Raw genomic sequence first — 175,154 nt, forward strand, 5'->3', positions numbered from 1 at the left:
CGGGCACGCGTGGGCGCCTCGCCTGCACGCCGGGTCGGCTTGGCGGCTGACGGCCGGTGGGTGGTGCGGGGGGCGCGGCGCCTCGCATGCACGCCCTGCCGTCTCGGCGGCTTTTAGCCGGAGGGTGGAGAAGCGGAGGAGTGGAGGAGTGGAGGACCACCGGCGGGACGGCGGGACCGGCCGGATGGGCGGTGCGGGCCGCATGGGCGGGACCGGCTGGATGGCGGTGTCGGCCGTTTGGAGGGGCCCGACGACGCGATCGGACACTCTGTCCCACCCTTCATCGCACCCCACCTGCGCATTCACCCCACGCACCCGGGACACACTGTCCAATCACCGCCTCCACCCTCCCCACCTACCTCCCACCCCAGACCACCCTCCGAAAGCCGCGAACAAATCCGCTGATTTGTTCGCGGCTTTCGGCATGGGCCCCACTGATCGCCGCTAAGCGGAGCGTTGCCTACGCGGTTGTGGCGATGCCGCCGTCGACGGGGATCACGGTGCCCGTGAGGTATGCGCCCGCCCGGCTGGCGAGGAACACGGCGACACCCGCCATGTCGTCGTCGCGGCCGATCCGGCGCAGTGGGGCCGACGCCGCGATCGCCTCGCCCAACTCATCGAGGGTTGCGGCCATCATCGCCGACGGGAACGGTCCCGGCGCCACGGCGTTCACGGTGACGTGCTGCGGTCCTAGTTCCTTGGCGAGCACTCTGGTGAGTTGATGCAGTGCGGCCTTGCTGCTGGAGTACGAGTAGTTGGGCCGCTGGGGGATGTGGATGGCGGCGATGCTGCCGATGTTGATGATCCGCGCGGGATCGTCGGTGCTGCCCGCCCTGCGAAGTGCGGGTAGCAGCGCCTGGACCAGCCAGAACGGCGACTTCAGGTTGAGGTCGACGACCGTGTCCCAGGCCGCGTCGGGGAACGTCGCCAACGGCTCGTCCCACATGGCGCCCGCGTTGTTGACGAGGATGTCGAGATGCTCCGAGTCGGCGGTGACGAGGTCGGACAGTCGCTGACACTCGTCGTGGCGGGACAGGTCGGCGGGGATGGCCCGCACCTCACCGAATTTGGATAGCTGTTCCTGCGCCTGAGCACACGCTTCTGCGTTGCGTGAGCTGATGACCACGCGGACGCCCGCCTGGAGAAGGCCACGCGCGATCATCATCCCGATGCCTCTGGTGCCACCGGTGACGAGCGCGCGCTTTCCACCCAGATCGAAAAGTTCTGCATGCGTTGTCAATTGGTTCTCTACCACTTGCCGCATTTCTCGTTGCATTAGAGATGCTCCTGGCGTATCGATCGTTCGTCCGGCTCTCGCTAATTTCGTGTTTAGCCGGGAGTCGGTACAGAGATTAGGCAGCCTTCCGGGATGCCGGCGAGGCCCTAGTGATACAGGTACTGCGAGAGCCTCCCTCAGGACCTGTCCGGGCGATCACGGGTTCCATTACGGCGGCTGTGGCGGAAGGGCCTGGTGAGTGGAGTGGAGATGAGCCGTGCGGAGGCGGCCACGCTCGTGCAACGCGTCATGGATGCGGGCTGCGCCTCCGACGGCGAAGTGGCCAGTCGGCTGGGCAGGGTGAGAGGGATTGGGCTGTCCGCCAGGTGCTAGAAGCTCGGTCGCCGAGGGTTCTCGCTAGCCGCCCACGACGCCAACAGGGCCAGACTGTCAGCGGCCGGCCCTTCCGCGGGTGCGGAGTAGACATTCAAATGCAGGCCAGGGTCGGTGGGCAGATCCATGGACTCGAAGTCCAAGTCGAGCCGGCCCACTACCGGATGGTTTACGCGCTTGCTCCCGTACCCGTGCAGCCGCACGTCCTGAGATGCCCACTGCTGCCGGAATAGTTCACTGCACGTTGACAATTCGCCAACCAGGGCGACGAGCTCCTCGTCGTGCGGGTCGCGGCCGACTTCCATGCGCAGTATCGCGGCCGCATTCCGTGTGACCTGGTCGTAGTCGACGAAGAACGTCTTGGCTGCGTCGGGATTCAGGTACACGAACCGCGCGGTGTTGGCGGGGCGTCGCGGGTCTTCCAGCACCGGTGAATACAGGGCTCGGCCAAGTTGGTTCATGGCGAGCACGTCGTGGCGGCCGTTGCGGATCCACGCCGGTGCATCGGTAATGGCGTCGAGGACTTGTTGCAGCGCCGGGCGCACCGTCGCCGCGGGCTTGCGGCGGCGTCGACTGCTGGGTGCCCCGGACTGGCGCGCGAGGTGAAACAGGTGATCGCGCTCTGCGTCGTCGAGTTGCAAGACCGAGGCCAACGCGTTGAGTACGCCTTCGGAGGTACCGGCCAGGTCGCCGCGCTCGATACGCACGTAGTAATCAACCGACACTCCTGCGAGTAGCGCTACTTCCTCGCGACGCAGACCCTTGACCCGGCGGTTGCCACCGTAGGTGGGCAGGCCTGCCTTGTCGGGCGTGATGCGGGAGCGACGTGACCTCAAAAACTCCCGGATCTCGGTGCGCAAATTGATCGTGCCGGCCATCATCTCATCGTAGCTGGCCCGCAGGCGAAGGGACTGGGTCCCGGAAAGTCGCATTTCGGCAGGTCAGCAGCAGTTGGACGGGGCGGTGCGGGGTCCGGGTGTGATGTCGCAGGACCGGCCGCTTGGAGGGGCCCGACGACGCGATCGGACACTCTGTCCCACCCTTCATCGCACCCCACCTGCCCTTTCTTCCCACACACCCGGGACAGAATGTCCAATCACCGCCCACTCGCCGTTCGCCGCTGAGCCGGCCCGGCGTGCTGGCGAGGCGCCGACGCGCCCCTCACGCCGGGCGACGAGGCAACGTGCCCAAGGGACCGGCGTACCCGGGACACCCACCCTCCCCGGCCGCCCGCACGCTTCTCACCCGTGCTGGAGCGAGCCGGGTCAAGGGTGACCCGAAGGGGCATCGCCGAAGGCGACGCGCAGCGACAGCGGAGCGCCCTTGACGCGGGTCGTGGAAGCACGACACTGGCCAAGAAGCGGGCGGCCCCACGGCCACACACCGGACCCGGCCCACACCAACGCCCCGGCGTCAGTCCATCGCCGCCGCGAACATCCCCGCCTCGTAGGAGCCGCCAGGCTGGTGCGTGATCACGGCGAGCCGGTTGGCCGCGTTGATCAGGGCGACCAGGCAGACCAGCGCCGCGATCTGGTCGTCGTCGTAGTGCTTGCGGACCTGGGCCCAGGTCTCGTCGGACACGCCCTGGTGGGCGTCGGCGAGCCGGGTGCCCTCCTCGGCGAGTGCCAGCGCGGCCTGCTCGGCCTCGGTGAAGACGCTGGACTCGCGCCAGGCGGCGACCAGGTGGAGCCGGACCGCGCTCTCCCCGGCTGCCGCGGCCTCCTTGGTGTGCATGTCGATGCAGTGTCCGCAGCCGTTGATCTGGCTGGCCCGCAGTGACACCAGCTCTTGCGTGGCGCTCGGCAGTGCCGACTGGTGGACCAGCATCCCGGCGCCCGCGAACCTCTTGGCGAACCGGCCGCCGAACTCGTTCTCGAACAGGTTGAATCGGGTGTCCATGACCTCGTCCTCGCTCTCGGTGCCTCACTGACGAACACAAGATGCCGACGGGCCGGTCCCTGTGACAGGGCACTGTTGTGACCTGGGTCACCATCGGCGGGTGTCACAAAGAGGCGGTGGCCGGCGTCCTGTGCGCATGACACCGTTGGAGGAGAACGAGCGGGAGCGGGCGGCGATGAGGGAGCACGGCGAGCGCGAACAGGACGGCGAGCGTGAACGGGACGGCGGGCGCACCGACCCCGCCACCGAGGCCTTCGTCACTCACCGCAACCTCCTCTTCACCGTCGCCTACGAGATGCTCGGCTCGGCCGCCGACGCGGAGGACGTCCTCCAGGAGACCTGGCTGAAGTGGGCGGGCGTCGACCTCGACACGGTGCGCGACCGGCGCGCCTACCTGGTCCGCATCACCACCCGCCAGGCGCTGACCCGGCTGCGTACGCTCGGCCGCCGCAAGGAGTCCTACGTCGGCTCCTGGCTGCCCGAACCGCTGCTCACCTCGCCCGACGTGGCCGAGGACGTCGAGCTGGCGGACAGCGTGTCGATGGCGATGATGCTGGTCATGGAGACGCTCTCGCCGACGGAGCGGGCGGTGTTCGTGCTGCGCGAGGTGTTCGACCTCGGGTACGACGAGATCGCCGAGGCCGTCGACAAGAGCCCGGCCGCCGTGCGCCAGACCGCGCACCGGGCCCGTGCCCACGTCGCCGCCCGCCGGCCGCGCGGAGCCGTATCCCGTACCGAGACGCGGGACGCGCTCGCCGCGTTCCAACGGGCCGTCGAGACGGGTGACCTCCAGGGCCTGCTCGACGTCCTGTCCCCGGACGTCGTCCTGCTGGGCGACGGCGGCGGCATCAAGCAGGCCGTCCTGCGGCCCATCATGGGGGCCGACAAGGTGGCCCGCCTCATGCTGGGCGGTCTGGCCAAGGTGCCCGTCGAGATGACGATGGACCCGGCCCAGGTGAACGGCCATCCGGCGCTGGTCATCCGACTCGACGGCGAACTCGACACCGTGGTGGCGGTCCGCTTCGACGACGGCCGCATCACCGGCCTCTACGCCGTGCGCAACCCCGAGAAGCTGTCGCACATGCGCGGGGAGACCACGTTGCGCCGCTGAGTCACTCGCGAACCCGAACGTTCGCCGCGGGATGCGCGGCGCCGCTGTCCGCGCTCAGACCCGCGAGCAGGCGCAGCCCGTCCTCGGCGGGGCTGCCGGGAGCCGCGGACAGCACCAGCAGCTCCATGCCCGACGTATCCGGCAGTGTGAAGTTCTCCTGGTGCAGTTCCAGCAGTCCGACCAGCGGGTGCCGGTACGCCTTGCGTCCATGGGTGCGGGCGCGCACGTCCGCGCGTGCCCAGAGGCGGCGGAAGCGCTCGCTGCCCATGGCCAGCTCGCCGATGAGCGAGGCCAGGCGGGGGTCGTCGGGGTATTTGCCGGCGGCCAGGCGCAGGTGCCCGACTGCGTCGAGGGTGCATGTCTCCCAGTCCGCGTAAAGGCCGCGCTCGGCCTCCTCGAGGAAGATGTGCCGGGCGGTGTTCAGGCCCGGCAACGGCCGCCCGTAGAGGTGCCTGGCGAGGCGGTTCCCGGCGAGCACGTCCAGGCGGTGGTCCATGATCACCGCGGGCGCGTCGGCGACCAGGTCGAGGACGCGCAGCAGCTCCGGCCGGACCCGCCCGCCCGGCGCCTTCGCGCGTCGGCGGCGCTGGCGTGCGAGGCGGTAGAGGTGCTCGCGTTCGGTCTCGTCGAGGCCGAGGACGCCGGCGAGCGCGTCGAGGACCTGCTCGGAGGGCTGGGTCGCGCGCCCCTGCTCCAGGCGTACGTAGTAGTCGACGCTGACCCCGGACAGGTGCGCGACCTCTTCGCGGCGCAGCCCTTCGACCCGGCGGCGGCTGTCGGTGGAGATGCCGACGGCGGCCGGGTCGACCCGGGAACGCCGGGTCCGCAGGAAGCCCGCGAGATCGTTCATGTCCTCAGTATGGGCTCGGGTCGTGCCCGTGATGGTGGTCCTGCCGATACCAGGAAGTCCCGTCCGACGGAAGCTGCGCCCCTGAAAGCCGGGCGCCGCGACGCCCAGAATGCGAAGGCGCCCGATCCGAAGGCACCCGCTGATCCGAGGGAGTTCCCATGAAGACGCTGATCGTCTACGCCCACCCCGAGCCGAAGTCGCTCAACGGCTCGCTGAAGGACCTCGCCGTTTCCACTTTGGAAGCCGCCGGTCACGAGGTACGGGTGAGCGACCTGTACGCGATGAACTGGAAGGCGGTGGCGGACGCCGCGGACTACGGCCCCCACGCCTCAAGTCCGCTCAGGGTCGTCCGGGACTCGGGCCGGGCCTTCGACGCCGGGACGCTCACCCCGGACGTCCGCGCCGAGCAGGAGAAGCTGTTGTGGGCCGACACGATCATCTTCCAGTTCCCGCTGTGGTGGTACACGATGCCCGCGATCCTCAAGGGCTGGGTGGACCGGGTGTTCACCTACCGGTTCGCGTACGGCGTCGGCGAGCACAGCGACACCAAGTACGGAGAGCGCTTCGGCGAAGGCACGCTGGCGGGCAGGAAGGCTCTGCTGTCGGTGACCGTCGGCGGCCCGGAGGCGCACTACGCCGCTCGCGGGATCAACGGCCCCATCGACGACCTGCTGTTCCCGATCCACCACGGCATCCTCTATTACCCGGGCATCGAGATACTGCCGCCCTTCGTGCTGCACGGCACCGACCGGTTGACCGACGAGGAGTACCCGGACGTCGCCAAGGCCTGGGAGCAGCGCCTGCTCACCCTTGAGTCGACCGAGCCGATCGCGTTCCGGCCGCAGAACTTCGGCGACTACGAGATCCCCTCGCTGCACCTGAAGGAGGGGCTGGAGCCTACGGGCCGCACGGGTTTCGGGCTGCACGTGCGCGACTGACCGGAACGTTCCTCAAGCCCCGGGTAGTCCCTGGATCCTGGGCGGGGTCCGGGAGCGTGTCGCCGGTCTCCAGCGGCGTCTCTACCAAGTCGGGTCGCAAGACCCACTACGGTCGCGTCCGGCGTCGAAGCCCTGAAGCCGGCCCGGTCGGCTCCCTTCGTCCAGCCAGTCCCACAGTGCTCTGGCCCGGTGGTCGTACTCGAACCCGCTGTCGAGCGTCCCGACCCGCTCGATCGCCTCACCGGTGCGCGGATCGTCGCGCAGGGCGAGGCCGTAGGCCGCCTCCAGGCGTACGAGCTGTGCACTCTCGTCGAGCAGCGTGGCCAGGGCGTCGGCGACGGCGGGCGTACGGTCCCGGGAGGAGGCCAGCGCCCCTGCCGCCGTGTACCGCAGATCGTCGTACGGCCCCGCGACCAGGTGGATCAACTCCACGGCGGCCGGGGCGAGGAGCGTGTCGTCCTCCAAGCCCGCCCGGCAGGCCTCCAGTCGAACGGCGGCGTGCGGGTCACCGAGGAGAGCGAGCAGAGCCGCGCCGGTCTCGGGCGACCGGGCGCCCGAAGAGGCGAGGACGGCGGCCGACCGGCGGCGTACGTGGGGATCCCGGTGTCCGGCATGGCGCAGCCCTGTCGCCTCCAGGCATGGATGCCGGTACTCGACGAGGGCTTCGAGCACCTCCGCGAGTACCGCACTGTCCGGCTCCTCGGCCGCCCAGCAGATCAGGAACTCACGCTCCCGCTCCACGAACGGTGAGTCGTTTTCGATGATCCCGCGCGTACGCAGGTAGTCCGCGACGAAGTGGCGGTGTGCCGGTTCGGGGTGGTCGCGGTGGGTCAGCGTGGCCGACCAGGTTTCCTGGCAATGACGCTCCAGGAGGATGAAGCACGCCCCGGACCAGTCCACGTGGGCCTCGTCCGGTACGACGACGGCGCGGCCGATCAGTTCATCGACCGGAGTCAGGATGCGGAACGACCACTCCAGACAGGTCAGGATGGCGCCGTGACCGGCCCGCACAACGAGGCCGCCGAGCGCATACCGGTCGACCCAGTCGTACTCGCCATCCGTCACCCGAACCGGCACGGCGGGACCTCGTGCCCCCGTCCTGCGGCGCAGTTCTTCGACGGCGCCGGTCTCGTACCAGCTCCGGGCCCGGGTGAGCAGCCGTTCACGCTCCTGCTCCGGCAGCCGCAACAGGGGCTCCTTGCCGAGCACCGTCGTGAAGACGGCCGGAGATCCGCTCTCGAGGGCCCGCCACAAGGGCGTGCTCCCGTCCGGGAGCTCCCGGTCCGGATCGGCGCCGCCGTCCATCAGGGCTTCGGCGACCGGATCGTCGTAGGTCGCCACGGCCGCGCACAGCACCGGCAGCCCGCCGTCGGCGTCCACGGCGTTCGGATCTGCGCCCTCGTCCAACAGGGCCCGTACTGCATCGGCGTCACCGGTTCGGACCGCCGAGACCAACCGTTGATCGAGTTCTCTTCCACTCACGCGTCGAGCGTCCGGACGTTTTCCGGGCAGGGCAAGTCAATTACCTGACCGGGACTTTCAGGCCGCCGCCAGCTCGCACCATACGTATTTTCCCCTGTTGCCATGTCTGGCCAGGGGGTGCCATCCCCACACGTCCGCGCAGGCCCGCACCAGCGCCAGCCCTCGCCCTTCCTCCAGCTCCTCCACCTTCCCGAACGCGGCCGGGGGTTCCGGCGGTTCGGGGTCCGCGTCCCACGCCCCGACCCGCAGCGTGCCCGGCGGCGACCAGCGGATACGGAGGGCGGCAGGGCCCTTCGTGTGCCGCACGGCATTCGAGACCAACTCGGTGGCGAGGAGTTCGGCGACGTCGACGAGGCGGATCAGGCCGTGCATGGTGAGGACCAGACGGAGGGTGCGGCGGCTGACGGTCACCGCGCGTAGGTCGTTGGGGATGTAGAGGGAGTACTCCCACGGATCGTTTTCGGGCATGCGTGTCTCCTTTATCGGGCGGGTGGGTTGATGGCGGGCCAGGTGGCAATGCCGCAGCCGTCATGGCAGGACGGGGCGGTGCGCTTCCGGAGCCCGGTGTCGCACTGTGTACGTCGCGTCACCGACGGTAGATCTAAATTTAGGGACGCGGCAAGTCGATCGCGTAATCTGACGCCGAACGAGTTGCACCAACAGATGTGTGAAGAGGGCCAGTCGATGGTGAAGAGGCGCGAACCAACGGCACGCCAGATGCGACTGGCAACCGAACTGCGCAGACTGCGTGAGGCTGCAGGGCTCAACTCCCGAGAGGCAGCCGAGCTGCTCGGCGTGGCCCCCGCCCAGATCACCCATATCGAGTCTGGGCTTGCGGGTGTGAGTGAGCAGCGGGTCCGGCGCCTCGCTTCCCACTACGCCTGTACGGACGAGCGGTTCATCGAGGCCTTGATCGCCATGGCCACCGATCGGACGCGCGGCTGGTGGGAGGAGTACCGGGGGCAACTGCCCACATCGTTTCTGGACCTCGCAGAGCTGGATCACCATGCCACGTTCCTGCGTGAGGTGGCGGTCCTGTATGTGCCGGGCCTGTTGCAGACGCAGGACTATGCTCGTGCGGTCTTTTCCGCCAGGGTCCCCGAACTGGCGCAAGAGGAACTCAACTTGCGTGTATACCATCGAATGAGGCGTCAGCAGATCGCCCTTCCGTACCGGTTGGTGATTCATGAGGCGGCCCTGCGTATCAGAGTCAGCGACCGAGCCGCCTCCCGGGCCCAGCTCGCCAGGCTTCTCGAACGCTCCGAAGCTGACAACGTCACTGTTCGCGTTGTCCCCTTCGACCTGGACGGATTCGGCAGAGCCGCAAGCACCATGACCTACGCGGGCGGTGCTGTTCCCAAGCTGGACACCGTGGTGCGGGACGTGCCCCATGGGTCGGCCTTCATCGACTCTGAAGCCCAGCTTGGCGCTTTTCGAACGCGCTTCCGTAAAGTGGAAGCTGTATCGCTTGGCCCCGAACGCTCGCGGGACCTCATCAACCGGCTGACGAAGGAGCTGTGACACCGCATGGACAACTGGCGCAAGTCGTCCTACTCCGGCGAGGGTGACGGCAACAGCTGTGTGGAAATCGCAACCCGCTCAGGCCGCATAGCCGTCCGCGACTCCAAGGCCCCCGCGTACGGAACACTCACTCTTCCGACCGAGGCGTTCAGGGTCTTCGTCGGCGCGGTCAAGGGGGCGGAGAAGGAGCTGTGAGGCGTGCGGACAACTGGCGGAAGTCGTCCTACTCGGGCCCCGACGACGGCAACAACTGCGTGGAGATCGCCAATGCGCCCACCCACGTAGCCGTCCGCGACACCAAGGCCCCCGCCCGAGCCACCCTCACCTTCCCGCCGGAGGCCTTCGCCCCCTTCCTCGAAGCACTCAAGCCGGACGCGCACCGCTAACCGCCCTGCCGTACCTGCGGAACTCCGACGTCTCCACCGTCCACGGCCCGAACTGCACCGAGTCGCCGAAGATGTACGGTTCCTTGCTGCTGTAGCGGCCCTTGAACGGGTCGGAGTGCACCTGGATCGTGCCGGTCCGCGGGTCGACGATCATGTAGTACGGGATGTCCATGGCCGGGTAGTCGGCCAACTTCTCGTCGTAGTCGTTGCTCGGGCCGGACGGCGAGACGATCTCGACGGCAGCCAGCACCTGCGTCGCGTCGACGGCAAGGCCCTCCTCGTCGAGGGTGGCCTCGGGGATCACGACGGCATCGGGATGGCGCATGCGTCCGATGGCCGGGTGCTCGATCTCGGGGCCGTTCGCGCAGATGTGGCCGGGGAGAGTGCTGAGAAGTTGCGCGTCCAATTGCTCGCGGACGCGTCGGACGATGCCCGCACGGCGTTTGGACGGACAGCGCATGGCCAGCACCGGACCCGACGGCCCGATCTCGACGCGCCAGGCTCCTTCGAGCCGTTCCGCGTATGCCCCGAGGTCTTCGGCGATGGCGCGCATCCTGGCGTAGTCCACGCTCCGAGCGTACTGAGAAGCCGGTCCCGGCCGTCCCTGTCAGTCCCCACCGGTACCGTCGGATCATGTCCAACCAGTCCGCGGCTGCCGCCCCCGGCGAGCGGCGGCTCGCCACCCTCGAAGGCGTCCTGGAGCGCATCACGTACGCCAATGAGGAGAACGGCTACACGGTCGCCCGTGTCGACACCGGCAGAGGCGCCGGCGATCTGCTGACCGTCGTCGGCGCGCTGCTCGGCGCACAGGCGGGGGAGTCCCTGCGGATGGAGGGCCGCTGGGGGTCGCACCCGCAGTACGGCAAGCAGTTCCACGTGGAGAACTACACGACCCTCCTGCCCGCCACCGTGCAGGGCATCCGGCGATACCTCGGCTCCGGGCTGGTCAAGGGCATCGGGCCGATCTTCGCCGACCGGATCACGCAGCACTTCGGTCTGGAGACCCTGACCATCATCGAGGAGGAGCCCAAGCGGCTCATCGAGGTGCCCGGTCTGGGGCCCAAGCGGACCAAGAAGATCGCCGATGCCTGGGAGGAGCAGAAGGCGATCAAGGAGGTCATGCTCTTCCTCCAGACCGTCGAGGTGTCCACCTCCATCGCCGTGCGGATTTACAAGAAGTACGGGGACGCCTCGATCTCCGTCGTGAAGAACCAGCCCTACCGACTCGCCTCCGACGTCTGGGGCATCGGCTTCCTCACCGCCGACAAGATCGCCCAGTCCGTCGGGATCCCGCACGACAGCCCCGAACGGGTGAAGGCGGGACTGCAGTACGCGCTGTCGCAGGCCACCGACCAGGGGCACTGCTACCTCCCCGAGGAGAAGCTGATCGCCGACGCGGTGAAGCTGCTCCAGGTGGACACCGGGCTGGTCATCGAGTGCCTCGCCGAGCTGGCCGCCGAGCCGGAGAATCCGGAGGACGACCCCGGCGTCGTACGGGAGAAGGTCCCGCATCCGGAGGGCGGCGAGCCCGTCACCGCCGTCTACCTCGTCCCCTTCCACCGCGCCGAACTGGCCCTGGCCGGACAGCTTCGCCGTCTCCTCGGCACGGACGAGGACCGGATGCCCGGCTTCCAGGACGTGGACTGGGACAAGGCGCTCGGGTGGCTCAAGCAGCGGACGAAGGCCGAACTCGCGCCGGAGCAGGAGGCGGCCGTCCGGCTCGCGCTCTCCGAGAAGGTCGCCGTCCTCACCGGCGGGCCGGGATGCGGCAAGTCCTTCACCGTACGGTCGATCGTGGAGCTGGCGCGGGCCAAGAAGGCGAAGGTGGTGCTCGCCGCGCCCACCGGCCGGGCCGCCAAGCGGCTCGCCGAGCTGACCGGCGCCGAGGCGTCCACCGTGCACCGGCTGCTGGAGCTGAAGCCCGGCGGGGACGCGGCCTACGACCGGGAGCGGCCGCTCGACGCCGACCTGGTCGTGGTGGACGAGGCCTCCATGCTCGATCTGCTCCTCGCCAACAAGCTGGTCAAGGCCGTGCCGCCGGGCGCCCACCTGCTGCTCGTCGGGGACGTCGACCAGTTGCCCAGTGTGGGGGCGGGGGAGGTGCTGAGGGACCTGCTCGCGCCCGGCAGTCCGGTGCCCGCCGTCCGGCTCACCCGCGTCTTCCGCCAGGCCCAGCAGTCGGGGGTCGTGACGAACGCGCACCGGATCAACGCCGGGCAGCACCCGCTCACCGAGGGCATGAAGGACTTCTTCCTCTTTGTCGAGGACGACACCGAGGAGGCGGGACGGCTCACGGTGGATGTCGCCGCGCGGCGCATCCCCGCGAAGTTCGGGCTCGATCCGCGCCGCGACGTGCAGGTACTCGCCCCCATGCACCGCGGTCCCGCCGGCGCGGGCACGCTGAACGGGCTGCTCCAGCAGGCCGTCACCCCGGGGCGCCCGGACGTGCCCGAGAGGCGGTTCGGCGGCCGGGTCTTCCGGGTCGGCGACAAGGTCACCCAGATTCGCAACAATTACGAGAAGGGCGAGAACGGCGTCTTCAACGGCACCGTGGGCGTCGTCACCTCGCTCGACCCGGTGGAGCAGCGGCTCACCGTGCTGACGGACGAGGACGAGGAGGTGCCGTACGACTTCGATGAACTGGACGAACTGGCCCACGCCTACGCGGTGACCATCCACCGCTCGCAGGGGAGTGAGTACCCGGCGGTGGTGATCCCCGTGACGACCGGCGCCTGGATGATGCTCCAGCGGAACCTGCTGTACACGGCGGTCACCCGGGCCAAGCGACTGGTCGTCCTCGTCGGTTCGCGCAAGGCGATCGGACAGGCGGTGCGTACGGTGTCGGCCGGGCGGCGCTGCACGGCGCTCGACTTCCGGCTCGTGGGGCCCCGGGCCTGAAGCCTTCCGGTAAACCTCTGGGCCCGTGTGAAATAAATGATCGATCAAACGAGTCGGAAAGGTCACACAGCACTTCCGGAAGGGGGACCGAGGGGGCACGATGGGCAAGTTGGCGGCACTGAGTGCCGCCAATAGGCCCGATGGTCGACCCCGAGTGCACTCTCCTGAGCCAAGTGGGGGATGGTAGAGACAGTCAGGGCACCTCGAAGATGAGGCACTACGTCGGTGGTGAGGGAAGACGTGAGCGACAACTCTGTAGTACTGCGGTTCGGCGACGGTGAGTACACCTACCCGGTGATCGACAGCACCGTCGGTGACAAGGGCTTCGACATCGGGAAGCTCCGCGCCCAGACCGGTCTGGTGACGCTGGACAGCGGTTATGGCAACACCGCCGCCTACAAATCCGCCATTACGTATCTGGACGGCGAGGCGGGCATCCTCCGCTACCGCGGCTACCCGATCGAGCAGCTCGCGGAGCGCTCCTCCTTCGTGGAGGTCGCCTACCTGCTGATCAACGGCGAGCTGCCGACGGTCGACGAGCTGTCCGCGTTCAAGGGCGAGATCACGCAGCACACCCTGCTGCACGAGGACGTCAAGAACTTCTACAAGGGCTTCCCGCGCGACGCCCACCCGATGGCCATGCTGTCCTCGGTGGTCTCGGCGCTGTCGACGTTCTACCAGGACAGCCACAACCCGTTCGACGAGCGTCAGCGCAACCTCTCCACGATCCGGCTGCTCGCGAAGCTTCCGACGATCGCGGCGTACGCGTACAAGAAGTCGATCGGTCACCCGTTCGTCTACCCGGCCAACAACCTCGGCTACGTCGAGAACTTCCTGCGCATGACCTTCTCGGTCCCGGCGCAGGAGTACGACCTGGACCCGACGGTCGTCGCCGCGCTCGACAAGCTGCTGATCCTGCACGCGGACCACGAGCAGAACTGTTCGACCTCCACGGTCCGCCTGGTCGGCTCCTCGCAGGCGAACATGTTCGCCTCGATCTCCGCCGGTATCAACGCCCTCTGGGGCCCGCTGCACGGCGGCGCCAACCAGTCGGTGCTGGAGATGCTGGAAGGCATCCGCGACGCGGGCGGCGACGTCGACTCCTTCATCCGCAAGGTGAAGAACAAGGAGGACGGCGTCCGCCTGATGGGCTTCGGCCACCGGGTCTACAAGAACTTCGACCCGCGCGCCCAGATCATCAAGGCCGCCGCGCACGACGTGCTCTCCGCCCTCGGCAAGTCCGACGAGCTGCTGGACATCGCCCTGAAGCTGGAGGAGCACGCGCTCTCCGACGACTACTTCGTCTCGCGCAGCCTCTACCCGAACGTCGACTTCTACACCGGCCTGATCTACCGGGCCATGGGCTTCCCGACCGAGATGTTCACGGTCCTGTTCGCCCTGGGCCGGCTGCCGGGCTGGATCGCCCAGTGGCACGAGATGATCAAGGAGCCGGGTTCGCGCATCGGCCGCCCGCGCCAGATCTACACGGGCGTCGTCGAGCGCGACTTCGTGCCGGTCGAGGAGCGCTGAGCCGACAGGCACCCCCGCAGCGCGCAAGAAGAGTCCCGTGCCGATCGGTGGTACGGGACTTTTCCGTGCCCCGTACCTCACACCCCGTACCCCTGAGTGGGTGCGAACAGCAGAAGGCGCCCTGGCGCCGGTCCCCCCACGGGCCGACGATCCAGGGCGCCTTCCCATGCCCCGGTGCGGATTCCCCCCACGGGATCCGGCCGGGCGTCTGTGAGGCCAGCGCCTGAATTCGCTGTGTCGAGCACAACGAGCGGAACTCGTCGTACCTGTCGTGCCTGTCGTGCGGTCTGCCGGGACAGCGCACGCCCGGGAGGGCCGCTCAAAGCTTCCCGGCGTACGTGTCCCGGCAACGCAGCTCTGGGAAAGTCCCCCAAGACATCCCCAGATGCCAGGTGGCGCCCCCCAAGACGCTGCCTGACATCGCCAACTTAGACCTTCGAACCCCTTCGATGGTTACGTTCATTGCACTGTGATCTGCGTCTCTTGCATTTGTCCTTTAGGTGCGCAAGAGCCCCGTACGTCGCACGGGACTCCAGCGTAAGGAAGATGCGCGAGCCTTGTGAAGAGCTTATGTGAGGCGCGTGCCGGACTCCAGAGGCGCAGCCCCTCGACCTGCGTGAAATGCGGACGAGTGAGTGGACGAGCGAGGGGAGCGGCGAAAGGCCCGCAGCCGGAGGCTGTTGGTGACCACGAAGACCGAGGAGAAGGCCATCGCCGCCCCCGCGATCATCGGGTTCAGCAGTCCCGCGGCGGCCAGTGGCAGCGCGGCCACGTTGTAGCCGAAGGCCCACACCAGGTTGCCCTTGATCGTGGACAGCGTGCGCCGGGACAGCCGGATCGCGTCCGCCGCCACCCGCAGGTCCCCGCGCACCAGCGTCAGGTCTCCCGCCTCGATGGCCGCGTCCGTCCCCGTACCCATCGCCAGGCCCAGATCGGCGGTGGCGAGCGCGGCGGCGTCGTTGACGCCGTCCCCGACCATGGCGACCGTACGGCCCTCGGCCCGCAGCCGCTCCACCACGGCGACCTTCTCCTCGGGCAGCACCTCGGCGATCACCTCGTCGATGCCGACGGCCGCCGCGACCGACTCGGCCACCCGCCGGTTGTCGCCGGTCAGCAGGATGGGGGTCAGGCCCAGCCGGCGCAGCTCGGCCACCGCCTCGGCGCTGGACTCCTTGACCGCGTCGGCCACGGCGACGACCCCGCGCGCCACACCGTCCCAGCCGACGACGACGGCCGTACGGCCGCTGCGCTCGGCCTCGTCCCCGGCGCGGGCGACCTCGGGCGGCAGGGCGTCGTAGAGGCGCCCCACGGCCACCTCGCGGCCCTCCACGCGCGCGCGTACGCCGCGCCCGGGGACGTTCTCGAAGTCCTCGACGCCCGGCAGCGTGCCGCCGAGCCGCTCCTCCGCGCCGGCCGCGACCGCGCGGGCCACGGGATGCTCGGAGGCGTGCTCGACGGCGCCCGCGAGCCGCAGCAGCTCCGTCTCGTCGGTGCCCTCGGCGGCGTACACCTCGTGCAGGGTCATGCGGCCGGTGGTCACGGTGCCGGTCTTGTCCAGGACGACCGTGTCGACGCGCCGCGTGGACTCCAGGACCTCCGGGCCCTTGATGAGGATGCCGAGCTGCGCGCCGCGCCCGGTGCCGACCAGCAGCGCGGTCGGCGTGGCCAGGCCCAGCGCGCACGGGCAGGCGATGATCAGGACGGCGACGGCCGCGGTGAACGCGGCGACCGTGTCACCGGTAACGCCCAGCCAGCCGCCGAAGGTGGCGACCGCGATCAGCAGCACGACGGGTACGAAGACCCCGGAGATCCGGTCGGCGAGCCGCTGCACCTCGGCCTTGCCGCTCTGCGCGTCCTCCACCAGCTTCGCCATCCGCGCCAGTTGCGTGTCCGCGCCGACCCGCGTCGCCTCGACCACCAGCCGGCCCCCGGCGTTGACCGTGGCGCCGGTGACGGCGTCGCCGACGGTCACGTCCACCGGCACGGACTCGCCGGTCAGCAGGGAGGCGTCCACGGCCGAGGTGCCCTCGGCCACCGTGCCGTCGGTGGCGATCTTCTCGCCGGGCCGGACCACGAACCGGTCGCCCACCGCCAGCCGGGCCACGGGTATCCGCACCTCGCGCCCGTCCCGCAGTACGGCGACGTCCTTGGCGCCCAGCTCCATCAACGCCCGCAGCGCGGCGCCGGCGCTGCGCTTGGAGCGGGCCTCGAGCCAGCGGCCGAGGAGCAGGAAGGCGGTGACCCCGGCGGCGGCCTCCAGGTAGATCGCGGAGGCGCCGTCCGTACGGGAGACGGTGAGGTCGAAGCCGTGCCGCATGCCCGGCATGCCCGCGTCCCCGAAGAACAGCGCCCACAGGGACCAGCCGAACGCCGCCAGCGTGCCGAGCGAGACCAGCGTGTCCATGGTGGCCGCGCCGTGCCGGAGGTTGGTCCAGGCGGCGCGGTGGAAGGGCAGCCCGCCCCAGACGACGACGGGCGCGGCCAGGGTGAGCGAGAGCCACTGCCAGTTGTCGAACTGGAGCGCCGGGACCATCGCGAGCAGCACGACCGGGGCGGCGAGGAGGACCGAGACGACCAGGCGGTGACGCAGGGCCGACAGCTCGGGGTCCTCGGCGCTCCCCGGGGGCTCGGCCTCGTCGGCGTCGGCTTCGGCGGGCTCCGGCGGCGGTGCCGGTTCCTCGGCGGAGTACCCGGTCTTCACGACGGTGGCGATCAGGTCGGCGACCGGGGTGGTCGCCGGGCGGGTGATCCGGGCCTTCTCCGTCGCGTAGTTCACCGTGGCGGTGACACCGTCCATGCGGTTGAGCTTCTTCTCGACGCGGGCCGCGCAGGAGGCGCAGGTCATCCCGCCGATGAGCAGCTCGACCTCGGCGGGGCCGGGGTGGTCGGCGTCGGGGTCGGCGGCCGTCGTGGCGGTGCGTGAATCCGCGGTGGTGCTGGTCATGGTCCGGACTCCAGAACGGTGCGTGCGCGGGGGCTCAGGCCCTGCCGACGAGCTCGAAGCCCGCCTCGTCCACGGCGGCGCGTACGGCCGCGTCGTCGAGGGGGGCCTCGGAGACGACGGTCACCTCGCCGGTGGAGGCGACGGCCTGCACCGAGCCGACGCCCGCGATCTCGGAGATCTCGCCGGAGACGGCGCCCTCGCAGTGGCCGCAGCTCATTCCGCTCACCTTGTAGACGGTGGTGACGGATCCCTGGGTGTCGGTCTGGGCGGTCATGTCGTTACTCCTCGTCTGTACGTTCGTCGGTGGTGCGTTCATGGGTGGGTACCCGTGGTCCGGTGTGGACCACTCGCCCTCCACTGTACCCCTAGGGGGTATTAAGTGGACCCCACCCGTCACTTGCGTCGCCTCCGTGCGAGCCCCACTCGTGGTCGAGGACCGCCATCAGTACGTCGTCCACCCACACGCCGCTCCGCAGGGCCGCCTCCCGCCGTACCCCCTCCACCACGAAGCCGGCCTTCTCGTACACCCGCCGGGCCCGTGGGTTGTCGGCGTAGACCTCCAACTGGACGCGGTGCAGGCCCACCTGCTCGAAGGCGTGCCCGACGACGAGCCGCGTCGCCTCGCTGCCCAGCCCACGGCCGCGGCCCCGGGGTCCCATGAGGGTGCGGAAGGTGCAGCCGCGGGCCGACGGGTCCCAGTCGTACAGGACGACCTCGCCGACGAGTTCGCCGGTGGCGCGGTCGGTGACGGCGAGGTCGAGCCGGTCGGGGTCGGCGGTGCGCACGCCGTACCAGGAGCGCAGGCCTTCCAGGGTGAGTTCGGTGGTGGGCTCGAAGGTGAAGCGGACGACCTCGGGGTCGTTGATGATCTCCCACATCACGTCGGCGTCCTCGACGGTGAACGGCCGCAGGACGGTCTTCTCGCCGGTCAGGACGGGTTTCACGGAGAAGTCGGGGAAGTCGGGGAAGTTCATGCACGGCACTGTGCCCCACGTGTCCGTGGGGCACAGAACGCTTTTCCGGTCTGCCGGTTCCGGCTCCGGTTTCGTCTACCGGTTCCGGTTCCGGTTGCGGGGGCGGGACGCCACCCAGGCACGGACCGTGTCCGCGTACCAGTAGGGCTTACCGCCCTCCACGTGGTCGGGCGGGGGCAGCAGCCCGTGCTTGCGGTACGACCGCACGGTGTCCGGCTGGACCCGGATGTGGGCCGCGATGTCCTTGTAGGACCAGAGCCTTCGGTCGGTCACTAGTTGCACCTCCCTGCGCATGCCGCGGCGGCGGCCGGGGACGGCCGCCGGGGGGAGCCGGGCGCTGCGCTGGCGATCACCAAGCCTGTCCCGGGTGAACGACGCGGAGTGAGGGGCGGTCAGGGGCCGTTCCCGGGTGTGACGGAAGACCCGCGTGCGCGTGACATGTGTGACCCGGGGAGCGCTTTTGTGACACGAGTGCCACAAAGGCGTACGCCGTCGTTCAGGCGCGGCGCGTTGACTGTGGCGGCGGGGGGTGCTCCGCCGTACGCCCGCGTCCCCGGCTCGCGAACGGCCACCCGGATCAAGTCGTCCGAATGTCCGGACAAAACATTGACAGGCCGCACGCGCGGGGCTAGAAACCGGGGAGACGCAAGGGCGGGCAAGAAGGGGAACGCGATGGCGCACGACCTGAGGGCACACCGCCCGGTCGCCGGTTCCCCCACCGAACGCCTCCGGCGCGGGAAGGCCGCCTCGCCCTGGCAGGAGCGAGGCACGAGCGCCTACTCCCCGCTCGCACCGGCTCCGCGCCGGAGGTTTCCCGCGTCGCTGTTCCCCGCGTCGCCGATTTCGGCCTCGTCGTTTCCCGCGTCGCTGTTTCCCGTGGGTTCCGTGTCCCGTCGCGGGGCGGGCCGCCCACACTGCCCCACGTGTCTACGCGGACACCCAAACCGCAGACACAGTGTCGGGCGCGCCCGGCGCGTCCGGCTGCTGGGATGGAGTCAGTACCCACGGCACGTCTCGACCCGTCGCCGCCATCTGTGAAGGAGTTCTCGGTCATGACGAACATCGTCAACCACTGGATCGGCGGCAAGACCGCCGAAGGCGCGTCGGGCACGTACGGGCCGGTGACGAACCCGGCGACCGGCGCGGTCACCACCAAGGTCGCCTTCGCCTCCGTCGACGAGGTGGACGCCGCGGTCGCCGCCGCCAAGGAGGCCTACCTGACCTGGGGTCAGTCGTCGCTGGCGCAGCGCACGTCCATCCTGTTCAGGTTCCGGGCGCTGCTGGACGCGCACCGCGACGAGATCGCCGAGCTGATCACCGCCGAGCACGGCAAGGTGCACTCCGACGCGCTCGGCGAGGTCGCGCGCGGCATGGAGATCGTCGACCTGGCCTGCGGCATCAACGTGCAGCTCAAGGGCGAGCTGTCGACGCAGGTCGCCACCCGCGTCGACGTGTCCTCGATCCGGCAGCCGCTCGGGGTGGTCGCGGGCATCACGCCGTTCAACTTCCCGGCGATGGTGCCGCTGTGGATGTTCCCGATCGCCATCGCCTGCGGCAACACCTTCGTGCTGAAGCCGAGCGAGAAGGACCCGTCGGCCGCCGTGAAGGTCGCCGAGCTGCTCTCCGAGGCCGGACTGCCGGACGGCGTCTTCAACGTCGTGCACGGCGACAAGGTGGCCGTGGACCGCCTCCTTGAGCACCCGGACGTCAAGGCGGTCTCCTTCGTCGGCTCGACCCCGATCGCCCGCTACATCCACACCACCGCCTCCGCCAACGGCAAGCGCGTGCAGGCGCTGGGCGGCGCCAAGAACCACATGCTGGTGCTGCCGGACGCCGACCTCGACGCGGCGGCCGACGCGGCGGTCAGCGCGGCCTACGGCTCGGCCGGCGAGCGCTGCATGGCGATCTCCGCGGTCGTGGCCGTCGGCGCCGTCGGCGACGAACTGGTCGAGAAGATCCGCGAGCGCGCCGAGAAGATCAAGATCGGCCCCGGCACCGACCCGTCCTCCGAGATGGGCCCGCTGATCACCAAGGCGCACCGTGACAAGGTCGTCTCCTACGTCGAGGGCGCGGCGGCCGAGGGCTGCGAGGTCGTCCTGGACGGCACCGGGCTCACGGTCGACGGCCACGAGGACGGCCACTGGATCGGCATCTCCCTCCTCGACCGGGTGCCGACCACCGCGAAGGCCTACCAGGACGAGATCTTCGGCCCGGTGCTGTGCGTGCTGCGCGCGGACACGTACGAGGAGGGCGTGGCGCTCATCAACGCCTCGCCCTACGGCAACGGCACCGCGATCTTCACCCGGGACGGCGGCGCGGCCCGCCGCTTCCAGTTGGAGATCGAGGCCGGCATGGTCGGCGTGAACGTCCCGATCCCCGTCCCCGTCGGCTACCACTCCTTTGGCGGCTGGAAGGACTCCCTCTTCGGCGACCACCACATCTACGGCAACGACGGCACGCACTTCTACACCCGCGGCAAGGTCGTCACCACCCGCTGGCCCGACCCGGCCGACGCCCCGGCGGGCGTGGACCTGGGCTTCCCGCGCAACCACTGAGGCTGCGCGGACGCCCCCGGCCCGCCGAGCGACACGGCGGACCGGGGGCGCCGGCGGGTCACTGACCTATCGCCGCGTCCCGCTGCTCCCTGACCTGCTCGGTGAGGTCACCGGTCTGGGCGGCGGGCGGAGCCGTGATCTCCTCGGTGGCCCCGAACTTCACGAAGTCCATGTTCACGGTCATTCCGGCGCCGGTCTGCGAGATCCGCACCGGCAGGTCCTTGCCGTCGACCCAGATGTCGCAGGTCAGCTTCCCGCCGTTCGCCTCCAGGGCGGCGATGGCGGCCTTCTTCTCGGCCTTGGTGAGCTTGGACTTCTCGATGTGCTCCGCGCCGACGCTGCCCCGGTAGTGGGTGGTCTCCTTGCCGAGGACGGTCTCCTCGCCGAGGTCCTCCACCTCCGTGGAGGCCGTCATGTAGCGCAGCGACGCCGTCGGGTCGGCGTTGGCCGCCATGTTGTCGGCGCCCGCCTCGCCCGTCACGGCGGCGACGTCGACGCGCATCCACTCCTTGCCCGCGATCGGGCCGCTCGGCTGGGGGTCGACGTCGTAGTAGTAGGCGCCCTCGACCATGATGACCCGCGTCGTCGGGTCGTCCTGGAGCGCGCCCATCTGCGCGGCGGCGGTGTCCATCTCGACGTCCATGGCCGCGCCGTCCCCCCAGGAGTACGTGCCGTCCATGGAGATCGGCTCGCCACCGGTCGCGGCCAGCTCCGTCGTCGTCCTGACCTCGGCGGAGCCCAGCTCCTCGGTCCGGTCGGTGGCCCGGGTGAGGGCCGCCGTGACCGTCTCCGACTTGTCGGCGGGCCTGTCGGCGGGCCGGTCGACGGTCTTGTCGGTCTTGTCGGCCTTCTCGGTCGCCGTCTTCGCGCCGCCGTCCGAGCCGCACGCGGTCGCCGCGACCATCGCCGCCGCCGTCAGCCCCACCCAGGCAGCGGTGTATGTCAGCTTCATGAGTCCCCACCCGTTGCTGTGATCCTGTGATTCACCTGTGCCCAGGACTCTACCGGGCGCCACCGACAGCGTCCGGGAGCCCGCCGGGCCGTGACCGGACTACCGCGCCCGTGGTACGCGGCACCGGCTCCGTACTTCCGTGGGAGGGCGGCCGGTTCAGCCCCGGGACTGCCCCCGTTGTCGGTGGCGGCCCGTACCGTTGACACATGGATCTTCGACTGCCCCGCGTGCGGGGGCTGCTACGGGGGCCGCGGCGGATGCTCTCCGCCGCGGCCGCCGTCGTCGTGCTCGCCGGCGCCGGGACATGGACGGCCGTCGCCGGGGACGACCCGGCCCCGGTGCGGCGCGCGGAGCGGGTGGTGGCCGTGGGCGACGGCGTGCGCCTGGACACCTCGTACTTCACGTCGGGTTCCGGCGGCCGGCGCCCCGCGGTCCTGCTCGCGCACGGCTTCGGCGGCAGCAAGGCCGACGTACGGGAGCAGGCCGAGGACCTCGCCCGGGACGGGTACGCGGTCCTCACCTGGTCCGCACGCGGCTTCGGGAAGTCCACGGGGAAGATCGGGCTGAACGCGCCGGACGGCGAGGTCGCCGACGTGTCCCGGCTGATCGACTGGCTCGCGGAGCAGCCCCAGGTCCAGCTCGACAAGGGGGGCGATCCCCGCCTCGGCATCGCGGGCGGCTCCTACGGCGGCGCCGTCGCGCTGCTCGCCGCCGGGCACGACACTCGGGTGGACGCCATCGCTCCCGCCATCACCTACTGGAACCTCGCGGACGCGCTGTTCCCGAACGGCGTCTTCAAGAAGCTGTGGGCCGGCATCTTCGTCAACTCCGGCGGCGGCTGTGACCGGTTCGAGGCGGACCTGTGCCGCATGTACCAGCGGGTCGCCGAGTCCGGCACGCCCGACGCCGAGGCGGTGAAGCTCCTCGAGGAACGCAGTCCGCAGGCCGTGGGTGACCGCATCAAGGTGCCCACGCTGCTGACGCAGGGCCAGACCGACTCCCTCTTCCCGCTCGGCCAGGCCGACGCCGCCGCGAAGGCGATCCGGGCTAACGGCGCGCCCGTGGACGTCGACTGGATCGCGGGCGGGCACGACGGCGGCAACCTGGAGAACGACCGTGTCGAGACGCGGGTGGACGACTGGTTCGACCGCTATCTCAAGGACGACAAGGGCGCCGACACCGGCCCCGCCTTCCGCGTCACCCGCACCGGAGGCGTCGACTCCACCGACGGACAGGCACAGTTGCGCGGCGCGAGCGCGGACCGCTACCCGGGTCTGGCGAACGGACAGCGGTCCGTGCCCCTGACCGGACGCGAGCAGAGCGTCGACAACCCGGCCGGGGCCAATCCGCCCGCCGTCTCCGCCCTCCCCGGCATCGGCGGGGCGGGCGGGCTCTCCCAGCTCTCCTCGCTCGGCGTCGGGGTGTCCCTGGACTTCCCCGGCCAGTACGCCGCGTTCGAGTCCGCCCCAGTCGGTGACGACCTGCGGATCACCGGCTCACCGACGGCCACCGTCCACGTCCGCTCCACCACCGACGACGCCGTCCTCTTCGCCAAGGTGTACGACGTCGGCCCCGGCGGCACCGCACCCGTACTGCCCTCCCAGTTGGTGACCCCCGTCCGCGTCGAGGACGCCAAGGCCGGCAAGGACGTGACGGTCACCCTCCCGGCGATCGACCACGAGGTGGAGAAGGGCCACCGCCTGCGCCTCGTCCTCGCCTCCACCGACCTCGGCTACGCCTCCCCGGCCGCCCCGGCGACGTACACCGTCTCCCTCAAGGGCGACCTGGAGGTGCCGACCGCCCCCGGCGTGACCACCGCCGCCGCCCCGCTGCCCGCGTGGGTGTGGTGGCTGCCCCTGGCCGGTCTCGCCGTCGCGCTGGCCCTGCTGTGGACGGGCCGCCGCCGTACCGTCGCACCGGCCCCGGACCCCGCCCTGGCCGACGTGCCCCTGCAGATCACCGGCCTGAGCAAGCGCTACGCCGGGTCCGCCGAGCGGTACGCGGTACGGGAGCTGTCGTTCCGGGTGGAGAAGGGCCAGGTGCTGGGCCTGCTCGGGCCCAACGGCGCCGGGAAGACGACCACCCTGCGGATGCTGATGGGCCTGATCAAGCCGGACGACGGCGAGGTCAGGGTCTTCGGCCACGCCATCCGGCCCGGCGCCCCGGTGCTCTCCCGGGTCGGCGCCTTCGTCGAGGGCGCGGGCTTCCTGCCGCACCTGTCCGGCCGGGAGAACCTGGAGCTGTACTGGCGGGCGACGGGCCGCCCGCCCGAGGACGCCCACCTGGACGAGGCCCTGGAGATCGCCGGCCTCGGCGACGCGCTCGCCCGCGCGGTGCGCACCTACTCCCAGGGCATGCGCCAACGGCTCGCCATCGCCCAGGCCATGCTCGGGCTGCCCGACCTCCTCATCCTCGACGAGCCGACCAACGGCCTGGACCCGCCGCAGATCCGCGAGATGCGCGGGGTGATGATCCGCTACGCGGAGGCCGGCCGCACCGTGATCGTCTCCAGCCACCTGCTGGCCGAGGTCGAGCAGTCCTGCACCCACCTCGTGGTCATGGACCGTGGCCGGCTGGTCCAGGCGGGCCCGGTCGCCGAGATCATCGGCTCCGGCGACACGCTCCTCGTCGGCACCGGTCTGCCCGTGGACGAACCGCTCGTGGACAAGGTCGCCGCGCTGCCGGGCGTGGCCTCCGTCGTGCACACCGACGACGGGCTCCTGGTCCGCCTCGACACCGGCGGCACCGCGCCCGGCCTGGTCGCCGAACTGGTCCGGCTCGAGGTGCCCGTGGCATCGGTCGGTCCGCACCGCCGCCTGGAGGACGCCTTCCTCACCCTGATCGGAGGTTCCGCATGAGCACGCCCAGCACGCCCACCAAGCCGGCCGCGACGGCGTCCACGACCGAGACCTCGTCCCAGTCCGCGTCGGTGTCCGGGTCCGGGGCCGGGTCGGCGTACGGATACCGGGCGGGCCGCACCCTGCCCCTGCGCGTGGAGATGGTGCGCCAGCTCAAGCGGCGCCGCACGCAGGTCATGGGCGCGATCCTCGCCGTCCTGCCGTTCGTCCTCGTCGTCGCCTTCGCGATCGGCGGCGAGCCGGACGGCACCGGCGACCGCATCACCCTGATGGACACCGCCACCGCCTCCGGCGCCAACTTCGCCGCGGTCAACCTCTTCGTCTCGGCGGGCTTCCTGCTGGTCGTCCCGGTCGCCCTGTTCTGCGGGGACACCGTCGCCTCCGAGGCGAGCTGGTCCTCCCTGCGCTATCTGCTCGCCGCGCCGGTGCCGCGGGCCCGGCTGCTCGCGTCCAAGCTGGCCGTCGGGCTCGGGCTGAGCCTGGCCGCGATGGTGCTGCTGCCCTTGGTGGCGCTGGCCGTGGGCTCGGTCGCCTACGGCTGGGGGCCGCTGGCCATCCCCACCGGCGGTTCGCTCGCCCCGGGTACGGCCGCGCAGCGCCTGGTGGTGGTCGTCGCGTACATCTTCGTGTCCCAACTGGTCACCGCGGGCCTCGCGTTCTGGCTCTCCACCAGGACCGACGCACCGCTCGGCGCGGTCGGCGGCGCGGTCGGCCTCACCATCGTCGGCAACGTCCTGGACGCCGTGACGGCCCTCGGCGACTGGCGCCACTTCCTGCCCGCGCACTGGCAGTTCGCCTGGGCGGACGCCGTACAGCCCAATCCGGAGTGGTCGGGCATGATCCAGGGCAGCGCGGTCTCGATAACGTACGCGCTGGTGCTGTTCGCCCTGGCCTTCAGGGGTTTCGCCCGCAAGGACATCGTCTCCTAGGTCACCGGAGGATCACCCACCGGTCCAGGGCCTGTCCGGCGGATCATGCCGCAGACGCGGGGTCTGGCACGCACTCCCCCACTGCCTTAAGGGCGTGGGAGGGGCCCCCAGGCGTTGTCGTCGGTTGCCGACTCCCCCACTCTCGGCTTCTCCCCCACTCTCGGCTTCGCTCGAGCGGGGGGACCCCGTGCGCGGGGGGACCCCCATCGCGTCGCCGCCCTCCTCCGCCTTGCATCTGCACGCACCAGACCCCGCTTACCGGCGCCGAATAGGTGACGCGTCTTTCCTGCGACCTGAGCCGCCGGGCAGACCCTCGCGGGCACGCCCCTGTGCCCGCTTCGAGACACAGCCGTAACGCCCCGTGCCGCACGTTTCACCCCGCCGCGCCGTCACAGTCACGTACACCGGCGCCAACGAAACGCAGGGGGACGGACGATGAACCGGTACGGGACGTGCGAAACGTACGGGATGCACGGGAAGCGAGGGCGGCGCGGCACGACCGCGCTGCTCGCGCTCACCCTGGCGGGCGGGCTGCTGCTCACCGGCTGCGGCGGGACGGACGACGCGTCGCACGGGGCGAAGGACACCGCGGCCGACTCCCGGGGCGGCTCGGCCCCGATGCCCGCGCCCGATCGCCCGCGCGGCGAGGGCGAACAGCGCCATGACGGCGGCACGAGCACCGGCGAAGGGGAGAAGAACGGCGACTCCCGCGAGATCGCCCCCGACCCCGACTACCTCTCCACCTTCGCCCTCGACGTCGACACCGCCTCCTACGGCTACGCCCGCCGCACCCTGGCCGAGGGCCGGCTGCCCGATCCGTCGACGGTCCGCCCCGAGGAGTTCGTCAACAGCTTCCGCCAGGACTACGACCGTCCCGACGGCGACGGTTTCTCGGTGACCGTGGACGGCGCCCGCACCGACGACGAGGACTGGTCGCTGGTCCGCGTCGGCCTGGCCACCCGCTCCGCCGAGCAGCAGGAGGAACGCCCGCCGGCCGCCCTGACGTTCGTCATCGACATCTCCGGCTCCATGGGCGAGCCCGGCCGCCTCGACCTCGCCCAGGAGGCCCTCGGCACCATGACCGACCGGCTCCGCGACGACGACTCCGTCGCGATCGTCACCTTCAGCGACGAGGCCGAGACCGTCCTGCCCATGACCCGGCTCGGCGACCACCGCGGCCGCGTCCACGACGCGATCGACAGCCTCGAGCCGACCGACTCCACCAACCTCGGCGCGGGCGTCGAGACCGGCTACGAAACCGCCGTCGAGGGCCGACGCGAGGGTGCTACCAACCGCGTCGTCCTCGTCTCCGACGCCCTCGCCAACACCGGCGACACCGACGCGGACACCATCCTCGAACGCGTCGCGGACGAGCGCCGCGAGCATGGCATCACCCTCTTCGGCGTCGGCGTCGGCAGTGACTACGGCGACGCCCTGATGGAACGCCTCGCCGACAGGGGCGACGGCCACACCACCTACGTCTCGGACACGGAGGACGCCCGCGAGGTCTTCTGCGAGCAGCTCCCGCGGCACATCGAGCTGACCGCGCGCGACGCCAAGGCCCAGGTCGCCTTCGACCCGGAGACCGTCGCCGAGTTCCGCCTCGTCGGCTACGACAACCGCCAGGTCGCCGACGACGACTTCCGCGACGACCGCGTCGATGGCGGCGAGGTCGGCCCCGGCCACACGGTCACCGCCCTGTACGCCGTCCGCACCCGGCCCGGCGCCGACGGCCACCTCGCCACGGCCACCGTCCGCTGGCTCGACCCCGACAGCCGGGCCCCGCACGAGGAGTCGGGCGACGTGGAGACCGAAGGCCTCGACGAGTCGGTGTGGGACGCCGGCCGCGGGCTGCGGGTCACGGCGACCGCCGCCTACTTCGCCGACGCGCTGCGTTCCCCGGGCGACGGCTACGGCGACAGCGACGGCGGCTCCCTGCCGGGCGCGCCGGGCCTCGGGGAACTGTCCGAGCGGGCGGACGTCCTGGCGGACCGCACGGAGGACGCCGACGTCCGCGAGCTGGCCGAGGCGATCGAGGAGGCGAACCGGCTGGTCTGATCGCCGGGGGCTGAGGGGCAGGGCGGGGCCTGCCCCTCAGCCCGCCCCGCCCATTGACGTTTCCTTACGCGTGAGTAAGTTTACTCCGGAGTAAGTTCGCAGTGAGTTCACGCGACAGCGCAGCAGTCCGATCCGCGACCGGGAGCCGTCATGGGCGTACGCAAGGACCTGAAACGGGCGAGAGACCGCGGTGATCTGGCGTCCCGCACGAGCACCGAGACCGTCAGGGACGCGCACGGCACCGTCCGCGAGGCCCGCACCGCACCGCTCGCGCCCCGCCCCACCACGGGCAGCACCGCCGACATCCCGTTCACCAACGCGGCCGAGGCCCCCGACGCGGTGGTCCTGCGCCGCGAGGTGAACGGCGTCTGGCGGCCCGTCACCGCCGCCGGGTTCGCCCGCGAGGTGACCGCCGTCGCCAAGGGCCTGATCGCCGCCGGCCTGGAACCCGGCGGCCGGGTCGCCGTCATGTCCCGCACCCGCTACGAGTGGACGGTCCTGGACTTCGCGATCTGGACGGCCGGCGGCCAGACCGTCCCCGTCTACGCCACCTCCTCGGCCGACCAGGTCGAGTGGATCGTCCGCGACTCCGGTGCCCGGCACATGGTCACGGAGACCGCCGCCAACACCGCCACCGTCCTGTCCGGCACGGACGCCCACCCCGAGCACCCGCTCACCTGGGAACTGGACGCCGGCGCGCTCGCCGACCTCACCGCCCTCGGCCTGGACGTGAGCGACGAGGAGGTCGCCAAGCGCCGCACCGCCCTGAGTCCGGACTCGGTCGCGACCGTCTGCTACACCTCCGGCACCACCGGCCGCCCCAAGGGCTGCGTCCTCACCCACGCCAACCTGCACGCCGAGGCCGCCAACACCGTCGAGCTGCTGCACCCGATCTTCAAGGAGGTCACCGGCCAGACCGCCTCGACCCTCCTCTTCCTCCCCCTCGCCCACATCCTGGGCCGTACCATCCAGATCGCCTGCCTGCTGGCCCGCATCGAGATCGGGCACTTCCCGAGCATCAAGCCCGACGAACTGCGCCCCGCGCTCAAGTCGTTCCGCCCGACCTTCCTGGTCGGCGTCCCGTACCTGTTCGAGAAGATCCACGACACGGGCCGCGCCACCGCCGAGAAGATCGGCCGCGGCGCCTCCTTCGAGCGCGCCCACCGCCTCGCCGTCCGCTTCGGCGCCGCGCACCTGGAGCGCTTCCTCGGCCGCGGCAGAGGGCCCACCCTCGGCCTGTGGGCCGGCTGGGCCCTGTACGACCTGCTGGTCTACCGCCGGGTCCGGGCGGAGCTGGGCGGCCGGATGCGCTACGCCATCAGCGGCGGCTCCCCGCTCGGGAGCGACCTCAACCTGTTCTTCTACGCCGCCGGAATCATGGTCTACGAGGGGTACGGCCTGACCGAGACCACCGCCGCCGCCACCCTCGTCCCGCCGCTCGGCCCCCGCCCCGGCACCGTCGGCCCGCCGGTCCCCGGCACCGCCGTGCGCATCGCGGACGACGGCGAGGTGCTCGTCGAGGGCGGCATCGTCTTCGGCGCCTACCGGGGCAACCCGGAGGCCACCGAGGCGGCCCTCACCGACGGCTGGTTCGCCACCGGAGACCTCGGCGCCCTCGACTCCGACGGCTATCTCACCATCACCGGACGCAAGAAGGACCTGCTGGTCACCTCCGGCGGCAAGAACGTCTCCCCGGCCGTCCTGGAGGACCGGCTGCGCAGCCGCCCGCCGGTCGCCCAGTGCCTCGTCGTCGGCGACAACCGGCCCTTCGTCGCCGCCCTGATCACCCTCGACCCGGACGCCGTCGCCCACTGGCTCTCGGTGCGCGGGCTGCCCGCCGGTACGCCGATGTCCGAGGTCGTGCGGGACGAGAGGATGCGCGCCGACGTCCAGCGGGCCGTGGACCACGCCAACGCGGCCGTCTCCCGGGCCGAGTCGATCCGCGCCTTCCGGCTCGTCGACGGCGAGTTCACCGAGGAGAACGGGCTGCTGACCCCCTCCCTGAAGGTGAAACGGCACGCGGCGGTGGCGGCGTACGCGGACGACATCGAGGCGCTGTACGCGGCCCCGAAGCGGGGCTGACGGCACGCGAAAGGGGCGGACCGCCGATGCACTCGGCGGCCCGCCCCTCGGCCGATGTCAGCCCTTGCCGCCGTCCTCGCCGTTGGAGGACAGGATCGAGACGTCCTCCAGGAGGTGGGCCAGCGCACCGTCGCGCTTGGCCTGCGTGGAGTTCTCGGTGCACTGCTGGTTCAGGTCGTCCGACAGGACCGGGATGTCCTGGATCGGGACCAGGCCGACGACACTGACCGGGATGTCGCTGACCGCGATGCACGGCTTGTTGAACGAGCCCTGGATGAGCGCCATCTGCGGGCTCATGTTGCCCGTGGTCATCGAGTTGCCGAAGTACTGCGAGGCGCCGTTCCCGTTGGCGGCGACCGGCCCGCTGTCGTCGCCGATCGCCATCGCCTGCGGGGCCGCGGCAGCGGAGGCACCCATGACGGAGGCGGCGATCGCCGCGTAGGCAACTACCTTCTTGATCACTGGCCAGTCCTTTCTGAGGAAACCCCGTTCGCCGGAGCGCACTGGTCAACTCCGTGGGTCCGGTCGGGTTTCTCCCGTTCACTCGGTCGGCGGACAACGGGAAATGTGTACGGGTCCGCGTTTTCCCCGGGATTCCAGCGATTTTTGCGGCGATTTTGAGATCCCGTGCGGGCCAACCGGGTGAACGCCCGCAACCAATCACGGCTCACCGGGTTGATGAGGCCGTAGGACAGTGCGTCGCTACGACGAAAGGAACGCGAAGTGCTCAAGAAGGCAATGGTCGCCGCGGCGGCTGCCGCTTCTGTGATCGGCATGTCGGCTGCCGCCGCTCCCCAGGCTCTTGCCATCGGGGACGACAACGGGCCGGCCGTGGCCAACGGCAACGGCGCCACGTCGGCGTTCGGCAACTCGGCGACCAAGGGCGACATGAGCCCGCAGCTCTCGCTGGTCGAGGGCACGCTGAACAAGCCGTGCGTCGGCGTCGAGGACATCAACGCCGCCGTCATCAACCTCGTTCCGATCCAGGACATCAACGTCCTGTCGGACGACCTGAACCAGCAGTGCGCGGACAACTCCACGCAGGCCAAGCGGGACGGCGCCCTGTCGCACGTCCTGGAGGACCTGTCGGTGCTGTCGGCGAACGGCGAGGGCCGCTGAGCCGTTCCCGCCCGGTCCGGGTGGCCCGCTGACTTCTCCGCGGGCCGCCCGGCCGTAACGGTCGGGATTTCGCCGGGGAGCGGAACGACGTCGTCGCTCTCCTGGGGGAACGGCCGGGCCGTGTCGTGAGGCATTTGAGTGAATTTCGGGGTGTCCCACGTTCGGTAGTTTCCTCGGCCGTCAATTCCTCGTTTGCAGGCTGCAGGTCATGGTGCGAGCCGTCAATGCTGTGCTCGCGCGGTTTCGGCCGTCATTCAGGCATGACCGCAGAGAAGGGAAAGTTCATGAAGAAGAGCGCTGCTGTCGTCGCGGGCGCGATCATGGCCCTCGGCATGGCCGCCCCGGCCTTCGCCGACGCCGGCGCCGAGGGTGCCGCCGTAGGCTCCCCGGGCGTCCTGTCCGGCAACGTCATCCAGGTTCCCGTGCACGTTCCCGTCAACGTGTGCGGCAACAGCATCAACGTGATCGGTCTGCTGAACCCCGCGTTCGGCAACACGTGCGTGAACGACTGACGTCGTTCCGCACCAGCCGACCGGCTGCGTCACGGCCGGCCTTGGCCAACTCGTTTGGTTCAGGGCCGGCTTTTCCCCTTTCCGCAGCCTGTCCCCCAGGTGGTTCTCCAGCCATCTCTCATCTCTCCAAGCAGGAAGACAACCAGAGTGCGACAGACCCTGAGCAGGGGGATGGTCGCGGCAGCCGCCGCGACGGGCATCCTTTCCCTGTGCGGCAGCCCCGCCCTTGCCGACTCGCATGCGGACGGGGCCGCCAAGAACTCGCCGGGCGCCGTGTCCGGCAACGCCGTCCAGGCCCCCATCGACGTACCGGTGAACGCCTGCGGCAACAGCGTCGACGTGATCGCCGCGCTCAACCCCGCGTTCGGCAACGAGTGCGAGAACAGCTCGGACGAGCAGACCGACGGCTCGGGCGGCGGATACGGCGAGGACGCCCAGTCCCAGTCCTCGTCCTCGTCGACCTCCTCGTCGTCGTCCGGCGCCCACGCGGAAGGCGCGACCGAGGGCTCGCCCGGCGTCGGCTCCGGCAACAACGCGCAGGTCCCCGTCGACGTGCCGGTGAACCTCTGCGGCAACACGGTCGACGTGATCGCCGCGCTGAACCCGGTCTTCGGCAACGCGTGCGAGAACAGTGCGGAGGAGCCCCCCGGGTACGGCGAAGAAGAGCCGCCGCCCCCGACCACGCCTCCCGGCTACGGCGAGGAGGAGCCCCCGCCGCCCACCGACGAGGAGCCGCCCCCGCCCACCGAGGAGGAGACCCCGCCGCCCACCGAGGAGGAGCACACCCCGCCGACTCCCCAGACGGAGCAGCCGCCCGTCCTGGCGGAGACCGGCAGCGAGGGCACGCTGGGTGCCGCGGCCGCCGGTGCCGTGCTGATCGCGGGCGGAGCGATCCTCTACCGCCGGGGCCGGACCGCCGCCGGCCGCTGACCCCACCCCCGCTCGCCCCGACGCCCCCGGCCGGCCCACACGGCCACCGGGGGCGTCGCGCTGCCCACCTACCGGCCTACCGGCCTACCGGCCTACCGGCCTACCGGCCTACCGGGCGCGTGCCACGGCCCGGTAGGCGCACCGCGTCAGTGTCTGCCCGCCGCCCGGTCCTCGTCCGAGCGGTCGGAGCGGGCCGCCGCCGGCCGCCGTCGGCCGCTGACCCCGCCCCTCTGCTCGCCCCGACGCCCCCGGCCGGCCCACACGGCCACCGGGGCGTCGTGCACGCCGTGTCAGTGCCTGCCCGCCCGGTCCTCGCCCGGGCGGTCGGAGTGGTCGGAGTGGTCGGGGTGGCTGGGGCGATCGGAGTGGTGGGTGCGGTCGGCGGGAGGGGCGGAGGCCTGGCGTACGACGCGGGCGTGGGCCGGGGTGCCGGCGTCCGGGCGTGCGTTGCCCCGGCGCAGGCGCTCCCGCAGCCGGGTGCTCACGTGGCGGCCCCACAGGGTCCACAGAGCCCGGCCCGGTGCCCGGTCGTCCGGGGAGTGCCAGGCCAGCTCGCGTCCCTCCGGGGCCGGACGCAGGGCGCTCAGCGGCGCGTAGTTCTCCACCACGAACGCCCGCCCGGGCCGCGGCGCCCCGTGCGGCAGCGGCCGGTGGGTCAGGTCCAGGTGCAGGGCGCGTACGACGTCCAGCCCGGCGGTGTCGGTGAAGAGCCGGAACTGGGCGCCGGGACGCGGGTTGAAGTCCAGCAGGTGATAGCGGCCCGTCGTGCCGCAGCGCCGGAAGTCGAGGTCGAAGACGCCCCGGTAGCCCAGCTCGGCGATGACCCGCTCGGCGAGCGCCCGCACCTGAGGGTTCGGCGTCCAGCGGCCCACCGCCGTCAGACCCGCACCGCGCGGTCTGGCGCGGGTCTTGCGGCCGGGACCGCCCGCCCGGACCGCGCCCGAGCGGTCCGCGTACCCGTGGAAGAACCAGTCCCGGTCAGGACCCGGTGGCAGGAACGCCTGGAGCAGCAGTCGGCTGCCCGCCTCCTCGGCCCGCCGGTACAGCTCCCCGGCCTCCCGCGCCGAGCGCACCAGCACGGTGCTGCGCAGCCCCCCGCCCGGGGGCACCAGCCAGGGCCGGCTCCACTTCGCCACCACCGGCAGACCGAGGCGCCACGCGGCCCGCGCGGCCTCGGCCGGGCCGTCCGGGACCAGGGTCTCGGGGTGCGGAACGCCCAGGGACGCGCACATCCCGGCCAGCTCCGCCTTGTCGGCCACGCGTTCGGGCAGCGCCCCCGGCTGGTCGGGCAGCAGGTAGGCGGGCGCCAGTTCCGCCCGCGCCCGGCCCACCGCCACGGCACACGCGTCGTCCATCGGAATCAGCACGGCGGGCCGGGCGATCCGCGCGGCGACCCGGCGCAGGACCACCGCGATGTCGGCGGGCGACGCGCCGGGCGGCGGGGGAGTGTGCAGCCGGCTCAGGTAGCGGGAGGCGCCGACCGGGCTGTCCGCGCAGTCGGCGACCACGTGCACGTCCACCCCCGCGCGGCCGAGGGAACGCACGGCACCCAGCGTTCCGTGGTGAAAGGGATTCCGGTCGATCCGCAGCACAACGGCGGGGACACGGGTGTCGAACAGCGACACGGGAGACTTCCTTCGTATGCGGGCGTCCGACGATTCGGTTCACCGGTGCGGGCGACAGGCGCACTCGAAAGCCGTAACGGCGGTGGCGTGATGGCATTTCATATGACTGGGTGTCAGTAACGGAGAGCGATTCACGGCGACGAAAGGAGCCGGCATGGCCGTACGGCAGTCACGGAACCGGTCCAGGCGGCGTCCGGCGCGCGCCGCGGCCGCGACGATCGCGGCGACGGCGACGGCGGCGGCGTTGCTGGCCGCGGGCCCCGGCGTCGCCGCCGGCGAACCGGCCGCGCCCGAACCCACGCCCGCCTTCGGCGCCTACCTGGACTACGGCCCGCGCGGCGTGGCCCGGATGGCCGCCCTGAGCCACTGGCTGGGCGACGCCGAACTGCGCGTCGGCCACACCTACCTGCCCGGCGACCGCTGGAGCAACATCGAGGGCGCCCCCGGCTTCCTCGACGTGTGGGCCGACTGGCGCACCCGCAAGGCCGACCGGATGCTCGTCCTCAACGTGCCCATGATGGAACGCAACGAGGAGCACGTCGACGACGACGAGGTGCGCGAACTGCTGCGCCAGGGCGCCGCCGGACGCTTCGACCACCACTTCCGGGCCCTCGCCGAACGCCTCGTCGCACTCAAGGTGCCGGACACGGTCCTGGTGCTCGGCTGGGAGATGAACGGCACCACCTACACCCACCGCTGCGGCCCCGACCCCGAGGCCTGGAAGACGTACTGGAACAGGATCGTCACCACCATGCGAGCGGTGCCCGGCCAGAAGTTCCGGTTCGACTTCACACCGAGCCGGGGCCGGGACGCCGTTCCCTGGACGCAGTGCTATCCGGGGGACGCCACCGTCGACATCATCGGCATGGACTCGTACGACCAGCCACGCGGAATGACGTTCGACGAACAGGTGAAGGAACCCTACGGACTCCAGGCGCACGTGGATTTCGCGAAGGCGCACGGAAAGCCGATCTCCTATCCCGAATGGGGGCTGTTCCGCAACGGCGACAACGCCGCGTACATGCGGCGCATGCTGGCCTGGATGGACGAGCACAAACCCGTGTACAACACGGTCACCGACTACTGCCCGCACGGCGTGTGGCAGTGCGACGACAACCCCCGGTCCACCGCCGTCTACCGGTCCGTGCTCTTCGGCCGCACCGACGAGCCCGCACCGACGGCCCCGGAACCCACCGCGCCCGTCACGCCCACCGCGCCGCCCGTGCCACCGGTGCCGTCCACCACGCCCCGGCCTCCGGCCGACTGCTCGCCGCTGGAACTTGGCGACTGGGTGGAGTACTGGCTCGGCGGGAAGCTCTGCATGCGCCTCGACTGGTACTCGCGCGACAAGTAGCGGCTCACGGTGGCGGCGACGGTGATCGCGGCAGTGATCGCGGCGGTGGCGGGGGCGGTCAGGTGCCGTCGTCACCGTCGCGCTCCTTCCGCCGGGCGCGCCGCCGCAGCAGCTCCTTGCCGCGCCGCCGGGCGGCGACGTCGCACAGGGCGGCCGCCAGCAGCGGCGCGGTGCGCCGGGTGGCCAGCAGCAGCCGCTGGTTCACCGCCGGCGCCGGGCGCCAGTGGTGCTTGTACGGCTCGTCGCCCCGCAGCAGGCTCAGCGTGCCGCGCCCCGGGAGGCGGGCGTGCTCGGCGCACGCCTCCAGCAGCATCACCGCCACGTCCGCCCGCCGCTCCCGCAGGCGGGGATGCGCGCCGTACAGGTAGCCGCCGGCCAGTTGGCGCGACAACAGCGTCACGTCCACGGCCACCACCTCGTCGTCCATCCGGAACTCGGTGACCACCGCGTCCCCGGCACGCACCATCGGCCCCACCGACCGCACCAGATGCTCACGAAACCGTGCGCGCAGGTGTTCGCCCGTCACCTTCCGCCCCTGCCACTGCAACCGGTGCAGCTCGAGCAGCCGCCGCAGCGCCGCGTCCGCCTCGTCGGGCAGCACCGGCCGGCTCTTGACGCCGAGGGCGTCCAGTCGGCGCAACTGCGCGCGGGCCCGCTGCCTGGCCTTGGCCGAGGGCAGCCGGGCGACCAGTTCGTCCATCGGGACGGCGGGCAGTTCCAGGCAGAGCGAGTCGGCCACCCGGCGCCGGGGACCGCGCCAGCGTTCGTAGACCCGCTCGGCGGCGGCGCCCGGCCGTACCTCGCGCAGGTCGATCAGCGCGGTGCGGGCCGCCGCGGCGAGGCCGTCGGTGAGCGCGGTCACCGCGTCCTGCCCGCGCTCGTCGTCCAGCAGGACGTCCCCGTAGTCCGAGATCGCCCCGCCCAGCGGCACCAGCGCGGGCACCGGGCGCCGTACGAGCGTCAGCGGTGCGGCGGCGACCAGTTCGCGCCCGTCGCGGACCAGCACCAGCCGCAGCCGGCCGCCCGAGCCGTACGAACGCCACCAGGAGAGCAGCCAGGCGTGGCTCTGGAACGGGGTCGCGGTGGCGCACCGGTCGTACAGCCGCGCCCACTGCGGGGCCAGTGCGGCGAAGGCGCGCTCGTCGGTGACCAGTTGCGTGACCAGCTCGGTGACCGGTTCGGTAGCCGGTTCGGTCGTGTGGTCGGGCGGGTGCGGGTGCGGCCCCGGGGACGTCACAGTTGTCCGCGGACGTCGGTCGCCGACGCCGGTCCGGGCACGGCGGCGGGTGTCAGGACCGGCTCCCGCGCGGTGCGGCGCGGCCTGACCAGCAGGGCCAGCCCGCCCAGCAGACCGCCCGCGCTCGCGCCCACCAGACCCGTGACGGGAGCGGACGCCGAGGACGCCTCGGTCGGCTCGGTGGCCCGCGCGAACTGCCGCAGCTCCACGTGGGTGTCGTCGGCGGAGGCGTCCGCGTGCCGGGTCAGCGCTCGGGCGACCGCGTTGGCCATGTCGGCGGCCTCCTCGGGGTGTTCGGAGGTGGCCGTCACCGAGACCATCGGCGCGTCCGGCGAGGTCGCGGTGCGCACGCTCTCCTCCAGGGTCGCCACCGGCACGTGTGCCCACATCTGCGCGTCCCCGAGCACCGCGAGCTGCGTGGCGACCCGGCCGTAGGCCTGTGCGAAGCCCAGCGCGGACGCCGGGTCGGACTTGTCGGTGGGGACGGCGACGACGTAACTCGTCGCCGTGTACTGCGGGGTGGCGACCAGGCCGTAGCCGGCGCCGAGCAGTCCGCCGGCGAGGACGCCGGCCGCGAGCGGGGTCCAGGGCGGCAGGGTCCGCAGGCGGCGCAGGGCACGGTGCAGGGCACGGTGCAGGGCGCCGCGCAGGGCGGTGCGCACGCGGCGCGCGCGGCGCGGACGGGTGGGCGGCTCGCTCGCGTGGTCCGCCGCGGGCTCGGCCGGGGAGTGGGTGAGGGGCTCGGTCATGCGGAACTGCCTCCCTGGGGTGCCTGGGGTGCCTGGGGTGCCGGGGACAACGGGTGCGTGAGGGTGGTGGCGTACACGTCCATCAGCCGGGCGGCGCTGCGGGTGACGCAGTAGTGGCCGGCCGCGTCGGGCGCGAGGCGCGGTCCCGGGACCGGGCCGCCGGCCGCGCGGACCTCGGTGAGGGCGCGGGCGAACTCCCCGGCGCCGCCGGTGACACGCCGTGCCGTGGGCGCGTCCCGCGGCGGCAGGTCCTCGATCGCCGGGCAGGACGCGTACAGCACCGGCAGCCCGGACGCGAGGCCCTCCACGGCCGCCAGGCCGAAGGCCTCCTCCGGGGACGGCGACGCGAGGACGTCCATCGCGGCGGCGAGCGCGGGCAGGTCGGGACCGGGGGAGCCGTCGGGCAGGTACGGGCGTTCGCCGGTGAGCAGGACGCGGTCGGCGACCCCGGCCTCGTGGGCCCTGCGGCGCAGCAGGTGCTCCTGGGGGCCGCCGCCGACCAGCAGCAGCCAGCAGTCGCCGGGCAGCCGGGCCAGCGCACGGACCAGGACGTCGAAGCGTTTGGCCGCCGTCAGCCGGCCGACGCCGCCGACGACGTACGCGCCCTCGGGCAGGCCGAGACGGCGGCGGGTGCGCAGCCGGGCGACCGGGTCGAACCGGAAGCGGGCCAGGTCGATGCCGTTGGGGACGATCTCGATGCGGGGCTCGGGCACGCCCCAGCGCTTCAGCCGGTCGGCGACGGTGGGGGAGACGGCGACCGTGGCGCTGCCCAGCCGCTCCCCGGCCAGGTACAGGGCGCGGACGCCCGGGGTGAGCGGGCGGCCCTCCATCTGGGAGTCGCCGAGGGAGTGTTCGGTGGCGACGACGGCCCGTACGCCGGCCAGGCGGGCGGCGACGCGGCCGTAGAGGCAGGCGCGGTAGAGGTGGGTGTGCACGAGGTCGTAGCCGCCGGTGCGGATGAGGCGGGCGAGGCGGGGCAGCGCGGCCAGGTCGCGGTTGCCGGTCATGCCGAGGTGGACGACGTTCACACCGTCGGCCAGCAGTCCGTCGGCGACGGGGCCGGGGTTGGTGAGCGTCACGACGTCGCAGTCGACGGGGAGATGCCGCAGCAGCAGCCGCAACTGCTGCTCGGCGCCGCCGACGCCGAGGCCGGTGATGACGTGCAGGGCCTTCACCTCACACCCCCCGCGCGGGACGGCGACGCAGGCGGTGCAGCCGCGTCTTGAGCAGCATGCGTACGGCCGTGTCGTGCTGGCCCACGTGCACGCGCGGTAGGGCGTACGGGCCGGTCAGCGGGCCGGGGTCGATGGCGCAGGCATAGGTGTAGCCGGCGGCGCGTACGGCGTCGGCGGCGCGGGCGTCGACCGTGCCGTACGGGTAGCAGAAGCCGGCGACCGGAGCACCGGTCAGCTCCGAGAGCCGCGCTCTGCTCTCGGCGGTCTCGGCCCTCAGCGCGGCGTCGTCCGCCCGGGTCAGATCGACGTGGGTGAGCCCGTGCGAGCCGATCTCGACGCCCTCGGCGGCGGCGTGCCGGATGCCGTCGGCCGTGAGCAGCGGCCTGCGCGGACCCAGCCGGTCCCACGCGTTGTCGCCGCCGAGCCGTCCCGGCAGCACGAAGAGGGTGGCCCCGCAGCCCCGGCGGCGCAGGCACGGCAGCGCGTGCTCGACGAAGTCGGCGTACCCGTCGTCGAAGGTCAGCCCCACCAGGTCACCACCGCCGCCCCGGGCCCTGGCGGCCAGCAACTCGCCGACCGGCACGCCCCGCAGCCCCCGCCGCCGCAGCCAGCCGAGCTGAGCGTCCAGCCGTTCGGGCGTGACCGTGATGCGGTACGGGTCGTCCCAGGGGTCACCGACGGAGTGGTACATCGCCACCCAGGGGACGGCACCGGGACGGCGGCCGACGTCAACGGGCGCGACGGAAGCGGGAGGGGAGGCGGAACCGGGAGGGGAAGCTGAGACGGTCATGCGGGAGCCTTCGCGTGACGGGGCGGACGGGGCGGATGTAACGGCCGGAGCGGACCGGATGTACGGAGCGGACCGGATCTACTGGACGTACTAGACGTACGGAGCGGACTGACATCAGGGCGGGGCCGACGCCCTGGACGCCCAGGGCCAGGCCGAGGAGGACGAAGACGCCGCCGACGGTCGCGATGCCGGCGGCGAGCGCGACACCGGGAACGGCGAACCGGTCCGCGACCAGCGCGCCCGCGCCGGTCGCCACGGCAGCCGCAGGCACCGGCCGGCCCAGCTCGCCCAGCACCCGCCGGACCCGGACCGGGACGCTGCGCGGGCCCATCCCGGCCAGCAGCAGGGCGGCGGTGACGGTGATCCCGGCGGCGTTGGCGGCGGCGATGCCGGTCACGCCCCACGGGCCGACGGCCCGGGCGCCGACTCCCGCGGTGGCGGCGATGCCGACGGCCATCGCACCGAACGGGTACCAGGAGGCCCGGCCCGCCGAGAAGTAGGAGCGGGCCAGCGCGCCCACCACGGTCTGCCCGAGCAGCCCGAGGGCGTACACGCGCATGACGCCCGCGGTCGCCGCCGTGTCGGCTGCCGTGAACGCACCGCGCTGGAAGAGCACCTGGATGATCTGCGGGGCGCAGGCGACGACGACGGCCGTGCCAAGCAGCACCAGGCAGGCCGCCAGCGCCACGTCCCGCTCGACCCGGTCGCGGGCCCGTTCGGTGTCGCCGTCCGCCAGCGCGCGGGCCACCACCGGGAAGGTGACCGTGCACAGCATCAGCGACAGCGTCATCGGGATCTGGGCGACCTTCTGCGCGTAGTTCAGGTGCGAGATGGCCCCGGAGGGGAGCCCGGAGGCCAGGAAGCGCTCGATGAGGACCTGGGACTGGCGGCACAGGGCGAACAGCAGGACGGTGGCGAACAGCGCGAGGGCGAGGGGGCGCGCCGGGTCCTCCTCGGTACGCGTCGGCCGCGCGCCTTCGTCCCGGCGCCGCAACTGCCGCAGCAGCGACGGCAACTGCGCCGCCACCATCAGGAAACCCCCTGCCGCGACCCCGACCGCCGCCGAGCGCACGCCCCAGCGCCCGCCCAGCACGAACATCGCCGTGATGATGCCGGTGTTGTAGGCGACGTAGATCGCCGCCGGCGCCAGGAACCGGCGGTGCGCCCGCAGCGCCGCGCTGCAGTACCCGGCGAGCCCGAAGCTGACGACGCAGGTGGCGGTGAGCCGGGTGCAGTCCACGGCGAGGGCGTGGTCGGGCAGCCCCGGCGCCAGGGCCCGGACCAGTTGGGGCGCGCAGACGATCACGAGCGCGCCGACCGCCGCGAAGGCCGGCGCCAGCCGGGGCAGGGTCGAGGCGACCAGCGCGCGCACCGGGTCGCCCGGGGCACCCTGCGCGCGGCGGGCCAGGGCCACGCTGAACATCGGGACCAGCGCGAAGGCCAGCCCGTCCTCGATCAGCAGCGTCGCCGCGAACTCCGGCACCGTCCACGCCACCAGGAAGGCGTCCGTCTCGCTGCCGGCCCCGAACAGCCTCGCCAGCGCCTGGTCCCGGGCCAGCCCGAGCACCGACCCGGCCACCGACAGCACGGCCGTGACGAGCGCGGCGCGGGCGAGGAAGCCCCCGGAGAACCGGCTCTCGGTGGCGGCGGTGGGGGCCTGGGTTGCGGCTGTAGTGCCCTCGGTTGCCGCCGCGGTGGCCTCGGCCTCGGTCGTGGCCGAGGTGGCCGAGTCCGTCGCCATGGTGTCGAAGGGGGGTGCGGCGCCGTCGACGTCCGCCGCGGTGGTGGCGTCCCCGTCCGGCGCGACGGTCCGGGCCGCCAGGACGGCCGACGCCTGGTCCGCCGTACGCGGCGGGCTCGCCCTCACCGCGCCGCCACCCCGGCCCCCGTACCGGACCCGAGCGCCCACCGGGCCGCCAGCCCGAAGCACACCGCCGTCAGCACGGTCGAGGGACCGCCGATGTCGGCGTACGCGAAGTCGGTGAGCTGCCACACCAGCAGCCCGCAGGCGACCAGCGCGCAGTCCGGCCCGGCTCCCGGCCCGGCCTCCGGCCCGGCCCCCCGGTCCCGGCGTACGGCGCGGAGCCTGCGCAGGCCGAGGACGAGCAGCGCCAGCCAGCTCCCCGCGAGCGCGAGCAGCCCGATCAGGCCCTGTTCGGCCAGCACCAGCAGATACATGTTGTGCGGGGACAGCAGCGGCTGCCTGCGGTACCCGGCGCCCGCACCGTCGGTCTCGCTGCCCGAGGACAGCGCCAACGAGGCGTGCGAGTCACGGTGTTCGGGAAAGCCCTTCAGCCCCACGCCGGTCAGCGGACGCTCCCGCCACATGCCGACCGCCGCCGCCCACATCGTGTAGCGGTCGGTCACCGACTGGTCGGGGGCGTCGGTGACCTGCGTGATGCTGCCCACCCGCTCCTGGAGCATCGCCGTACCGACCCCGAACCCGCCGACCAGCACCACCGCCGCCGCGACCACCGCCGCCCCCACCGCGAGCGCCCTGCGCACCCCGGCCAGCAGTAGCTGCGCCGCGCACGTCAGCACCGTGGCGATCCACGCCCCGCGGCTGAACGACAGGGCCAGCGGCAGCAGCAGGGCGAGCGCGCAGCCGGCGGCGAGCAGCCGGTGCCGCAGCGGCGTCCGGCCCAGCGCGAGACCGACCGCGCAGACCACGCCGAGCGACACCACGGTCGCCATCCCCATCACGTCCTGCGGCCCGAAGGTGCCCACGGCCCTGATCCGCTCGCCCTGGTAGGAGGCGCCGGTCCCGGTGACGTACTGGTGCACGCCGACCGCCCCCTGCCACACGGCCAGCGCGACCATGGACCGGGCGAGCAGCCGTACGTCGTCCTCGTCGCGGACCAGCAGCAGTACGGCCGCGGGGACGAGGACGAAAACCTGGAGGTAGCGGCCGAGGCCGCTGAGCGCGGCCTCCGGCGACGCGGCGCCCACGGCCGCGACGGCCAGGCCCAGCACGGGCAGGCCAAGCACCACGGCCGCCGTACGGGACAGCGGACGCCGTCGGTCCCGCACCAGCCGCAGGACGCAGTACAGCACCACCAGCGCGGACACCGCGTCGGCCGGATGCGCGCCGCCGCCGTCGTCCGGCGCGACCGGCAGGGCCAGCAGAGCGACGACCGCGACCACGGCCAGCACGGGCGGCAGCCGCCGCACGCTCCCGGCGGACCACAGGGACAGGGTGTGGCCGCTCACCTCGCTCAGCTCCCCGTGGGACGCGCGAGGGCGGCGGCCGTACGCAGCAGGATGCACACGTCCCGCCACAGCGACCAGTCGTCGATGTAGGCGTTGTCGAAGCGGGCCCGGTCCTCGATGGAGGTGTCACCGCGCAGCCCGTTGATCTGGGCCAGGCCCGTGATGCCGGCCGGCACCCGGTGGCGGGCGGCGTAGCCGGGGTGGGCCCGGCTGAACTGCGCCACGAAGTACGGGCGTTCGGGACGCGGGCCGACCAGGCTCATGTCGCCCCGGAAGACGTTCCAAAGCTGGAGCAGCTCGTCCAGCGACGTGCGCCGCAGGAAGCGGCAGAACCACGGCATCCGGCGTTCGTCCGCCACGCTCCACCGGGTCGCCGACTCGTGCTCGTCGACCGGGCGGTGGGTGCGGAACTTCAGCAGCGTGAACGGTCGGCCGTCCTTGCCGACGCGCTCCTGCCGGAACAGCACGCCGGGACCGCTCAGCACCCTCAGCACCGTCGCGCAGGCCAGCAGCAACGGGCTCAGCAGCACCAACAGCGCCCCGGACACCGTCACGTCCAGCAGCCGCTTGCCCGCGCCGCCCGGCCGCCGGGGCCCCGGCTCCAGACGCCGGCAGGCGAACCCGGCGATCCGGTGCCGGCCGGCGTACGAGGAGGCGTCCGCGTCGACCTCCCACACCGTGCAGCCCGACTCGGCCAGCGCGCGCAACAACGCCGTCTGCCGGGGCCGCGCGGAGGGGTACACGGCCAGGACGTCCCGTACACCGTTCTGCACGACCGCCCGCCGCACCTCCTCGCCCGTGGACAGCACGGGCAGGCCCGTGGACAGCACCGGCAGGCCCGCGGTGCCGCCCGGGTCGTCGGTGACGATCCCGACGGGACGGACCCCGCAACGCGGGTGGCGCAGCAGCGCCGAGGCCACGCGCTGCGCGGTCGCGGTGGGTCCGACGACGAGGGCCGCGCCGGGGTGGTCCAGCAGCGCCGTACGGTGTCGGCGGTGCACGGCTCCCCGGCCGACGCAGCCCGTCGCCGCGTGCAGCAGGAAGCCGAGGAGCAGGGTGCGCGCGGACAGCGCGTGCGGTGGGGCGTACGCCGCGACGAGCGCCGCCAGCGCCAGCCAGACCACCGCGACGCGGCCGCACAGGGCGGGCAGGTCGTCCAGCGCGCCGGGTGGCAGCCGGGCCGGATGCGGTCGCGGGCGCAGCAGCAGTGAGGCGGCGACCAGCAGGGCCGCGAGCAGGGGCTGGTGCGGGGTGCCGGTGAGGACCAGCGAGCCCGGCAGGGCCGCCGTGCCGTCCGCGAGGAGCAACGGCAGCGGGGAGTCCGGGCGCGGTGCGATACGCCCGGCGGGCAGCCGGCGGCCCGCGGTGCCGTCGCGCTGCGGCAGCACCGAGACGGGGGACGAGCCGAGGTCACGCGCCTGGCCGGCGGGGGTGGGGACGGTGCTTTCCGCGGTCACGGGTGGGTGGACTCCCTGTACTCGAGGGGCACGACGGCCGACCGGTCCACGGCTGCGGGCCTGTCGCCGGGGAGGAGGCGCGCTGCGGCGGACGGTCGGTGCGGGGTGGCGGGGTCCGCGCGGAGGGGGTCGGTGCATACGGTCGCGGTGTGCTGTACGTCGTGGGGTGCGGCGGACGGTCGGTGCGGGGTGGCCGGGTCCGCGCCGAGGGGGTCGTCGTCGTGGAGGGCGTATGTCCCGGTCGTCGGTGCGGTGCCGAGGAGGTCGCCGTACACCGCCGTGACCGCCGCCGCCGTGTGCCGTACGTCGTGCGCGGACCGGATGTGCGCGCGCCCCCGGCGGCCGAGCGATGTGCACAGCGGGGCGTCGCGCAGCAGCGCGGTGACGGCGGCGGCCAGCGCCGAGGGGTCCTCGGGCGGCACCAGACAGTGCGGCAGGAGAGCCGGCGGCAGGCCCTCGCGGGCACCGTCCACGTCGGTCACCACCACGGGACGCCCAGACGCCATCGCCTCCAGCGGCGCCAGCGCCATGCCCTCCCACCGCGACGGCAGCACGACCAGGTCGGCGGCCCGGTACCAGACGGCCGCGTCGGCGACGGCCCCCACGAACAGCACGGACGCCGGGGCGTCTTCGCCGGGGTCCGGCCCGTCGCCGGGAGGCCCGGGAGGCCCGGGAGGTCCGGAAGGCCCGGAGGCCGGGCCCGGGTCGCCGGCACGGTGCGGGGCCGCTGCGCCGCCGAGGAGGCCGTACGCCGAGGCCCGCTCGGTGAGCCGGGTGCGGTCCGGGCCGTCGCCGACGAGGACCAGCCGGGCGTCGGGCATCCGCGCGAGGACCGCGTTCCAGGCGCTCAGCAGGACGTCCTGCCCCTTCTGCCGGCACAGCCGCCCCACGCAGACCACCAAGGGGGCGTGCGGTCCCACGCCGTGCCGCAGCCGTACGCCGCGGACCGTGTCGCTTCCCGCGTCGGCGCGGAAGCGGTCGGGGTCGATGCCGTTCGGGATCACCGTCCAGGGCCCGCGGACCCCGGCCCGCACGCCCCGCAGCCGCTCCGCCTCGCTCACGCACACCGTCCGGGCCGTCCACCGCGCCGCCCACCGCTCCCAGCCGAGCGCGAGGACCGCGGCGACCCCGCCGACCGCCTCGAACGACCAGGCGTGCGGCTGGAACACCGTCGGGATCCGGCCCCGTACGGCGAGCCGCCCCGCGAGACCGGCCTTCGCGCTGTGCGCGTGCACCACGTCCGGCCGTACGTCCGCCAGCACGCGCGCGAGCCGCCGTACCTCCGACAGCAGCGACGGGCCCGGCGAACGCGTCGCCGGCCAGTGCCGCACGTCGGCGCCCAGCGAACGCAGCCGGTCGGCGAGCGGCCCGTCGGGACAGGCGACCGCGACGCGCAGCCCGGCGGCGAGCTGAGCCCGCGTCACATCCGTCACCACCCGGGCGACCCCGCCGTCCACCGGCTGGGTGATGTGCAGAACCCGCGGCGGTAAGCCGGTCGGTGGCAGGTGCATGCGCGTTTCCTCGCTTACGGAGCACGTCCCTCGGCCGGTGTCCCCCGGTAATGCGAAAGGGGCGCGTCGGATGCGTCGAATGGAGTGGGACTCTAACCGCTATCCGTACTAATACGGCGAAACCGGGTAAGTGTGTTGGATTTGTGAACACCGGCCTTTCGCCGGATCACCCCTTTGGCGGCACAACTCACGCCCGTGCCACGCGTTGACACTGCGCCGGGCAGCCGCCCGGATGTGTGTGACAACCCCCAAGGAGCACTTCTCCATGTCGCGTATCGCGAAGGGCCTGGCCCTGACCTCCGTCGCCGCCGCCGCGGTGGCGGGCACCGCCGGTGTCGCCGCTGCCGACAGCGGCGCGCAGGCCGCCGCCGCCCACTCCCCGGGCGTCCTGTCCGGCAACGTGGTGCAGGTCCCGGTCCACATCCCGGTCAACGTCTGCGGTAACACCATCGACGTCATCGGTCTGCTGAACCCGGCGTTCGGCAACGAGTGCGAGAACGACTGACGTCGGCTCGCACATCCCCCGTACCGGCCGTCCGTACCGCGGTTCTCCGCGAGCGGGCGGCCGGTTCGCGTTGCCGCACGGACGGCGGTGTGCTGCCCCGAATGGGGGGCATGGGCGCCGACACGGCGTGCGGGACTTGACAAGGCGTCTCACCAGGCAGGACGCCGACAGCGGGAATGGCGGCCGGGCCGGGCCGGTCACCGCTCGGTTGCAGAGGTCCAGGGGCGCTTCCACGGTGGGCACAAGATCCGACGCACCACCGAAAGGAACCCCTCATGCGTCTGCCCGCACGGCGAATCGCCGGCACCGCTCTCTGCGCCGGCCTGCTGATCGGCCTCTCAGGTCCGGTGGTGATGGCGGCCGATGGCGAATCGGTCCGGGAACGCACCCACGCGGCCTCCCACGCACCCCTCCCCGACGCGGACGAACTGCAGAGCCAGGTCGGCAGCCTGGCCGGTCTGGGCGGCGTGCTCACGCCGGTCACCGACATGCTCGGCGCCGTCCTCGAGGCCGACAACGGCCAACTCTCCGCCACCGCCGCGGACAAGCTCTCCGCCGCCGTCAAGGACGCCCTCGCCAAGGCGGACGCGGCGGCCGCGGCGGGCACGGACGCCGACGACGCGGCCACCACCCCCGGCACGACCACCCCGGTCCAGCCGCCGGCCGTGACCGCGCCGGAGGCCGAGACCCCGGTCACGCTGCCGGCGCCCGTCACGGCGCAGAGCGATGACGGGACGGCGGCGGCGTCCGACCTGACCGCGACCGCGCACGCCGCTCTGCAGAAGCAGGTCGACGCCCTGGTCAAGGCCACCACCTCCGGTACCGCCGAACAGGTGAGCCCGGCCGTCAAGAACGTGATGACGGGCATCGTCAACGTCGTCGCCGCCACGCTGGTCGGCAACGGCCTGCCCGCCGCGGACCTGGCCGGCCTGCCGGGGGTACCGAGCGCGCCCGAGGCCACCACGCCGGAGGCCGCCGCACCGGCGAATCCCTCCTGACGCCCACGGCGTTCCGGGCCGTCGCGCCACCCCCGCGGGGATGGCGCGACGGCCCTTTCGCCGTTTTGTCATCCGGATTCCTCCTGTTGTCCTCCGGAGATCTCATATGTCTTCCGGAAGCGGGGTTTCCGCGCCCGGCGCAGGTCGTTACGCATGGCGCCAGCAATTGCTCCGGTGATCCGGTGACACGGGTCGCCGAGGAGAGGAAAGGAACACGATGAAGTCCCTCAAGGCCGTCGCTGTCGTCGCCGGATCCCTGGCCGCCGTCGGATCCGCCGCCCCCGCGTTCGCCTACGACGCCTCCGACGCCGCCGCCCTCACGCCGACCAGCCTCAACGGCGCCGTGAACGCGCTGACCGCGGAGCCCATCGACGTCATGCCGCTGAAGCACCAGTCGGACGCGCTGGACACCGAGAACAAGGACTCCGTGCTGCACACCGTGAACGGCGCGACCAGCGAGCTGAACTCCGCGAGCGGCCTGCTCGGCGGCCTCCCGCTGGGCGGCTGAGCCAAGCTCCACGCCGCCGCCCGCCCGCCTGGACGCCCGCCGCCCCCGTCGTGTTCTCTGCGCCCGCTCCGCCAGCTTCCCCGTATTCCTGAAAGGGACCGTGCCTGTCATGAAGTCGACCACCAGACGAACCCTGGCCGCCGTCGTCACCGGTGTGGCCGCCGCCGTGGGCGTAGCCGCGACCCCGGCCGCCGCGGCCGGCGCGATCTCCGTGCCGGTGCCGCTGGACGGCGCGGAGACGGCCCTCGGCATGGAACTGCCCGAGGTGACCGGCGAGCTGCCCGTGCCGACGGCGGGCGCGCCCGAGGGCCCGCGGTACGTCGAGGGCCGGCTGCTGCCGGAGCGGACGCTGCCGCAGTTGCCGGTGCACGGCGGGCTGCCCGGCGCCGACCTGCGCCAGCCCCTGCCGCACCTCCTCGGCGACGACTTCGACCACGCCGCGGTCGACGCCCCCGCCGCCGAGCTGCGGACCCTGGCGCCGGGCCTGTCCCTGGACGCCCCGCTCACCGCGCCGAACCCCGACGCCCTCGGCCTGCCGGCGGCCAAGCTCCCCCAGGTCGGACTGCTGGCCCCGGTGGTCCAGACGGTCCCGGTGGCCGACCTGGGCGTCGGACCAGGGCTGTAGCCCCCTGCGGCGACCTCGCTCCGTGGCGCGGCCGTGCTCCGACTGGCCCTGCGAGCGGTGACCGCGGGGCCCGCCGTGCGGTTAGCGCTGCGGATCACCGGAACCGGACGAGGAGCGAGTGATGGTCGTCGACGCGAACACGAACACGAACGAGAACCCGAACGCGGCAGCAAGAGGCACAGAGCGAAGGCCGGAACGAAGGCCGGAACGAAGGCCGGAGTACGCGGCGGAGGTGTCGGCGAGGGGCCGGTCGGCGTTCGGAACCCGGCGGCAGTTGATGCGGGGGCTGCTCGCCCCGGCCCTCGCCGTCGGCCTGGCACCCCTGGTCGCCGCCTCCCGGCCCTCCCGGGCAGCCGAGACCGTCGCGCCCGAGACCGTCGCAGCCGAGGGCGCGGCGGGGCCCGCGCACCCCGAGCCGCACGCCGACCCGCACGCCGACCCGCACGCCGTCGGGTCCGCCGAGAACACCGCGTTCGACGAGACCTACCGCGGCCGGCGCATCCGTGGCATCCCGTCCGCCGCCGGACGGGCCGTCGGCGCAGGCACCTGGCACGTCACGGTGGACGGCCGGCCGCTGCACCTGATGCGCCGGGCCGACGGCAGTTGGCTCAGCATGGTCGACCACTACCGGTCGTACCCCACACCGCTCGACGCGGCCCGCGGCGCCGTCGACGAACTCGGCCCCGGCGAGCAGCTACGCGACACGCCGGCCCCCGGCCACGACCAGCACGGCCACGACCAGCACTTCGGGGGGTGCCATGGCGTACACGCGTAAGGACGTCAGCACGCTGACCCGCACCGAGAAGCGGCGGTTCGTCGAGGCGCTGCTGGAGATCAAACGGCGCGGCGAGTACGACGAGTTCGTGCGCACCCACATCGAGTACTACGTCTCCGACGGCGAGGACGGACTGCGTACGGCGCACATGGCGCCGTCCTTCCTGCCCTGGCACCGCCGGTTCCTGCTGGACCTGGAGGAGGCGCTGCGCCGGGTCGACTCGTCGGTCACCGTGCCCTACTGGGACTGGACGAAGGACCGCGGCGTCGGCTCCGCGCCCTGGACCGCCGACCTCCTGGGGGGCACCGGGCGGCGTTCCGACCACCGGGTCACCACCGGGCCGTTCGCCCACGCCGGGGGCGACTGGACCCTGAAGGTGAACGTCACCGACACGGAGTACCTCACCCGGGATCTCGGACGCGCGGGCGACCCCATCGACCTGCCCTCCAAGAGCGACCTGGAGTGGGCGCTGGACGACCCGGAGTACGACGTCTCACCGTATGACTCCACGGTCCGCAAGGGGTTCCGCAACAAGCTGGAGGGGTGGGGGACCGGGCGCGGCAGTGTTTCCTGGCGCAACCACAACCGCGTGCACCGCTGGGTCGGCGGGGCGATGGTCGGCGGCGCCTCCGTCAACGACCCGGTGTTCTGGCTGCACCACGCCTTCATCGACCTCCAGTGGTCCCGCTGGCAGGCCCGGCACCGCGGCGCCCGCTATCTGCCCGCCGAACCGCCCGGCCGGGGCAGCGCGCAGCGCGGGCGGATCGTCGCACGGCACGAGAAGCTGCCGCCGTGGGACGTGACGCCGGACGAACTGGAGGACGTCGGCCGGATCTACCGGTACGCCTGAGCGGGGCGGGTCCGGGTACGGGAAGAGCCCCGGCTGGGAAGGCCGGGGCTCTCCTCGCGTGCCTGGGGACTCAGCCGCCGTAGCCGCCGCTCTTGTCGTCGTCGTCGTTTTCGCAGGCGTTGCCGAAGGCCGGGTTCAGCAGGCCGATCACGTCGATGGTGTTGCCGCACAGGTTGACCGGCACGTGCACCGGCACCTGGACGACGTTGCCGGACAGGACGCCGGGCGAGCCGACGGCCGCGCCCTCCGCGCCCGCGTCCGCCATGGCCATGCCGGTGCCGCTGAGCACCACGGCACCGGCACCGAGGGCGACACCGGCGGCCTTCGCGATGCGAGACATCACGTTCTCCTTCTGACTCGGGGAGCGCGGCGGCAGGACGCGCCGCCGCACTGCCGGTTCAACGCACCCGGTCGCGGCGGGTCACGGGGAGAATGTACGGATCACCCTTTTTGGACGGGAGGACTGGATGGGAGGACTGGATGGGAGGACTGGGGGCGAAAACCGTTCCCGTGCGCCCCGGTGTGTCCACTAGCCTCCCGGCATGCCAAACGACCGATCCGACTCGTTCACCAAGGCGCCGGAGCCGTCCACACAGTCCCCACTGACCACACCGTCCCCGCTGACCGCACCGAGCGCACCCACCGCACCGACCGCAGCGTCCGCACTGGCCGCGCTGCCCGGTCTGTTCGCCGAGGAGAGCCGGGTGCGCGCCTTCGCGGCGGTGGCGCTGGGCGCGGGCGACGCAGCGCAGGTGGCCCGGACGGCGGGCCTCTCCGCGAAGGAGACGGCCGGCGCGCTGCGCCGGCTGCGGGAACAGGGCGTGGTGACGTCCGGGGACGACGGTGGGCTCGTCGTCGCCCATGACCGCTTCCGGGAGCTGGCCCGCGCCGGCCGCCCGGTGGCGCAGGCGGCCGGGGAGCCGGGGGAGGGCCACGACGACCGGGACGGCATGATCCTGCGGACCTTCGTCAAGGACGGCCGGCTGGTCCGCCTCCCCGCGCGCTGGACGCGCAAGAAGGTGGTGCTGCGGCACATCGCCGAGCAGACCTTCGCCCCCGGCGTGGAGTACCCGGAGCGCACCGTCGACGGGAAGCTGCGGGCGTGGTGCGAGGACGGCGAGGTCGACCATGTGACGCTCCGGCGCCATCTGGTGGACTTCGGTCACCTGCGTCGGAGCGACGGTATCTACTCGCGCCCGGTGGACTCCGCCCGTACGGGCACCGCCTGAGCGCTCTTACGCCGAGGTCGGGGCCGTCGAGGCCGCAGCCGGGGGTACGGGCAGGCGCCGTACGGGGGAGCCCGCCAGGTAGGCCCGGATCGCCTCGACGGCCTGGCCGTAGTACGTGGCGTAGTTGGCGCGCGAGACATACCCGAGGTGGGGTGTCGCGAGCAGGCGCGGGGCGGTGCGCATCGGGTGGCCGGCGGGCAGCGGCTCGGTGTCGAAGACGTCCACGCCCGCGCCGGCGATGCGGCCCTCGCGCAACGCGGCGAGCAGGGCCTCCTGGTCGACGATCGCCGAGCGCGAGGTGTTGACCAGATAGGCGGTCGGCTTGAGCAGGGCCAGTTCGGCGGGGCCGAGCAGGCCCCGGGTGCGGTCGCCCAGCGCCAGGTGGACGGAGACGAAGTCGGCGGCCCGCAGGAGCTCCTCCTTGGAGGGGGCGAGTTCGACGCCGACCTCCTCGGCGCGCTCCCGGGTGAGATTCTGGCTCCAGGCGCTCACCCGCATGCCGAAGGCGAGGCCGACCTGCGCCACCCGGCCGCCGATCTTGCCCAGGCCCAGCAGCCCGAGCCGGCGGCCGTGCAGGTCGGCGCCCACCGTCCGCTGCCAGGGGCCGCCCTCGCGCAGTCCGACGCCCTCCTGGACGATGCCGCGGGCCAGGCCGAGGAGCAGGGCCCAGGTCAGCTCGACGGGCGGGGTCGAGGAGGAGGCCGTACCGCAGACGGTGACGCCGTGCGCGTCGGCGGCGGCGTAGTCGATCACGCTGTTGCGCATGCCCGAGGCGACGATCAGCTTCAGCCGGGGCAGCCGGGCGATCAGTGAGCCGGGGAAGGACACGCGTTCGCGCAGCGTGACCACGATGTCGAAGTCGGCGAGAGCCGCGGTGAGGGCGTCCTCGTCGGTGAAATGGGTGTCGAAGGACACGACGTCCACGTCGTCGGCGACCGGGGACCAGTCGGCGATCTCGGTCGCCACCTGCTGGAAGTCGTCGAGTACCGCGCAGCGCAGTCGCACGTCGTCCGATCCCTCCCGCCAAACGGGCAGTGGCGCCCCCGGCAGGACTCGAACCTGCGGCCAAGCGCTTAGAAGGCGCCTGCTCTATCCACTGAGCTACGGGGGCCTGGTGTGGTGGCCTCGGTCGTGGTGCCCTGGTGTGGGCCGGTCCGTGACGTCGCCGGGGACAAGGATAGGGCTCCCGGCTCCATGTCCCTGTTGCCTCGCCTCCGTGGCTCGATGTGGAGGTTCGGTGAAGCGGTCCTGATAATCGCAGGCAGGTACGAATCGTGCATCGCTTTTGGCGTCTCGCGCATCGGGTGTTGTCCACTCGTTATGCCTGGACTGTCCTCACGTCCCAGTAGTCCCTTCCGCCCGAAGTGTCCGGTCGGCGCGCAGGCATGCTCATATGCTTCAGAATTCCCCTAAAATTGGGCATTCTTCACATGTGGTGACCTTGGACGTACGGCCTCAGTTGCTCGACGCACTCTCCGCCCTGCGCGACCGTGTCGCGGCCGCACGCTTCCCGCTGCCCCTGGCGGGGGCCCCACGCGCGCGTGCCAACCGCGACGAACTGCTCGCCCAGCTCGACGACTACCTGGTGCCCCGCCTGAAAGAGCCCGAAGCGCCCTTGCTGGCCGTGGTGGGCGGATCCACCGGCGCCGGAAAGTCGACCCTGGTGAACTCCCTCGTGGGGCGCCGGGTCAGCGAGGCGGGTGTGCTGCGGCCCACGACCCGCACGCCGGTCCTGGTGTGCCATCCGGAGGACCACCACTGGTTCAGCGGCATGCGGGTGCTGCCCGACCTCACGCGCGTGTGGGTGCCCCACCGGGACCCGGACGACGACCTGCTGCTGCCCGGCGAGAACCCCGCGCGCGTGCTGCGTGTCGAGACCGCCGACACCCTGCCGCCCGGCGTCGCCCTCCTGGACGCACCCGACATCGACTCCCTCGTCGCCGACAACCGCGTCCTGGCGGCCGAACTGCTCTGCGCCGCCGACATCTGGGTGATGGTCACCACGGCCGCCCGCTACGCCGACGCCGTGCCCTGGCATCTGCTGCGCACCGCCAAGGAGTACGACGCGACCCTGGTCACCGTGCTCGACCGGGTGCCCCACCAGGTGGTGTCCGAGGTGTCGCGGCAGTACGGGGCACTGCTCACCAAGGCCGGGCTCGGCGACGTCCCCCGCTTCACCGTCCCCGAACTGCCCGAGTCGGCCTGGGGCGGCGGCCTGCTGCCGGCCAGCGCCGTGGCACCGCTGCGGTCCTGGCTCGTCCACCGGGCACAGGAACTCGACGCCCGGCACCACGCCATGGCCCGTACGGCACACGGCATCCTGGACTCGCTCAAGTCCCGGATGCCCGAACTGGCCGGTGCCACCGCCGCGCAGTACGCGGCCGCGCTGCGGCTCACCGCCGCCGTCGACGGCGCCTACGACGGGGAGCACGCGCGCGTGCGGGGGCGGTTGCAGGCGGGCGCCGTACTCGCCGGGGACGCGCTGAAGCGCTGGCGGGCCTTCCCTCTCGACTGCTCCCCCGAGGAACTTCTCGACTCCCTGGTGGAGAGCCTCAGCGCCCTGCTGCTGTGCGCCGTCACCGCCGCCGACGAACGCGTCGACGGAGCCTGGCGGCACGAACCGGCGGCCGGCGCCCCCGAACTCGCGGCCCGCGTCCCCGTGCCCGAGAGCGCCGAGCAGCGCATCGGGCTGGCCGTACGGCGCTGGCGGCGGGAGCTGGAGGAGTACGCCGAGGAGGAGGTGCGCGAGCTGGACCGGAACCTGGCACCGGACCCCGGGGTGGTGGCCGGCCTGGTCGCCACCGTGCTGCTGGGCGGGCGGCGCGCGCGCGTCGCCGGGGAGCGGCTCGCCGAGCGGATCGGCGCCCACGGCGCGCTGCGGCTGCGCGACCGGGGCGGGCGGCTGCTCGACGAACACGTCGACCGGGTCATGCACGTCGAGCGCGAACGCAGGCTGGCGCCGCTCGACGGTCTTGAGGTGCACCCCGAGCCGCAGGCCGAACTCATCGCCGCGCTGTCCGTACTGCAGAAGGAGAGGTGACCGGTGACCGCCGTCACTGACCAGGACCCCACCGAGCACACCGACCACACGACGACGAAGGAGGCGGAGCGCGCGGGCGGCGCAGGCGGCGCGGGTGGCGCAGATGGTGCAGGCGGCTCCGGCGGTCCGGGCCCCCGGGACGGCCGGGGCCCGGAGCGACCCGCCGAGCAGGAGACCGCCGGCCGTGAGCGCACCGACCGCGAGCACGTGTCCCCCGCCCGCGCGAAGCACGACGCGGACGACAAGCGCGACAGGAACGACAGGCACGACAAGCACGACAAGCACGACAAGCACGACAGGGGTGACAGGGATGGCAAGGGTGACGTCGGGGCGTCCCGCCGTGCGGATCGTGCCGAGGGTGCGGCCGGCCGTGAGGTCCGCGGCACGTCCGGTGGCGCGGCCGGTTCCGGGGACGGGGAGGGCGCCTGGGGCGACGGGCTGATCGCGCGGCGGGTGGACGAGAACGGCACGGCGGAGCAGTACGCCGTCCTGCCGAGCCGGCCCGCCGCCTCCTCGGCCGCCCTGATGCCGCTCGCCTACGACGGGCAGCTCAGGTCGCGGCTGGACGCGCTGCGCGAACTGGTGGGGCTCTCCCGGACCCGGCTCGACAGCGGGACCCTGGCCGAGGCGGGCCGGGTCCTCGACGAGGCCGCCGCGCGGCGCAGGCTCTCCGGGCAGCACACCGTCGTCGCCATCGCGGGCGCGACCGGCAGCGGCAAGTCGCAGCTCTTCAACACCCTCGCCGGAGTGACGATCTCCGAGACGGGCGTCCGCCGGCCGACCACCGCCGCACCCATCGCGTGCAGTTGGAGCGACGGCGCGGCCAGCCTCCTGGACCGGCTCGGCATCCCCGGCCGGCTGCGCCGCCGCCCGCTCCAGCACCCCGACGCCGAGTCCCCGCTGCGCGGGCTGGTCCTCATCGACCTGCCCGACCACGACTCGGCGGCGGTGCAGCACCGCGAACAGGTGGACCGCATCCTGGCGCTGGTCGACGCCGTCATCTGGGTCGTCGACCCGGAGAAGTACGCCGACGCCGTGCTCCACGAGCGCTATCTGCGGCCGATGGCGGGCCACGCGGAGGTCACCTTCGTCGTCCTCAACCAGGTCGACCGGCTGCCCGGCGAGGCCGCCGAGCAGGTCCTCGACGACCTGCGGCGCCTGCTCGACGAGGACGGCATCGCGCTGGGGGAGTACGGCGAACCCGGCGCGACCGTGCTCGCCCTGTCCGCGCTCACCGGGGAAGGCATCGGCGACCTGCGCGAGACGCTCGGCCAGTTCGTCGCCGAGCGGCAGGCCCCCGCCCGCCGTATCGCGGCGGACGTCGACGCCGCGGCCCGGCATCTGCGCCCCGTGTACGTCACCGGACGGCGGACCGGACTCAGCGAGGAGGCGCGGGAGGAGTTCGCGGGCCGGCTCGCGGACGCGGTGGGCGCCACCGCGGCGGGCGATGCGGCCGAACGCGCCTGGCTGCGCAACGCCAACCGCGCGTGCGGGACGCCCTGGCTGCGGCTGTGGCGCTGGTATCACGACCGGCGCGAACCCGCCACGGGACGGCTGTCGCCGCGCGCCCAGGCGGACGAGGAGGCCACGGCCCGTCAGCGCGTGGAGCAGGCGGTGCGTACGGTGTCGGACCGGGCGTCGGCCGGACTGCCGGCGCCCTGGGCGCAGGCGATGCGCGAGGCGGCCGTCCGCGGCTCCCAGGGGCTGCCCGAGGCCCTCGACGAGCTTGCGGTGCGCACGGGGCTGCCGCCGGGGCGTCCGCCGCGGCCCGGGTGGTGGCCGGTGGCCGTCTTCGCCCAGGCGTCCATGACGCTGCTTCAGGTGGTGGGCGGCCTGTGGCTGCTGGGCCAGATCATCGGCGTCGTGCCGCCGAACCTGGGCGTGCCGGTGCTGCTGATGGTGGCCGGCATCGTCGGCGGCCCCCTCATCGAGTGGAGCTGCCGCCTGGCGGCACGCGGACCCGCCAGGCGCTACGGCCACGAGGCGGAACGCCTGTTGCGGGAGGCCGCCGCGGGATGCGGCCGGGCCAGGGTGCTGGATCCGCTGGCGGCGGAACTGCTGCGGTACCGCGAGGTGCGGGAACAGTACGGGCGGGTGACGGGAGTGGGGGCCGCGGCGAGGTAGGGGGCGCGGGAGCGGGTGGTCCCGCGGCGTCCACCCGCACGGGTGGCGGAGTTCTCCACAGGTGGACGGCGCATCCACAGCCCCCGGCGGGCACGGCCGGACGCGGGCATTCTGGCTTCGCGGCGATCGCGACGGACGCGGTCGCCACGGCCGCCGTACGGGAGGGGCCCGTACGGGAGGGAGGATTCGCGATGAACGAGACGATGATCTGCGCCGTGGGCAACGTGGCAACCCAGCCGGTCTTCCGTGACCTGGCGAACGGACCGTCGGCGCGCTTCCGGCTCGCGGTCACCGCGCGGTACTGGGACCGTGAGAAGAGCGCCTGGACGGACGGCCACACCAACTTCTTCACGGTGTGGGCCAACCGGCAGCTCGCCACCAACGCCTCGGCGTCGCTGGCGGTGGGCGACCCCGTCGTCGTCCAGGGCCGGCTGAAGGTGCGCACCGATGTGCGCGACGGGCAGAGCCGGACCTCGGCCGACATCGACGCGGTGGCGATCGGCCACGACCTCGCGCGCGGCACAGCGGCGTTCCGGCGCACCGGCAGGGCGGAGACATCGGCCTCGCCACCGCAGCCGGAGCCCAACTGGGAGACCCCGGCCGCAGAGCCGGCCGGCCCGGCCGGCCCGGCCCCCGAACAGCGGCCGGAGCCCGTAGCGGTGGCATGAAACCGTGGGTCTGCCGGAACCGCCCGGAGTGCGGCTTATCGGCGCATGTGCCCGGACGAACGCGGGTGGATTTGTCGATAAGCCCTGCTCACAGTCCCTCTCGGCGATAACGATTCCGAGTCGGATCACCGTGCGGACGAATATCACCGGCAAGCGCGGTCCGTCACGTCCTTAGGATGCCGAACGAGCCCTGTGGGGCTGCTGATTCTGCTGGTGGGACCGTTCCCCCCACGCCAACGGGTCCTGCTTGAAGGGGAATTTGGTGTTTTCTTCGCTCGCTGCGCCGTCTCTGCCCGGCCGAGGGGTGGCGCGCCTCGCCGCCGCGGCGCTGGTGTCCGCGCTCGCCGTCGCCGGTGTGGTGAACGGTGCCGCTCCGGCCGCCGCCGCCCAGGACGGGCCCCGGGATCAGGGCGGGGCGACGGCCACCATAGGAGGCCTCAAGACGCACGGCACCGCCGTCATCCACGGGGACGACGGCGACCAGGAGGTGCCGGCCGGCCTGTTCGAGATGTCCGTCGAGGGCGGCGGCATGCTGCAGACGTACTGCGTCGACATCCAGAACCCGACGCAGAAGGACGCCAAGTACCAGGAGACGCCCTGGAGCGGGACGTCGCTGGGCACCAACAAGGACGCCGGACGCGTCCGCTGGATCCTGCAGAACAGCTACCCGCAGGTCAACGACCTCGCCGCGCTCGCGAGGCAGGCGGACGCCCGCGGGCTCACCGAAGAGGACGCGGCGGCAGGTACGCAGGTCGCCATCTGGCGCTACTCGGACGACACGGACGTCGAGGCCGTCGACCCGCAGGCCGAGCGGCTCGCCGACTACCTGGAGGAGCACGCCCGCACCCTCGCGGAGCCCGAGGCGTCCCTCACCCTGGACCCGCCCGCCGTCTCCGGCCACCCCGGTGAGCGGCTCGGCCCGGTGACCGTCCGCACCAACGCCGACGGCGCGACGGTGACACCCCCGGTGGCCGCCACCGCCGACGACGCGGTCCGCATCGTCGACAAGAAGGGCGAACTCGTCACCAAGGTCACCGACGGCACCCAGATCTTCTTCGACGTCCCCGAGGACGCGGAACCCGGCACCGCCGAGCTGTCCGTCCAGGCGTCCACCACCGTGCCGGTCGGCCGTGCCTTCGCCTCCGAGAGCCGCAGCCAGACCCAGATCCTGGCCGGCTCCAGCGAGTCCACGGTCGCCGCGACGGCGAGTGCCACCTGGGCCGCCGGCGGCGCGATACCCGCCCTGTCCGCCGAGGAGAACTGCGCCGAGGGCGCCCTGGACATCACCGCGCGCAACGAGGGCGACGCGCCCTTCACCTTCGAACTCCTGGACACCGAGTACACCATCGCGCCGGGCGAGACCCGCACCGTGCCGGTCCCGCTGCCGGAGGACCGCGCCTACGACTTCACCATCCGCGGCCCGGCCGGCTTCGAGCAGCGCTTCACCGGCGTCCTGGACTGCCGCACCCAGAGCGCCGCACTGGCCGACGCCACCCACCCCCTCAGCGAACCGGCCCCCAGCACGCCCGTCACCACCCCCTCCCAGGACACCGACCTCGCCGAAACCGGCAGCTCGAACGCGACCCCCCTCATCGGCGGCGCGGCCATAGGCCTGGTCGTGATCGGCGGCGCGGTCCTGCTGCTCCTGCGCAGAAAGCAGGAGGGCTGAAGGGGACGAGGAAGACGAGGAGGGACGAAGGTAACGAGGGGCGTTGCGCAGCCTGCATCTTCCCGTCGGGACAGCGGGACAGCGGGACAGGGGGGCAGTAGCGGTACGAGAGAACATCTGCAAGGAGCGGCAAGGTGCGTGGAAGAGACCGTACGGAAGCGTCCGCGACGAGGCAGCGCTCGACGGCGCCACGGACCGGGACCGTCGGCCCGTTGGTGGCCCCGAACGCGTTGACGGCACTCGGCGCCGGACCCCGGCCGGGGCAGGTTCCCTCGACCACGGCCATGGCCGAGGCGGGTCGCGCGGTACAGAGGACCGCGGGGAACGCCGCGATGGCCAAGATGCTTCGCCGTGACGGCGGCGCTCGGCACGTCCAGCGCATGCCGCAGGGCGGGCAGACCACCGTGCATGGACGGGGCGGCCCGCTGGACGCCCTGGACAGCAGAGGCAATTACTACAAATTCGATCACCGCGATGTGCGGGCCAAGGCGTTGCGCAACGACGCGGGGGAGATCATCGGGATCTCTTTCCCGACCCAGGCAGGCGACACCGAGAAGGTCACCGCGTGGGCCAAGGCGCCGAACCGGACGTCGGACGTGGAGGTGTACACCGTCACTCTCAGCGGTGACGTCCGCAGGCCCACCATGTCGGTCGGGGCGGCCAGTCCCGCGCCGTGGAGCAGTCGCCCCATCTATGTCCATGCTCACGCCAGCAACGAATTCTTCAACATCCCCGTGGAGACGGGAAACGGCGTCAAGGCGCTGAAGGTCGACGGCGCCACCTTCGGTGAGATCTTGCGAAACCACCCGGGATTCCGGGAGGCGTCCCGCAACACCCCGGGCCGGGACGGGCTGCTGATGTCCTGCGCCTCCGGCCATCCGAACGCCACCGCCGCCGCGGAGATGGCACAGCACATGCACAGCAAGGGATCGACCCGGACCTGGCACGCGCCCACCGGCAACGGCGTGCGGATGCATCCCCAGGGCTCGAACACCTCCGCCTACGGCGCGACACAGTCCTGGGACTTCCAGGGCAACGCGATCCCCGGGGGCTTCGTCAGCTTCCCTCCGCCCCCGACGACGGCGCAGGGCCCCCAGTCGTCCGGCGCACCGTTCGCGCAGGCACCCGGCGACGACCAGTACGCCTCCTCGCAGTACGCGCACGGCTACGGCTATCACCCCTAGCGACCAGGACCGGACCGAACCGGACCGAACCGGCCCCGACCGTCCCCGACCGGACCGGCCGGGGACGGTGATGCTCATCTCGGCGTGACGGCATCGAGCCATCCGGCGAGGGCGCGGAAGTCGGCGTCTTCGAGGCCCTTGGCCGGGTCGACCCGATGAAGCAGTGACGGCCCGGGGTGGCCGGCGGCAACCCAGAGACGGTCCATGGCACTGATCTCGTCGTCGACCCAGACGAAGGGGCGGCCGTTGGCCCACTCGACCAGGGGGCGGGTCTTCCAGTGCAGGCCACGTGGGCCTTCCTCGGCGCTGGGGTCCGGCCGGTCCAGCACGGGCAGCCTCGGTAGGCCGACGCGTGGGGCGACGACCTCGTTCGCCTCTTCCCACCACGTCGTCGCCCACACGATGTCGCAGCCCAACGCCATGAGCCGCGCCCCGATCCCGGGGTCGAGTCGGGTCAGCAGTGGATTTCCACGATCGGCAGGTGCAGCGGCGCCGGCCGGTGATCCGAACGGGATCAGCGGGCCGTCGACGTCGAGGAAGAGGAAGGGGCGCTCTGTGGCGCTGGTCATGGCGGCACCCTAGCCCAGTGGTGAGAAACGCCTGGTCAGAGGCGTCGTGCCGAACGCGTTTCCTCACAGGGGTGGCGGTGCGGCAAGATGGGGTGTATCTGCCCACTGCCTGATCAAGCTGCCGGACGGTTTCTCTTGGCTGAGTACATTTACACCATGCGCAAGGCGCGCAAGGCGCACGGCGACAAGGTGATCCTTGATGACGTCACCCTGAGCTTCCTGCCCGGCGCGAAGATCGGTGTGGTCGGACCGAACGGCGCCGGCAAGTCGACCGTTCTGAAGATCATGGCGGGGCTTGAGCAGCCCTCGAACGGGGATGCCTTCCTGGCCCCCGGTTACACGGTCGGCATCCTGTTGCAGGAGCCCCCGCTGAGCGAGGAGAAGAACGTCCTGGAGAACGTCCAGGAGGGTGTCTCCGAGGTCAAGGGCAAGCTCGACCGGTTCAACGAGATCGCCGAGCAGATGGCGACCGACTACTCGGACGCGCTGCTGGACGAGATGGGCAAGCTCCAGGAGGAGCTCGACCACGCCAACGCCTGGGACCTCGACGCCCAGCTCGAGCAGGCCATGGACGCGCTGGGCTGCCCGCCCGGCGACTGGCCCGTCGCCAACCTCTCCGGTGGCGAGAAGCGCCGCGTGGCGCTGTGCAAGCTGCTGCTCGAGGCGCCCGACCTGCTGCTGCTCGACGAGCCCACCAACCACCTCGACGCCGAGTCGGTGAACTGGCTGGAGCAGCACCTCGCCAAGTACGAGGGCACCGTCGTGGCCGTGACCCACGACCGGTACTTCCTGGACAATGTCGCCGGGTGGATCTGCGAGGTCGACCGCGGCCGGCTGCACGGCTACGAGGGCAACTACTCCAAGTACCTGGAGACCAAGCAGACCCGTCTCAAGGTCGAGGGCCAGAAGGACGCCAAGCGGGCGAAGCGGCTCAAGGACGAGCTCGACTGGGTGCGCTCCAACGCCAAGGGGCGCCAGGCCAAGTCCAAGGCCCGCCTCGCGCGGTACGAGGAGATGGCCGCCGAGGCCGACAAGATGCGGAAGCTGGACTTCGAGGAGATCCAGATCCCGCCGGGCCCGCGCCTGGGCAGCGTCGTCGTCGAGGTGAACAACCTCAGCAAGGCCTTCGGGGAGAAGGTCCTCATCGACGACCTCTCCTTCACGCTGCCGCGCAACGGGATCGTCGGGGTTATCGGGCCCAACGGTGCCGGCAAGACGACGCTCTTCAAGATGATCCAGGGCTTCGAGGAGCCGGACTCCGGCAGCATCAAGGTCGGCGAAACCGTCAAGATCTCCTACGTCGACCAGAGCCGCGAGAACATCGACGCCAAGAAGTCGCTGTGGGCGGTCGTCTCCGACGAGATGGACTACATCAACGTCGGCCAGGTCGAGATGCCCTCGCGGGCGTACGTCTCCGCCTTCGGGTTCAAGGGGCCGGACCAGCAGAAGGCGGCCGGCGTGCTCTCCGGCGGTGAGCGCAACCGGCTGAACCTCGCGCTCACCCTCAAGCAGGGCGGCAACCTGCTGCTCCTCGACGAGCCGACCAACGACCTCGACGTCGAGACCCTCTCCAGCCTCGAGAACGCGCTTCTCGAGTTCCCCGGGTGCGCCGTGGTCGTCTCCCACGACCGGTGGTTCCTCGACCGGGTCGCCACCCACATCCTCGCCTACGAGGGTGACTCCAAGTGGTTCTGGTTCGAGGGCAACTTCGACTCGTACGAGAAGAACAAGGTCGAGCGGCTCGGCGCCGACGCCGCCCGCCCGCACCGCGCCACCTACAAGAAGCTGACCCGGGGCTGATCTTGCGGCACATCTACCGCTGCCCACTGCGCTGGGCGGACATGGACGCGTACGGCCACGTCAACAACGTGGTCTTCCTCCGCTATCTGGAGGAGGCCCGTATCGACTTCCTGTTCCGCCCGGAGAAGGACTTCAAGCAGGGGTCCGTGGTGGCACGCCATGAGATCGACTACAAGCGGCAGCTCGTCCACCGGCACCACCCGGTCGACGTCGAGCTGTGGGTCACGGAGATCAGGGCCGCCTCCTTCACGCTCACCTACGAGGTCAAGGACGGCGACGAGATCTACGTCCGCGCCTCCACGGTGATCGTGCCGTTCGACTTCGAGGGGCAGCGGCCCCGGCGGCTCACCGCCGAGGAACGGGAGTTCCTCCAGGAGTACACGGACGCCAAGGACTCGGACGCCAAGGAGGAGGCCGTCGCCGCATGACGGTGCTCCATCTGGCCGACGAGGGGGAGGCCGCGGATCTCGCGGCCTTCCTCTCCCGCCTGCTCCACTACGACCGTTCGGCCGCGGTGCGCCTCCAGGCGGCCGGCACGGCCCTCGCCGTCTTCGGACGGCCGCCCTCCTTCGAGGTGCTGGCCGTGCGCGCGGCACGGCTCGCCAAGCCGTACGAGAACGGGCTCGACGCCACGCTGGACGTCACCGTGTCCGCCGGGGAACTGCTGGAGACCGTGGACGAGCCGGCGGCCACCGCCGGCGTGCCGGCCGCGGTCACCGGGCCGCCGTGGGCCGGGGTGCTGCCGCCGCGCGGCGGGTGGCGGGCCGAGCCGGGGCTGCCCGCGCCGGACGCCCTGCGGGCGCTGGTCTCCGCCGCGGTCGCCGAGTTCCGTACCCGTACGGGGGAGCTGGCGCCCGAGGCCCGTACCCGCGCCGAACTGGACCGGGTCGGGCGGGAGATATGGTCCCGGACGGTCGGGGACACCGGGCTGCCGGTGCGGGCCGTGCACGCGGCCCAGTCGCTCGGGTTCCTGCGGCCGCCCGGAGCGGACGGCTCCCGCGAGGACGGCTCCCGCGAGGACGGGCCGAAGCTGTTCTCCTCCGGCTCGTGGCTGCGGCTGCGCACGCCCTACGGGTCCGTCGCCCTGCGGCGGGCGGGCACCGGAGCCCTGGGCATCAGCGTCCGCTGAGCCCCGGCGTGCCCGCCACTCCCTGCGCTCAGTGCGCTCAGTGCGCTCAGTCGTGGGTGTCGCTGTCGTCCGGGCGTACGGCGATGTGGTCGCTCTCCAGTTCCAGGGCGACGCGGTCGCGCATACCGAGGGCCGCGGTGTAGTCGGCGGGCAACTGGAGCCGTCCGGCGCGGTCGAGCATGGCGTACTCGCGGGCGACCACCGTCTCGTGGCCGGTCTCGGCGTCCACCTCGCTGCGGCGCAGCACCTCCGTGGAGGTGCGGCCGTCGCGGATGGCGACCGTGCGGCGGACCTCGCCGGCCACCGCCTGGTCGTGGGTGACGATGACGATGGTGGTGCCCAGGCGCTCGTTCGCGGTGCGGAAGGCGGCGAAGATCTGTTCCGCGGTGTGGGAGTCCAGCTCGCCCGTCGGCTCGTCGGCCAGCAGGACCGACGGGGCTCCGGCGAGGGCCACGGCGATGGCGACCCGCTGCTGCTGCCCGCCGGAAAGCTGCTGCGGGCGACGGTCGCGGCAGTCGGCGAGGTCCATCAGCTCCAGGAGCTCCAGCGCGCGTTCGGTGCGCGCCGCCCGGCGTCCGCCGGTGCCGGCCAACTGCATGGGCAGGGCCACGTTCTGCGCGGCCGTCAGGTAGGGCATGAGGTTCCGGGACGTCTGCTGCCACACGAAGCCGACCACCGTGCGGCGGTAGGCCAGGCGGTCCTTCGCCGTCATCGCGAGCAGATCGCGCCCCGCGACCCGGGCCGCCCCCGCGGTCGGCGTGTCCAGGCCGGCCAGGATGTTCATCAGCGTGGACTTGCCGCTGCCCGAGGCGCCGACCAGCGCCATCAGCTCACCCTCACGGACCAGCAGGTCGAGTCCCTGCAGGGCCTGCACCTCCACCCCGTCCGCGCTGAAGATCCGGACCAGGCGGTCGCAGGTGATCAGGGCGTCGTGGCCGTAGGCGGGCCGTTCCCGGGACGCGGTGGCGCGGTCGGCCAGGTCGGCGAGGGTGGGGTTGGTCGTCATCGGGGTCTCCTCCATGTCGCCGTCTGCGGTCTGTCTCCGCCTGCGGTTCCCGCCGTGTCTCCGCCGCCGGTCGCCTCCGTGTCTCCGCCTGCGGTTTCCGCGGTGTCTCCGCCGCCGGTTTCCTCCATGTCGCCGCCTGCGGTTCCCGCCCTGTCCCGTCCGCCGGAGTGGCTTCGCGCGGCCGGGTTCCGTCGTCGTCGTTCATCGCGCGTCGCCCGCCCGGAGTTCCGTCACCGCCCCGCGTCTGCCCGACCACCACGCCTGGAGCGCCGCCACTCCCACCGTGAGCACCAGCACCGCCGCCGCCGGGACGGCCAGCGACCACGGGTCGGTGTGCAGTTCGGCGCGTCCCACCGGGGACGCCGTCGACAGGGCGAGGGTCGTCAGGTCGATGCCGGGGGAGAGGAGCCGGACGGTCGCCCAGCCGGTCAGGATGCCGCCCAGCGCCGCGGGCAGGGCCTGGGGGAGGGACTCCAGGACGAGCAGGCGGCGGCCCTGGGCGCGGGTGAGGCCCATGGTGCGCAGCCGGGCCAGGAGTGCGGCGCGTTCGGGCGCGGTGCTCGCGAGGGACAGCAGCAGGGCCAGGGCGGCGTAGCCGGCGGCGGCGGCCACGGCGGCCGTGTAGATGTGCTCGGCGCCGGACTGCAGCGGCGAGTCCACGTACTCGGCGCGCTCCGCGGACCGCAACTGGACGGTGCCCGCGCCGTCCGCGGCCCGGCGCAGCGCGCCCGCGTTCAGGTCGTCGCCGGTCAGCAGCAGCACGTTCGGCCGCGCGACCTCGGCGGTCAGCCCGGCCCGGTCCACGACGAGGAAGTCGTCCCCGGGCACGGCCGGGGTGTGGTCGCGGACCAGCACGATCCGCACGGTGGCGATGCTGCCGTCGGCCAGGCGCAGCGGGAACGCCCCGCTGCCGAACCGTTCGGCGGCCGCGGGGGAGGCCAGCGCCGGCAGTACGGCGTCCTCGGAGCCGCCCTCGGCGCCGTCCGGCCGTGTCAGCTCCCCCGCGGGGAACGCACCGAGGCCCGTCCGCCGCGCCAGCTCCGCGTAGGCACCGGGGTCCACGCCCGCCAGGGGCAGCGACTGGCGGCCGTCCAGCGTCTTGGCGTCCAGCGTCTTGGCCTCGTAGTCGATGCCGACCTCGGTCACCTCCCGCACCCCGGACGCCTTGCCGAGCCGGTCGGGCAGGCCGGAGGGCAGCGCGTCGGTCGCCTCCACCCGGGCGTCGGCGCCGACGGTGAGCAGCGCCGCCCGGTCGCGGGCGTCGGCCACGCCGCTCAGGACCGAGCCGCCGAACGCCGCCACGGTGAACGCGGTCAGCAGCGCGAGCAGGGGCAGCACGGCGGAGGCGGAGGTACGGCCGGCCCGGGCCAGCGCGAGATGGCCGACGGCGCCGCGCAGCCGCCGGGCCGGCCGGGCCAGCCCGCGCAGCGGCAGCGGATACAGGCGCACCAGCACCAGCGCGGCGATCACCCCGACCAGTACCGGCGCCACCGCCACCAGATCGCCGGCGCCCTCCGTCGCCCCGCGCCGGCGCAGCAGATCCACCGCGCCGACGGCCAGGACCACGACCGTCAGTTCGGCGACCGTACGGCGCCGGGAGGCACGCGCCGACGCCACGTCGCGCCGGCCGTCGTGGATCCGTACGAAGCGGTGCGCGGCGGCGGCCCGCAGCGGCAGCGCGAGGCAGGCGACGGCGGTGACCGCGGCGGCCGCCCAGAGCGCGGGGAGCAGTCGGGCGCCGGGCAGCGCGAGCAGCGCCACGCCTAGCCCGAGCGCGCCCGCGGGCACGGCCAAGACCGCCGTCTCGGCCAGCAGTCTCCCCGCCAGGCCCCGCACGGAGGCGCCGCGGGCCCGCAGCAGGGCCAGTTCGGCGCGGCGCCGGTCGGTGGCCAGGCCGCCCGCCATCAGCAGGACGACGGCGGCGACCGTGCCCGCGCCCGACGCGGCGACGACGACCAGCGGACCGACGTCGCCGCGGAGTTGCCCGTACGCGGTGAAGACGTCGTCGAGACCGGTCGTGACCTCCGTCAGGGGGCCGATCGTCGAGTGCAGCCGCTCCAGGCCGGGACCGGACTCCAGGGAGGCCACGGCGGAGGCGAGTGCGTCGAGGTCGCGGCCGTGCACCGAGTCCGGGTCGGGGGCCAGGTGCCAGTAGCGGCCCACGGGGGCCGTGCCGAGCAGCGCGGGGCCCGCCTCGGGGGCGAGCAGCAGGCCGCCGACCCAGTAGGTGGGGCTGGGGGTGCCGGGCGGTGCCGGCTGGTGCCGCAGGGAGGGGGTGCGCAGCACGGAGTCGACGGACCAGTAGGCGCTGTCGGGCCGCTCGGGCTTGACGATGCCGGTGACGTGGACGGTGAGGTCGCGCTGGGCCGGCACGTGGACGACCGAGCCCACCTCGATGTGCAGCTTGCGGGCCGTCTCCTCGGTCACCGCGGCCTCCACCTCGGCGGTGGAGACGCTCGCCCGCCCGCCGGCGACCTCGGGCAGCCGGCCGGAACGCAGCCGGATGTGGTCGGTGAGACCCTGCTGGGCCGCGAGGACCATCTCCGCGGGCACTCCGTCGGGCCGGGGCAGCCACTTCTCCGGCGAGGGCAGGCTTTCGTTCACGCGGACGCCGTACGACGACTGCTTCTCGTCGATGACGAGGGGGCGTTCGACGATGCCGAGAACGGACCGGTAGCCGCGTGCGAGGCTCTTGGGCCGGACGCTGTCCTCGGCGTCCGCCACGCTTCCCCCGAGGGCCGGAGCGGCGTCCACCAGCACGCTGCCCTCGTCGGCCGCGGCCCGGTCGACGGACTGGCGCAGACCGGCGTCCGTGTACCGGTCCAGCGCCCGGGGGAACGCGGCGGCCAGGCACGCGGTCAGCGCCACCAGTACCGTCAGCGCGAGGGCTGCGCCGGGGGCGGCGCGCAGCCGGGTGCGTACCCAGGGGGCGGTCACGGGGTTCACCGTCCGGCACCTCCGTGCTCCTTGAGGGTCACCGTCGTGTCCGTGCGGCGCAGTGCCAGCGCCGCCGTGACCAGCAGCGGGACGACGGCCATGCCGGTCACCAGCAGCGCGATCCGGTCGCCCGGCAGGGTCACGTGCACGTCCGGCACGGGCCGGGTGGCCTGCGGGGTCAGCACGGTCAGCGGGATCACCGCCCGGGTCAGCACCACGCCAAGGGCCGCGCCGGTCGCCAGCGCCAGGGCGGTCAGCACCCCCTGTTCGACGGCGACCGTGCGGGCCAGCCGGCGGCGCGAGGCGCCCAGGGCGCGCAGTACGGAGAACTCGGTGCCCCGCTCGCGCAGCGACCCGGCCGCGCTCACCGCGAAGCCGACCGCCGCCAGCGCCGCCGCCACCAGGGTCGCCGCGGCGAACGCCGCCCCGGGACCGGCGCCGAACGGGTCGTCACGCAGCCGCTCGGCGACCTCGTCGCGCACCAGGACCTGGGCCGGTGCCGTGTCCGGGAACGCCCGCAGGCCCTTCGCCGCCTCGCCGGTCTTCCCCGGCCCGGCCCGCAGCCACCACTCGGTGGGCGTGAGGGCGGTGCCGTACTTGTCCTGCAGCACCCGGTTCACCGCCCGCAGATCCACCAGCAGCGCCCCGCCGAACCGCGCCGGGGCGGTCTCGGGCGCGGTGCCCGGCAGCTCGCGCACCGAGCGCACGATCCGTACCGGCACGTCGTGGCCGCCGATCAGCACCGTGACGCGCTGCCCGGTGCGGGCGCCCGCGGAGTCGAGGAAACGGTCGTCGGCGACGGCGGTCACCTCGGCCGGCTTCGGCTGCGCGACCCGCAGCCGCACGGTCAGTGTGGTGATCTGTGGGTTGAACGAGATGCCCGTGTAGTACTCGACGGCGAGCGGACCGGAATCCGGCACGCGCGGCGTGGACGGGGCACCGCCCGTGCCCGGTGTGACCGACGCCGGTGACAGTTCCGACCCGGCCGTCCAGGCGTCGGGCAGCGGCACCGGCCGTACGGTCCCGTCGGCGGCCTCGGCCGTCACCCGCCGTACGGTCAGGCGGTGTTCCTCGCCCTCGCCCGTGGGCTGGACCACCGTGAACTCGACGCCGGTCAGGGTGAACGGTCCGCCGGAGACGTCCATGGCGAGGGTGTGCTCCCGGCCGTCGGCGGCCAGCGAACCGGCCTCCAGGCGGTACGGGGTCCCCCAGCGGTCCTCGACGGTGACCGTCACGTCCGCCGACCGGGAGTCGGCGGAGGACGGGCCGGAGGTCGGATCGGAGGCCGCGTCAGAGGTGGAGTCGGAGGTGGAGTCGGCGTCCGGGACGGTCAGGGTCGCCGTCAGCGCGAGGCGGGCCGTGTCCGCCGGGATCTTCGCGCCCTTCGCCGGCCGCTCGGGCGCCATCTCGGCCAGCAGCCCGCGGGGCGACTCGTCGGCCAGGTCCGGCCGCAGCAGCATCATGTCCGCCGCGTGCGAGGTGTCCAGCGCGAGCACGGTCGCCGTCCGGTCGCCGGACAGCGAGACCTCGGACCGGGCCGCGGGAGCGACCTCCGCCACGCCGGTGACGTCCGCGATCCGGTCGGTGCGGTCCGGGTCGGCCGTGCCGGAGGCCTGTACGCGTATCGGCGCTCCCGTGCGGAAGTCGGCCTGGTCGTCCTGCGAACGGGACCACGAGGCGCCCTGCCCGATCGCCATCGTGCCGAGCGCCACGGCGAGCACCAGCAGCAGCACGGGACCCGCCCCGCGCATCGGACGCCGGCTCAGTTGCCAGCCGGCCAGCGCCGCGGCCAGCCCACGCCCGCTCGCCGCCCTGCGCTCCGCGAGCCGCGCCACCAGCGGCAGCAGCCGCAGCGCCAGCACCGTCCCGGCCAGCAGCGCCAGCGTGGGCGTCACCACGAACAGCGGATCGATTCCCAGGGTGCCCGCGTCCCGGGCCTCGCCCGTGCCGTCGGCGGAGGTCTGCTGGTCGAGCTGCCAGTAGGCGATGCCGGCGAGCACCAGCAGGCCCACGTCGGCGCCGGCGCGCAGCCAGCCCGGCAGCGCCCGGGACCGGCTGCGGGCCTCCGGCGCGAGGGTCAGCGCCGGGAGCGTCACGGCGAGGGTGCACCCGAGGGCCGCGACCGCCGCCACCAGCCACACCGTGCCGCTTCCGAGGGCCGTCGGCTCCCAGCCGAGCCCGATCCGGGACAGCGCCCCCTGCCCGGCCAGCAGCCGGATCAGCGGTCCGGAGAGCAGCGGCGCGCAGATCAGCGCGGGCACCGCCAGCAGCAGCGCCTCCAGCGCGGACCCCGCCGCGAGCCGGGCCCGGGAGGCGCCGCGGGCCCGCAGCAGCCGCAGCTCACCCGCGCGCTCCACGCTCAGCAGCCGCGCCACAAGCAGCAGCGCGCCGCCCGCGAGCAGGACGAGCTGGAGCGCGATGACGAGGAGAGTGGAACGGGAGACGACCAGCGAGCGGTCGAGACGGTCGAGGATCGTGGGCAGTTCCGTCGTCGCCGCGGTGGTGCCGCTGAGTACCGGCTGCTTGCGCAGCCACGCCATGCCGTCGCGCGCCGCCGCCCGCAGGGCGTCCGTCCGCCCGGTCGTCAGCGACGAGTAGTCGGCCGTGACCAGCCACCCGGAGGAGCCCGCGCTGACCCGGCCGCCGCTCAGCGCGCCGGGCGGGGCGAGCAGCGGCCCGTACGTCGTGAAGCCGCCCTCCTTGACGCCGCGCCCGGCCAGGTCGTCGAGGCCCCAGTACGGTGACCCGGTGTCGACCGGCCGGTACAGGCCGCTCACCACGACGGGGACGGCCGGGCCGTCGAGCCGGTCGGTGAGGGTGAGCCGGTCGCCCGGACGGACGCCGATACGCTCGGCGGCGGCCACGGGCACCGCCACCTCGACGGTCCCACCGCCGTCGCCGTCCCCGCTCCCGTTCCCGTTCCCGTTCCCGGGCATCCGGCCCTCGTCGATCCGGACCTGCGTCGGGTCGAGCGCCGCGAAGAACGTCAGATCGGGGTTGTCGGACCGCTCGGTCGGGGGCCGCAGGGAGTCGGGCAGCGCGTACGGGCCCGAGCGCACCAGGGTCCGTACCGTGCGCGGCAGCCCGTCGAAGGTCCTCGCGGCGCCCTCGCGCACGGTGGCGTCGGCGGCCGCCCGCTGCTTCGCCGGTACGTCCGCCTTCACCATCAGCGCGGCGTCGGCCCCGGTGCGCGAGTCGGCGAGGGCGTGCCGCAGGGCCGCGTCGCCGACGGCACCCGAGTAGGCGGTCAGGGTGGCCAGCACCGTCGTCGTCAGCAGTACGGTGAGCAGGGCGGCGGCGAGCAGCAGGCGGTGCGCCCGCGCACGCAGCAGCACGAACCCCACGAGCCCCCCGTACCCCGCCACCCGGCCCCCGTCCCTGCCCCTGTTGTCCAGACCTCTCCCGGATGTTGTCAGAGGAGGAGGTACGGAAGTAAGCGCCTGGGACTTGGACTTGACCGGATCGTGACCGGATTCCGGCGTCGGATGACCGGAATGCGCCCGTCACCGGGTCCGTCACAGAGGCCGGGGGAGCGGGAGCGTCGCGGAGGTCAGTCCGGGGTGTTGATCATCGAGGCCGCCGCGTACGTCAGGTACTTCCACAGCGTCTGCTCGTGCTCCTCGGACAGGCCCAGCTCGTCGAGCGCGACCCGCATGTGCTTCAGCCAGGCGTCGTGCGCGGCCCGGTCGACGGCGAAGGGGGCGTGCCGCATCCGCAGCCGCGGGTGGCCGCGGTTGTCGCTGTACGTCGTCGGGCCGCCCCAGTACTGCATCAGGAACAGCGTGAAACGCTCCTCGGCCGGACCGAGGTCGTCCTCGGGGTACATCGGCCGCAGAATCGGATCCTCGGCGACACCCTGGTAAAAACGGTGGACGAGCCGGCGGAAGGTCTCCTCCCCGCCGACCTGCTCGTAGAAGGTCTGCTCCTGAAGCGTGCCGCGCCGAATCTCGTTCACGCCCTCCATGGTCTCAGACACGGGGACATAGGACTCAAGACCTAGGACCGCCGAAACCGCACCCCTCCCCGGAACCGGCCGGGCCCGTACTCTGGAGGCATGGGCGGGTACGAGGACCTGGACAGCCTCGCCGCCTCCGCCCGGGCGGAGCTGGTGCGGGAGATCGAGCTGAGCGGCGCCTGGAGTGCCGACCCGGTGTGGCGGGAGGCGTTCCGCGAGGTCCCGCGCCACCTCTTCGTGCCGTACTACTACGTCGGCGTCCGGGGCGGCTACGAACGCCGCTGGGGCGAGCACCCCGACCGGGACGTCCGTGAGCACTGGATACGCGGCGCGTACACCGACGCCCCGCTGGCGACCCGGATGCGCGACGGCGAACTGCTCTCCTCCAGCAGCCAGCCCTCGCTGATGGCGATGATGCTGGTGGAGCTGGACGTGCGGGACGGCGACCGGATCCTGGAGATCGGCGCGGGCACCGGCTACAACGCCGCCCTGCTCGCCCACCGGCTCGGCGACGACGACCTGGTCACCACCGTCGACCTGGACGCCGAGATCACCGAATCGGCCCGCCGGCACCTGGCCACCGCCGGGTACCACCCGGCCGTCGTCACGGGGGACGGCGCCCGCGGCGTTCCCGAACGCTCTCCCTACGACCGGATCCTCGCCACCTGCACACTGTCCTCGGTGCCGCGCGCCTGGCTGGCCCAGTGCCGCCCCGGCGGCCGGATCCTGACGCCGCTCGCCACCGGCCTCGTCGTCCTCACCGTCCGCGACGCCTGGCACGCCGAGGGGCGCTTCCTGCGCACGCCCGCGTACTTCGTGCCGCTGCGCGGCGCGAACCGCTCCGAGCCCCAGACGCCGGGCCTGGGCGGAGTGCCGCGCCGGGCCCGGGACGACGACCTGTTCCGCTTCCTGCTGGCGCTGAGCCGGGGCAGCCTCGACCCGCAGGAGGCCTACGCGCTGTGGGACCGCGAGGACGCCCCGCGCCGCGAGCGCTACGGCATCACCGTCAGCGGCGAACGGGCCTGGGCGTGGCTGGACGACCCCGAGGGCCCGTATGCCTGGCCGTTCACCTGACGCGGAGGGCCTGCCGCGCTATCCCCGGCGGATCGTGATCGTCGTCCAGGCGCCGACGTGCACCCGGTCGCCGTCCTGGAGCGGCACCGGCACGAAGGGCTGGATCGGCTCCTCGCCGCCGTTGACCGTCGTGCCGTTCGTCGAGTTCTGGTCGACGACCGCCCAACTGCCGTCCGGCTGCTGCACCAGCACCGCGTGCTGGTGCGAGACGCCCGGGTCCTCCGGCGGCACGGCCAGATCGATGTCCGGGGTGTCGCCGGTGGAGTGCCGGCGGCGGCCGATGGTGAACTGGTTGCCGGTGAGCGTGCGCTGCTGCTCGGGCGAGTACGCGGGCAGGTTCAGGCCCGCGGCCTCGGGGCCGGAGCGATGCATCATCGCCATGAAGTAGTCGCGGTCCGGGCCGATCGTCACTGACCAGGTCGTCGGCTGCTGCGGTTGCTGAGGCTGCTGCGGGAAGCCCTGGCCGGGCGGGGCCTGGGTGGCGCCGGGCTGCGGGTAGCCGTAGCCACCGCCCTGTGCCGGACCCGGGCCGTGCGGGCCACCGGGGCCTGCCGGGCTTCCCTGTCCTCCCGGACCCCCCTGCCCTCCCGGTCCGGTGGACGACGGGGGCGAGAGCACCCAGTCGTCCTCACCGCCGCCGAAGGACGGGCCGCCCTGCTGCGGCCGGTTGGTCTCCTGCGGGAAGGCGGGCGGGGCCGGCGGGCCGGACTGGTACCCCTGCGGGGCACCGCCGGGGCCGCCCCCGGGCGCGGGCGGAACGGGCCCGGGCGGCGGCGGAACCGGACGCGACGGGTCGCCGCCGAAACCGGGCGGGGCCGGCGGACCGGAGGGACCGTTCGGACCGCCGGGCGGTCTGCCGGGGCCCCCCGGACCACTGGGGCCACCGGGACCGTGGGGACCGCCTTGCCCTCCGGGGCCACCCGGACCCTGGGGGCCGCCCTGCTCACCGGGGCCGCCGAAACCACCGGGGCCGACCGGGCCGCCCTGTCCACCGAAACCACCGGGGCCGCCAGGGCCGCCCTGGCCACCTGGACCACTGGGACCACCGGGACCGTGGGGTCCGCCCTGCTCACCGGGGCCGCCGAAACCATCGGGGCCGCCCTGCCCACCGAAACCACCAGGACCACCGGGGCCGCCCTGGCCACCTGGACCACTGGGGCCACTGGGGCCGACGGGACCGCCCTGCCCACCAGGACCGCCGGGGCCGTTCGGGCCGCCGGGACCGCCGGGGCCGTAAGGGCCAGAAGGACCGTTGGGGCCGCCAGGGCCACCCGCCGGACCACCGGGACCGCCCAACGGCCCGCCTGGGCCGCCCGCAGGCCCGCCCGGGCCGCCTGGTCCACCGGGACCGCCCGGACCACCGTGACCCGAGGGGTCGGCGCCGAAGGGCGGGCCACCCGGGGGGATCGGCTCGGCGGGACGGTTCATCTGGGACGGGCGGGAGCCCTGGTAGTCGTACGAGTCACCGCCGCCGTACGACGGGCCCGCCGGCGGCTGCTGGAAGTGCGGTGCCGCACCGCCGGGCCCCTGCGGGCGCGGGGCGGCCGGGGTGTACGAGGTGGCGGTGTTGGTCAGGAAGTTCCACCGGCACTCCTCGCAGAACGGCGCACCGCCCTCACGCGGCGTGCGGCACTGCGGGCAGAGCTGCGGCTCGGCGCCCGGACCACCTGGGCCACCGGGACCGCCGCCGGGGGGCGGGAAGCCGTAGCCGCCGCCGGGAGGCGGTGGCGGCGGAGGGGGCGGCACGGCACCGGCCATGCGGTGACCGCAGACCTCGCACCAGTCGTCGGAACCCGACTGGTGTCCGTTCGGGCAGGTCGGCATGTCGGAGCTTCCCTCTCTTGCGGGCTTGTCGCGCTGTTGTCCTGCGTCTTGTCCTGCGTCTGTCCTGCGTTACTTCTTCACACGAACAGTCTTTGTCGACCGGGTCTCGAGAGTCATCTCGTCGGCCTCCTCGACCTTCGCTTTCAGTCGCACAGTACCTGCCGCCGCGTCCACCACGTCCACCACCTTCGCGAGCAGTTTCGCCGTATCCGCGTTTCCGGAGACCCCGGCGAGTTGAACCGCACGGCCCAGTTTGGCCGTTGCTCCGTCGATGTCTCCCGCTTTGCGAAGATCCAGCCCCTGTTGGATGGCTTGTGCCAGTTCGGCCTGCCCCGTGTAGTGGGCGACTTGCGGGTTGATCGACGTGGAGGCGGCCATGTCGTCCGTCCACACGGCCCGTACGAGACCCTGCGCGCCCAGGTTCTGGACGGACCCGTCGGGCTCCGGGATGACCAGGGAGACGCGGGCGGCCAGCATCTCCTGGCCCAGGTCGGCGACCGGTACCTCCACGCAGACGTGGTAGTCACGGGATTCGTCGCCCCAGGAACCGATGGGGTAGTCCCCGGCCCGCGGTCCCGCCTCGGTGCGCCGGTCGGACAGCTCCTCGACCGTCGGGGCGACCTGCTTGACGAACTTCACCATGGTGCCGACCGGGGTCCACAGGCGCAGCGCGACGTCCGAGACCTCCTTGCCCATGGCCGTCTCCATCATCTGCGTGAAGTCGGCGGCCAGGCCCGCCGGATCGGCGACGATGTCGGCGGTGCCGAGCAACGCCGAGGCGATCCCTGTGACTTCTTTCACTTCCCAGTCGGTGCCCACGCCACGGGCGTCGCAGGTGAAGCGCCCGGCGCAGGCGTCGAGCGCCGCCCTCAGGTCCTCCGGCGACTCGTGCTCGTTGCGGCCGTCGGTGAGCAGGATGCCGTGCCGGATGGCGACGTCCGCGGTGGACAGCAGCCGGTCGGCCAGCCGCAGCCAGGTGCCGATGGCGGTGCCGCCGCCCGCGCTGAGCCTGCGCAGCGCCTGCTTGGCCTGTTCTCTGGTGGTGGCGTCGGCGACCGCGAGCCGGCCCCCGCCCGGGTAGACCTCCTTGGCCACGTGGGTGCCGCCGACCACGGCGAAGTGCACGCCGTCGCGCAGGGTGTCGATCGCGGCGGCCGTGGCGTCGCGGGCGTTGCGCATCTTGGTCGGCGGGTAGTCCATCGAGCCCGAACAGTCGACCATCAACGCCACGGCGGCGGACGGGCCCTGGCCCGGCGAGTACAGGTGGGGCGCGGCGACCGCGCTCCCGATCGTGCCGCCGCCGGTCGCGGTGACCGTCACGATGGCGTTGACCTCACGGCCGCCCTCGGGCAGGTACTCGTTCTGGTAGACGTCCACCGCGAATTGCGGCACGTTCGACTTCGAGAAATTGGCCATGCCGGATCGCATCCCCCTCTACGTCCCCCCAGTGGTGGGGGCCTTGGCTTGCTGCTGCGGACCGCCCCCTGCGGTCCGCGAGGCCGCCCCTCCACCCGTACCCGTGCGGGGGCCTCAGGCCGATCCTGCCCCCTGGGGCGGGGTCGGGAACGGCAGGAGAGCCACTGTTACGTTGTCGTGGCCCCCGCCGTCCAGGGCGTGACCGACCAGAACGCGGGCGCTGTGCAGCGGGCGGGCGGCGGCGTCCAGGGGCATGGCCTCGGCCATCTCGTCGGCGGACTCCGCGTAGTTCCACAGGCCGTCCGTGCAGACCACGACCACACCGGGGCGGTCCGGCTTGAACGACGCGGTGTGCGGCTCGAGTTCGTAGGCGTCGGCGCCCAGCCAGCCGGTGATCGCGTGGGCGCGCTCGTCGGCGTAGGCCTCGGCCTCGTTCATCAGTCCCGCGGCGACCATCTGCGCGGCCCACGAGTCGTCCTCGGTGAGCCGGGCGGGCGGGGTGGCGCGGTCGACCGGCACCCAGTAGACGCGGCTGTCGCCGACCCAGCCGACGACCAGCAGTCCGGCGGTGACCACGGCGCCGACCAGGGTGCAGGCGGGCGCGTTCTGGTGCGGGGCCTGCTCGCGGGCGGTGGCGGGCTCGTCGGCCAGCGCATTGACGGCCTGCGAGGCGGCGAGGATCGCGTCGTGCATGGCCTGCTGCGGATGCGTGCCGCGCGGCAGGGCGGTCAGCAGCAGCTCGCCGGCCGCCCGGGACGCGGCGAGGGAGGCGTCGTCGGGGCGGGTCGCGGAGGACACGCCGTCGCAGACGATCGCCACGCTCGCGGGGGCGCCGTCGGGCAGCGCGGTGCAGCCGACGGAGAACGCGTCCTCGTTGCGGTGGTGGCGCAGCCCGCGGTCGCTGACCGCGGCGATCGGTCCCGACTCCTGCTCCATGTGGTCGCGTTCGCGGGGCTGGGCGTGCCCGCAGTTCTCGCAGTAGCCGTCGTCGTCGACCCGGCCCGCACGGCAGGCCACGCAGACCTTCTCACCGGCGGCCGGTGTGGCGGGCGCCGTCGGCTCGGCGGTCAGCCGCGGGTCGGGCGCCTGCAGGGGGTACTCGTCGGGCTCGCCCGGACGGTCGAACCGCACGCCGGGCGCCGGTGACCCCGGTGCGGCAGCCGGAACCGAAGGCGGCGCCGCGGGCGGCGGCGGGGCGGACGCCGGTGGGGCGGACGGCGGGTGCGGAGGCAGCGGTGAGCCGCCCGAGTCGGTGCCCGGCAGTTCGGCCGCCGCGTGCACCGGGGCGGGGTGGCCGTGGCCGTCCGAATCCCGGGCCACGGGCCAGTCCACACCGTCCGGCACGCGCTCCTCGGGTGCGCCCTCCTCGGGCGCGGGCTCCTGGGCGGCGCCCATCGCGCCGTTGATGGCGATGGTGGGGCTGTCCTCGGGCCGCGCGGGCACGACGGACAGGTCGTAACCGCACGCACCGCAGTAACGGTCACCCGACTCGAGGGGTTCCTCGCAGCTCGGGCACTTCCGCACAGCGGCCTGCTGGGGCATCTGCGACATCAACTACACCCACGTCCGGGGGCGGTAACGATTGGCACGTTCCACCAGGTCGATCCTCTCCTCGCCGCCCCGCGCCAGCCGGGCCAGCGTGCGGTACGAACGCTCCAGGCCGAAACGCAGGCCGCGTTCGTCCAGGCCGCTGCCGAGCAGCGTCCGTCCCCCGGCGGCGGAAGGGACGGAACCCCGACCTCCGGAGAGTACCCAGTCCAGCGCGCAACCGAGGACCTCGGCCGACAGTTGCTCGCGCCGCGCCGGATCCAGACCGTACACGTCCAGCGCCTCGACCTGCCGCGCGGCGGCGATCAGATCGTCCAGGAACGCCAGGTCGCCCGCGGCCGCGGTGCGCTGCCGCAGCCGCGCCCGTACGGTCGCCACGCGCGCGCCGGTGCAGTGGATGGACGACTCGGGCACCGACTCCAGCGTCCGTACGGCACCGCCCCGGTCGCCGCCCGCGAGCTGGACCCGGGCCAGCCCGAACGCCGCGCTGACATGGCTCGGGTCGGAGGCCCACACCAGCCGGTAGTACTCGGCGGCGTTGTCGAGCTGGCCCAGCACCTCCGCGCACAGGGCGAGCGCCAGCTTGGGCGCGATCTCGCCGGGGAAGGCGTCGTAGATCGCGTCGAAGGCCAGCGCGGCGTCGTCGTGGGCGCCGGTCACCAGGGCGGCGAGACCGCGGTACCAGACCACCCGCCAGTCGTCGGGGCGCTCGTCCTCCAGCGTCTCCAGGGCCTCCAGCGCCCCGGACGCGTCGCCGTTCTCCAGCCGGGCCCGGGTCTGCCGCAGCCGCGTCTCGGTCGACGGCGCCGGCGCTGCGGCCAGCGCGGTCAGCAGCTCGGCGGGCGCGGACGCCATGAGGCCGGCCAGGAAACCCGCGTTGGGGTCGCCGGCGTCGACCCGGGGGACCGGCAGCGCGAGGGCGGCGGTCGGCGCGTCGGCCGACTTGACCAGGCCGGAGACCCCACCGCCGACACCACCCACACCACCCACACCACCTGCGCCGTCGGTACCGCCGATACCGCCGACGGAACTCACGGCACCGGCCAGCGAGGCGCTCGCCCCCGCCACCGCACCCGCGCCGCCCACCGGACCGGCACCCGTTCCCGTACCGCCGCCCGCACCCGCGCCCGCGCCCGTGGCGCCGCCAGGTCCGGCGACCGCGACGGTCCCGCCCGGCGCCCCCACGGCAGGGCCCGTCCCGCCCGGCAGGGCCGGACCCGCGCCCGCGCCGCCCGGCGGCGACACCGCGCCGGTGCCGCGCCGCCTCGTACGCGCCGCCCGGGCCCCGAGCCGCGACACCTCGCCGTCCAGCCGCGGGAACAACTCCGTGTCCGTCACCCGCACCTCGGGCCCGAACAGCGTGGACACGGCGGGCCGGGCGCGGCCCGTCTGGAGCGAGACGACCTCGCGCAGCACACCCGTAAGCTGCTCCGCCATCTCCTGCGCGGAGGCGAATCTGCGGGCCGGATCGGGGTCGGTGGCCCGCACCAGCAGCCGGTAGTACGACTCGTAGTGCCGGAAGACATCGATGCTGTCGGGGTCCGGCAGCGAGTCGGCGTAGACGGTGGTGTAGCCCTGGAAGTCGAACGACAGCACGGCGAGGGTGCGCCCGACGGTGTACAGGTCGGACGCCACCGACGGGCCGACGTCGGCGACCTCCGGGGCCTGGTAGCCCACCGTGCCGTAGATGGCCGACTCGTCGTCGTCCATGCGGCGGACCGCGCCCATGTCGATCAGCTTGAGCTGGTCCTCGGTCTGGATGGCGTTGTCGACCTTGAAATCGCAGTACAGCACCTTGCGGCTGTGCAGATGACCGAGCGCCTCCAGCGCCTCGATGCCGTACGCGCAGGCCTGTTCGACCGGCAGCGGGTCGCGCCGGCCCGCCGGGGAGCGGCGGGCGTTGGCGATCTCCTTGAGCGACTTGCCGCCGACGTACTCCATCACTATGTAGCCGTCGAGGGAGCCGGTGCGCTGGTCGAGATGCTCGACGAAGTTGTAGATCCGCACGATGTTGGCGTGCTCGATCTCGGCGAGGAAGCGCCGCTCGGAGATCGCCGCCGCCATCGCGTCCTGGTCGCCGGTGTCCAGCAGGCCCTTGAGGACCACCCAGCGGTCGGAGACCGCCTTGTCGACGGCGAGGTAGACCCAGCCGAGCCCCCCGTGCGCGAGACAGCCCACCACCTCGTACTGGCCGTGCACGACATCCCCGGCGTTCAGCTTGGGCACGAACGAGTACGGGTGGCCGCACTTGGTGCAGAAGCCCTCCGTGCGGCCCGGCTGCTCCCCGCGGGCCCGCCCGACCGGTGCCCCGCAGTCCGAACGCGAGCAGAACCGCTTGCGCTCGGGCACCTCGGGGTGGTCCATGACCATCGCGCGCGGGTCGGGCCGCGGGACCGCGGGAACCTCGACGAGGCCGACGCCGAGGCGCCCGCGCGTGGTGGAACCGGCGCCCGAACCGGAGCTGCGCACCGACACCGAACGCCCCGTGGACCGGCCCGAGACCGATCGCGAGAGCCGCCCCGACACCGAGCGCCGCGACTTCGACGACTGCGACGACGTACGCGAACTGCGGCCGCCGGAGCGTGAACTCCCGCTGCCCGACGACCCGCGTGAGCCCCCGCCGCCGGTGACGCCGGTCGGCGTCGAGCCGATCATGCCGCCCGCGGCGACGACCGGCGCGAGACCGCACGTGTCGCAGTACAGCTCGCCGCCGCCCATGTCCTCGTAGGCCCCGCCGCAGCCGGGACGCTGACACGTCCGCCCTGCCTCACTCATGACGCTGCCTCCCCCTTGTCACGCGGCCTCTGACTCGTTGCTCATGCGCCGGGCCCCGTCCGGTCCACCGGCCCGCCCTGACCGGGCACGCGCCGCGCGGAGCCCAGCAGTTCGGCCGCCGCGTGCTGGTAGCGGAGCACGGCCTGCTCGGCGACGCGCAGGTCGCAGGGCGCGCTCCACAGCATGCGGCGCGCCTTCTCGTACTTCTCGACCAGCTCGGGGTCCTCGGCGTGGCCAAGGCGGGCCATCTTCGCCTTGTACGCGTCGAGCCGGCCGCGCAGCTCGGCACGGACCGCGAGCGGCGCGGTGACCGCCGTCAACGACTCCCGGGCGCGCAGCAGTTCGTCCTCGGCCTTCTCCTCCAGGGACTCCAGGAGCGGCGACAGCCGGTGCCACTGGGCGTGCCTGCGGTACTCGGCGGCCGCCGCCAACTGCTCCTGGAGCACGATCGGCGGCCCGCCGACGACCGGCACCTCCGTCGCGGCGATCTTCGCCAGCACCTCGCCGCGCGCGGTGCGGGCCTCGGCGAGCGTGCGGTCCGCGCGGGAGAGCACGTCCCGCAGCCGCACGATCCGCTGCTCGGCGTCCTGGCGCACGGCCAGCACCGCGTCGATCTCGCGGCGCACCTCCTCCAGGGCGCGTGCCTCCCGGTCGTACACCGTGGTGTCGGGACGGCCGCCGCCCGGTGCCGAACTGCCCTGCGCCGGCAGCCAGAAGGCCAGCGGGTCGGACACCACCCGCTCGCGCAGCCGGGTCAGGGTGCGGGTGATCCGCTCCAGGTCGTCGCCGGACGGATGCTCGCCGGGGCGCACCCCCACGGAGTGCGCGAGCTTGCGGGTGCGCTGGAGCTCGGCGGCCAGTAAATCGATCCGGGCGGGCAGCGCCGACCACACCGCGTCGGCGGCGACCACCATGTCCAGCGAGGCCGCGTAGAGCTGGTTCATCCGCTCCACCAGCGTCACCAGCGAATACCGCTCGCTGAGCCGGCCCGGACCGCCGTGCAGGGTGGGCGCGTTGGCGGTGGCGGTCACACCGCCGGACACCGTGACGGCGTCGTCGCGCAGCAGCGCCGTCAGCTCCGCCAGGTCCTCGCGGCTGGACCAGCGGCGCCGGGAGCGGATCTCCCGGGCCGTGCGCAGCGCGCCCGTGTACGCGTCGAAGTAGGTCCACAGCAGCGTGATCGACGCCTCCGCGGCGGCCCAGCGCTCGACGGTGACGCCCGTCAGCTCGGCGCCCTCGAGGAGTCTGCGGCCCGCGTGGTCCTGGAGGGCGAGGAGCGAGGTCTCGACCGCCTCGTGCTCCGCGCCGAGCCGCGCCAGCGCACGGTCCACCTCGTCCCGGTCCATCACCGGCCCGGTGGGTCCCGTGTCGCCCATCGATCACCTCTCGCTGTCGCGGACTTGCCTGTGCTCTTCGCCTGCGGTGCGGCCGTCGGTCAGGTCTTGCGCAGGTACTGCGGGGTCGGTGGCAGCGACTTCGCCGCGCCGTCCATGGTCTTCGACAGCCACACCTCGTACGAGTGCTGCCACCCCTCGGCCCGGTCCGCGCGCCACTCCTCCAGGACCCGGTTGACCCGGCGTACCAGATCGTCGGCGTCCTTCTTCATCGCCACGCCGTAGTACTCGGTGGTGAAGGCGTCGCCCTTCAGCTCCACCGTCGGGTCCTGCGCGGCCTGGCTCGCGGCGAGGGCGCCGTCGGTGACCACCGCGTCGACCTCGCCGAGCTGGAGCCGTACCAGGCAGTCCAGTTGGTTGGGAACCGTGGTGCCGAGGTCGGCGTCGGCGGCGAGCGTGCCGTCCTTCTGGTCCTGCTTCAGTGTGCTCAGTGCCGTCGAACCCGCCGCCGTACAGATCTCCTTGCCGGCCAGCGTGCCGTCGTACCCGGTGATGTCCGAGGACTTGGGCGCCAGCACCTGCTGGCCGGTCTTGAAGTAGGGGGCGGAGAACGCGACGTCCTCCAGCCGGTCGCAGTTGATGGTCATCGTGCGGACCACCATGTCGACCCGGCCGTCCTTGATCGCGGGGATGCGCTGATCGGTCGGTATCGCCTTGAACTGCACCGCGTTCTCGTCGCCGAGGATGTCCCCCGCGATGCGGTGCGCCAGGTCGATGTCGAAGCCCTCCAGCTCGGCGTCACCGCCGCTGTTCGGGTCGCGGTAGCCCCAGCGGTAGCTGTTCTGGTCGACGCCGACGATCAGCTTGCGCTTCTCGCCCTCGCGGGCGCGGATGTCGTCGATGGTGGGGCCGTCGTCCCCCGACGGGGAGAGGGTCTGCTTCTCCGGGGCCGTGCACTCCTGCGCGGCCCGCGCCTGGCTGCCGTGGGCGGCGCCGTGGCCGCCGTCGTGCCTGCCGCCGCCGCCACCGCCGTCGCCGCCACCGCCCTCGCCGTGCGAGCGGACCATCGGCAGGAGCAGGGCCGACAGCACCGCGAGGACGCAGGCGAAGGCCATCGTCCCCACACCGCCCCAGCCCTTCAGGCCGGTCCGCAACCGTCCCGCACGCATCCTCACGCCCCCTTCCACGGGTACCCCTTCCCGTCGGCCCGCCCGACTCATCCGGCCCGTCCGGCCCGCACCCGGCTTCACCGGTACTCCGACAGCCTGCGGCCGATGCCGAGCAGTGCGCCGGCCGCGCCCAGACCGGCGAGCACCCCGGCGCCCTCCGGCAGGTGTCCCATGGCGCCCAGGCCGTCGCCCGCCGCCAGCCGGAACTCCTTCTTCTCGTGTTCGAGTGCGGTGGCGAGGGCTTCGTCGACGCCGTCGAAGCACTCGACCGTGGCGCCTTCACCGCCGATCACAAGGTCGAGGGCCTGCTGGTAGTTGCCGTTCTCGTCCTGCTCACGGGCCGAGGCGTGACGCTTCTTCCACTCCGTCATCTTGCCGCCCGCCGTGTCGACCGGCTGTTCGCCCGCCTTGTCGTCGGCGAGCCGCTCCGCGTCGGCCAGCGCCTTGCCGAGGGCGTCGATGTTCTTGCCGAAGGCGAGATCGTAGGAGTCGTACGTCTTGTCTCCCACCTTCGTGGTCTCCGCGCCGCGGGAGACCAGGGTGAGGTTCTCGTTGCCGCGGGCCTTGAGGGAGGCGATGCGGGCCTCGTTCAGCGCGTTCAGGGAGCGCACGCCGTGCTCGTAGGAGTCGGCCAGGTTCGACCGGGCGACGCTGTGGCCGACGACCAGCCAGAGCAGCACGATCGTGGCGGTGGCCGTGGCGGCGACCAGGCCGTGGTTCAGGACGCGGTTGGTGCGCCGGTAGTTGCGGTGCTGGGCCCAGGCCAGCGCGGCGAGCAGGACGACGCCGAGAGCGATCGCCGCCCAGGGATAGGGCTTGGCGTCGCCGTAGTCGGCGCTCAGCCGCTGCTTCTCCTTCTGGTAGAGGTCCTCCGCCGCCGGGAGCATCTCCTCCTGCATCTTCTCGTTGGCGTAGCGCAGATAGGCGCCGCCGACCGGGAAGCCCTGCCGGTTGTAGGTGCGGGCGCGCTCCACCAGGCCCTTGTACTGGGGCAGCAGGCGGTTGAGCTCGGCGATGGTCGTCGCGGCCGGCGACTTCGGCTCGGAGTTGGCGGCGGCCGTCACGAGCCCCTCGGCGGCCGCGCTGATCCCGTGGTTGTACCGCGTACGGGAGTCCTCCGTCTCCTGGCCGCCGGCCAGGAAGCCGCTGGAGGCCGCGGTGTTGGCCTCGGCGAGGGAGCGGTAGATGTCGGCCGCGGCCGAGCTGAGCGGCTGGCTGCGGGTCAGCACGTCGTCGGCCGCCGTGGACCGGGTGTTCATCTGCCAGGCGGTGACGGTGCCGAACGCGACGACGAGCACGGCCAGCAGCGCGCCGATGATGCGCAGCCGCCCCGGCTCGGTGACCGCCGCCGCGCGCAGCCGGTCCACGCCCTCGGCGAAGGCCGTACGGCGCGGCTCCGCGGGCGAGGGCGGGGTCGGGGGAGCGGGCGTGCCGCCCGAGCGCTGCTCCGGCACCGGCCCGGACCGCGGCGGTACGGCGGGCAGAGCGGGCCCGCCCGGCACGCCGGTGCCCGGCGGCGGTGCCGCGCTGCCCTTCGGCGGTTGAGTCACTGCTGACCTCCCCCATGGTCATCCGTCGCCGCAAGTATCGCTGCCCGCACCGACATTCGCACCGGCCTTCACCCGATCTTGATGCGTCCCCGGTGCAACGCACCACCCCTGCCCATGAATACGTCACCGGAACCGGTTCGGTTCCCCGAACGCAATCCGCGCCGCCGACGCCCGGACGGATCAGAGGCGTCAGCGGGCCCGGCGGGCCCGGCGGGGTCGCCGGGCCCGGCGGGGTCGCCGGGGCCAGCAGGGCTGGCGGGGCCAGGCGTGCCAGCGGGTCCGGCAAGGCCAGACGCGTCAGCGGCCCCGGTGGGCCTGCGCCCTGCCGGGGCCAGACGGGCCAGCGGGCCAGACGGCCCAGGCGGGTCAGCGGGGCTGGCGGGACCGCCGGGGCCAGGCGGGCCAGCGGGGCTGGCGGGGCCAGGCGTGCCAGCGGGTCCGGCGTGCCAGTGGGGTCGTCGGGGCCGGACGCGTCAGCGGGGCCGGCAAGGCCAGACGCGTCAGCGGCCCCGGTGGGCCTGCGCCCTGCCGGGGCCAGACGGGCCAGTGGGACCGCCGGGGCCAGGCGGGCCAGCGGGGCTGGCGGGGCTGGCGGGACCGCCGGGGCCAGACGTGCCAGTGGGACCGCCGGGGCCGGACGTGTCAGCAGGGCCGTCGGGGCCGGACGCGTCAGCGGGGCCGGCAAGGCCAGACGCGTCAGCGGGCCCGGTGGGCCAGCGGCCCTGCCGGGGCCAGCGGGCCTGCCGGGCCAGCAGAGCCAGCGGGGCCAGCAGATCCAGCAGGGCCAGCGGGGCAAGATGCGTCAGCGGGCCCGGCGGGCCCGGCGGGCCCGGCGGGACCAGAGGGGCCGGTGGGGTCAGGCGGCGAAGTGGTCCCGTGCCCGCGCGTGGGCGCCCGGCGTCGCGCCCATGTGGTCGAGGCCCAGCAGTACCGCGCCCAGTACGGGCCGGGCCGTGACCACCCGGGGTACGGCCTTGGGGGCGCGGGCCGCCAGCAGCTCCCGTATCCGGTCGTCGAGCCGCGGATGCCGGGCCGCCAGCACGCTGCCGCCCAGCAGGACCGGCGCCGGTTCGGCCAGCAGGTCGAGGCGGGTCAGCGCGACCGTGGCCATGGCCACCACCTCGTCGGCCTGCCGGTCCACGATCGAGCGCGCGAGCGGGTCGCCACCGGCCGCCGTGGCGAACAGCACGGGGGTCAGCTCGTGCCGCCGTACGGGCTCGACGTGCCGCAGGTGCAGGGCCTCGATGAGGGCGTACATCGAGTCGAGCCCGAAGTGGTCCGGCAGGGTGCGGGCCAGTTCCGTGGGCCCCCCGCGACCGTCCTCCGCCCGCGCCGCGTGCCACAGCGCCTCCTCCGCCAGCCCCCAGCCGCCGCCCCAGTCCCCGGAGATGCGGCCGATGGCCGGGAAACGGGCGGTGCGGCCGTCGGGGCGCATGCCCACGCAGTTGACGCCGGCCCCGCACACGACGGCGACACCCAGCGGCTCGGAGACACCGGCCCGCAGGATCGCGAACGTGTCGTTGCGTACGTCGACGCCCGTGCCCCACGCGCGCGCGTGCAGCGCGGCGGCCAACTGCTCCTCCTCCACGGGCAGGTCGGCGTTGGCCAGGCACGCCGACACATGGTCGACGGAGGTGACGCCCGCCGCCCCGAAGGCCCGCGACACCGCATCCGCGAGCGCGTCCACGGCCCGCTCGACCCCCACCGCGGGCGGCCGGAAGGCACCGCCGCGGGCCGTGGCGAGAACCTCCCCGTCGGCCGTCACGACGGCCACGTCGGTCTTGCTGTTGCCCGCGTCGACGGCGAGCAGGCTTGCGGTCAGGCCCACGCCAGGTGCTCCCGGTTGTGTGCGATCAGCCGGTCGGTGAGCTGCTCGGCGTACGCGTACTGGCCGACGAGGGGGTGGGCGAGCAGTGCCCGGAAGACCCGGTCCCGGCCGCCGCGCAGGGCCGCGTCCAGCGCGAGGTCCTCGTACGCCGTCACGTTCGCCATCAGGCCCGCGTACAGCGGGTCCACGACCGGCACCGGCAGCGGGGCGGCGCCCTCGCCGCCCACCGCGGCGGGCACCTCGATCACCGCGTCGTCGGGCAGGAAGGGCAGCGTGCCCCGGTTGTACGTGTTGACCACCTGGTACGGCGAACCGGTGCCGCCGAGCAGGGCGGCGGCCAGGTCCACGGCGGCCTCGGAGTAGTAGGCGCCGCCGCGCTTGGCCAGCAGGGCGGGCTTCTCGTCCAGGGCCGGGTCGCCGTACATCTCCAGCAGTTGCCGCTCCATCTGTGCCACCTCGGCGGCCCGGGACGGCTTGGTGCGCAGTTCGTCCACGACCTCGTCGTGCGCGTAGTAGTAGCGCAGGTAGTACGACGGGACGACGCCCAGACGGTCCAGGACCGGCCGGGGCAGGCGGAGGTCGGCGGCGACCGCCTCCCCGTGCTCGGCCAGCAGCCGGGGCAGCACGTCCTCGCCCTCGGGGCCGCCGAGCCGGACGCCGGTCTCCCAGGTGAGGTGGTTGAGGCCCACGTGGTCCAGGTGGACGTCGGCGGGTGCCACCCCGAGCAGCGCGGCGAACTTGCGCTGCAGCCCGATCGCCACGTTGCACAGGCCGACCGCCCGGTGCCCGGCCTGGAGCAGGGCGCGGGTCACGATGCCGACCGGGTTGGTGAAGTCGATGATCCAGGCGTCCGGGTTGGACCGGCGGACCCGCTCGGCGATGTCCAGCACCACCGGCACCGTGCGCAGCGCCTTGGCGAGGCCGCCCGCGCCGGTCGTCTCCTGGCCGACGCAGCCGCACTCCAGCGGCCACGTCTCGTCCTGCTGCCTGGCCGCCTGGCCGCCGACGCGCAGTTGGAGCAGGACCGCGTCGGCGCCGTCGACGGCCGCGTCCAGGTCGGAGGTGGTGACGATCCGGCCGGCGTGCCCCTGCCGGGCGAAGATGCGGCGGGCGAGTCCGCCGACCAGCTCCAGCCGGTCCGCCGCCGGATCGACGAGGACCAGCTCCTCCACCGGCAGCGTGTCCTGCAACCGGGCGAAGCCGTCGATCAGTTCGGGCGTGTAGGTCGAACCGCCGCCGACCACGGTGAGTTTCATGCAGTCATCAACCCTTTACTCCGGTGAGCGTGACACCCTCGACGAACGCCTTCTGCGCGAAGAAGAACACGAGGATCACGGGGGCCATGACCAGTACGGTCGCGGCCATGGTGAGGTTCCAGTCGGTGTGGTGGGCGCCCTTGAAGGACTCCAGGCCGTAGGAGAGCGTCCAGGCGCCGGGGTTCTCGGAGGCGTAGATCTGGGGGCCGAAGTAGTCGTTCCAGGCGTAGAAGAACTGGAAGAGGGCCACGGCCGCGATGCCCGGCTTCGCCATCGGCAGGACGACCTTCAGCAGGGTGCGCAGCTCCCCGCAGCCGTCGACCCTCGCCGCGTCCAGGTACTCGTCCGGGATGGTCAGCAGGAACTGCCGCAGCAGGAAGATGGAGAAGGCGTCGCCGAAGGCCATCGGGATGATCAGCGGCCACAGGGTGCCCGACAGGTCGAGCTGCTTCGCCCAGAACAGGTACATCGGGATGATGATCACCTGCGGGGGCAGCATCATCATCGAGATCACCAGCATCAGGGACAGGTGCCGGCCCCGGAAGCGGAACTTGGCCAGCGCGTAGGCCACGGGGATCGACGACGCCACGGTCAGGAGGGTGCCCAGACCGGCGTAGAGCAGCGTGTTCTTCCACCAGGTGAGGAAGCCCGGCGTGTCCAGGACCGCGCGGTAGTTGCCCCACTCCCAGGTGTGCGGCCACAGGTCGCGGGTGAGGGCCTGCTGGTCGCTCATCAGCGAGGTGAGGACCACGAACACGAACGGCAGCGTGAAGAAGAGGGCGGCGGCCACGCCGAGCGAGTGGACGGCGATCCAGTGCAGCAGGACGCGCCGGCGCGCGGCACGCTGTTCGGTGGGCGGCGTGCCGGTCACGAGAGGCCGGTCCCGTACCTGGGCCGTCGATACCTGGGTCATCGGTCACCTGCCTGGAGAAGTCCGCCCCGGCGGCGCATCAGCAGCGCCGTGAACGTCATGGCCAGCGCGAACAGCACGAGGGCGACCACGCAGGCGGAGCCGTAGTCGAAACGCTGGAAGCCGAGGTTGTAGACGAGTTGGGGGAGGGTGAGGGTCGACTTGTCGGGATAGCCGGGCTCGAAGGACTGGCCGGAGCCGCCGATGATCCCGGAGGCGACCTTCCCCGCGACCAGCGGCTGCGTGTAGTACTGCATGGTCTGGATCACGCCCGTGACCACGGCGAACAGCACGATGGGTGAGATGTTCGGCAGCGTCACGAACCGGAACCGCTGCCAGGCCGAGGTCCCGTCCAGTTCGGCCGCCTCGTACTGCTCCTTCGGCACGTCGAGCAGCGCGGCCATGAAGATGACCATGAGGTCGCCCACGCCCCACACCGCGAGCGCGGTCAGCGCCGGTTTGGACCAGGCGGAGTCCGTGAACCAGCCGGGCGCCGGCACACCGAGACCCTCCAGGACGGAGTTGACCGGTCCGGTGCCGGGGTTGAGGAGGAAGACGAAGGCCAGCGTCGCGGCGACCGGCGGGGCGAGGTAGGGCAGGTAGAAGAGCGTCCGGAAGACCCCGGCCCCCGTCCTGATCTTCGTGACGAGCAGCCCGACGCCGAGCCCGAACACCACCCGGCAGGTCACCATCACCAGCACCAGCCACAGGGTGTTGCGCAGCGCCGGCCAGAACAGCGGGTAGTCCTGGAAGACGTACGCCCAGTTCTCCAGGCCCCGGAACTCCGGGACGCCGAAGCCGTCGTACTTCATCAGCGAGAAGTACACGGTGGACACCAGGGGATAGGCGAAGAAGACGCCGAACCCGACGATCCACGGCGACATGAAGGCCACCGTCCGAAGCGCCGAGGACCGGCGCTTGGCGCGGAGAGTGTTCGTGGTCATGCTCGTGTTCGTGGTCGTGGTCATGGACCGCTACTTCGTCTGCTCGATGTCGCGGTCGATCTGCTCGGCGGTCTTCTCGAGTCCCGCCTTGAGGTCCTTCACCTTGCCCGACTCGTACTGGTAGCCGAAGGCCTGGAGCGTGAGCTGGTAGGTGGCGCCGTTGACGGAGGCCGGCGGGGAGTTCGACTCGGGGTGCTGGGCGATCTCGAGGAAGGTCTTGAACTCCGGGTCCGTCTTCAGGTCGGGCGACTTCAGGGCCGGGAACGTGGAGGGCACGTTGTGGATGGCGTTGGCGAAGGCGACGACGGCCTCGGTGTCGGTCGTCATGTACTTCATCAGTTCCCACGCGGCGTTCTGCTTCTTGCTCTGCGGGGCGATGCCCATGACGGTGCCGGACAGGAAGCCCTTGCCGTACTCGTCCACCTCGTCGTCGGCGACGGGCATCGGCGCGGTGCCGATCTCGAAGTCCACCCCGGCGTCCTCGGCCATGCCGAGCCGCCACTCGCCGTCGAGCTGCATGGCCACCTGGCCGGTGTGGAAGGGGTGTTTGGCGCCCCATTCGTCGCCGAAGGTGTTGCGGTACTTCTCCAGCTTGTCGAAGCCGCCGAGGTCGTCGACGAGCTTCTTCTGGTACGTGAACATCTTCGCGAACGCCGGGTCGGTGGCGACGCTGGACTTGCCGTCCTTGCCGAAGTAGGCGTGGTCCCACTGGGACATGTAGTGGTCGACGACCGTCTCGTAGCCGTGGTAGTTGGGCATGAAGCCGAGCTGCTCGTACCCGTCGCCCTTGGACTTCGTCAGCTTCTTGGCCACCTGGGCGAATTCCGACCAGGTCTTCGGCGGTGCCTTGATCCCGGCGGCCTCGAAGGCGTCCTTGTTGTAGTAGAGGCCGTAGGCGTCGCCGAGCAGGGGCAGGGCGCAGCGCGTGCCCTCGAACTGCGTGTACTCCAGCATCGGCTTCGGGATGAGCGCGTCCAGGTCGAGCTTGGACTTCTCGATGAACGGCTTCAGGTCGAGGAAGGCGCCCGAGGAACAGAACTTGCCGATGTTGGAGGTGGTGAACGAGGACACCACGTCCGGGCCGTTCGAACCGCCCGCCCGCAGGGCCTGGTTGAGCTTGTCGTCGTTGATGTTGCCGACGACCTTGACCTTGATGTTGGGGTGGGCCTTCTCGAAGCGGTCCACGTTCGCCTGTACGGCCTTCACCTCGGCGGGCGCGCTCCAGCCGTGCCAGAAGGTGATGGTCGTCTCGGCGTTCGGGTCGTCGGAGGCGCCGGATTCGGACTGACCGGTGCAGGCGGTGGCGAGCAGGGCGAGGGAGGCGGAGGCGGCGACCGCGACGGCCGCTTTTCTGGATATTCCGGGCATGACGAATCTCCCAGGGACAGGGCGGGGCAGGGCGAGGGTGGGACGAAGGGGGGGACGAAGAGAGGGACGAAGAGAGGGACGAAGAGAGGGACGAAGGGTGGGGACCAGGGCGTGGCGCGGGGGTCAGCGCGAGGTGTCGAAGACCTCGTCGCGGGTGGTCGCGAGCGCGCTCTCCAGTGCGCCGCGCAGTACGGGATGCTCGGTCACGTCGGCGACGGCGAGCCGGGGCCGGGAGGCGGCCAGCTCCTCCAGCTCGTCCTGGACCAGGTCGCGCAGCGCCTCACCGCCCGCGGTGAGGGAGGTGCCGCTCAGGACCACCAGCTCGGGGTCCAGTACCGAGACGAGGGAGGCGAGGCCGGTGGCCAGGCGGGTGGCGTAGGTCTGCAGCAGCCGTCGGTGCGGGTCGTCGTCGGCCTGCGCGGCGCGGGCGACGAGGGCGGCGGCGACCTCCGGGTGCGACCCCGGGGGCACGTCGGTGACGCCCAGCTCCCGGGCCAGTCCCGGCAGCGCCTGGGAACCGGCCAGCTCCTGGAAACCGCCGCTCCCGGTGCGGCTGACCTTGCGCACCAGCGGCGCGCCCGGCACGGGCAGGAAGCCGACCTCGCCGGCGCCGCCGGTCCAGCCGCGGTGCAGCCGGCCGCCGAGGACCAGGGCGGCGCCCAGGCCCTCCTGGTTCCACAGCAGGACGAAGTCCTCGTGGTCCCGGGCCGCACCGAGGCGCTGTTCGGCCACGGCCGCGAGGTTCACGTCGTTCTCGTACTCGACCGGCATCGGCAGGGCGGCGGCGAGTTCGTCGAGGAGAGCGGGGGAGTGCCAGCCGGGCAGGTGGGAGGCGTAGCGCAGCCGCCCGGTGCCCGGGTCGAAGGCGCCCGGGGTGCCGATGACGAGACGGTGGACGTCGGTCCGGGCGAGTCCGGCCGCCTTCACCGCGCCGTCGAGCGCGTCGGTGACCTGCTGGACGACGGGAGTGGCGGCACGCCGGCCCGGGGTGGGCAGCTCGTGTCGGCCGACCGTGCGCCCGGTGGCGTCGGCGACCGCGGCCAGGATGCGGCCCGGGGTCACGTCGAGCCCTGCGGCGTACGCGGCGGCCGGGTTGACCTCGTAGAGCTGGGCCCCGGGCCCGGGACGCCCCTCGGTAGTACCCCCGGCCAGCACCAGCCCCGCCGCCTCCAGCCGGGCCAGCAACTGGGAGGCGGTCGGCTTCGACAGGCCGGTCAGTTTGCCGATCCGGGTCCGGGACAGCGGCCCGTGCTCCAGCAGGAGGTCGAGTGCGGCCCGGTCGTTCATGGCGCGCAGGACGCGTGGGGTGCCCGGCGTGCCGGCGGTTCCTGCCATGCGTGTCCACACCTGCCTCTCGACCGCTCAGCTTTTCAGGGGGCGGTGGGGGAAGTCCACCGCGCCGATCACGGAACGGGTGCGAGTCTGTTAGGAAAGTTTCCTGTTGACTGAGAAACGTAGGCCGCCCGCAAAGGGCCGTCAAGAGACCGCCCCCGAGGCAACACAGTCGTTACCTCGGGGGCGGAAAGGCGGCGGAAAGGCGGCAGGACGGGGACGGGACGGGGACGGGAGCCGCTACTTGCTGGTGCTCGGCGGGGGGATCGGGGATGCCGCGATGGACTGCGGCGAGACCGAGCTCGCGTACGCCGACGGCGCCGCGACGCCCGCCGTCGGATCGGGAGCGGCGGCGCCGTCCAGCGGGACCGTGGCCCCGCCGACGATCGCGATGCCGGCCTCGTCGAAGGCGCGCTTGATGCGCCAGCGCAGCTCACGCTCGACGGTGAGGGCCTTGCCGGGCATGGTCTTCGCGGAGACCCGCACCACCATGGAGTCGAGCAGTACGGAGTCCAGGCCGAGGACCTCGATCGGGCCCCAGAGCATCTCGTTCCAGGGCTCCTCCTTGCTCATCCGCTCGCCGACCGCGGCGAGGGTCTCCTTCACCTTGTCGAGGTCCTCGTCGGAACGGACGGTCACGTCCACGCCGGCCGTCGACCAGCCCTGGGAGAGGTTGCCGATCCGCTTGACCTCGCCGTTGCGGACGTACCAGATCTCGCCGTCGACCCCGCGCATCTTGGTCACCCGCAGCCCGACCTCGATGACCTCGCCGGAGGCCACGCCCGCGTCGATGCTGTCGCCGACGCCGTACTGGTCCTCAAGGATCATGAAGACGCCGGACAGGAAGTCCGTGACCAGGTTGCGGGCGCCGAAGCCGATCGCCACACCGGCGACACCGGCGGAGGCCAGCAGCGGAGCCAGGTTGATCTGGAAGGTGCCGAGCACCATCAGGGCCGCGGTGCCGAGGATGAGGAAGCTGGCCACCGAGCGCAGTACGGACCCGATGGCCTCCGACCGCTGCCGGCGCCGCTCGGCGTTGACCAGGAGCCCGCTCAGGGCGGTGCCGCCGGACGGCCCGGTCCGCCGGTTCATCCGCTCTATGAACTTGCTGATAGCCCGCCTCACGACGGCGCGCAGCACCACCGCGATCACCACGATCAGCAGCACCCGCAGCCCGATCGCGAGCCACGTCGACCAGTTCTCCTCGACCCAGCCCGCGGCGTTCGTCGCGCTCTCGTGGGCCTCCCGGAGCGAGGGCACGGCCGGGGCCGTCGGCGACGGGGACGGCGAGGGCGACGAACCGGCGGCCAGCAGGACGGCGGCGGACAGGGACACGACGGATACCTCCAGGTGCGGCGGCCCGTCCTGCGCGGTCCGGTCCGAGGGTCCGGTCCAAGGTCACGGAAAGGTCACCGGACGGGCAGATGCACCACACTAACGGGGCACCGGACGCGGTTCGGCCCGAAATGGGCGGGAGAGACGGTGCTCACCCGCGCTCGGACTGGTCACGCCCCTGGCGTCGCGTCCCGTGTGGTCGAAAACACTCCCAGCCCGTTACCGGGACATGGTGGCGCTACGACCAGGCATGAGGGGAGACTGAACCAGATCGTCCCGGCGCGAGCCACGCGCCGCCGACGCCCAAGGAGGCACCCGTGCCGCATGTCCTGGTCCTCAACGCGTCGTACGAGCCGCTCGGCGTCGTACCGCTCCGCCGCGCGCTCGTCCTCGTCCTGGAGAACAAGGCCGTGTGCCTCGAGGAGTCCGGCGCGTTTCTGCACAGCGCGACCGTCACCGTGCCCGCACCCAGCGTGGTCCGGCTCAAGCGATTCGTGAGGGTGCCCTACCGGGGCCCCGTCCCGCTCACCCGCCGTGCCCTCTTCGCCCGCGACGGAGGCCGCTGCATGTACTGCGGCGCCGTAGCCACCAGCGTCGACCACGTCATCCCGCGCAGTCGCGGGGGCCTGCACGCGTGGGAGAACGTGGTGGCGTCCTGCCGCCGCTGCAACCACGTCAAGGCCGACCGCCACCTGGTCGAGCTGGGCTGGCGCCTGCGCCACAAACCGGCCCCGCCCACCGGTCTGGCCTGGCGCATCATCGGCACCGGCCACCGGGACCCGCGCTGGCTGCCGTACTTGCAACCGTACGGCGCGGAGGACGCCATGGCCCGGATCGACGGCATTTCCGCCTGACGCTCCGGGCCTCTGTCTGCCCGGGGTCAGCGCACCCAGTTCTTCAGCGGCTCGGTGTCCAGGGCGATCCCGACCGGCTCGGGCAGCGCGACCTCCTTGCCGAAGGGCAGCGTCTGCACGGTCTCGTACCGTCCCCCGTCCGGGCGGCTGTGCACCTTCACCTCGCAGGTGTCCCGGTCGATCAGCAGGTACACCGGGATGCCAGTCTCCGCATAGGCCCGGGGCTTGTCGATCCGATCGCGCCGGTCGGTGTCCGAGTCGTACGAGGTGACCTCGACGACCATGAGGACGGGGGCGGGGTCGGCCCATTCGCCCTGGCCGACGAAGGCCTCCGCCGGGGCCAGGGAGCCGTCCGGTCGGGCGCGACCGCCACGGTACGCCTCGATCACCAGTCCCTGTGTCGGATCCAGCCACAGGTCGGGCCGGTGTTGCATGCAGATGCGCGTCAGCCACTGGATGACACGCCCGTGGTCGCCGTCGGGCACGGCCTTCCCCCCAAGATGTCCGTTGATGAACTCGAGCCGCGCGCCTTCTATGCTCCGGTCGGCGTGGCGGGCGAGTTCTTCGAACTCGCTGACGAGCATCTGCGGCCTGTCATCGGTCACGGTCACAAGGCTCCTCCGGATCTGCGGGGGTCCACACGCTCAGCGTAGGGGAGATTCGGCCCGTCAGGCGGGGCATCCCACTCGGCGTACACGGTCTTGCCGACACTCCGCGGCTCCCAGCCCCACCGCGTGGCCAGCGCCCCCACCAGCAGGAGTCCGCGCCCGAACTGCTCGTCGACCTCCCCGACCGGGCGCGGGCGCGGCAGCCGCTCGCCACGCGGGTCGCTCACCTCGACCCGAAGGGTCCGGGGGTCGAGGGTGATGTGTACGCGGATGAGCCGTCCCCGGAGGCTGCCGTGCAACAGGGCGTTGGTCATCAGCTCCGACACGACGAGGGCGGCGTCTCCCGCGAGGCCCGGCTGCCCCCAATCCGCGACGAGCCGTGCGGCTCTGCGCCGGGCGAGGGGGACGCTGCGCTGGGTGGGGGTGTAGTCGAGCAGGTCTTCGTGGAGGAGCGGTGCGGACGGCGGCAAGGGCATGGGCTCTGCCATGGAGAGGAGCCTCCAGATGCGGGCGGCGGTGTCTCTGCCGTGCCTGTGTGGGGGCAGGACGGTGCACTTCCGCCGAGGATGGGCCGCAGAGTGAGCGGATTGATACTCAAAGTAGCGGAGTGAGCGCTCTGGGAGCAATCGCTTCAGGGAATTAATTCCCCATAGTTCGACGTTGTCGCGGATCGGCGCCACACTGTGGCGGTGACGCGATCAACTCAAGCCGCAGGAAACCGGATCTCGACGGTTCTGGGCCGCAAGCTGGGTGTCGAGCTACTGCGTCTTCGTGACGGATCGGGCCGTACACAACAGCAGGCTGCCGGCGCCATCTCCGCTACCGCGACGAAGGTCGTGAAGATGGAACGTGGCTGGGTGCCCATGCGGGACCCGGACATCCGCACGCTCTGCGAGTTCTACGGAGTGCGCGAGGACCGGACTGTCAACCGGCTGCTCGGCCTTGCCCGGCTGGACCGGGAACGCCGTAAGGCGAAGGGGTGGTGGAAGCAGTCGCCGCAGGCCGAGACGGTGGCGGAGTACATCTCCATGGAGGACGTGGCCGGTGGGGTCCGCACCTGGCAGCAGGCGTTCGTGCCCGGCCTGCTCCAAACGCCCGAGTACACAAGGGCCCTGGTGGTCAGTGAGGGAGTCTGGACGGACCCGGATGAGATCGAGGGCGTCGTCGACGTCCGGATGAAGCGGCAGGAGCGTCTTGAGGGGAGCGAGCCCCTCCAGCTCTACGCGGTCGTCTGGGAAGCCGCTCTACGGCAGCAGGTCGGCGGAGCCGACGTGATGCGCGCGCAGCTTCACCGCATCCTGGAGCTGGCCCAACTCCCCAACGTGCGGCTTCAGGTACTGCCGTTCCGGGCGGGCGGGCACGCCTGTATGGCCGGAGCCTTCAGCATCGTCTCGTTCGTCGAACCCGAGGCCGTCGACGTGGTTCACGTCGACACCATCGCGGCTACCGTGTGGGTCGAGGACGAGGCCGAAAGTGTTACGTACAGCTCGTTCTTCGACCGCACCGCACGACTGAGCCTGGCTCCCAAGGACTCGCTCAGACTGATCGAGACCATCAGCGAGGACACGCATTGATGAACGGCTTCGACTTCGTGAAGTCCAGCTACAGCAGCGGAAGCGGCGAATGCGTCGAGGTCGCCGTCAACGTACCCGGGATCGTGGCCGTCCGAGACTCCAAGGATGCCGTCGGGCCGATACTCCGTCTCGCGCCTCAGTCATGGGCGCGCTTTGCCGGCTCATCGAGGCTGTTCCGACAGGAGATTTGACCGGTGTCCGAGTTCGACTTCGTGAAGTCCGGCTACAGCAACACCACCGGCGAATGCGTCGAGGTCGCCCTCAACGTGCCCGAGACCGTGGCGGTCCGCGACTCAAAGAACTCTGGCGACGGCCCGATACTTCGCCTCGCGCCGCAGGCCTGGGCGCGGTTCGCGGGGGAGTCGGGGCGGCTGCTCGGTCAGGGGCGACTCCACGTGAGTGTGTAGCGCCAGAAGAGTCGGCGGCGCAGCCGGGCGCCGGGCAGAACCGTACGGGCCGCTTCGGTGATGTCGGAGAAGGGCATGTCGGCCGGTCGGGTCCGGGCGGTCATCGAGGTGGGGCGGGGCACTCTTCGGCCCCCGTTCTTGAGCCACCCGGTCGCGGCGTTCAGGGGGGCGGCGGTCGCGCCGAGCACGTGGTCCGTGGCGGTCTGTGGCCGGAAGAGGCCTACGACGACCAGCGTGCCGCCGGGAGCCAGGTGCCTGCGGAAGGCGTCGAGGGCTTCGGTGAACGGCAGATGGTGGAGGGTGGCGACGCAGGTGATGACGTCGTGAGGTCCGGCGGGGAGCCCTGTCAGGGCGTCCCCCACGGTGAAGGATGCCGCCGCCTCCTCGGAGGTCAGCGCGCGCGCCCGTGAGGTGATCACGGGGTCGGAGTCGACGCCGTGGACCTCGTCGGCGCGGGTGGCGAGGAGCCGGGCCAGGTCGCCGCTGCCGGAACCGACGTCCAGTGCGCTGCCGAACCGGTGGGGGAGTTGCCGCAGGATCCAGGGGTGGTAGTGGGCGTTGTGGTCCCAGGGGTGAGCGGCGTTGAACCGGTCGAGCGCCTGGAGGAGCCGAGGCGGCAGGGACGTCATGTGACTACTTTGACACCGTGAACACGCGTGCCCCCACTGTCCTCAAGCCGCTCCTTTGAGCGCCCAGATGACAGTTGTCCGCCGACTGCTCACGCCTTTCAGTACGGCCCGCGCCCGCGTCCTGGTCGGGACGGAGGCGGCTGCGGGGCAGGCGGCGGTTTGCGCAGGAGCGCGGCCGGACGGGGCGTCGTGGTCGGCCGGTGACGGCGTGGAAGTGCCAGCTCGGTCGGGGTGCCCGGCGTCGACAGGACCAGGGTCCGCCCGTCGCGCAGCACTACAGCGTCCTCGTGCCGGTCCACCTCCCACATGAGATCCGTCGGGACATCGAGAAGCCGGTTGTACGCGAACACGAGGACCTGGCGCTCGGTCAGGACGACGAAGCAGCCGTGAAGCAGGCGCCGGCCCACTGAAGAGCGGGGGTGGCGGACCGGCAGTACCGCCATCACCTTCTCGCCCTCGGCAAGCAAGCCCTGCACCCGTTCAGGCCTCTTCCACGAGAGCCCGCTGCACTGCCCCGTCCACAACGCCGCGATCGCGACCGCGTACACGAGAAGGACACCGGAGGCATCGGCGCCGTGGACGAACAACGCGGCGAGCAGCGGCAGGCCTGCCCACGGCACCGCCAGGAGCGCCAGTCGCCCGGTGCCCTGCCGTGTGGTCATGCCGACCACGGTAGCGAGGAGAGCTGCCGACGGCTTCGCCGATTTCCCTCATCCGCGTGCGGCCTGCGTGCAGCCAGGGGCGGTGCCCACGGCGCGCTCACGAGGGTGGGTGACACCGGCGTGACCGGTTTGGGTGATCCGCCGGAGGGTTAGGTGATTTTTTGACCGGGTTCATGACTTTTGAGGTTGGTGGCGTGTGAACAGGGCCACGTTGTCGGTGCCGGGGCGCCTGTCTTCGCGCGGACTGGGTAGGGGCTGCCGTAACCCGCCAAAAGCGTGCTCGACAGAGCTCGACCAAAGCTCACAAAGGAGACCCCCGTGGCTGCACTGGCACCGCTTCTGCTCCCGGCCCCGTCCAAACCCGTGGCGGAGCCGTCCACACCCTGGGCGGAGCCCTCCGCCGCCTCCGAGACCCCGCACTACTGCGTCTTCGGCGCGACCGGGAGCTGCGCCGAGGCCCCGCTGACCAGCGAACCGCCGCTGCCCGACGCCGAGCCCCTCACCAGCGAGTCGCCGTTCGCCGACGCCGTACCGCTGACCAGCGAGTCCTCGCCCGAGCTCACGGCGGACGTGCCGGAGCAGGGTGGCCCCTCCTTCGCCGTCCCCGTCCCGGAACCCACGAGGTCGTAGAGGTCACAGATGCCAGCAGCCCGGCCGGCCGAGCCACCCACCGAGGACCTTCCCGAAGGCCTTCCCGAGGATCTGACCAGGCTCGCCGCCCTGCATGGCGTCGCCACCTCCCACCGACCGTCCCCGGACCGCACCGTCCCGGCCTCGGCCACCGCCGTCACCCTCGCGCTGGCCGCCCTCGGCGTGGACACGAGCACGCCCGGCGCCGTACGGGCCGCGCTCACCGCCCGTGAGGGCGAGCTGCGCGCACGGCTGCTGCCGCCCACCGTCGTCGGCCGGAGCGACGGCGGCACCCCGCCCGCCCTGGCCGCCCTGCCCGAGGGCACCCGGCTGCGCGTCGACACCGAGCAGGGCGAGACCCGCACCGACGCGAGGCGGCTCCCGCCCGGAGTCCACCGCCTGAGCGCCACCGCGCCGGACGGCCGGACCGCCGAGGCCCACCTGATCGTCGCGCCCGCCCGGCTGCCCACCCCCGCCACCCGCTCCTACGGGCTCCTCGTCCAGCTCTACTCCCTCCTCTCCCGCCGCTCCTGGGGCATGGGCGACCTCGGCGACCTCGGCGAACTGGCCGCCTGGGCCGGACGCGCCCTCGGCGCCGGATTCGTACAGGTCAACCCGCTGCACGCGGCCGTGCCCGGCGCCCCCACCGACCCGTCCCCCTACCGCCCCTCCTCGCGCCGCTTCCCCGACCCCGTGCACCTGCGGATCGAGGACGTGCCCGAGTTCGCGTACGTCACCGACCACGAGCGCGCCCGGACCCTGCGGGAACGGGCCGGGCGGCTGCGCGAGGGCGTGCTGGACAAGGACGCCCTCATCGACCGGGACGCCGTGTGGGAGCTGAAGCGCGACGCCCTGGAACTGCTCCACGAGATCCCCCTCGGCCCCGGCCGCCGCGCCGCCTACTGCGACTACCTCGCCGACCAGGGCACCGCCCTCGAGGACCACGCCACCTGGTGCGCCCTCGCCGAGATCCACGGCTCCGACTGGCACCGGTGGCCGGAGGGGTTGCGCGACCCCCGTTCGGCCGAGACCGACCGGGCCCGCACCGAGCTGATGGACCGCGTCGACTTCCACGCCCGCCTCACCTGGCTCACCGACACCCAGCTCACCGCCGTCCAGCACACCGCCCGCGAGGCGGGCATGCCGGTCGGGATCGTCCACGACCTCGCCGTCGGCGTGCACCCGCGGGGCGCCGACTCCTGGGCCCAGCAGGAGTACTTCGCCGCCGGCATGTCGGTGGGCGCACCGCCGGACGCGTTCAACTCACGCGGCCAGGACTGGGGCCTGCCGCCCTGGCGCCCCGACCGCCTTGCCGACTGCGGCTACGCACCCTTCCGGCGCCTGCTGCGAGGCCTGTTCCGGCACGCCGGAGCCCTGCGCATCGACCACGTCATGGGCCTGTTCCGGCTCTGGTGGGTCCCCGAGGGCCACCCGCCCACCGAGGGCACCTACGTCCACTACGACGCCGAGGCCATGCTCGCCGTCCTCGTCCTGGAGGCCGCCCGGGCCGGCGCCCTGGTCATCGGCGAGGACCTGGGCACCGTGGAGCCCGGGGTGCGCGAGACGCTGCGCGAACGCGGGGTGCTCGGTACCTCGGTGCTGTGGTTCGAACGGGACTGGACCGGCGACGGCCGCCCCCTGCCGCCCGAGCGGTGGCGCGCCGACTGCCTGGCCACCGCCACCACCCACGACCTGCCGTCCACCGCTGCCCGCCTCACCGGCGAACACGTCGAACTCCGCGACCGGCTCGGGCTGCTCAGCCGCCCGCTGGAGGAGGAACGCGCCGAGGCGTCCGCGGACACGGCCCAGTGGCTGGACGTACTGGCCCGGCTCGGGCTGCTGCACGGCACCGGCGGCGACACCGGAACGCCCGCCGAGGAGGCGGAGATCCAGGCCGTGCACCGCTTCCTGCTGCGCACCCCCGCCCGCATGGTCGGCATCTGGCTCCCGGACGCCGTCGGCGACCGCCGCCCGCAGAACCTGCCCGGCACCTGGGACCAGTACCCGAACTGGCGGCTGCCCGTCGCCGACGCCGAGGGCCGCCCGGTCACCCTGGAGGAACTGGCCGCCTCGCCCCGCCTGCACGCCCTGATCGACGTCGTACGGGAACGCGGCGGCGACTGGAACAGCCTGGGCGGGACGGCTGAGCGGGACGGCTGAGCGGGACGGCTGAGCGGGACGGGATGGTCGAGAGGGATGGCCGAGAGGTGCCCGCGGGCCCCGTACGGGCACCCCGCGCGCGCGGCCGCCGCGGGCGTTCGCTAACTTTGCACCGTGGACAAGAAGAACGCCCTGCGCGCCGGCGCCCTGGCAGCCGGTACGACGCTGATGATGCTGCTCATGTCGTCCCCCGCGCTCGCGCTGACCCGCGACGACGGCGACGACCCCGGCACCGGCCTGAGCGTCGTCGAGACGCTGGGCCTCTACGTCCTGACCCCGGTCGCGCTGTTCGCGATCATCGCGGGACTGATCATGGTCCTGGACAAGTCCCACCCGGAGCACCGGGTGACGACCCCCGGCGCCAAGGCCAAGACCAAGGCCAAGGTCAAGGCCGGCGCGAAGGCCTGACCGCCCGCTTCAGCCTCACCGAGGGCGCCGCCCCCACCGCACGTACGCGCGTCAGCCGTACGCGGACGGGGACGGCGCCCTTCGGTGTCTGCGCGGTCAGGGGCTCGGTGCCGTCAGATAGCGCTGGACCGTGGGCGCCAGCCAGGCCACGACCTCCTCGCGGTGGAGCGCCGCGGCCTGCGGGAACCGCAGCACGTACCGGGTGAGTGCCACGCCGAGCACCTGCGTCGCGACGAGCGCGGCCCGCGCCGGGGCCTGCTCGGGATCCGGGCACACCCGCCGGGCGACCGGCAGCAACTGGTCGCGGAAGATGCCCTGCATGCGCTCGGCCCCGGCCTGGTTGGTGACCCCGACCCGGAGCAGCGCGGTGAGCACCTCGTTCTCCTCCCACATGGCGAGGAAGTGGGTCACCAGGACCCGCCCGACCTCCTCGCGCGGCCCCGCGGCCAGGTCGGGCAGGGCGAGGTCGACGGTGACGGCCGCCGCGAACAGGCCCTCCTTGTTGCCGTAGTACCGCATCACCATCGACGGGTCGATGCTCGCGTCCCGGGCGACGGCGCGGATGGTGGCCCGCTCGTATCCGTCGGCGGCGAAGCGCTCGCGGGCCGCGTCGAGGATCGCGGCGCGGGTGGTGTCGGAGCGGCGGGCGGGCGGCTCGTTGTCATCGGTCCTGCCGTGAAGCGCTGTACGGGGCATGCCCACAAGCGTAGGCCAACACGCGTAGGCCAACAAGTGTTGACGTCGAGTCCGGCCGCCCCTACGGTGACAACAAGCGTTGGCAAACAAATGTTGGCCAACGGGCGCAGGCAAGCAGGCACAGGCAAGAAGGCGCAGACAAGTAGACGCAGACAAGTAGACGCAGACAAGTAGACGTAGGCAAGCAGGCGTAGGCAGCACCGCAAGGAGGCCCCCCATGAACGGAACCCGGCACGTGTCCCCCCGCTCCGTGATCGTCGTCGGTTCGGGCCCCACCGGCCTGCTCCTGGCCGGTGACCTCGCCACCGCCGGCATCCCCGTCACCCTCGTCGAGAAGCGCCCGCACCGGATCAGCAACCTCTCCCGCGCCTTCGTGCTGCACGCCCGCACCCTCGAGCAACTCGACGCCCGCGCCCTCGCGGACGGCCTGGAGGCCGTGGGCAGGCCCCTGGACCGCCTCCGCCTCTTCGGCAGCCTCACCGTCGACCTCGCCACCCTGCCCTCCCGGTTCCGGCACCTCCTCGTCCTGCCGCAGTACGAGGTCGAGAAGGTGCTGGAGCGGCGGGCGGTGGAGGCCGGGGTGGAGTTCCGGTACGAGACCGAGACGACCGGGGTGCGCCAGGACATCGAGAAGGACTCGACGGAGGGCGGCGTCACCGTCGAGGTCCGCGGCCCGGACGGGGAGCCGCAGACACTGCGCGCGGCGTACGTCGTCGGCGCCGACGGCATGCGCAGCACCGTGCGCGACGCGATCGGCCTGCCGTTTCCCGGGCACTCGGTCATCCGTTCCGTCGTCCTCGCCGACGTGCGCCTCGCCGAGGAGCCGGAGACGCTGCTGACCGTCAACGCCGTCGGGGACGCCTTCGCCTTCCTCGCACCGTTCGGCGACGAGTACTACCGCGTGATCGGCTGGCACCGCGGGCGGAACGTCCCCGACAGCGAGCCCCTCGGCCTCGAGGAGGTCAAGGAGATCACCCGTCTCGCCCTGGGCCGGGACTTCGGGATGCACGACGCCCGCTGGATGTCGCGGTTCCACAGCGACGAGCGGCAGGCGCCCGCCTACCGCGTGGGCCGCGTCTTCCTCGCAGGCGACGCGGCGCACGTGCACACGCCGGCCGGCGCCCAGGGCATGAACACCGGCCTCCAGGACGCGGCGAACCTGAGCTGGAAACTGGCGGCCGTGCTGCACGGGCACGCCGGGCCCGAACTGCTGGACACCTACCAGACGGAGCGGCACCCCGTGGGCCGGTCGGTGCTGCGCAGCAGTGGCGGCATCGTCCGCCTCGCCATGGCCAAGCGCCCCTGGACGCTGGCGCTGCGGGCGGCCGTCACCACCGTCCTCGACCACCTGGGCCCGGCCCGTCGCCGGGCGGCCGGCCACATCACCGGCGTCGGCCTCCGCTACCCGGCCCCCCGCGGGGCCCACCGGCTGACCGGCACCCGCGTGCCCGACGTGGCCCTCGCGGGCGGCGGGCGGCTTCACGAGGCACTGCGCGGCGGACGGTTCGTGCTCATCGCCCCAGGAGCAGCCCCTGGGGCAGCCTCAGAGGCAGCCCCAGAGACCGCCTCCGGGGGCCGGGAGCGGCTGGCCGTGGAGCGCTGGGCGAGCCGTCGCCGTACGACGGTGCTGGTGCGGCCCGACGGGTACGTGGCCTGGGCGGCGGACGACGCGAGTGCGGCGGAGACCGGGGCGGCGGTGGCCGCGCACGTGGGCCGAGCGTGAGCGGCCGTCTACTTCTCGGTGCCGGCGAGGAGGTCCCGCAGCAGGCCGGTCAGCCGACCGGCCCGCTCGGCGTCGAGGGAGGCCAGGGCCTGGGTCTGGACGTCGAGGCCCGCGCCGACCGCCTCGTCGATCAGCTCGAGACCCCGGTCGGTGAGGGTGACGTGAAGTGCCCGGCGGTCGTGCGGGTCGGGGGAGCGGCGCAGCAGTCCGGCCCGTTCGAGCTTGTCGAGGCGGCCGGTCATGCCGCCGGTGGTGAGCATCAGCGTGGCAGAGAGCTGCCGGGGGGAGAGCGTGTAGGGCTCCCCGGAGCGGCGCAGGGTGGCCAGGGCGTCGAACTCTCCGCGCGAGATGCCGAAGCGCGCGTACGCCTTCTCCATCCGGTCGCCCATCGCGCGCGCCAGCCGGAAAACCCGGCCGAACACCTCCATGGCGGCCGTGTCCAGGTCCGGCCGCACCACCGCCCACTGGTCGATGATCGCGTCGACGGGGTCCTTGTGCGGCTCGGACCGCTGCTCGGGGCGTTCAGTCATGGCACGAGTATCAAGTCCGTTCCGCTCGACCGCAAGAAAGTAGCTTGACGGAAACTGGCTTAGAAGTAACCTATCTACCTTTTCGCCGTCACCGTCGCCGTACGCCCGAAGGGGCGCCCGCCACCTGTCTGCGCGGGCGCCCCCGGGGCGTACTCGTGAGGTGCGGGTTACTCGCCCGCCGCCGCACCCGCCCCCGCACCGGCCGCCGCGTCCGCCGCCTGCGCCCGCAGTGCGCGCTCCACGCCCGAACGGGACTCCGAGACCAGCCGCCGCAGCGCCGCGTTCGGCTCGGCGGAGGACAGCCAGGCGTCCGTCCGCTCCAGGGTCTCCTGGGAGACCTGCACCGCCGGGTACAGGCCGACCGCGATCTGCTGGGCCATCTCGTGCGAACGGGACGCCCAGACACTCTTCAGCGCCTCGAAGTACCGCTCCGTGTACGTCGCCAGCAGCTCGCGCTGGTCGGTCTGGACGAAGCCGGCGATGACCGCCTCCTGCACGGCGTTCGGCAGCTTGTCGGAGTCGACGACCGACTCCCAGGCCTCCGCCTTGGCCGCCTCGGTCGGGCGGGCGGCACGCGCGGTGGCGGCGTGGCGCTCACCGGCGGCCGTCTTGTCCCGCTCGTACTCGCTCTGGATCTCCGAACCGCCGAACCGGCCCACGGCCGCGAGACGCTGCACGAACGCCCAGCGCAGCTCGGTGTCGACGGCCAGGCCCTCGATGGTCTGCGTACCGTCGAGCAGCGCGTCCAGCAGGTCAAGCTGCTCCGGCATCCGCGCCGTCGCCGCGAACGCCCGCGCCCACGCAAGCTGGTGGTCACTGCCCGCCTCGGCCGCGCGCAGGTGCGCCAGCGTGGCCTCGGTCCAGCGGGTGAGCAGTGCCTCGCGGGTGTTCGGGTCGGCGTACTGGTCGACGGCCAGCTTCACCTGGCGGTGCAGCGACTGCACGACACCGATGTCGGACTCCTTGCCGATCCCGGACAGGACCAGCGACAGGTAGTCGCGGGTCGCCAGCTCCGCGTCCCGCGTCATGTCCCACGCCGACGCCCAGCACAGGGCGCGCGGCAGCGACTCCGTGAAGTCGCCGAGGTGCTCGGTGACGACCGCCAGGGACTGCTCGTCCAGGCGGACCTTGGCGTACGACAGGTCGTCGTCGTTCAGGAGCAGCACCGCCGGGCGGGGCTTGCCCACGAGCTGCGGTACGGCGGTCAGCTCGCCGTCCACGTCCAGCTCGACGCGCTCCCCGCGCACCAGCTTGCCGTCGCCGTCGAGGTCGTAGGCGCCGATCGCGATGCGGTGCGGGCGCAGCGTCGGCTCTCCCTTGGCGCCCGCCGGGAGTGCCGGGGCCTCCTGGCGGATGGCGAAGGACGTGATGACGCCGTTCGCGTCCGTCTCGATCTCCGGGCGCAGGACGTTGATGCCGGCCGTCTCCAGCCACGCCTTCGACCAGGTCTTCAGATCACGGCCGGAGGTCTCCTCCAGCGCACCCAGCAGGTCCGACAGACGCGTGTTGCCGAACGCGTGCCGCTTGAAGTACGCCTGCACGCCCTGGAAGAACGCGTCCTGACCGACGTACGCGACGAGCTGCTTGAGCACGCTCGCGCCCTTGGCGTACGTGATGCCGTCGAAGTTGACGAGCACGTCGTCCAGGTCGCTGATGTCCGCCATGATCGGGTGCGTGGACGGCAACTGGTCCTGCCGGTACGCCCAGGTCTTCATCTGGTTGGCGAACGTCGTCCACGAGTGCGGCCACTTCGAGCCGGGCGCGTCCGCCTGGCAGGCGGCCTCGGCGTAGGTGGCGAACGACTCGTTCAGCCACAGGTCGTTCCACCACTCCATGGTGACCAGGTCGCCGAACCACATGTGCGCCAGCTCGTGCAGGATCGTCGCAGCCCGCACCTCGTACGCGGCGTCCGTCACCTTCGAGCGGAACACGTACTGGTCGCGGATGGTCACCGCGCCCGCGTTCTCCATCGCGCCCGCGTTGAACTCAGGCACGAAGAGCTGGTCGTACTTCTTGAACGGGTACTGGTAGTCGAACTTCTCCTGGAACCACTCGAAGCCCTGCCGCGTCACCTCGAAGATCGCGTCCGAGTCGAGGTGCTCGGCCAGCGAGGGCCGGCAGTAGATGCCGAGCGGCACGGACTGGCCGTCCTTCTCGTACACGCTGTGCACCGAGTGGTACGGGCCGACGATCAGCGCCGTGATGTACGACGAGATGCGCGGGGTCGGCTCGAAGACCCAGACGTTCTCCCGGGGCTCCGGCGTCGGCGAGTTGGAGATGACCGTCCAGCCCTCGGGCGCGGTCACGGTGAACTGGAAGGTCGCCTTCAGGTCCGGCTGCTCGAAGCTCGCGAAGACCCGCCGCGCGTCCGGCACCTCGAACTGCGTGTACAGGTACGCCTGGTCGTCCACCGGGTCGACGAAGCGGTGCAGGCCCTCGCCGGTGTTGGTGTACGCGCAGTCGGCGACCACGCGCAGGACGTTGCGGCCCGGCAGCAGCCCCGGCAGGGCGATGCGGGAGTCCTGGAACACCTCGTCGGGGGCCAGGGCGTCGCCGTTCAGCGTCACCTCGTGGACCGTCGGCGCGACCAGGTCGATGAAGGACTCGCCGCCGCCCCCGCCCCCGCCGCCGGTCTCCGCGACGTCGAAGCGCACCGTGGTCACGGACCGGTAGGTGCCGCCCTCCTGCGCGCCGGTGAGGTCGAGATCGATCTCGTACGAGTCAACGGTCAGCAGCGTCGCCCGCTGCCGCGCCTCTTCGCGAGTCAGGTTTGTGCCAGGCACGCGGTCATCTCCTCGTCATGTGTGGTTGCGCCATCCTTCCACGTGACCTGTGCCGAACGCGATGTCCGTTTCCCGCCGGTGCGCGGGCCCCTCGCGCGTGAGCCTGGACGCATGAACGGTTACACGGCACGCCCCGTCCCCCGCCCCACCCTCAGGGAACTGCGCACGACCGACGACGCGGGCCGCGCCCCCGCTCCCGTGACCGACGACGAGGGCGGCGCCCCACTGCGCTGCTGCCTGCGCCACAGCCGCCCCGGCGAGCGAATCGCGCTGGTCTCCTACGCCCCACTGCGCCGCTGGGCGGCACGGACCGGCGCCGACCCGGGCGCCTACGACGAGCAGGGGCCGGTCTTCATCCACGCCGAGGAGTGCGCGGGGCCGGACGGCGCGGGGCCGGACGGCGAGGGGCTCGCGTTCACGAACTCGCACCGCACCGTGCGCCGTTACTCCGTCGAGGGACGCATCCTGGGCGGAAGCCTGGTCGAACCCGACGGGTTCGCGCCCGCCCTCCGAAACGCGTTCGACGACCCGGCCGTGGCGTTCGTCCACGTCCGGGCCGTCGAGTACGGCTGCTTCCTCTACGAGGTCACGAAGGGATAGCCGGGGCTCAGCCCTTCAGCTCCGCCGCCACCAGCTCCGCGATCTGCACCGCGTTCAGGGCCGCGCCCTTGCGCAGGTTGTCGTTGGAGACGAACAGGGCGAGGCCGTTGTCCACGGTCTCGTCCTGGCGGATGCGGCCCACGTACGACGGGTCCTGGCCGGCCGCCTCCAGCGGCGTCGGCACCTCGGTGAGCGCCACGCCGGGGGCGCCGGCCAGCAGCTCCTTGGCGCGCTCCACGCTGATCGGGCGGGCGAAACGGGCGTTGATCTGGAGGGAGTGGCCGCTGAAGACGGGCACGCGCACACAGGTGCCGGAGACCTTCAGACCGGGGATCTCGAGGATCTTGCGGGACTCGTTGCGGAGCTTCTGCTCCTCGTCCGTCTCGTGCAGACCGTCGTCGACGATGGACCCGGCCAGCGGCAGCACGTTGTACGCGATCGGCGCCACGTACTTCTCCGGCTTCGGGAACTCCACGGCGGAGCCGTCGTGGGTCAGCCTGGGGGCGTCCGCGCCCGCCTTCTGGACCTGCTCGAACAGCTCGTCCACGCCGGCCAGGCCGGAGCCGGACACCGCCTGGTAGGTGGCGACGACGACGGCCTCCAGGCCCGCTTCCGTGTGCAGCGGACGCAGGACCGGCATCGCGGCCATCGTGGTGCAGTTCGGGTTGGCGATGATGCCCTTGGGGCGGTCGGCGATCGCGTGCGGGTTCACCTCGGACACCACCAGGGGGACCTCGGGGTCGCGGCGCCAGGCGGAGGAGTTGTCGATCACGACGGGGCCCTGGGAGGCGACCTTTTCGGCGAGCGCCTTGGAGGTGGCGCCGCCCGCCGAGAACAGCACGATGTCGAGACCGGAGTAGTCGGCGGTGGCCGCGGCCTCCACCGTCACGCCGTCCAGCTCCCGGCCGGCGCTGCGCGCCGAGGCGAACAGGCGCAGCTCGGTGACCGGGAACTCGCGCTCCGTGAGGATCCTGCGCATGACCGTGCCCACCTGACCGGTGGCTCCGACGATTCCGACCCTCACGGTGACTCCTTCTCCGTTTGTACGCGTGTTGTACGCGTGTCTTCACGCGCGCTTTGCTCGGCCGAGACTTTTCCATCATGGGGCGAAGCCCGGCCCGCCTGTCCAATCCATTGCGCGGTGTGCCCGCGCAATGGGACGCGGCGACTGGGACAGTGGGTGTGGTCCTTGCGTACGAAACCCGGCTGAGCTGCAGGAATTCCGTCGCATCGCCGCCGCGCCGCAAGCTGTGCTGTTCCGCCCCTGCCCATCCCTTCCCGCCGCACACGACGATGTGACGTACGCCTCGCACCGAAAGGCGGCCGTACCGGCGAACGTTTCGGGCCCCGCCCGCGTCCTAGGGGAAACGTGGCCGGGGGAGGGGTGGCTTTGCTGCGCAGGAAGGCCCGCCGGGGCCAGGGGGACGCCGTGGGCGACGATCCCCTGGACGCGGCACAGGAACGCCGGGTGCGGGCGGTGCTCGCGCTGGGCGGGGTGCCGCAGGCGGACCTGCCGGACGGGGTGCAGCAGGTCCGGCTGCGGCTGCTGGAGCGGACGGCCAGTGGCCGCGAGGCGCCGCGCGACGTGTCCGCGTGGGCGGCCGTCGTCGCCTCCAACCTGGCCATGGACTGGCACCGGGCCAGGCGCCGCCAGGACCGGCTCGGCGAACGCCTGGCCGCGCTGCGCCAGACGGAGCATCCCCGGGACGAGGACACCAGCGTCCTCTCCCTCGCCGTCGCCCAGGGCCTGGACGAGCTGCCCGACGCCCAGCGCCAGGTTCTCGTCCTCCGTTTCTACGCCGACCTGCCGGTGCGCGGCATCGCCGAGGAGCTGGGCATTCCCGAGGGCACGGTCAAGAGCAGGCTGCACACGGCGGTACAGGCGCTGCGCGCCCGCCTGCACGAGGACGAGGTGGTGTGAGATGGCCGCCGAAGAGCACCCCGCGGGACAGAACCCGGCGGGACAGAATCCCGCGGGACAGAACCCCGTCGGGTACGACGCGCTGATGGCCGCGATCACGGGCGAGCCCCTGCCGCCCGGCGCGAGTGCGGACGCCCACGGCGAGTACCGGTCGGCGACGGCCGACGTGGCGCTGCTGCGGGACCAACTGGACATCCTCGGCCGCGTCCTGGGCGAGGCACCCCCCGAGCCGCACACGCTCGGGCGGCACACGCCTGAGGCGCACATGCCCGGGTCGCGCACGCCCGAGGCGCACACGCCTGAGCCGCGTACGCCCGGGTCGCGTACGCCTGAGCCGCGTACGCCCGGGTCGCGTACGCCTGAGCCGCGCACCCCCGGGCCGCACACCCCCGAGCCGCACACCCCCGGGGCGGCGCGCCCGGCGATCACGCGCAGGCCACGGCGCCGGCCGTTCCGTCTCGCTCTGGGTGTTCTCGCGGCGGCCTGTGCGGGTGTCGTGGTCACGGGGCTGGGCTGGCTGGTGGTGGAGGGCGGAAGCGTGGCCACCCAGGACGCGGCGGGTGGCAGCGCGGCCGACAGGTCCGCGGCGCGGCCGGAGAGCCCGGACGCGGGCCAGGAGGCCGCCGTGGTCTTCGGCACCGCCCGCTACCTCGCCTGCGCCCGTCTGGTGGCCGAGGGCACGGTGACCGCCGCAGAACCGGTGCCGGGCGCCGCACAGCACCGGATCACCCTCCGCGTGACCCGCGCGTACGCACCGGAGGAGAGCACCGAGCCGGCGACGACGACGTTCGTCCTGGACGACAGCCTCGCCCGGCTCGGCACGGGCGACCGGGTACTGGTCGGCGTCCTGCGGGACCGACCCACCGCGGACACGGTGATCACCGGCGACCGGAACATCACCACCGCCCGCACCCGGATCACCGCCTCCCTCACCGACTCCCGCACCCTCACCTGCGACTGACGACCCACCCCGAGCACGCGAACGCGAAAGGGGGCGGGCGCCCGACACGGCGCGCCCGCCCCCTCCCCGTACCGCACCGGACTACGGCACGACCTTCCCGATCCGCACGCTGCCCAGGCCCGCGACCGTGCCGTGGGCGTTGACAAGCTGGACCCGGCCGAAGAACTCACGGCCCTCGGGGGCGGCGGCCAGCGCGGTGACGCTGCCGGTCACCGTCGCCGAGTCGCCCGTGCCGAGCTTCACCGGCGCCGAGTCGTCCACGGTGACCGAGCCGAGGCCGGCCGCGAAGTACACGTCCCGGTAGTCGTACTCCGTGCTGCCCGACGGTACCGAGTAGCCCGCGACCTCGACGGTGTACGTACCGGCGGCCGGCTTCGCGAGGGAGACCGACTCCTCCGAGTCGCCGTCGGCGGACTGGGCGACGACGGCGCCGTCCTCGTCGTAGACCGTCAGGTCCAGGTCGGCGGCCGCGTCGGAGACGCCCCCGATGGTGACGTCCAGCGACTCGGCGCCCTCGGGCACCTCGACCGTGGAGGTGGCCGTCCCGCCCTGCTCGATGGACGGACGGGACGTCTCGGAGGAGCCGAGCGGACCGCCGACCAGCTTGCCCTCGAGCGGGGCGTACCGGTTCGTCACCGTCCAGGAGGCGTCGGCCGGGGTGCCGACCTTCGCCTCGGGCACGGTCACGACCTCCGGGTCGAAGGCCGCGCCGAGCACGGTGACGTCCAGCTTGTAGGGGTTGTGGAGGAGCGGCGAGGTGCGCCGCGCCTCGACCTCGACCTCCCAGACACCGGGCTGCGGGTCGGCGTACGCACGCACGTCGGGGCGGCAGCCGTTGCCGTCGAGGTAGTTGTTGTAGCAGTACGGCGTGGAGGTGTTGTCCGCCGGGACGCCGTACGGGTGGATGGAGATGAACCGGGTCTGGCTCTCACCCCTGAGCCCGCCGATCGCCACCTCGAGCGCCTTCGCGCCCTCGGGGACGGTCACGAAGTAGGACTTGGTGCTGTTGCGGTCCACCGAGCTCTTCGCGGAGAAGTCGTACGCGAGCGGGGCGGAGACCACGACCGTGGTGAGGACCTGCTGGTCGACGCCCCGGGTGCGCGGGTCGTCGACCTCGAGGATCGCGCTCTTGACACCGGCGGAGCCGGGCCGTGCCTCGACCTTCACGGTCACCGGCTCGTTCAGCGGCAGCCGCACCTCGTCCCGGCCGACGATCCGGAAGGTGTGCCCCGCGTTGTTCTCGAAGTCCAGCTCGTGCCGGATCGCCCGGTCGGCGCCGGACGTACGCGTGAGCGTGATCTCGTACGTCTTCTTCTGCCCGGCCTTCAGGCCGCCCTCGCGGTCGTAGAGGCCGGTGCCGTAGCCCGGGGTCTGAAGGAACTGGTCGATCGCGGTGTCGACCGGCGCCTTGACCGTGTACTCGTGGGCGGTGACGCCGCGCCGGATCGACTTCCAGGCGTCGGGGACGTCGATCAGGCCCGCGCCCTCCTCGTACGCCTGCACGCCCCTGATGTGGTCGGCGGTGGAGGTCAGGGCCGTGCGCAGCTTGGCCGGGGTGAGGTCGATGCGGGCCTGCTTCGCCGCCGACAGGAGCAGCGCGGAGGCGCCCGCGGCCTGCGGGGAGGCCATCGAGGTGCCCTGGAGCATGCCGTAGCCGGCCGGGAGGTCGTAGCCCGCCTCCGGGACCGGGGCGCCGGACATCCAGGTCTGGATGGAGTTGATCGCGGCGCCGGGCGCGGTCAGCGTCGGCGTGAAGCCGCCGTCCTCACGCGGGCCGCGCGAGGAGAACGGCATCATCTGGTACCTGGTCCGCACCGCGGAGCCGTAGTTGGCGGCCCAGGTCTCGCGGGAGATGGACGCGCCGACCGAGATCACCTTGTCGGCGAGTCCGGGGTCGCCGATGGTGTTGGCGCCGGGGCCGGAGTTGCCCGCGGAGATGACGAGCTGCACGCCGTAGGTGTCGATGAGGCGCGTGTACAGCTCGGCGCGCGCGTTGTTGCCGTCGTTGAGCGCGGGCAGGCCGCCGATCGACATGTTGACGATGTCGACGTCGCGGTTGACGACGAGGTCGATCATGCCCTCGGTGAGCGCGACGTTGGTGCAGCCGCCGCTCCAGGTGCAGGCGCGCGAGGAGACGATCTGCGCGCCGGGGGCGGCGCCGTCCATCCGGCCGCCGAACAGCCCGTTGGCGGCGGCGAGTCCGGCGACGTGCGTGCCGTGCTCGGACTCGATGACGCCGATGTTGACGAAGTCCGCCTTGGCACCGGCGGAGTTGTAGACGACGTTCTTGCGGATCTCGACGACGAAGGGCTGGCGCTCGGCCACGTCCGTCTTCGGGTCGTCGGTGCCGAAGTAGCCGACCTGGAAGCCGTCCTTGTAGGGCTTCATCGGCTTGTCGTCGGAGAAGTCGTGGTTGTCGTTCAGGTCGACGCGGACCGTGCCGGCCTTCGCGTCGTACAGGACGCCCCAGGAGTCGGTGGTGTCGCCGTCCCGGTTGGCGTCGCCCGCGGCGTCACCGCCGGTGGTGTAGGACTCCAGGAAGGTGCTGACCCGGTACGAGCCGGCGGGCGCCGTCCACGTCTGCCCGCCGTAGGTGAAGGTGGGGCCGGAGACGGCGGTGGTCATCGGGCGCCAGGTCCGGTCGCCGTCGACGACGGGGTCGGTCGCGGTGACCCAGTCGACGATCTTGCGTTCGCCGGTGGTGGTCTTCTGCAGCGCCGGGTGGGCGAGGTCGACGCCCGAGTCGAGGATGCCGATGGTGATCCCGCGGCCGTCCGACTTCGGGTGCCTCTTCACGAAGTCGACGGCGCCCGTCTCGAAGGACGGGTTGTACGGGTTCTTGGCCGGGGTCCAGCGGTTCGGGCCGCGGTAGTGGTTGCGGCTCTTGTGCGACGCGGCGCCCTCGGCCATGTCCGCGCCCGGCGTCGGGTCGTCCAGCGGTATCTCCTCGCGCAGGTCGATGCCGTGCACGGAGGAGAGCTTCGCGGCGGCCGCGATGGCCGAGTCCGCCTTGGCGGTGGGGACGGTGGCGCGGACGTAGCCCAGCTCGTCGTAGGTGCGGCCGACGGTGCCGCCGGCGACCGCGTCCAGGTCCTTCGCCACCTGCTCGGTCCGGCCCGGCGCGGTGGCGACCATCATCGTGACGTTCTTCTCGCCGCCGGCCTTCGCCTCGGCGAGCAGGTCCGCGTCGTCGGAACCGAGCTTGTCGTGCGCGGACTTGACGGAGGCGTCGACGGGGGGCGCGGTCGCCGGACCGTCGGCGGCGAGGGCCACGGGGACGGGCCCGACCGCGGCGAGCGCGGCGACGAGGCCGGCGGCCAGGGCGATGCGGGCCGCGCGTCTCGCGCCCGGTATCGGTTCCCGCTGAGGGCTGTGGGTCATCGGCATCCCTTGTAGGTGAGGGAACGTGGGGAACGACCAAGGCCGATCGGCCCTGGCCGACGCAGTCCGGAATCCGATCCCGGACGACCGCTCAGCTTTACTCAAGGGATCACTGTTTGGGGAGAGTTGTCCGGGACGGGATGGAGCCATGGCGTACTTCCGCCATACGCCATCGCGGACACAAGGGGCGGGCCGTGACAATCCCGGGCCATGACGATCCCGGGCCATGAGGAGGGGCCGCCGGGTTTCGCACCCGGCGGCCCCTCCTCTCCCCTCCTGGCGACCGCCCCGGTCCGTCACTACCGGGGCAGCACCACGACGTACGCCGCGGGTTCCCGGTCCCCGGCCGCCATCAACGCCGTACGGACCACGGCAGCCTGGTGCTCGAGGGAGTCCCGCAGCCCCCGCGCGGTGAGGTGTACGACCGTGATGCCCAGGCGTTCCAGGTGCTCGCGCTTGCGGGCGTGTTCCGCACCGGCGGCGTCGTCCTCCTGCTGCCGGTGGGCCCGGGTGTCCAGCTCCAGCGCCACCGCCTGCTCGGGCCAGAAGGCGTCCACACCGCCCAGGTGGGGGCCGCCGGGCAGGCGCAGGTCGACGTTCCAGACCGGCTCCGGCAGGGCGTGCTCGCGCACCATCCGGTACAGCCGCTGCTCGGCCAGCGCCCGCCCCTCGGCGACCAGCGAGTCCACGGCGTCCACCACGTGCGGGCGGCTGAGCAGCCGGGCCCGGTTCAGCTCCCGGACCACCGCGGCCGGCTCGCAGTGCCCGCCGCGCACCGCCTCCGTCAGCAGCCGGCGCACCGCTCCCGGGTCGGTCAGCTCGGCCACCGCGTCCGCCAGGGCCCGCGCCACCGGCGCCACCGGAACCCCGGTCAGCTCCACGGCCGTGGGCAGCGCGGTGGTGCGGACGATGCGCGCGCAGCCCGTCGTACGCAGCCGGCGCAGCCGCGGGACCAGGACGTCGATGAGGTCCAGGGACGGCAGCGGGGGAGCGGCGGAGAATCCGTGCAGCGTCAGCGCGGCCAGGCCCGTGATCATCGCCTCCGCGTAGGCGGGGACGGGCGGGTGCTCCGGCCCCGGCTGGACCGGCACGGACGCGGCCGCGCCGGGGGCGGCCGCGCCGGGGGTGCGTTCCCGTGCCGCGTAGAGCAGCACCGCGTGCAGGCGCTCCTCGCTGGTCGGCGGTCCCGGGTGGAGCAGGACGACGTTCGGGAGGAGTTGCTGCCACGGCCCGCCGGGGCGGCACTGCTCGTTGGTCTCGGCGGCGGAGACACCGTGCGCCCGCAACTGGGCGGCCGTCAGCAGCCGGCGACGGCCGTCGGCCAGGTCGTGGAGCGGGCGGGGGCGGGGGGAGAGCGGGGTGTTGTGCGTCATGACCGGGGGCTTTCCCGCGCCCGATCCGTCCCTTAACCGCTGTTACACGCTCATCGCCAAACCGGGACAAGGCCGGACTAAAGGACGGGTGTTCGGATGCCGAAACCCCTGGTCCGAATGGGTGGGACCAGGGGTTACGGCCGCAGTGCACTCATCTTGTAACGATGACTGAGCGCCCAATCATTGGCCAGAGATCGGCCAGGCATCGGTGGTCGGAGATCGGATGGGCCTGCAAGGTGTCAGCGGCCTCCCGCCGTCGCGTCGCACGCCTGTGCCCGCAGTGCCCGCGCCAGGTCGTCCCGCGCCTCGAGGACCAGCCGGCGCAGCGCGGGCGCGGCGTCCTCGTGCGCGGACAGCCACGCGTCCGTCGCGTCCAGCGTGTCCCGGGAGTCCCGCAGCGACGGGAACAGGCCCCGGACCACGTCCATCCCGATCTGGATGGACCGCTCGGCCCACACCCGCTCGATCGCCGCGAAGTACTTCTCGGTGTACGGCGCGAGCAGTTGCCGCTGCGAGGCCTGCGCGAAGCCCGCGATGGTCGCCTCCACCAGCGCGTTGGACAGCGCGTCGGACTCCACGACCTGCGCCCAGGCCTGCGCCTTCACCGCCGTCGAGGGACGGGCGGCCAGACAGCGCACCTGGTGCCGCTTGCCGGAGGCCGTGTCGTCGCGGGCCAGCTCGGCGGCCAGCACGCCCTCGTCGACGGCGCCGTGGGCCGCGAGCGGGGCCAGGAACGCCCAGCGCAGCTCCTGGTCCACGTCAAGCCCGTCGATCTTCTCGGTGCCCTCCAGCAGGCCCCGCAGCAGAGCCAGTTCCCCCTCGTCGGACGCCACCGACGCGAAGAACCGTGCCCACGCGAGCTGCTGCTCACCGCCCGGCGCCGCGTCCCGAAGCGCACGCAGCGCGCCCTCGCCGAGCAGCCGGCCGCCGGTCTCCCGCCAGTCGGGTGCCGCGTAGTGCGTCAGCGCCGAGTTCGTCCAGGCGTGCAGCATCTGCAGGACGCCGATGTCCGACTCGCGTCCCGCGAACCGCAGTACCAGCCCGGCGAAGTCCCGCGTCGGCAGCAGCGCGTCCCGCGTCATGTTCCACAGCGCCGACCAGCACAGCGCACGGGCCAGCGGGTCGGTCAGCGCGCCCAGGTGCTCGCGCAGCGTCGCCAGCGAGGTCTCGTCGAAGCGCGTCTTGCAGTACGTCAGGTCGTCGTCGTTGACCAGGACCAGCTCGGGCGCCTCGGCACCGGCCAGCTCCGTCACCACCGTGCGCGGCCCCTCGACGTCCACCTCGGCGCGCGCGTACCGCTCCAGCGCGCCCTCGGCCGTACGCCGGTACAGACCCACCGCGACGCGGTGCGGGCGCAGTTCGGGGTGCGACTCGGTGGCCTCCTGCACGACCGCCAGCTCGTCGACCGTGCCCGCCGCGCTCAGCAGCACCTGCGGGGTCAGCGAGTTGACGCCCGCCGTCTGGAGCCAGGAGCGCGCCCAGGCCGCCATGTCCCGTCCGCTGGTCTCCTCAAGGACCGACAGCAGATCACCCAGCCGGGTGTTGCCGTACGCGTGCCGCTTGAAGTAGCGCCGGGCGCCCTCCAGGAACGCGTCCTGCCCGGCGTACGCCACCAGTTGCTTCAGCACCGAGGCACCCTTGGCGTAGGTGATGCCGTCGAAGTTGAGCTTGGCGTCCTCCAGGTCACGGATGTCGGCCGTGATCGGGTGGGTGGAGGGGAGCTGGTCGGCGCGGTAGGCCCAGGCCTTGCGGCGGTTGGCGAAGGTGATCCAGGCGTCCTTGAAGCGGGTCGCGCCGACGTTCGCGAACGCGCCCATGAAGTCGGCGAAGGACTCCTTCAGCCACAGGTCGTCCCACCACTCCATGGTGACCAGGTCGCCGAACCACATGTGCGCCATCTCGTGCAGGATCGTGTTGGCACGGCCCTCGTACGACGCCCGCGTCACCTTCCCGCGGAAGATGTACTCCTCCCGGAAGGTCACCATCCCCGGGTTCTCCATCGCGCCGAGGTTGTACTCCGGCACGAACGCCTGGTCGTACTTCCCGAAGGGGTACGGGTAGTCGAAGCGGTCGTGGAAGAAGTCCAGGCCCTGCTTGGTGATCAGGAAGACGTCGTCGGCGTCGAAGTGCGGCGCCAGACCCTTCCGGCACAGCGCGCCCAGCGGGATCTCCAGCCGCGTGCCGTCCTCCAGTACACGCTCGTAGGAGTCCGTGACGTAGTGGTAGGGACCGGCGACGACACACGTGATGTACGTCGAGATCGGCTTCGTCTCCGCGAACCGCCACACCCCGTCGACGCGCTCACCGGCGCCGTTGCTCCACACCGTCCACTCCTCCGGCGCCCGCACCTCGAAACGGAAGGGCGCCTTGAGGTCCGGCTGCTCGAAGTTGGCGAAGACCCGGCGCGAGTCGGCCGGCTCGTACTGGGTGTACAGGTACACCTCGCCGTCCTCGGGGTCGACGAAGCGGTGCAGGCCCTCGCCGGTGCGGGAGTAGGCGCACTGGGCGTCGACCACCAGCTCGTTGTCGGCGGCCAGGTCCTCCAGGACGATCCGGGAGCCGTCGAAGACCTCGCTCGGGTCGAGATCGCGGCCGTTGAGACAGACGGCGGTGACACTCGGCGCGATCAGGTCGGCGAAGCTGCTCGCGCCCGGCTCGTTGCAGCGGAAACGGAGCGTGGTGACGGAGCGGAAGGTGCGGGGACCCTCGCCCCGCACGTCACCGGTGGCCGAGCGCACGTCGAGGGACACCTCGTACCCGTCGACGGACAGCAGGGCGGCCCGCTCCCGGGCCTCGTCGCGGGACAGATTCTCACCGGGCACGGGCGGCACTCCCTCGGGTGTGTTCAGTATGCGGACAGCTCCGATCCTGCCATGCGGTCCTGACACGCGGCAGCCGGGAACGGGGACGGGAACGGGTGGGACGACCGGGAATGGGCGGGGCGACCGCTCGGTTGGCCCGAGAAAGACTTGCCTGCGCCGCCTCTTGAGGAGAGACATGTCGGAGATGTCGGAGAAGACCCCCGTCGACTTCTGGTTCGACCCGCTGTGCCCCTGGGCCTGGATGACCTCCCGCTGGGTCCTGGAGGTGGAGAAGGTCCGGGACATCGAGGTTCGCTGGCATGTGATGAGCCTCGCGGTCCTCAACGAGGACAAGCTCGACGACCTGCCCGCCGAGTACCGCGAGATGCTCGAGGTCAAGGCGTGGGGCCCGGTCCGTGTCGTCATCGCGGCCCAGGAGGAGCACGGCCAGGAGGTGCTCGGCGACCTCTACACGGCGCTCGGCACCCGCATCCACAACCAGGAGGAGGGCCCGGGCAGGGACACGGTCGCCGCCGCTCTGAAGGACGCCGGCCTGCCCGAATCCCTCATGGACCACTGGGACACCACCCCGTACGAGCCGCAACTGCGCGCCTCCCACAAGGAGGGCATCGACAAGGTCGGCCAGGAGGTCGGCACCCCGGTCATCGCCGTGCCCGGCGCCGACGGCGGCCAGCTCGCCTTCTTCGGCCCGGTCGTCACCCCCGCCCCCAAGGGCGAGGACGCGGCCAGGCTCTGGGACGGCACCCTCGCGGTGGCCTCCGTGCCGGGCTTCTACGAGATCAAGCGCACCCGCACCAAGGGCCCGGACTTCAGCAACCTGTAGACAGCCCGTTCAAGGCAGGCCGTTGGACAGCCCGCACGCACAGGAAGCCCCCGCGAGTCACGTCCTCACGGGGGCTTCCCTCATTCCGCCTGCCGGTGAAGGTTGAGAAGACGATCACGAGGCAGGACGATCACGAGGCAGAACGATCAGGGGCGGGCTCTCACGGAGCCAGCAGCAGCGTGTTCGTGCGGGACTTGGCCGCCTCGTAGCGCTTCGCCACGTCCTGCCAGTTGACGACCGCCCACATGGCGTCGATGAAGTCGACCTTCTGGTTCCTGTACTGCAGGTAGAAGGCGTGCTCCCAGGCGTCGAAGACCAGGATCGGGGTGGCGCCCTGGCCGACGTTGCCCTGGTGGTCGTAGACCTGCTCGACGATCAGCCGGCCGCTCAGCGGTTCGTACGCCAGCACCCCCCAGCCCGAGCCCTGGGTGGTCGCGGCGGCCTTGGTGAGCTGCGCCTTGAAGCCGGCGTAGGAGCCGAAGGACTCGGCGATCGCGTCGGCGAGGTCACCGACGCCGTCGGCGGCCAGGGGCTCGCCGCCACCGTCGCCGGTCATGTTGTGCCAGTAGATCGAGTGCAGGATGTGGCCGGAGAGATGGAAGGCCAGATTCTTCTCCAGGCCGTTGATCGAGCCCCACGTCTCCTTGTCCCGCGCCTCGGCGAGCTGCTCCAGCGTGTCGTTGGCGCCCTTGACGTACGCGGCGTGGTGCTTGTCGTGGTGCAGCTCGATGATCTCGGGGCTGATCACGGGGGCCAGCGCGGAGTAGTCGTACGGCAGTTCAGGAAGCGTGTAGACGGACATGGCGGATCCCCTCCGACCTCTTATTGCAAAAGGCTTGCAAGTGCACGCTAGCAGCAAGAGGTCCCGAAGGCGCGGAGGGGCGTGCCGACGCACCCGAAAGGCCCTGCACCAGAAAGGCCCCCGCACGCGGACGCGTGCGGGGGCCTGGAAGGGAAGAAGAGGTACCGGGGGTGCCGGCTAACCGCGCCGCCGCTGCCGGGCGTAGCCGACGGCCGCCAGGACCAGCGTCATGCCGCCCGTCGAGTAGAGCTGCACCCGCGTGTCCGGCTCGCGGGCCATCAGCACGAACACCGCGGCCATGCCCGCCAGTGCCACCCAGGTCAGCCACGGGAAGCCCCACATGCGCACGGCCAGTTTTCCGGGCGCCTCCCGCTCCAGGCGGCGGCGCAGCCGGAGCTGGGCGACGGCGATGAAGATCCAGACGATCAGGATGACCGCGCCGATCATGTTCAGCAGCCAGGAGAAGACGTCGTCCGGCCGCCAGTAGCTGAGCAGCACGCAGCCGAAGCCGAAGAGGGAGGAGACCAGCACCGCGATCCGCGGCACCCCGCCCGACACCCGGCCCAGCGTCCTCGGGCCCTGGCCGCGCTCGACCAGCGAGTAGCCGATGCGCGAGGCGCCGTAGATGTTGGCGTTCATCGCACTGAGCAGCGCGACCAGCACCACGATGTTCATGAGCTGACCGGCGCCCGGGATGCCCAGCTCGTCGAGGGCGGCGACGTACGGGCCCTTCTCGACGACCTCCGGGGAGTCCCAGGGGACCAGGGTCACGATGACCGCCATCGAGCCGATGTAGAACAGCGCGATGCGCCACATCGCCGTGCGCACGGCGCTCGCCACGCCCTTGACCGGGTTCTCCGACTCGGCCGCCGCGATGGTCACCGTCTCCAGGCCGCCGTAGGCGAACACCGAGGCGAGCAGGCCGATGATCAGGCCGTCGCCGCCGTTCGGCAGGAAGTCGCTCAGGTGGGAGGTGCCGGGGGCGTCGGTGCCCGGCAGGACCCCGGCGATCGCCAGCACGCCAAGGACCAGGAACAGCGAGATCGCGCCGACCTTGAGGGCGGCGAACCAGAACTCGAACTCGCCGAAGTTCTTCACGGCCGCCAGGTTCGTCCCGCAGAACACCACCATGAACAGCGCCACCCACGCCCACTCGGGCGTGCCCGGCAGCCAGCCGTGCACGATCTGCGCGGCGCCGATGCCCTCCAGGCCGACGGCCGTGCACAGCAGCACCCAGAACGCCCAGCCCGCGGTGAAACCGGCCCAGGGGCCGATCGCCCGCTCGGCGTGCGCGGAGAAGGAGCCCGAGGAGGGATACGCGGCGGACATCTCGCCCAGCATCCGCATCACCAGCATCACGAGGAGACCGGAGAGGGTGTAGGCGACGACGATCGAGGGCCCTGCGGCGGCGATGCCGGCCCCGGAGCCGACGAACAGTCCGGCGCCGATCACCCCGCCGAGGGCGATCATCGACAGGTGGCGCTGCTTGAGGCCGTGGGAGAGGGCGGCGTCCGCCGGCTGCTGCGGAGCCTTGCCGGTGGTGCTGTTGGTGGTGCTGTTGGACATGGAGCGGCTCGTCCGATGTGTGTGGGGGGATCTGGGCGGGCTGGGCGGGCTGGGCGGAGCAAAAACGCCCACAGTCTCCGGGGTCGCGCCGGTCGGTGACAGCGACTGCCCACGATGCGGACGTCACGAATCCGGAACGTGATCGTCCGAATACGTCATTCGCTTGCATCGTGACGCCCGCCTCACCACCCCGGTGACCGGTGTCACGCGCGATCACGTGTATTCCGTGCCCTTTGTCGGGAGCCCACCAAGCTTGCGAGCGGCCCTTTGTCGAGCGCTGCTGGTGATCGGGCCCGGCCGCTGGGATAGCGTCGCGGTGTCCCGACATGTCCACACCACCGCGGAGTCCCCATGAGCACCGCTGCCGTTTCCGCCCGCCGCTCCGGGCAGGTCCTCGCCGACCTCATCCCCTCCTCCCGAGTCCGGGACGTCGCGCTGGTGGCCGGCGGTGCCGTGCTCACCGGCGTCGCGGCCCAGATCGCGGTGCCCGTGCCCGGCTCCCCGGTGCCGGTGACCGGCCAGACCTTCGCCGCGCTGCTCGTCGGCACCTCGCTCGGCGCCCGCCGCGGCCTCCTCTCGCTCGCCCTCTACGCCATGGTCGGCATGGCCGGCGTGCCCTGGTTCGCGGAGGGCGGCTCCGGCACCGCCGCCCCGTCCCTCGGCTACGTCTTCGGCATGCTGCTCGCCGCCACGGCGGTGGGCGCCCTGGCCCGCCGCGGCGCCGACCGCTCGATGCTGCGCATGGCCGGCGCGATGCTGCTGGGCGAGGCGATCATCTACGCCGTCGGCGTGCCGTACCTGGCGCTCGCCGCCGACATGTCCCTCACCGCCGCGATCGCGGCCGGCCTCACCCCGTTCCTGATCGGCGACGCGCTGAAGGCCGCGCTGGCGATGGGCGTGCTGCCCACGGCGTGGAAGCTGGTCGACAAGCGGTAGCACGCGCCGCCGCAGGCCCACGACAAGAGGCTCGCCGGATCGCAGCAGCGACCCGGCGAGCCTCTTGCACGTGCACCCGCCGGACGCGACCACGAGGACGAGTCTCGAGCGCCGCCACCCGGCGCTGCCGCGCCCCGGTCCCCGTGTCACACTCGACCCATGCGCGTGTATCTCGGCTCCGACCATGCGGGCTACGAATTCAAGAACCACCTCGTCGACTGGCTCGAGGCGGCGGGACACGAGCCCGTCGACTGCGGCCCGCACATCTACGACGCCCAGGACGACTACCCGCCCTTCTGCCTCCGCGCCGCCGTGCGGACGGCCGCGGACCCCGACGCCCTCGGCATCGTGATCGGCGGCTCCGGCAACGGCGAGCAGATCGCGGCGAACAAGGTGAAGGGCGTGCGCGCGGCGCTGGCCTGGAGCGAGGAGACGGCGGCGCTCGGCCGCCAGCACAACAACGCCAACGTCGTCGCGGTCGGCGCCCGCATGCACACGCAGGACGAGGCGACGAAGTTCGTCGAGACCTTCCTCGCCACCCCGTTCTCCGGCGACGAACGCCACATCCGCCGCATCGACATGCTCACGTCCTACGAGACAACAGGCGACCTCCCACCCGTCCCGTCCCACCACCCCCAGCAGTAACCTCCCGCCGGCAGACGCCGCCGCCCTCCGCCACGTAACCGCCGGGGACGGCGCAGCCCCACAGAGCCGACGCAGCAAGCCCCGCCGGGCGGGGAAGCAGGCCGCGGGGCGGGACGCGAGCCGTGCCGGACGGGGAAGCAGACCGCGGGGCGGTGCGCGAGTTTCGCCGGGTGGCCGGCGCGAGCCGTGCCGGGCGGGGAAGCCGACCCGCGATGCGGGACGCAAGCCGCGCCGGGCGGGGAAGCAGGCGGCGGGGCGGAACGCAGCTTCGCCGGACGGGTAAGTCGACCCGCGATGCGGGAGCAAGCCGCGCCGGGCGGGAAAGCAGGCCGCGGGGCGGCGCGCGAGCTTCGCCGGTGGCCGGCGGAAGCTCCGCCGGGTGGGGGCGCAAGCTTCGCCGGGTGGTCGGCGCAAGCTCCGCGGGGCGGGGACGCAAGGTTGGTCGGGGGGCCGACGTATGGGGCCGTCGGGTGGGGAGGCAGGCCCGCAGGGGCAGGGGAAGCAGGCCCGGAGGGGTGCAGGGGACGGAGTCCCCGCCGGGGTCCGGGGCGGAGCCCCGGGGCAAGTCGAGCCTCTCGACCAACCGAGTCGGGTGGGCGGGTGGGCAAAAGACGAGGAAAGGACACCCCCGTGCCAGAGGGGCACACGATCCACCGGCTGGCCCAGGACTACACCGCCGCCTTCGCCCGGACGGCAGTCCACGTCACCAGCCCCCAGGGCAAGTTCGCCGACTCCGCCGCCCTCCTCGACCACACCGCCCTGGACACCGCCGACGCCCACGGCAAACACCTCTTCCTCGGCTTCGGCGCAGCCGAGAACCCCGGATGGGTCCACATCCACCTCGGCCTCTTCGGCAAGGTCACCTTCGGACCGACCCCCGCACCCCCGCCCACGGACACCGTCCGCCTCCGCCTCGCGAACGACACCGCGTACGTCGACCTCCGCGGCCCCACCACCTGCGCCCTGATCACGGACCCGGAGAAGCAGGCGATACACGACCGCCTCGGCCCCGACCCCCTGCGCCCGGACGCCGACCCCGGGGCCGCCCACCGCCGGATCTCCCGCAGCCGCAGCACCATCGCCGCCCTGCTCATGGACCAGAAGGTCATCGCCGGCGTCGGCAACGTCTACCGCGCCGAGGTCCTCTTCCGTCACGGCATCGACCCGTACCGCCCCGGCAGGGACATCACCCCCGCCGAGTGGCACGCGATCTGGCACGACCTCGTCGCCCTCATGCGCGAGGGCGTGCGGAACAACCGCATCGACGCCGTCCGCCCGGAACACACCCCCGAGGCCATGAACCGCCCGCCCCGCGTCGACGACCACGGCGGCGAGGTCTACGTCTACCGCCGGGCCAACCAGTCCTGCCACCTGTGCGGCGACCCGATCCGCACCGCGGACCTCGCCGCCCGCAACCTCTTCTGGTGCCCGACCTGCCAACAGCAATAGGCCCCGACACCCCGACACCCCGACAGCCCGACGGGCCCCGTCAGAACCCGTGCGGCAGCCACGGCGCGACGACCGACCCGAACCCCACCGACGCCTCCGCCAGCGCCCCCGGCCGCACCTGACGCACCCGCCCGGCCGCACCGAGCGAGACCAGGCTCACGCCGCCGAGATACGCCGCCCCCAACTCCCGTACGGACAACGCGAGATCCGCCGCGTCGGACGTACGCTCGCAGGTCGCCCCCTTCGCGTCGCCGCTCAGCCGCCAACGCCCCGCGTTCCAGGGGCAGAAGGCGTCCTCGACCTCGAACACCACGTCCACCGGCGCCTGGTACGCGCGCGCCGCGAGCGCCGCCCCCACGTCCACCAGCCGTACGTACAACGCGTCCCGCAGCGCCGGCCGGCACCGCCGGATGTCCGACACCTGGTACCGCCACGCCTCGTCCACCGGCCGCCCCCGCACCGCCAGCGTGGAGGTCAGGTCGACGCCGAACAGGAAGCGCCACAGCGCCGCGTCCGTCGCCGGGTCGAGCCCGGCCAGATCGTCGAGGACCACCGTGCCCCGGGGCCCCTCGTCCCCCCACGTCGGCCGCACCCGGAACCGCGCGTACCCGGTGACCTCGCCGCCCCGCCGGGCGATCACGCACCGCAGCGGCGAGGCGCCGTCCCGTCCGCTCTCCGGGTCCAGCAGCGCCATCCGCTCCCAGCCAGGACGCCGGGCCAGCATCCCGGGCCGCCCGGGCACCAGTCGCGCGTACACCGCCTCGCACGCGTCCAGTACGTCGGCGGGCGCCGCGTACCGCAGCCGTACGTCATCCGTGCCCTCCGGCACCGACAGCCGGACCCGGTCCGTGTCGATCTCCGCGTTGACCTGGAAGGTCGCGGCGCCGTACCCGAACCGGCCGTAGATCGCCGGCTCGGAGGCGGTCAGTACGGCCAGCGGCTCGCCCCAGGACCGTACGTCGTCCAACTGCCGCCGCATCATCGACGTCAGTACACCCAGGCGCCGGTGCGTGGCGGCGACACTCACCATCGTCACGCCCGCCGCGGGCACCGCCGTACCGCCCGGCACGGTCAGCTCGAAACCGAACGCGCCCGCCGTCCCGACACACTCGCCGCCGTCCCAGACACCCAGGGACCGGTCGACCTGCGTCAGCTCCCTGTACAGCTCCAGCGTCTCGGCCGGTTCCGGGACACCGCCGAAGGCGCCGAGCAGCGTCCCGTACCACCCGTCCCACTCGTCGCGCCGCAGCACCCGCGGCCCGGTCGTCGTACCGCCGCCGTCATCACCCATGGAGCCTTGCATGAACCATGCGTACCAGGACCGCCCGAGATGGACGAGGGAATTTCCGCAGGGTTGCGGCGCGAAGGCCGTTCGTGAAGTTCACTGTGAAGTCGGGCCTCGGACGGGGGACAAGTGGGACCTCCCGTGCCAAGCGGCCGGTCCGATGGATAGGGTCCCGAACTAATGGCATCAGGACGACAGCGGCGCGCGGAAGCCGACACGTTCACGGCCCGGTGGAAGAAGCAGTGGCACCGGGCCCGCGTCGGCGTGCGCCGATCCGCCGTCGACTACTTCCGCGGCGACGGCTCGGACTGGATCGCGCTCGCCGGACTCCTGCTGACGATCCCCGTCATCGCGGCCACCACGATGGCGAACTCCGTGTGGTGCTCACCCTCCGCGCTGGTCATCCCGATCGTCGCGGGCGGCCTGCTGCTGCGCCCGGCGAGCCTGCTCGGCCTGTACGCGGCGGCGGCCACCGCGCTGATCGTGGAGTCCGTGCAACTGGGCCCGTACACCGAGGGCCCCTCCCGGGTCACCCCCGGTGTGGTCCTGGTCGTCGCGGCCTGCGGATTCTTCGGCCTCCTCGTCGCCCAGTTCCGCAGCCGGGTCGGCGTGCCCTGGCGGCGCGGCGGCACCATGCTCTTCGACCTGCGCGAACGCATCCGCGTGCAGAGCAAGCTGCCCCAGTTGCCGCGCGGCTGGCACCGGGAGATGTCGCTGCGCCCGGCCGGCGGCCAGTCCTTCTCCGGCGACTTCGTCGTCGCGGCCCGCACGAACGGCGGCCGGACGCTGGAAGTGGTCCTCACCGACGTCTCCGGCAAGGGCATGGACGCGGCCTCGCGCGCCCTGCTGCTGTCGGGCGCCTTCGGCGGACTGCTGGGCAGCCTGCCCCCGCACTCCTTCCTGCCCGCCGCCAACGGCTATCTGCTCCGCCAGGACTGGGACGAGGGCTTCGCCACCTCCATCCACCTCGTCCTGGACCTCGACTCCGGCGACTACGAGCTGTACTCCGCCGGACACCCGCCCGGCCTCCAGCTCAGCGCGGGCACCGGCCGCTGGGAGGAGAAGTCGGCCGAGGGACCGCTGCTCGGCGTGTACGACGGTGCGCAGTTCGACCCGGTGAAGGGCTCACTGCGTCCCGGGGACGTGCTGATGGTGTTCACGGACGGACTGGTGGAGACCTCCGAGCGGGACATCGCCGAGGGCATCGACCGCCTCACCGGCGAGGCCGACCGCTATGTCGCCGGCGGTTTCCACGGTGCCGCCTGGCACCTGATCGAGGCGGTGGCCAAGGACGTCAACGACGACCGGGCGCTGCTGCTGATCTGCCGTGAGGGTCCGACGGCCCACTCCGCCTCGACGGCGCATTCCGCCTCGGCGGCACATTCCGCGTCAACAACGCGCTGACGCGCTGACGCGCTGACGCACTGACACACTGGGCGCATGTCCCAGGACCCCACGTCCCACCTCGCGCCACCGGCCGCCCCGCCGCTGTCCCTGGCCGAGGTCGAGGCCGCCGCCCGCGCCGCCCACGCCGGACAGACCGACAAGGCGGGCCGGCCGTACGCCGGACACCTGCGGGCCGTTGCCGAGGGCGTGCGGCGGCGCGGCGGGGACGACGAGCAGATCGCGGCGGCCTGGCTGCACGACGCCGTCGAGGACGACGCGCTGTCCGAACGGTGGCTGGAGGAGGCCGCGCTGAGCCGCCGTACCAAGGACATCGTCCTCGCCCTCACCAAGCGGGCGGGGGAGCCGCCCGAGACGTACGCCGCGCGGATCCTCGCCACCCCCGGTGCGGCGCTGGTCAAGGCGGCGGACCTGGCGCACAACGCCGACCCGGCGCGGCTCGCCGTCCTCGACGAGGCCACCCGCACACGACTGACCGAGAAGTACACGCGGATGCGCGCACTTCTCGGTCCGGGGTGATCTGATCGCTAGACGGAGGCCTTCTCGCCGCTGCCGTTCGGTGCGGCGGGCGAGGTGGGCCCGTCGGGCGTCTCGCGCGCCTCAGTGCTCTCCCGCGCCTCAGTGCTCTCGTGCGCCTCTGCCCTCTCCCGCTTCTCGCGGCCCCGGGCGGCCTCGCCGGGATCGCGTCTGAAGGCCCACTCCATCTTCGGCTCCACGACGTGGCGCAGGACCCGCTGGACGGGCCTGGTGCACAGCAGGGTGATGACGGTGGCGCCGAGGAGGGTGAGTCCGATCTCGCCGAGCGGCCGGTCCAGCACGGGATGGTGGAACCAGCCGGTGAAGGTGCCCTCCTTCACCAGGAAGCCGTGCAGCAGGTAGCCGTAGATCGTGCCGGCGCCGAGCGCCGTGAACCACATGCGCCGGCCGGGCACCCAGGCGAAGAAGCACGCCGACAGCACCACCGAGCAGCCGAAGAGCGCGAGCGTCACCACGGGTCCGGACCACCACGGGGCGCCCGTGCTCTGCACGGCGGCGTTGCGGTAGAACCAGCCGGTCTCCATGCGCGGCACCGACCACCAGGCGATCACCAGCGCCGCCGCGACCACCGGCACGGACAGGATCCGCACCGCGCGGCGCCGCACCAGTTGGAAGTGCTCGGGGCGCAGCACCAGGCCCAGCACGAAGCACGGCAGGAACTGCAGCACCCGCTGCATGTTCAGGTCGTTGCCGACGCTGGGCGTCACGGAGGCGAGCGCGGCGATGCCCAGGGCGATCGGGAGCGGCCAACGGACCGTTTGCCAGATGGGGGTGGTCAGCCGCCAGACGAACAGCGCGCACAGGAACCACAGAAGATAGGTGGGGTCCAGCAGGCTGAAGTCGCTCTGCGGGTCCTCGCTGACGCGGCGGTGCAGCGTGTAGGCGACCTCGAAGACGAGGTAGGGGACGGCGACGCCGGTGATCAGCCGTTTGACGCGCTTGGGGCTCAGATCGAAACTGCGCGAGAAGTAGCCGGAGATGATGATGAACGCCGGCATGTGGAACGTGTACAGGACCCGGTAGAGGGCCTCCATGGTCGGGTTCCCGTCCAGGATCTGTCCCCAGGAGTGACCGACACCGACCAGCACGATCGCCAGGTACTTGGCGTTGTCGAAGAACGCGTCGCGCTGCCGACTCGGCCGACTCGGCTGGGTCTGCCGGGTCCGCTGTGTCTGCTGGTCCGGCGGGGACGGCGATTTCCGGTCGCCGTGCGGTCGCAGCGAGCTCGTCATGCAACCCCCCGCCGAAAACTCGGCGAGTGGTCACAGGACCTCGCTGCTCTGGTGGGGGACGAGGCAGCGTAGAACATCTGAGGCACCTTAGCGTTGCCCGCGTGATTCCGTAAAACCCTCGATGTCATTCCTGTATTCGGCTCCCTACCGCGCCGCGAGTACCCCCGTGCATTTCGGGTAGCCGCCTCCGCGGGCGGCCGACGGCCCCCACGCCTCCCGGGCGCCGTCGAACGCCGAAGGGTCGCTCGGAGCACCCCACTTGTCATGACTCGTCGTGACTAAACAGTGCATAAGACCGGCGGGCGACTCCGCTGGAATGTCCGGTTCGATGTGCTTGCGGGGCCCGCCGGGTGATCCTGTGATCTCCCTGTGATGGGCCTGTCGAGGTATCCGCGGATGTGGCCGCCGCGACAATTCGAAATAGCTGCGAACGCGTTGTGTGGACATGGAAACGAAGTGGCCGGAATTCCCCGCACGAGCGACCTGTCGAATTTCTGTACGGGGTGCGAAGGTTGGGTACGCCCGCGTGCGCGGGGGAGCGTGACGTCCGGGGATCCGGCGGAGATCCGGCCGGACGATGTGTCACCCGCCGCATAGTGGGGCCCGGTTGGTGGCACGATGGTTCTGGCGGGGGTGTGCGGCGTCGCATCTCCGGGCCGGGAGAGCGGAACGACCGAGGGTGTGATCAGTTGTGGCCATTTCACTGTCAGTGGTGCTGCTGTTGGCAATCATCCTGGTGGTGCTGCTGCGGGGAGGGTCCATCAAGGCCGGGCCGGCGGTCGTCGCGGTCCTCTTCGGCTTCTTCCTGGCCTCGACCGGCATGGCCGACGACATCCAGCGGTTCCTGGACTCGATAGCGGAGACGCTCAACTCCATCCAGTTCTAGCGCCTGCCGTTCTGGCGCCTGCCCGCGGCCGCACAAAGGCCTCCGGCCCGATCCCCTGGGGGACCGGGCCGGAGGCCTCTCGGAGCGGGCGACGGGAATCGAACCCGCGTAGCCAGTTTGGAAGATCGCGTACGCGGATCGCGGCTGAGCTGGCAAGGAGCTGACCTGCACGTTCCCCTAGTGCTTGCCGAGCCTCCCCGTTGTTCCCCGTCGGCCACTGCTCGATCGGGCACACAGAGGGCACGTGCGGGCTTTCTCGGGCCGCTCACGGCTTGCAGGGTGCGCCCCGGGCTAGTCTGCCCGGTTCGCGCCTAAGCGGCTGTGTGGGCGTCTCCTCGCCCCATCAGGTTCCGGGGTTCGGGGGTTCAGGTGCAGGACGTGGCATCAGATCGGCCCCCTCGGCCCACACGCGGGTGCACGAAGGCATCCCAGGAAGTGCGCCGACAGTTGCACCAAACTTTCGCCCGTCCTCATGGCTGAACTCAAGATCGTAACGCTGGGCCTCGCTGTCAACTTCGGACCGGATGACAGTGAGCTTTTCGGTGGCTACGTCGTAGTGCTGATGGACGCGGGACCGAGCGAGGTTGGCTGCCTGCTCCAAGGTCGGCATGGACCGCCACGTGTCGCCTTGTGACCGACTCTTCAACTTCCCGTAAGCCACTCTGATGGCTGCCGCGATCGCTGTTGCGCCGATACCACCTGCGGTCCCTGTTGAGACCTGCATGATGATCTCTGAGTAGGACCCAGACGCGCCCCAGCTGTGCTTCCCGGTGCGTGCCGACACCGTGCTGTGACTCGGGTACTCGTTGCCTTCGGCCCAGGGAATCGCATCAAGTTCGTCGATGACTTGCTCTGTGAACATGTCAAGGTGATCAAGTTGCAGATCCCAGATCTCTTCCGGGTAGTGGCCAAGGTCGTCCCCTAGGGCCACTGAGATGCGGGACTCCTGAGCTCTCATGCTTCCTCCGTGCAGCTGGGTGAAGCTGATCGTGGCAGGTGGCCGAGGGGGAGCGCAGGTAAAACGGGCCCAAGCGGTCGGCGGAGCGGCTTTGGGCTGGAGCTGCTTTGGGGCGAGTGATCTTGGCCCCGTAAGCTGATGGCGAGTCGGGCAGTCTGTGGACCTGCCCGTTAAAGCACGACGTTGGGGCCAAGATCTTAGAGGCTCGCCCCAAAGTGGCTGCCTAAAGCCGTGGAGCCGACCGCCCCAGCCACGACGGGGTTCTGACCTCGGCAGCGCCCTCTCACTCCAGCCCCGGCCTGGTCTTCGCCCCCTTGCGGGCGCGGGCGGGCGTCGACGCGCGGCCCCGGTGACGAAGGCAAGGAGGGGCAGCGCGGCGGCGACCGACCGGCGCCGCCGCGCTGTGCGCGGCACCTTCGATCTCCGATCGGACTGCTTGCAGCTCCAGGAGGCCGGGTGCGAGAGCGAGCGCAGCGAGCCTTGATGAAGTAGGGAAACTCTTACCGCGCCACGCCCTGAGCTGCTGGTCTCGGGGTGTCGGCTACGCGCCCGTCTCGGCTACCGTGCGGACTATGCCCTCTGGATTGGACACGCCTCAAGGCGCGGCTGAACTGGCCGAATCGCTCTTGCCTCCGCTCGGGAACCGTTGGCTGCACACTCAGGCGGTGGCCGCTCGTGCGAGCGAAGCGTCCGGGGCTGTGTCCGAAGAAGATCGTGACCTGCTCGTCGCCGCTGCTTGGCTCCATGACATCGGGTACGCCCCGGAACTGCGGCAGACAGGGTTCCACCCGCTCGATGGTGCACGCCACTTGGAAAGCCTCGGGGCGCCCTCCCGGCTCGTTCGCCTCGTCGCCCACCACTCCGGGGCCGTGTACGAGGCTGAACAGCGCGGGCTGTCTGCTGAGCTGGATGTGTACGAGCGGGAGGACTCTCCCGTACTCGACGCGCTGATCTACGCGGACATGACGACTGGACCGGCCGGACAGTCCTTCGGCTTCGATCACCGCATTGACGAGATTCTGGTGCGGTACGAGCCGGGCAGTGAGGTGCACAACGCGATCAGCAAGGCGCGTCCGTACCTTGGGGCTGCCGTCGAGCGGACGCGCTCTCGCCTCGCTGATCAGCCGACGTAGGGATCGGGGCGATCGCTCAACCCGCGGTGGATCCGCATCCGCATCGAGGGGTGGATGTTCAGGTCGTCCAGTCGGCTGGGGTGGACGAATGCCACCTCCTTGCTCTCGCTGCTCGTGCGCAGCTCGCCGCCCACGATGCGGGCCCGGAAGCAGATCGAGAACTGTTGGCGTACCTCGCCGTCGTCGTACGCCATGACGTGCGCTGGGTTGGTGTAGATGCCGACCAGTCCTGTCACCTCGACGTCGAAACCGGTCTCTTCTCTGGTCTCGCGCACGGCGGCGTCGGGGGCTGACTCGCCGACGTCGACCCCACCGCCGGGCAGGGCCCACAAGTTGTTGTCCGTCTTGTGGATCAGCAGGACTTCCCCGGCATCGTTCAGCGCCACGGCGGTGACGGATGGAACGATGCTGTTCGCCTTCGGGGCGTTCGGATCGTTGAAGTAGTCGACTCGGGCCATGCCTCAAGCCTTGCACGCTCTGCCGGTGGTGATGTGCTCCGGCTGCCTACTCGGGCTGACCGTGCTCCCATGCGTAGTCGAAGCTCCGCATGTAGTGCCGGAACGTGCGTGCCCCCGGGATGTAGCGGAAGTGCAGCACGGGGTTCTGCCCCGCGGGCGCGCCGAGTACGTGTGGGTTCACCAATACGTCGTCGTCGAATCGGTAGATCGAGTTGTAGAGGATCGTGTCGTGCAACCGGACTTCGACGCCCGGCGTCGTCATGGCCGGTTCCAGGTACCGCCGGGTGATCCGGGCGCGTGCGGCCAGATCGCCACCAATGCCCTCCTCGTCGCCGCGTTGCCGGACCATCTCCGAGTCGGGGTCTCCGAGCAGGACGCGAACTTGCCCTCCGGCCTTGGCCTTCTCTGCCAACTGGTCCGGAAGATCCGGGTGGCTGTCGAAGAGGAACAGACCCGCGTACACGAGGATGTCTACGTGGTCGCTCGCCTTCTCGATCAGGGATGACCACAGTGTTGCCGGCACTGCCCCACGGTGCGGGTAGTACGTGATGAGCTCGGAAGTACTCGCCGACTCGGCTTGCTTCTGCACGGCGGGCCAGATGTAGACCTCATCGACGCCGAGGAAGCTCGCGGCCTTCCAGCGGTGTCCCCGGTGCGGCGTGCGGTCCGTCGTGATCCACCGTTCCACGCTCTTGGGGTCCACCCCGACGTGCTGTGCCACGGACTGAATCGTCTCGCCCTTCGCTGAAATCGCCGCGCGCAGACGCTCGTTCGCCATGACGTGTCCTTCCATGGACGCCGTAGGGACGTTTTGACGATAGCTCAGACGTCCCCAAACGTCCATACGGACCGTGATGCGTCCACTACCTTTCGCGGTCTCCTGATCTCACCGCCGGATGGCGGCTCAACTCCCGCTAGATCAGGAGAACAGACGATGCGTCAGATTCCCGTCGACACCTCCACTGCCACCGTGATGGTGGCCCAGTCCCCGCAGCCGAAGGTGAAGGACCGCCGTACCGGCGAGCGGGCGATGGACGCTGAGACCGGCGCCGCGCTGTCGACCGTGGACGTGATGTTCGCGGCCAACGGTGAGGTGGAGATCCTGTCCGTGACCGTCCCCGAGTCGAGCATCTCCGGTGACCTGATGATGGGCACCCCGGTCGCGCTGACCGGTTTGATCGCCCGGCCGTGGGAGAACGAGTTCAACGGCCAGAAGCGCCACGGCATCGCCTTCCGCGCGGTCGCCGTGACCTCCATCGCCGCGGGTGCCTCGTCCTCGAAGGCGGCCTGAGCCATGACGTGGCTGACCGTCGCCCTGGTGCTGGTCGTCGCTGCTGCGGGTCTCCTGCGGTGGCGGCGCCCCGCCTGGTACTGGATGACCTTCGGGGTCACCCTCGCCGCGCTGCGGGTCCTGGTCCGCTACGGGTCGGTCATGGACGCCTGCGGGCTCACGGTCCCGGCCCCGCGCTGGCGCCTGACCCTGGCCCGGATGACCAACCGGCCCGTGCCTGGCCCCCGTGCCCCGCGCATCCTGCGGCTGCGGGTGACCCGGACCGGTCTGGTCCTGCGGCTCAAGCTCCGGCCCGGTCAGGACGCCTTCGACGTGGCGGCCTCGTGTGACCGGCTGCGACACTCCTTCGCCCTGTACGGCGTCACCTCGCGTGAGGTGCGCTCGGGTGTGGTCGAGTTGCGGATGACCGGCTACGACGTGCTCAAGCGGGTGCAGATGCCCGTGCATGTCGACACCCGGCCGATGCGGGTCCCGGTCGCCTTGCGCGAGGACGGAGCCGTGCACTACCGCGACTACCGCACGGTCCCGCACGGGCTCACCCTCGGCGCCACGGAGTCCGGCAAGTCGGTCTATCAGCGCAACCTCGTCGCCGCGCTCGCGCCGCAACGGGTCGCCCTGGTCGGCATCGACTGCAAGCAAGGGGTGGAGCTGTTCCCGCTGGTCCGCCGGTTCTCCGCGCTCGCCGACAACCCCGACACCGCCGCCGAACTCCTCGAAGCCCTCGTGTCTCACATGCAGGACGTGTATCAGCTCATCCGGGCCGAGCAGCGGATCACCGCGGACGTGCCGGATGCCGAGATCGCCGCCGACATCTGGGACCTGCCCGAAGACCTGCGCCCGGTGCCGATCGTGGTCCTGGTCGACGAGGTCGCCGAACTCGCCCTCTTCGCGACCCGGGAGGACGAGAAGCGGCGGGACCGGATCATCACCGCGCTGGCCCGGCTGGCTCAGCTCGGCCGCGCTGCCGGCATCTATCTGGAGATCTGCGGGCAGCGCTTCGGCTCCGAACTCGGCAAGGGCATCACGATGCTTCGTGCCCAGCTCACCGGTCGGACCGCTCACCGCGTCAACGACGAATCGTCGGCGAACATGGCCTTCGGCGACATCGCCCCGGATGCCGTGCTGGCTGCGATTCAGATCCCCACCGACACCCCCGGCGTCGCCGTCACCGGTGACTCGTCCGGCGGCTGGGCTCGCATCCGTGCCCCGCACACCTCGCTGCGGCAGGCCGTGAACGTCTGCAACCGGCACGCCGACCTGACCCCGGACTTGCCCGCCCTTGCGCCGTTCCGGCCCGCCCTCGGCACCCTCGCCCCGGTACCGGCTCCGGCTGTTGAGTCGGCCCCGACCGCCGCCTGACCCCTCCGGGAGACCTCGTCATGGCTACCCCGAAGAAGCCCACCGCCCGCCGCAAGCCCCGGCCCGCCACGCCCGACCTGGCGACGTGCCCCGACTGCGACGGCACGGGCGAGCACACCGAAACCGTCCGCGTCGGCGCCCGCAAAGGCCGCGCCACCGACGACCACCAAACCGCCCTCTGCCTCACCTGCTGGGGCACCGGCCACGCCACCGACTGACCAGGAAAGGAGGACACCATGGCCCGCACCGCCCTTCGTGTCGATGCCGTCCTGGTCCAAGCCGTCATCGCCGGTGCCCTGTCCTTCGCCCACCTCCACGACCTCGCCGCCGCTGCCGGACAGGACGGCTGGAAAGCCTGGGCCTACCCGGTCTCCGTTGACCTGCTCCTGGTCGCCGCCTGGCGCCGCCTGCGCTCCGACGGACCGTCCCGGCTGGCCTGGTGCTGGTTCCTGATCGCCCTGGTCGCCTCGCTCGGCGCGAACGTGGCCACCGCCGGGTTCCTCGACCTGGAACACCCGCCCGCCCTGCTCCGCCTCGGCGTCGCCGGATGGCCCGCCCTCGCATTCCTCGGCGGCACCCTCCTCGCCCACTCACCCGCGGCCCGCACCTCGACCCCGGACACGCCCGCTGCTCCGGACCCGGCCCCCGTGCCCGAGGTGAAGCCCGAACCGGTCCCCGCCGTCGAGCCGGACCCGGCACCGGTCGACACGGCCGCCGCCCCCGCTCTCCCGCCCGCCTACCCGGCCCCGGCATCGCCGCCCGCGGTTGCGGTTCCGGCTGCGCTGGTCGACCACGCCCGCAAGGTTGCTGCCGACCACGAGCACCGCACCGGTGCCCGGATCGACACCGACACCCTGCGCGCACGTCTCGGCGTCCCGCCGCACATGGCCGACGCCATCGCCGCCCAACTCACCTGACCTGGGAGGGAGACACACCCGTGACCCGTGACCCGGCCGACCTGACCGTCGCCGACTACCTGGACGGTGCGCGCGAGATGACCGCCGCCAACCGGCCCTACCTCGCCCACCTGCTCGCCGAGGAAGCCGCCCACCGCACCACCGACCCGGCCACCGCCGCCGGTATCCGCGCCTCGTTCCCCGACCCGACCACGACCCGAACGGAGACCAACTGACATGCCCGCCCGCGACTTCTTCCACTCCGTGATGCGGATCGGACCGGTGCAGATCGGCACCCACCGCGACCGTTACGGCCAGACCAAGCACGCCGCCGTGTGCAGCTCGGACGGATGTGGCTGGTCCGCCGACTACACCAGCCAGTCCGCCGCACAGCTCGCCGCCCGCACCCACCGCTGCAAGGTCCGCTAGGAGGCCGTGATGGACGTCCCGCTCTGGTTCGCCCTGCTCTGCGTCGGAGTCCTCGGCGTCAAGCTCATCCGCCCGCCCTGGTGGCTCATCGGCGTGCTCCTGCTCGGCGGGTTCCTCCTCGCTGACAGCGTCCTCGCCCCGGTCATCGACACCGCCATCAAGTAGCCCACGGAAGGAGGAACGTTCATGTTCCGGCCCAAGCTCCCGACCATGCCCCAGCCCACCGGCATCGTCACCCCGCCCGCCGTCATCGAACCGACCACGATCACCCCCGGCACCCCGACCACGCCGACGGCCCCGGCCGCTCCGGCTCCGGTCCCGGCCTCGACCCGGCCCACGATCCAGCTCACCCCGGGGACCGCGCTCGCCCTCGTCGGGGGCGGCACCGCCGTCGTCCTGGTCGTCGGCGCGGTCCTGGTCTCCATGCTCCTGGCGGTCGCCATCACCGGCGCCTCGGTCGCCGTCTGCGCCGTCGTCCTGCGCTCCCTGCTCGCCTCCGACAACCGGCGCCGCTAACGGCCCCCGGGGCGGCTCTCTCGCCAAAGAACCGCCGCCCCGGGCGCCTTCCCACCTTCCAGACCTAACGGACCCGAAAGGCACCCTCATGATGCCCCAGCACGCCCCGACCGCGCGCATCTGCCGCGACTGCGACGGCTTCCCGACCGTCGCCATCACCACCGGCACCCGCCACCCCGACGGCACCCGCGCCACCCTCCGGATCACGTGCCCGACCTGCAAGGGAACCGGTCACGCCGTCCCCGCCGCCGTCGTACGCGCCGGGAGGTGACCGCCGCCATGGCTCTCCTGAACTGGCGTTCACCGGAGCACTACGACCACACCGGCGACCAGCCGTGCGTGATCTGCACCAAGCCCACCCCACTGCGCTCCGACCGCGGCAAGCCCGTGCACAAGGTCTGCGCGGAGGACTGGATCGACCGCCACACCGTCAAGGAGGACGACGCGTGACCAACGCCGTCGCCTCGGCGGGCCTGGACCCGATCACCCTCGGCGATCTGCTGCGGGTGGCCGGGTCCCCCGGCTTCGACCGCTGGCAAGACCAGATCCGCCGCACCGGCGGCTGCTCCGACCCGATCCACCTGACCGGCTGGACGATCCGCAAGGACAAGACCACCGGCGAGACCCTGCACCGCTACACGACTGCCGACGAGCCGGGAGGACGGCTGCGCGTCGCCTGCGGCAACCGCCGCGCCTCCCGCTGCCCGGCCTGCGCCTGGACCTACGCCGGGGATACGTACCACCTCATCCGCGCCGGACTCGCCGGTGACGACCGCCGTGACGTCCCCGCCACCGTCCGGGATCACCCGCGCGTCTTCGCCACCCTCACCGCCCCGTCCTTCGGCCCGGTCCACAACCGGCCCGACCGCGGCGCCTGCCGCTGCGGTGCCCGCCACGCCCCGGACTCGCCGGAGCTGGGCACCGCCCTCGACCCGGCCACATACGACTACGCGGGCGCGGTGCTGTTCAACAACTACGCCGGGCAGCTCTGGCAGCGCTTCTCCAACCGGCTGCGCCGTGAGATCGCCGCCCGTGCCGGCATCACCCAACGCGAGTTGAAGGAGTGCGCCCGGCTGTCATACGGCAAGGTCGCTGAGTTCCAGAAACGCGGTGCCGTGCACTTCCATGCCGTGATCCGCATCGACGGACCCGACGGGCCGGACGCTCCGCCGCCGTCCTGGGCCACGGTCGATCTCCTCGCCGACGCGATCCGCGCCGCCGCCGCGCACTCGTACACCTCGGTCTCGGCCCCGGCCGCTGCCGACCAACCGGCCCGTACCTTCCGGTGGGGCACCCAGCTCGACGTGCGCCCGGTGAAGGCGTTCGGGGACGGCTCCGACATCACCGAACAGGCCGTTGCCTCCTACGTCGCCAAGTACGCCACCAAAGCGGCCGAGAACACCGGCACTCTCGACCGCCGCGTGGGGGAGCTGTCCGAACTCGAACGCCACGGCGTCCCCGGCCACGCCCGACGCCTCATCGCCGCGTGCAAGGCGCTCGATCCGCTCTACCCCGACCGGCGCCTGTGGGCCTGGGCTCACATGCTCGGCTTCCGCGGCCACTTCTCAAGCAAGAGCCGCCGCTACTCGACCACCCTCGGCGCCCTCCGCCAGGCACGCGCCGACTACCGCGCCGCCCAGGAACACGCCGCCCTCGGCCTCGACGACCGCGAGCCGGACACCGTGCTCGTCCTCACCGACTGGCAGTACGCCGGACACGGCCACACCCCCGGGGAATCCGCGCTCGCCGCCACCATCGCCCGGGATCTCCAGCTCAACCGCGAAACCGCCCGCGAAGAACTCGCAGCCCTGCGCCAGGAAGGACAGCAAGCCCATGAATGAGCGATACCTCAACGTGGATCAGGTCGCCGAACTGCTCGGCACGACCGTGCGCTTCCCGCGCCGCCTGATCGAAGAGCGCCGTATCACGTACGTGAAGGTCGGTCGTCACGTGCGCATACCCGAGAGTGCTGTCCGGGAGTTCATCGCCTCGAACACGGTGCAGCCTCGTCGAAGTGGTGCCGTTCTGCGGGGGGTGGCTGCCTGATGGCAGGGAAGCGCCGACAGTTCGGGCGGGTCCGCAAGCTCCCGTCCGGCCGCTATCAGGCCCGGTACGTCGGCCCTGACGGCATGCTGCGCCCGGCCCCGGAAACCTTCCGGACGAAGAAGGACGCGGACGCCTGGCTCGCCGACAAGCAGACCGAGATGCGGCACGGCGACTGGCACGACCCCGACGCCGGAAAGCTGGCGTTCGGCCCGTACGCGGCTGCGTGGATCGAGGAACGGGAACTGACCACACGGACGCGGCAGCTCTACGACTCGTTGCTGCGGCACCACCTTGACCCCACGTTCGGTGTGGTCAACGTCGTCGACATCTCGCCCCCGCTCGTGCGTCGCTGGCGTGCGGACAAGCTCGCCGCCGGTACTGGCCCGACGACCGTCGCCAAGGCGTACGCCCTGCTCCGCGCGGTCCTGCATACGGCCGTTGCCGACCAGATGATTCGGCGCAACCCGTGCACGATCAAGGGTGCGAGCGTGGTGCACACCCCAGAGCGGCCGACCGCGACCGTGCAGGAGGTGTACGACCTCGCCGACGCCATCCAGCCGCGCTACCGGGCGCTCGTTCTCATGGCAGGCTTCCTCGGTCTTCGCTGGGGTGAACTGATCGGCCTGCACCGCCGGGATGTCGACTTGGATCACGGCGCCGTGCGCGTCCGCCGGTCCGTCGCCGAACTCAACAACGGACAGCGAGAGATCAAGGCGCCCAAGAGCGCGGCGGGCAAGCGTACGGTGTCCATCCCCGCCGCGATCGTCCCGGACATCCGCGAGCACCTGAAGCGGTACGCCGAGCCGGGCGCGGACGGCCGTGTGTTCATCGGTGCAAAGGGTGCGACTCCCCGCCGGAACCACTTCAACCGGCTGTGGCGCACCGCGTGCACACTTGCCGGCATCAAGGGCCTGCACTTCCACGACCTTCGGCACACCGGCAACACCCTCGCCGCCTCGACCGGCGCGAGCACGCGGGAGCTGATGTCACGCATGGGCCACAGCACCGCCCGTGCCGCGCTGATCTATCAGCACGCCAGCGCCGAGCGTGACCGGCTGATTGCCGACGCCGTGTCCGGGCTCGTCGACAAGGGCCGGAAGAAGAGCGGGAAGGGCAAGAAGAAGAAAGATCGAAAGCCCAAGGGGCACGCCGGGGACACGACCGACTGATCGGGACCCCGGAAAGCGATCAGGGCCAGGCGGAGGAATGATCCTCTGACCTGGCCCTGAGTCATTTGGAGCGGGCGACGGGAATCGAACCCGCGTAGCCAGTTTGGAAGACTGGGGCTCTACCATTGAGCTACGCCCGCACAGCGCGCGCCGCAGGTCGCTGACCGCGGCACTGGAGGCATCTTAGCGGGTGGTCGCCCCGCACCGCACACCCCTTCCGGTCCGCGCCGGACCTTCACCGGCGCTCGGGAAACTCTGCGGTCCCCGGCGCCTGGCGGCATGTACCCTACGTGTCGCACCAGACGGGGTGTGGCGCAGCTTGGTAGCGCGTCCGCTTTGGGAGCGGAAGGCCGTGGGTTCAAATCCCGCCACCCCGACCATCACCGACCATCACGCAGGCCACCACTGATCGTCACCGGTCGGCGCCGGTCGTCGTCGGTCCTCGCCGGTCGATCTCCTCGGACGGGCACGAGCGATCGCCTTTTGGGCCGTGTAGTCGCTGCCGTTACTATGCAAGCTGCACGCCCGTGTGTCTCAGCGTATGAAGTCTCCGGGCGGCGAAAGCCGCAGGACATCCGTTCTGGATCCGGCGGAACCCAAAGAAGTCAGCCACCAAGGAGACCGAACCGTGAAGAGCGCCGTGGAGACCCTGAACCCGACCCGGGTTCGGCTCACTGTCGAGGTGCCCTTCGAGGAGCTCAAGGACAGCCTCGACGCGGCGTACAAGAAGATCAACCAGCAGGTCACGGTGAAGGGCTTCCGCAAGGGCAAGATCCCGGCCCGAGTCATCGACCAGCGGTTCGGCCGCGGTGCGGTTCTGGAGGAGGCGGTCAACGACGCGCTTCCCAAGTTCTACACCGACGCGGTCAACGAGGCCGAGCTGAACCCGCTCGGCCAGCCCGAGGTCGACATCACGGAGCTGAAGGACGGCGAGACGCTGAACTTCACCGCCGAGGTCGACATCCGCCCGACCATCGAGATCCCGGACTACTCCGGCATCGAGATCGAGGTCGACGCCGTCGAGATCAGCGACGAGGACGTCGAGAAGTCGGTGGAGGAGCTGCGCGAGCGCTTCGCCTCGACCTCCCCGGTCGAGCGTGCCGCCGAGGACGGCGACGTCGTCACCCTCGACCTGAAGGCCAAGGTCGACGGCGAGGTCCTCGAGGACGGCGTCGCCGACGGCGTGTCCTACACCATCGGCTCCGGCGAGCTGCTGGACGGCATCGACGAGGCCGTGAAGGGCCTGGAGGCCGGTGGCGAGGCCACCTTCGCCTCCGAGCTCAAGGGCGGCTCGGCGGCCGGCAAGGAGGCCGAGGTGACCGTCAAGGTCAGCCAGGTCGCCGCGCGCGAGCTGCCCGAGCTGGACGACGACTTCGCGCAGCTCGCGTCGGAGTTCGACACCCTGGAGGAGCTCCAGGCCGACAGCCGTAAGCGCCTCGCCAACATGAAGCAGTACGACCAGGCCACGCAGGCCCAGGAGCGCGTCCTGGACAAGCTGCTCGAGCTGGTCGAGGTCCCGGTCCCCGAGAAGCTCCTCGAGGACGAGGTCAACACCCGTAAGCACAACCTCGAGCACCACCAGCTCGGCCAGATGGGTCTCGACCTGGAGAAGTACCTCGAGCTCCAGGGCAAGACCGCCGAGGAGTTCGAGACCGAGACCCGCGAGGCCGCGGTCAAGGGCATCAAGACCCAGTTCGTCCTCGACGAGCTGGTCAAGCAGGAGAAGCTCAACGTCAGCCAGGAAGAGCTGACCGAGCACCTCATGCGCCGCGCCTCCTCGTCCAACATGTCCCCCGACCAGTTCGCCCAGGCCGTCGTCGAGCAGGGCCAGGTCCCGCTCCTCGTCGGCGAGGTCGCCCGCGGCAAGGCCCTGGCCGCCGTGGTCGAGAAGGCCACGGTCAAGGACACCAACGGCGAGGTCGTCGACCTGGACGACGAGGAGGACGAGGAGACGGAGGCCACCGAGGCCGCCGCCGAGTCCACCGAGTCCGACGCCGACAAGGCCGCCGACAAGGCTGAGAAGAAGGCCGAGGAGAAGGCGGAGGAGAAGACCGAGGGCTGACCCTCGCGTCACCTCTGACGGGCGTACGACGGGCCCCGGACATCCATGCCGGGGCCCGTCCGCCGTACGACAGGAAAGCATCCCCCCGGATGGCGCGCCGCCCCGCCGCTCACCCAGCGGAGCGACATGCGCTCACAGCGAACACCCGCAGAACCGGGATGGCACCGCAGGGTCACCGCGTTAGGGTCCATGAATACGAGGGCAGGGGAGTCCCCGAAAGCGGCTCCAGCCCCGCAGGGAAACGTGAGACGGCCCGGCGCCGTCGTAAGACGAGCAGGTGGATACGTGACGAATCTGATGCCCTCAGCCGCCGGCGAGCCCTCCATCGGTGGTGGCCTCGGCGACCAGGTCTACAACCGGCTGCTCGGCGAGCGGATCATCTTCCTCGGCCAGCCGGTCGACGACGACATCGCCAACAAGATCACCGCACAGTTGCTGCTCCTTGCCTCCGATCCGGAGAAGGACATCTACCTGTACATCAACAGCCCCGGCGGCTCGATCACGGCCGGCATGGCGATCTACGACACCATGCAGTACATCAAGAACGACGTGGTGACCATCGCCATGGGCCTGGCGGCCTCCATGGGCCAGTTCCTGCTCAGCGCGGGCACCCCCGGCAAGCGCTTCGCGCTGCCGAACGCCGAGATCCTGATCCACCAGCCCTCGGCCGGCCTGGCCGGTTCCGCCTCGGACATCAAGATCCACGCCGAGCGGCTGCTGCACACCAAGAAGCGCATGGCCGAGCTGACCTCCCAGCACACCGGCCAGACGATGGAGCAGATCACCCGCGACTCGGACCGCGACCGCTGGTTCGACGCCTTCGAGGCCAAGGAGTACGGCCTCATCGACGACGTGATGACGACGGCCGCCGGCATGCCGGGCGGCGGCGGCACCGGGGCCTGAGCCGGCCCCCTGCGGGCCCCGACGGGGTCCGCAGCGGCGCCCAGCCAGCCCCGAGACCGCCTCAGCCCCCTTCCAGGAGACACTGTGAACGACTTCCCCGGCAGCGGCCTGTACGACCGCTCTCGCGCCGAGTACACCGGCTCCCCCGCCGAGTCCCGCTACGTGATCCCGCGCTTCGTCGAGCGCACCTCGCAGGGCGTGCGTGAGTACGACCCGTACGCGAAGCTCTTCGAGGAGCGCGTGATCTTCCTGGGCGTCCAGATCGACGACGCCTCCGCCAACGACGTCATGGCGCAGTTGCTGTGCCTGGAGTCGATGGACCCCGACCGGGACATCTCGGTCTACATCAACAGCCCCGGCGGCTCCTTCACGGCGCTCACGGCCATCTACGACACGATGCAGTACGTGAAGCCGGACATCCAGACGGTCTGCATGGGCCAGGCGGCCTCCGCCGCGGCCGTCCTGCTGGCCGCCGGTACGCCGGGCAAGCGCATGGCGCTGCCGAACGCCCGCGTGCTGATCCACCAGCCGTACAGTGAGACGGGCCGCGGCCAGGTCTCCGACCTGGAGATCGCCGCCAACGAAATCCTCCGGATGCGCTCGCAACTGGAGGAGATGCTGGCCAAGCACTCCACCACGCCGGTCGAGAAGATCCGCGAGGACATCGAGCGCGACAAGATCCTCACGGCCGAGGACGCGCTGAGCTACGGGCTGATCGACCAGATCATCACCACCCGGAAGATGGACAACTCCTCTCTCAGCTAGGCGGGAGGCTGTATCGTCTGCCGCTCCTTGGCACGGTTTGACGCGGTTCACGTCAAAGCGAACCGTGCCAAGGGGGGCCCGGACGAGGGGCCCGGCAAGGTACCGTCGGACATAAGGCAGCACCAGGAGTCCGCCCGCCGTTGACGTGACGTCGACGTCCGGGAGTCTCCCAGGCGAAGGGGAAGCACACCGTGGCACGCATCGGTGACGGCGGCGATCTGCTCAAGTGCTCGTTCTGCGGAAAGAGCCAGAAGCAGGTCAAGAAGCTCATCGCAGGGCCCGGTGTGTACATCTGCGACGAGTGCATCGACCTCTGCAACGAGATCATCGAGGAAGAGCTGGCCGAGACCAGCGAGGTGCGCTGGGAGGAGCTCCCCAAGCCCCGCGAGATCTACGAGTTCCTCGAGGGCTACGTGGTCGGCCAGGAGTCGGCCAAGAAGGCCCTCTCCGTCGCGGTCTACAACCACTACAAGCGAGTCCAGGCCGGCGAGAACGGCGGCGCCCAAGGCCGCGAGGACGCCATCGAGTTGGCGAAGTCCAACATCCTCCTGCTGGGCCCCACGGGCTCCGGCAAGACCCTCCTCGCCCAGACCCTGGCCCGCATGCTGAACGTCCCGTTCGCCATCGCCGACGCCACCGCGCTGACCGAGGCCGGGTACGTCGGCGAGGACGTCGAGAACATCCTGCTCAAGCTGATCCAGGCCGCGGACTACGACGTCAAGAAGGCCGAGACCGGGATCATCTACATCGACGAGATCGACAAGGTCGCGAGGAAGAGTGAAAACCCCTCCATCACCCGCGACGTGTCGGGCGAGGGCGTCCAGCAGGCCCTGCTGAAGATCCTCGAGGGCACCACGGCCTCGGTCCCGCCGCAGGGCGGCCGCAAGCACCCGCACCAGGAGTTCATCCAGATCGACACGACGAACGTCCTGTTCATCGTGGGCGGTGCGTTCTCGGGCCTGGAGAAGATCATCGAGGGCCGGGCCGGCGCCAAGGGCATCGGCTTCGGCGCGACGATCCGCTCCAAGCGGGAGATCGAGTCCAAGGACCAGTTCGAGCAGGTCATGCCCGAGGACCTGGTCAAGTTCGGCATGATCCCCGAGTTCATCGGCCGGCTGCCCGTCATCACCTCCGTCCACAACCTCGACCGCGAGGCGCTCCTCCAGATCCTGGTCGAGCCGCGCAACGCACTCGTCAAGCAGTACGAGCGCCTCTTCGAACTCGACGGCGTCGAGCTGGACTTCGAGCGCGAGGCCCTGGAAGCCATCGCCGACCAGGCCATCCTCCGCCAGACCGGCGCCCGCGGCCTGCGCGCCATCATGGAGGAAGTCCTCCAGGGCGTCATGTACGAGGTCCCCTCCCGCAAGGACGTCGCCCGCGTCGTCATCACCGCCGACGTGGTCCTCTCCAACGTCAACCCGACGCTGATCCCCCGGGATTCGCGAGGTCGCGGCCCGGGCGAGCAGAAGACGGCGTAACCGCCGTACAGACAGCCGTACAGACATGTGAATACGGACATGTGCAGGGCCCCGGTCGAGAGAGAGTCGACCGGGGCCCTGCACATGTCCGCCCGGCTCAGGCCTTGACGCGGATCTCCTTGCGGAGCTTGGTGGTGACGTCGACGGCGACGTCCTTCGTCACACCCTTGGTGGCGTCACCGGGGGAGACCAGCGCGATCGTGCTGTAGTCGGCCCAGGCACAGATCCAGTCGGTCTTCTTCTTTTTGGTGAGCTGGCTCTTGCCCTCGACGCCCTGGCACTTCATGACCGCGCCGTCGATGTCGACCGACTCGGGCTCGCCCAGGACCTTGCCGCCACCGCCGGACTCGGAGGAGGACGACGCGTTCTTCTCGGACTCCTTCTTGAACTCGGCGAAGAACTTGTCGAGTACGGCCTCCGGGTCGGAGATCTTCCCGTAGGCGCCGAGGTAGGTGATGCCCTTGGCCGTCGCCATCTCGCTCGCGTCGGGAGCGGTGCTCGGGTCCGAGGGGTCGTAACCGGTCAGGTCGGCCGTGGTGTAGAAGCCGGACACGCTGGTGCCGTCCTCGATGCCGCTCTTCTTCAGGTCCTCGACCGTGTCGCTGTCGGTCTCGGCGGCCTCGTCGCTGGCGCGCTTGTAGTCGGTGAGGACCGTCGCGGGCGTCGTCAGCTTGTGCGGACCGTCGTCCTCCAGGCCACCGGCGCTGTCACTGCCACTGCCGCCCAGCACGAAGTACGCGCCCACGCCGATCGCCGCCACGACCGCCACCGAGCCGATGATCAGACCGGTCTTCTTCTTGCCGCCGCCCGGCGCCGGGGGCTGCGGCATGCCGTACGGCGGCTGACCGGGAGGCTGCTGACCGTAAGGGGGCTGCTGGCCGTAGGGAGGCTGCTGGCCGTACGGGGGCTGCTGGCCGTACGGGGGAGTCTGCGGCGGGACGCCGCCCTGCTGGGGCTGCTGCGGGTAGCCGTAGCCCGGCTGCTGCGGGGGAGGCGTCTGCTGGGGGTAGCCATAGCCGGGCTGGGGGGCCTGCGGCGGCTGCTGGCCGTACGGTCCCGGCTGGCCGTACGGTCCGGGCTGCTGGGGCTGCCCGCCGTACGGGCCCGGCTGGTTGTGACTCATTCCTGGGTTCCCCTCCAGATGCTTACGTGGTTCTGACATCCTGACTCAGACCTGGCGTGCGCAGGTCACCGGGGGCCGCACCGTTACAGAAGAAACGTGTTTCGGGACAGGGCCGTGACGCCCGTAAACTGACCCCCGTGACCGAGAACTCTCAGCAGCCGCAGCCAGCGCCCACCACCGATCTGCCGACCCAGTACACGCCGGCCGACGTAGAGGGGAAGCTGTACGAGCGCTGGGTGGAACGGGGTTACTTCGAGGCCGACGCGAAGAGCGACAAGCCGCCGTACACCGTCGTCATCCCGCCGCCGAACGTCACGGGCAGCCTGCACCTCGGGCACGCCTTCGAGCACACGCTCATCGACGCCCTGACCCGCCGCAAGCGCATGCAGGGGTACGAGACGCTGTGGCAGCCCGGCATGGACCACGCCGGCATCGCCACGCAGAACGTCGTCGAGCGGGAGCTGGGCAAGGAGGGCAAGTCCCGGCACGACCTGGGCCGGGAGGCGTTCGTCGAGCGCGTCTGGCAGTGGAAGAGCGAGTCCGGCGGCCAGATCGGCGGGCAGATGCGCCGCCTCGGCGACGCCGTCGCCTGGTCGCGTGAGCGCTTCACCATGGACGAGGGCCTGTCCCAGGCCGTCCAGACCATCTTCAAGAAGCTCTACGACGACGAGCTGATCTACCGCGCCGAGCGCATCATCAACTGGTGCCCGCGCTGCCTGACCGCGATCTCCGACATCGAGGTCGAGTACCAGGACGACGACGGCGAGCTCGTCTCCATGAAGTACGGGGACGGGGACGACACCATCGTCGTCGCCACCACCCGCGCGGAGACGATGCTCGGCGACACCGCCGTCGCCGTCCACCCCGGGGACGAGCGCTACCAGCACCTCATCGGCAAGCTCATCAAGCTGCCGCTCACCGACCGCTCGATCCCCGTCGTCGCCGACGAGCACGTCGACCCCGAGTTCGGCACCGGCGCCGTCAAGGTGACGCCCGCCCACGACCCGAACGACTTCGAGATCGGCCGGCGCCACGACCTGCCCGCCGTCGCGGTCATGGACGAGCACGCCGTCATCACCGCCCACGGCCCGTTCCAGAGCTTGGACCGGCTCGAGGCCCGCTCCGCCATCGTCGCCGCGCTGCGCGCCGAGGGCCGGATCGTCGCCGAGAAGCGGCCCTACGTCCACTCCGTCGGCCACTGCTCGCGCTGCAAGACCACCGTCGAGCCGCGCCTGTCCATGCAGTGGTGGGTCAAGGTCGGCCCGCTGGCGAAGGCCGCCGGCGACGCCGTCCGCGACGGCAAGGTCAAGATCCACCCGCAGGAGATGGAGAAGCGGTACTTCGACTGGGTCGACAACCTCCACGACTGGTGCATCTCGCGCCAGCTCTGGTGGGGCCACCGCATCCCCGTCTGGTACGGCCCCGAGGGCGAGGTCGTCTGCGTCGGCCCCGATGAGGAGCCGCCCAGCGGCGAGGGCTGGTACCAGGACTCCGACGTCCTGGACACCTGGTTCTCCTCCGGCCTGTGGCCGTTCTCCACGCTCGGCTGGCCCGAGCAGACCGAGTCGCTCGCGAAGTTCTACCCGAACTCCGTCCTGGTCACCGGCTACGACATCCTCTTCTTCTGGGTCGCCCGGATGATGATGTTCGGCCTCTACGCGATGGACGGCACCCCGCCGTTCCACACCATCGTTCTGCACGGCATGGTCCGTGACGAGAACGGCAAGAAGATGTCCAAGACCTTCGGGAACGTCATCAACCCGCTGGACTGGATGGACAAGTACGGCTCGGACGCCCTGCGCTTCACCCTCGCGCGCGGCGCCAACCCGGGCGTCGACGTCCCGATCGGCGAGGACTGGGTCCAGGGCTCCCGCAACTTCGCCAACAAGATCTGGAACGCCACCCGCTTCGCGCTGATGAACGGCGCGACGGTCGAGGGCCCGCTGCCGGACGCGTCCGCCATGTCCTCGACGGACCGGTGGATCCTCTCCCGCCTCAACACGGTCGTCGCCGAGGTCGACGCGTACTACGAGGACTACCAGTTCGCGAAGCTGTCCGACGCCCTGTTCCACTTCGCCTGGGACGAGGTCTTCGACTGGTACGTCGAGCTGTCCAAGACCACCTTCCAGGCGGGCGGCGAGGCCGCCGAGGTCTCCAAGCGCGTCCTCGGCGAGGTCCTCGACGTCACGCTGCGACTGCTGCACCCGGTCGTCCCCTTCGTCACGGAGACCCTGTGGACCACCCTCACCGGTGGCGAGTCGGTCGTGATCGCCGAGTGGCCGTCCGCTGTGTCTGTTCCTGGGGCTGACGCCCCGGGGGGCTTCCGGGACGCGGACGCGGAGCGGGAGATCGGGACCGTCCAGTCGGTCATCACCGAGGTGCGGCGGTTCCGGGCCGACCAGGGGCTCCAGCCGGGGCAGCGGGTGCCGGCCCGGCTGACGCTTGAGGGCACGACGCTGGCCGCGCACGAGGCGGCGGTCCGCCAGTTGCTCCGCCTCCAGCCGGAGGGCGACGCCTTCACCGCGACGGCGACGCTGTCTGTCGCGGGCGTCGAGGTCGCCCTCGACCTCTCCGGGGTCATCGACTTCGCCGCCGAGCGCAAGCGGCTGGCGAAGGACCTCGCGGCGGCGGAGAAGGAGAAGGCCCAGGCCAACGCCAAGCTCGGCAACGAGGCGTTCCTGGCGAAGGCGCCGGACCACGTCGTGGACAAGATCCGGGGCCGCCTGGCCAAGGCGGACGAGGACATCACCCGCATCGCCGCCCAGATGGAGAAGCTGCCGGAGGCGTAGTCGCCGTGACGTGAACGAAGGGTTTCTCACAGTTGCCCGGTTGGCTTCGGGATCCTCGGTGAAGCTGTACCCAGAGTGGGCCGTAACCTTCCCTGTGGATCTTCGTTTTACCGGACGAACCCGCCGCGTGCTTGAAATGCGCGCGGTCCCCGTCGCCGACATCGCGGCTTTTGTCCGAGATGGCCGGCTCAGCGTCCGACGGGGCGGCAATCCCCGGGTGTGCGAGTCCGTAGGGGCCCGCACAAGCCAGATGCCGGCAACGCCGCAGCCGGCGGCGACGCATACGGGCTCTGCGACACGGGATCGGCCCGGACTCGTCCGCGCTCGTTATGGCTTCCACTCCTTGGAGCTACGCGATAACTCAGGATCCTTAAGAGCTCCAGAGACGCTCCCGGTGCCGTTGCAGGCACCGGGAGCTTTCACGTTCCCCAGGGGCGCGGGGCTGTATCGATGTGCGGCTCCGCCGGGTGGGCGCGACCAGCCACAACGACGCCGCACTCGCCCGCGAGACCCAAGGCCACCCCCTCCGTTGGTGCCCCGCAGGCAATCGCGCGGCCCGGCGCTGACGGGGTGCCGCTCGCTTTGGGACGGGTGCCGCCCCAGGCGGCACGACTGCCCGCGGTTACGGGGCACGGGGTACGTAGACTGGTCCCCGTGAGCGACGACCCCGGCCAGAACGACCAGCCCGACCCCTTCGACGAGATCATCGCGGCGGAGACCACCCGCGACCCCGACCTCGCCGTCATCGAGGCCGGCAGCCGCACCCTGCGCACCCAGGGCGGCCCCCCGCAGGCCGACATCCCCGGGCGCCCCGAGGATCCCGAGGTGGACGCGGCGCTGCGCCGTGTCGAGACGGAGCTGGCGTCCCGCTGGGGCGAGACCAAGCTGGAGCCGTCCGTCGCCCGGATCGCCGCGCTGATGGACGTGCTGGGCGAGCCGCAGCGCGCGTACCCCGCCATCCACATCACGGGGACCAACGGCAAGACCTCCACCGCCCGCATGATCGAGGCCCTGCTCGGCGCCTTCGAGCTGCGCACCGGGCGGTACACCTCGCCGCACGTGCAGTCGATCACCGAGCGCATCAGCCTCGACGGGGCGCCGATCTCCGCCGAGCGGTTCGTCGAGACGTACGACGACATCAAGCCGTACGTCGAGATGGTCGACGCCCGGCAGGAGTACCGGCTGTCCTTCTTCGAGGTGCTGACCGGCATGGCGTACGCGGCGTTCGCCGACGCGCCCGTCGACGTGGCCGTCGTCGAGGTCGGGATGGGCGGCTCCTGGGACGCGACCAACGTCATCGACGGGGACGTCGCCGTCGTCACCCCCATCGACCTGGACCACACCGACCGGCTCGGCGAGACGCCCGGCGAGATCGCGGTCGAGAAGTCCGGCATCGTCAAGCAGGACGCCACCGTGATCCTGGCCCAGCAGCCGGTGGACGCGGCGCAGGTCATGCTGAAGAAGGCCGTGGACGTGAACGCCACCGTGGCCCGCGAGGGACTGGAGTTCGGCGTCGTCGCCCGCGAGGTCGCCGTCGGCGGGCAACTGGCGACCCTGCGCGGACTCGGCGGCGAGTACACCGAGGTCTACCTGCCGCTGCACGGCGCCCACCAGGCGCACAACGCGGCGGTCGCGCTGGCCGCCGTCGAGGCGTTCTTCGGCGTCGGCGCGCAGCGCCCCGAGCCGCTGGACGTCGACACCGTCCGCAAGGCATTCGCCGCCGTCGCCTCACCGGGGCGGATGGAAGTGGTGCGGCGCTCCCCGACCGTGGTGCTGGACGCCGCGCACAACCCGGCGGGTGCCCGGGTCACCGCCGAGGCGGTCGGCGAGGCCTTCCAGTTCAGCCGGCTCATCGGGGTGGTCGGCGCCAGCGGCGACAAGAACGTACGGGGGCTGCTCGAGGCGTTCGAGCCGGTCTTCGCCGAGGTCGTCGTCACCCAGAACTCCAGCCACCGCGCGATGAACGCCGACGAACTGGCCGGTATCGCCGTCGAGGTGTTCGGCGAGGACCGCGTCCAGGTCGAGCCGCGGCTGCCGGACGCCCTGGAGGCGGCGATCACGCTGGCCGAGGAGGAGGGCGAGTTCGCCGGCGGCGGTGTGCTCGTCACCGGTTCCGTCATCACCGTCGGCGAGGCCCGACTGCTCCTGGGGAGGGGCTGAGAAACCGTGCGTACGCTCTGTGCTTCGACTCTGATCGGCGAGTTCTTCGTGATCGGCTTCGCCGGACTGGTCGCCATGAAGGACCCCGACCTGTCCGCGGGGACGGTGTGGGCGGTCAGCGGCATCGCCATGCTCATGTGCGTGCTGCTGTGCGGGATGATCACCCGGCCAGGCGGTATCGCCCTCGGCTGGGCGCTCCAGGTCGCGCTCGTCGCCTCCGGCTTCGTCGTGCCGACCATGTTCTTCCTGGGCGCGGTCTTCGCCGCCCTGTGGTGGGCCTCCGTGCACTACGGGCGGAAGATCGACGAGGCGAAGGCGAGGTTCGCGGCGCAGGCGGAGGCCTTGGCGGCCGACGCCGCCTGACGTGTCACGACGCACGCCGCTCGACGTGTCCGACCTACGCCGCTCGACGTGTCCGACGTCTGACGTTTCCGCGGGTCTGACGCTGCGTGACGGGCGCCGCGACACGCCCGGTAACCTCAGTCATCACCCGCACAACCGCACACCTCCAAGGGAGCCCCTCGTGACCCAGCGCAGCCTCGTCCTCCTCAAGCCCGACGCCGTCCGTCGTGGCCTGACCGGCGAGATCATCAGCCGTATCGAGCGCAAGGCCGGCTGGCAGATCACCGCGCTGGAACTGCGCACCCTGGACACGGAAACGCTGGAGCAGCACTACGGCGAGCACAAGGGCAAGCCCTTCTACGAGCCGCTCGTCGAGTTCATGGCGTCCGGTCCGGTCGTCGCCCTGGTCGTCGAGGGCGAGCGGGTCATCGAGGGCGTGCGCGCGCTGGCCGGTCCGACCGACCCGATCGCGGCCGCCCCCGGCTCCATCCGCGGGGACTTCGGTGTGATCGTCCGCGAGAACCTGATCCACGCCTCGGACTCCGAGGAGTCGGCCGAGCGCGAGCTGAAGCTCTTCTTCCCGGGCCGGGTCTGAGCCTTCCTCTGGGCACGTCGGAGAGTCTTTTTTCTGACACCACGTCAGTCGAATGGGGCGGGCGGAGCCGGGACGGTCGCGTAAAAGCGGCCGTCCTGTGGCATATGCGCGCCTGATCGGGGGAACGGATCCCACCGTTGGCCCGTCTCCACAAGCGAGACGGTGCGCCATCTGCTGACAATGGCGAAGACCCTCGCGCAGTGTTCGCGAAAGCGCGTCTACGATAGAAGCCTCCACGCGTCACTGCACCCACTTCGCCTACCTGAAAAGCCCTCAAAAGCTCCTGGGAAGGCCAGTCGAATCCTGATGGGGAACTCAATGTCGTTCATCGGCCGTGACATGGCTGTCGACCTCGGGACCGCCAACACGCTGGTGTACGTCAGGGGTCGCGGGATCGTACTCAACGAGCCGTCCGTCGTCGCGATCAACACCAACACCGGTGGCATCCTCGCGGTCGGCGCCGAAGCGAAGAAGATGATCGGGCGCACGCCAGGCAACATCGTTGCCGTGCGCCCGCTGAAGGACGGCGTGATCGCCGACTTCGAGATCACCGAGCGGATGCTGCGCTACTTCATCCTGAAGATCCACAAGCGCCGGTATCTGGCTCGTCCGCGGGTCGTCGTCTGTGTGCCCTCGGGCATCACGGGCGTCGAGCGCCGCGCCGTCATCGAGGCGTCGTCCCAGGCCGGCGCCCGACAGGTGCACATCATCGAGGAGCCCATGGCCGCGGCCATCGGCTCCGGCCTGCCGGTCCACGAGGCCACGGGCAACATGGTGGTGGACATCGGCGGCGGCACCACGGAGGTCGCGGTCATCTCGCTCGGCGGCATCGTCACCGCCCAGTCCATCCGCGTCGCGGGTGACGAGCTGGACAACGCGATCATCCAGCACGTGAAGAAGGAGTACAGCCTTCTGCTGGGTGAGCGCACGGCCGAACAGATCAAGATCACGGTCGGTTCGGCGTACGACCTCGACTCCGACGAGCACACCGAAATCCGCGGCCGGGACCTCGTCTCCGGGCTGCCCAAGACCGTCGTCATCTCCGCCGCCGAAGTGCGCAAGGCGATCGAGGAGCCGGTCAACGCGATCGTCGACGCCGTCAAGACGACCCTCGACAAGTGTCCGCCGGAGCTGTCCGGCGACATCATGGACCGGGGCATCGTCCTGACCGGTGGCGGCGCGCTGCTGCGCGGGCTCGACGAACGGCTGCGCCGGGAGACCGGAATGCCGATCCACATCGCCGAGGACCCGCTGGACAGCGTGGCGCTCGGCAGCGGAAAGTGCGTCGAGGAGTTCGAGGCTCTCCAGCAGGTGCTGGACGCCTCGCCCCGCAGATGACGTAACACTTCGGTTCCGCCGTACGAGACGATCTCCTCTCGTGCGGCGGATCGTTGATATAGAGGGTTCCAGTACCGGATGCGCGTGTAGTGCCCGATGCACCGCACGCACCCGACGTACCGAATCTGCTGAATTCCTGAACACCGCCACGTACATTCCGAGATTCCCGAATTCGACGAGGAAGGCACGGCCGCCGCACGTGAGGGACACGAAAGAGAGCCGGCTGCTCCTGGTGCTGCTGATCGCCATCGCGTTCGCACTGATCACGGTGGACATCCGCGGCGGGGAGGACTCACCGGTCGACGGTGCCCGGCAGGCCGCGGCCAACGTCTTCGGTCCGATCGAGAACGGCGTGTCGTCCGCGGTCGATCCGGTGGGCAACGCCGTCTCCGCGATCCGCGACTCGGGCGACCGGCACGACCGGCTCGCCGAACTGCAGACGCAGAACGCGGCCCTGAAGGCGAAGCTCGGCAGCGACGAGCGCGGCCGCAGCCGGCTCAAACAGTTCGACAAGATGCTCGGGCTGGCCGGCGCCGGCCAGTACGGCATCAAGGGCGCCCAGGTCATCGCCATAGGAGCAGCCCAGGGCTTCTCCTGGACCGTCACCATCGACATCGGCACCGACGACGGCGTCAAGCGCGACATGACCGTCCTCAACGGCGACGGCCTCGTGGGACGCGTGACCACCGTCGGCCCGAACAGCGCCACCGTGCTGCTCGCCAACGACCCGGACTTCACCGTCGGCACCAGGATGGAAGGCAGTGACGAACTCGGCTTCGCCGCCGGCCAGGGCGGCCGCCCCCTGCGGGTCGAGCTGCTCAACGGCAAGGCCGACGTCGAGAAGGGCGACCGCCTCGTCACCTTCGGCTCCCAGGCCGACAAGCCGTTCGTGCCGGGCGTGCCCGTCGGCACCGTCTCCCGCGTCGACCCCAACAGTGGCGACCTGACCCGCATCCTCGAGGTCACGCCGTTCGTCAGCTTCACCAAGCTCGACATCGTCGGCGTCGTCGTCCAGGCCCCGCAGAAGGACCCGCGCGACACGGTGCTCCCGGAGAAGGACAAGCCGAAGCCCACGCCCACCGTGACGGTCACCGTCACCCCGGGGGCCGACCCCGAGGGCCAGGCGCAGAACGACGAGGCCGGGCAGAACGACGCGACCGGCGAGAACGACGCGACCGGGCAGAACGACGCGACCGGCCAGAACGACCAGACAGAGCAGCAGAACGAGCAGCCCGAACCGTAGGAGCCTTCACCCCATGCGCGTCAACCGGATCCTGCTGTCCGTCGCCCTGGTCGTCGTCGCCCTGGTGCTCCAGGTGAGCGTCCTCGCCCGCCTCCACCTGCCCGGCGCCGTCCCCGACCTGCTGCTGCTCACCGTCCTCGGCCTCGCCCTGGTCTACGGCCACACGGGCGGGGCCCTCGTCGGCTTCGGCGCCGGACTCCTCGCCGACCTCGCCCCGCCCGCCGACCACGCCGCCGGCCGCTACGCCCTCGTGCTCTGCGTCATCGGCTACCTCGCCGGCCTCGCCAAGCCGGAGAACGGCCGCCTCCGCTCGGCCACCGGCCCCATGGTCGTGGTCGTCGCCGCAGCCGTCGGCACCACCCTGCTCTACGCCGGCGTCGGTGCCCTCGTCGGCGACACCGCCGCCCGCCATGTCGGCCTGCCCAACCTGCTGTTCACGGCCGCCCTGTACGACCTGCTGCTCGCGCCCTTCGTCGTCCCCGGCATCATGGCGCTCGCCCGGCGCGCCGAGAACGACCCGCTGGCCGACACCAACTCCGCCGCCCAGAGCCCCGACATCGCCTCCGGCCGGCTCTCCGGCGGCACCGGACTGCGTATCGGCAGACAGCGCGGCGGGCTGCGGGTGAAGACGGCCCGGGCCCGCGCGGCCAGGGCCGGACGCATCAAGGGGGTCAAGCGACTGTGACGACGCGGCAGCCCCCGGCGACAGCGCAGCACCCGACGACACCGCACCACACAGCGACAGCGCAGCACACAGCGACACCGCAGCACCCGGCGACACCGCAGCACCCGACGACACCGCACCACACCAGGAGTACGCACATCGTGAGGGGGAGGCAGTACCAGTGACCAATATCCCCGAGACCGGCAGCAGCACCCGTGTTCGGACCCGGCTCGTCGTCATCCAGATCCTCGTCCTCTCCCTGCTCGCCACCCTCGGCGGCCGGCTCTGGTACCTCCAGATCCGCCAGGGCGACGAGTACTCCGCGAAGGCCTCCGGCAACCACGTCCAGCAGGTCGTCCAGCCCGCCACCCGCGGCTCCATCCTGGACGCCCGCGGCGTGGCGCTCGCCGACAACGAGACCCGGCTCGTCGTCTCCGCCTCCCGCACCGACCTGCTGAAGATGAAGGACGACGGCAAGGCCGTCCTCACCAAGCTCGCCGGCGTCCTCGGCATGAAGCCCCAGGACGTCATCGACAAGGTCCGGCTGTGCGACGCCGAGACCCCGCAGCCCTGCTGGAACGGTTCGCCCTACCAGCCGATCCCCGTCACCGACGAGGCCACGGTCAAGCAGGCCCTGCAGATCCGCGAGCGCGCCGAGGACTTCCCCGGCATCACCGCCGAGCCCATGGCCGTACGCCGCTACGCCGCCCCCGGCGGGTCCAACACCGCCCAGGTCCTCGGCTACCTCTCGCCGGTCACCGACGAGGAACTGCAGAAGTCCCAGGACACCGACTCGCCGTACCTGCGCTCGGACCAGGTCGGCCGCTCCGGCATCGAGCGCCAGTACGACAAGGCCCTGCGCGGCAAGGCCGGCGTCACCCGCTACGAGGTCGACAACCTCGGCCGCGTCATCGGCGAGGCCGAGGCCGACCCGAGCGTGCCCGGCTCCAGCCTCGTCACCAGCATCGACGCCCGCGTCCAGCGGGTCGCCGAGTACGAGCTGAACGAGGCGATGAAGGTCGCCCGCAAGCAGATGGACCACAACACCAACCGGCTCTACGAGGCCGACGCCGGCGCCGTGGTCGTGATGGAGGCCAAGACCGGCCGCGTCGTCGCCATGGCCTCCAACCCCGACTACGACCCGAACGCCTGGGTCGGCGGCATCTCCGCCAAGGACTACAAGAAGCTCACCGGCAAGGAGTCCAACTACCCGCTGCTCAACCGCGCCACCCAGGGCCAGGCGGCCCCCGGCTCGATCTTCAAGGTGATCTCCTCGGCCGCCGCGGTCGAGGCCGGCTACGACTTCGACGGCAAGTACGACTGCTCCAGCTCCTACTCCGTCGGCGGCCAGGTCTTCAAGAACTACGAGTCCGCCAGCTACGGCCCCATCACCCTCGGCCGCGCCCTGGAACTCTCCTGCGACACCGTCTTCTACCGCCTGGCCCACCAGGAGTGGAAGAAGGACGGCGGCAACAAGCCCACGGACCCCAACGACTACTTCTACAAGGCCGCCCACCAGTTCGGCCTCGGCGCCAAGACCGGCATCGACCTCCCCAACGAGGTCACCGGCCGCGTCCCCGACCGCCAGTGGAAGCAGGACTACTGGGAGGCCAACAAGGACGCCTGGTGCAAGTCCGGCAAGAAGGACGGCTCCTACGTCGAGAAGATCGCGTACGAGAACTGCCACAGCGGCAACAAGATGCGCGCCGGTGACGCCATCAACTACTCCATCGGCCAGGGCGACACCCTCGTCACCCCCATCCAGATGGCCACCATCTACTCGGCCATCGCCAACGGCGGCACCCTCTACGACCCGAGCATCGGCAAGGCGATCGTCAGCCCCGACGGCAAGACGGTCAACGAGATCGAGCCCACGGCGCACGGCAAGCTGCCGATAAGCAAGACCACGCTCGCCAAGATGGACGAGGCCCTCGCCGGAGTCGCCAGCCGCGGCACCGCCGCCTGGCGGTTCGCGCAGGTCGGCTGGCCGCAGGACAAGATCCCGATGCACGCCAAGACCGGTACCGCCGAGGTCTACGGCAAGCAGACCACGTCCTGGTTCGCGACGTACACCAAGGACTACACGATCGTCATGACGATCTCCCAGGGCGGTACGGGCTCCGGCGCCTCCGGTCCCGCCGTCCGCAACATCTACGACGCTCTGTACGGCGTCTCGGACGACGGCGACATCGACCCGAAGAAGGCCCTGCTGCCCAAGCCCCAGGCCAAGCTCCCGAAGATCAAGACGGACGGGACCATCCTCTCCCCGAAGATGCCCAAGGACGTCGTCAAGGAGCTCCAGCCCGACGAGAAGGTCTCCCCGGACGAGGAGTACGCACCCGTCGAGGAAGGGGAGCAGCCGGCGACCACCCCCAACCAGAACGGGGCGAACCGCGACACCCGCCGCCGACGACGGCGCGGCGGCGCCGGGCGGGTCGGGCGCGCCGGACGGGCCGGACGCGCCGGACGCGGCAACGGAAGAAGCCGGAGGGCACGCGCATGACCGGAGCCAACGGCTTCCATGTCTCCGGATACGGACCCGACAAGGCCGGCTGGACCCGCCTCTTCGCCCGTGACTCCATGGCACGGCGCCTCGACTGGCCGATACTGCTGGCCGCCGTCGCGCTCTCCCTGATGGGCTCGCTGCTCGTCTACTCCGCGACCCGCAACCGCACCGAACTCAACCAGGGCGACCCCTACTACTTCCTCACCCGGCACCTCCTGAACACCGGCATCGGGATCTGCCTGATGGTCGCCACCGTCTGGCTCGGCCACCGCGCCCTGCGCACCGCCGTGCCGCTCCTGTACGGCTTCTCCGTGTTCCTGATCCTGCTGGTGCTCACCCCGCTCGGCTCGACCATCAACGGCGCCCACTCCTGGATCAAGCTCCCCGGCGGCTTCTCCCTCCAGCCCTCGGAGTTCGTGAAGATCACGATCATCCTGGGCATGGCGATGCTGCTGGCCGCACGCGTCGACGCCGGAGACCGGCCCCACCCCGACCACCGCACCGTGCTCCAGGCCCTGGGCCTGGCCACCGTGCCGATGCTCATCGTGATGCTGATGCCCGACCTCGGGTCGGTCATGGTCATGGTCATCATCGTGCTGGGCGTGCTGCTCGCCTCCGGCGCCAGCAACCGCTGGATCTTCGGACTGCTCGGCGCGGGCACCGCCGGGGCGCTCGCGGTGTGGAAGCTGGGCATCCTGGACGACTACCAGATCGCCCGCTTCGCCGCCTTCGCCAACCCGGCCCTCGACCCCGCGGGCGTCGGCTACAACACCAACCAGGCCCGCATCGCCATCGGCTCGGGCGGCCTGACCGGCTCCGGCCTCTTCCAGGGCTCGCAGACCACCGGCCGGTTCGTCCCCGAACAGCAGACCGACTTCGTCTTCACCGTCGCGGGCGAGGAACTCGGCTTCCTCGGCGCGGGCCTCATCATCGCCCTGCTCGGCGTGGTCCTCTGGCGCGCCTGCCGGATCGCCCGCGGGACCCCCGATCTGTACGGGACGGTCGTCGCCGCCGGGATCGTCGCGTGGTTCGCCTTCCAGACCTTCGAGAACGTCGGCATGACACTCGGCATCATGCCGGTCACCGGCCTGCCCCTGCCCTTCGTCTCCTACGGCGGCTCGTCGATGTTCGCCATCTGGATAGGGGTGGGCCTGCTCCAGTCGATCACGGTGCAGAGACCGATGTCGGCCTGAGCGCACCCCGCTCCACAGGCGGTAAGGGGGACCGTCCCCGCCGGGTTAGGCTGGATGGTCCCCCTTGCCAGCACACAAAGGTCCCCGAGATGCCTGCCGAAGCCGCCGAGCCTGTGGTGAAGTCCGTGTTTCCGCAGCTCGAAGCCCTGCTCCCGCATGTGCAGAAGCCGATCCAGTATGTCGGCGGAGAGCTCAACTCCACGGTCAAGGACTGGGAATCCTGCGACGTCCGCTGGGCCCTGATGTACCCCGACGCCTACGAGGTCGGCCTGCCCAACCAGGGCGTCATGATCCTCTACGAGGTACTCAACGAGCAGCAGGGTGTCCTCGCCGAGCGCACCTACAGCGTGTGGCCGGACCTCGAGGAGCTGATGCGGGAGCACTCCGTCCCCCAGTTCACGGTCGACGGCCACCGCCCGGTCGGCGCCTTCGACGTCTTCGGCCTCTCCTTCTCCACCGAGCTGGGCTACACCAACATGCTCACCGCCCTGGACCTGGCGGGCATCCCGCTTCAGGCGGCGGACCGCGGCATCGACGACCCGATCGTGCTGGCCGGCGGACACGCGGCCTTCAACCCCGAGCCGATCGCCGACTTCATCGACTGCGCCGTCATCGGCGACGGCGAACAGGCCGTCCTCGAGATCACCGCGATCATCCGCGCCTGGAAGGCCGAGGGCCGCCCCGGAGGCCGCGACGAACTCCTCCTGCGCCTGGCCAGGACCGGCGGCGTCTACGTCCCCGGCTTCTACGACGTCGAGTACCTCCCCGACGGCCGTATCGCCCGCGTCGTACCCAACCGTTCCGGCGTCCCGTGGCGCGTGTCCAAGCACACCGTCATGGACCTCGACGAGTGGCCCTACCCCAAGCAGCCCCTCGTCCCGCTCGCCGAGACCGTCCACGAGCGCATGTCGGTCGAGATCTTCCGCGGCTGCACCCGCGGCTGCCGCTTCTGCCAGGCCGGCATGATCACCCGCCCGGTGCGCGAGCGGTCCATCACCGGCATCGGCGAGATGGTCGACAAGGGCCTGAAGGCGACGGGCTTCGAGGAGGTCGGTCTCCTCTCCCTCTCCTCCGCCGACCACACGGAGATCGCCGACGTCGCCAAGGGCCTCGCCGACCGGTACGAGGAGGACAAGATCGGCCTGTCCCTCCCCTCCACCCGCGTCGACGCCTTCAACATCGACCTGGCCAACGAGCTGACCCGCAACGGCCGCCGCTCCGGCCTCACCTTCGCCCCCGAGGGCGGCTCCGAGCGCATCCGCAAGGTCATCAACAAGATGGTCTCGGAGGACGACCTCATCCGCACCGTCGCGACGGCCTACGGCAACGGCTGGCGCCAGGTGAAGCTGTACTTCATGTGCGGCCTGCCCACCGAGACGGACGACGACGTCCTCCAGATCGCCGACATGGCCACCCGGGTCATCGCCAAGGGCCGCGAGGTCTCCGGCTCCGGCGACATCCGCTGCACCGTCTCGATCGGCGGCTTCGTCCCCAAGCCCCACACCCCCTTCCAGTGGGCCCCGCAACTGTCGGCGGAGGAGACGGACGCCCGCCTCCAGAAGCTGCGCGACAAGATCCGCGGCGACAAGAAGTACGGCCGCTCCATCGGCTTCCGCTACCACGACGGCAAGCCCGGCATCGTCGAGGGCCTCCTCTCCCGCGGCGACCGCCGCCTCGGCGCCGTCATCCGCGCCGTCTACGAGGACGGCGGCCGCTTCGACGGCTGGCGCGAGTACTTCTCCTACGACCGCTGGATGGCCTGCGCCGACAAGGCCCTGGAGCCGACCGGCGTCGACGTCGCCTGGTACACCACCCGCGAGCGCGGCTACGAGGAGGTCCTGCCCTGGGACCACCTCGACTCCGGCCTCGACAAGGAGTGGCTCTGGGAGGACTGGCAGGACTCCCTCGACGAGACCGAGGTCGACGACTGCCGCTGGACCCCGTGCTTCGACTGCGGCGTCTGTCCCGCCATGGACACGACAATTCAAGTCGGTCCGACCGGCAAGAAACTGCTGCCGTTGTCCGTGGTGAAGTAGTACACGCACAGCGCGACGCCGCGGGATCCGAACCGGGTCCCGCGGCGTCTTCACGGTCATGGTGGATCTGGAGAAGGCGCCCGGGGCGGGGGCGGAGGGGGAGCCGCAGGGGGAGCCGGTGCGGCGGTCGGACGCCGGAGGGTGTCTCGCCGTGGCGATCCGGATGCCGGTGCGGATCGTCGTGCTGGTACTGGTCGTGCCGGTGCGCATGGTGTGGGACGTGCTGGTCGTCGCGGGGCGGTTCCTGCGGGACACGGTGCTGCGGCCCGTCGGGCGGGCGCTGGCGTGGCTCGCGCGGGCCGTCTTCGTGTGGCCGCTGGTCGGGGCATGGCGGTATGGCGTCGTGCCGCTGGCCAAAGGCGTGGCCCGGCTGGGGAACCTGCTGCTCGTGGTGCCCGCGGTGTGGGTGTACCGGTGGGTGCTGACGCCGGTCGGGCACGCGCTCGCCCGGTGCGGCCGGGGAGTGGGCGCCGTGATCGCCGCCGTCGGGCGCGGGCTGTACGCCGCTCTCGCGTGGCTCGCGCGGTACCTCGTCGCCGTACCCGCCGGATGGCTGTACGCCTGGGTGCTCACCCCGGCCGGGCACGCGCTCGCCTGGTGCGGCAGGGGGCTGCTGTGGTGCGGCAGGGGAGTGGCGCGGGGTGTGGGCCTGGCCGTCACCGGTGTCGGCGTGGTCCTGTACTGGATCGTCCGGGTGCTGCTGGTGCTGCCGGCCCTCGCACTGTGGCGGTGGGTGCTCGCCCCGGCCGGCCGGGCGCTCGCCGTCGTCGGGCGGGAGATCGGGGACGCCCTCGGGCACGCCTGGCGGATCGCCGGTCACCTCTCGCGCGCCGCCGGGCGGCTCCTCGGCACCCTCTTCCGGTGGATCGTCGCCGACCCGGCGCGATGGGTGTACCGGAGCATCCTGACGCCGGTGGGGCACGCCGTGCGGGACACCGTCGTACGGCCCCTCGCGCAGGCCGGGCGCAGCGCGGGGCGGGCGGCCCGGCAGGCGCTCGCCTCGGCCCGGCTGTCCGCACGGCAGGCCCGCGCCGACGTACGGCGCATGCTGTTCGGGGAGCCGGCCGGGCCGCGGCCGGTGGAGCGGCGGGAACCGTTGGGTGCGCAAACGCGTACTCTAGAAAAGAGGACCGGGCGCGAAACCTCCCCGCCGACGCGGGGATGATCCCTGCACCACCCTGGGAAGGCGTCAGCCGGAGTCACTGCTCCCCGCCACCGCGGGGATGCGTCCTGGTCCCGACCGCCGTACACAAGGAGAAGTCCCCTGGGCAAGCGACAGCCCGAAGGCCCGCCGCCCGTTCCCGCGGTGCAGCGCATCCGACTGCGCTACACCAAGCGCGGCCGCCTCCGGTTCACCAGCCACCGTGACTTCCAGCGCGCCTTCGAGCGTGCGCTGCGCCGCGCCGAGGTGCCGATGGCGTACTCGGCGGGGTTCACCCCGCACCCGAAGGTGTCGTACGCCAATGCCGCACCCACCGGCACGGGCAGTGAGGCGGAGTACCTGGAGATCGCGCTCACCGAAGCGCGCGACCCGGAGCAGCTCCGGCTGCTTCTCGACGAGTCGATGCCCGCCGGGCTCGACGTCGTCGATGCGGTCGAGACCCGGACGTCCGGGCTCGCCGACCGGCTGACGGCCTCCGTGTGGGAGCTGCGGCTGGCCGGTGTGGAGTCCGCGGAGGCCGAAGGCGCTGTCGCGGCCTTCAATGCGGCCCCCGCGGTCGAGGTCCAGCGCCGTACGAAGAACGGCGTGCGTACCTTCGACACCCGTTCCGCGGTCGTGCGTCTCGAGAGCGTCACCACGCACGGTTCACCGGCTGATAGGCCGACCGACCAGCCCTGTGCGATACTGCGGCTGGTTGTTCGGCACGTGACGCCTGCCGTACGACCCGACGACGTCCTGTCCGGTCTTCGCGCCGTGGCCGACCTGGCGCCGCCGGTCCCCGCAGCGGTGACCAGGCTGGCGCAGGGGCTGTTCGATGAAGAGACCGGTGCGGTGACCGACCCGCTCGCGCCCGACCGCGAGGCAGAAGCGCCCGAGCCGCAACCGGCCGCCGCTTCCGCCGCCGCGAAGGCGCCGGCGTAAGGAAGGTTCCGCGTAGGGACGGACGTCGTAGCGCCGCCCTCGAACTCGGGAGCCACCTGGGTCGGGCAGCGCACCGACCACAAGACTTTCGCCAGGCCGTGCCCGACAGGGGTACGGAACCGGTGAGACAAGACACGGAGAGCTTCCGAGCGGCGCCCGCGCCCCGGACGGCGGCGACCGCGCATCGCGCGAGCCGCGGACGTCACCGGCGGTCGACATGATCGATGCCGGACCAGGCGCGGCGCCCGGGAGCCTGACGGGAGAAACCCCCGCATGCTCGAACCGACCGAACCCACCGAGTCGTCGACCACCTCGACGGACTCCAATGCGAACACCCCCAGCGACACCCTGCCGCCGCGTCGTCGGCGCAGGGCCGCGTCCCGCCCGGCGGGTCCGCCGTCCGGTGCCTCCGAGGCGACGGCGGAGACCGTCGCGCCGACCGAGGTGACCCCGGTGACCGACGAGGCCGGGGAGACGGAGGAGGCGGAGGTCGAAGAGACCGCCGCCGAGGCATCCGAGACCGAGACGGCACCGGAGCCCGTTGCCGCCGCCCGGCCGCGTCGCCGAGCGGTACGCCGTGCCTCCGCGCCCACCGGGACCCCGGCGTCGGAGGAGGCGGCCGAGACCGTCGTCTCCGCGTCCGCGTCCGCAGCCGCTGAGACGCCGGCGCGGTCCGCCGAGGCCGGTGAGGTCACCGAGGGTGCCGCTCCGCGCCGTACCCGGCGTCGTGCCACGCGCAGTGTGACCTCGGCCACCGAGCAGGCCGCCGCGACGCCGGACACCGAGGCCGCCGCGGTGACCCCCGAGCCCGTCGAGACGCCCGCGCCCGCCGAGGCGGAGGAGGCCGCGCCCAAGGGCCGTGCCCGCCGTCGTGCGACGCGCCGCGTGTCCGCTCCGAGCGAGGCGCCCGCCGAGGCCGCCGCCGAGGTGAGTGAACCCGCGCCCGCCACCGAGCCCGAGGCCGCCGCGCCCGCCGAGCCCGTCGAGGACGCCGCTCCGCGTCGTGCGCGCCGCCGGTCCACCCGTAAGGCCGCCACCGGTTTCGCCGCCCCGGCGCAGACCGCCGCCGCGGCCTCCGACGAGGCGGACGCTCCCAAGCGTCCGTCGCGTCCCGCGGTCGCCGTGTTCCAGGCGCCCGTGTTCGCCGAGCCCCAGTTCCAGACGCCCGAGCGGGCCGCCGCCGAGGCCGCCGCGGAGGCGGCCGGTACCGAGCCCGCGAAGGCGGTCGAGGAGCCCAAGGAGTCTCAGGAGGCCCCGGAGGAGCAGCCCGCCGGATCGCGGCGGCGCCGCAAGCGCCGGGGTGCCGCGGCCGAGGAGGCCGCCGAGGAGCGGGCCACCGCCGCCGTCACCCGGGACGAGCCGGCTGCCAAGCGCGGCGCGGACGCCGACTCCGAGACCGGCACCGACACCGACTCCGACTCCGACTCCGACGGGTCGGGCGAGGAGCAGGACGACGCCGACGGCTTCGAGGACTCCGGCTCGCGCCGTCGCCGTCGCCGGGGCGGCCGTCGCCGCCGCCGGGGTGACTCCGCCGACGGCGACCTGACGGACGGCGATGCCGAGCACGCGGCCGCCGAGCAGGCCGACAGGGACGCCGCGGACAGCGCCGAGCAGACGGAGGAGGACGCCGAGGACGGCGAGGACGCCTCCGGCGAGAGCGGCGGCTCCAGCAGCAGCCGGCGCCGTCGTCGCCGTCGCCGCAGGGCCGGGGACGGCTCGGGTGACTCCGAGGCCTCCACCGACGACCCCGAGCGCACCGTGGTCAAGGTCCGCGAGCCCCGGCCGAAGGCGGAGCCGTCCGACGAGGTGCAGTCCATCAAGGGCTCGACCCGTCTGGAAGCCAAGAAGCAGCGCCGCCGGGAGGGCCGCGAGCAGGGCCGCCGGCGCGTGCCGATCATCACCGAGGCCGAGTTCCTGGCCCGCCGCGAGGCCGTCGAGCGCGTCATGGTCGTCCGCCAGCACGGCGAGCGCACCCAGATCGGCGTCCTGGAGGACGGGGTGCTCGTCGAGCACTACGTCAACAAGGAGCAGGCCACCTCGTACGTCGGCAACGTCTACCTCGGCAAGGTGCAGAACGTGCTGCCGTCGATGGAGGCCGCCTTCATCGACATCGGCAAGGGCCGCAACGCCGTCCTGTACGCCGGTGAGGTCAACTTCGAGGCGCTGGGCATGTCGGGCGGCCCGCGTCGCATCGAGTCCGCGCTGAAGTCCGGCCAGTCGGTCCTCGTGCAGGTCACCAAGGACCCGATCGGCCACAAGGGCGCCCGCCTGACCAGCCAGGTCTCGCTGCCCGGCCGCTACCTGGTCTACGTGCCCGAGGGCTCGATGACCGGCATCAGCCGCAAGCTGCCCGACACCGAGCGGTCCCGGCTGAAGACGATCCTGAAGAAGATCGTCCCCGAGGACGCGGGCGTCATCGTGCGCACCGCCGCCGAGGGCGCCAGCGAGGAGGAGCTGCGCCGCGACGTCGAGCGGCTCCAGGGCCAGTGGGAGGACATCCAGAAGAAGGCGAAGAGCGGCGGCAGTTCCAACGCGCCCACGCTGCTCTACGGCGAGCCGGACATGACCGTCCGGGTCGTGCGCGACATCTTCAACGAGGACTTCACCAAGGTCGTCGTCAGCGGTGACGAGGCCTGGCAGACCATCCACGGCTACGTGGCCCACGTGGCGCCGGACCTCGCCGACCGGCTGTCCAAGTGGACCAGCGAGGTCGACGTCTTCGCCACGTACCGGATCGACGAGCAGCTCGCCAAGGCGCTGGACCGCAAGGTCTGGCTGCCCAGCGGCGGTTCGCTGGTGATCGACCGGACCGAGGCGATGATCGTCGTCGACGTCAACACCGGCAAGTTCACCGGTCAGGGCGGCAACCTCGAGGAGACGGTCACCAGGAACAACCTGGAGGCGGCCGAGGAGATCGTGCGCCAGCTCAGGCTGCGCGACCTCGGCGGCATCATCGTCATCGACTTCATCGACATGGTGCTCGAGTCCAACCGGGACCTGGTGCTGCGGCGCCTGCTGGAATGCCTGGGCCGGGACCGGACCAAGCACCAGGTGGCCGAGGTGACCTCGCTGGGTCTGGTCCAGATGACGCGCAAGCGGGTCGGCCAGGGTCTGCTGGAGTCGTTCTCGGAGACCTGCGTCCACTGCAACGGTCGCGGTGTCATCGTGCACCTCGACCAGCCGGCCGCCGCCGGTGCCGGTGGCGGGGGCGGGAGCAAGCGCCGCGGCAAGCGGGCGCGTGCCGGTGCCGACCAGCCGCACGAGCACGAGCACGAGGCCGTGGCCGGGGTCGAGACCGGCCCGACCGCGGAGCAGGAGGCGGACACCGAGTCGGAGTCCGAGGTGGCCGCCGAGGTGGCCGAGCCGGTCGCCCTCCCGGCGCCCGACTACAGCGCGGACGAGGAGCTGTACAGCAGCGCCGCGGAGGCCGAGGCCGCCGCCACGCGCGGTCGCGGCCGGCGTCGCGCCGGCCGGCGGGCGTCCGCTCCGGCGGGTGCGCCCAAGGCCGCGAAGGGCGAGGCCGTCCGTGCCGAGGCCCCGACCGCGCAGGACGTCACGGTGAAGGAGGAGGTCGAGCGTCCCGTGCGGCGCGAGAGCGCCGCCGAGGTGCTGGCCGAGCCCGCCGCCGTCGAGGACGCGCTCTCCGGCGCCCCGGCCCCGGCTGCGGCCTCTGCTTCGGCCGAGGCACCGGCGCCCGTGTCCGAGGAGGCGGCGCCCAAGGGCCGTACCCGCCGTCGGGCCACCCGGAAGGTGTCCGCACCGGCCGGTTCGCCCACGGGAGCCGAGGCCGCCGTACTGACGGTCCCGGAGACCGCGGCGCCCGAGCAGCCCGAGCAGGCACCCGAGGCTCCCGCCGCCGCCGAGGCGTCCGCCGAGCCGTCGGGCACGGCGGCCGAGAGCGCGGCCCCGGCCCGCCCGCGGCGCCGGGCGGTGCGCAAGCCCACCACCTCCACCGCGTCCGAGGAGGCGGCCGTCGTGGTCGTCCCGGCCACGGCCGAGGAACCGGCCGGACAGCCGGTGGACGCTTCGGAGGCGGAGAGCGCCGAGGAGAGCGCCGAGGCGGCCGCCCCGGCCAAGAAGGCGGCGGCCCGCAAGACGGCCAAGAAGGCGACGGCGAAGAAGGCCGCCACCAAGAAGACCGCGGCCAAGGAGACGACGACCGCGAAGAAGGCCACGGCGAAGAAGGCGGCGAAGACGACGACCGCCAAGAAGGCGGCCAAGACGACGACCGCCAAGAAGACGGCGTCGAAGAAGACCGCGGCCGCCGCCCAGCAGGCACCGTCCTCGGTCAGCGCCCCGACGGAGGACTGACGGCGGCACAGTCACGGAAGAAGAACACCACGGCGCGGGTCCCGGCGGGGCCCGCGCCGTGCTGGTGCGCACCTACCGGAGAGGCACCTACCGGAGAGGCACCTACCGGAGAGGCACCTACCGGAGGTGCCTCTCCGGAGTCATCCCGGCGGCCGGGCCGCATCGCCCGGGAGACGGGCGCGGCGAGCCGTACGGGGCCCGGTTTGACCCCCCAGGCCGGGCCCCGTAACCTTGACCGTCGGCGTGTCGACTGGCACGTCACATCCCCGTAAACCCCTTTCCCTTCCGGGTGCGGGCCCTCGTGGCCCCGGCCGGGAGAGGCCGTCCGTGTTGTACCGGGCGGCTGGACTGCGGGGGTGCCGTTTCCGAGCGAGAGAGTGAGATCCGCGTGTACGCCATCGTGCGCAGCGGTGGTCGCCAGCACAAGGTTGCTGTCGGCGACACCGTTGAGGTTGACAAGATTTCCACCGCCCAGGTAGGCGACACGGTCGAGCTCTCGACCCTGCTCGTTGTCGACGGCGACGCTGTGACCAGCGACCCGTGGGTGCTGGCCGGCATCAAGGTCCAGGCCGAGGTCGTGGACCACCACAAGGGCCAGAAGATCGACATTCTGCGCTACAAGAACAAGACCGGCTACCGCCGTCGTCAGGGCCACCGCCAGCAGTACACGGCGATCAAGGTCACTGAGATTCCCGCGGCTGCGAAGTAAGGGACTGAGGAGACATGGCACACAAGAAGGGCGCATCGTCCACCCGGAACGGTCGCGACTCCAATGCCCAGCGGCTCGGCGTGAAGCGCTTCGGCGGTCAGGCCGTCAACGCGGGTGAGATCCTGGTCCGCCAGCGTGGCACCCACTTCCACCCGGGCGCCGGCGTCGGCCGCGGCGGCGACGACACGCTGTTCGCCCTGCAGGCCGGTGCGGTGCAGTTCGGCACCCACCGTGGCCGCAAGGTCGTGAACATCGTTCCGGTCGCCTGATCGGAAGCTTTCGCGAGGCGGGCCTCACTTCCCCCCAGGGGAAGCGGGTCCGCCTTTCGCGTGTTGACCAAGAGACATTCCCGGCAGTAAGCAGTAACTGGAGGCACATCCCATGACCACCTTCGTGGACCGCGTCGAGCTGCACGTCGCCGCGGGTAGCGGAGGCCACGGCTGTGCCTCCGTCCACCGTGAGAAGTTCAAGCCGCTCGGCGGTCCGGACGGCGGCAACGGCGGCCGGGGCGGCGACGTGATCCTCACCGTCGACCAGTCGGTGACCACGCTCCTCGACTACCACCACTCCCCGCACCGCAAGGCCACGGCCGGCAAGCCCGGCGAGGGCGGCAACCGCTCCGGCAAGGACGGCCAGGACCTGGTCCTGCCCGTGCCCGACGGCACCGTCGTCCTCGACGGCGCGGGCAACGTGCTGGCCGACCTGGTCGGCCACGGCACCTCCTACGTCGCGGCCCAGGGTGGCCGGGGCGGCCTCGGCAACGCGGCGCTCGCCTCCGCGCGGCGCAAGGCGCCCGGCTTCGCGCTGCTCGGTGTGCCCGGCGGCCTCCAGGACATCCACCTGGAGCTGAAGACCGTCGCCGACGTGGCGCTGGTCGGCTACCCGAGCGCCGGCAAGTCCTCGCTGATCGCCGTACTGAGCGCGGCCAAGCCGAAGATCGCCGACTACCCCTTCACGACGCTCGTCCCGAACCTGGGCGTGGTGACCGCGGGCGAGACCGTGTACACCGTCGCGGACGTCCCCGGTCTCATCCCCGGTGCCAGCCAGGGCAAGGGCCTCGGTCTGGAGTTCCTGCGGCACGTGGAGCGGTGCAGCGTGCTGGTGCACGTCCTGGACACGGCGACGCTGGAGTCCGAGCGCGACCCGGTCTCCGACCTGGACATCATCGAGGCCGAGCTGAGCGAGTACGGCGGCCTGGACAACCGGCCCCGGATCGTCGTCCTCAACAAGATCGACGTACCCGACGGCAAGGATCTCGCGGAGATGGTCCGGCCCGACCTGGAGGCGCGCGGCTACCAGGTCTTCGAGGTGTCGGCGGTGGCCCACATGGGCCTCAGGGAGCTGTCCTTCGCGCTGGCCGAGCTGGTCGCCCAGGCGCGTGCCGCCCGGCCCAAGGACGAGTCGACGCGGATCGTCATCCGGCCCAAGGCGGTGGACGACGCCGGTTTCACCGTCACCCGCGAGGAGGACGGCCTGTTCCGGGTGCGCGGCGAGAAGCCCGAACGCTGGGTGCGCCAGACCGACTTCAGCAACGACGAGGCCGTCGGCTACCTCTCCGACCGGCTCAACCGCCTCGGTGTCGAGGAGCGGTTGATGAAGGCGGGCGCCCGTAACGGCGACGGCGTGGCCATCGGCCCCGAGGACAACGCGGTCGTCTTCGACTGGGAGCCGTCGGTGTCGGCCGGCGCCGAGATGCTCGGCCGCCGCGGCGAGGACCACCGCTTCGAGGCGCCCCGCCCGGCCGCCCAGCGGCGCCGGGAGCGGGACGCCGAACGCGACGAGGCGCAGCAGGAGTTCGACGGCTTCGAGCCGTTCTGAGAGGTTCGTGCGCGAGGCGCATCTCCGGGTCGTACGGCGGGCGAAGCGGCGTGTTCTTCGGAACGTCGCTTCGCGGCCATGCAGCGGCCATGCAGCGGCCATGCAGCGGCCATGCGGCGGCCATGTCGCGGTCTGCTGTGGTCCACCTCTCATCTCTGACCCACCCGTTCGTGATGACGGTGTGATTGGGTACCGTCTCCGCGAGCGCAAGTTCGAGTATCCGGCTCCGGAGCGAACACCGGCACACGCCGGTCCCCCCACGGCGACGAGCCGCCGGACCCTGTCGTAGGCGCACTTGCCCGCCTCGACGCCCATGAGCAAGGAGAGCCTCACGGTGCCCGTCCGCCGTCTCGCGAGCCCACCGCGGCCTGATACCGAAGACAGCCAGGCCGTCCCCGAACCGCAGGACGGTGTTCCCGCGGACCGTGGGAAACGTCCCGCCCCGGCATCGGGCGGTGCCGGACTGAGGCTGGACATCCAGGGCCTGCGCGCGGTGGCCGTCTCGCTCGTGGTGTTCGCCCACTCGGGCGTGTCCTCCCTGGCCGGCGGGTACGTCGGTGTGGACGTCTTCTTCGTGATCTCCGGCTTCCTGATCACGTCGCTGATGCTCCGCGAGTGGGGCCGGGACGGCCGGATCTCGTTGAGCCGCTTCTATGCCCGCCGAGCGCTGCGCCTGCTGCCGGCCTCCACCCTCGTCGTCGTGGCGACGCTGGCGGGCTCCTGGCTCTTCCTGGGACCGCTCCGCTTCGCCGAGTACGCCAAGGACGCCATCGCCTCCGCGTGGTACGTCGTCAACTTCCGGTTGGCCGATGCCGGTACCGACTACTTCAACACGGACGTGCCGCCCTCGCCGTTCCAGCACTTCTGGTCGCTCGCGGTCGAGGAGCAGTTCTACCTGATCTGGCCCATCGTCCTGATCATCGCCCTCAAGATCTTCCGGCGCCGGGTTCTCCTCACCATCCCCCTGCTCGCCCTCGCCGCGGTCTCCTTCGCCCTCAACCTGCAGCTCACCGAATCCTCCCCCTCCTGGGCCTACTTCGGCTCCCAGGGGCGGATCTGGGAGCTGGCGGTGGGTGCTCTGGTGGCGCTGGCGGCGAACCGGCTCGACGCGATTCCACGCCCCGTCGCGGCGGCTCTGAGCTGGGCCGGCCTGGCTGCCATCGGCTACGCGGCGGTGGCCTTCGACGACGACACCGTCTTCCCCGGCCACAACGCCGCGATCCCCGTCCTCGGTGCCGCCGCCGTCCTCGCCGGAGGCGCGGTGGCCGGGCGTTACGGTGCGGCCGCGGTCCTGTCGCTGCGCCCCGCCGTCTGGATCGGTGGCATCTCCTACGCCTGGTACCTCTGGCACTGGCCGCTCATCGTCATCGTTCCGGCCGCCGCCGGTTTCGGCGAGCACGACGGTCCGCTGCGGCTCGTCGCCGCACTGTGCGGTATCGGTCTCGCCTGGTCGACCCTGCGTCTGGTCGAGGACCCGATGCGCTTCCACCGCGCCTTCAAGGCCCGTGCCGGCCGGGGTCTCTCGCTGGGTCTGGGCCTGTCGGCCGTCGCGGCAGCGGTCGCGGTGGTCGCCGTGCAGTTCCCGCCGAGTCTGACCTCGGGCGGCGAGCGGCAGGATACGAAGGAGGTCATCGCGCAGGCGCCGGACCACCACGCGGCGCTGACCCGACTGCTGGAACAGCCGGTGGACAAGCTGCCGTCCAACCTCGAGCCGAGCCTGCACGACGTGGCCTACAAGCGGACCGCGGTGTACACCGACGACTGCGCGCTGACCATGGAGGATGTGAAGCAGACCCAGCCCTGTCTGTACGGCGACACCTCGGCCGAGCGCACGGTGGTGCTCTTCGGGGACTCACACGTCGCGCAGTGGTTCCCGGCGCTCGACGCGATCGCCCGCGAGCACCACTGGCGCCTCTACTCGTTCACCAAGAACGCCTGCAAGATCGCCCAGATCACCATCGAGTACAACAAGGGCCCGTACTCGACGTGCGACGACTGGCGTGCGGTGACCCTGGAAAAGATCCTGAAGATGGATCCCGAGCTGGTCATCACGTCGAGCTCCAACTCGGCGAAGCTGTGGGGCGAGGGCGACACGGCCACCGAATGGGGCAAGGGGCAGGCCGAGACGTACCGCAGGCTCCAGCGGGGCGGGATCCAGGTGCTCACCCTGCTGGACAATCCCTGGCCCAAGAACAACGCGGTGGACTGTGCGGTGGCGCACCCGAAGGACTTGAGCGCCTGCGCCCGTCCCCGTTCGGAAGCCGACCCCAAGCCCGACGTGACGAAGGCACTCGTCGCCGCGGCGAAGGCCGAGGACGTGACGGTCATCGACCCCTACGACTGGGTCTGCGCACCGTCCGGCAACTGCCCGATCGTGGCGGGCAACACCATGGTCTACCGGGACTTCGGCCACCTGGCGGACGGCTTCGTCGAGGCGCTGACCCCGGTCGTGGAGGACCGGCTGCTGCGGTTGTTCGGTGCGGACCTGAGCCGGCACCCGGGGGCCTGAACCAGCGAGCCCGGGGGCCTGAACAGCGATCCCGGGGGCCTGAACCAGCGAACCCGGGGCCCTGTCCGTCGGTGGTGACGCCGACGGGCAGGGCCCCGGGGTTTCGTGCGGGCGGTGCTTCTCAGCCGGCCTTGCCCAGGACGACCGACCCGGCCTTCTTGGTGAACAACGAGCCGCCCGCGCTCATCGAGACGAGCATCCGGTACCGGCCGGCCGGTACCGAGGACACGTCGACTCCGCTCTCCCCGGGGGTACTGAAGTACCCGGAATGGTAGGTTCCGACGTCCCCGGCCGCTACGTGCGGACGTGTCGCCCCGGCGTTCTTCTTGGCTTCGAGCGGGAACGAGAAACACCCATGCCGTCCCTGGAGGACGAGGTAGTACATGGCGTGGTTCTTCTTCTCCGCGTTTCTTCCGGGAAGGAAGAACACCCCTTCCGCGTGGACGAGCCGGTCACGCTTCCAGGAGTTCTGCAAGGAGAAGCGAACGCCGTCCGTGTCACTGCCGACGACGCTGCGCCTGGTCAGTTTGACCCCGTTCTTGTTTCCCCTGACGATCAGTTCCGAATCGCCCATGGAATGGCGTACGTCGATGATCCTCTGCGCGATCAGACGGGTCCTGCGCTCGATCTTCTCGTCGGGGCTCGAGACGCATATGGAGGCTTCGAAGGTACCGTGGGGGAGCGACTCGAAGGTCACGTCCTCGCCGGTCCTGAACCCGCCCTCCGCGTATTCGCAGAAGTGCTGGTCGAAATAGTCCCGGTAGAGCCGGATCTCCTCGGTCGACTCCAGCGGCCAGGCCCAGGATTCGCCCCGCCGTTCCAGGACGAGACGCTTGACCTCTTTCGCCTCGCCCTCCCGGGAAACGCCCGGGATGAACGCGTGCCCGCTCAGCCGGGCGTGACCGTCCGCGAAGGACGCCCGGGCGAGAACCGCGAGGGCGGTGTCTTCCTGCCGGAGTCCCGCGAGGTACTCGCCCGCCTTCTCCTGGTCCTCGGGCCCCGGCCCTATCCGGATGTCGCCCCAGCGTGGCGCCGCGCCTTCGGTCAGCGCGTAGACGATGCTCAGAATGGATGGCAGGCCCTGCCTGACCACCTCGTCGTGCCGCCGCACCGTGGGGGACTCCACGAAGAGGAAGTTGTAGTTCTCGTATCTGCGCAGCGCCGGCAGGAAGTGCTTCACCTCCTGCTCGTACTGGTAATCCCCGGGGGACGAGACGACATAGACGTTCCGGTCGAAGTCCGTCTCCTTGTCGAGCAGGTCCCTCATCACGGCGTCCATGGTGGCGACGTTCTCGGCCGACTGGCCTTCGCCGAGTACCGCGTCCCCCAACTGGCCGTGACCGTGCGAGTAGCTGCCGAGGAAGTACTGCGGAGTGGATGCCACGATGTTCCTGAAGTCGTACTTCAGTCCGTAGTAGAGAGCCGCACTACCCCCCTTCGACGCCCCCAGCAGGGTCACCCGGTCCCGGGGGACCCCCAGTCGCTCCATAAAGCTCTCGATGAGCGTCCGAATGGAGTCCGAAACCGTGAAGTCCATGTCTCGGGCGACGTAGTACGAGGCCCCGCCGTCGAAATGGTCGCGAATTCTCAGGATGTGGCACTGGACACTGTCGAGGGCGTTGCCGAATCCGTACTTGCTGCCCACCGACGAGAAGACCACGAGGAGACCGCGGTGGTCTCCGCGAGCCGGACGGTACTGGAACTCGACAGGCCACTTCCCGTGCACTTCCGTGGCTTCGGTGTACACGTGCTGACGCTGAGACGCGTAGTTCGGGGAAAGCGGTGGAAAGGGATCGGTCATGCGAGCGATGCCTGTTCCGAGGGGTCCATCTGCTGGATCTTGTCTTCGAGTTCCGCCTGGTCGTAGCCGGCCATGGTGCGCTCGAAACTGCGCGCGGTGAGCAGGAGCCGGTAGACGACAAGGGCCTCGAAAGCGAGAAGAAGAACGCCCGCCACAACCGTCGGCCACAGGATGGCGTTGGCCAGCGGCGCGATGATGAAGATCGTCATCTGGAACTCGATGCCGCTGAACAGATGGGTGCGGATGCGGTGGCCGATCAGGAAGTCACGGAGTGGCACGTAGCCAGGGATCCGCGTGACGAACGACTGTTGCGGAGACGATGTGGCGGGTGCGGGCCCCGCGGGCTGTCCGGCCGGGGATTCCGGGAGGTGCTGCTCACCGGCCGCCGGAGCCGGGTCGTCCGAAACCGGCTGGTCAAACCCGAGGTCCTGGGCCCGCTGCAGCAGCTTCTCCCGCATGTTGTGGCGGACCTTGTGTATCTCGAGGGCGTCCATGTACCGCAGCATGTCGAGAAACACGACGGCCAGTGCCAGCCAGATGAAGGTGGGGTCGTCGGTCTGCGCGAACTGCCCGCCCATGAGGGCGATGGCGCATATGAGTACACGGACCCGGTCGAAGATGTAGTCGAGCCAGGCGCCGAATTCCGAACCGTTCCCGGTGAGACGGGCGAGTTTGCCGTCCATGCAGTCGAGGATGAAGCTGATGTGGTAGACGACCGCGCCGGCCACCAGCCACTGCCAATCACCCTGCGCGAAGCACGCCGCTGCCCCGATGCCCAGTACGAGTGCGGCCCACGTGATCTGGTTCGGAGTCACCCGCGTCCACTTGGCGGTCCACCGGACCAGAGGGGTGGCTACGGGGTCGACCAGAAGCACGGTCCACCAGGCGTCTCGCTGCTTCTCCGTGAGGCGGCGGACTTCGGAGAGTGAAGGTACATGCATGACGGTAAGTCTGCACGCTCGTCCGAACGTTGCGCTCTCAAACGTGAGTGTGGGCTACGTCACTGTGATGTGGATCCCAGGTGACAACCGGGTGAATGCCGAGAGGGAGTCATATGTAGGGATCGAGGGGGATGTGGGGCCGGTCCCGGGGTGTCCAGTCCATCCGGTGCGGGCAACGGTTGAGGAAACTCCGCCGGTAGCGTCGGCGAACTCTGTCGAACAAGGATCTGATGCGCTGCTGTAAGATTCCGCTTCGCGGCTCGACCCCGGGGGAGCCTTGCCGCTCCTCATGTGGCGCCGTAATGGGGCTGCAGCGGACTTCGCTGCTGGTTGTCGCGATCTCCCCGTCATGTAGCCGCATTGGGACTCGCCGAGAGGTATGGGATTGAAGTGAGTGTGCGTACCCGCATCGGGAGCAGTCTGAAGTCGCGGACCAAGAGCGCGGTGCTCGCGCAGAAGCGCCGGGCGTGGCTGTTGCGGGTGACGCGGCAGCGTCAGGGGCTGTTGCGGACCGACGCCCGAGCTCGCCAGGTGGTGGCCGACGACGGCGAGCCGTTGTGGGGCCGGGTGGTCGAGGGGTTTTCGGCGGCGGGTGCGGCGGCGGAGAATCTGGGGTTGGTCGCGGATGCTCTGGAGCGGGCGGGTGTCGCGTATTTCGTGGTGCCGGGTGTGTCGCGGGTGTCGTGGTCGGTGGGTGTGCGGGCGGCGGATCGTGAGGCGTTTTTGGCGTCGATGCGTTCGTTGTACGGGGGGAGTGTTGTTTT

General features: G+C 71.8%; 149 protein-coding genes, 4 tRNA genes and 2 pseudogenes. 88 read left to right on the forward strand and 67 right to left on the reverse strand.

Translation table 11 applies throughout. The features are described 5' to 3' along the window. Window positions 1-460 precede the first annotated feature (460 nt). From KUM40_RS32295 to KUM40_RS32305, 3 genes are all read right to left on the reverse strand, one after another. Window positions 461-1,276, reverse strand: coding sequence for an SDR family oxidoreductase (locus KUM40_RS32295; RefSeq protein WP_254395996.1), 816 nt, complete (start codon window positions 1,274-1,276; stop codon window positions 461-463). Window positions 1,277-1,605: 329 nt separating this feature from the next. Next, on the reverse strand, window positions 1,606-2,487 hold the full coding sequence (locus KUM40_RS32300) for a helix-turn-helix transcriptional regulator (protein ID WP_217169848.1): 882 nt from the start codon (window positions 2,485-2,487) through the stop codon (window positions 1,606-1,608). 535 nt (window positions 2,488-3,022) lie between these two features. Continuing rightward, window positions 3,023-3,508, reverse strand: coding sequence for a carboxymuconolactone decarboxylase family protein (locus KUM40_RS32305; RefSeq protein ID WP_217169849.1), 486 nt, complete (start codon window positions 3,506-3,508; stop codon window positions 3,023-3,025). A gap of 130 nt (window positions 3,509-3,638) precedes the next feature. Between KUM40_RS32305 and KUM40_RS32310 the strand changes: the two genes are divergently transcribed. Continuing rightward, window positions 3,639-4,619 carry an RNA polymerase sigma-70 factor gene (locus tag KUM40_RS32310; RefSeq protein WP_308401282.1) on the forward strand — a complete coding sequence of 327 codons (981 nt, stop codon included), beginning with the start codon at window positions 3,639-3,641 and terminating at the stop codon, window positions 4,617-4,619. A gap of 1 nt (window position 4,620) precedes the next feature. Here the strand turns inward: KUM40_RS32310 and KUM40_RS32315 are convergent, their stop codons facing one another. Continuing rightward, on the reverse strand, window positions 4,621-5,469 hold the full coding sequence (locus KUM40_RS32315; RefSeq protein ID WP_217169850.1) for a helix-turn-helix transcriptional regulator: 849 nt from the start codon (window positions 5,467-5,469) through the stop codon (window positions 4,621-4,623). Between the two features lie 158 nt (window positions 5,470-5,627). Between KUM40_RS32315 and KUM40_RS32320 the strand changes: the two genes are divergently transcribed. Further along, entirely contained in the window at window positions 5,628-6,407 is a 780-nt protein-coding gene (locus KUM40_RS32320) for an NAD(P)H-dependent oxidoreductase (RefSeq protein ID WP_217169851.1), read from the forward strand. Window positions 6,408-6,488: 81 nt separating this feature from the next. Here the strand turns inward: KUM40_RS32320 and KUM40_RS32325 are convergent, their stop codons facing one another. Next, window positions 6,489-7,889, reverse strand: coding sequence for a HEAT repeat domain-containing protein (locus KUM40_RS32325; protein WP_217169852.1), 1,401 nt, complete (start codon window positions 7,887-7,889; stop codon window positions 6,489-6,491). 57 nt (window positions 7,890-7,946) lie between these two features. After that, entirely contained in the window at window positions 7,947-8,357 is a 411-nt protein-coding gene (locus tag KUM40_RS32330; RefSeq protein WP_217169853.1) for an ATP-binding protein, read from the reverse strand. Window positions 8,358-8,573: 216 nt separating this feature from the next. On the opposite strand from KUM40_RS32330, the gene KUM40_RS32335 reads away from it, so the two are divergent. From KUM40_RS32335 to KUM40_RS32345, 3 genes are read left to right on the forward strand one after another with little or no spacing between them, the layout of a single operon-like run. Further along, window positions 8,574-9,410: a helix-turn-helix transcriptional regulator gene (locus KUM40_RS32335; protein WP_217169854.1), complete on the forward strand. Its 837-nt coding sequence runs from the start codon at window positions 8,574-8,576 to the stop codon at window positions 9,408-9,410. Window positions 9,411-9,416: 6 nt separating this feature from the next. After that, window positions 9,417-9,605 (forward strand): DUF397 domain-containing protein, encoded by a 189-nt coding sequence (locus KUM40_RS32340; protein WP_217169855.1) that lies wholly within the window; start codon window positions 9,417-9,419, stop codon window positions 9,603-9,605. After that, window positions 9,602-9,796: a DUF397 domain-containing protein gene (locus KUM40_RS32345; protein ID WP_217169856.1), complete on the forward strand. Its 195-nt coding sequence runs from the start codon at window positions 9,602-9,604 to the stop codon at window positions 9,794-9,796. The genes KUM40_RS32340 and KUM40_RS32345 overlap by 4 nt, the downstream gene beginning before the upstream one ends. Here KUM40_RS32345 and KUM40_RS32350 read toward each other — a convergent pair. After that, window positions 9,774-10,364: a Uma2 family endonuclease gene (locus KUM40_RS32350; protein WP_217169857.1), complete on the reverse strand. Its 591-nt coding sequence runs from the start codon at window positions 10,362-10,364 to the stop codon at window positions 9,774-9,776. The two genes, KUM40_RS32345 and KUM40_RS32350, sit on opposite strands and share 23 nt — an antisense overlap. A 65-nt stretch (window positions 10,365-10,429) precedes the next feature. Here KUM40_RS32350 and KUM40_RS32355 point away from each other — a divergent pair, with 65 nt between their 5' ends. Next, window positions 10,430-12,694 carry an ATP-dependent RecD-like DNA helicase gene (locus KUM40_RS32355; RefSeq protein ID WP_217169858.1) on the forward strand — a complete coding sequence of 755 codons (2,265 nt, stop codon included), beginning with the start codon at window positions 10,430-10,432 and terminating at the stop codon, window positions 12,692-12,694. A 240-nt stretch (window positions 12,695-12,934) separates the two neighbouring features. Beyond that, window positions 12,935-14,224 carry a citrate synthase gene (locus KUM40_RS32360; RefSeq protein ID WP_217169859.1) on the forward strand — a complete coding sequence of 430 codons (1,290 nt, stop codon included), beginning with the start codon at window positions 12,935-12,937 and terminating at the stop codon, window positions 14,222-14,224. A 568-nt stretch (window positions 14,225-14,792) separates the two neighbouring features. Here the strand turns inward: KUM40_RS32360 and KUM40_RS32365 are convergent. The 4 genes from KUM40_RS32365 to KUM40_RS32380 all read right to left on the reverse strand — a co-directional run bounded on the left by KUM40_RS32365 (window position 14,793) and on the right by KUM40_RS32380 (window position 18,415). Then, window positions 14,793-17,168, reverse strand: coding sequence for a cation-translocating P-type ATPase (locus KUM40_RS32365; protein ID WP_254395997.1), 2,376 nt, complete (start codon window positions 17,166-17,168; stop codon window positions 14,793-14,795). Window positions 17,169-17,202: 34 nt separating this feature from the next. Next, entirely contained in the window at window positions 17,203-17,442 is a 240-nt protein-coding gene (locus KUM40_RS32370) for a heavy-metal-associated domain-containing protein (protein ID WP_217169860.1), read from the reverse strand. 91 nt (window positions 17,443-17,533) lie between these two features. Then, a complete protein-coding gene (locus KUM40_RS32375) occupies window positions 17,534-18,142 on the reverse strand; it encodes a GNAT family N-acetyltransferase (protein WP_217169861.1) in 609 nt (202 codons plus the stop codon). Between the two features lie 75 nt (window positions 18,143-18,217). Then, window positions 18,218-18,415: an AlpA family transcriptional regulator gene (locus KUM40_RS32380; RefSeq protein ID WP_217169862.1), complete on the reverse strand. Its 198-nt coding sequence runs from the start codon at window positions 18,413-18,415 to the stop codon at window positions 18,218-18,220. 779 nt (window positions 18,416-19,194) lie between these two features. Between KUM40_RS32380 and mmsA the strand changes: the two genes are divergently transcribed. Continuing rightward, the gene (gene mmsA, locus KUM40_RS32385; RefSeq protein ID WP_217169863.1) at window positions 19,195-20,697 is read left to right on the forward strand and encodes a CoA-acylating methylmalonate-semialdehyde dehydrogenase; all 1,503 of its coding nucleotides are present in this window, start codon (window positions 19,195-19,197) and stop codon (window positions 20,695-20,697) included. Between the two features lie 58 nt (window positions 20,698-20,755). Here mmsA and KUM40_RS32390 read toward each other — a convergent pair whose 3' ends face one another. Continuing rightward, complete coding sequence (locus KUM40_RS32390) at window positions 20,756-21,649, reverse strand: hypothetical protein (protein ID WP_217169864.1); 894 nt, start codon at window positions 21,647-21,649, stop codon at window positions 20,756-20,758. A gap of 206 nt (window positions 21,650-21,855) precedes the next feature. Between KUM40_RS32390 and KUM40_RS32395 the strand changes: the two genes are divergently transcribed. From KUM40_RS32395 to KUM40_RS32410, 4 genes are all read left to right on the forward strand, one after another. Next, window positions 21,856-24,507 (forward strand): CocE/NonD family hydrolase, encoded by a 2,652-nt coding sequence (locus KUM40_RS32395; RefSeq protein ID WP_217169865.1) that lies wholly within the window; start codon window positions 21,856-21,858, stop codon window positions 24,505-24,507. Further along, window positions 24,504-25,436 (forward strand): ABC transporter permease, encoded by a 933-nt coding sequence (locus KUM40_RS32400; protein WP_254395999.1) that lies wholly within the window; start codon window positions 24,504-24,506, stop codon window positions 25,434-25,436. Before KUM40_RS32395 ends, KUM40_RS32400 begins: the two co-directional genes overlap by 4 nt. 435 nt (window positions 25,437-25,871) lie before the next feature. After that, the gene (locus KUM40_RS32405; RefSeq protein ID WP_217169866.1) at window positions 25,872-27,494 is read left to right on the forward strand and encodes a VWA domain-containing protein; all 1,623 of its coding nucleotides are present in this window, start codon (window positions 25,872-25,874) and stop codon (window positions 27,492-27,494) included. A gap of 150 nt (window positions 27,495-27,644) precedes the next feature. Beyond that, the gene (locus tag KUM40_RS32410; RefSeq protein ID WP_217169867.1) at window positions 27,645-29,576 is read left to right on the forward strand and encodes a long-chain fatty acid--CoA ligase; all 1,932 of its coding nucleotides are present in this window, start codon (window positions 27,645-27,647) and stop codon (window positions 29,574-29,576) included. 57 nt (window positions 29,577-29,633) lie between these two features. Here the strand turns inward: KUM40_RS32410 and rdlB are convergent, their stop codons facing one another. Beyond that, window positions 29,634-30,038 carry a rodlin RdlB gene (rdlB, locus tag KUM40_RS32415; RefSeq protein ID WP_217169868.1) on the reverse strand — a complete coding sequence of 135 codons (405 nt, stop codon included), beginning with the start codon at window positions 30,036-30,038 and terminating at the stop codon, window positions 29,634-29,636. A gap of 261 nt (window positions 30,039-30,299) precedes the next feature. Between rdlB and rdlA the strand changes: the two genes are divergently transcribed. The 3 genes from rdlA to chpA all read left to right on the forward strand — a co-directional run bounded on the left by rdlA (window position 30,300) and on the right by chpA (window position 32,137). Continuing rightward, window positions 30,300-30,695, forward strand: coding sequence for a rodlin RdlA (gene rdlA, locus KUM40_RS32420; protein WP_217169869.1), 396 nt, complete (start codon window positions 30,300-30,302; stop codon window positions 30,693-30,695). Window positions 30,696-30,979: 284 nt separating this feature from the next. Continuing rightward, the gene (chpD, locus tag KUM40_RS32425) at window positions 30,980-31,207 is read left to right on the forward strand and encodes a chaplin ChpD (protein ID WP_302180929.1); all 228 of its coding nucleotides are present in this window, start codon (window positions 30,980-30,982) and stop codon (window positions 31,205-31,207) included. A gap of 147 nt (window positions 31,208-31,354) precedes the next feature. Beyond that, window positions 31,355-32,137 carry an LAXTG-anchored chaplin ChpA gene (gene chpA / locus KUM40_RS32430; protein ID WP_308401283.1) on the forward strand — a complete coding sequence of 261 codons (783 nt, stop codon included), beginning with the start codon at window positions 31,355-31,357 and terminating at the stop codon, window positions 32,135-32,137. A 290-nt stretch (window positions 32,138-32,427) separates the two neighbouring features. On the opposite strand, the gene KUM40_RS32435 is transcribed toward chpA, so the two are convergent. Next, complete coding sequence (locus KUM40_RS32435) at window positions 32,428-33,762, reverse strand: ATP-grasp domain-containing protein (RefSeq protein WP_217169871.1); 1,335 nt, start codon at window positions 33,760-33,762, stop codon at window positions 32,428-32,430. 154 nt (window positions 33,763-33,916) lie between these two features. On the opposite strand from KUM40_RS32435, the gene KUM40_RS32440 reads away from it, so the two are divergent. Beyond that, entirely contained in the window at window positions 33,917-35,116 is a 1,200-nt protein-coding gene (locus tag KUM40_RS32440; protein WP_217169872.1) for a glycoside hydrolase family 26 protein, read from the forward strand. Window positions 35,117-35,174: 58 nt separating this feature from the next. Here KUM40_RS32440 and KUM40_RS32445 read toward each other — a convergent pair whose 3' ends face one another. From KUM40_RS32445 to KUM40_RS32480, 8 genes are all read right to left on the reverse strand, one after another. Continuing rightward, a complete protein-coding gene (locus KUM40_RS32445) occupies window positions 35,175-36,281 on the reverse strand; it encodes a GNAT family N-acetyltransferase (protein ID WP_217170057.1) in 1,107 nt (368 codons plus the stop codon). A 68-nt stretch (window positions 36,282-36,349) separates the two neighbouring features. Further along, entirely contained in the window at window positions 36,350-37,102 is a 753-nt protein-coding gene (locus KUM40_RS32450; RefSeq protein ID WP_254396001.1) for a lipopolysaccharide biosynthesis protein, read from the reverse strand. After that, window positions 37,099-38,277 carry a glycosyltransferase gene (locus KUM40_RS32455; RefSeq protein WP_217169873.1) on the reverse strand — a complete coding sequence of 393 codons (1,179 nt, stop codon included), beginning with the start codon at window positions 38,275-38,277 and terminating at the stop codon, window positions 37,099-37,101. Before KUM40_RS32455 ends, KUM40_RS32450 begins: the two co-directional genes overlap by 4 nt. Before the next feature lies 1 nt (window position 38,278). Continuing rightward, complete coding sequence (locus tag KUM40_RS32460) at window positions 38,279-38,968, reverse strand: polysaccharide deacetylase family protein (protein ID WP_217170059.1); 690 nt, start codon at window positions 38,966-38,968, stop codon at window positions 38,279-38,281. Window positions 38,969-39,005: 37 nt separating this feature from the next. Beyond that, window positions 39,006-40,934 carry a lipid II flippase MurJ gene (gene murJ, locus KUM40_RS32465; protein ID WP_308401284.1) on the reverse strand — a complete coding sequence of 643 codons (1,929 nt, stop codon included), beginning with the start codon at window positions 40,932-40,934 and terminating at the stop codon, window positions 39,006-39,008. Continuing rightward, a complete protein-coding gene (locus KUM40_RS32470; RefSeq protein WP_308401285.1) occupies window positions 40,931-42,277 on the reverse strand; it encodes an O-antigen ligase family protein in 1,347 nt (448 codons plus the stop codon). Before KUM40_RS32470 ends, murJ begins: the two co-directional genes overlap by 4 nt. A gap of 5 nt (window positions 42,278-42,282) precedes the next feature. Then, window positions 42,283-43,734: a sugar transferase gene (locus tag KUM40_RS32475; RefSeq protein WP_217169874.1), complete on the reverse strand. Its 1,452-nt coding sequence runs from the start codon at window positions 43,732-43,734 to the stop codon at window positions 42,283-42,285. Further along, the gene (locus KUM40_RS32480) at window positions 43,731-45,245 is read right to left on the reverse strand and encodes a glycosyltransferase (RefSeq protein WP_217169875.1); all 1,515 of its coding nucleotides are present in this window, start codon (window positions 45,243-45,245) and stop codon (window positions 43,731-43,733) included. The genes KUM40_RS32475 and KUM40_RS32480 overlap by 4 nt, the downstream gene beginning before the upstream one ends. A 265-nt stretch (window positions 45,246-45,510) precedes the next feature. Between KUM40_RS32480 and chpG the strand changes: the two genes are divergently transcribed. The 6 genes from chpG (at window position 45,511) to KUM40_RS32510 (ending at window position 49,506) form a co-directional block, all read left to right on the forward strand. After that, complete coding sequence (chpG, locus tag KUM40_RS32485; RefSeq protein WP_007449696.1) at window positions 45,511-45,750, forward strand: chaplin ChpG; 240 nt, start codon at window positions 45,511-45,513, stop codon at window positions 45,748-45,750. A gap of 275 nt (window positions 45,751-46,025) precedes the next feature. Further along, window positions 46,026-46,748, forward strand: coding sequence for a hypothetical protein (locus KUM40_RS32490; RefSeq protein WP_217169876.1), 723 nt, complete (start codon window positions 46,026-46,028; stop codon window positions 46,746-46,748). A gap of 217 nt (window positions 46,749-46,965) precedes the next feature. Beyond that, window positions 46,966-47,256, forward strand: coding sequence for a hypothetical protein (locus KUM40_RS32495; RefSeq protein WP_217169877.1), 291 nt, complete (start codon window positions 46,966-46,968; stop codon window positions 47,254-47,256). Between the two features lie 109 nt (window positions 47,257-47,365). Continuing rightward, window positions 47,366-47,881 carry a hypothetical protein gene (locus KUM40_RS32500; protein WP_217169878.1) on the forward strand — a complete coding sequence of 172 codons (516 nt, stop codon included), beginning with the start codon at window positions 47,366-47,368 and terminating at the stop codon, window positions 47,879-47,881. Between the two features lie 277 nt (window positions 47,882-48,158). After that, window positions 48,159-48,656 (forward strand): tyrosinase cofactor, encoded by a 498-nt coding sequence (locus tag KUM40_RS32505; RefSeq protein WP_254396027.1) that lies wholly within the window; start codon window positions 48,159-48,161, stop codon window positions 48,654-48,656. Then, the gene (locus KUM40_RS32510; RefSeq protein WP_217169880.1) at window positions 48,640-49,506 is read left to right on the forward strand and encodes a tyrosinase family protein; all 867 of its coding nucleotides are present in this window, start codon (window positions 48,640-48,642) and stop codon (window positions 49,504-49,506) included. The genes KUM40_RS32505 and KUM40_RS32510 overlap by 17 nt, the downstream gene beginning before the upstream one ends. A 70-nt stretch (window positions 49,507-49,576) precedes the next feature. Here the strand turns inward: KUM40_RS32510 and chpF are convergent, their stop codons facing one another. Next, window positions 49,577-49,846 (reverse strand): chaplin ChpF, encoded by a 270-nt coding sequence (chpF, locus tag KUM40_RS32515; protein ID WP_217169881.1) that lies wholly within the window; start codon window positions 49,844-49,846, stop codon window positions 49,577-49,579. A 202-nt stretch (window positions 49,847-50,048) separates the two neighbouring features. Here chpF and KUM40_RS32520 point away from each other — a divergent pair, with 202 nt between their 5' ends. Further along, entirely contained in the window at window positions 50,049-50,735 is a 687-nt protein-coding gene (locus KUM40_RS32520; protein WP_217169882.1) for a DUF2087 domain-containing protein, read from the forward strand. Window positions 50,736-50,741: 6 nt separating this feature from the next. Here KUM40_RS32520 and KUM40_RS32525 read toward each other — a convergent pair whose 3' ends face one another. Together KUM40_RS32525 and KUM40_RS32530 are read right to left on the reverse strand one after the other, a co-directional pair. Beyond that, entirely contained in the window at window positions 50,742-51,740 is a 999-nt protein-coding gene (locus KUM40_RS32525) for a D-2-hydroxyacid dehydrogenase family protein (protein ID WP_217169883.1), read from the reverse strand. 30 nt (window positions 51,741-51,770) lie between these two features. Next, a tRNA-Arg gene (locus KUM40_RS32530) sits at window positions 51,771-51,846 on the reverse strand. Window positions 51,847-52,167: 321 nt separating this feature from the next. Between KUM40_RS32530 and KUM40_RS32535 the strand changes: the two genes are divergently transcribed. From KUM40_RS32535 to KUM40_RS32555, 5 genes are all read left to right on the forward strand, one after another. Continuing rightward, window positions 52,168-53,775: a dynamin family protein gene (locus KUM40_RS32535; protein ID WP_217169884.1), complete on the forward strand. Its 1,608-nt coding sequence runs from the start codon at window positions 52,168-52,170 to the stop codon at window positions 53,773-53,775. A gap of 3 nt (window positions 53,776-53,778) precedes the next feature. Beyond that, complete coding sequence (locus KUM40_RS32540) at window positions 53,779-55,899, forward strand: YfjP family GTPase (RefSeq protein ID WP_217169885.1); 2,121 nt, start codon at window positions 53,779-53,781, stop codon at window positions 55,897-55,899. 191 nt (window positions 55,900-56,090) lie between these two features. Next, window positions 56,091-56,567: a single-stranded DNA-binding protein gene (locus tag KUM40_RS32545; RefSeq protein WP_217169886.1), complete on the forward strand. Its 477-nt coding sequence runs from the start codon at window positions 56,091-56,093 to the stop codon at window positions 56,565-56,567. 262 nt (window positions 56,568-56,829) lie between these two features. Continuing rightward, entirely contained in the window at window positions 56,830-58,236 is a 1,407-nt protein-coding gene (locus KUM40_RS32550; RefSeq protein ID WP_217169887.1) for a Cys-Gln thioester bond-forming surface protein, read from the forward strand. 332 nt (window positions 58,237-58,568) lie between these two features. Beyond that, window positions 58,569-59,420, forward strand: a complete 852-nt coding sequence (locus KUM40_RS32555; RefSeq protein WP_217169888.1) for a hypothetical protein — start codon at window positions 58,569-58,571, stop codon at window positions 59,418-59,420. 74 nt (window positions 59,421-59,494) lie between these two features. Here KUM40_RS32555 and KUM40_RS32560 read toward each other — a convergent pair whose 3' ends face one another. Beyond that, window positions 59,495-59,989 (reverse strand): HAD domain-containing protein, encoded by a 495-nt coding sequence (locus tag KUM40_RS32560; protein WP_217169889.1) that lies wholly within the window; start codon window positions 59,987-59,989, stop codon window positions 59,495-59,497. A 135-nt stretch (window positions 59,990-60,124) separates the two neighbouring features. Here KUM40_RS32560 and ettA point away from each other — a divergent pair, with 135 nt between their 5' ends. The 3 genes from ettA to KUM40_RS32575 are packed head-to-tail and all read left to right on the forward strand — an operon-like array spanning window position 60,125 to window position 62,918. Then, complete coding sequence (gene ettA / locus KUM40_RS32565; protein WP_217169890.1) at window positions 60,125-61,789, forward strand: energy-dependent translational throttle protein EttA; 1,665 nt, start codon at window positions 60,125-60,127, stop codon at window positions 61,787-61,789. Window positions 61,790-61,791: 2 nt separating this feature from the next. Continuing rightward, the gene (locus tag KUM40_RS32570) at window positions 61,792-62,217 is read left to right on the forward strand and encodes a thioesterase family protein (protein WP_217169891.1); all 426 of its coding nucleotides are present in this window, start codon (window positions 61,792-61,794) and stop codon (window positions 62,215-62,217) included. After that, window positions 62,214-62,918, forward strand: coding sequence for a hypothetical protein (locus KUM40_RS32575; RefSeq protein WP_217169892.1), 705 nt, complete (start codon window positions 62,214-62,216; stop codon window positions 62,916-62,918). The genes KUM40_RS32570 and KUM40_RS32575 overlap by 4 nt, the downstream gene beginning before the upstream one ends. 46 nt (window positions 62,919-62,964) lie before the next feature. On the opposite strand, the gene KUM40_RS32580 is transcribed toward KUM40_RS32575, so the two are convergent. The 4 genes from KUM40_RS32580 to KUM40_RS32595 all read right to left on the reverse strand — a co-directional run bounded on the left by KUM40_RS32580 (window position 62,965) and on the right by KUM40_RS32595 (window position 70,825). After that, window positions 62,965-63,924, reverse strand: a complete 960-nt coding sequence (locus KUM40_RS32580; protein WP_217169893.1) for an ABC transporter ATP-binding protein — start codon at window positions 63,922-63,924, stop codon at window positions 62,965-62,967. A gap of 201 nt (window positions 63,925-64,125) precedes the next feature. Then, the gene (locus KUM40_RS32585) at window positions 64,126-66,870 is read right to left on the reverse strand and encodes an ABC transporter permease (RefSeq protein ID WP_217169894.1); all 2,745 of its coding nucleotides are present in this window, start codon (window positions 66,868-66,870) and stop codon (window positions 64,126-64,128) included. After that, a complete protein-coding gene (locus KUM40_RS32590; RefSeq protein WP_217169895.1) occupies window positions 66,867-70,226 on the reverse strand; it encodes an ABC transporter permease in 3,360 nt (1,119 codons plus the stop codon). Before KUM40_RS32590 ends, KUM40_RS32585 begins: the two co-directional genes overlap by 4 nt. A 185-nt stretch (window positions 70,227-70,411) precedes the next feature. Further along, window positions 70,412-70,825, reverse strand: coding sequence for a globin (locus tag KUM40_RS32595; protein ID WP_217170062.1), 414 nt, complete (start codon window positions 70,823-70,825; stop codon window positions 70,412-70,414). A 90-nt stretch (window positions 70,826-70,915) separates the two neighbouring features. On the opposite strand from KUM40_RS32595, the gene KUM40_RS32600 reads away from it, so the two are divergent. Beyond that, a complete protein-coding gene (locus KUM40_RS32600) occupies window positions 70,916-71,890 on the forward strand; it encodes a methyltransferase domain-containing protein (protein ID WP_217169896.1) in 975 nt (324 codons plus the stop codon). 18 nt (window positions 71,891-71,908) lie between these two features. Here the strand turns inward: KUM40_RS32600 and KUM40_RS32605 are convergent, their stop codons facing one another. From KUM40_RS32605 to KUM40_RS32665, 13 genes are all read right to left on the reverse strand, one after another. After that, entirely contained in the window at window positions 71,909-73,714 is a 1,806-nt protein-coding gene (locus tag KUM40_RS32605) for an FHA domain-containing protein (RefSeq protein ID WP_217169897.1), read from the reverse strand. 69 nt (window positions 73,715-73,783) lie between these two features. After that, window positions 73,784-75,130: a VWA domain-containing protein gene (locus tag KUM40_RS32610; RefSeq protein ID WP_217169898.1), complete on the reverse strand. Its 1,347-nt coding sequence runs from the start codon at window positions 75,128-75,130 to the stop codon at window positions 73,784-73,786. Between the two features lie 114 nt (window positions 75,131-75,244). Then, entirely contained in the window at window positions 75,245-76,681 is a 1,437-nt protein-coding gene (locus KUM40_RS32615) for a PP2C family serine/threonine-protein phosphatase (RefSeq protein ID WP_217169899.1), read from the reverse strand. Between the two features lie 3 nt (window positions 76,682-76,684). Beyond that, on the reverse strand, window positions 76,685-79,453 hold the full coding sequence (locus KUM40_RS32620; RefSeq protein ID WP_217169900.1) for a serine/threonine-protein kinase: 2,769 nt from the start codon (window positions 79,451-79,453) through the stop codon (window positions 76,685-76,687). A gap of 41 nt (window positions 79,454-79,494) precedes the next feature. Then, window positions 79,495-80,829 carry a hypothetical protein gene (locus tag KUM40_RS32625; protein WP_217169901.1) on the reverse strand — a complete coding sequence of 445 codons (1,335 nt, stop codon included), beginning with the start codon at window positions 80,827-80,829 and terminating at the stop codon, window positions 79,495-79,497. A gap of 59 nt (window positions 80,830-80,888) precedes the next feature. After that, window positions 80,889-81,956, reverse strand: a complete 1,068-nt coding sequence (locus KUM40_RS32630) for a glutamate ABC transporter substrate-binding protein (protein ID WP_217170063.1) — start codon at window positions 81,954-81,956, stop codon at window positions 80,889-80,891. A 77-nt stretch (window positions 81,957-82,033) separates the two neighbouring features. After that, window positions 82,034-83,506: a hypothetical protein gene (locus tag KUM40_RS32635; protein ID WP_217169902.1), complete on the reverse strand. Its 1,473-nt coding sequence runs from the start codon at window positions 83,504-83,506 to the stop codon at window positions 82,034-82,036. 856 nt (window positions 83,507-84,362) lie between these two features. Then, window positions 84,363-85,334 carry a BadF/BadG/BcrA/BcrD ATPase family protein gene (locus KUM40_RS32640; protein WP_217169903.1) on the reverse strand — a complete coding sequence of 324 codons (972 nt, stop codon included), beginning with the start codon at window positions 85,332-85,334 and terminating at the stop codon, window positions 84,363-84,365. Beyond that, entirely contained in the window at window positions 85,325-86,590 is a 1,266-nt protein-coding gene (locus tag KUM40_RS32645; protein ID WP_217169904.1) for a 6-phospho-beta-glucosidase, read from the reverse strand. Before KUM40_RS32645 ends, KUM40_RS32640 begins: the two co-directional genes overlap by 10 nt. Window positions 86,591-86,597: 7 nt before the next feature. Continuing rightward, entirely contained in the window at window positions 86,598-87,503 is a 906-nt protein-coding gene (locus tag KUM40_RS32650; RefSeq protein ID WP_217169905.1) for a carbohydrate ABC transporter permease, read from the reverse strand. Continuing rightward, on the reverse strand, window positions 87,500-88,444 hold the full coding sequence (locus KUM40_RS32655; RefSeq protein WP_217169906.1) for a carbohydrate ABC transporter permease: 945 nt from the start codon (window positions 88,442-88,444) through the stop codon (window positions 87,500-87,502). Before KUM40_RS32655 ends, KUM40_RS32650 begins: the two co-directional genes overlap by 4 nt. 30 nt (window positions 88,445-88,474) lie before the next feature. Beyond that, entirely contained in the window at window positions 88,475-89,812 is a 1,338-nt protein-coding gene (locus tag KUM40_RS32660; protein WP_217169907.1) for an ABC transporter substrate-binding protein, read from the reverse strand. Window positions 89,813-89,935: 123 nt separating this feature from the next. Next, entirely contained in the window at window positions 89,936-90,583 is a 648-nt protein-coding gene (locus KUM40_RS32665) for an ROK family protein (RefSeq protein WP_217169908.1), read from the reverse strand. 57 nt (window positions 90,584-90,640) lie between these two features. On the opposite strand from KUM40_RS32665, the gene KUM40_RS32670 reads away from it, so the two are divergent. Then, a tRNA-Leu gene (locus KUM40_RS32670) sits at window positions 90,641-90,738 on the forward strand. 238 nt (window positions 90,739-90,976) lie between these two features. Here KUM40_RS32670 and KUM40_RS42740 read toward each other — a convergent pair. Together KUM40_RS42740 and KUM40_RS32680 are read right to left on the reverse strand one after the other, a co-directional pair. After that, window positions 90,977-91,147 (reverse strand): annotated as a pseudogene (locus KUM40_RS42740) (MarR family transcriptional regulator); the annotation flags it as partial. A gap of 237 nt (window positions 91,148-91,384) precedes the next feature. Then, window positions 91,385-92,479, reverse strand: a complete 1,095-nt coding sequence (locus KUM40_RS32680; RefSeq protein ID WP_217169909.1) for a mechanosensitive ion channel family protein — start codon at window positions 92,477-92,479, stop codon at window positions 91,385-91,387. Between the two features lie 317 nt (window positions 92,480-92,796). Between KUM40_RS32680 and KUM40_RS32685 the strand changes: the two genes are divergently transcribed. After that, window positions 92,797-93,333 carry an HNH endonuclease gene (locus tag KUM40_RS32685; RefSeq protein ID WP_217169910.1) on the forward strand — a complete coding sequence of 179 codons (537 nt, stop codon included), beginning with the start codon at window positions 92,797-92,799 and terminating at the stop codon, window positions 93,331-93,333. 26 nt (window positions 93,334-93,359) lie between these two features. Here KUM40_RS32685 and KUM40_RS32690 read toward each other — a convergent pair whose 3' ends face one another. Together KUM40_RS32690 and KUM40_RS32695 are read right to left on the reverse strand one after the other, a co-directional pair. Further along, the gene (locus KUM40_RS32690; RefSeq protein ID WP_217169911.1) at window positions 93,360-93,944 is read right to left on the reverse strand and encodes a Uma2 family endonuclease; all 585 of its coding nucleotides are present in this window, start codon (window positions 93,942-93,944) and stop codon (window positions 93,360-93,362) included. Continuing rightward, window positions 93,941-94,429, reverse strand: coding sequence for an ATP-binding protein (locus KUM40_RS32695; RefSeq protein WP_254396003.1), 489 nt, complete (start codon window positions 94,427-94,429; stop codon window positions 93,941-93,943). The genes KUM40_RS32690 and KUM40_RS32695 overlap by 4 nt, the downstream gene beginning before the upstream one ends. A 246-nt stretch (window positions 94,430-94,675) precedes the next feature. Between KUM40_RS32695 and KUM40_RS32700 the strand changes: the two genes are divergently transcribed. The 3 genes from KUM40_RS32700 to KUM40_RS32710 are packed head-to-tail and all read left to right on the forward strand — an operon-like array spanning window position 94,676 to window position 95,922. Then, the gene (locus tag KUM40_RS32700) at window positions 94,676-95,515 is read left to right on the forward strand and encodes a helix-turn-helix transcriptional regulator (RefSeq protein ID WP_217170065.1); all 840 of its coding nucleotides are present in this window, start codon (window positions 94,676-94,678) and stop codon (window positions 95,513-95,515) included. Next, window positions 95,515-95,706: a DUF397 domain-containing protein gene (locus tag KUM40_RS32705; protein ID WP_217169912.1), complete on the forward strand. Its 192-nt coding sequence runs from the start codon at window positions 95,515-95,517 to the stop codon at window positions 95,704-95,706. The genes KUM40_RS32700 and KUM40_RS32705 overlap by 1 nt, the downstream gene beginning before the upstream one ends. 3 nt (window positions 95,707-95,709) lie before the next feature. Further along, on the forward strand, window positions 95,710-95,922 hold the full coding sequence (locus tag KUM40_RS32710; RefSeq protein ID WP_217169913.1) for a DUF397 domain-containing protein: 213 nt from the start codon (window positions 95,710-95,712) through the stop codon (window positions 95,920-95,922). Here KUM40_RS32710 and KUM40_RS32715 read toward each other — a convergent pair. Beyond that, complete coding sequence (locus KUM40_RS32715) at window positions 95,895-96,551, reverse strand: bifunctional 2-polyprenyl-6-hydroxyphenol methylase/3-demethylubiquinol 3-O-methyltransferase UbiG (protein WP_217169914.1); 657 nt, start codon at window positions 96,549-96,551, stop codon at window positions 95,895-95,897. The genes KUM40_RS32710 and KUM40_RS32715 overlap by 28 nt on opposite strands. Window positions 96,552-96,649: 98 nt before the next feature. Beyond that, the gene (locus tag KUM40_RS32720; RefSeq protein ID WP_217169915.1) at window positions 96,650-97,213 is read right to left on the reverse strand and encodes a hypothetical protein; all 564 of its coding nucleotides are present in this window, start codon (window positions 97,211-97,213) and stop codon (window positions 96,650-96,652) included. A 318-nt stretch (window positions 97,214-97,531) separates the two neighbouring features. On the opposite strand from KUM40_RS32720, the gene KUM40_RS32725 reads away from it, so the two are divergent. The 3 genes from KUM40_RS32725 (at window position 97,532) to KUM40_RS32735 (ending at window position 100,411) form a co-directional block, all read left to right on the forward strand. Next, entirely contained in the window at window positions 97,532-97,843 is a 312-nt protein-coding gene (locus KUM40_RS32725; protein ID WP_217169916.1) for a hypothetical protein, read from the forward strand. A gap of 9 nt (window positions 97,844-97,852) precedes the next feature. After that, window positions 97,853-100,003 carry a 4-alpha-glucanotransferase gene (gene malQ / locus KUM40_RS32730; protein ID WP_217169917.1) on the forward strand — a complete coding sequence of 717 codons (2,151 nt, stop codon included), beginning with the start codon at window positions 97,853-97,855 and terminating at the stop codon, window positions 100,001-100,003. A gap of 114 nt (window positions 100,004-100,117) precedes the next feature. After that, the gene (locus KUM40_RS32735; protein ID WP_217169918.1) at window positions 100,118-100,411 is read left to right on the forward strand and encodes a hypothetical protein; all 294 of its coding nucleotides are present in this window, start codon (window positions 100,118-100,120) and stop codon (window positions 100,409-100,411) included. A gap of 96 nt (window positions 100,412-100,507) precedes the next feature. Here KUM40_RS32735 and KUM40_RS32740 read toward each other — a convergent pair whose 3' ends face one another. Continuing rightward, complete coding sequence (locus tag KUM40_RS32740; protein ID WP_217169919.1) at window positions 100,508-101,107, reverse strand: TetR family transcriptional regulator; 600 nt, start codon at window positions 101,105-101,107, stop codon at window positions 100,508-100,510. 217 nt (window positions 101,108-101,324) lie between these two features. On the opposite strand from KUM40_RS32740, the gene KUM40_RS32745 reads away from it, so the two are divergent. Further along, complete coding sequence (locus KUM40_RS32745) at window positions 101,325-102,830, forward strand: FAD-dependent monooxygenase (protein WP_217169920.1); 1,506 nt, start codon at window positions 101,325-101,327, stop codon at window positions 102,828-102,830. A gap of 8 nt (window positions 102,831-102,838) precedes the next feature. Here the strand turns inward: KUM40_RS32745 and KUM40_RS32750 are convergent, their stop codons facing one another. Together KUM40_RS32750 and pepN (KUM40_RS32755) are read right to left on the reverse strand one after the other, a co-directional pair. Next, window positions 102,839-103,360, reverse strand: a complete 522-nt coding sequence (locus KUM40_RS32750) for a MarR family winged helix-turn-helix transcriptional regulator (RefSeq protein WP_217169921.1) — start codon at window positions 103,358-103,360, stop codon at window positions 102,839-102,841. A gap of 167 nt (window positions 103,361-103,527) precedes the next feature. Next, on the reverse strand, window positions 103,528-106,143 hold the full coding sequence (gene pepN / locus KUM40_RS32755) for an aminopeptidase N (protein WP_217169922.1): 2,616 nt from the start codon (window positions 106,141-106,143) through the stop codon (window positions 103,528-103,530). Between the two features lie 111 nt (window positions 106,144-106,254). Here pepN (KUM40_RS32755) and KUM40_RS32760 point away from each other — a divergent pair, with 111 nt between their 5' ends. Then, window positions 106,255-106,743 carry a DUF1203 domain-containing protein gene (locus KUM40_RS32760; protein ID WP_217169923.1) on the forward strand — a complete coding sequence of 163 codons (489 nt, stop codon included), beginning with the start codon at window positions 106,255-106,257 and terminating at the stop codon, window positions 106,741-106,743. A 7-nt stretch (window positions 106,744-106,750) separates the two neighbouring features. Here KUM40_RS32760 and KUM40_RS32765 read toward each other — a convergent pair whose 3' ends face one another. Further along, a complete protein-coding gene (locus tag KUM40_RS32765) occupies window positions 106,751-107,767 on the reverse strand; it encodes an aspartate-semialdehyde dehydrogenase (protein ID WP_217169924.1) in 1,017 nt (338 codons plus the stop codon). Between the two features lie 360 nt (window positions 107,768-108,127). On the opposite strand from KUM40_RS32765, the gene KUM40_RS32770 reads away from it, so the two are divergent. Then, window positions 108,128-108,664 (forward strand): sigma-70 family RNA polymerase sigma factor, encoded by a 537-nt coding sequence (locus tag KUM40_RS32770; RefSeq protein ID WP_217169925.1) that lies wholly within the window; start codon window positions 108,128-108,130, stop codon window positions 108,662-108,664. 1 nt (window position 108,665) lies between these two features. Then, the gene (locus KUM40_RS41785) at window positions 108,666-109,625 is read left to right on the forward strand and encodes a hypothetical protein (RefSeq protein WP_254396006.1); all 960 of its coding nucleotides are present in this window, start codon (window positions 108,666-108,668) and stop codon (window positions 109,623-109,625) included. Window positions 109,626-109,706: 81 nt separating this feature from the next. Here the strand turns inward: KUM40_RS41785 and KUM40_RS32780 are convergent, their stop codons facing one another. From KUM40_RS32780 to pepN (KUM40_RS32790), 3 genes are all read right to left on the reverse strand, one after another. Next, window positions 109,707-113,006, reverse strand: a complete 3,300-nt coding sequence (locus KUM40_RS32780) for a S8 family serine peptidase (RefSeq protein WP_217169926.1) — start codon at window positions 113,004-113,006, stop codon at window positions 109,707-109,709. Between the two features lie 299 nt (window positions 113,007-113,305). Next, window positions 113,306-114,379, reverse strand: a complete 1,074-nt coding sequence (locus KUM40_RS32785; RefSeq protein ID WP_217169927.1) for a hypothetical protein — start codon at window positions 114,377-114,379, stop codon at window positions 113,306-113,308. Between the two features lie 239 nt (window positions 114,380-114,618). After that, window positions 114,619-117,201, reverse strand: coding sequence for an aminopeptidase N (pepN, locus tag KUM40_RS32790; RefSeq protein ID WP_217169928.1), 2,583 nt, complete (start codon window positions 117,199-117,201; stop codon window positions 114,619-114,621). A 184-nt stretch (window positions 117,202-117,385) separates the two neighbouring features. On the opposite strand from pepN (KUM40_RS32790), the gene KUM40_RS32795 reads away from it, so the two are divergent. After that, on the forward strand, window positions 117,386-118,024 hold the full coding sequence (locus KUM40_RS32795) for a DsbA family protein (RefSeq protein WP_217170066.1): 639 nt from the start codon (window positions 117,386-117,388) through the stop codon (window positions 118,022-118,024). 160 nt (window positions 118,025-118,184) lie between these two features. Here KUM40_RS32795 and KUM40_RS32800 read toward each other — a convergent pair whose 3' ends face one another. After that, a complete protein-coding gene (locus KUM40_RS32800; RefSeq protein ID WP_217169929.1) occupies window positions 118,185-118,826 on the reverse strand; it encodes a superoxide dismutase in 642 nt (213 codons plus the stop codon). A gap of 177 nt (window positions 118,827-119,003) precedes the next feature. Beyond that, entirely contained in the window at window positions 119,004-120,392 is a 1,389-nt protein-coding gene (locus KUM40_RS32805; RefSeq protein WP_217169930.1) for an amino acid permease, read from the reverse strand. Window positions 120,393-120,743: 351 nt separating this feature from the next. Here KUM40_RS32805 and KUM40_RS32810 point away from each other — a divergent pair, with 351 nt between their 5' ends. The 3 genes from KUM40_RS32810 to KUM40_RS32820 all read left to right on the forward strand — a co-directional run bounded on the left by KUM40_RS32810 (window position 120,744) and on the right by KUM40_RS32820 (window position 123,422). Beyond that, window positions 120,744-121,328 carry a biotin transporter BioY gene (locus KUM40_RS32810; protein WP_217169931.1) on the forward strand — a complete coding sequence of 195 codons (585 nt, stop codon included), beginning with the start codon at window positions 120,744-120,746 and terminating at the stop codon, window positions 121,326-121,328. Window positions 121,329-121,487: 159 nt separating this feature from the next. Next, the gene (locus KUM40_RS32815; protein ID WP_217169932.1) at window positions 121,488-121,973 is read left to right on the forward strand and encodes a ribose-5-phosphate isomerase; all 486 of its coding nucleotides are present in this window, start codon (window positions 121,488-121,490) and stop codon (window positions 121,971-121,973) included. Window positions 121,974-122,603: 630 nt separating this feature from the next. Next, window positions 122,604-123,422: an Fpg/Nei family DNA glycosylase gene (locus tag KUM40_RS32820; RefSeq protein ID WP_217169933.1), complete on the forward strand. Its 819-nt coding sequence runs from the start codon at window positions 122,604-122,606 to the stop codon at window positions 123,420-123,422. 40 nt (window positions 123,423-123,462) lie between these two features. On the opposite strand, the gene KUM40_RS32825 is transcribed toward KUM40_RS32820, so the two are convergent. Further along, window positions 123,463-124,713, reverse strand: a complete 1,251-nt coding sequence (locus KUM40_RS32825; protein WP_254396007.1) for a GNAT family N-acetyltransferase — start codon at window positions 124,711-124,713, stop codon at window positions 123,463-123,465. Between the two features lie 174 nt (window positions 124,714-124,887). Between KUM40_RS32825 and KUM40_RS32830 the strand changes: the two genes are divergently transcribed. Continuing rightward, window positions 124,888-126,111 carry a PP2C family protein-serine/threonine phosphatase gene (locus KUM40_RS32830; protein ID WP_217169935.1) on the forward strand — a complete coding sequence of 408 codons (1,224 nt, stop codon included), beginning with the start codon at window positions 124,888-124,890 and terminating at the stop codon, window positions 126,109-126,111. Window positions 126,112-126,147: 36 nt separating this feature from the next. Next, a complete protein-coding gene (locus KUM40_RS32835) occupies window positions 126,148-126,630 on the forward strand; it encodes an HD domain-containing protein (RefSeq protein ID WP_217169936.1) in 483 nt (160 codons plus the stop codon). An 8-nt stretch (window positions 126,631-126,638) separates the two neighbouring features. Here KUM40_RS32835 and KUM40_RS32840 read toward each other — a convergent pair whose 3' ends face one another. Further along, window positions 126,639-127,880 (reverse strand): acyltransferase family protein, encoded by a 1,242-nt coding sequence (locus tag KUM40_RS32840; protein WP_217169937.1) that lies wholly within the window; start codon window positions 127,878-127,880, stop codon window positions 126,639-126,641. Window positions 127,881-128,571: 691 nt separating this feature from the next. On the opposite strand from KUM40_RS32840, the gene KUM40_RS32845 reads away from it, so the two are divergent. After that, window positions 128,572-128,766, forward strand: a complete 195-nt coding sequence (locus KUM40_RS32845) for a hypothetical protein (RefSeq protein WP_217169938.1) — start codon at window positions 128,572-128,574, stop codon at window positions 128,764-128,766. A gap of 343 nt (window positions 128,767-129,109) precedes the next feature. Here the strand turns inward: KUM40_RS32845 and KUM40_RS32850 are convergent, their stop codons facing one another. Further along, window positions 129,110-129,724: a hypothetical protein gene (locus KUM40_RS32850; RefSeq protein WP_217169939.1), complete on the reverse strand. Its 615-nt coding sequence runs from the start codon at window positions 129,722-129,724 to the stop codon at window positions 129,110-129,112. Window positions 129,725-130,296: 572 nt separating this feature from the next. Between KUM40_RS32850 and KUM40_RS32855 the strand changes: the two genes are divergently transcribed. After that, window positions 130,297-130,857 (forward strand): HD domain-containing protein, encoded by a 561-nt coding sequence (locus tag KUM40_RS32855; RefSeq protein ID WP_217169940.1) that lies wholly within the window; start codon window positions 130,297-130,299, stop codon window positions 130,855-130,857. On the opposite strand, the gene KUM40_RS32860 is transcribed toward KUM40_RS32855, so the two are convergent. Together KUM40_RS32860 and KUM40_RS32865 are read right to left on the reverse strand one after the other, a co-directional pair. After that, window positions 130,845-131,315 (reverse strand): NUDIX hydrolase, encoded by a 471-nt coding sequence (locus KUM40_RS32860; RefSeq protein WP_217169941.1) that lies wholly within the window; start codon window positions 131,313-131,315, stop codon window positions 130,845-130,847. The genes KUM40_RS32855 and KUM40_RS32860 overlap by 13 nt on opposite strands. Before the next feature lie 46 nt (window positions 131,316-131,361). Further along, complete coding sequence (locus KUM40_RS32865; RefSeq protein WP_217169942.1) at window positions 131,362-132,093, reverse strand: XRE family transcriptional regulator; 732 nt, start codon at window positions 132,091-132,093, stop codon at window positions 131,362-131,364. A gap of 156 nt (window positions 132,094-132,249) precedes the next feature. On the opposite strand from KUM40_RS32865, the gene KUM40_RS32870 reads away from it, so the two are divergent. The 13 genes from KUM40_RS32870 (at window position 132,250) to KUM40_RS32930 (ending at window position 139,021) form a co-directional block, all read left to right on the forward strand. Beyond that, window positions 132,250-132,606: a hypothetical protein gene (locus tag KUM40_RS32870; protein WP_217169943.1), complete on the forward strand. Its 357-nt coding sequence runs from the start codon at window positions 132,250-132,252 to the stop codon at window positions 132,604-132,606. A gap of 3 nt (window positions 132,607-132,609) precedes the next feature. Beyond that, window positions 132,610-133,965: an FtsK/SpoIIIE domain-containing protein gene (locus KUM40_RS32875; RefSeq protein WP_217169944.1), complete on the forward strand. Its 1,356-nt coding sequence runs from the start codon at window positions 132,610-132,612 to the stop codon at window positions 133,963-133,965. 20 nt (window positions 133,966-133,985) lie between these two features. Next, window positions 133,986-134,183 (forward strand): hypothetical protein, encoded by a 198-nt coding sequence (locus tag KUM40_RS32880; RefSeq protein ID WP_217169945.1) that lies wholly within the window; start codon window positions 133,986-133,988, stop codon window positions 134,181-134,183. Between the two features lie 18 nt (window positions 134,184-134,201). Continuing rightward, window positions 134,202-134,882: a DUF2637 domain-containing protein gene (locus KUM40_RS32885; RefSeq protein WP_217169946.1), complete on the forward strand. Its 681-nt coding sequence runs from the start codon at window positions 134,202-134,204 to the stop codon at window positions 134,880-134,882. Between the two features lie 20 nt (window positions 134,883-134,902). Continuing rightward, window positions 134,903-135,097, forward strand: a complete 195-nt coding sequence (locus KUM40_RS32890) for a hypothetical protein (protein ID WP_217169947.1) — start codon at window positions 134,903-134,905, stop codon at window positions 135,095-135,097. A gap of 1 nt (window position 135,098) precedes the next feature. Continuing rightward, the gene (locus KUM40_RS32895; RefSeq protein WP_217169948.1) at window positions 135,099-135,290 is read left to right on the forward strand and encodes a mobile element transfer protein; all 192 of its coding nucleotides are present in this window, start codon (window positions 135,099-135,101) and stop codon (window positions 135,288-135,290) included. Window positions 135,291-135,299: 9 nt separating this feature from the next. Then, the gene (locus tag KUM40_RS32900) at window positions 135,300-135,455 is read left to right on the forward strand and encodes a hypothetical protein (protein WP_037824408.1); all 156 of its coding nucleotides are present in this window, start codon (window positions 135,300-135,302) and stop codon (window positions 135,453-135,455) included. Window positions 135,456-135,476: 21 nt separating this feature from the next. After that, window positions 135,477-135,806, forward strand: a complete 330-nt coding sequence (locus KUM40_RS32905; RefSeq protein WP_217169949.1) for a SpdD-like protein — start codon at window positions 135,477-135,479, stop codon at window positions 135,804-135,806. Window positions 135,807-135,897: 91 nt separating this feature from the next. After that, on the forward strand, window positions 135,898-136,077 hold the full coding sequence (locus KUM40_RS32910; RefSeq protein WP_217170067.1) for a hypothetical protein: 180 nt from the start codon (window positions 135,898-135,900) through the stop codon (window positions 136,075-136,077). Window positions 136,078-136,085: 8 nt separating this feature from the next. After that, window positions 136,086-136,256 (forward strand): hypothetical protein, encoded by a 171-nt coding sequence (locus KUM40_RS32915; RefSeq protein ID WP_217169950.1) that lies wholly within the window; start codon window positions 136,086-136,088, stop codon window positions 136,254-136,256. Beyond that, entirely contained in the window at window positions 136,253-137,647 is a 1,395-nt protein-coding gene (gene repSA / locus KUM40_RS32920; protein ID WP_308401286.1) for a replication initiator protein RepSA, read from the forward strand. Before KUM40_RS32915 ends, repSA begins: the two co-directional genes overlap by 4 nt. Next, complete coding sequence (locus KUM40_RS32925) at window positions 137,640-137,852, forward strand: excisionase family DNA-binding protein (protein ID WP_217169951.1); 213 nt, start codon at window positions 137,640-137,642, stop codon at window positions 137,850-137,852. Before repSA ends, KUM40_RS32925 begins: the two co-directional genes overlap by 8 nt. Beyond that, window positions 137,852-139,021 (forward strand): site-specific integrase, encoded by a 1,170-nt coding sequence (locus tag KUM40_RS32930; RefSeq protein ID WP_217169952.1) that lies wholly within the window; start codon window positions 137,852-137,854, stop codon window positions 139,019-139,021. The genes KUM40_RS32925 and KUM40_RS32930 overlap by 1 nt, the downstream gene beginning before the upstream one ends. Window positions 139,022-139,087: 66 nt before the next feature. Here KUM40_RS32930 and KUM40_RS32935 read toward each other — a convergent pair. Beyond that, window positions 139,088-139,161: transfer RNA gene (locus tag KUM40_RS32935), tRNA-Gly, on the reverse strand. A 163-nt stretch (window positions 139,162-139,324) separates the two neighbouring features. Here KUM40_RS32935 and KUM40_RS32940 point away from each other — a divergent pair. From KUM40_RS32940 to clpX, 5 genes are all read left to right on the forward strand, one after another. After that, window positions 139,325-139,401, forward strand: a tRNA-Pro gene (locus KUM40_RS32940). A gap of 248 nt (window positions 139,402-139,649) precedes the next feature. Then, a complete protein-coding gene (tig, locus tag KUM40_RS32945; RefSeq protein ID WP_217169953.1) occupies window positions 139,650-141,083 on the forward strand; it encodes a trigger factor in 1,434 nt (477 codons plus the stop codon). 297 nt (window positions 141,084-141,380) lie between these two features. Next, window positions 141,381-141,986, forward strand: coding sequence for an ATP-dependent Clp protease proteolytic subunit (locus tag KUM40_RS32950; protein ID WP_217170069.1), 606 nt, complete (start codon window positions 141,381-141,383; stop codon window positions 141,984-141,986). Window positions 141,987-142,070: 84 nt separating this feature from the next. Next, on the forward strand, window positions 142,071-142,751 hold the full coding sequence (locus KUM40_RS32955) for an ATP-dependent Clp protease proteolytic subunit (RefSeq protein WP_308401287.1): 681 nt from the start codon (window positions 142,071-142,073) through the stop codon (window positions 142,749-142,751). 191 nt (window positions 142,752-142,942) lie between these two features. Next, window positions 142,943-144,229, forward strand: coding sequence for an ATP-dependent Clp protease ATP-binding subunit ClpX (gene clpX / locus KUM40_RS32960; protein ID WP_217169954.1), 1,287 nt, complete (start codon window positions 142,943-142,945; stop codon window positions 144,227-144,229). A gap of 97 nt (window positions 144,230-144,326) precedes the next feature. On the opposite strand, the gene KUM40_RS32965 is transcribed toward clpX, so the two are convergent. Continuing rightward, window positions 144,327-145,352, reverse strand: coding sequence for a hypothetical protein (locus tag KUM40_RS32965; RefSeq protein WP_217169955.1), 1,026 nt, complete (start codon window positions 145,350-145,352; stop codon window positions 144,327-144,329). 137 nt (window positions 145,353-145,489) lie between these two features. On the opposite strand from KUM40_RS32965, the gene KUM40_RS32970 reads away from it, so the two are divergent. The 17 genes from KUM40_RS32970 to KUM40_RS33050 all read left to right on the forward strand — a co-directional run bounded on the left by KUM40_RS32970 (window position 145,490) and on the right by KUM40_RS33050 (window position 171,648). Further along, window positions 145,490-148,141 carry a valine--tRNA ligase gene (locus KUM40_RS32970; RefSeq protein ID WP_217169956.1) on the forward strand — a complete coding sequence of 884 codons (2,652 nt, stop codon included), beginning with the start codon at window positions 145,490-145,492 and terminating at the stop codon, window positions 148,139-148,141. Between the two features lie 654 nt (window positions 148,142-148,795). After that, window positions 148,796-150,301, forward strand: coding sequence for a folylpolyglutamate synthase/dihydrofolate synthase family protein (locus tag KUM40_RS32975; protein WP_217169957.1), 1,506 nt, complete (start codon window positions 148,796-148,798; stop codon window positions 150,299-150,301). Window positions 150,302-150,307: 6 nt separating this feature from the next. After that, window positions 150,308-150,664 (forward strand): DUF4233 domain-containing protein, encoded by a 357-nt coding sequence (locus KUM40_RS32980; protein ID WP_217169958.1) that lies wholly within the window; start codon window positions 150,308-150,310, stop codon window positions 150,662-150,664. A 160-nt stretch (window positions 150,665-150,824) separates the two neighbouring features. After that, window positions 150,825-151,238, forward strand: a complete 414-nt coding sequence (ndk, locus tag KUM40_RS32985) for a nucleoside-diphosphate kinase (protein WP_217169959.1) — start codon at window positions 150,825-150,827, stop codon at window positions 151,236-151,238. Between the two features lie 318 nt (window positions 151,239-151,556). Then, window positions 151,557-152,576 carry a rod shape-determining protein gene (locus KUM40_RS32990; RefSeq protein ID WP_115742108.1) on the forward strand — a complete coding sequence of 340 codons (1,020 nt, stop codon included), beginning with the start codon at window positions 151,557-151,559 and terminating at the stop codon, window positions 152,574-152,576. A 199-nt stretch (window positions 152,577-152,775) separates the two neighbouring features. After that, window positions 152,776-153,819, forward strand: coding sequence for a rod shape-determining protein MreC (gene mreC, locus KUM40_RS32995; protein ID WP_217169960.1), 1,044 nt, complete (start codon window positions 152,776-152,778; stop codon window positions 153,817-153,819). A 13-nt stretch (window positions 153,820-153,832) separates the two neighbouring features. Continuing rightward, on the forward strand, window positions 153,833-154,504 hold the full coding sequence (mreD, locus tag KUM40_RS33000; RefSeq protein WP_217169961.1) for a rod shape-determining protein MreD: 672 nt from the start codon (window positions 153,833-153,835) through the stop codon (window positions 154,502-154,504). A 160-nt stretch (window positions 154,505-154,664) separates the two neighbouring features. Beyond that, complete coding sequence (gene mrdA, locus KUM40_RS33005; RefSeq protein WP_217169962.1) at window positions 154,665-156,986, forward strand: penicillin-binding protein 2; 2,322 nt, start codon at window positions 154,665-154,667, stop codon at window positions 156,984-156,986. Further along, entirely contained in the window at window positions 156,983-158,182 is a 1,200-nt protein-coding gene (gene rodA / locus KUM40_RS33010) for a rod shape-determining protein RodA (RefSeq protein ID WP_217169963.1), read from the forward strand. The genes mrdA and rodA overlap by 4 nt, the downstream gene beginning before the upstream one ends. Window positions 158,183-158,271: 89 nt before the next feature. Next, window positions 158,272-160,218 (forward strand): TIGR03960 family B12-binding radical SAM protein, encoded by a 1,947-nt coding sequence (locus KUM40_RS33015; protein ID WP_217169964.1) that lies wholly within the window; start codon window positions 158,272-158,274, stop codon window positions 160,216-160,218. Window positions 160,219-160,276: 58 nt separating this feature from the next. Then, window positions 160,277-161,383, forward strand: a complete 1,107-nt coding sequence (locus KUM40_RS33020) for a hypothetical protein (protein WP_217169965.1) — start codon at window positions 160,277-160,279, stop codon at window positions 161,381-161,383. A 141-nt stretch (window positions 161,384-161,524) separates the two neighbouring features. Next, complete coding sequence (locus KUM40_RS33025; protein WP_217169966.1) at window positions 161,525-162,301, forward strand: TIGR03936 family radical SAM-associated protein; 777 nt, start codon at window positions 161,525-161,527, stop codon at window positions 162,299-162,301. 273 nt (window positions 162,302-162,574) lie between these two features. Next, window positions 162,575-166,612, forward strand: a complete 4,038-nt coding sequence (locus tag KUM40_RS33030; RefSeq protein ID WP_217169967.1) for an Rne/Rng family ribonuclease — start codon at window positions 162,575-162,577, stop codon at window positions 166,610-166,612. 388 nt (window positions 166,613-167,000) lie between these two features. Continuing rightward, window positions 167,001-167,321 carry a 50S ribosomal protein L21 gene (gene rplU, locus KUM40_RS33035; protein WP_217169968.1) on the forward strand — a complete coding sequence of 107 codons (321 nt, stop codon included), beginning with the start codon at window positions 167,001-167,003 and terminating at the stop codon, window positions 167,319-167,321. Between the two features lie 14 nt (window positions 167,322-167,335). Then, window positions 167,336-167,590 carry a 50S ribosomal protein L27 gene (gene rpmA, locus KUM40_RS33040; protein ID WP_003976205.1) on the forward strand — a complete coding sequence of 85 codons (255 nt, stop codon included), beginning with the start codon at window positions 167,336-167,338 and terminating at the stop codon, window positions 167,588-167,590. 112 nt (window positions 167,591-167,702) lie between these two features. Next, the gene (gene obgE / locus KUM40_RS33045; protein WP_217169969.1) at window positions 167,703-169,139 is read left to right on the forward strand and encodes a GTPase ObgE; all 1,437 of its coding nucleotides are present in this window, start codon (window positions 167,703-167,705) and stop codon (window positions 169,137-169,139) included. A 313-nt stretch (window positions 169,140-169,452) separates the two neighbouring features. Then, complete coding sequence (locus tag KUM40_RS33050; protein WP_254396008.1) at window positions 169,453-171,648, forward strand: acyltransferase family protein; 2,196 nt, start codon at window positions 169,453-169,455, stop codon at window positions 171,646-171,648. A 121-nt stretch (window positions 171,649-171,769) separates the two neighbouring features. Here the strand turns inward: KUM40_RS33050 and KUM40_RS33055 are convergent, their stop codons facing one another. Both KUM40_RS33055 and KUM40_RS33060 read right to left on the reverse strand, forming a co-directional pair. Then, a complete protein-coding gene (locus tag KUM40_RS33055) occupies window positions 171,770-173,395 on the reverse strand; it encodes a hypothetical protein (RefSeq protein ID WP_308401288.1) in 1,626 nt (541 codons plus the stop codon). Between the two features lie 50 nt (window positions 173,396-173,445). Continuing rightward, window positions 173,446-174,390 carry a CDP-alcohol phosphatidyltransferase family protein gene (locus tag KUM40_RS33060; RefSeq protein ID WP_217169971.1) on the reverse strand — a complete coding sequence of 315 codons (945 nt, stop codon included), beginning with the start codon at window positions 174,388-174,390 and terminating at the stop codon, window positions 173,446-173,448. A 390-nt stretch (window positions 174,391-174,780) separates the two neighbouring features. Here KUM40_RS33060 and KUM40_RS33065 point away from each other — a divergent pair. Then, window positions 174,781-175,154: pseudogene (locus tag KUM40_RS33065) on the forward strand (sugar phosphotransferase); the annotation flags it as partial.

The organism is Streptomyces sp. AC512_CC834, from assembly GCF_019049325.1.
Classification (GTDB): domain Bacteria; phylum Actinomycetota; class Actinomycetes; order Streptomycetales; family Streptomycetaceae; genus Streptomyces.

Coding starts and splice junctions, on each gene's coding strand:
- KUM40_RS32705 (WP_217169912.1), top strand. CDS start 95,515: ATGAACGGCTTCGACTTCGTGAAGTCCAGCTACAGCAGCGGAAGCGGC.
- KUM40_RS32365 (WP_254395997.1), bottom strand. CDS start 17,168: ATGACCAGCACCACCGCGGATTCACGCACCGCCACGACGGCCGCCGAC.
- KUM40_RS32795 (WP_217170066.1), top strand. CDS start 117,386: ATGTCGGAGAAGACCCCCGTCGACTTCTGGTTCGACCCGCTGTGCCCC.
- KUM40_RS32815 (WP_217169932.1), top strand. CDS start 121,488: ATGCGCGTGTATCTCGGCTCCGACCATGCGGGCTACGAATTCAAGAAC.
- KUM40_RS32745 (WP_217169920.1), top strand. CDS start 101,325: ATGAACGGAACCCGGCACGTGTCCCCCCGCTCCGTGATCGTCGTCGGT.
- KUM40_RS32295 (WP_254395996.1), bottom strand. CDS start 1,276: ATGCAACGAGAAATGCGGCAAGTGGTAGAGAACCAATTGACAACGCAT.
- KUM40_RS32300 (WP_217169848.1), bottom strand. CDS start 2,487: ATGGCCGGCACGATCAATTTGCGCACCGAGATCCGGGAGTTTTTGAGG.
- KUM40_RS32895 (WP_217169948.1), top strand. CDS start 135,099: ATGCCCGCCCGCGACTTCTTCCACTCCGTGATGCGGATCGGACCGGTG.
- KUM40_RS32715 (WP_217169914.1), bottom strand. CDS start 96,551: ATGACGTCCCTGCCGCCTCGGCTCCTCCAGGCGCTCGACCGGTTCAAC.
- KUM40_RS32825 (WP_254396007.1), bottom strand. CDS start 124,713: ATGGGTGATGACGGCGGCGGTACGACGACCGGGCCGCGGGTGCTGCGG.
- KUM40_RS33060 (WP_217169971.1), bottom strand. CDS start 174,390: ATGCATGTACCTTCACTCTCCGAAGTCCGCCGCCTCACGGAGAAGCAG.
- KUM40_RS32905 (WP_217169949.1), top strand. CDS start 135,477: ATGTTCCGGCCCAAGCTCCCGACCATGCCCCAGCCCACCGGCATCGTC.
- mmsA (WP_217169863.1), top strand. CDS start 19,195: ATGACGAACATCGTCAACCACTGGATCGGCGGCAAGACCGCCGAAGGC.
- KUM40_RS32315 (WP_217169850.1), bottom strand. CDS start 5,469: ATGAACGATCTCGCGGGCTTCCTGCGGACCCGGCGTTCCCGGGTCGAC.
- KUM40_RS33015 (WP_217169964.1), top strand. CDS start 158,272: ATGCCTGCCGAAGCCGCCGAGCCTGTGGTGAAGTCCGTGTTTCCGCAG.
- KUM40_RS32925 (WP_217169951.1), top strand. CDS start 137,640: ATGAATGAGCGATACCTCAACGTGGATCAGGTCGCCGAACTGCTCGGC.
- KUM40_RS32625 (WP_217169901.1), bottom strand. CDS start 80,829: ATGGGCGACACGGGACCCACCGGGCCGGTGATGGACCGGGACGAGGTG.
- KUM40_RS32660 (WP_217169907.1), bottom strand. CDS start 89,812: ATGCCCGGAATATCCAGAAAAGCGGCCGTCGCGGTCGCCGCCTCCGCC.
- rpmA (WP_003976205.1), top strand. CDS start 167,336: ATGGCACACAAGAAGGGCGCATCGTCCACCCGGAACGGTCGCGACTCC.
- KUM40_RS32490 (WP_217169876.1), top strand. CDS start 46,026: ATGCGTCTGCCCGCACGGCGAATCGCCGGCACCGCTCTCTGCGCCGGC.
- KUM40_RS32340 (WP_217169855.1), top strand. CDS start 9,417: ATGGACAACTGGCGCAAGTCGTCCTACTCCGGCGAGGGTGACGGCAAC.
- KUM40_RS32605 (WP_217169897.1), bottom strand. CDS start 73,714: ATGCCGACCTGCCCGAACGGACACCAGTCGGGTTCCGACGACTGGTGC.
- KUM40_RS32405 (WP_217169866.1), top strand. CDS start 25,872: ATGAACCGGTACGGGACGTGCGAAACGTACGGGATGCACGGGAAGCGA.
- rodA (WP_217169963.1), top strand. CDS start 156,983: ATGACCGGAGCCAACGGCTTCCATGTCTCCGGATACGGACCCGACAAG.
- KUM40_RS32865 (WP_217169942.1), bottom strand. CDS start 132,093: ATGGCGAACGAGCGTCTGCGCGCGGCGATTTCAGCGAAGGGCGAGACG.
- KUM40_RS32505 (WP_254396027.1), top strand. CDS start 48,159: ATGCGGGGGCTGCTCGCCCCGGCCCTCGCCGTCGGCCTGGCACCCCTG.
- KUM40_RS32785 (WP_217169927.1), bottom strand. CDS start 114,379: ATGACGCACAACACCCCGCTCTCCCCCCGCCCCCGCCCGCTCCACGAC.
- KUM40_RS32645 (WP_217169904.1), bottom strand. CDS start 86,590: ATGAAACTCACCGTGGTCGGCGGCGGTTCGACCTACACGCCCGAACTG.
- chpD (WP_302180929.1), top strand. CDS start 30,980: ATGAAGAAGAGCGCTGCTGTCGTCGCGGGCGCGATCATGGCCCTCGGC.
- obgE (WP_217169969.1), top strand. CDS start 167,703: ATGACCACCTTCGTGGACCGCGTCGAGCTGCACGTCGCCGCGGGTAGC.
- KUM40_RS32830 (WP_217169935.1), top strand. CDS start 124,888: ATGGCATCAGGACGACAGCGGCGCGCGGAAGCCGACACGTTCACGGCC.
- KUM40_RS32335 (WP_217169854.1), top strand. CDS start 8,574: ATGGTGAAGAGGCGCGAACCAACGGCACGCCAGATGCGACTGGCAACC.
- KUM40_RS32595 (WP_217170062.1), bottom strand. CDS start 70,825: ATGGAGGGCGTGAACGAGATTCGGCGCGGCACGCTTCAGGAGCAGACC.
- KUM40_RS32655 (WP_217169906.1), bottom strand. CDS start 88,444: ATGACCACGAACACTCTCCGCGCCAAGCGCCGGTCCTCGGCGCTTCGG.
- KUM40_RS32915 (WP_217169950.1), top strand. CDS start 136,086: ATGGCTCTCCTGAACTGGCGTTCACCGGAGCACTACGACCACACCGGC.
- KUM40_RS32930 (WP_217169952.1), top strand. CDS start 137,852: ATGGCAGGGAAGCGCCGACAGTTCGGGCGGGTCCGCAAGCTCCCGTCC.
- KUM40_RS32840 (WP_217169937.1), bottom strand. CDS start 127,880: ATGACGAGCTCGCTGCGACCGCACGGCGACCGGAAATCGCCGTCCCCG.
- KUM40_RS32400 (WP_254395999.1), top strand. CDS start 24,504: ATGAGCACGCCCAGCACGCCCACCAAGCCGGCCGCGACGGCGTCCACG.
- KUM40_RS32610 (WP_217169898.1), bottom strand. CDS start 75,130: ATGGCCAATTTCTCGAAGTCGAACGTGCCGCAATTCGCGGTGGACGTC.
- KUM40_RS32720 (WP_217169915.1), bottom strand. CDS start 97,213: ATGACCACACGGCAGGGCACCGGGCGACTGGCGCTCCTGGCGGTGCCG.
- KUM40_RS32320 (WP_217169851.1), top strand. CDS start 5,628: ATGAAGACGCTGATCGTCTACGCCCACCCCGAGCCGAAGTCGCTCAAC.
- mreD (WP_217169961.1), top strand. CDS start 153,833: ATGCGCGTCAACCGGATCCTGCTGTCCGTCGCCCTGGTCGTCGTCGCC.
- KUM40_RS32910 (WP_217170067.1), top strand. CDS start 135,898: ATGCCCCAGCACGCCCCGACCGCGCGCATCTGCCGCGACTGCGACGGC.
- KUM40_RS32900 (WP_037824408.1), top strand. CDS start 135,300: ATGGACGTCCCGCTCTGGTTCGCCCTGCTCTGCGTCGGAGTCCTCGGC.
- KUM40_RS32410 (WP_217169867.1), top strand. CDS start 27,645: ATGGGCGTACGCAAGGACCTGAAACGGGCGAGAGACCGCGGTGATCTG.
- KUM40_RS32835 (WP_217169936.1), top strand. CDS start 126,148: ATGTCCCAGGACCCCACGTCCCACCTCGCGCCACCGGCCGCCCCGCCG.
- KUM40_RS32880 (WP_217169945.1), top strand. CDS start 133,986: ATGGCTACCCCGAAGAAGCCCACCGCCCGCCGCAAGCCCCGGCCCGCC.
- malQ (WP_217169917.1), top strand. CDS start 97,853: ATGCCAGCAGCCCGGCCGGCCGAGCCACCCACCGAGGACCTTCCCGAA.
- KUM40_RS32695 (WP_254396003.1), bottom strand. CDS start 94,429: ATGGCAGAGCCCATGCCCTTGCCGCCGTCCGCACCGCTCCTCCACGAA.
- KUM40_RS32855 (WP_217169940.1), top strand. CDS start 130,297: ATGCCCTCTGGATTGGACACGCCTCAAGGCGCGGCTGAACTGGCCGAA.
- KUM40_RS32480 (WP_217169875.1), bottom strand. CDS start 45,245: ATGCACCTGCCACCGACCGGCTTACCGCCGCGGGTTCTGCACATCACC.
- KUM40_RS32965 (WP_217169955.1), bottom strand. CDS start 145,352: ATGAGTCACAACCAGCCGGGCCCGTACGGCGGGCAGCCCCAGCAGCCC.
- KUM40_RS32620 (WP_217169900.1), bottom strand. CDS start 79,453: ATGAGTGAGGCAGGGCGGACGTGTCAGCGTCCCGGCTGCGGCGGGGCC.
- KUM40_RS32500 (WP_217169878.1), top strand. CDS start 47,366: ATGAAGTCGACCACCAGACGAACCCTGGCCGCCGTCGTCACCGGTGTG.
- KUM40_RS32495 (WP_217169877.1), top strand. CDS start 46,966: ATGAAGTCCCTCAAGGCCGTCGCTGTCGTCGCCGGATCCCTGGCCGCC.
- KUM40_RS32395 (WP_217169865.1), top strand. CDS start 21,856: ATGGATCTTCGACTGCCCCGCGTGCGGGGGCTGCTACGGGGGCCGCGG.
- KUM40_RS32460 (WP_217170059.1), bottom strand. CDS start 38,968: ATGTACCACTCCGTCGGTGACCCCTGGGACGACCCGTACCGCATCACG.
- KUM40_RS32545 (WP_217169886.1), top strand. CDS start 56,091: ATGAACGAGACGATGATCTGCGCCGTGGGCAACGTGGCAACCCAGCCG.
- KUM40_RS33030 (WP_217169967.1), top strand. CDS start 162,575: ATGCTCGAACCGACCGAACCCACCGAGTCGTCGACCACCTCGACGGAC.
- KUM40_RS32560 (WP_217169889.1), bottom strand. CDS start 59,989: ATGACCAGCGCCACAGAGCGCCCCTTCCTCTTCCTCGACGTCGACGGC.
- KUM40_RS32800 (WP_217169929.1), bottom strand. CDS start 118,826: ATGTCCGTCTACACGCTTCCTGAACTGCCGTACGACTACTCCGCGCTG.
- KUM40_RS32810 (WP_217169931.1), top strand. CDS start 120,744: ATGAGCACCGCTGCCGTTTCCGCCCGCCGCTCCGGGCAGGTCCTCGCC.
- KUM40_RS32990 (WP_115742108.1), top strand. CDS start 151,557: ATGTCGTTCATCGGCCGTGACATGGCTGTCGACCTCGGGACCGCCAAC.
- KUM40_RS33050 (WP_254396008.1), top strand. CDS start 169,453: ATGAGCAAGGAGAGCCTCACGGTGCCCGTCCGCCGTCTCGCGAGCCCA.
- KUM40_RS32575 (WP_217169892.1), top strand. CDS start 62,214: ATGACGGTGCTCCATCTGGCCGACGAGGGGGAGGCCGCGGATCTCGCG.
- KUM40_RS32885 (WP_217169946.1), top strand. CDS start 134,202: ATGGCCCGCACCGCCCTTCGTGTCGATGCCGTCCTGGTCCAAGCCGTC.
- KUM40_RS32650 (WP_217169905.1), bottom strand. CDS start 87,503: ATGACCCAGGTATCGACGGCCCAGGTACGGGACCGGCCTCTCGTGACC.
- KUM40_RS32520 (WP_217169882.1), top strand. CDS start 50,049: ATGCCAAACGACCGATCCGACTCGTTCACCAAGGCGCCGGAGCCGTCC.
- KUM40_RS33020 (WP_217169965.1), top strand. CDS start 160,277: ATGGTGGATCTGGAGAAGGCGCCCGGGGCGGGGGCGGAGGGGGAGCCG.
- KUM40_RS32860 (WP_217169941.1), bottom strand. CDS start 131,315: ATGGCCCGAGTCGACTACTTCAACGATCCGAACGCCCCGAAGGCGAAC.
- KUM40_RS32355 (WP_217169858.1), top strand. CDS start 10,430: ATGTCCAACCAGTCCGCGGCTGCCGCCCCCGGCGAGCGGCGGCTCGCC.
- KUM40_RS32375 (WP_217169861.1), bottom strand. CDS start 18,142: ATGAACTTCCCCGACTTCCCCGACTTCTCCGTGAAACCCGTCCTGACC.
- KUM40_RS32805 (WP_217169930.1), bottom strand. CDS start 120,392: ATGTCCAACAGCACCACCAACAGCACCACCGGCAAGGCTCCGCAGCAG.
- chpG (WP_007449696.1), top strand. CDS start 45,511: ATGTCGCGTATCGCGAAGGGCCTGGCCCTGACCTCCGTCGCCGCCGCC.
- KUM40_RS32390 (WP_217169864.1), bottom strand. CDS start 21,649: ATGAAGCTGACATACACCGCTGCCTGGGTGGGGCTGACGGCGGCGGCG.
- KUM40_RS32630 (WP_217170063.1), bottom strand. CDS start 81,956: ATGCGTGCGGGACGGTTGCGGACCGGCCTGAAGGGCTGGGGCGGTGTG.
- KUM40_RS32450 (WP_254396001.1), bottom strand. CDS start 37,102: ATGACCGAGCCCCTCACCCACTCCCCGGCCGAGCCCGCGGCGGACCAC.
- KUM40_RS41785 (WP_254396006.1), top strand. CDS start 108,666: ATGGCCGCCGAAGAGCACCCCGCGGGACAGAACCCGGCGGGACAGAAT.
- KUM40_RS32665 (WP_217169908.1), bottom strand. CDS start 90,583: ATGCCGGTCGAGTACGAGAACGACGTGAACCTCGCGGCCGTGGCCGAA.
- KUM40_RS32760 (WP_217169923.1), top strand. CDS start 106,255: ATGAACGGTTACACGGCACGCCCCGTCCCCCGCCCCACCCTCAGGGAA.
- KUM40_RS32555 (WP_217169888.1), top strand. CDS start 58,569: ATGGCCAAGATGCTTCGCCGTGACGGCGGCGCTCGGCACGTCCAGCGC.
- chpF (WP_217169881.1), bottom strand. CDS start 49,846: ATGTCTCGCATCGCGAAGGCCGCCGGTGTCGCCCTCGGTGCCGGTGCC.
- KUM40_RS32580 (WP_217169893.1), bottom strand. CDS start 63,924: ATGACGACCAACCCCACCCTCGCCGACCTGGCCGACCGCGCCACCGCG.
- KUM40_RS32600 (WP_217169896.1), top strand. CDS start 70,916: ATGGGCGGGTACGAGGACCTGGACAGCCTCGCCGCCTCCGCCCGGGCG.
- KUM40_RS32950 (WP_217170069.1), top strand. CDS start 141,381: ATGCCCTCAGCCGCCGGCGAGCCCTCCATCGGTGGTGGCCTCGGCGAC.
- KUM40_RS32305 (WP_217169849.1), bottom strand. CDS start 3,508: ATGGACACCCGATTCAACCTGTTCGAGAACGAGTTCGGCGGCCGGTTC.
- KUM40_RS32870 (WP_217169943.1), top strand. CDS start 132,250: ATGCGTCAGATTCCCGTCGACACCTCCACTGCCACCGTGATGGTGGCC.
- KUM40_RS32330 (WP_217169853.1), bottom strand. CDS start 8,357: ATGCCCGAAAACGATCCGTGGGAGTACTCCCTCTACATCCCCAACGAC.
- KUM40_RS32740 (WP_217169919.1), bottom strand. CDS start 101,107: ATGCCCCGTACAGCGCTTCACGGCAGGACCGATGACAACGAGCCGCCC.
- KUM40_RS32510 (WP_217169880.1), top strand. CDS start 48,640: ATGGCGTACACGCGTAAGGACGTCAGCACGCTGACCCGCACCGAGAAG.
- KUM40_RS32780 (WP_217169926.1), bottom strand. CDS start 113,006: ATGACCCACAGCCCTCAGCGGGAACCGATACCGGGCGCGAGACGCGCG.
- KUM40_RS32370 (WP_217169860.1), bottom strand. CDS start 17,442: ATGACCGCCCAGACCGACACCCAGGGATCCGTCACCACCGTCTACAAG.
- KUM40_RS32440 (WP_217169872.1), top strand. CDS start 33,917: ATGGCCGTACGGCAGTCACGGAACCGGTCCAGGCGGCGTCCGGCGCGC.
- KUM40_RS32750 (WP_217169921.1), bottom strand. CDS start 103,360: ATGACTGAACGCCCCGAGCAGCGGTCCGAGCCGCACAAGGACCCCGTC.
- KUM40_RS32850 (WP_217169939.1), bottom strand. CDS start 129,724: ATGAGAGCTCAGGAGTCCCGCATCTCAGTGGCCCTAGGGGACGACCTT.
- KUM40_RS32875 (WP_217169944.1), top strand. CDS start 132,610: ATGACGTGGCTGACCGTCGCCCTGGTGCTGGTCGTCGCTGCTGCGGGT.
- KUM40_RS32615 (WP_217169899.1), bottom strand. CDS start 76,681: ATGTCGCAGATGCCCCAGCAGGCCGCTGTGCGGAAGTGCCCGAGCTGC.